At 44.8% G+C, this 230,686-nt stretch carries 188 protein-coding genes, 1 tRNA gene and 3 pseudogenes (1 of these 192 cut by a window edge); 102 read left to right on the forward strand and 90 right to left on the reverse strand.

The annotated features are described in order from the left end of the window. Together R7P67_RS02560 and R7P67_RS02565 are read left to right on the forward strand one after the other, a co-directional pair. Nucleotides 1-277, forward strand: partial view of a M9 family metallopeptidase gene (locus R7P67_RS02560; protein WP_262652910.1) — the 3' end only. It extends 2,150 nt beyond the left edge of the window; the window shows 277 of its 2,427 coding nt (coding positions 2,151-2,427); its start codon lies off the left edge, out of view; the stop codon is at nt 275-277. 282 nt (nt 278-559) lie between these two features. Then, the gene (locus R7P67_RS02565; protein WP_005375384.1) at nt 560-790 is read left to right on the forward strand and encodes a PAS factor family protein; all 231 of its coding nucleotides are present in this window, start codon (nt 560-562) and stop codon (nt 788-790) included. Nucleotides 791-867: 77 nt separating this feature from the next. Here R7P67_RS02565 and R7P67_RS02570 read toward each other — a convergent pair whose 3' ends face one another. Next, on the reverse strand, nt 868-1,245 hold the full coding sequence (locus R7P67_RS02570; protein ID WP_005375385.1) for a carboxymuconolactone decarboxylase family protein: 378 nt from the start codon (nt 1,243-1,245) through the stop codon (nt 868-870). A gap of 58 nt (nt 1,246-1,303) precedes the next feature. Next, entirely contained in the window at nt 1,304-1,660 is a 357-nt protein-coding gene (locus R7P67_RS02575) for a MerR family transcriptional regulator (protein WP_005375386.1), read from the reverse strand. A 521-nt stretch (nt 1,661-2,181) separates the two neighbouring features. Here R7P67_RS02575 and R7P67_RS02580 point away from each other — a divergent pair. Continuing rightward, nucleotides 2,182-3,531 carry an alpha-amylase family protein gene (locus tag R7P67_RS02580; RefSeq protein WP_213906041.1) on the forward strand — a complete coding sequence of 450 codons (1,350 nt, stop codon included), beginning with the start codon at nt 2,182-2,184 and terminating at the stop codon, nt 3,529-3,531. A gap of 108 nt (nt 3,532-3,639) precedes the next feature. Here the strand turns inward: R7P67_RS02580 and R7P67_RS02585 are convergent, their stop codons facing one another. Continuing rightward, nucleotides 3,640-3,933 carry an ArsR/SmtB family transcription factor gene (locus R7P67_RS02585; protein WP_005375388.1) on the reverse strand — a complete coding sequence of 98 codons (294 nt, stop codon included), beginning with the start codon at nt 3,931-3,933 and terminating at the stop codon, nt 3,640-3,642. 245 nt (nt 3,934-4,178) lie between these two features. Here R7P67_RS02585 and R7P67_RS02590 point away from each other — a divergent pair, with 245 nt between their 5' ends. Next, nucleotides 4,179-4,472 (forward strand): hypothetical protein, encoded by a 294-nt coding sequence (locus R7P67_RS02590; RefSeq protein WP_262652915.1) that lies wholly within the window; start codon nt 4,179-4,181, stop codon nt 4,470-4,472. 92 nt (nt 4,473-4,564) lie between these two features. Here R7P67_RS02590 and R7P67_RS02595 read toward each other — a convergent pair whose 3' ends face one another. The 3 genes from R7P67_RS02595 to R7P67_RS02605 form a co-directional block, all read right to left on the reverse strand. After that, complete coding sequence (locus R7P67_RS02595; protein ID WP_213897571.1) at nt 4,565-6,529, reverse strand: monovalent cation:proton antiporter-2 (CPA2) family protein; 1,965 nt, start codon at nt 6,527-6,529, stop codon at nt 4,565-4,567. Further along, on the reverse strand, nt 6,526-7,143 hold the full coding sequence (locus R7P67_RS02600; protein ID WP_005375391.1) for an NAD(P)H-dependent oxidoreductase: 618 nt from the start codon (nt 7,141-7,143) through the stop codon (nt 6,526-6,528). The genes R7P67_RS02595 and R7P67_RS02600 overlap by 4 nt, the downstream gene beginning before the upstream one ends. Before the next feature lie 166 nt (nt 7,144-7,309). After that, a complete protein-coding gene (locus tag R7P67_RS02605; RefSeq protein ID WP_005375398.1) occupies nt 7,310-7,735 on the reverse strand; it encodes a universal stress protein in 426 nt (141 codons plus the stop codon). Nucleotides 7,736-8,180: 445 nt separating this feature from the next. Between R7P67_RS02605 and R7P67_RS02610 the strand changes: the two genes are divergently transcribed. From R7P67_RS02610 to R7P67_RS02640, 7 genes are all read left to right on the forward strand, one after another. Continuing rightward, the gene (locus R7P67_RS02610) at nt 8,181-9,752 is read left to right on the forward strand and encodes an ATP-binding cassette domain-containing protein (RefSeq protein ID WP_262652918.1); all 1,572 of its coding nucleotides are present in this window, start codon (nt 8,181-8,183) and stop codon (nt 9,750-9,752) included. 204 nt (nt 9,753-9,956) lie between these two features. Next, nucleotides 9,957-12,116 carry a prolyl oligopeptidase family serine peptidase gene (locus tag R7P67_RS02615; protein WP_274026231.1) on the forward strand — a complete coding sequence of 720 codons (2,160 nt, stop codon included), beginning with the start codon at nt 9,957-9,959 and terminating at the stop codon, nt 12,114-12,116. 530 nt (nt 12,117-12,646) lie between these two features. Continuing rightward, a complete protein-coding gene (locus tag R7P67_RS02620; protein ID WP_005488175.1) occupies nt 12,647-13,438 on the forward strand; it encodes a hypothetical protein in 792 nt (263 codons plus the stop codon). 90 nt (nt 13,439-13,528) lie between these two features. Then, the gene (gene vmeP / locus R7P67_RS02625) at nt 13,529-14,671 is read left to right on the forward strand and encodes an efflux RND transporter periplasmic adaptor subunit VmeP (RefSeq protein WP_005391278.1); all 1,143 of its coding nucleotides are present in this window, start codon (nt 13,529-13,531) and stop codon (nt 14,669-14,671) included. Between the two features lie 10 nt (nt 14,672-14,681). Next, the gene (vmeQ, locus tag R7P67_RS02630; protein WP_005459706.1) at nt 14,682-17,822 is read left to right on the forward strand and encodes an efflux RND transporter permease subunit VmeQ; all 3,141 of its coding nucleotides are present in this window, start codon (nt 14,682-14,684) and stop codon (nt 17,820-17,822) included. Between the two features lie 120 nt (nt 17,823-17,942). Beyond that, a complete protein-coding gene (locus R7P67_RS02635; RefSeq protein WP_262627863.1) occupies nt 17,943-19,052 on the forward strand; it encodes an OmpP1/FadL family transporter in 1,110 nt (369 codons plus the stop codon). Between the two features lie 176 nt (nt 19,053-19,228). Then, a complete protein-coding gene (locus R7P67_RS02640) occupies nt 19,229-20,026 on the forward strand; it encodes a hypothetical protein (RefSeq protein ID WP_005459709.1) in 798 nt (265 codons plus the stop codon). Between the two features lie 47 nt (nt 20,027-20,073). On the opposite strand, the gene speG is transcribed toward R7P67_RS02640, so the two are convergent. After that, entirely contained in the window at nt 20,074-20,613 is a 540-nt protein-coding gene (gene speG / locus R7P67_RS02645) for a spermidine N1-acetyltransferase (RefSeq protein WP_005375417.1), read from the reverse strand. A 246-nt stretch (nt 20,614-20,859) separates the two neighbouring features. On the opposite strand from speG, the gene R7P67_RS02650 reads away from it, so the two are divergent. Continuing rightward, entirely contained in the window at nt 20,860-21,012 is a 153-nt protein-coding gene (locus tag R7P67_RS02650) for a hypothetical protein (protein WP_005375418.1), read from the forward strand. A gap of 112 nt (nt 21,013-21,124) precedes the next feature. On the opposite strand, the gene R7P67_RS02655 is transcribed toward R7P67_RS02650, so the two are convergent. The 7 genes from R7P67_RS02655 to R7P67_RS02685 all read right to left on the reverse strand — a co-directional run bounded on the left by R7P67_RS02655 (nt 21,125) and on the right by R7P67_RS02685 (nt 31,290). Further along, nucleotides 21,125-22,174: a sensor domain-containing diguanylate cyclase gene (locus R7P67_RS02655; protein ID WP_021707655.1), complete on the reverse strand. Its 1,050-nt coding sequence runs from the start codon at nt 22,172-22,174 to the stop codon at nt 21,125-21,127. A 282-nt stretch (nt 22,175-22,456) separates the two neighbouring features. Then, nucleotides 22,457-23,308 (reverse strand): carbenicillin-hydrolyzing class A beta-lactamase CARB-42, encoded by an 852-nt coding sequence (locus R7P67_RS02660; RefSeq protein ID WP_005375420.1) that lies wholly within the window; start codon nt 23,306-23,308, stop codon nt 22,457-22,459. Nucleotides 23,309-23,634: 326 nt separating this feature from the next. Continuing rightward, nucleotides 23,635-24,201, reverse strand: coding sequence for a copper-resistant cuproprotein CopI (gene copI, locus R7P67_RS02665; protein WP_017821519.1), 567 nt, complete (start codon nt 24,199-24,201; stop codon nt 23,635-23,637). Between the two features lie 77 nt (nt 24,202-24,278). Beyond that, on the reverse strand, nt 24,279-27,458 hold the full coding sequence (locus R7P67_RS02670; protein ID WP_262652924.1) for an efflux RND transporter permease subunit: 3,180 nt from the start codon (nt 27,456-27,458) through the stop codon (nt 24,279-24,281). Nucleotides 27,459-27,460: 2 nt separating this feature from the next. Beyond that, nucleotides 27,461-29,179 carry an efflux RND transporter periplasmic adaptor subunit gene (locus R7P67_RS02675; protein ID WP_262652926.1) on the reverse strand — a complete coding sequence of 573 codons (1,719 nt, stop codon included), beginning with the start codon at nt 29,177-29,179 and terminating at the stop codon, nt 27,461-27,463. 146 nt (nt 29,180-29,325) lie between these two features. Then, a complete protein-coding gene (locus R7P67_RS02680) occupies nt 29,326-30,717 on the reverse strand; it encodes a TolC family protein (protein WP_262652928.1) in 1,392 nt (463 codons plus the stop codon). Between the two features lie 135 nt (nt 30,718-30,852). After that, nucleotides 30,853-31,290: a hypothetical protein gene (locus tag R7P67_RS02685; protein ID WP_262652930.1), complete on the reverse strand. Its 438-nt coding sequence runs from the start codon at nt 31,288-31,290 to the stop codon at nt 30,853-30,855. Nucleotides 31,291-31,605: 315 nt separating this feature from the next. Between R7P67_RS02685 and fdhF the strand changes: the two genes are divergently transcribed. Then, nucleotides 31,606-35,844, forward strand: a complete 4,239-nt coding sequence (gene fdhF, locus R7P67_RS02690; RefSeq protein WP_262652932.1) for a formate dehydrogenase subunit alpha — start codon at nt 31,606-31,608, stop codon at nt 35,842-35,844. A 391-nt stretch (nt 35,845-36,235) separates the two neighbouring features. Next, on the forward strand, nt 36,236-36,607 hold the full coding sequence (locus tag R7P67_RS02695) for a hypothetical protein (RefSeq protein ID WP_005375433.1): 372 nt from the start codon (nt 36,236-36,238) through the stop codon (nt 36,605-36,607). Nucleotides 36,608-36,716: 109 nt separating this feature from the next. Here R7P67_RS02695 and R7P67_RS02700 read toward each other — a convergent pair whose 3' ends face one another. The 4 genes from R7P67_RS02700 to R7P67_RS02715 all read right to left on the reverse strand — a co-directional run bounded on the left by R7P67_RS02700 (nt 36,717) and on the right by R7P67_RS02715 (nt 40,694). After that, nucleotides 36,717-37,814, reverse strand: coding sequence for an ABC transporter permease (locus R7P67_RS02700; RefSeq protein WP_031778897.1), 1,098 nt, complete (start codon nt 37,812-37,814; stop codon nt 36,717-36,719). Continuing rightward, entirely contained in the window at nt 37,814-38,740 is a 927-nt protein-coding gene (locus tag R7P67_RS02705) for an ABC transporter ATP-binding protein (RefSeq protein WP_238843668.1), read from the reverse strand. Before R7P67_RS02705 ends, R7P67_RS02700 begins: the two co-directional genes overlap by 1 nt. Before the next feature lie 4 nt (nt 38,741-38,744). Beyond that, nucleotides 38,745-39,695, reverse strand: coding sequence for an HlyD family secretion protein (locus R7P67_RS02710; protein ID WP_005385136.1), 951 nt, complete (start codon nt 39,693-39,695; stop codon nt 38,745-38,747). Nucleotides 39,696-39,902: 207 nt separating this feature from the next. Next, complete coding sequence (locus tag R7P67_RS02715) at nt 39,903-40,694, reverse strand: PhzF family phenazine biosynthesis protein (protein WP_213873907.1); 792 nt, start codon at nt 40,692-40,694, stop codon at nt 39,903-39,905. 187 nt (nt 40,695-40,881) lie between these two features. On the opposite strand from R7P67_RS02715, the gene R7P67_RS02720 reads away from it, so the two are divergent. Beyond that, nucleotides 40,882-41,415 carry a YbhB/YbcL family Raf kinase inhibitor-like protein gene (locus R7P67_RS02720; protein WP_005375444.1) on the forward strand — a complete coding sequence of 178 codons (534 nt, stop codon included), beginning with the start codon at nt 40,882-40,884 and terminating at the stop codon, nt 41,413-41,415. Nucleotides 41,416-41,435: 20 nt separating this feature from the next. Beyond that, the gene (locus R7P67_RS02725; protein WP_137283102.1) at nt 41,436-42,215 is read left to right on the forward strand and encodes a helix-turn-helix domain-containing protein; all 780 of its coding nucleotides are present in this window, start codon (nt 41,436-41,438) and stop codon (nt 42,213-42,215) included. A 36-nt stretch (nt 42,216-42,251) separates the two neighbouring features. On the opposite strand, the gene arsB is transcribed toward R7P67_RS02725, so the two are convergent. Both arsB and R7P67_RS02735 read right to left on the reverse strand, forming a co-directional pair. After that, a complete protein-coding gene (arsB, locus tag R7P67_RS02730) occupies nt 42,252-43,307 on the reverse strand; it encodes an ACR3 family arsenite efflux transporter (RefSeq protein ID WP_137283103.1) in 1,056 nt (351 codons plus the stop codon). An 85-nt stretch (nt 43,308-43,392) separates the two neighbouring features. After that, a complete protein-coding gene (locus R7P67_RS02735; RefSeq protein WP_064354579.1) occupies nt 43,393-43,734 on the reverse strand; it encodes an ArsR/SmtB family transcription factor in 342 nt (113 codons plus the stop codon). Nucleotides 43,735-44,004: 270 nt separating this feature from the next. On the opposite strand from R7P67_RS02735, the gene R7P67_RS02740 reads away from it, so the two are divergent. Together R7P67_RS02740 and R7P67_RS02745 are read left to right on the forward strand one after the other, a co-directional pair. Next, nucleotides 44,005-44,589 carry an NAD(P)H-dependent oxidoreductase gene (locus R7P67_RS02740; RefSeq protein WP_017635228.1) on the forward strand — a complete coding sequence of 195 codons (585 nt, stop codon included), beginning with the start codon at nt 44,005-44,007 and terminating at the stop codon, nt 44,587-44,589. A gap of 167 nt (nt 44,590-44,756) precedes the next feature. Further along, nucleotides 44,757-45,122, forward strand: coding sequence for a winged helix-turn-helix transcriptional regulator (locus R7P67_RS02745; protein ID WP_005375456.1), 366 nt, complete (start codon nt 44,757-44,759; stop codon nt 45,120-45,122). A 194-nt stretch (nt 45,123-45,316) separates the two neighbouring features. Here the strand turns inward: R7P67_RS02745 and R7P67_RS02750 are convergent, their stop codons facing one another. Beyond that, complete coding sequence (locus R7P67_RS02750) at nt 45,317-46,000, reverse strand: hypothetical protein (protein ID WP_262652934.1); 684 nt, start codon at nt 45,998-46,000, stop codon at nt 45,317-45,319. A gap of 512 nt (nt 46,001-46,512) precedes the next feature. Then, nucleotides 46,513-47,052: a redoxin domain-containing protein gene (locus R7P67_RS02755; RefSeq protein WP_104980833.1), complete on the reverse strand. Its 540-nt coding sequence runs from the start codon at nt 47,050-47,052 to the stop codon at nt 46,513-46,515. A 565-nt stretch (nt 47,053-47,617) separates the two neighbouring features. Between R7P67_RS02755 and R7P67_RS02760 the strand changes: the two genes are divergently transcribed. Next, the gene (locus tag R7P67_RS02760; protein WP_213901298.1) at nt 47,618-49,375 is read left to right on the forward strand and encodes an SgrR family transcriptional regulator; all 1,758 of its coding nucleotides are present in this window, start codon (nt 47,618-47,620) and stop codon (nt 49,373-49,375) included. Nucleotides 49,376-49,384: 9 nt separating this feature from the next. Here R7P67_RS02760 and R7P67_RS02765 read toward each other — a convergent pair whose 3' ends face one another. Continuing rightward, on the reverse strand, nt 49,385-50,260 hold the full coding sequence (locus tag R7P67_RS02765) for a LysR family transcriptional regulator (protein WP_213901299.1): 876 nt from the start codon (nt 50,258-50,260) through the stop codon (nt 49,385-49,387). 154 nt (nt 50,261-50,414) lie between these two features. Between R7P67_RS02765 and R7P67_RS02770 the strand changes: the two genes are divergently transcribed. The 3 genes and pseudogenes from R7P67_RS02770 (at nt 50,415) to R7P67_RS02780 (ending at nt 52,326) form a co-directional block, all read left to right on the forward strand. After that, complete coding sequence (locus R7P67_RS02770) at nt 50,415-51,383, forward strand: aldo/keto reductase family oxidoreductase (RefSeq protein WP_213901300.1); 969 nt, start codon at nt 50,415-50,417, stop codon at nt 51,381-51,383. A 9-nt stretch (nt 51,384-51,392) separates the two neighbouring features. After that, a pseudogene (locus tag R7P67_RS02775) lies at nt 51,393-51,778 on the forward strand (GlcG/HbpS family heme-binding protein). Between the two features lie 167 nt (nt 51,779-51,945). Then, on the forward strand, nt 51,946-52,326 hold the full coding sequence (locus R7P67_RS02780) for a hypothetical protein (RefSeq protein WP_005375467.1): 381 nt from the start codon (nt 51,946-51,948) through the stop codon (nt 52,324-52,326). A 109-nt stretch (nt 52,327-52,435) separates the two neighbouring features. Here R7P67_RS02780 and R7P67_RS02785 read toward each other — a convergent pair whose 3' ends face one another. Then, nucleotides 52,436-52,768 carry a helix-turn-helix domain-containing protein gene (locus R7P67_RS02785; RefSeq protein ID WP_213885950.1) on the reverse strand — a complete coding sequence of 111 codons (333 nt, stop codon included), beginning with the start codon at nt 52,766-52,768 and terminating at the stop codon, nt 52,436-52,438. A 141-nt stretch (nt 52,769-52,909) separates the two neighbouring features. On the opposite strand from R7P67_RS02785, the gene R7P67_RS02790 reads away from it, so the two are divergent. The 3 genes from R7P67_RS02790 (at nt 52,910) to R7P67_RS02800 (ending at nt 55,673) form a co-directional block, all read left to right on the forward strand. Beyond that, on the forward strand, nt 52,910-53,221 hold the full coding sequence (locus R7P67_RS02790) for a hypothetical protein (protein WP_005375472.1): 312 nt from the start codon (nt 52,910-52,912) through the stop codon (nt 53,219-53,221). Between the two features lie 723 nt (nt 53,222-53,944). Next, nucleotides 53,945-55,102, forward strand: a complete 1,158-nt coding sequence (locus R7P67_RS02795) for an amino acid permease (RefSeq protein ID WP_053303777.1) — start codon at nt 53,945-53,947, stop codon at nt 55,100-55,102. A gap of 229 nt (nt 55,103-55,331) precedes the next feature. Continuing rightward, nucleotides 55,332-55,673, forward strand: coding sequence for a hypothetical protein (locus R7P67_RS02800; RefSeq protein ID WP_080276968.1), 342 nt, complete (start codon nt 55,332-55,334; stop codon nt 55,671-55,673). Between the two features lie 144 nt (nt 55,674-55,817). On the opposite strand, the gene R7P67_RS02805 is transcribed toward R7P67_RS02800, so the two are convergent. From R7P67_RS02805 to R7P67_RS02820, 4 genes are all read right to left on the reverse strand, one after another. Continuing rightward, nucleotides 55,818-57,689 carry a methyl-accepting chemotaxis protein gene (locus R7P67_RS02805; RefSeq protein WP_054574423.1) on the reverse strand — a complete coding sequence of 624 codons (1,872 nt, stop codon included), beginning with the start codon at nt 57,687-57,689 and terminating at the stop codon, nt 55,818-55,820. Nucleotides 57,690-58,125: 436 nt separating this feature from the next. Next, the gene (locus R7P67_RS02810; RefSeq protein WP_017635848.1) at nt 58,126-59,490 is read right to left on the reverse strand and encodes a YjiH family protein; all 1,365 of its coding nucleotides are present in this window, start codon (nt 59,488-59,490) and stop codon (nt 58,126-58,128) included. Nucleotides 59,491-59,945: 455 nt separating this feature from the next. Next, nucleotides 59,946-60,617 (reverse strand): YoaK family protein, encoded by a 672-nt coding sequence (locus R7P67_RS02815; protein ID WP_054574422.1) that lies wholly within the window; start codon nt 60,615-60,617, stop codon nt 59,946-59,948. Between the two features lie 152 nt (nt 60,618-60,769). Further along, nucleotides 60,770-61,171: a GFA family protein gene (locus R7P67_RS02820; RefSeq protein ID WP_025768472.1), complete on the reverse strand. Its 402-nt coding sequence runs from the start codon at nt 61,169-61,171 to the stop codon at nt 60,770-60,772. A 200-nt stretch (nt 61,172-61,371) separates the two neighbouring features. On the opposite strand from R7P67_RS02820, the gene R7P67_RS02825 reads away from it, so the two are divergent. Together R7P67_RS02825 and R7P67_RS02830 are read left to right on the forward strand one after the other, a co-directional pair. After that, nucleotides 61,372-62,001 (forward strand): hypothetical protein, encoded by a 630-nt coding sequence (locus R7P67_RS02825; protein WP_262652939.1) that lies wholly within the window; start codon nt 61,372-61,374, stop codon nt 61,999-62,001. Nucleotides 62,002-62,125: 124 nt separating this feature from the next. Continuing rightward, the gene (locus tag R7P67_RS02830) at nt 62,126-63,409 is read left to right on the forward strand and encodes a peptidoglycan DD-metalloendopeptidase family protein (protein WP_025768471.1); all 1,284 of its coding nucleotides are present in this window, start codon (nt 62,126-62,128) and stop codon (nt 63,407-63,409) included. A 106-nt stretch (nt 63,410-63,515) separates the two neighbouring features. Here R7P67_RS02830 and R7P67_RS02835 read toward each other — a convergent pair whose 3' ends face one another. Then, nucleotides 63,516-65,336: a putative bifunctional diguanylate cyclase/phosphodiesterase gene (locus R7P67_RS02835; protein ID WP_005375494.1), complete on the reverse strand. Its 1,821-nt coding sequence runs from the start codon at nt 65,334-65,336 to the stop codon at nt 63,516-63,518. A gap of 183 nt (nt 65,337-65,519) precedes the next feature. After that, a complete protein-coding gene (locus tag R7P67_RS02840) occupies nt 65,520-66,407 on the reverse strand; it encodes a LysR family transcriptional regulator (protein WP_025768470.1) in 888 nt (295 codons plus the stop codon). 105 nt (nt 66,408-66,512) lie between these two features. Between R7P67_RS02840 and R7P67_RS02845 the strand changes: the two genes are divergently transcribed. The 3 genes from R7P67_RS02845 to R7P67_RS02855 all read left to right on the forward strand — a co-directional run bounded on the left by R7P67_RS02845 (nt 66,513) and on the right by R7P67_RS02855 (nt 68,498). Next, nucleotides 66,513-67,706: a multidrug effflux MFS transporter gene (locus tag R7P67_RS02845; RefSeq protein WP_017821607.1), complete on the forward strand. Its 1,194-nt coding sequence runs from the start codon at nt 66,513-66,515 to the stop codon at nt 67,704-67,706. 176 nt (nt 67,707-67,882) lie between these two features. Beyond that, nucleotides 67,883-68,230 (forward strand): hypothetical protein, encoded by a 348-nt coding sequence (locus R7P67_RS02850; protein WP_262592008.1) that lies wholly within the window; start codon nt 67,883-67,885, stop codon nt 68,228-68,230. 133 nt (nt 68,231-68,363) lie between these two features. Further along, nucleotides 68,364-68,498, forward strand: a complete 135-nt coding sequence (locus R7P67_RS02855) for a hypothetical protein (RefSeq protein ID WP_017635854.1) — start codon at nt 68,364-68,366, stop codon at nt 68,496-68,498. 126 nt (nt 68,499-68,624) lie between these two features. Here R7P67_RS02855 and R7P67_RS02860 read toward each other — a convergent pair whose 3' ends face one another. From R7P67_RS02860 to R7P67_RS02870, 3 genes are all read right to left on the reverse strand, one after another. Then, nucleotides 68,625-69,239 carry a glutaredoxin domain-containing protein gene (locus R7P67_RS02860; protein ID WP_005385185.1) on the reverse strand — a complete coding sequence of 205 codons (615 nt, stop codon included), beginning with the start codon at nt 69,237-69,239 and terminating at the stop codon, nt 68,625-68,627. 43 nt (nt 69,240-69,282) lie between these two features. Then, nucleotides 69,283-70,140 (reverse strand): DMT family transporter, encoded by an 858-nt coding sequence (locus R7P67_RS02865; RefSeq protein ID WP_005375542.1) that lies wholly within the window; start codon nt 70,138-70,140, stop codon nt 69,283-69,285. Between the two features lie 464 nt (nt 70,141-70,604). Next, nucleotides 70,605-71,576, reverse strand: coding sequence for a porin (locus R7P67_RS02870; RefSeq protein ID WP_005375535.1), 972 nt, complete (start codon nt 71,574-71,576; stop codon nt 70,605-70,607). A gap of 609 nt (nt 71,577-72,185) precedes the next feature. On the opposite strand from R7P67_RS02870, the gene R7P67_RS02875 reads away from it, so the two are divergent. After that, nucleotides 72,186-73,244 (forward strand): porin, encoded by a 1,059-nt coding sequence (locus tag R7P67_RS02875; RefSeq protein WP_042521502.1) that lies wholly within the window; start codon nt 72,186-72,188, stop codon nt 73,242-73,244. 220 nt (nt 73,245-73,464) lie between these two features. After that, nucleotides 73,465-74,079, forward strand: a complete 615-nt coding sequence (locus R7P67_RS02880; RefSeq protein ID WP_253657198.1) for a fumarylacetoacetate hydrolase family protein — start codon at nt 73,465-73,467, stop codon at nt 74,077-74,079. On the opposite strand, the gene R7P67_RS02885 is transcribed toward R7P67_RS02880, so the two are convergent. The 3 genes from R7P67_RS02885 to R7P67_RS02895 form a co-directional block, all read right to left on the reverse strand. Further along, the gene (locus R7P67_RS02885) at nt 74,076-74,387 is read right to left on the reverse strand and encodes an AzlD domain-containing protein (RefSeq protein ID WP_005385193.1); all 312 of its coding nucleotides are present in this window, start codon (nt 74,385-74,387) and stop codon (nt 74,076-74,078) included. The two genes, R7P67_RS02880 and R7P67_RS02885, sit on opposite strands and share 4 nt — an antisense overlap. Next, nucleotides 74,387-75,097, reverse strand: coding sequence for an AzlC family ABC transporter permease (locus R7P67_RS02890; protein WP_005375526.1), 711 nt, complete (start codon nt 75,095-75,097; stop codon nt 74,387-74,389). The genes R7P67_RS02885 and R7P67_RS02890 overlap by 1 nt, the downstream gene beginning before the upstream one ends. A 79-nt stretch (nt 75,098-75,176) precedes the next feature. Continuing rightward, entirely contained in the window at nt 75,177-76,004 is an 828-nt protein-coding gene (locus tag R7P67_RS02895; protein ID WP_005385198.1) for an AraC family transcriptional regulator, read from the reverse strand. Nucleotides 76,005-76,233: 229 nt separating this feature from the next. Between R7P67_RS02895 and R7P67_RS02900 the strand changes: the two genes are divergently transcribed. Further along, the gene (locus R7P67_RS02900; protein ID WP_005375522.1) at nt 76,234-76,866 is read left to right on the forward strand and encodes a LysE family translocator; all 633 of its coding nucleotides are present in this window, start codon (nt 76,234-76,236) and stop codon (nt 76,864-76,866) included. 79 nt (nt 76,867-76,945) lie between these two features. Next, complete coding sequence (locus R7P67_RS02905) at nt 76,946-77,368, forward strand: GNAT family N-acetyltransferase (RefSeq protein ID WP_005375519.1); 423 nt, start codon at nt 76,946-76,948, stop codon at nt 77,366-77,368. 98 nt (nt 77,369-77,466) lie between these two features. On the opposite strand, the gene R7P67_RS02910 is transcribed toward R7P67_RS02905, so the two are convergent. Further along, nucleotides 77,467-79,161: a phospho-sugar mutase gene (locus R7P67_RS02910; protein ID WP_017821603.1), complete on the reverse strand. Its 1,695-nt coding sequence runs from the start codon at nt 79,159-79,161 to the stop codon at nt 77,467-77,469. Nucleotides 79,162-79,491: 330 nt separating this feature from the next. Here R7P67_RS02910 and coxB point away from each other — a divergent pair, with 330 nt between their 5' ends. Genes coxB through R7P67_RS02930 form a run of 4 tightly spaced genes read left to right on the forward strand, consistent with a single transcriptional unit; the run spans nt 79,492 to nt 83,779 of the window. Further along, nucleotides 79,492-80,655, forward strand: a complete 1,164-nt coding sequence (gene coxB, locus R7P67_RS02915) for a cytochrome c oxidase subunit II (protein WP_262652940.1) — start codon at nt 79,492-79,494, stop codon at nt 80,653-80,655. Then, on the forward strand, nt 80,652-82,283 hold the full coding sequence (gene ctaD / locus R7P67_RS02920) for a cytochrome c oxidase subunit I (protein ID WP_005375510.1): 1,632 nt from the start codon (nt 80,652-80,654) through the stop codon (nt 82,281-82,283). Before coxB ends, ctaD begins: the two co-directional genes overlap by 4 nt. Nucleotides 82,284-82,303: 20 nt before the next feature. Further along, a complete protein-coding gene (locus R7P67_RS02925; protein ID WP_262652942.1) occupies nt 82,304-82,843 on the forward strand; it encodes a cytochrome c oxidase assembly protein in 540 nt (179 codons plus the stop codon). A 51-nt stretch (nt 82,844-82,894) separates the two neighbouring features. Then, on the forward strand, nt 82,895-83,779 hold the full coding sequence (locus R7P67_RS02930; protein ID WP_137283114.1) for a cytochrome c oxidase subunit 3: 885 nt from the start codon (nt 82,895-82,897) through the stop codon (nt 83,777-83,779). 24 nt (nt 83,780-83,803) lie between these two features. Here R7P67_RS02930 and R7P67_RS02935 read toward each other — a convergent pair whose 3' ends face one another. Beyond that, nucleotides 83,804-84,040 carry a DUF2909 family protein gene (locus tag R7P67_RS02935; RefSeq protein WP_005391169.1) on the reverse strand — a complete coding sequence of 79 codons (237 nt, stop codon included), beginning with the start codon at nt 84,038-84,040 and terminating at the stop codon, nt 83,804-83,806. Here R7P67_RS02935 and R7P67_RS02940 point away from each other — a divergent pair. Genes R7P67_RS02940 through cyoE (R7P67_RS02955) form a run of 4 tightly spaced genes read left to right on the forward strand, consistent with a single transcriptional unit; the run spans nt 84,039 to nt 87,279 of the window. Beyond that, on the forward strand, nt 84,039-84,830 hold the full coding sequence (locus tag R7P67_RS02940) for an SURF1 family protein (RefSeq protein ID WP_171053542.1): 792 nt from the start codon (nt 84,039-84,041) through the stop codon (nt 84,828-84,830). The genes R7P67_RS02935 and R7P67_RS02940 overlap by 2 nt on opposite strands. After that, the gene (locus R7P67_RS02945; protein WP_138939611.1) at nt 84,820-85,356 is read left to right on the forward strand and encodes a cytochrome oxidase biogenesis cluster protein; all 537 of its coding nucleotides are present in this window, start codon (nt 84,820-84,822) and stop codon (nt 85,354-85,356) included. Before R7P67_RS02940 ends, R7P67_RS02945 begins: the two co-directional genes overlap by 11 nt. Nucleotides 85,357-85,367: 11 nt before the next feature. Beyond that, a complete protein-coding gene (locus R7P67_RS02950) occupies nt 85,368-86,387 on the forward strand; it encodes a COX15/CtaA family protein (RefSeq protein WP_033906821.1) in 1,020 nt (339 codons plus the stop codon). Then, nucleotides 86,380-87,279, forward strand: coding sequence for a heme o synthase (gene cyoE, locus R7P67_RS02955; RefSeq protein WP_138939610.1), 900 nt, complete (start codon nt 86,380-86,382; stop codon nt 87,277-87,279). The genes R7P67_RS02950 and cyoE (R7P67_RS02955) overlap by 8 nt, the downstream gene beginning before the upstream one ends. An 82-nt stretch (nt 87,280-87,361) precedes the next feature. Here cyoE (R7P67_RS02955) and R7P67_RS02960 read toward each other — a convergent pair whose 3' ends face one another. Together R7P67_RS02960 and R7P67_RS02965 are read right to left on the reverse strand one after the other, a co-directional pair. Beyond that, nucleotides 87,362-87,835 (reverse strand): FKBP-type peptidyl-prolyl cis-trans isomerase, encoded by a 474-nt coding sequence (locus tag R7P67_RS02960; RefSeq protein WP_262652944.1) that lies wholly within the window; start codon nt 87,833-87,835, stop codon nt 87,362-87,364. A gap of 13 nt (nt 87,836-87,848) precedes the next feature. Next, a complete protein-coding gene (locus tag R7P67_RS02965) occupies nt 87,849-88,481 on the reverse strand; it encodes a thiol:disulfide interchange protein DsbA/DsbL (protein WP_136976471.1) in 633 nt (210 codons plus the stop codon). Nucleotides 88,482-88,763: 282 nt separating this feature from the next. Here R7P67_RS02965 and R7P67_RS02970 point away from each other — a divergent pair, with 282 nt between their 5' ends. After that, nucleotides 88,764-89,390, forward strand: a complete 627-nt coding sequence (locus R7P67_RS02970) for an OmpA family protein (protein ID WP_025768460.1) — start codon at nt 88,764-88,766, stop codon at nt 89,388-89,390. A 191-nt stretch (nt 89,391-89,581) separates the two neighbouring features. Here R7P67_RS02970 and R7P67_RS02975 read toward each other — a convergent pair whose 3' ends face one another. The 4 genes from R7P67_RS02975 to R7P67_RS02990 all read right to left on the reverse strand — a co-directional run bounded on the left by R7P67_RS02975 (nt 89,582) and on the right by R7P67_RS02990 (nt 91,426). Next, nucleotides 89,582-89,941, reverse strand: coding sequence for a glutaredoxin family protein (locus tag R7P67_RS02975; protein ID WP_005375631.1), 360 nt, complete (start codon nt 89,939-89,941; stop codon nt 89,582-89,584). A gap of 111 nt (nt 89,942-90,052) precedes the next feature. Beyond that, nucleotides 90,053-90,595 (reverse strand): hypothetical protein, encoded by a 543-nt coding sequence (locus R7P67_RS02980; RefSeq protein ID WP_213897602.1) that lies wholly within the window; start codon nt 90,593-90,595, stop codon nt 90,053-90,055. Beyond that, a complete protein-coding gene (locus R7P67_RS02985; protein ID WP_005375627.1) occupies nt 90,582-91,127 on the reverse strand; it encodes a YaeQ family protein in 546 nt (181 codons plus the stop codon). The genes R7P67_RS02980 and R7P67_RS02985 overlap by 14 nt, the downstream gene beginning before the upstream one ends. 89 nt (nt 91,128-91,216) lie before the next feature. Next, complete coding sequence (locus R7P67_RS02990; RefSeq protein ID WP_005375625.1) at nt 91,217-91,426, reverse strand: cold-shock protein; 210 nt, start codon at nt 91,424-91,426, stop codon at nt 91,217-91,219. A gap of 365 nt (nt 91,427-91,791) precedes the next feature. Between R7P67_RS02990 and R7P67_RS02995 the strand changes: the two genes are divergently transcribed. The 3 genes from R7P67_RS02995 (at nt 91,792) to R7P67_RS03005 (ending at nt 95,020) form a co-directional block, all read left to right on the forward strand. Beyond that, nucleotides 91,792-92,079: an alternative ribosome-rescue factor A gene (locus R7P67_RS02995; RefSeq protein ID WP_031781276.1), complete on the forward strand. Its 288-nt coding sequence runs from the start codon at nt 91,792-91,794 to the stop codon at nt 92,077-92,079. A 274-nt stretch (nt 92,080-92,353) separates the two neighbouring features. Continuing rightward, nucleotides 92,354-93,796 carry a diguanylate cyclase domain-containing protein gene (locus tag R7P67_RS03000; RefSeq protein WP_025768459.1) on the forward strand — a complete coding sequence of 481 codons (1,443 nt, stop codon included), beginning with the start codon at nt 92,354-92,356 and terminating at the stop codon, nt 93,794-93,796. A 333-nt stretch (nt 93,797-94,129) separates the two neighbouring features. Next, on the forward strand, nt 94,130-95,020 hold the full coding sequence (locus R7P67_RS03005; RefSeq protein WP_318085865.1) for an RNA polymerase sigma factor RpoD/SigA: 891 nt from the start codon (nt 94,130-94,132) through the stop codon (nt 95,018-95,020). Nucleotides 95,021-95,046: 26 nt separating this feature from the next. Here the strand turns inward: R7P67_RS03005 and R7P67_RS03010 are convergent, their stop codons facing one another. The 7 genes from R7P67_RS03010 to R7P67_RS03040 all read right to left on the reverse strand — a co-directional run bounded on the left by R7P67_RS03010 (nt 95,047) and on the right by R7P67_RS03040 (nt 104,599). Beyond that, nucleotides 95,047-95,421, reverse strand: coding sequence for a hypothetical protein (locus R7P67_RS03010; RefSeq protein ID WP_262652947.1), 375 nt, complete (start codon nt 95,419-95,421; stop codon nt 95,047-95,049). A 105-nt stretch (nt 95,422-95,526) separates the two neighbouring features. Beyond that, nucleotides 95,527-97,665 (reverse strand): ATP-binding cassette domain-containing protein, encoded by a 2,139-nt coding sequence (locus R7P67_RS03015; RefSeq protein WP_213987601.1) that lies wholly within the window; start codon nt 97,663-97,665, stop codon nt 95,527-95,529. Then, complete coding sequence (locus R7P67_RS03020) at nt 97,662-99,248, reverse strand: ATP-binding cassette domain-containing protein (protein WP_318085866.1); 1,587 nt, start codon at nt 99,246-99,248, stop codon at nt 97,662-97,664. The genes R7P67_RS03015 and R7P67_RS03020 overlap by 4 nt, the downstream gene beginning before the upstream one ends. Next, the gene (locus tag R7P67_RS03025; RefSeq protein ID WP_262652952.1) at nt 99,238-100,662 is read right to left on the reverse strand and encodes a TolC family protein; all 1,425 of its coding nucleotides are present in this window, start codon (nt 100,660-100,662) and stop codon (nt 99,238-99,240) included. The genes R7P67_RS03020 and R7P67_RS03025 overlap by 11 nt, the downstream gene beginning before the upstream one ends. Beyond that, a complete protein-coding gene (locus R7P67_RS03030) occupies nt 100,637-102,868 on the reverse strand; it encodes a response regulator (RefSeq protein WP_054577120.1) in 2,232 nt (743 codons plus the stop codon). Before R7P67_RS03030 ends, R7P67_RS03025 begins: the two co-directional genes overlap by 26 nt. A gap of 3 nt (nt 102,869-102,871) precedes the next feature. Further along, nucleotides 102,872-104,221, reverse strand: coding sequence for an HlyD family type I secretion periplasmic adaptor subunit (locus tag R7P67_RS03035; protein WP_033906830.1), 1,350 nt, complete (start codon nt 104,219-104,221; stop codon nt 102,872-102,874). A 9-nt stretch (nt 104,222-104,230) separates the two neighbouring features. Further along, a complete protein-coding gene (locus R7P67_RS03040) occupies nt 104,231-104,599 on the reverse strand; it encodes a hypothetical protein (protein ID WP_031777210.1) in 369 nt (122 codons plus the stop codon). Nucleotides 104,600-104,952: 353 nt separating this feature from the next. Between R7P67_RS03040 and R7P67_RS26790 the strand changes: the two are divergent. From R7P67_RS26790 to R7P67_RS03060, 5 genes and pseudogenes are all read left to right on the forward strand, one after another. Next, nucleotides 104,953-106,257: pseudogene (locus tag R7P67_RS26790) on the forward strand (cadherin-like domain-containing protein); the annotation flags it as partial. A 27-nt stretch (nt 106,258-106,284) separates the two neighbouring features. Beyond that, nucleotides 106,285-125,184 (forward strand): tandem-95 repeat protein, encoded by an 18,900-nt coding sequence (locus R7P67_RS03045; protein ID WP_411912804.1) that lies wholly within the window; start codon nt 106,285-106,287, stop codon nt 125,182-125,184. A gap of 431 nt (nt 125,185-125,615) precedes the next feature. Beyond that, on the forward strand, nt 125,616-125,969 hold the full coding sequence (locus R7P67_RS03050) for a hypothetical protein (protein ID WP_064369168.1): 354 nt from the start codon (nt 125,616-125,618) through the stop codon (nt 125,967-125,969). A 121-nt stretch (nt 125,970-126,090) separates the two neighbouring features. Continuing rightward, a complete protein-coding gene (locus R7P67_RS03055; protein WP_064369169.1) occupies nt 126,091-128,091 on the forward strand; it encodes a methyl-accepting chemotaxis protein in 2,001 nt (666 codons plus the stop codon). Between the two features lie 300 nt (nt 128,092-128,391). Next, nucleotides 128,392-128,871, forward strand: coding sequence for a Dps family protein (locus R7P67_RS03060; RefSeq protein WP_005388254.1), 480 nt, complete (start codon nt 128,392-128,394; stop codon nt 128,869-128,871). 108 nt (nt 128,872-128,979) lie between these two features. Here the strand turns inward: R7P67_RS03060 and R7P67_RS03065 are convergent, their stop codons facing one another. The 5 genes from R7P67_RS03065 to R7P67_RS03085 form a co-directional block, all read right to left on the reverse strand. Further along, nucleotides 128,980-129,594 (reverse strand): HAD family hydrolase, encoded by a 615-nt coding sequence (locus R7P67_RS03065; RefSeq protein WP_225478160.1) that lies wholly within the window; start codon nt 129,592-129,594, stop codon nt 128,980-128,982. A 142-nt stretch (nt 129,595-129,736) separates the two neighbouring features. Further along, nucleotides 129,737-130,813: a PQQ-dependent sugar dehydrogenase gene (locus R7P67_RS03070; protein WP_064369170.1), complete on the reverse strand. Its 1,077-nt coding sequence runs from the start codon at nt 130,811-130,813 to the stop codon at nt 129,737-129,739. Nucleotides 130,814-130,962: 149 nt separating this feature from the next. Further along, nucleotides 130,963-132,111: an L-threonine dehydrogenase gene (gene yiaY, locus R7P67_RS03075; protein ID WP_064369171.1), complete on the reverse strand. Its 1,149-nt coding sequence runs from the start codon at nt 132,109-132,111 to the stop codon at nt 130,963-130,965. Nucleotides 132,112-132,444: 333 nt separating this feature from the next. Beyond that, nucleotides 132,445-133,095, reverse strand: coding sequence for an isoprenoid biosynthesis glyoxalase ElbB (gene elbB, locus R7P67_RS03080; RefSeq protein ID WP_017634378.1), 651 nt, complete (start codon nt 133,093-133,095; stop codon nt 132,445-132,447). Between the two features lie 12 nt (nt 133,096-133,107). Next, nucleotides 133,108-133,257 (reverse strand): hypothetical protein, encoded by a 150-nt coding sequence (locus R7P67_RS03085; RefSeq protein WP_017634379.1) that lies wholly within the window; start codon nt 133,255-133,257, stop codon nt 133,108-133,110. Between the two features lie 120 nt (nt 133,258-133,377). On the opposite strand from R7P67_RS03085, the gene yddG reads away from it, so the two are divergent. Continuing rightward, the gene (gene yddG, locus R7P67_RS03090; protein WP_005389394.1) at nt 133,378-134,280 is read left to right on the forward strand and encodes an aromatic amino acid DMT transporter YddG; all 903 of its coding nucleotides are present in this window, start codon (nt 133,378-133,380) and stop codon (nt 134,278-134,280) included. 151 nt (nt 134,281-134,431) lie between these two features. Here yddG and R7P67_RS03095 read toward each other — a convergent pair whose 3' ends face one another. Then, nucleotides 134,432-135,325, reverse strand: coding sequence for a cation diffusion facilitator family transporter (locus R7P67_RS03095; RefSeq protein WP_053303754.1), 894 nt, complete (start codon nt 135,323-135,325; stop codon nt 134,432-134,434). A gap of 176 nt (nt 135,326-135,501) precedes the next feature. Beyond that, entirely contained in the window at nt 135,502-136,380 is an 879-nt protein-coding gene (locus R7P67_RS03100; protein WP_005375568.1) for a LysR family transcriptional regulator, read from the reverse strand. A gap of 171 nt (nt 136,381-136,551) precedes the next feature. Here R7P67_RS03100 and R7P67_RS03105 point away from each other — a divergent pair, with 171 nt between their 5' ends. After that, complete coding sequence (locus tag R7P67_RS03105; protein ID WP_005375567.1) at nt 136,552-137,127, forward strand: class I SAM-dependent DNA methyltransferase; 576 nt, start codon at nt 136,552-136,554, stop codon at nt 137,125-137,127. 149 nt (nt 137,128-137,276) lie between these two features. On the opposite strand, the gene R7P67_RS03110 is transcribed toward R7P67_RS03105, so the two are convergent. After that, nucleotides 137,277-139,250: an acetoacetate--CoA ligase gene (locus R7P67_RS03110; protein WP_318085868.1), complete on the reverse strand. Its 1,974-nt coding sequence runs from the start codon at nt 139,248-139,250 to the stop codon at nt 137,277-137,279. A 222-nt stretch (nt 139,251-139,472) separates the two neighbouring features. On the opposite strand from R7P67_RS03110, the gene phhA reads away from it, so the two are divergent. Next, a complete protein-coding gene (phhA, locus tag R7P67_RS03115) occupies nt 139,473-140,267 on the forward strand; it encodes a phenylalanine 4-monooxygenase (protein WP_005375564.1) in 795 nt (264 codons plus the stop codon). Next, complete coding sequence (locus tag R7P67_RS03120; RefSeq protein ID WP_005375563.1) at nt 140,257-140,595, forward strand: 4a-hydroxytetrahydrobiopterin dehydratase; 339 nt, start codon at nt 140,257-140,259, stop codon at nt 140,593-140,595. The genes phhA and R7P67_RS03120 overlap by 11 nt, the downstream gene beginning before the upstream one ends. A 70-nt stretch (nt 140,596-140,665) precedes the next feature. Here R7P67_RS03120 and R7P67_RS03125 read toward each other — a convergent pair whose 3' ends face one another. Continuing rightward, nucleotides 140,666-142,435: a choice-of-anchor I family protein gene (locus R7P67_RS03125; RefSeq protein WP_248525419.1), complete on the reverse strand. Its 1,770-nt coding sequence runs from the start codon at nt 142,433-142,435 to the stop codon at nt 140,666-140,668. Between the two features lie 198 nt (nt 142,436-142,633). On the opposite strand from R7P67_RS03125, the gene R7P67_RS03130 reads away from it, so the two are divergent. Beyond that, entirely contained in the window at nt 142,634-142,978 is a 345-nt protein-coding gene (locus R7P67_RS03130) for a HopJ type III effector protein (RefSeq protein ID WP_005375560.1), read from the forward strand. Between the two features lie 38 nt (nt 142,979-143,016). Here the strand turns inward: R7P67_RS03130 and R7P67_RS03135 are convergent, their stop codons facing one another. Then, nucleotides 143,017-143,325 carry a cysteine-rich CWC family protein gene (locus R7P67_RS03135; RefSeq protein WP_080276966.1) on the reverse strand — a complete coding sequence of 103 codons (309 nt, stop codon included), beginning with the start codon at nt 143,323-143,325 and terminating at the stop codon, nt 143,017-143,019. Nucleotides 143,326-143,469: 144 nt separating this feature from the next. Here R7P67_RS03135 and R7P67_RS03140 point away from each other — a divergent pair, with 144 nt between their 5' ends. Both R7P67_RS03140 and R7P67_RS03145 read left to right on the forward strand, forming a co-directional pair. Further along, nucleotides 143,470-143,685 carry a DUF3820 family protein gene (locus tag R7P67_RS03140; protein ID WP_005375557.1) on the forward strand — a complete coding sequence of 72 codons (216 nt, stop codon included), beginning with the start codon at nt 143,470-143,472 and terminating at the stop codon, nt 143,683-143,685. A gap of 40 nt (nt 143,686-143,725) precedes the next feature. Continuing rightward, the gene (locus R7P67_RS03145; RefSeq protein WP_033906842.1) at nt 143,726-143,971 is read left to right on the forward strand and encodes a hypothetical protein; all 246 of its coding nucleotides are present in this window, start codon (nt 143,726-143,728) and stop codon (nt 143,969-143,971) included. 169 nt (nt 143,972-144,140) lie between these two features. Here R7P67_RS03145 and R7P67_RS03150 read toward each other — a convergent pair whose 3' ends face one another. Continuing rightward, on the reverse strand, nt 144,141-144,749 hold the full coding sequence (locus R7P67_RS03150) for a LysE family translocator (RefSeq protein WP_213903692.1): 609 nt from the start codon (nt 144,747-144,749) through the stop codon (nt 144,141-144,143). Between the two features lie 161 nt (nt 144,750-144,910). Between R7P67_RS03150 and R7P67_RS03155 the strand changes: the two genes are divergently transcribed. After that, complete coding sequence (locus R7P67_RS03155; protein WP_262652961.1) at nt 144,911-146,269, forward strand: PLP-dependent aminotransferase family protein; 1,359 nt, start codon at nt 144,911-144,913, stop codon at nt 146,267-146,269. A 306-nt stretch (nt 146,270-146,575) separates the two neighbouring features. Here the strand turns inward: R7P67_RS03155 and R7P67_RS03160 are convergent, their stop codons facing one another. After that, the gene (locus tag R7P67_RS03160) at nt 146,576-147,178 is read right to left on the reverse strand and encodes a helix-turn-helix domain-containing protein (protein ID WP_262652963.1); all 603 of its coding nucleotides are present in this window, start codon (nt 147,176-147,178) and stop codon (nt 146,576-146,578) included. A 45-nt stretch (nt 147,179-147,223) separates the two neighbouring features. Here R7P67_RS03160 and R7P67_RS03165 point away from each other — a divergent pair, with 45 nt between their 5' ends. The 4 genes from R7P67_RS03165 (at nt 147,224) to R7P67_RS03180 (ending at nt 149,857) form a co-directional block, all read left to right on the forward strand. Further along, entirely contained in the window at nt 147,224-147,928 is a 705-nt protein-coding gene (locus tag R7P67_RS03165) for a B3/4 domain-containing protein (protein ID WP_005389417.1), read from the forward strand. A gap of 1 nt (nt 147,929) precedes the next feature. Then, nucleotides 147,930-148,556, forward strand: a complete 627-nt coding sequence (locus R7P67_RS03170) for a LysE/ArgO family amino acid transporter (protein ID WP_053350632.1) — start codon at nt 147,930-147,932, stop codon at nt 148,554-148,556. A 162-nt stretch (nt 148,557-148,718) separates the two neighbouring features. Then, complete coding sequence (locus tag R7P67_RS03175; protein ID WP_309474141.1) at nt 148,719-148,814, forward strand: hypothetical protein; 96 nt, start codon at nt 148,719-148,721, stop codon at nt 148,812-148,814. A 23-nt stretch (nt 148,815-148,837) separates the two neighbouring features. Then, a complete protein-coding gene (locus R7P67_RS03180; RefSeq protein WP_262652965.1) occupies nt 148,838-149,857 on the forward strand; it encodes an alpha/beta hydrolase family protein in 1,020 nt (339 codons plus the stop codon). A gap of 123 nt (nt 149,858-149,980) precedes the next feature. Here the strand turns inward: R7P67_RS03180 and R7P67_RS03185 are convergent, their stop codons facing one another. Next, nucleotides 149,981-150,787, reverse strand: a complete 807-nt coding sequence (locus R7P67_RS03185) for a sulfite exporter TauE/SafE family protein (RefSeq protein WP_017635743.1) — start codon at nt 150,785-150,787, stop codon at nt 149,981-149,983. A gap of 122 nt (nt 150,788-150,909) precedes the next feature. Here R7P67_RS03185 and R7P67_RS03190 point away from each other — a divergent pair, with 122 nt between their 5' ends. Continuing rightward, nucleotides 150,910-151,704, forward strand: a complete 795-nt coding sequence (locus R7P67_RS03190) for an AraC family transcriptional regulator (RefSeq protein ID WP_262652967.1) — start codon at nt 150,910-150,912, stop codon at nt 151,702-151,704. Between the two features lie 246 nt (nt 151,705-151,950). On the opposite strand, the gene yidZ is transcribed toward R7P67_RS03190, so the two are convergent. Both yidZ and R7P67_RS03200 read right to left on the reverse strand, forming a co-directional pair. Beyond that, nucleotides 151,951-152,907, reverse strand: coding sequence for an HTH-type transcriptional regulator YidZ (gene yidZ / locus R7P67_RS03195; RefSeq protein ID WP_213962370.1), 957 nt, complete (start codon nt 152,905-152,907; stop codon nt 151,951-151,953). Beyond that, nucleotides 152,882-154,087 (reverse strand): MFS transporter, encoded by a 1,206-nt coding sequence (locus R7P67_RS03200; RefSeq protein WP_262645927.1) that lies wholly within the window; start codon nt 154,085-154,087, stop codon nt 152,882-152,884. Before R7P67_RS03200 ends, yidZ begins: the two co-directional genes overlap by 26 nt. A gap of 576 nt (nt 154,088-154,663) precedes the next feature. On the opposite strand from R7P67_RS03200, the gene R7P67_RS03205 reads away from it, so the two are divergent. Continuing rightward, nucleotides 154,664-155,914, forward strand: coding sequence for a DEAD/DEAH box helicase (locus R7P67_RS03205; protein WP_262652968.1), 1,251 nt, complete (start codon nt 154,664-154,666; stop codon nt 155,912-155,914). 151 nt (nt 155,915-156,065) lie between these two features. Here the strand turns inward: R7P67_RS03205 and R7P67_RS03210 are convergent, their stop codons facing one another. Continuing rightward, complete coding sequence (locus R7P67_RS03210) at nt 156,066-156,482, reverse strand: VF530 family DNA-binding protein (protein WP_262652970.1); 417 nt, start codon at nt 156,480-156,482, stop codon at nt 156,066-156,068. A 418-nt stretch (nt 156,483-156,900) separates the two neighbouring features. Between R7P67_RS03210 and R7P67_RS03215 the strand changes: the two genes are divergently transcribed. Then, nucleotides 156,901-158,358 (forward strand): DUF3360 domain-containing protein, encoded by a 1,458-nt coding sequence (locus tag R7P67_RS03215; RefSeq protein ID WP_005375642.1) that lies wholly within the window; start codon nt 156,901-156,903, stop codon nt 158,356-158,358. A gap of 131 nt (nt 158,359-158,489) precedes the next feature. On the opposite strand, the gene trpB is transcribed toward R7P67_RS03215, so the two are convergent. From trpB to R7P67_RS03235, 4 genes and pseudogenes are all read right to left on the reverse strand, one after another. After that, nucleotides 158,490-159,713, reverse strand: a complete 1,224-nt coding sequence (gene trpB / locus R7P67_RS03220; protein ID WP_005375643.1) for a tryptophan synthase subunit beta — start codon at nt 159,711-159,713, stop codon at nt 158,490-158,492. Between the two features lie 400 nt (nt 159,714-160,113). Continuing rightward, a pseudogene (locus tag R7P67_RS03225) lies at nt 160,114-160,420 on the reverse strand (S1 RNA-binding domain-containing protein); the annotation flags it as partial. Between the two features lie 359 nt (nt 160,421-160,779). Then, entirely contained in the window at nt 160,780-160,992 is a 213-nt protein-coding gene (locus R7P67_RS03230; RefSeq protein ID WP_005375644.1) for a cold-shock protein, read from the reverse strand. Between the two features lie 306 nt (nt 160,993-161,298). Beyond that, complete coding sequence (locus tag R7P67_RS03235) at nt 161,299-161,547, reverse strand: hypothetical protein (protein WP_005375646.1); 249 nt, start codon at nt 161,545-161,547, stop codon at nt 161,299-161,301. Between the two features lie 287 nt (nt 161,548-161,834). Here R7P67_RS03235 and pcp point away from each other — a divergent pair, with 287 nt between their 5' ends. The 4 genes from pcp to R7P67_RS03255 all read left to right on the forward strand — a co-directional run bounded on the left by pcp (nt 161,835) and on the right by R7P67_RS03255 (nt 165,448). Further along, the gene (gene pcp, locus R7P67_RS03240) at nt 161,835-162,473 is read left to right on the forward strand and encodes a pyroglutamyl-peptidase I (RefSeq protein ID WP_213903699.1); all 639 of its coding nucleotides are present in this window, start codon (nt 161,835-161,837) and stop codon (nt 162,471-162,473) included. Between the two features lie 198 nt (nt 162,474-162,671). Next, on the forward strand, nt 162,672-162,935 hold the full coding sequence (locus R7P67_RS03245; protein WP_239938548.1) for a hypothetical protein: 264 nt from the start codon (nt 162,672-162,674) through the stop codon (nt 162,933-162,935). A gap of 63 nt (nt 162,936-162,998) precedes the next feature. Then, nucleotides 162,999-163,985, forward strand: a complete 987-nt coding sequence (locus tag R7P67_RS03250) for a CobW family GTP-binding protein (protein WP_239938547.1) — start codon at nt 162,999-163,001, stop codon at nt 163,983-163,985. Between the two features lie 170 nt (nt 163,986-164,155). Then, entirely contained in the window at nt 164,156-165,448 is a 1,293-nt protein-coding gene (locus R7P67_RS03255) for a DEAD/DEAH box helicase (protein WP_005375652.1), read from the forward strand. Nucleotides 165,449-165,512: 64 nt separating this feature from the next. Here the strand turns inward: R7P67_RS03255 and R7P67_RS03260 are convergent, their stop codons facing one another. The 3 genes from R7P67_RS03260 to R7P67_RS03270 all read right to left on the reverse strand — a co-directional run bounded on the left by R7P67_RS03260 (nt 165,513) and on the right by R7P67_RS03270 (nt 170,427). Next, complete coding sequence (locus R7P67_RS03260; protein ID WP_262652971.1) at nt 165,513-168,539, reverse strand: DUF6701 domain-containing protein; 3,027 nt, start codon at nt 168,537-168,539, stop codon at nt 165,513-165,515. A 307-nt stretch (nt 168,540-168,846) separates the two neighbouring features. Further along, the gene (locus R7P67_RS03265) at nt 168,847-169,686 is read right to left on the reverse strand and encodes an arginase family protein (RefSeq protein ID WP_262652974.1); all 840 of its coding nucleotides are present in this window, start codon (nt 169,684-169,686) and stop codon (nt 168,847-168,849) included. A gap of 6 nt (nt 169,687-169,692) precedes the next feature. Continuing rightward, nucleotides 169,693-170,427 (reverse strand): IclR family transcriptional regulator, encoded by a 735-nt coding sequence (locus R7P67_RS03270; RefSeq protein ID WP_262652977.1) that lies wholly within the window; start codon nt 170,425-170,427, stop codon nt 169,693-169,695. Between the two features lie 348 nt (nt 170,428-170,775). Here R7P67_RS03270 and R7P67_RS03275 point away from each other — a divergent pair, with 348 nt between their 5' ends. Continuing rightward, nucleotides 170,776-172,248 (forward strand): EAL domain-containing protein, encoded by a 1,473-nt coding sequence (locus R7P67_RS03275; RefSeq protein ID WP_005386194.1) that lies wholly within the window; start codon nt 170,776-170,778, stop codon nt 172,246-172,248. Here R7P67_RS03275 and modF read toward each other — a convergent pair. Then, nucleotides 172,236-173,690: a molybdate ABC transporter ATP-binding protein ModF gene (modF, locus tag R7P67_RS03280; protein ID WP_262652979.1), complete on the reverse strand. Its 1,455-nt coding sequence runs from the start codon at nt 173,688-173,690 to the stop codon at nt 172,236-172,238. The genes R7P67_RS03275 and modF overlap by 13 nt on opposite strands. Nucleotides 173,691-173,975: 285 nt before the next feature. Between modF and R7P67_RS03285 the strand changes: the two genes are divergently transcribed. Next, nucleotides 173,976-175,526, forward strand: coding sequence for a PAS domain-containing methyl-accepting chemotaxis protein (locus R7P67_RS03285; RefSeq protein ID WP_213916936.1), 1,551 nt, complete (start codon nt 173,976-173,978; stop codon nt 175,524-175,526). 366 nt (nt 175,527-175,892) lie between these two features. On the opposite strand, the gene R7P67_RS03290 is transcribed toward R7P67_RS03285, so the two are convergent. Both R7P67_RS03290 and R7P67_RS03295 read right to left on the reverse strand, forming a co-directional pair. Then, nucleotides 175,893-176,876 (reverse strand): tyrosine-type recombinase/integrase, encoded by a 984-nt coding sequence (locus R7P67_RS03290; protein ID WP_140291390.1) that lies wholly within the window; start codon nt 176,874-176,876, stop codon nt 175,893-175,895. A 311-nt stretch (nt 176,877-177,187) separates the two neighbouring features. Continuing rightward, the gene (locus R7P67_RS03295) at nt 177,188-178,918 is read right to left on the reverse strand and encodes a DUF3987 domain-containing protein (protein ID WP_318085869.1); all 1,731 of its coding nucleotides are present in this window, start codon (nt 178,916-178,918) and stop codon (nt 177,188-177,190) included. A gap of 296 nt (nt 178,919-179,214) precedes the next feature. On the opposite strand from R7P67_RS03295, the gene R7P67_RS03300 reads away from it, so the two are divergent. The 3 genes from R7P67_RS03300 (at nt 179,215) to R7P67_RS03310 (ending at nt 182,751) form a co-directional block, all read left to right on the forward strand. Further along, on the forward strand, nt 179,215-180,048 hold the full coding sequence (locus R7P67_RS03300) for a hypothetical protein (RefSeq protein WP_318085870.1): 834 nt from the start codon (nt 179,215-179,217) through the stop codon (nt 180,046-180,048). A gap of 507 nt (nt 180,049-180,555) precedes the next feature. Continuing rightward, entirely contained in the window at nt 180,556-181,896 is a 1,341-nt protein-coding gene (locus tag R7P67_RS03305) for an AAA family ATPase (RefSeq protein ID WP_318085871.1), read from the forward strand. 3 nt (nt 181,897-181,899) lie between these two features. Then, a complete protein-coding gene (locus tag R7P67_RS03310) occupies nt 181,900-182,751 on the forward strand; it encodes a DUF4435 domain-containing protein (RefSeq protein ID WP_318085872.1) in 852 nt (283 codons plus the stop codon). A 767-nt stretch (nt 182,752-183,518) separates the two neighbouring features. Here the strand turns inward: R7P67_RS03310 and R7P67_RS03315 are convergent. Further along, complete coding sequence (locus tag R7P67_RS03315) at nt 183,519-184,808, reverse strand: tyrosine-type recombinase/integrase (RefSeq protein WP_318085873.1); 1,290 nt, start codon at nt 184,806-184,808, stop codon at nt 183,519-183,521. A gap of 90 nt (nt 184,809-184,898) precedes the next feature. Further along, nucleotides 184,899-184,989 (reverse strand) — tRNA-Ser (locus R7P67_RS03320). Nucleotides 184,990-185,318: 329 nt separating this feature from the next. Between R7P67_RS03320 and R7P67_RS03325 the strand changes: the two genes are divergently transcribed. Continuing rightward, nucleotides 185,319-185,999: a MaoC family dehydratase gene (locus R7P67_RS03325; RefSeq protein WP_005375670.1), complete on the forward strand. Its 681-nt coding sequence runs from the start codon at nt 185,319-185,321 to the stop codon at nt 185,997-185,999. Nucleotides 186,000-186,062: 63 nt separating this feature from the next. On the opposite strand, the gene R7P67_RS03330 is transcribed toward R7P67_RS03325, so the two are convergent. Continuing rightward, entirely contained in the window at nt 186,063-186,887 is an 825-nt protein-coding gene (locus R7P67_RS03330; protein ID WP_017635752.1) for a phosphate ABC transporter substrate-binding protein, read from the reverse strand. A 266-nt stretch (nt 186,888-187,153) separates the two neighbouring features. On the opposite strand from R7P67_RS03330, the gene R7P67_RS03335 reads away from it, so the two are divergent. Further along, nucleotides 187,154-187,507, forward strand: coding sequence for a DUF3024 domain-containing protein (locus R7P67_RS03335; RefSeq protein WP_017635751.1), 354 nt, complete (start codon nt 187,154-187,156; stop codon nt 187,505-187,507). Between the two features lie 33 nt (nt 187,508-187,540). Here the strand turns inward: R7P67_RS03335 and R7P67_RS03340 are convergent, their stop codons facing one another. After that, nucleotides 187,541-188,350, reverse strand: coding sequence for a helix-turn-helix transcriptional regulator (locus R7P67_RS03340; RefSeq protein WP_137282527.1), 810 nt, complete (start codon nt 188,348-188,350; stop codon nt 187,541-187,543). Between the two features lie 71 nt (nt 188,351-188,421). After that, nucleotides 188,422-190,425 carry an exoribonuclease II gene (gene rnb / locus R7P67_RS03345; protein WP_047104463.1) on the reverse strand — a complete coding sequence of 668 codons (2,004 nt, stop codon included), beginning with the start codon at nt 190,423-190,425 and terminating at the stop codon, nt 188,422-188,424. 413 nt (nt 190,426-190,838) lie between these two features. On the opposite strand from rnb, the gene R7P67_RS03350 reads away from it, so the two are divergent. Next, nucleotides 190,839-192,770, forward strand: a complete 1,932-nt coding sequence (locus tag R7P67_RS03350; protein ID WP_005375680.1) for a DEAD/DEAH box helicase — start codon at nt 190,839-190,841, stop codon at nt 192,768-192,770. Between the two features lie 72 nt (nt 192,771-192,842). Here the strand turns inward: R7P67_RS03350 and R7P67_RS03355 are convergent, their stop codons facing one another. Beyond that, nucleotides 192,843-194,381: a putative bifunctional diguanylate cyclase/phosphodiesterase gene (locus R7P67_RS03355; protein WP_262652981.1), complete on the reverse strand. Its 1,539-nt coding sequence runs from the start codon at nt 194,379-194,381 to the stop codon at nt 192,843-192,845. Nucleotides 194,382-194,744: 363 nt separating this feature from the next. Here R7P67_RS03355 and R7P67_RS03360 point away from each other — a divergent pair, with 363 nt between their 5' ends. Next, a complete protein-coding gene (locus tag R7P67_RS03360) occupies nt 194,745-195,938 on the forward strand; it encodes an acetate/propionate family kinase (RefSeq protein WP_262652982.1) in 1,194 nt (397 codons plus the stop codon). Between the two features lie 69 nt (nt 195,939-196,007). Here the strand turns inward: R7P67_RS03360 and R7P67_RS03365 are convergent, their stop codons facing one another. Further along, entirely contained in the window at nt 196,008-196,937 is a 930-nt protein-coding gene (locus tag R7P67_RS03365) for a LysR family transcriptional regulator (RefSeq protein WP_262652984.1), read from the reverse strand. A gap of 128 nt (nt 196,938-197,065) precedes the next feature. On the opposite strand from R7P67_RS03365, the gene R7P67_RS03370 reads away from it, so the two are divergent. From R7P67_RS03370 to R7P67_RS03395, 6 genes are all read left to right on the forward strand, one after another. Next, nucleotides 197,066-197,980, forward strand: a complete 915-nt coding sequence (locus R7P67_RS03370; RefSeq protein WP_262652987.1) for an alpha/beta hydrolase — start codon at nt 197,066-197,068, stop codon at nt 197,978-197,980. Nucleotides 197,981-198,052: 72 nt separating this feature from the next. After that, on the forward strand, nt 198,053-198,991 hold the full coding sequence (locus tag R7P67_RS03375) for an alpha/beta hydrolase (RefSeq protein WP_005386208.1): 939 nt from the start codon (nt 198,053-198,055) through the stop codon (nt 198,989-198,991). A gap of 205 nt (nt 198,992-199,196) precedes the next feature. Beyond that, entirely contained in the window at nt 199,197-199,499 is a 303-nt protein-coding gene (locus R7P67_RS03380) for a hypothetical protein (RefSeq protein WP_031781024.1), read from the forward strand. 349 nt (nt 199,500-199,848) lie between these two features. After that, nucleotides 199,849-200,763, forward strand: a complete 915-nt coding sequence (locus R7P67_RS03385; protein ID WP_262652989.1) for a hypothetical protein — start codon at nt 199,849-199,851, stop codon at nt 200,761-200,763. Nucleotides 200,764-201,984: 1,221 nt separating this feature from the next. Then, nucleotides 201,985-203,298 carry a methyl-accepting chemotaxis protein gene (locus R7P67_RS03390; RefSeq protein WP_158173131.1) on the forward strand — a complete coding sequence of 438 codons (1,314 nt, stop codon included), beginning with the start codon at nt 201,985-201,987 and terminating at the stop codon, nt 203,296-203,298. Nucleotides 203,299-203,690: 392 nt separating this feature from the next. Next, nucleotides 203,691-204,569: a DMT family transporter gene (locus tag R7P67_RS03395; RefSeq protein ID WP_005375761.1), complete on the forward strand. Its 879-nt coding sequence runs from the start codon at nt 203,691-203,693 to the stop codon at nt 204,567-204,569. A gap of 46 nt (nt 204,570-204,615) precedes the next feature. Here R7P67_RS03395 and R7P67_RS03400 read toward each other — a convergent pair whose 3' ends face one another. The 5 genes from R7P67_RS03400 to R7P67_RS03420 form a co-directional block, all read right to left on the reverse strand. Further along, a complete protein-coding gene (locus tag R7P67_RS03400) occupies nt 204,616-205,524 on the reverse strand; it encodes a hydroxymethylglutaryl-CoA lyase (RefSeq protein ID WP_025767658.1) in 909 nt (302 codons plus the stop codon). After that, the gene (locus R7P67_RS03405; RefSeq protein ID WP_047100922.1) at nt 205,524-206,363 is read right to left on the reverse strand and encodes an enoyl-CoA hydratase-related protein; all 840 of its coding nucleotides are present in this window, start codon (nt 206,361-206,363) and stop codon (nt 205,524-205,526) included. The genes R7P67_RS03400 and R7P67_RS03405 overlap by 1 nt, the downstream gene beginning before the upstream one ends. Before the next feature lie 29 nt (nt 206,364-206,392). Then, a complete protein-coding gene (locus R7P67_RS03410) occupies nt 206,393-207,997 on the reverse strand; it encodes a carboxyl transferase domain-containing protein (protein WP_262597773.1) in 1,605 nt (534 codons plus the stop codon). A 25-nt stretch (nt 207,998-208,022) separates the two neighbouring features. Next, nucleotides 208,023-209,192, reverse strand: coding sequence for an isovaleryl-CoA dehydrogenase (locus tag R7P67_RS03415; protein WP_005387610.1), 1,170 nt, complete (start codon nt 209,190-209,192; stop codon nt 208,023-208,025). Between the two features lie 66 nt (nt 209,193-209,258). Further along, nucleotides 209,259-209,633 carry a MerR family transcriptional regulator gene (locus tag R7P67_RS03420; protein ID WP_017821195.1) on the reverse strand — a complete coding sequence of 125 codons (375 nt, stop codon included), beginning with the start codon at nt 209,631-209,633 and terminating at the stop codon, nt 209,259-209,261. 275 nt (nt 209,634-209,908) lie between these two features. Here R7P67_RS03420 and R7P67_RS03425 point away from each other — a divergent pair, with 275 nt between their 5' ends. From R7P67_RS03425 to R7P67_RS03485, 13 genes are all read left to right on the forward strand, one after another. After that, entirely contained in the window at nt 209,909-211,120 is a 1,212-nt protein-coding gene (locus R7P67_RS03425; RefSeq protein WP_238966337.1) for a thiolase family protein, read from the forward strand. A 23-nt stretch (nt 211,121-211,143) separates the two neighbouring features. Then, the gene (locus R7P67_RS03430; RefSeq protein ID WP_213915508.1) at nt 211,144-212,637 is read left to right on the forward strand and encodes a CoA-acylating methylmalonate-semialdehyde dehydrogenase; all 1,494 of its coding nucleotides are present in this window, start codon (nt 211,144-211,146) and stop codon (nt 212,635-212,637) included. A 19-nt stretch (nt 212,638-212,656) separates the two neighbouring features. Next, nucleotides 212,657-213,811: an acyl-CoA dehydrogenase family protein gene (locus tag R7P67_RS03435; protein ID WP_213901635.1), complete on the forward strand. Its 1,155-nt coding sequence runs from the start codon at nt 212,657-212,659 to the stop codon at nt 213,809-213,811. Nucleotides 213,812-213,849: 38 nt separating this feature from the next. After that, nucleotides 213,850-214,635, forward strand: coding sequence for an enoyl-CoA hydratase (locus R7P67_RS03440; protein ID WP_053349982.1), 786 nt, complete (start codon nt 213,850-213,852; stop codon nt 214,633-214,635). An 8-nt stretch (nt 214,636-214,643) separates the two neighbouring features. Continuing rightward, nucleotides 214,644-215,783, forward strand: a complete 1,140-nt coding sequence (locus tag R7P67_RS03445; RefSeq protein ID WP_262652994.1) for an enoyl-CoA hydratase/isomerase family protein — start codon at nt 214,644-214,646, stop codon at nt 215,781-215,783. Nucleotides 215,784-215,794: 11 nt separating this feature from the next. After that, on the forward strand, nt 215,795-216,700 hold the full coding sequence (mmsB, locus tag R7P67_RS03450) for a 3-hydroxyisobutyrate dehydrogenase (RefSeq protein ID WP_318085874.1): 906 nt from the start codon (nt 215,795-215,797) through the stop codon (nt 216,698-216,700). Between the two features lie 110 nt (nt 216,701-216,810). Then, nucleotides 216,811-217,569 (forward strand): SDR family oxidoreductase, encoded by a 759-nt coding sequence (locus R7P67_RS03455; RefSeq protein ID WP_031781219.1) that lies wholly within the window; start codon nt 216,811-216,813, stop codon nt 217,567-217,569. Nucleotides 217,570-218,367: 798 nt separating this feature from the next. Next, nucleotides 218,368-219,249, forward strand: coding sequence for a ubiquinol oxidase subunit II (cyoA, locus tag R7P67_RS03460; protein ID WP_005388604.1), 882 nt, complete (start codon nt 218,368-218,370; stop codon nt 219,247-219,249). Between the two features lie 5 nt (nt 219,250-219,254). Next, the gene (gene cyoB, locus R7P67_RS03465; protein ID WP_005375781.1) at nt 219,255-221,291 is read left to right on the forward strand and encodes a cytochrome o ubiquinol oxidase subunit I; all 2,037 of its coding nucleotides are present in this window, start codon (nt 219,255-219,257) and stop codon (nt 221,289-221,291) included. Continuing rightward, nucleotides 221,281-221,883: a cytochrome o ubiquinol oxidase subunit III gene (gene cyoC / locus R7P67_RS03470; protein WP_005375782.1), complete on the forward strand. Its 603-nt coding sequence runs from the start codon at nt 221,281-221,283 to the stop codon at nt 221,881-221,883. The genes cyoB and cyoC overlap by 11 nt, the downstream gene beginning before the upstream one ends. Then, nucleotides 221,883-222,194 (forward strand): cytochrome o ubiquinol oxidase subunit IV, encoded by a 312-nt coding sequence (cyoD, locus tag R7P67_RS03475; RefSeq protein WP_262652997.1) that lies wholly within the window; start codon nt 221,883-221,885, stop codon nt 222,192-222,194. The genes cyoC and cyoD overlap by 1 nt, the downstream gene beginning before the upstream one ends. Further along, the gene (gene cyoE / locus R7P67_RS03480) at nt 222,155-223,069 is read left to right on the forward strand and encodes a heme o synthase (RefSeq protein WP_262653000.1); all 915 of its coding nucleotides are present in this window, start codon (nt 222,155-222,157) and stop codon (nt 223,067-223,069) included. Before cyoD ends, cyoE (R7P67_RS03480) begins: the two co-directional genes overlap by 40 nt. Nucleotides 223,070-223,739: 670 nt before the next feature. Continuing rightward, nucleotides 223,740-224,846, forward strand: a complete 1,107-nt coding sequence (locus tag R7P67_RS03485) for an NADH:flavin oxidoreductase (RefSeq protein ID WP_062730958.1) — start codon at nt 223,740-223,742, stop codon at nt 224,844-224,846. Nucleotides 224,847-224,926: 80 nt separating this feature from the next. Here the strand turns inward: R7P67_RS03485 and R7P67_RS03490 are convergent, their stop codons facing one another. Continuing rightward, nucleotides 224,927-225,817 carry a LysR family transcriptional regulator gene (locus R7P67_RS03490; protein WP_158155281.1) on the reverse strand — a complete coding sequence of 297 codons (891 nt, stop codon included), beginning with the start codon at nt 225,815-225,817 and terminating at the stop codon, nt 224,927-224,929. 155 nt (nt 225,818-225,972) lie between these two features. Here R7P67_RS03490 and R7P67_RS03495 point away from each other — a divergent pair, with 155 nt between their 5' ends. From R7P67_RS03495 to R7P67_RS03510, 4 genes are all read left to right on the forward strand, one after another. Beyond that, on the forward strand, nt 225,973-226,371 hold the full coding sequence (locus R7P67_RS03495; RefSeq protein WP_005375789.1) for a RidA family protein: 399 nt from the start codon (nt 225,973-225,975) through the stop codon (nt 226,369-226,371). Nucleotides 226,372-226,444: 73 nt separating this feature from the next. Beyond that, complete coding sequence (locus tag R7P67_RS03500) at nt 226,445-227,905, forward strand: aldehyde dehydrogenase family protein (RefSeq protein WP_158155277.1); 1,461 nt, start codon at nt 226,445-226,447, stop codon at nt 227,903-227,905. 69 nt (nt 227,906-227,974) lie between these two features. Next, complete coding sequence (locus R7P67_RS03505) at nt 227,975-228,964, forward strand: membrane dipeptidase (RefSeq protein ID WP_053303711.1); 990 nt, start codon at nt 227,975-227,977, stop codon at nt 228,962-228,964. A gap of 109 nt (nt 228,965-229,073) precedes the next feature. Continuing rightward, complete coding sequence (locus R7P67_RS03510) at nt 229,074-230,675, forward strand: BCCT family transporter (protein ID WP_005388593.1); 1,602 nt, start codon at nt 229,074-229,076, stop codon at nt 230,673-230,675. Nucleotides 230,676-230,686 lie beyond the last annotated feature (11 nt).

A 230,686-nucleotide genomic window follows, 5' to 3' on the forward strand; every position in this document is an offset into this window, starting at 1 on the left:
GCTTACCGTTCACAAGCAGCGCTATGCAGCAGTTTATGTGCCTGAAGGTGTTGAAGAGGTTCGTGTATGGCTAACGGCTCACTCTCAAACTGGTAATGTCGATCTATACGCGAGTAGAGAGCATTGGCCTACAGTAGAGCAGAACGAGTATGCGTCCAACTATGCAGGCAGCAATGAATACCTTGAGATTCCTGTTACTGAAGCAGGGTACGTGCACTTTGCTCTTCAGGCTCCAGAGCAAGGCGATGACGTTGAAATGCTAGTGCACTTCAACTAAACAGGTTCGATTAACTAAAGTCGAGATAAAACGTCGCTGATACAGCGACGTTTTTGTTTATATCGGACACGATTATAAACAAACAGCGGCGAATGCTAGTTAATCGGCTGATCTATCGAGTTATCAGTTGCCCTTTTTCTAAACGGCTTTAGGTTTGTATTGCAATTTACCGCGCACATAAACTTTTTTAGCGACGCGTTCTGTGACCTAGCTTCTGATTTGTGCTTCCCAAATGGATACAATATATATGCACCCCGTGCAATAAAGTGAAAAGGGAAAGACATGAAAACGCTTATTTATGAAACGTTGATTAGCCTTGCTAACCAAGAACCAGAACAACATGCAAGAATCCGACAAAATCTCTATGAACAGTTGGATCTGCCGTTCGATAAGCAGCTGGCTTTGTATTCTTGTGCCCTTGGTCCTGCAAGTTCAGGCAAGTTGGAGAGCAGTCAAGGCATTAACAACGCGGTAGATTGCGCGGTTAAACTGCTTGAAACTCCTGAGCGCTAATTCACTCGTTGTTTTAATCACGGCCCGAACCCCAAGGGCCGTTTTTAATTGCGGTTAAATTGATTTCAACGTCGTTATTACTCTGCTCTTTCCGCTAGCACTTCTTTGAATGCAAACATGCCGTTTAATGCCGCGGGAAAACCTGCGTAGACGGACATCTGCAAAATGATCTCTTTAATCTCATCCTCGCTACAGCCTACATTCAGCGCTGCATTTAAGTGCACTTTTAGTTGCGGCGCGCAATTCCCCATTGCCGTTAGCGCGGCGACGGTTGCGATTTCTCTCGATTTTAGGTCTAAGCCCGGGCGAGCATAAATATCGCCAAACGGATACTCAATGGTGTACTGAGCTAAATCTGGACAAATATCTTGTAAGGTTTCGATGACATTATGACCAGCGTCGCCATCAATTTGAGAGAGTAGTTCTAATCCTTTGTTAAAGCGTGATTGTTCCATCGGTATGTTCCTAGTGAATAAACGTAAACACACCTTAATCGTTAGAGTTAACTCTAAGTCAACGAACTTTTCCGCTTTTATACAAGGCAATTTTTTCTTCTAGAGCCGATAAGTGCTTTTTCTGTTGCTCAATGTGGCGTTTGAGGTTTTCTTGGTGTTGTTCTAACAGGGCTTGACGTTGTGGTACAGATTGAGAGCCGACTTCCCTTAATTTGGCATATTCTAGAATCTCTTCAAGTGGCATTGCAGTTTCTTTTAAACGTTTAACAAAGCTTATCCAGTTTAGATCTTTCGAACTATACATTCGATGTCCACTCGCGTTTCTATGGACATGTTTAAGTAAACCGATTTTTTCATAGTATCGAAGAGTATGAGCAGATAGCCCGACGAGGTCAGAAAATTCTTTGATATTCAATATTATCCTCCAAGGTAGAGCATACCCCCATAGAGATAAGCTAAGTTTCGCATTTTGAAGTCATTTCGGGACAGATACAAACAGAAATCTTTAGTCTTTTAACACTAGGTATGGTGATTTACTGGATTTTTGAAACGCGCCAAACGTGATCCACCTGCCAGTTTCGTTTTATTAACAATTGATTACTCAACGGGTTGGCTTGGCTATTTTTATCCTTTGGGCCTATTTTAGGGCGTACATAGGTCTTATGTTCTATCTTTTTAAATTGAAGTTTTTGCTAAGCAAAACAATGTTTTAGGTTTGTGTTGGGCTATTTGGGTTGTATGTTGTGTGCCCGTTATTCACTCAGAACGATTTATCGCTGTGCAATGGATGAGTCGCTACGCCTTCGATTTCAGCCTTGAGTTAGTGCTAAAAGGGTGAGTGCCTCTGATGAATAGCTTTTATAATTTCGATTATTGAATTCACTCACAAAAAAATGCAAACAAGTAATCGTGAGTGGAAACGAGCAGGAGAACAACATGAGTGGCTCACAGGAAACACAATCATTCGGTGCAAACGTTATCTTACATGCGTTTGATTGGAAGTATGCTGACATTGCCCAACGAGCAAAAGAAATCCGCAAGCTTGGTTATGGCTCTGTGTTGGTTTCGCCACCAATGAAAAGCGCACACGATGAGCGCTGGTGGCAGCGTTATCAACCACAAGATTATCGTGTTATCGATAATGCCTTGGGTGATACCAAAGATTTTATTCATATGGTTCGTGAACTGGAGCAAGTTGGTGTGTGGGTTTATGCCGACGTAGTGTTTAACCATATGGCAAATGAGGCCCACCTTCGCAGAGACCTTCAGTACCCAAGACAAGAGGTCTTGGAGGAATACCAGAACAACAAGCAGAAATATCAGTCGCTAGCGTTGTTTGGCGATCTATCTCAACCACTTTTTGATGAAGAGGACTTTGTTGAAGCATTCGGCATCAAAGACTGGAAAGATAAGTGGCAGGTTCAAAACGGACGTATCACAGGTGGACCAACCGATCCTGGCTTGCCAACTCTTCGTGTTTGTGACCATGTCGTTGAGCAGCAGCGAGCGTACCTAAAAGCGCTGAAAGCTATTGGTGTGAAAGGTTTTCGTATTGACGCTGCGAAACACATGACGTTAGAGCATCTTAAGCGTGTTTGGACAGACGACATCACGCGGGATGTGCATATATTTGGTGAAATTATTACCGATGGCGGTGCGACGGAAGAAGAGTATCAGCTGTTTCTTGAGCCGTATCTACAGGAAACTCGCCTAGGTGCGTACGATTTCCCTTTGTTCTCAACCATGTTTAAGGCGTTTGCTAAAAAGGGCAGCTTCAAGTCTCTGATTGATCCCTATTGTTTTGGTCAGGCTTTGTCCCCCGGTCGTGCGATTACATTTGCTATCACACATGATATTCCTAACAATGATGTCTTTCTTGATCTCATCATGGACGAGGAAAACGAATGGTTAGCTTATGCCTATATTCTAGGCCGAGATGGTGGTGTGCCGTTGATTTATACCGACTTAAACACCAGCGGTATTAAAGGCAAAAATGGTCAGCCAAGATGGCAGGGTGCATGGAGCGATCCGAGTATGGCAAAAATGATCCAGTTCCATAATATGACGCATGGCGAGCCGATGAGTGTTCTTGAAGGTAACGATGACATGCTCGTACTTAAGCGAGGTGACAAAGGTATTGTGGTGCTTAATAAATCACAGCGTCAACAGTCTTTGACATTAAAAATCGATGGTAATTGGGTTGATTTGATGACAGAACAAATCATTCCAACTGACGGTAAGTTAATCGTACCATCTAAGTCGTCAATGTTACTCGTCGCGAACTAGAAGATGTACACACCGAGGTTAGCAATTTCGGTGTGTATGTTTTTCATCGTCATTCACGTTCTGCTGAAATTCAATATAAACTCAAACTCTCTCGTTTTTGCTAGAAATTTATGAGCACTCGTTAACGCAACATTCTGCTTTTAAAAAACCAATTACGTCATCTAAGCACTGATATTCTGCAACACAAAAAAGGGTTCTACCCTCACGGCGCTGGGTGAGAAGACCGGCTGAAGCAAGGCTAGAGATATGATGAGAGAGAGTGGATGCTGGAATGCCAAGCTTTTCTTGTACACCGCCTACCGCGATACCTTTGTATCCCGCTTTGACGACTTCTTTGTAAATACTTAAACGAGTCGGATGCCCTAACTCTTTTAGTGCTTTAGCAACGGCTTCAAGCTCCATACTGACCTCTAAAGAATGACCACAGTAATTTTGTTTCGATAATAGGGAAAGTCTCAGTAAATGCCAACTATTACGATCTCAGAACAATTTAAATCAGGTGAGATTCATGCTGGCTCATGCCTTCATGACAACAATTGTCTGTTCTAATGAGACAGATCAATCTTCATTATTATTTCACGCCACGTTCAAAATCCCTCGTCTACACTCAATGTTGAGTTGTCAGTTGGCAGACCAAGGAGGCGGCCATGATTGCGGTTCATAGAGATTATTGTTTGTCTAACAGTTCGGAGTTACATGCCCACGTTAAAGTCAATCCTGTCGGTAAATTAGAAGTTGAGATTGTTGAACTTCAAGAGCACCACACCACAGAGTTTGATGATTTGTCTTTTGAGAGTCGTGGGTGTGAAACTCGAATCTGTGGTAAAGAAGACACAACTCCGTGGCAGTTCAATCTTGCAGTTACTGATGCGTTAGAGCTTTCTCATTTAGTGGAAGAAGCAAACGAAGAGTATGAGATTTTAATGAATGATCTTATGTAATATCGAGAAGACCATTTTATTCTGCACGGCGTGTGGCTCTGTACTGAAAAAATAAAAACCTCCCAAGCGGGAGGTTTTTAATATGGAGTGCGTTATCGTTGGATAGGCTCTTCTCTTGGTGGTATTAGCTCTTGGACGTTATCTTCATTAAAGTCATCGGCGTAACCTTTAGGTGGCGGTGTCCAACCTCGTTCTGACCGCGATAGTTTGTCATGACGATCTTTTTGCATCTCTTCCGCCATTTTCTCCTCTAACTGAATAAACAGTTGTCGGAAATTGTTGTCATAGCGTTCACCTTCAGAATCATCTTCCCAAGCTTTGTAGAGTATTTCTGACTTACGTGCTTCAACACGCTTATATGTCGCCTTCTGTTGTTCAACAAAGAAGGGGTGAATGCCAAGTGCTTTCATTGTGTGACCGCCCATCTCCAATGCAGAATGGTAGGTCTCTGATTCAATAATATCAGCTCCCGCTTGACGCAAAAGATAGCCATGTCCACGGTCAAAGGCACGTGCAATCACTGTTACTTTTGGGTACGTGTGCTTAACGTACTTCACCAGTTCTACACTCGATTCTTGGTTATCAATCGCCACAACCAACGCAGCGGCGTGCTCAATGCCGGCTGTATGTAGCATATCTGGTCGAGTCGCGTCGCCAAAATAGGCGCGAGTGCCAATCTGGCGCATGTTATCGACTTGGTCAGATTGATGGTCAAGTACCACGGTAGTCACGCCGTTTGATACCAATAGGCGATTCACTATTTGTCCAAAGCGGCCGATGCCGGCGATGATCACCGTGCCTGTTTCCTCAATCGTATCGCTTTCGCGTTCATTTGACTGGCTTTCAAAGCGCGGCAGAATCACTCTATCAAAAAGAATAAACAAACCTGGTGTCAGGAACATCGAAATCGCAACCACTAACGCAAGAGTTTGTGAGAGTTCAAATGGGATGACGTGGTTTTGCACTGAAAAGCTTAGAAGCACAAAGCCGAATTCACCTGCTTGAGCCAAGCTTAGGGTAAACAGCCAGCGGTTGCTGCCTTTCACCCTAAATATCAGTGCAAGAATAAACAGCACCAAGGCTTTCAAAACCATCACGCCAATGGTCAATGCCATGACCAACCAGAAATCACCAAAAAGGACCGAGAAGTTGATCCCTGCGCCAACGGTAATAAAGAACAGACCTAACAATAGGCCTTTAAATGGTTCGATATTGGATTCTAACTCGTGGCGGAATTCACTGTTCGCCAATACAACGCCAGCCAAGAAGGTTCCTAAGGCAGGAGATAAGCCCACTAAACTCATCAGTGCAGCGATACCAATGACAAGCATGAGTGCAGTTGCGGTAAAGATTTCTCGCAAACCAGAGCTAGCCACATAATTGAGCAGAGGTCGACTTAAAAAGTGTCCACCAACGACGACGATTGCAATCGATGCTGTGATTACGATGCCGTATGCCCAGCCTGGCAACCCCGCAACGAGGCTTAATTCTTCATGGTGCGCTGCGGCTGTTTGAGCCGCGGACTGTGCCTGTTCAATTAATTCAGGTAAGGCCAATAGAGGAATGAACGCCAACATTGGTATCACTGCAATATCTTGAAAAAGCAACACGGAGAAAGCGTTTTGTCCACCTTCCGTCTTCGTTAATCCTTTTTCGCTAAAAGTTTGCAAAACAATCGCAGTAGAAGAGAGGGCGAAGATCAAACCTATGGCTAAGGCTATGGTCCAAGGCTGGTCAAAGTACAAGGCAATACCCATAATCGCCGCGACGGTACCACCGACTTGCAGACCTCCTAAACCCATTAAGCGATTGCGCATCGCCCACAACATTTTGGGTTCGAGCTCTAAACCAACGAGAAACAGCATCATCACCACGCCAAACTCGGCAAAGTGCTGTATTGTTGTTGTTTCTTCACCGACTAAACCGATAATTGGGCCAATGACCACACCTGCGATGAGATAGCCTAAAACGGACCCAAGTCCCAAACGCTTAGCAAGTGGGACTGCAATTACAGCAGCAATCAAATATACGAAGGCTTGTAAGAATATCCCTGTCATGAAGCCTCCTTAATGAGCTCTGGCAATGCGCTGTTAAGCTTGATTAATGATGCCGCAGCTTCAACATCCAACCTATCTTCGACTAAAGCTGTTAGCAGGCTCTTGTACCGCTCAACATGACGAGGGATTCGCCCTTCTTCATCGGCTGTACGTGCGCCAAACATCGCGAGAGGGGCAATGTAGTTCATGCCGGTCAGTGCGGACATTTGTTCAATAGGCGCAAGCAGTTGACGAATCGTAAAGTGGTTGTAGCCCTCTGCCTTATAAGCTTCTTCTTTACCCCCTGCAGACAGCACACAAAGCATGGTCTTGCCTTGCAGTGCTGTGCCATCTGTACCGTAAGCAAAGCCATATTCCAAAACCAGATCTTGCCACTCTTTTAAAATCGCAGGCGTTGAATACCAATATAGTGGGAATTGGAAAATCACCACGTCATGTTCACGTAAGCGTTGCTGCTCACGGTCGATATTAATATCGAAACGAGGGTATTCGCCATAGAGATCAACACATGTCACGCCTTCAATTTTTTGAGCTTCTTTGAAAAGTGGAGTATTCACTTCTGAACGATGCTGGGAAGGATGAGCAAAGAGAATGAGTACTTTTTTATTTGCCATAGGGATCCTTGCTATCTAAATAACCATGCCCAGTAGGAGCGCGGGTTGGTTAGAAAATGTAACTCATAAATGATCGCCAAGCTAGTTTGGAAAACTGTTTAAGCTGTTTCAATATTAATAAAAAACCACCAAATAAATTGGTGGTTTTGGGAAGCGTTACGTTTTACTAATCATGAATAGGGACGACTAGAATATCCACCGGTGACTTGTTAATTAAGTGTCTGGAGTAAGAAATAATCTTGCTCCAGAAATCTTGGTGGTGACCACAAATCAGAAGATCCACTTCTTGCTCTTTAATGGTGACCTCTAATTTATCAGCCAAGTCGCCAGTACCTACGAAGAAATGTTTAAGTGGGTAATCCATGTAATCACTAAATGTTTTTAAACATTCCATTGAATGCTCATTCAACGGCCTTTGATCCGGGTTTTCTTTAATGTCTACAAGCTCACGATAGATTTCTCCGTGCGTACCATCAATATGAATAAAGGAGATATCGGAGTCGAGATAGTTTGCCATTGATACCGCTCTGTCGATAAGCACGGTGCTTTCATCTGACAGTTCGAGTGCAACAAGGATATGTTTGTATTTCATAACCACGCCCTTATGTGGATTATCTTTACCCTAAGCATAGTATGGCTTGGATAAAAATTGTGTTGCTAAGATCTCGAAATTGTTCAAAGACTTGTTAAAAAGTTAATGTGATATAACAACTTACTGTGAAACTTTCTTTTTGTTCACATTTGGTTAGAAAGCTTGCTTTTTGAACAAAAAAGCGGCTACACTCTGCGCATCATTTCTCTAGGAGATTACGCCAACATGAAGAACTAAACCTGTCATCCATATTTTTACTTATTTTTTGGATCTGCAGGGTTAGTAGGCGTAGCTCACTCTCCGATATTTCTTTGCAACAAGACGACTTTTTGATTTGACGTATATCGTCGAGCTTTACATAGAGCTTAATGCGTTTGTGCACGCGTTTTGTTGCAATTTCAAATCATAGCTACGGCTGTTGTCCCTGTCATACAGGAGGCAAATTATGCCAGTTTTACAAGCTTTTAATGTTAGCCATCAGTTTGATAATGGCGATACGCTATTCCAGTCTATTTCTTGTTCCATGACTAAACGACGTGTAGGTTTGGTTGGGCGCAATGGCATCGGTAAGTCGCTTTTGGCTTCCATTTTGGCGGGCGAAACTCAGCCTGCCAGCGGTGTTGTGACTGCTCCCTCTTCTTTCATGATGTATCGCCAGCAGCCGTCTGATCTGCTTTCAGGTCAGCAATCGATCGCCCAGTTTCTGGGCAAAGATGCGGTCTTGCATGCTTTAAAGCAGATTGAACAAGGTGATGTTTCTGAGCATTGGTTCGAACTGGTTGGCGAACAGTGGGATATTGAACAGAAACTCAAACAGCAGCTTGCTGCGATGGGCTTGCCGCAAGACCCTGATTTCTCTTGTGCTCGGCTCAGTGGGGGGCAGTTAGCGCGTTTGCAGTTATGGCAATTGTTTGAAAACGAAGCGGAGCTTTTGATTCTCGATGAGCCATCCAATCACCTCGATACCGAGGCGAAACAATGGTTGATAGAGTCTATGAAGCATTTCGGTGGCGCGATTTTACTCATCAGTCACGATCGCGAGCTGCTTCGAGCAATGGAGGAAATTTGGGAACTCTCGGGCCTAGGCTTACAGGTTTTTGGTGGAAATTACGATGTGTATGCCGAGCAAAAACGCACTGAGTTACAAGCGGTCGAAAGGCAGTTAGCGCAGGTCGATAAACACAAAAAACGGTTAGCTGAGCAAGCCCAGAAAAATCGTGAAAAAGCAGACCAACGCGCCGCGCAAGGGAACAAACTGCGCAAAGACGGCAGTCAGCCCAAAACTTTGCTTGATGGCAAAAAGGATAGCGCGACCGCCAGCGCCTCAAATCGCAATAAGAATGAGCAACTCAGACAAGTGCATTTACAAGCCAAAGAGCGGGCGTTGCAATCGCGACATGAGCAGCTCAAAGCGCAAAAGCTTTATCTTGCAGATAATCCGAACCGTTCGAAAAAAGTGTTGTCGATACAAGAAGGTATATTGCCTTTTGGGGATTCTACTCCTATCACTTTGCAGATTTTTGCGAACGACAAAGTCCATCTCAAAGGGAAAAATGGCTGCGGAAAGTCAACCTTGTTAAAGACGTTGCTTGGTGAGTTGTCGTTGCTCAGTGGTGAGCTGCAAGTGAATACCCCCTTGTATTATCTCGACCAACACTTTGGCGCAGTGAATCCAAATCTTTCGTTACTTGAGAACGTAATGGAGACCTGCCAAGAGATGACGGAAAGTGAAGCGAGAACCTTATTGGCGGGGATCGGTTTTCGTCGAGACGCTGTGTTTCGGTTGGGATGCGTACTCAGTGGTGGCGAGAAGATGAAGCTCGCAATGCTGATCGTCAGCCATCAACACTCCCAGCCTTTGCTGCTGCTTGATGAACCAGATAACCATCTCGATCTCGAGTCAAAAATAATGCTTAGTCAGGCGTTAAATACATACAAAGGTGGATTTGTTCTGATTAGTCACGACCAAGATTTCGCTTCTGAGTCTGGGGTTTTGCGTCAAATCGAACTGAATTAGACGAAAGAGTAAACGCCATCGTAGCTCTTCAGTGTTGTTCCCAAGTTCTACACTTCCACTTACTGGTTTGTAGAACTGGCAGGAAATGAGGGAGTTAGGATGGCTTTCACAACTCGTTTAATGAAATTAGATTCATTTTGTCGATATATAGTAGAGTTCTGATGTATTGCACAAAAAGACAACAGAAAAATAAAAAGGAATTTCATGAAAAAGAACACCCTAGCATTCGCAACGGCTCTCGCACTCGGAAGTGTGTTGTCTGTGGCGCATGCAAATGAAGCGGCGCAGTCGTCGGTTGAACAAGTAACCCCGAAAGCCATCACGTATCCAACCACACAAAAAGTGGATGTTGTCGATGACTACTTTGGTACAAAAGTGAGTGATCCTTATCGCTGGTTGGAAGACGATCTCAGCCCAGAAACCGCAGAATGGGTGAAGGCACAAAATGCAGTGACGTTTGATTATCTGTCGAAAATCCCTTACCGCGAGCAGATTGAAGAGCGCATCACTAAGCTCATGGACTACGAAAAGCAAAGCCAACCGTTCAAAGAGGGTAAGTTCACTTATTTCTACAAAAATGACGGTTTACAAAACCAAGATGTGCTTTATCGGCAGCTAGGTGATGGTGAAGCAGAAATTTTCCTCGATCCAAATACTTTTAGTGAGGATGGCACCACATCGTTAGCGGGAGTGAGTTTTTCACGAGACGGTTCTTTGGTCGCATACAGCATTTCGGAAGGCGGTAGCGATTGGCGCAAAGTCATTGTGTTAGACACAGAAACCAAAAAGCCAGTCGGTGAAACGCTGGTGGATATTAAGTTCAGCGGCATCAGTTGGCTCGGCAATCAAGGTTTCTATTACTCAAGTTATGACAAGCCACAGGGGAGTGAACTCTCCGCGAAGACAGATCAACACAAACTCTACTTTCATAAACTTGGGACGAAACAAAGTGAAGACCAGCTGATTTTCGGCGGGTTTGAGGAAGAGAAATACCGTTATGTTGGCGGCTATACGTCGGATGATGAACGCTACTTGTTTATCTCAGCCAGCGTATCGACATCGGGTAACAAACTGTTCTTTAAAGATCTGAGTAAGCCAAACAGCCCACTTAAAACCATTTTAGATAACACCAGTTCTGATACTTGGGTAATAGACAACCAAGGCACGAAGCTGTACTTGGTTACGAACCTTAACGCGCCGAACAAACGCGTCGTGACGGTGGATGCGAGTCAGCCGCAGCCCAAAAACTGGAAAGATTTGATTCCTGAAACAAAGAATGTGTTACGCGTTTCTACCGCGGGTGGCAATTTGTTTGCGAGTTATATTGTTGATGCGATCTCGATGGTGAAGCAATACGACATGAACGGCAAACTCATCCGAGAAATCAAATTGCCTGATATTGGCAGCGCATACGGTTTCTCGGGTAAAAAAGATGAAACCGAAGTCTACTATTCTTTCACCAACTACAAGATGCCAAGCACTACGTATCGTCTGAACATCAAAGATGGTGATAGCGAGGTGTACTACAAATCTAAAGCGCCATTTGATCCAGCTTTGTATGACTCTCGCCAGGTGTTTTACACCTCAAAAGACGGAACAAAAGTGCCGATGATCATCACCTATAAAAAAGGGACACCGATGGACGGCAGTGCACCAACCATCCTATATGGTTATGGTGGTTTCAACATCAGCCTCACACCATCTTTTAACCCGACACGTGCGGCTTGGTTGGAGCTTGGTGGTGTTTACGCGGTAGCGAACATTCGTGGCGGTGGGGAGTATGGTAAAGAGTGGCACAACGCTGGCATTCAAATGCAAAAGCAAAATGTGTTTGATGACTTTATTGCGGCGGCTGAATACCTAATTGATGAAAAGGTAACGTCATCAAACAAGTTAGCCATTAACGGTGGATCGAATGGTGGCTTGTTAGTGGGGGCAGTTATGACGCAACGTCCAGAGCTGTTTAAAGTGGCGCTGCCAGCAGTCGGCGTACTGGACATGCTGCGTTATCATACTTTTACCGCAGGTGCTGGTTGGGCGTATGACTACGGTACGGCAGAGCAAAGTAAAGAGATGTTCCAATATCTGAAAGGTTATTCGCCAGTGCACAATGTAAAAGCGGGGGTGGAATACCCAGCAACATTGATTACAACGGGTGATCATGATGATCGTGTTGTTCCTGCTCACTCTTACAAATTTGCTGCTGAGTTGCAGTCAAAACAGGCGGGTTCAAATCCGACCTTGATTCGCATCGAAACCAATGCAGGACATGGTGCTGGCACACCAACGCGTAAAATAATTGAGACAAATGCAGATATTTATAGCTTTGCACTGTTCAATATGGGGATAGAGAAACTGCAATAGTGCGAATCGTTTGCGTTTTTAGTTAACGAAATGCATTGGTGCTTTTGCACTCGAAAATAAAAGGAGATCACAGAGTGTGATTTCCTTTCAATTTATTGTGGAGTAACTATTCTAAATTGACCGCAAGGCTAATTAAATTAAGGTATTTGCAATTTATTACAACTCTCTTCTTTACCTGAAGAGTAATATACGATACAAATAAAACTTGATCGCGATCACCTAACACCATTGCACTCCTTATTTATATGGTAAATTTAATTAATCATTTGTTCTAATGATAATTGAATTTTCATAAGTTTTAATATTCCCTTCTTCGTAAAGCTTACCAAATTTCAAGTTATATAAGATATAAGTAGCAGTGATTGAACTTTTACGACGCTTTATTTTATTTTAATTAAAACGTCTAATGTTTTGTCATTATTAAATTTGCTTTGATAATTTATATTATCCAAAGCGAGTTGTGTTGCTTGCTATTTATGATGACCTCATGACGTGAATAATTTTATAATCATTAAAATGGATACAGTTTTATGAATTTAGTGAAACCGTCTGTTGTTATCATGGCAGCAGCCCTTCAACTCGCGTCTTCTGCTTATGCTCAGACAAATAATGACGAAGAACTACAAGATATGTCTGACCCACTTGCGGTTTACACCCAAGCGGGCTTTGGTATTACTGACAAAGGCGCGAACATCAAAATCGGTCAAACATACCAATCTAGCCAGCCTGGCACTATGGCGATGAACATCATCGAAATGAAAGGCATTGGTGGTGAGCTATTTGGCATTCGCGACAATGACGATCCAATGTATGCCAATGTTGATGACAGCATTGACTCTTTCCGACTACGTAATTTCCAAGTAGAAGTCGCAAAAGGTCTAGGCCGTCAATTGGATGTAAACTACGATGTTGATAACGATAAATTAGATGCATCTTACAGCTTTATTCAAGGCCTACCTAAGTTTGGTATGTTGCAGTTATTTCCTTTAGCTGGTGCGGGTGTCACTATTGCTAATGATTTTAGTGATGATGACAAAGGTTATGAAATTCCAGGTACTTTCACCGTTGTTGGTATGTACTCAAAAATTGAATTAACCGATAAAATCTGGATTAACTACAACCCAATGTATATGCATACATTGTCAGGGTCTAGTCAATATAAAGACACTTATTACGCGGGTGAAGATAATATCTTAACTCATGAGTTTGCGTTGTCTTATCAAATTAATCCTCGCGCAAATATTCGTTACTTTGCAAACTGGAATGAGCACGTTAATTTCGGTGATGGTGATCACCGTATCGAATTTAACTACCAATTCTAACTCCCTCGTTTATTTCCAGAATAGAAAGTGTGTTTATCCATATATTTAAAAATTTAGGCTAGGGCACTTTCTACATAAAGTAGGTTTATCATGAAAGCCAAATATAAATTTGCGTTGGTATCTATTGCTATATCTTCTGCATTACTATCAGGATGCAAAACTGGCGATATCGCAACGAAAACTGCCCAAGCACCCTCTGTTGAAACCGTTACCCTAACCGAAACAAAAATCACTCCTTATCATACTTTTATCGGTCGAACTGAAGCGGTAAATGACGTTGATATTATGCCTCGAGTCGGTGGCGAATTAACCGCGATTCATTTTAAAGATGGCGATATGGTCGAAAAAGGCCAATTGCTGTTTGAAATCGACGACCGTCCTTACAAAGCGGCACTGGCGTATGCAAAAGCGTCGTTGCAAAAAGCAAAAGCACAACTCGTTCAAACTACGCGTGATGCAGAACGTGTGAAGAAACTCATCAAAGATAAAAGCATCAGTGAGCAGCAATACGATGACGCCATTGCTGCGCACGCCGCAGCGATTGCTTCGGTAGAAGAGGCGAAAGCGACGCTGGTTTCAGCAAGGCTCGATCTTGAATTTAGCTCTGTGCGTGCTCCTTTCTCTGGCCGCGTGGGTTTCAGCAACTTCCGAGTGGGTGACCGTATTTCGAAAATTCAACTCGTTCCTCTTGTTTCGATCACTCAAATCGACCCAATTCGCTTTGGCTTTGATGTGGATGAGAAGCTCTACCGCCGAGTAAGAAGTGCGATTGATGTGGCTCATCGTAACGATGACAAACTGGATGTTGATTTAACACTGACGCTTTCAGACGGTTCATTGTATCCACTTGATGGCAAGATCTACGCCGTTGGCAATAAGATCGATTTAGAAACAGGCTCAATTCGAGCAGAGGCACAATTCGATAATCCAACTTACGCGCTTATGCCGGGTGAATATGGCAACTTGACCATCAAGCTGCGCAACAAAACCATTGATGGTTTGCTTATCCCATCGGCGGCTGTTCAGCAAGACCAAGCGGGTGACTACGTCATGGTGGTTGGTGATGATCACGTGGTGTCTCGTCGTAACGTTGAACTCGGTCAGACCTACGGTGTGAAACGTGCTGTGCTGACTGGTTTGGCGGCTAACGAAAAAGTCATCGTCAATGGTCTTCAAAAAGTGCGTCCGGGTGCAACGGTGAAAGACGTTGAACTACAGAGTGAACAAGGCTGAGTGAGTACTGATGTTAAGTAAATTTTTCATTCACCGGCCGAAGTTTGCTTTGGTGATCTCACTGGCGATGACATTGATGGGTATGATCGCTCTGAAAGTCTTGCCAATTTCTGAGTATCCTCAAATCTCTCCAACGGTAATTACGGTGAGCACCATGTATCCGGGTGCAAACGCGGACGTGGTTAAAAAGACGGTAGCACAACCGATAGAAGCCAAAGTCAATGGCGTTGAAGACATGATTTACATGTCTTCTGTGATTGGTAACGATGGCTCATACACATTGCGTATTTACTTCCGAGTGGGCGCAGATGGCGATATGGCGCAGGTTCGTGTGAACAACTTGGTGGCACAGGCGACGTCATCTCTACCACAAGAAGTAAACCAAATCGGTGTGACGGTTAAGAAGAAATCTTCCGACATGCTGGGCGTTATCACACTGCGTTCCCCGAAACAGTCTTACGACAGTATCTACCTTTCTAACTACGCGGATCTCAATATCGTTGAGCGTCTAAAACGTATCGAAGGTATGAGTGACATTACGCTGCTGGGTAAGAAAGACTACTCAATGCGTATTTGGTTGAACCCAAATAAACTGGCCACCTTGAAGCTTTCTGCTAGCGATGTTATTGGCGCAATTAAAACGCAAAACATCCAAGTGGCGGCGGGTAAGATCGGTGGTATGCCAGCTCCGGGTGATCAGCAATATCAATATGTTTTGCAAACCAAAGGTCGCCTTACTTCTGCGGAAGAGTTCGAGAACATCATCATCCGCGCGAGCAAGAAAGGTTCTTTGATTCGCTTGAAAGATGTGGCTCGTGTGGAAGTTGGCGCACAAGGTTACGAAGCTGATGGTCGTATGAATAACGAACCAGCCGCCGTTCTGGCCTTGTACCAGTTGCCGACAGCGAACGCGCTAGACGTGATGGAACGCGTGAAAGAGGCCATGAAAGAGTACGAGAAATCGTTCCCAGATGATTTGGTCTACGACATCGCGTATGACTCTACCGAATACGTAGAGACGTCGATTGATGAAGTGTATGAGACGCTAGTGATTGCGGTACTTCTTGTAACCTTCGTTGTGTACGTTTTCTTGCAGAACTGGCGAGCGACCATCATTCCAACCTTAGCGATTCCGGTTTCCATCATTGCGACGTTTGCAATCATGGGCGTGATGGGCATGACCATTAACACGATCTCGTTGTTTGGCTTGATCCTCGCCATCGGTATCGTGGTGGACGATGCGATCATCGTGGTAGAGAACGTGGAACGGGTTATCCATGAAGAGCATTTAGACCCGATTCCGGCCACTATCCAAGCTATGAAAGAAGTGACGGGGCCAGTATTGGCAACAACGCTTATTTTGTTGGCGGTATTCGTACCGGTTGCGCTATTGCCGGGTATTTCTGGTCGAATGTTCAACCAGTTCGCGGTCACCATCTGTGTGTCGGTGCTGATCTCTGCGATCAACGCATTAACGTTAACGCCAGCGCTTTGTGCGTTGATGTTGAAATCAACTCACTCACAACCTATTGCGCCTTTGCGTGCGTTTAACCGCGGTTTTGAAGCAATAACGCGCAAATACCAAGGTTTAGTTGGCTTCTTGAGCCGCCGCATTGTGCTGAGTATCGGTGTGTATGGCGCGCTTATTGCGGTGCTGGCATTTGCGTTCATGACCGTACCTTCTTCTTTCGTTCCGAACGAAGACAAAGGCGTGTTCATGGTCGAAATGCGTTTGCCAGACGCAGCAGCATTGCAGCGTACTGCACCATTAATGAAGAAGTACGTTGATGAGCTAAAACAGATGGAAGGTGTGGAGAACGTGGTTTCGGTTGCGGGCTTCTCGGTAATTAACATGGCGTCGATTCCAAACTCGGGCATGTTGATCATCAAACTGGATAACTGGAGCAAACGTAAAGACCCTGAGCTACACCAACGCGCATTGATGAATAAAGTTAATCAAATGCTGAACTCAACGCCAGATGCCGCTTCGTTCGTTTTCGCGACGCCGGCAATCAAAGGCATGGGTGCGGTGGATGGTTTCAACCTTGTGCTGCAAGACAACTTGGGCCGTTCTCCACAAGAGTTGGCAAAAACAACCGCTGATTTTGTTGCCCAAATCAATCAACTGCCTGAAGTGGCGCGTGCGTTCTCGATTTTCCGTGCGAATATTCCGCAACGTTACATCGATATTGACCGCGATAAAGCGATTTCGATGGGCGTACCGTTGAATGAAATCTTCAGCACACTGCAAGCACAGTTGGGCGGTGCCTACATTTCTGACTTCAACTTGTTTGGTCGTTCGTACCAAGTGAAAGTGCAAGCAGAAGAGCAATACCGTGACAACATCGACGACATCGACCATCTGTTTGTTCGTTCAAGCTCTGGAAAAATGGTGTCACTGGCAACGCTAGTGAAAGTGAAGCCGATCTTCGGCCCTGATACCTTGTCGAACTACAACATGTTCAGTTCTGCAACCGTGAACGGTGCGCCAGCGCCAGGTTACAGCTCGGGTGATGTTGTAAAAGCCATTGAAAAACTGGCTGCGGAATCTTTGCCAAGTGGTTACTCGTACGAGTGGTCAGGCATGACTTACCAAGAGATGAAAGCAGGCAACATGGCACCAATCGCGTTCGCATTGTCTTTGCTGTTCACCTACTTGTTCTTGGTGGCTCAGTACGAAAGTTGGACCATTCCTGCTGCGGTAATGATGGCGGTTCCAGTCGCGATTCTCGGCGCAATGGGCACGCTACTGCTGGTGGGACAACCGTTCGATTTGTACGTGCAGATTGGTGTGGTCATCTTGATCGGTATGTCCGCCAAAGTGGCGATTCTTATCGTGGAATTTGCCAAAGTTCTGCGAGAAGAAAAGGGCTTATCCATCATTGATGCTGCCAAAGAAGCTGCTCGAATTCGTTTCCGTGCAGTACAGATGACCGCATTCGCCTTCATCTGGGGGGTATTCCCGTTGGTGATTGCATCGGGTGCTGGTGCGGCATCTCGTCACTCACTGGGCTTTGCGGTATTCGGCGGCATGATTCTCTCTACGTTTGTAGGCACGTTGCTGACGCCGGTGTTCTTCGTGATGATGCAATCTCTGCGCGAGAAGTTTAAGCGAAAGAAACCCACTGAACTTGAGGTGAGCGAGCAATAACGCTGATTTCAACCGACTGACTCCACAACACCCCCACGCTGTGTACGATTGGCCAATGCCTTTCATTGATATACAACCACCGTCGCAGCGTGGGTTCCCCTAACAATAATAGGTTTTAACATGACAAATCTTTCAAAAATCGTCGTAGCGAGCTCTCTACTGACGTGTGCTGCTGCGCAAGCGGGTGGGTTATACCTTTACGAAACAACAGCATCGGATATTGGTTTGGCATCCGCTGGTATGGCGGCTCGTGCGCAAGATGCCTCAGTAATGGCAGCAAACCCGGCTGGTCTGGCGAATGTTTCTGGTAAATCTTTCTCTGGTAACCTGATTGGCCTTTACGGTGACGCGCAACTAGACACGATGACTGGCGATGCGGGCAACGTGATTGGTTTTGTTCCTATGGCGTCGGCATTTTACAGCCAACAAGTGAACGACAAATGGACGCTGGGTATTGGTCTGTATGGCAACTACGGTCTTGGCCTCGAGTACGAAGGTCTTTTGAATAATCATTTAGATATTCCTACAGCAACGACGCAAGCCTTAACCATTCAACCTTCCGCTTCTTACCGCATCAATGATCACTGGTCTGTGGGTGCGGCGCTTGGCATTCAGTACGGTATGTATGAAGTGGAAACGAAGGGAGCCTTGAACTTCAATGACGAAGACCAAGATACTCAGCTCAACGGCCGAGTAGGTGTGCTTTATGAAGCAACACCAGGCACGCGTCTTGGTCTGTCTTACTCTTCTGAAACCGAATTTGAATTCGACAATAGCAACTCCATTGCTCCGCAACAACTGATCTTCAGTGCTTACCATGAAGTGAATGATGACCTAGCGGTAATGTGGAACGTGAACTGGCAAGACTGGAGCGAATACACAACCACGCTTAAGGCTGCAGATTTGGTCGATGTAGAGACACAAGACACTTACCAAATCGCATTGGGTACTCAGTACAAACTGAATGAAAAAATGATGTGGAATGCAGGTTTTGCATTCGATACCAGCATGTATGAAAGCCAATCAAACGGTGACATTACCGTTCCTACTGGCAAGGCGTACCGCATTGGCACAGGCATTGATTACAAATTGGATTCAGAAAACTCAATTGGTTTCGCGTTTGAAGCGGTCTTGATGGAGTCTTCAGAAACAGAAACGCCACGCTTACAAGCTGGCTTTGATGAGCCTGCTCTGTACTTCATGAGCATGAGCTACAACTGGAAAAACTAATCATTCCTAATCGCTAAAACGCCTTCCTTACAGGCCATTCTACCCTAACTACCTGCACTGGATGCTGTCATGTCATCCAAGGTAGTTAGGGCGCTTCTGTCACATCCAGTGAGTGATGATTCAAAAAGTATCTGCGCAGCTAAGTGCGGGTATTCAACATCTCAAAGGACAAAAAAATGAAAAACAAACTAGCGTTAGTGTGTACGACTTTGTTGGTCAGTACGCTGGCTCATGGTGCCGAGCATCGAGTAAAAGACAATAAAAACAAGTTGGCGGATGACCCAACAAAAGTCATCACGAAATTTGGCGCGTCGTACGCAAACAACTACGATTTTGATGATCAAAACATCTCATTCTCGGGCTCACTTGCGCTTGACCAAGCGCGCAAAATTAACCTGCGTATCAATGATGATGCGAGCGAGTGGCGTATTGGTGGCTCGTGGTTGTTTCCGGTCGGTATCGTGAACTTCAACTTCGGTAAAAATGAATACGTAAACGGCGCGGATCAGACCAACTACAGCGTTGGTACCTTTATGCCGCTAAGTTATTTCGGGATTGAGCCAGCAGGCTTCCAAATTTTCCCAATGGCAGGCTATACGTACAACACTGGTGATGTTCCTGTTTGTGACGGTGCAGAAAGTAGCCACTGTAGCGAGCCTAACTTTACGGGCACTCCAAGTGCAGAGAATGGCTTCAATATGATGAGCTCTTCAGGCAGCAGCGGTTACGTTGGTGCATTTGCGCTGAAATCGTTTACCAAAGAACTGACGTTAATCAGCTTCGCAGCAGGCACTTACGGCTCAGAAAACAGTGAAGGAGAGAACTACAAAGGCTTCTTTGGTGGTATCGGCCTTGGTTACCTTGTGAACAAACGCCACTCGTTTAACGTAATGACGTTTGTCATGGACAACAACACCTATCTGGATGAAGCAGACAAGCGTGTTGCGGTATCGTACCAATATCAATTTGAATAAATAAAAACGCAGCCCAAATAGCTGCGTTTTTACTTTGATAGAATGAACTAGTGAATTGAGTTGTTTTCTTCGATCTTTTTCTGGTACTGGTGTTTTAATATATACATGCGCTTAACATCGCTGTAAGCGCCGTTAATAAAGTATTCTTCTACAAGGTGACCTTCTTCGATAAAGCCGCACTTTTTGTATAAGTGAATAGCGACTTCGTTATCCACTGCGACTAATAAGTAGATTTTACGTAGATTAAGAATTGAGAATGAGTAATCTAACGCACGATTAATCATCTCTGTCGCATAACCTCGGCCTTGATGCTCTGGGGCGATGATTATCTGAAATTCCGCGCTGCGGTGAATGTAGTTAATCTCGATCAGCTCAACTAAGCCAATTACGATGCCGTCTTCATCTTCGACGACAAAACGCCTTTCAGCGTCATCATGTATATGTTTTCGATAAAGTTCTTCGAGCTCGTCATAAGACTCGTAAGGTTCTTCGAACCAGTAGGCCATGATATTTCGGTTGTTATTCAGTTCATGAATAAAGCGCAAATCAGAACGCTCTAATGCACGCATTTTTAGGCCTTTCTTCATCATTTTTCTCCAATGAGGGCGGAGAATACCTCCGCACTTGATGCTAGAAAATATTACCGTATTTCACAAGAATAGCGCATCTTTTTTTGGAAAATATCCTGTGATTTTCAATGTGGAAACTTAGAGTTCACGACAAATATAAATTAATCTTTACGATAAAAAACTCGATTAGGTGCTTTGCCTAATATCGTATTAAATACCGCGCAACGACTTAGTGTCTTAATCTAAACAAACAAGGTATTCAATATGTTTTCAATCGGTGACGTAGTAGTAGCGACTAAAGGTATCGATCTTGGCGAAATGGTTGTTACAGGTTTAAGCAGTGGCGGTTTTTACACACATGTAAAAGCAGGCGAAAAAACACTAACTTACCCAGCTAAAGATCTTAAGAAAGCATAATTAAATTTGCTCATTCTTATTTTTAACTGGCTTAAAGTTCGTATTAGTTATTTTAAGCGGGTTAGAATCGATAAAAGGTAGCGCAATGAGTCGCTACCTTTTTTTATTTTTTCTACCTTTCTTCACCAATATGAAACTCAACGCGATTTCTTCCAGTTTCTTTTGCCTTGTAAAGTGCTAAGTCGGCGCGTTTAACTAATGGTTCAAATGAGTCGTCGAGACGACAGACTTGAGTTACCCCAATACTCGCGGTGAAGCTCATATCACAACCTGAATGTTGAACGGTCGTCGTTTCTAGTGCATTACGAATCGTTTCTAATGTGTCTAGAGCTTGCTGTGATGAGCGACTTCTTAATACGATGGCAAACTCTTCACCGCCAACTCTGGCAAGTAAGTCACAATCAAGTAGATGACTTTTAATAGTATTAACTGCATGGATCAGTGATTTATCGCCTGCGTCATGACCAAATCGGTCATTGAGGCTTTTAAAATTGTCGAGATCTAAAATAGCAACATGGAAGTCAATGCCCTGGGTTCGGTATTCATTTAGGCGGCTTTCGATTTGTCGCATGAACTCTCTGCGGTTTGGAATACCTGTTAGATCATCTGTCGTGGCGAGGTGCTCCATCTTCATAATCTGTATATGAAGGGCAATGTTTAAAGCAATCCAATTAGCGATGCACTGAAGCTGTGCCGCTTGTTCGTTTGTGTAAATGTGCGTTTGATGATGCGCAACATTAAGCGTTCCTAGGCAGACTTTACCGTGCATTAAAGGCGCGTCCATACACGTACCCATACCATTGGATGCGAGCATCATACAATCGATCTCATCAGATTGCGTAACATCATCGCAGATCATCAGTTGTTGCTTTTTGAACACTCGGCCAACAAACGCTTGATGAATGGGCACTAAAAATTCAGCGGGAATCGCTTTACTACCAGAGAAAGAGTAGACCTTTAGATGATCATTGTTTTCATAAAGTGTGATACTCGCACGGTCAGAATTAAATATACGATTTATCCATTCTGCCACCGTATCAAGTACTTGCTGTAGTGTTTCCGATTGAGCTAAAAAGTGAACAAACCCTATCGGCATACATATCGGACTTTCCATGTTTTGCATCGATAAGTCATCAGGGTTAAAAGTTCTTTCAAGTCTCAATAGACATCTCCTTGGCAATGTTGCAAATACCAACAATAAATTACGTGAAGCTATTTTGTAGAAAATGTGCTTCTTGGTAAGAGTATGGTTTAATTATCGCCGTTTGTGTGCATTTGGTTGCTTAATGTGGGCGTTAACTCACCCTAAATAAGTAAATCTTATACCTATTTATAAGTAAGTCATTACTCAATAAGTGGTGTTTTTAAGATGGAAGTACAGAATGAGCCCTTCTGGAAGAGAAGGGCTAGAAAAGGATACAAATGGGGTCAGGTGAGTAGAGACTTAATTGTCTTTGTACTTTTGTAAAATCAACTGACTTATCTGCGCAACGAGCTGGTCCCTAGCTTGAAGTGAGAGCTCGGTTTCTGTGACATAAATACTAATGTAAACAGGTCGATGATTTTCCTTCCATATAATCGCGTTAATGCCACGCGAACCATGACCACCCGCACCAGAACGGTCTGCAATAGACCAACCTGTTGGTAATACAGAACGCATTAACGAGTCTGAAACTTTGTTGTCCTGCATCCAGATTTTTAATTGTACACGAGACTCATAAGACAACGTTTCGCCTTCGACCAAAGTTCGAAGAGTGTTTAGTATGGCGTTAGGTGTGGTTGTGTCGCGGCTGTCGCCTGGTGTGGCTTCGTTCAAGCGAGGTTCTATTCTGTCTAGGCGCGTTGCTTTATCTCCAATTGTTCGCAGAAACATTGTTACGGCTTTAGGGCCGCCAATTTCATTTAATACCAAGTTGGCTGCAGTATTATCACTCATTAACATAGCGGCTTCACACGCGTGCTCTATGCGTGTGTTTTGGCCTGCGAGCTTATCCATCACTGGAGACCATACAACGATACTGCGCTCATCGACTTTTGCGGTCGCATTCTTACTTAGCTTACCGCTGTCCATATCACTTAGCATTTTGGCACAAGCTAGGGTTTTGAATGTGCTCATGAGTGGGAAGCGTTCATCGCCACGGTAGTCCCAACGCTCGTCTGCTTGGGTATCCCAAACTGACACCCCAATTCTGCTTGAGGTTTGTTGCTCGAGGAGAGAAATGTCCTCATTCAGTTGGGACGCGTAACTTAGGGTTGAGCAAACCATTAGCCCAGCCAACAAAAATAACTTTTTCATGGATCGTGTTCTTCAATTTTAGTTTTAGTTCGCACCGTAGCGATGTCACGTAAACTATAACGAGCCAATACTCTAAACACTGTTAAATCTATGTCTATTTTATGTAGGATTCTTTGCAATACGCTAATACGGTCTCAATATGAGGAGAAGAGTGTTGCTATCAAGGCCCGTAGTTTGGCCTATATATTACGTCGGTGATTCGGTCATAAAAATATCTTAGCGTGAGACACTGGCTCAGAATTTCTTATCATGAGCTAACGAATAGTTTGATCCAGAGAAATAAAAGGAGCTGAATCATCAGCTCCTTTGTCTAGTTGGATAATTACTTACAGTTCAATCTTTTTAACCATGCCCGATTCTGCATGGCCCGGAATGTTGCACGCGAACTCAACCTTGTTGTCACCGTGGAAGTGCCACAGTAATTGCTTCGCTTTACCTGGTTCTACCGTAACTGCGTTGCCTGAGTCATGCATGTGATCGCCACTCATTGTCTTCATCATTTCGCGATGTTCTAGCTGCTCTTTAGCCGAACCAATCGTAAACTCGTGGTTGATCTTACCGGTGTTCATGACCACAAATTGCACCACATCGTTTGGCTCAATTTTAACGTCTTTTTTGAACTTGATGGTCATGTCATCACCCAAGATAACGTGTACCACTTTGTCTGGCTTTGCCCCTTTTGCTGGCATACCAACTGCCGACATGCCCGGCATATCCATCATGTTTGAATGGTCCATTTTACTGTGGTCCATCTTCATACTGCCGTGGTCCATATTTTCATGCTTCATGTTGCTATGATCCATGTTCGCGTGGTCCATGTTTGAATGATCCATTTGGGCAAACGCAGTCGTTGTTGTTAGGGCTAGAGCAAGAGTAATTAGTGTCTTTTTCATTTTTATATCCTTGTTTTAATTCATTAATAACTTGGTCGCTTCCCCTCAAAACGGCATGTTTGAGGGGAAGGTAGGGATTAAGCGTTGTTGTTTACATCACTAGCTTGAGTGCTAGCTTGGTGATTAGTCGCATTGCTATGACGCAACTCACGTTGTTTCCACAGCTTGAAGATGGCAGGAAGCACTAACAGCGTCAGCAGCAGTGCTGATGCCATACCACCAATCATTGGTGCGGCGATACGTTGCATGACTTCTGATCCTGTACCTTCGCCGTACATGATCGGAATCAGACCAATAATGACCGTTAGTACCGTCATCATTACTGGGCGAACACGCAGGCCTGCACCTTCACGAATGGCATCGGTTAAGTCTTTTGCCTCAAGCTTTTGTTGGCTCTCTTCCGCATCCAGCTTTTTGTAGTGCCATGCTTGGTTGAGGTAGACGAGCATGATGACCCCAATCTCAACCGCGACGCCTGCTAGGGCAATAAAGCCGACCCCAACGGCAATCGAGAAGTTGTAGTTGAGGATATGCATGAGCCACAAACCACCGACCATAGCGAGCGGTAGCGTAAGCATGATGATCATTACTTCGCCGACACGACGGAAGCTGAAGTAAAGCAGCAGCATAATGATGGCAATGGTGATTGGTACAACGACACTCAAGCGGTCTTTTGCACGCTCCATGTATTCGTATTGACCAGACCAAGCCAGCGAGTAACCCGCAGGAAGCTCCAGTTGATCAGCCACGACTTGCTGTGCTTCCACGACGTAAGAGCCAAGGTCACGACCATCGATGTCGACAAATACCCAGCCATTCGGACGCGCGTTTTCCGTCTTGATCATCGGAGGGCCATCTTCATAACGAATGTCCGCTACGTCAGCCAGCGCAATACGAGCGCCATTTGGTGTCACTAACGGTAGGTTTTGCAGTTTAACCACTGAATCACGGTAGTCTTGAGGGTAACGAACGTTGATTGGGTAACGCTCTAAGCCTTCGATGGTTTCACCCACATTCATGCCACCCACCGCAGTGGAGATCACCTGCTGAACGTCTTTGATGCTCAAGCCGTAACGCGCCGCTGCACGACGTTTAATGTCGATCGTGACATAACGACCACCTGCTACACGTTCTGCGTAAACCGATGCGGTGCCTTGTACGCCATTAAGAATTGGCTCCAACTGAGAACCGATCTTCTCAATCACTTTCAGATCGGGTCCGGCGATCTTAATGCCGATAGGGGTTTTGATACCCGTTGCTAGCATGTCGATACGGGTTTTGATCGGCATTACCCAAGCGTTAGTAAGACCAGGGAACTGAACCAGCTTGTCGAACTCTTTGCGCAGTGACTCGGTTGTTACCCCTTCACGCCATTGGTCGCGTGGCTTCAACTGAATCACGGTTTCAATCATGGTGAGTGGTGCTGGATCGGTTGCGGTCTCAGCTCGGCCAATCTTGCCCCATACGGTTTTCACCTCTGGAACGGTTTTGATCAGCTTGTTGGTTTGTTGTAGAAGCTCACGCGCCTTACCAATCGAGATACCCGGATAGGTCGTTGGCATGTACATCAAGTCGCCCTCATCCAGCGGCGGGATGAACTCGCTACCCAGTTTACTGGTTGGGTAGTAAGCCGACGCCATCAGACCTAATGCGATAACAATCATGGTCTTAGGGTATTTTAAGCTGGTGTTCAACAGCGGACGGTACAATGCGACCAAGCCACGGTTAACCGGGTTTTTGTGCTCCGGTAACACCTGACCGCGAATGAAGTAGCCCATAAGAACAGGGACGAGTGTTATTGCCAAACCTGCTGCCGCTGCCATGGCGTAAGTCTTAGTGAACGCAAGCGGCGAGAACATCTTGCCTTCTTGGCCTTCTAAGGCGAACACCGGTACGAAGCTAAGAGTGATGATCAGCAATGAGAAGAACAGCGGTGCGCCGACCTCTTCTGCGGCTTTACCAATTACTTGCCAGCGGTTTTTATCGGTCAGTGGCGTTCGTTCAATGTGTTTATGAACGTTTTCAATCATCACGATTGCACCATCCACCATCGCACCGATGGCAATCGCGATACCACCCAAGGACATGATGTTGGCATTGATGCCTTGCCAATGCATTACGATAAACGCAGTGAGAATACCGACCGGTAGACTCAGAGCGATAACCAATGAAGAACGAATGTGGAACAGGAACAACGCACACACAATTGCAACGACGATGAACTCTTCTGCAAGCTTCTTCCATAGGTTTTCTACCGCTGAATCGATAAGGGTAGAGCGATCGTAAGTTGCAACAATTTCCACGCCTTCTGGTAGGCCGCGCTGTAGGTCAGCAAGCTTGTCTTTTACTTTTGCAATGACTTCACTGGCGTTTTCACCAAAGCGCATAACGATAACGCCACCAACGGCTTCCCCTTCGCCATTCAGCTCTGAGATACCACGGCGCATTTGTGGACCAAGGTTAATGTCTGCGATATCACCTAATAGCAACGGTGTGCCTTTCTCGGTGACTTTGAGAGGCAGTGATTTGATGTCTTCAATGCTGGTTAGGTAACCCGTGGTACGAACCATGTGCTCGGCTTCGGCCACTTCGATAACGGACGCGCCGGTTTCTTGGTTACCGTTTTGGATTGCCATGTTCACTTGTTGCAGAGTGAGGTTGTACGCACGCAGTTTGGCAGGGTCAATCTGCACTTGATACTGCTTCACCATGCCGCCCACGGTCGCGACTTCAGAAACGCCATCCACGGTTTGCAATTCGTACTTCAAGAACCAGTCTTGCAGGCTGCGAAGATCTGCCAAATCATGCTTGCCGGTTTTGTCTTGTAATACGTAGCTGTAAACCCAGCCCACGCCCGTTGCATCAGGACCTAGGGTTGGTTTTGCGTTCGGTGGCAGCTTTGGTGCTACTTGGCTCAAGTATTCCAACACGCGTGAACGTGCCCAGTACATGTCGGTATCATCGTTGAAAATGATATAAACGTAAGAATCACCAAAGAAAGAGTAGCCACGAACCGTCTCAGCACCCGGCACGGCAAGCATGGCGGTGGTGAGTGGGTAAGTGACTTGATCCTCGACGACTTGAGGTGCCTGACCCGGATAGCTTGTCTTGATGATCACTTGCACATCAGAAAGATCCGGAATCGCATCAACAGGCGTATTCTTTACACTGTAAAGTCCGCCTAATACAAGGGCTAAGGTCGCGACCAACACTAGGAATCGGTTGCTCAGTGACCAACGAATAATAGCATTGATCATAATTAACCCTCGACGGCTACTGTTGCAGGAACTAGCTGTTTAAGAACGTAGTCAGATCCTTGTTTTTCAACTAGAAACCGAACTTTCTGTCCTTCTTCAAAACCCGATAGATCAACGTCTTCACCCACAGAGAAGTTCATCTCGCCAGCATCCCAGTTCCATTCTGCAACCGGTAGGTGGTTTAAGGTGATCATGCCAAAATCAGCCATCAGCATGCTAATGTCACCAGTTAGCCAAACTTCTGCGGCAATGACGCTGTTGTCTGCCTTATAGTCGATGATTTGGTACTGACCGGACTCCGTCTTTTGCATTTCAAATTCGATAGCCTGACCTTTTTTCAAGTTACCCATCTCAACGCCATCTGCAAAAGTGAAGTTCATTACCATGCCCGGCCAATCCCATTCTGGTACAGGCTGGTGGTTGATGGTCAGCATGCGGTGATCTTTCATTACGTCTGTGATCTCACCTTTAGCCCATGCCGTTTCCGCTGCCGCTTCTATACCATTGATGCGAGACAGATCCGCCGACTGGCTTGATTCAGAATCGAGCATGAAGTGAGACGAAGTAACGATCTTGTCGCCTTTTTTAAGTCCTTGTAATACTTCGATTTGTTCGCCAGCTTCACGGCCAACTTCAATTCGAGCTGAGCGGTATTTGCCTTCTCCCTCAGCCAGAACAACGCGAGTCATACCGCCAGAGCGAATAACAGATGACTTAGGAATCGTTAACACTGCGTCGTCAGTGACAGGCTGCAAGGCAATATTGGCGAACATGTTTGGCTTCAATGCGCTATCTGGGTTAGGGAATTTAAGACGCACACGCAACGTACGTGTTTTCGGATCGAGGATTGGGTACACGTAATCTACGACACCTTGCCATTCATTGCCCGGAATCGCGTCAAGGGTCATCGTGGCTTGAGAACCCGCTTTCATCCAGTGCGCTTGACGCTCAAAGACTTCCGCATCAACCCAAACATTGTCCAAAGGACCTGCACTGATCACCGCTTGAGCAGGAGACAAATAGCCACCTTCACGCACGTTTAAGCTCGCGATAACGCCATCAGCAGGCGCTTTGATTTCAATGGTTTGCGATGCTTTACCACTACGAGTAATGGATTTGATTTGAGCACGGTCAACACCAAGCGTTACCAAGCGTTCGGTCGCGCCTTTTACAAGACCTTTGCGGCCAGTGCGGTACGCATTCAGCAATTCTTCTTGTGCTTTAACCAGTTCTGGAGAGTAAAGCGTGAAAAGCACATCGCCTTTCTTCACTTTCTCGCCCACGGCATTGATGTAGAGTTTTTCTACCCAACCCGCCACACGAACGTTGGTTTGCCATAACAGACTTTCATCAAAGGCAATATAACCAACCGTTTCGATGCGTGGTGACAACTGCTGTAGTGTCGCGTTTGCGGTTTTAACCCCGAGGTTATTTTCTACTGAAGGGTCAATAGTCACTGTACCTGGTGCATCTTGTTCACCGGATAGGTCTTCTGCGTAAACCGGAATCAAATCCATGCCCATTGGGGATTTACCCGGCTTGTCGCGTTTGTAATTCGGATCCATTGGGGCAACCCAGTAAAGCGGATCATTAGAGCTTGCAGCAGATTCGCCACCCATCGCACTCATGTCGTGAGCCGAGCCCGTAAGAAAATGATTAGCACCAAACCCTAAAGCACCACCAACAATCAGCGCGATGGTTGCAATTTTTAATGTTTTCATTGTTTTACCTTATTTTCCCCTTCACATTTGACGCTACAGCGTTGTTGCCTGCTCTCGTTCACCCAAATCACATAGAGGATCTATGCTCATGGGATTCTCTCGTTTGCCGCCTAGCTGCAGCCCCAACTGTCTTGGGGAATCACAAATTAATATGTCGAAATAGAGCGAGCTTCCGGTGAAGCCACTTGGTAGTCGAAACCACCGAGTAGGGCGGCTAAATTGCTGTTTGCGATGTTGAGATCGGTCAGCAGACGTTGTTGCTCTAATTGCAGAGCCAACTCGTCAGTCGTGGCAGAAATCACATCGTTAAACTGCGCTGTGTTGTTTTGATAACCCCGCTCAACGGCTTGAATGCGCGCTTTCGCTTGAGGCAATAAGGTGGATTGATAACGTTCTAAACGTTGGGTTAAGTTGCCGCGATCAACCAGCAAAGTGTTCACCTTGGCATTCATCTGCGTTAGTAAGGTGTCTTTTTGTGATTGTGCCGCGCCAACTTGGTATTGAGCGGCCGCGAGATTGCGATCTTGGCGGTCACCCGTAAACAACGGAATGTCCATGGTGAGGTAAGCGCTGACCAAATCGGAGGCAGGTTCACCCATCATGTTGTCGGCTTGGCGGTAGGCGTACATTACTTCGACGCCAAACTGCGGGTTGTAGGCTTGCTCAGCAATCTCCACCTGAGTTTTATTGGCAGAAATGCTAACGTCTGCCATCTTAACCATCGGGTGTTGGCTGAGTTGCTGATAATGCTTGGTGAAACCCTGACTTGCAGCAAGTTTGCTGTTCAGTGTGTCCCAATTAAGTTGATTGCTCGCGTGCAGAGCCTCTTCGTTCGCCAACCAATCTGACCCCAACCATTCGGAGAGTTGAGAGATAAGACGACGTTGCATTTGTTCGTTGGCTTGCAGTTTCTCATCCAACTTGCTGACTTGAAGTTGGGCGTTAAGCAGATCTTGCGCTTCACTCTTACCAATCGAATAGTTGGTTTGAATAAAGCTTTCCATCTCCTTCATCAACTTGCGGTTCTCAAGCATGATTTGTTCAGCGCGTTGCTGGTAACCAAGTTCTAACCAAAGTTGAGTCATGCTGTTGGCTACCTCAAGCTCACGAGCATGAACTTGAAGCCCAAGGCCGTCGGCTTGTTGATTGGCTTTCTTCTGTTGCAAATCAAGCGTAGAGCCACGCTCAAACTGTTGCATTAAACCAACGGAGATGTTGGTCATTGGGTCTTCATCGAATTTGAAGCTGTCGACAGGCAAGCCACCAAAACCCACTTTCAGTTTTGGGTCCATTAAGGTCGCGCTCGCGACGCCCGTTTCACGCATGGCTGCAGATTGCGCTGAGTATTGCTTACGATTGCCATCGTTACTCAAAGCGACGTTGATCAATTGGGCAAGCTTGGTCGTTGAAGCTCGCTCACTTGATGCGGAATTTTGTGCTGCGTGCGTCTCTTCACCTGCGGCGTTAACCAAGGTTGGCGCAGCGACCAGAGCCACCATAAAAATAGGTGCAGCTAAGTGGTATGGTTTGATATCCATAATCTAAATCCAGTGTTCGCCGGATCGATGGAGGTGCGGATTTTATTGCGGGAACAGTAAAGCCTTGTTACCTCATCGTTCAGGCGCATTAAAACAACCTGCGATACACGCGCAGGGTCGAATGCTAGGACGGATTTAGGCTATTGGAGGTCGGTACAGGTCGCTGCTGACGTGTACGACTGGGGAAGCAACTTCAGGAGTAATGGTTGCGCGATAGACGACGGGCATTGGGCTATTGATAGGATTCGGTAGGGGGACGAAAACTATCGTACACGCAGCAGTACAGCAGGTATGAACCATGCCAGAGCCTCCACCACAGTTCATGCTGGTTTCTCTTGCATCGCTATCTTCTGCTACGGACGCTTCGGACATAGAACCGTCACTCATGGAGACGTCAATCATGCCAGGCATACCGCAGTGTTCGCTGTCACTCATCATAGAAGGATGGTGAGCCATGCCAGTAGACATCATTTGAATATTCATCAACGGCTCACTGTTCGCCACACTAGATACCAATAGCACTAGCGTCGTGAAGAGAGTTAACCAAATTGTATGCAGCGATTTTAAGTGCATACCCTTTCCCATGTGTTTGATGAAAATGATGAAAACCCTTCGATTCTAAAGGTTAACCTAAGGGTAAGGTCAATCATTTATTACTCTTATTATCAAAATAGTCCAACCCTTCAGTTTTCGCACTTTCGAGGGAGTAAAACGTTTGTTAAACACCGAGTGTTGAAAGTTAGCGAAAGAAGCCCTCGCTTTTTATGACACGTGAAAAATGTGGTTTATAAGTTTTACATCACACTAACTTGTCTTACAAATGATTATCCTTATAGAATGCATGGTTTTACTTGTGCAGATTTGGATTTGCTTTGCTGCGGGGGTTGCATGATAGAAATTGTCATCGATGGAAAATATAGAATTGTAGAAGAGGGTCTAACCCTTTTAGAAGCAGCAAAAGTGTGTGGGGTCGAGATCCCATCGCTGTGCGGAATGAACAAAAGTAATGAAAAAGTACCGTGTGACTTGTGTGTGGTTGAAGTCGAAAGCGGCGGTACTAAGCGTGCGTGTGAACTTGAAGTTTACCGCGGCCTTAATGTGGTCACGCAATCAGAACAATTAAGCGAGCACCGCAGAAAAGCACTCAACCGCATCATGACGGACCATTACGCCGATTGTGAAGCGCCATGTAAAACCGCGTGTCCAGCAGGTGTAGATATCCAATCGTACCTTTATCACATCGCACAGAACGATCATCAAAAAGCGATTGAAGTGATTAAGCGTACGCTGCCTATGCCGTTATCGATTGGCCGCGTATGCCCTGCATTTTGTGAGAGCGAATGTCGCCGCTCGTTAGTCGATGAGCCTATTGCAATTCGTCAGCTAAAACGTCATGCCGCGGATGCGGATTTGTCTGCGCATGAAGCCTATGTACCAGAAAAGAAACCAAGCAAAGGTTTGAACATTGCCGTCGTCGGCAGTGGTCCTGGTGGTCTGACAGCTGGCTACTACCTATCGAACGAAGGCTACGACGTTACGGTCTTTGAATCCATGCCAAAAGCGGGCGGTTGGTTGCGTTATGGCATTCCAGAATACCGTTTACCAAAAGACATTCTCGATAAAGAAATCGAATTGATGTGCCGCAACGGTATGCAAGTTCACACCAATCAAAAGCTAGGTGTGGATTTCACGCTTTCTCAATTGAGCGAAGAATACGACGCGGTGTGTTTGGCGGTCGGCGCGTCTCAAGCGGTCGAAATGCATTACACAGGCAGTGACCTTGAAGGTTGCTACTTAGGTGTTGATTACCTCAAAGATTACGTGACTGAGCAAAACTATGTAACGGGTCAGAAAGTCGCGGTGATCGGTGGTGGTAACACGGCAATTGACTGTGCTCGTACTGCGCGTCGTGCTGGTGCAGACACCACGTTGATTTATCGTCGTACTCGTGACGAAATGCCGGCAGAAGACTACGAGATTGTCGAAGCGGAACACGAAGGGGTGAAATTCCACTTCTTGACCAACCCTGCAGAAAACCTTGCCGATGAAACCGGACGCGTGAATGCGATTCGTCTAGAGCGCATGGCGTTGGGTGAGCCGGATGCATCTGGTCGTCGAAGCCCTAAACCAACCGGCGAGTTCTTTACCGAAGAGTTCGACACCGTGATTGCGGCAGTATCGCAAAAGCCAGATCTGAGCTTCCTCGAAGGCGAAGATTTGTCGATTCCACTTACGCGTTGGAACACCTCCGATGCAGATGAAAAGACCATGCACACAGGCACGGGTAACATCTTCAGTATTGGTGATTTCCGCCGTGGTCCAGCAACGGCAGTTGAAGCGGTGGGTGATGGTCGCGTTGCGGCAAAAGCCATTGACCTGTTTTTGAATGGCGATATGGCAGATATGCCAAAGGCGGCGTTTAACTCGCGTAAAGAGAAGAAGCTCTCTCAAGTCGACCCGCTTCACTTCGAGAACATCCAGAAAGTCGCTCGCTCTATCATGCCTGAACTGACTCCAGCACAACGCGAGCAAAGCTTCGCTGAAGTGGAGTTGGGCTTTGATAACGAAGAAGCAATGAAGGAAGCTGCACGCTGCCTTGAATGTGGCTGTCAGGCCAATACCGATTGTGCGCTACGTGACTACTCCACCGAATATGAAGCCGAGCAGAGCTTTGACTTCTCCTTGCAGATTAAATCACATCAAGATTGGTTAGATCTTCGTGCGAAAGACTTGCGTCATAAGTACGAAGTTGACCGTAGCTCTGAGTTTATTGAGTTTGATGCCAACCGCTGTATTAGCTGTGGTCAGTGCATCCAAGCGTGTCGTGACAAAGCCGTGCACGGCGTACTGAACTTTGTGTGCGACAAACAAGGTCGTCCTGCATTACGTCCTGACGACCGTCCACACTTTGGAAGTAACAAGAATGGCTTAACCCTAATGGGCGATTCGAACTGCGTGCAATGTGGCGCGTGCGTTCAAGTGTGTCCAACGGGGGCGATGGTCGATAGTCGTGACCGTTCACAAGGTCGTACTGAAGATCTGAAAGCGGTCGACACCATTTGTACATACTGTGGTGTGGGCTGTAAGTTGACCATGTTCGTGGACGAAGCAACCAATACGATTCGTTACGTGAAGGGCGGTGACTCGCCGGTGAACCAAGGCATGCTGTGTGTGAAAGGGCGCTTTGGTTTTGACTTCATTGGCAGTGAAGAGCGTCTTACCACGCCATTGATCCGCAAAGACGGTTGGTTGCAGCCTGCAAGTTGGGAAGAGGCGATTCAACTGATTGCGGGCAAGTTCTCTGGCATTAAGCAAGATTTTGGCAGCAACGCATTGGCGGGCTTCTCTTCAGCGAAAACCACCAACGAAGATAACTACGCGTTCCAAAAATTTGTCCGTCGTGAACTGGGCACTAACAACGTCGACCACTGTGCGCGTTTGTGCCACGCATCGAGTGTAACCGGTCTTGAGGCGTCACTGGGCAGTGGTGCAATGACCAACGACATTCCAAGCATTAAGCACTCTGATGTGATCTTTATTATCGGTTCGGATACTACATCAGCACACCCGATCATCGCTTCACACATCAAACAAGCCATTCGTCACCACGGCGCTCGCTTGATTGTGGCTGACCCGAAACGTGTCGATATGGCAGAGCATGCAGAGCTGTATATGGCGCACCGTCCGGGTACAGATGTGATGCTCCTAAATGGCGTCATGCAACAGATCATCAAGAACGGTTGGTACGATCAAGAGTACATCGAAGAACGTGTCGACGGCTTTGATACCTTACTGCAAGAAGTGATGTCGCCAGCTTATAACCTCGATAAAGTGGAGTTGGTTACGGGCGTAAAAGCCGAAGACATTCAAGCAATGGCGCGCATGATCGGTACGGCAGATCGTACGGCTGTTTACTACTCGATGGGTATTACTCAGCACACGACAGGTCATGACAACGTGCGTTCTATCGCTAACCTGCAATTGCTGTGTGGCAACATCGGTATTGAAGGTGGTGGTATCAACCCATTGCGTGGTCAATCAAACGTGCAAGGTGCGTGTGATATGGGCGCGTTGCCAAACAGCTTCCCGGGCTATCAAAAGGTATACAACCCAATTGTGCGTCAGAAGTTTGCGATTGAATGGAACGCACCAAATCTGCCTTCTGAGCAAGGTCTAACCCTGACAGAAATCATTGATGCGGCTTGCCATCGTGACGTTCGTGGTATGTACATCATGGGTGAGAACCCAGTGTTGAGTGACCCGAACCAAGCGCATGTGATTGAAGGTTTAGAAACGCTCGACTTCTTGGTGGTTCAAGACATCTTCTTAACGGAGACTGCACAATACGCGGATGTGGTTCTGCCTTCTTGCTCATTTGCAGAGAAAGCGGGTCACTTCACCAATACGGAGCGTCGTGTTCAGCGCGTGAATCCGGTTGTCACGGCGCCGGGTGAAGCGAAAGAAGATTGGTGGATTATTCAAGAAATTGCCAATGCCATGGGCAGTGATTGGGATTACCACTGCGTGTCTGATATCACGAATGAAATCGCACGCGTGACACCTCAATACGCGGGTCTTCGTTGGGATGCCATTACGCCAAACGGTGTGCAATGGCCGAGCAACAAGAACAACCCTGCGGGTACTCGCATCATGCACCAAACCCAGTTTACTCGTGGTAAAGGTCAAATGGTGGGCGTACCGTTCCGTTATGCGGCTGAGCTGCCAGATGAAGAGTACCCACTTGTGTTAACGACGGGTCGCGTACTTGAGCAGTTCCATACTGGAACCATGACGCGCAAAACCAAAGGGTTGGATAATCTGGCTGGCCCTCGTGCGATGGTGAGCGTGGAAGACGCAGAGGCACTTGGCATCAGTAATGGTCGGCGTCTGACGGTGTCTACACGTCGCGGCAGCATTGAGATTGATGCCTTTGTGACTAAGCGGATTCAAAAAGGTGTGGTGTTTATTCCTTTCCACTTTGTTGAATCGCCAGTCAACCGCCTAACGACAACGGCAACTGACCCGCATGCGAAGATCCCTGAGTTCAAGGTCGCTGCGGTTAAAGTGGAAGTGAGCGAGAAAACAACGCAGACAGAGTCTCTCGAAGATAGTTACCAACACGTTTAAATTCGGTGAGTCACATTGTTGTGGTCACTGACAATTTGAGCCTAGTTGATGGGCGGATAATCTAATCTTGATTTCCGCTCTCACTATATTCACTCGGATTGTCTTTTTCTTCAAACTCCTTTTACTTTTCTGTTATCACCGCGCTCCGGTTAGTTTTCCCTTCTTACTTCTTACTTCTTACTTCTTACTTCTTACTTCTTACTGTCTCTATGGCGTATTTTTGTTCAAGCCCATGATGAGAGTGCAATAAAGTTTGTTGTTGAGCTTGTCATAGAATTGACTGTCTCTGACTGTCCTCTGTTATTTGGGCAAGTTCTATAACCTAAACTTTGCTCGCTTCCTATACTGAATTAACGAAGCAAGATTTTTATAACAACAAGAGGAAGCTTGTATGACAAGAACAACCTCATTTGCACTCGTTTTATTACTTATGTGCGCATACTTTGGTTACAACCGTTATTATGTATACCCCCAGCAGTTGGAAACACAGGCGAAGTCCATGCTAATACAAATGGCAAATCGCGAAGAGTGGGTAGATGTGTTTGAGATGATGAATCGCGTAGACGCGCATAAGGGCCATTTGGAACTTGTTGCTGACGTGACATCCTCTGATGGTCAGCGTGCGTACAGTGAAGGTATTATCACGTACACGGATCGCGAAGGCGTTGTCTGTAAACAGGTAGTGTTCAACTTTAAAATAAACTCTTTGAAAAACTACAATATTTCCGATTTACGAGATTGTTCCTACGGTGAGTACTATTAATATTGTCTGAGAGTTGAGCTCGATAGCGCAGTGTATGAATACAGAAACAAAAAATAGCCCTTCGTTGGGGCTATTTTTGTTTTTAAGGAATAAACGCAATATCGTGGAATTAGTCGAGTGATTTTTTGAAGCGAAATGAAGCGACAATAAGGCCGATAACGGTGAATCCAAGTAACCAAACTGTATCTCGCCATAGCTCCATTAGGTCTGCACCACGCAGCACCACACCACGAATAATTCGCATAAAGTGGGTGGCAGGCAGCGCTTCGGATATCCATTGTGCCGCGATGGGCATTCCTTCATAAGGGAACATAAATCCGGATAGAAGAATCGATGGCAAAAGAATAAACACCGTCATCTGCATTGCTTGAAGCTGCGTCGTCGCAATGGTGGATATCACCAAACCTAAGGTTAAACTCGCGGCGATAAACAACAGCGTGCCAAACAGTATCTGACTAATGGCGCCGTTTATCGGTACACCAAATATCCAATGACCCAAGCCTAAAATGATAAACACCTGTATCAGACCAACAAAGATGTAGGGAATGATCTTCGCTACCATGAGTTCGATGGAGTGGATTGGCGTAGTAATCAGTAACTCTAAATTGCCACGTTCCCGTTCTCGAACAATGGCTGCGCTGGTGAACAAGATCATCGTCATGGTTAGAATCACGCCCAATAAACCGGGGACAATGTTCACCGCCGAGCGCCGACTCGGGTTGTAATACAGCGCAACTTCAAAGGTTTTGGTTGGGGCAGGGCGTATCTCAAAATCAAAATCCGTTAACGGCATGGTTTGCAGTGAGAGAATCGCTGAGCTGATCATGGTGTCTGAACCATCCACAATCCACTGGCCAAGCTCTCTACCTTGCACCATGCGTTGGGTTAGGTCGCTAGGTAGAATTAAAGCCGCTCGCACCAAACCGTCTTGAATGGCTTGCTCGGCTTCAGAAGCGGTAGCGAAGGTTTCGACCACATCGACCACTTGTGTGACTTTGACGGACTCAGTGATCACGCGCCCGGCAGTGCTGCCACTTTGATCGACGACGCCAACGGGAATGTTGCGAATATCCGTATTAATGGCAAAGCCAAATAGCAGAAGTTGAATCAGGGGGATCATTACGACCATGCCAAAGGTAATGCGGTCACGTGAAAGCTGACGGATCTCTTTGATCATCACCGCTTTCATGCGGGCAATAGATTTCATCATTGGCGACCTTCTCCCGTAACGCTGACAAACACATCTTCCAAGCTAGGACGAGCAATGTTCATCTCGCAGCCATCAAGCGCAGGAAAGGTTTGGGTTAACCATTCGATCGGTTGTTCGATGTGCTGGTGGATCAAAATGCGTAAGCGAATGCCGAGCTGTGCGGCCGAGCGCACCTCTTCGCGTCGAATGACTTTCTCTTTTAGCTCGCGTAAGTTATCCGCTTTGACTTCAACGATGTTAACGCCCATTTGGGCCATGAGTTCTTCTGGCTCACCATCGGCGCGGATTTCCCCAGCTTCCATAATCGCCAGACGATGACAGCGCTCTGCTTCGTCCATGTAGTGCGTTGTGACCAAAATCGTCGTGCCTTGGTCAGAGAGATCAAACAACTGCTCCCAGAAATCGCGTCGGTTCTCTGGGTCAACCGCAGATGTGGGCTCATCGAGAAACAACAGTTCTGGTTTGTGCATAGTGGCTGCGGCGAGAGACAAGCGTTGTTTCTGGCCGCCACTCATTCCGCCGACGCGCTGTTTACGCAGCTGGTCGAGACCGTAGGTGGATAGTTGTTCTTCGATGCGAGCTTTCAGAGCCTTGGTTTCCATACCAAAGATTTGTCCAATAAACTCAAGATTCTCTTGAACTGTCAGGTCATCATAGAGGGAGAACTTTTGTGTCATGTAGCCAATCTTGAGGCGCAGAAGCTCAGATTGTTTTGGGATCTCTAGCCCAAGCACATCCACGTTGCCCTCACTTGGGCTAAGCAAGCCAGTCAGCACACGAATGGTTGTTGATTTACCGCAGCCGTTGGGACCAAGAAAACCATAAATACTGCCTTTGGGTACATTGAGCGTGATGTTGTTGATGGCGGTGAAGTCACCAAACTTCTTCACTACATTTTCAGCTTGAATCGCGTATTCGGTCATTGGCTTACTCCACCAAATCCACTTGCGCTGGAATGCCCGAAGGCAAGGATTGTGCTGAGTCTTGTAGGTCGACTTCTGCAAGGTACATCAAACGCGAGCGTTCTTCCTCGGTAAGCGCGAAATAAGGCGTAAATGAAGGCTCAGTCGCAACCCAACGAACGGTGCCGCTATATGGTTGCTCAACGCCATCTACATGCACGTTAACCGTTTTACCCGGCACAAAATCGACTCGGTAGTTGGCAGGAACGTAAACGCGAGCGTATGGGACGCGGCTGGCTTGTATTACAGCAACTACACCATTCACAGGAACGCGTTCGCCAAGGTTAAACGGTAGGTTATCTAACAAGCCATCTCGCGTGGCGGTGATGGTGAGTTCTGCCAGTTTCTGTTCTTGTAGTGCCACATCGGCTTTTGCTGCCATGAGTGCGGCTTTTGCTTGTTCAATATCTTCAGGACGAGAGCCAGCGGTCAGTTTGCTGAACTCTTCTTGTGAGGAGTCTAGCTCTGCACGGGCAGAATCTCTGGCTGCTAAAGCGGTGTCTTTTTCTGATTGGCTGATGAGTTTTTTACGAACTAACTCCGCCTTACGTTGGTAGTTCTTTTGCGCTTCAACCAATTGAGCTTCCGCTCTGGCAACGCGTGCTTGCGCTGCGGCAATGTCTTCTGGTCGCTCACCATTGGTCAATTTCAAAAGATAGGCGTCAGCCTTGGCTTGTTCGGCTACGGCGTGAGCTAAAACGGCTTCTTGGTTCTTTGTATCGAGCTGAACCAGCACTTCTCCTTCGGTGACTTGGCTGCCTTCCTTGATGGGTAGGGCACGAATTATCTCGCTAGAGGTTGCAGTAAAGGTTACGCGGTCACGTTCTAGTGTGCCAAGGGCTTGCTGTCCGTCATCTTTGGAGCAGGCAGTTAAAAGAGTCAGGGCTAGGGTGCCAAGAATGATTCGCTTCATCATGCGACGCTTCCTCTAAGAAGGTGAGCTCGAATTCGTATCAAGCTATAGAAGAGTGTGGGACTGCATTCAGTGTAACGTGAGTCAGTTTTGTCCGGCTAGGAAGTTAATTCCTTCAATATTCATCAATTGATTAATTATTGAAACTGGCTTTATCCTGCTGAAGCCGTGCTTTACTTGGCTCTTTTAAGTTGATTACATGAATATCATTTAAACAAAAATCTGGCCTTTCATGTAGAGCACGCCGTCGCCAGATACTCTTACTTGTTCGCCAGTAACTTCACAGTGCAAAATACCTCCGCGCTGAGAAGCTTGGTAAGCGACCAGTGATGCTTTGCCTAACGCTTCTGCCCAGAACGGTGCTAACCCAGCGTGAATCGAGCCAGTTACGGGGTCTTCGTCACCACCATTTGCAGGCCAAAAGTAACGCGATACAAAGTCTTGTTGATCACCTTTCGCGGTAACGACCACATCGTAAGGAGCGAGTGTCTTGAGGTGCTCTGAACGGTATTGAACCTCAAGTACCTCCTGCTGGTTGCCGACCACCACGAAATACGCTTGAGGGCTAAGCAGTACGCGTTCCACATCGCAACTTAGGCCATCAATCAATGCCGAGGGAATATCAGAAACGGCTTTTGGAGGACGAGCAGGGAACGTCATCTCGATCTTACCTTGCGCATTCTTCTCTACGGTGAGGGTTCCTACTTCCAGAGTATGAAATTCAATCGTGCCATTAATGCCAAACTCATCAAACAGCACTAACGAAGAGGCCAGTGTTGCGTGTCCACAGAAATCGATTTCAGTAATCGGAGAGAACCAACGAATCTCATATCGGTTTGCGCCAATGGATTTTAGAAAAGCCGTTTCCGACAAGTTGTTTTCTGTCGCGATATTTTGCATCAATTCTGGGGCTAGCCATTCCTCTAACGGTACGACCGCTGCTGAGTTGCCTTTGAATTGCGTATCGGTGAAGGCGTCCACCACGTAGATATCCAATTCCATTTTCCTTCCTTGTTCCGTGAGCGATTAATTAGCATAAACCAAGTGCAATTAAGAGAGTAAGAAATTTGTGTTAGAATCTTAAAGTGTCAAAATTATAGATTATTTTGTGTTTTTTGATACTTACTGACAAGGATTCGGACTGCTGGGTACTTACACTAGTGTTGAATTCATTGAAAGGAAGAAAAACATGAAAGCGATCTACAAATCAGTTTTGGCATTGAGTGTTTTTGCGGTCGGTTCTGCCCATGCATTTGAACTCGTGAGTAGAGATATTCAAGAAGGCCACCCGATGGCGAAGACGTTTGAATACTCTGGTTGGGGATGTGATGGCGGGAATCAATCACCACAATTGATGTGGAAAGAAGCTCCAAAGGGCACAAAAAGTTTTGCGATCACCGTGTATGACCCCGATGCACCAACAGGCAGTGGTTTTTGGCATTGGATAGCGTTTAATATTCCATCCACCGTTAGCGAACTGCCTCGAGGCATTGATATGAATAAGTTAGGCGGCAAAGAATCTCGTATTGACTACGGCACAACGGGGTTCGGCGGCGCGTGTCCTCCAAAGAATGATGGGATGCATCGTTACCAGTTTACGGTGTGGGCATTGCCAACTGAAGAACTGAATTTGGATGAAAACACGCCACCAGCCATTGTAGGGTTTACTTTGAATAGTGTTGCTTTGGGTAAAGCGACATTAACCACGACTTACACGCGATAATTGAATATAAGGGGGAGAGAATCGGTCACCAATATCAGGTTACGCTGTTTCGTGCGGAGCAGCAGCAGAAGCTTCGTAATGTCAGGATTCACTCCCCAAGCCTTATTCAGATTGTTAAGGGGAGTAAACATCTTTTCTGGAAAGATGAAGTACTCGACATCCATCATCCAAATATCATGCTTTGTGAAGCAAATGCATCCCTAAATTTTGAAAATCTTCCTCTACAAGGGCGATTTCTTTCTCGAATGTTCAGTTTTCACTGTGTGCCTAGCGATGAAATGTTGGAGCTAAGCATGAGCAACGCATTAGGAAACTATGTACCCGTTGTTGAGACAGATAAAGCATTGCAAGCGACGTTAAATGCTTTGTTTTCGTTTGAGCGGGAAAGCTTAAGTGAGGCGACACAACGCTATTGGATTATGGGCCTATATCAGCAGCTAGCTGAGAGAGGGTTATTGCATCGGTTGTTCTCGAGTTCACATATCTCTTTTAGTCAGAAACTTAGTCGTTACTTATCGCGCTCTCCAGGGGAGGAGCATCCATTAGATATGGTCGCGGGGCACTTTGCTATGAGCCGAGCAACATTGATACGAAAACTGAAACAAGAAGGTACCCAGTATCGCGAAGTATTGGCAGAAGTGCGCTTAAATCACGCACTTTACTTGATGCAAAATGGCTCGTATAACGTTGCGCTGCTCGCACAGTTGTGTGGTTATCAGTCAGAGGGGCGTTTTAGCCAACGCTTTAAAAGTAAGTTCGGCCTAACGCCCAGTGAGTATATTAAAACGGTGGTGAGTTAATGTTTTACCGCTTTTTTATTTTTTGTGCTTTTTAGGTTAACCATAATATTTGGTTTTCATTCGCAATGCTACGTTCACCAAAGCAATCAATACAGGCACTTCGATCAGCGGGCCAATGACACCAGCAAAAGCTTGGTCTGAGTTTAGGCCAAACACCGCGATAGAAACCGCAATTGCCAATTCAAAGTTGTTGCCTGTTGCCGTGAAAGCAATTGACGCGTTTTTGTCGTAGTCGATGCCCATTTTCTTACCAACGAAGAAGCTGACAAAGAACATCAACACAAAGTAGATAGCCAGTGGAATTGCTACACGGAATACATCCATTGGCAGTTCAAGAATCATCTCACCTTTTAAGCTGAACATCAGTACGATGGTCGCAAGCAGGGCGATAAGCGTAATTGGTGAAATGCGTGGGATGAATACGTCGTTGTACCATTGTTCACCTTTCGCAGCGACCAGCCATTTGCGGCTTAGGAAGCCCGCTAGGAATGGGATACCAAGGTAAATCAGAACGCTTTCCGCGATGTCCATCATCGAGATATCAACCACGAAACTTTCGTAGCCAAAGACTGGTGGCAACACAGTGATGAACAACCATGCCATCACACTGTAAGTCACGATTTGGAAAGCGCTGTTTAGTGCAACTAGGGCTGCGCCGTATTCTTTGTTACCGCCACCGATATCGTTCCATACAAGCACCATCGCAATACAACGAGCAAGACCGATCAGAATGATACCAACCATGTAACCCGGATGATCACCTAGGAAAGTCAATGCAAGGATGAACATCAAAATAGGGCCGACAATCCAGTTCATGACCAAAGACAGCGTGATTGCTTTTTTATCTTTCGTCACTGTGCCTAGCAGGTTGTAGTTCACCTTTGCGAGTGGCGGGTACATCATCAAAATCAAACCAATCGCGAGCGGTACGTTTGTGCTACCAACTGACATTGACTCGTTCCACTCAGCAACTTGAGGGAATGCTGCGCCAATACCTACACCGATTGCCATTGCAACAAAAATCCACACCGTTAAGTAACGGTCCAAGAAGCTCATTTTGTCGCTGGCACTATTTAAAACTTGAGTAGTCATAGTGTTCTCTTATTCGTTTATCGTCGAAAGGCGATGGTTAAAGGTATAGTTTATCTCTGCACGCCTGACCAGCGTGCAAAGGGCATTAATCAAAGAACTTGGAAAATCCTAGATTGAACTGATCAAACGCGTCGCGTTGAATGCGGTAACACACCTTAGGTGGGTTTGGCTCGGCGCTGATAAAGCCTGCTTGCTTTAGAATACGCAAGTGCTCGGAAACAGTAGATTGCGCAAGACCCAGTTCAGAAACCAAATCACTGTTCAAACAACCGCCCATGGTATCGAGCGTGTGCAGGATATGCAGAATGCGCAAACGTGCTGGATGCGACAAAGCTTTTGCTTGCGCTGCGAGAGTTTGTTCTTTCTCGAGCTGTTGTTGCGTTGTCTGAAAAACAACTTCGCACGTGTCCTTGCACTTATCACTCATTCGCTGGCCTTAATAGTTAATCGTCGAATTGCGATAAAGTGTACGCCTGCTCTGTGGAAGATGCAACAACTCGATGAAAAAATTAATCGTAAAATAACGATGAATAAAAAATTGAAAAAATATATGTTTTAAAAACAGTGATATAATAAAAAATTAAGTAGGTTACTAAAAGTTAACTAATTGCACTATATTTCTAGGTTACCATAATAAACCACATCCGACGCACAATGGTTACTGCGTCATCTTGTGAACTTATTTAAAGGTAATCCCATGAGCAACGTACTGATCATCAATGCACACGAACCATCACCATATTCAGAAGGTCGTCTAAATGCTTCTCTTGTCGACAAAGCACAGACGCTTCTGCAAGCAAAAGGCCATGAAGTTCGCGTTGTGACAATGCAAGATGAGATCAACGTAGATGAGCAACTCGCACACTTTGAATGGGCTGATCGCGTGATCATCCAAAGCCCAATCAACTGGATGTCTGTGCCTTGGTCATTCAAAAAATACATGGACGACGTGTTTACTGCGGGTATGGGCGGCGCACTGTGTGCATTTGATGGCCGTAGCGCAGAAGAACCAAAGAAAAACTATGGTACAGGCGGTACTCAAACCAACAGCAAATACATGCTTTCACTGACATTCAACGCGCCAGAAGAATCGTTTGATGATGAGAGCGAATACCTATTCCAAGGTAAAGGCGTGGATGATTTGATGTTCCACATGCACGCTAACTTCCGCTTCTTTGGTATGTCAGCATTACCTACATTCGCTTGCTACGACGTGATGAAGAACGCAGATATCGAAAACGATTTTGTTCGTTTCGAAGCTCACATTAACGAAAACTTCTAATCCTTTTAGAAAGATAGTGCGAACTGAATGATGAATTGAGATGGACTGCTGTACGCGGTCCATTTTTATTTGTTTGCGGCGAGGTGACGTTTTTATTACTCTAAAGCACTAAATGTATCTAGTTTACTTTTCGTTACCTAGATTAGGTGCGTATCTTGAGGTGTATTGTGGAAAGCAGAATCAGTGTAGATAGCAAAGGTCGTAAGTCAGTGGCGAACGTATGTGCGGAGCCATGTGCTATCGAGAAAGGGATGCGTTTAATTGGTGGTAAATGGAAAGGTTCTCTGATTTATCATTTGAAAGACGGCCCAGTTCGTTTCAATGACTTAGCACGCATGCTAGGCGGTGCAAGTAAAAAGATGATCGACCAACGTCTTAAAGAGCTAGAAGCGGAAGGTATGGTGGTGCGTAAAGTGATCAGCGACCGCCCAATTGCAGTCAGCTATGAACTAACAGAGTTCGGCCGTACCGCACTTAAGATTCTTGATGATTTGCGAATTTGGTCTGAAAAGCATCAAATTGAGCTTCGTTAAGACCAAAGTAGTTAATCGCAAACGTCACTCTCTTTTGAAAGCTGATAACAACACATCGCCTTTTATGCTCAAGTAACTTAGATGTGCTTCATTCAAATCGTAATTTGTTTCGTAAAACAACGTACTCTTTCGAGTCAGGCATATCGAAGCTACTTGAGCATAATCGTACTTTTTAAGTTTTTGATTTTTAGTTATTATTTTATCATACTTAATAAGTTGTAGAATAAATCACTCACTTCAGTTGAATTTAAAAAAGCACTATTTAATTCCAGTTTCTTTTCAAAATCGGAATATTTATCGAATTCCTCTTTCTCAACTAAACCTATTGGTGAGTTGTCGTTAACGTGGCTTTCATATTTTTTGATGGTATATAATTTAGACTTTTCGTCAAAATATTGAATTATCTTAATGTTAACGTCAGGTCTCTCCGTATTATACGTGATCGTAATTTTTTCATAATCTTTATTAATCGGAGTCGTAAGCCCTGTAGGGTAGATGATTTTAAACCTATTAATGTCATTCTTCTTCGTGCTTTTATAATGTTTTGAGTATGAAAAGTTTTCAATTGCACTTTTAGTGACGATAATTGACTCACCTTTCTTTAAACCGTATTCGGTACATTCATAATCGTCGACAACCGTAGAATTTCTTTTCTTTTCAATTAGGTAGGACATAGTTGCAGATGTCCCTCCGTGTTCCAGTTTTTGTTGGTTTACAGAACAATAGAAATGACCTTTGTCCACCGTCATTGCGTTGACTTGTTCCGGATTTGAAATGGTGGGATGTATATCTTTTGCTGAATCGTTGTCGCTTCCTCCTGAACCGCATCCAACTAATCCGATACAAACGGCCATATAAAGCAAAGAGATTTTATTCATACTGTATTTCTCAATTAAGATGTGTGATTGCAAATAACGATTAATTACATTTTTATAAAGTGAAATGTTTTTTATTTTAATTGAACGGTGTTTTATTATTAATTTAATCGTTTGCTTTTATTTTGTCTCTTACGGTATCTATGTTTTCATTTATGGTATGAATTATTAGAATTGCACAATTTTGAGTTGCAATAGGATAATAATCGCTAGCCAACTACTTGTGTAGGTATCGTTATGATTTATACATCCGTTAAGTCTAAGTTTTTAGTCTTAATTTCATGTATTTATCGTGAAAGTGACTTAGAAGTAAATAACTAACGTTGTTTGAGGGGAGCCTGGGCTTCACTGATCTTGTTTTTCATCAAGGCGTTGTATAATGAACAAGGACTCTATTTCCAACTTGTTGATACATATCAGATCTCACGGATCTGATATGCATTCTAAGTTATTCTCACCAAGGCAAGAATCCTAGCTTATTTAAGGATAGAAAGTTTACTTGGGTGTAGAAGATATTAGTAATCCAATGTGCCACGGATAGGGTAGTTATTGTTTGGATCGCGAATCCATGCCAATCCGCGTGATAGTGCGCCAAGCTCAGGGCGAACAAACGGGTTGTTTGAAATATCCACCACGTGTAAGTCGCCGTGTTCATTCACCACAAACAGACCTGGCTCTGCGAAATTATGATCGGTTTCCTGTTCAGATCGAGGAATAGATACATACAAGCCTAGCGTTTTCATTTGTTCTTCGGTCAGGCCGTAAGCGATAGAGAAGCTGATTTCGAGTTTCTCTAGATGCCCCTCTAGCTGTGCTTTTGAGTCGCCAGAAACGGCAAGAATATCGACGCCAGCATCAGCGAAAGCCTGTTTGTAACTCTCAAGCTCGTTGAGGTACTTAGTACAAAGAGGGCAGTGTTTACCACGATAAACGAATACTGCCTGCCAAGTCGCATCACCTTGCGGCTGACCCAACGTTACGCTTGAACCATCTAGCAAAGTGGCTTGAAGATGAGGGAAGCTGTCGCCCGCTTTAAGTTTCACTGAAGTTGCCATATTGACTCCCGAATTGGTGGTGTATATCCATGAATGCCCCTTTCTCAACAAAGCGATTGGGGGATGAGACTTCAATGTAGACTCTGTTTTGCGGTGTTTCAACTAGTTAACTTTTAGTAACCTGCAATAAGGTAGTAGAGTGCAAAAGATGAAAAAGCAGAACTTAAGATACAACGAAGTGGGGGTGTAGTATCAGGAGCTAAGTTCTGCTTGAGGTTAGGCTATGACCACTGGAACATATCGTTAAGATAGACCAGAGTCATCACTTCTATTTTATTACTCGATTGAGCTAGGCGTTGCTGAAAAAAGTACGCCATCATTGGCTTCTTCATTTCTTCCTCCTTTACGCTGACGAGTAAATTATGCGTATAAAAGGGGATATAAAAAAGAGAGTGCTTTTGTTGGCTTTGTTCCTAATAACGTAAATATCTGAGGCTTTAAAGCCGAATTTGGAGGTTAATTGTGGAAAAGGGGAACAGATAATTAGGAAGTTTTCTTATTTTATTACCGCCAACTTAAGTAAACTATTCCTATCCACAAACTTCACAGATCTAAGGTTGATTCAGTGTCTGATCTCAATTTGTTTCGCTATTACCAACGATTACTCTCGTTTAGTGTTGGTGATGAAACAAAAACCACGTTACAGGACATTGCCGACATCATGTTCACTTCTTCTCGGCATGCTCGTAGCCTGCTAACGCAAATGCAGGAGAAGGCGTGGTTGAGCTGGTACCCGAAACCTGGGCGGAACCAACGATCGACTCTTATTCTGAATATGGAGTTAGACGTTTTAAAAGAGAGCTTGGCTCTTGAACGTATCAAGTTAGGCAAGTATGAAAAAGCACTGGCGATATTAGATGAAGACGAAATGGCATTTGGCCGTTTGTTAAAAACAACGTCTGGTGCTTCTGTGCAAGAAGGACAGCTCAATATTCAATTAACCTATAAGCGAATGTTTGAGCGCGTCGTTCCACATCAACTTCAGCGTAGCAGCGAACGTTTCTTATTAAGGCAAATCTATTGTTGCTTAGTTTCGAGTGATAACAATGGGAAAGTGCAACCAGAACTCGCACATCACTGGCGTTATGACGAAGACACCTTCGAATGGACTTTCTACCTTCGTCCTGGTCTGACTTTTCATAATGGTAATTCCATTGATGCAGAAACAGTGGTTAGCTTGTTTGCAAAGTTGAGTTCACTACAGTACTACGAAAAAGAGTTGGCACATGTTGCTAACATTACTGCGCCAACGCCATTGAAAGTTGTTTTTAGGCTTAATCGAGCTGACTTGGGCTTTGCTGGACTTATTTCTGGTGTGAAATACGGCATTCAACCAGTAAGCCAAGTTAACGTAGCGAATAACAAGCTGGTGGTCGGAAGTGGCCCATTCTCTGTTGTCGAGCACAATGAAAGTCGTTTAAAACTGCAAGCATTTAATGGTTACTATGCATGTAGAGTTCTAACGGATTTGGTGACTATCTGGATTGTTAATGACGAGCAAATGGAGAACCCGTCATTGGCAGCAAATACGTTGCAAAGGGATGCTTCGCCCGAGGAGGATTTGTGTGGACACTATATGTCGACGCAAAACCGAGAAAACTCATCGGCGAGCAAGCGTAGTCGAATAGAAGATGGTTGCTTATTCGCCTTATTTAATCAGCACGCTAAGCACAAACTCTCTTTAGCGCAGCGCCGTTATATTAGTGAGCTAATTCAACCTGAGCACTTGGCCGAAGTGATGCGCCGCGAGAATATTGTATTTGGGAGTATACCCGCTTATAACCTGCTACCAGGTTGGAAGCCAGTGCTCCGTCCGTTCAGTGAGCCGCTTAAGTTACCTAAACACATTACGATAGCAGGATATAACTATACCGCATTGCGTCGCTGTGCGCGGGCTATTTCTAATCGTTTGGCGAGTGTTGGCAGTAAAGTAGAAATTGTTATGTATTCCTACCGTGAGCTGAACGAGAAGGCTAAGAACGGTGAGCTAAATGAGACAATGGTCGTAACGAACATAAACCTAGATGATAATCGTCATGCCTCAGCGTTCACGAACTTCTTCAGCAACGCTGTGCTATTCCACACTTTGGGAGAAAAGAACGCACAATGGTTAGATGAACAACTACAGAGAGTCAGATCTTTCGTTCCACTTGAGGACTACCTTAATGCATTGGAGCCAATTTCATCGACGTTGATCAGCGAGTATTGGATTACACCTATGTTCCACCATACACAAACTTTGCGCTTCCAAGGTGTATTAGAAGACGTTGCTTTAACCAATTGGGGTTGGCCAGATATCCGCTCGGTGTGGTCGGCGGATTGACTGCCTTAGTTATTTAGCAAAGTGCTGCTTCACAAATTCAATGAAGGCTCTGGTTTTCGCCGATTGATAGATAAGTTGTGGGTACACCAAGTAAACCGCGTTGTGCTGGTGGTCAGTTTCTTCCGATAGAACCTGCACTAGACGGCCGTGCTCAACGTCTTGTTCGACAAAGTAACTTGCTAACCGAGCAATGCCATTGCCAGACAGGGCTGATTCTTTGAGTAAGCGGTTTTCATTGCTTGAAAGCCAACCTTGGGCTTGAACTGTTCCCGTTTTTAACGGCCACTCTTTTTGATGCAATGTGGTTAAGCATTGATGCTGTTTTAAATCCGCTAACGTCTCTGGCGTACCTTCTTCTTGCAGATACAGAGGTGAGGCAACCAGCCAGTGGTGGTAGTCCAAAAGGTGATGCGCAATCATATTCTCGGGCGGCGTTCTTGTTGCTCGAAACGCAAAGTCGACGCTGGTTTCCGTCAGATTAAACGCTTGATAGCTAGAAAGAATCTCGAACTCTACGTTTGGATGTAAAGCGCGAAACGCCACACACAAATCATGCAGCACCGCTTCGGCAAACATCTTGGGAGCAGTAAGCCGAATCAGACCGTCTACTTGCTCAGATTGCTGACTTAAACTCTTTTCCATTTCCATTACGCGGCGTTTGAGATCTTCCGCTTGTGCAAAGATCGACTCACCCTCTGCCGTCAATCTCACGCTGCGTGTGGTTCGAACAATCAAAGGCGTGGCGAGTTCCGATTCCAATCGCTTGATTTGTTCCGACAGGTAACTTTTAGAAATGCCAAGTTGCTCCGCTGCCCTAGAAAAGTTGAGTGTTTGAGCCACTTCGGCAAACAGCATCAGTTTTTCGATTCTCTTATAATCTGCCATCTTGATTGCTCGTCTTTATTGTTCGCTTTAATTGTTCGGTAGCGAGGATAATGAATTCGATTTTACGGTATTAAACTAATTTTTACGAACGGTAAGATGGTTCGAGTTAACTTAAGAAATTGAAGATGCAGAAATCGGAAAAGTGAGAATAACGATGAACAATCCAACACTACCGCTCGCCAAAACCTTACCTAACGTTAGCCGCTTGGTCTTCGGCTGTATGGGACTTGGAGGGGAGTGGAATCGCAACCCATTAACCGCCCAAGATGAAAACCAAGCTTATGCCGCTGTCGAGGCTGCATTAGAGGTTGGCATCAATCTCTTTGATCATGCGGATATCTACAAATTCGGTAAGGCAGAAGAAGTGTTTGGGTGCATCTTAGCCAATGACTCAACCTTACGAGAGCGAATTTATCTGCAATCCAAGTGCGGCATCCGTCTAGGAGATGAGCAAGGTGTTAAGCAGTATGACTTCTCTGCCAAATGGGTGACGGCTTCTGTTGAGGGCATTCTTGAGCGCCTTGGCGTGGAAAACCTTGATGTTTTGATGCTGCATCGTCCTGATCCTCTGGTTGAATTTGAAGAACTGGGCACAGCGCTCCAAGCACTGAAACAAGCTGGCAAAGTTAACCACTTCGGTGTTTCTAACATGAACAGTGCTCAAATTGATCTTCTTCAACAAGCAACGGGCGAAATTGTTGTGGCGAACCAGTTGGAAATGAGTCTGGCTAAGTCTGACTTCATCAAGCAAGGCATGGGGCTTCCTTCGTCTGCATCTGACTACGTTGCAGGAATACTGGAACATGCCCGTAAGCACAATATCCAACTGCAAGCGTGGGGCAGTATGGCGCAGGGAAGATTCTCAGAGCGTGGTTTACATTCTGATGATCACAACACCAGACAGACGGCGGAGATGGTAATGGCGCTAGCAGCTGAATATGGTGTGTCGTCTGAGGCGATTGCTTTAGCCTTCCTGACGCGTCACCCAAACCAAATTCAGCCTGTTATTGGTACTGCAAACCCACAGCGTATTCGCACTTGTGCTCAAGTAGAGAACGTCACGCTATCACGTAGCCATTGGTATGGCTTGTTCGAGAAAACCCTTGGTCATGAGATCCCGTAGGAGAGAAAAATGAAATACGTACAAGTTCAAACTCTGATTCAAACGGCATTGGAAATTGCGACTGCTCGCAAGCAAAACATTGCGGTTGCCGTGGTTGATACACATGGAGAATTGCTCGGTTTTGCCCGAATGGATGATGTGAGTCTGCAAGCAGGTTTGTTGGCACAGAACAAAGCTTACACCTCGGCTAGGACCGTCAGCCTAGCGGCAATCTGGGTGCTTGGGCTCGTGAGACGGGTAAGCAGTTGAGTTATTGGACTGACCCGAAGATCACAGGCTTTATGGGTGGTGTGCCTATAGAACAAGAGGGGAAAATCGTCGGTGCAATTGGCATTAGCGGTTTGGCTGAGCAAGATGATGAAGCACTTGCGATGGAAGTATTAAACGCGCGTTGAGTATAATGTTTATCAGTAGGTGTGATGCTTTGTCCAGCTTTGTACTCACTGTAGGGACTCAAGTTCACAGGCTTCGTCGAGTCACAATGCTATCTAATAGCCTGAAGTAAGCAGAAGTTGAAATCGCGAACTATGATTAATTTATTTGAAAGCTTTGAGGCCTAAATATGTTTCATAAGGTATTCGTTTCGCTATTTTTTGTTCTCCTCTCAGGCTGTGGTACGAGTGACAGCGCGTTAAAAGAGAGCGGTTATGATGAAGCTTATATCCAAGGCTTTCATGACGGTCGGCATAGTGGTATGCAAGAGGCAGGGAATGATTTTGAACACTATATTAAGGACGAAACAAGGTATCAAACCGACTCAGATTATCGACAAGGCTGGGATGCTGGTGAGGTAGAGGGTAACAAGTTACAAAAGCAGGCGACCGCGATAGGACAAGGCATGATTGATAATTCATATGAAGAACGTGATGTCTTTGATCCTGATAAAGTGGCGAAAGATGCAATAAAAGGCGTTGATACATCGGAATTGAAAAGCCTAGAGTAACGGACTGATATAAAGAATAAAACTCGTCATTTGACGAGTTTTTTTTTGTCTAAACGGTTCATGTTTCAACGCTCAACAGGGCATTCACGTTTGGGTATGAGTAATGTGGTTAATCACCTTTCTTGTTCTTTTGTTCAAGGATTAACGATAACAGGCGAACGAGCAGGGACTGAGCTTCCGGTGAGAGCAATCGCGCCACGGCCGTTAAGTCATTTGCTGTGACATGCTGAACATCACGTGCATCTAAGGCAATATCTAGGTCAGTCAAATGAAGCGAACGCAATATGGCACGATATTGTGAGAGTTTAAGATCGGACTCTCCGCGCTCGATCCTTTGATATGTTTTTACGCTCATTCCAGCGATGTTTGCCATTTGCTCACGGGAGAGGCCATTCGATTTTCGTCTTGCGATCAGTGCTTGAATTATAGGGTCTACCTGCATGTGCTCTCCTGAAAGGACAGTTTTGACCTAAACGTAGCAAGAAGTGGACCAGTTTAACCACCACATATTTACCTGCTTTGCAATCAGTATAAAAATAACTGTCTTATAAAAACGTAAATATTTTAGTCAGTTATTAACTCAATGGAAAAGTATCAATCATACAAATCAATAGAAACGAAAGCTTCTATTCGCAAAATGCAACGCATTTTAGATCATTTATTTAGTGAAATTGATCAGCAACATCGTGAGACTAAAGAGAATGTTGTGACACTGATTCAACAGTCACAACAGCGATTGATGAACTACAAAGAGCTTTACCTTCACAAAGAATCGATAAGTGAAGTAGAGCTGCGGATGGCGCATGAAAATATGAGTGAGACTGAGAAGCAGGTCGCCGATATGGGTATTCCAGTGTTAACTTATATCATTGGCGCGCTAGATAAAGCGTATTAACACAGTCGTAAAGTCGGGCGATACAAGATTTATGCAATTTCGATCAATTGATGACATCTAAAAGAAAGGATGCAAATGCTGGGGAACCACACCCAGCATTCGGACACTCATTTACCTATATTTTCGAACCGTAAATCAGTGTTTAGAGGTATGTGAACCGAACAGTGTCGGTACGCAGCGAATAATAGCGATATTGTCCGATCTAGGCTACGTCCTTGGAATCTAACACCTTCACTTAAACTGTAAATTAATCTGTACACCCAGCCAAATTGAGCCATTGAGCACGTTCTTCCTTCTCTTTAAGCGATAAAAGACTAATTAGTGACGAAAAAAACAACGCATCTTAGGTAAAAGATAAGAGTTGTTAAAATATATCGCTATAAGATTGACCTTTTGCTTTTCAATCGTCCTGCTTATGCCTTACAATCTTTTCGAACCAAATCCATTCATAACGAATGGGGTTGATGAATTAAGATGAACAATTTTGCTTCGAACCCAAAGTTGCGCACATTTCATCAGCGATGACATCGCCAAAAACGACTCTCAAGTGTTCATGTGCAAATGATTAACTACCTTTTGTTGCGTGTTTTCTTAGCCATACAGGGCTCTTGTAACATAGTGCTCTTGTAACCAAATTTTGACTAAGTCGGAGCGTTTTGTTGTGTGCTTTAGATAAAGCACAACTGGCGAGAAATTAACGGATTGAATTTAGAGGTATTAACCGTGAACCTAAAACTTGTCGGCAGCTCCCTGATCGTTGCAGGTACTGCTCTTGGCGCTGGTATGCTTGCTATACCAATGGTGCTTGCTCAATTTGGCCTCCTTTGGGGCACTCTTCTTATGTTGTTCATCTGGGCTGGAACGACTTATGCTGCGCTGCTCCTTCTTGAAGCCAGTTGCAAAGTAGGTGGTGGTGTGAGCATGAATGCAATTGCTCGCGAAACGCTTGGTAAAGGAGGCCAGTTGGTAACCAACAGCTTGCTTTACGCCCTGCTAGTTTGTCTATTAATGGCTTACATCATTGGTGCGGGTGATCTCGTACAAAAAGTAACAGCCTCATTTGGGCTTCCAACATCTACGATCTCAAGCCAAGTCGGTTTTACTCTTTTAGTTGGTATCATTGTTTCGGCAGGTACAGGGGTAGTAGATAAGCTGAATCGCGGTTTGTTCCTAGGCATGATCGTAGCGCTGATCCTGACACTTTTTGCGCTTGCACCAAGCGTCTCGTTTGAAGGACTTGATGAGGTTGTGAGCGACGATAAAATGGCACTTATCAAAACCAGTTCGGTGCTTTTCACCAGTTTCGGTTTTATGGTCGTGATCCCATCGCTTGTAACTTACAACAAAGAAGCGAGTAAAACACAGCTGCGTAATATGATTATCGTGGGCTCAACTATTCCGCTTGTTTGTTACCTATTATGGTTGTTAGCGGTTGTCGGCAATCTACCACCTCATGAGCTTGTTCAATACTCCAACGTAACAGAGTTGATCTCGGTACTAGGTCAGCAATACGAGGGCTTAGAGTTCATCCTATCCATGTTTACTGGTTTGGCACTACTAACGTCGTTCTTAGGTGTTGCAATGGCGCTATACGATCAAAATGCAGACCTACTGAAAGCAAGTAAGCCAGTGATTTTTGTTACTACTTTTGTGCTACCACTATTAGGTGCTGTATTTGCGCCAGAACACTTCCTAGCTATTCTCAGCTACGCGGGGATTATTCTTGTGTTTCTCGCGGTCTTTGTTCCATTATCAATGACCATGAAAGTGCGCCGAGTGCCGGTAGAAGATGACAATATTTATGAAGCTGGTGGCGGCGCAATGGGAATGAGCATGATCTTCCTATTCGGCTGTTTCTTGCTGTTTGCCCAAGCAGTATAAAATCACGCTAGCTTATTTAAAAAGAGCCGCTCGATTCAAACGGGCGGCTTTTTTGTATTCATAGCCGAACCCAGGCCACTCAAAGTCATCAGCATTTGTGATGTTTGACGTTTCTCTGATAATCACGGTTAGCGCTGACTTTTTAGTAAAACTCCTTAGCGAAAGGCTGACATGTACAGTGATTCACCCTTCTATTATATCGATGTTGATATGAATAAGAGGCTCTGTTTTGTCAAAGCAATTATCTTTTGCCATGGTTGGCGTTATGTTGTCTTTAGGTGTGTTGAGTACAGAAGCGGTTGCTGACCCGAAGCATAAGCATGGACATCGGTACGATCACCATCATGCGCATCACCACCATCATAAACACAAGCGCAAGCACAAGCATAAACACAAACATCGTGACGTTATTTATGTGGAGACCAGACGACCAAGGCGCAGTTACTATTACCATGACCGAATTCCTCGGAATAGTACCTACATAAAGATTGGAGATTTCACTTATCTAAAAGTGGACGACCGTTATTATCGCCGTTCTAATGATCGCTATATCCATGTCGAGTTCAATTAAACTTGAAAGGGCACATAGTCGGCGTTCTTGTAATGTTGAGCTTAATAGCAACAACATGTCACATGTAACATCGACCAATACTAGGGTTGAGGGTTAAAAACAAAAACAGCGAGCCGGTGCTCGCTGCTTTTGCTTAGATGAGTGTTAGACAGTAAATCTATTTAAGATTTGATCTTGTTTATGTACATCTTCTTGTTGCGCCTGCATCGCGTCGTTGGTTCGATTTGCCGATTCGGCGACTTGAGTCGATAGGTCTTTAATATTCACCGTATTGTTGTTGATCTCTTCAGCGACAAGGCTTTGCTCTTCCGCTGCTGAGGCAATTTGCAAGTTCATATCGGAAATACGCTGAATCGCGTCACGAATGCGTTGCAACGCACTATTTGCTAAATCCGCTTTTTCAACGGCCTCTATAGCACTACCTTTGCTTTGATGCATGGCATTTGCCACAGAAGAAGCGCCAGATTGTAGTTGCTCAATCATAGTACGAATCTCTGTTGTCGACTCTTGAGTACGTTGTGCCAGTGTACGGACTTCATCTGCAACAACGGCGAAGCCTCGGCCAGATTCTCCCGCACGTGCAGCCTCGATTGCGGCATTCAACGCGAGTAAGTTCGTTTGGTCCGCAATATCGTTGATGACTTTTAGAATCGTTTCGATATTGGCGGTAGCAGATTCCAACACTTGTACTTCTTCGACTGCAAGGTCAATGCTATCGGAAAGCATGTTTATCGTTTGTGTCGATTCACCAACGATAGAAGACCCCTCAACCGTTGCTTGGTCGGCTTCTTTGGCTGCACTTGCCGCACCTTGCGCATTATTAGCAACCTCTGTCGCGGTGACAGACATCTCATGCATCGCGGTAGCAAGTTGTTCTAGCTCTTGCAGCTGAGTGTGAATTGCGCCTGCCGAGTCTTTTGCGCCCTCAGCGGTGATTTGAGTTCCATTTAAAATTTGATCAGAAATACGTTTCGACTCAATGATTTGCTGTTGTAAGTTCTCCATGAACGTATTGAAGTTTGTGGCAAGCTCAGAAAACTCTTGGTCAGTATCTGTTTCGAGGCGTTGTGTAAGGTCGCCTTTCCCTGATGCTACATCTTTAATCGCATTGTTTAGCGTGTCCAAAGGACGCATGAGAGTGCGAATCAACAGAGTTAGGGCGATAATAGATGCAATCACGGCAATGATTGAATAAATAATAGCGTTGTTACGAAGCTCTCCTACGGCAGAATAGGCAACAGCTTCATCGATCACCGAACCTACGTACCAGTTCTCGCCAGGAATGTGAGTCAGGTTAACCATGTAGCGGTTGCCATCAATCTCAACATGTTGTGCTGATTGCGTAAGTTCGATTTGTGGGAGGTAGCTACCGACTTTCTCACCGTTGTATTTACTTTGAGGGTGAGCAATGGTTGTGCCATCAGCGGTGACCAAAAATAAGTAACCAGCATCAAACAGATTCACTTGGTTGACGAGATCAGAAAGGGTAGTTAATTCGAGGTCATAAAACATACCGGCTAAAAACTGGCCATTTTCTTTTACTGGCGTACCAACAGAGATGATAACGTTTTTCGAAGACGCATCGACGTACGGATCGGTTACGACCAAATCGCCTTTGCTCTTAGCTGCAATAAACCAAGGACGCTGACGTGGGTCGTAGTCTGGGCCCGCATCCCAGCCGTCGTCATTTTCAATCACAAAGCCATTACTTTCATAACCAAAACCGATGGCAAGGAAGCTGCTTTTTGGCGTGGGTCTTTCAAGTATGTTTTGAACATAGCTATGTGAACTGGGGTCAAGCTCAATCACTTCAGTAATGGAGCGAGCGAGATCCTTCTTTGCATTCATTTCTGATTGCACAGTGTTACCAACACTGGTCAATATCTCGTTGACACTTGAGTCGATTTGCTCCTGAGTTTGGGAGCGGATGGTCATAACTTGTTGTGTCGACAATAACGACACGGTAATTAGCAGCAAAAATGAAGAGGCTGTGACAACCTTATGTCTGAATTTCATGAGCTTTCCTCTGATTCTCCCGGTTGGTTCCACTTTGCTTTCGCCTCTTTTAAACCGAGCGAATTGGGCATAAAGAGAAACCTATTGTGTTTGGTTATATTTTTATCGACATCTTTGTCAAAAACATGAACTCATTTGTCGTCTTTTTTAACTAAATTTAAACAAACCGACAATTTACGTTAAAACTTGTGAGTGTGATCATGTTTGCGAGCTCAATTAATGAAATAGTCATAATGAAAAGAATTGCTTAACAAACAGTGGCATTAACTGGCTTTACAGGTGAGGTGATGAAAATTTTGTTGGTGCTGAAAGGTGTTTTGTTGAAGTTTTGTCTTTGTAAATTATGAGCTTTTTACTAAAAGCCTAATGTGGACGGAGTTTTAGGTATAAAAAAGGCCCCGACGATGCGGAGCCTTTGTTTATTGACGTCTCGATTTTAGAAAATAAGATGAGCAACGCCAGCAATCACAGGTAATGTGATTAACGTACGTAAAATGAAGATTACGAAGAGCTCTACAATGTTTACTGGAATTTTGCTGCCTAACAGTAGGGCACCTACTTCCGACATGTAGATAAGCTGAGTTACTGACATTGCTGCAATAACAAAACGTGTCATTTCGTTATCGATTGAGGCCGCTAAAATTGCTGGAATAAACATATCCGCAAAGCCAACAACGATTGTCTGTGATGCTGCAACAGCTTCAGGGACTTGCAGTAGCTCTAGGTATGGGATAAACGGTTGACCCAGAATTGCAAATACAGGCGTGTATTCTGCAATCACCAATGCAACGGTACCAAGACCCATCACTACAGGTAATACGCCAAATACCATGTCGACTGCGTTGTGTACGCCTTCTTTAAATACAGACTGAACCGATGTGACTTGACCAGCACGCTTAAGAGCTAGATCCATACCCCAAGAGAATGTGGTGTGGCCTTCTGGCACTGCATCTGCGTCTTTATCTGGGTTGCTGCCGTCAATGTAGCGATCTTTCTTCAGACTAAGCGGAGGAAGGCGAGGAATGATAATCGCAGCTACGATACCAGCTAGACAGATAGCGCCGTAGAAAGGCAAAAATAAGTGCTCTAGTTTTACCTGAGCGATAACAACTAAGCTAAACGTGATCGATACTGCTGAGAAAGTGGTCCCGACAACAGCCGCTTCACGCTGAGTATAGAACTTATTTTCGTATTGCTTGCTGGTTAGCAAGATACCAACACTTCCGTCGCCTAGCCAAGATGCCATACAGTCAATTGCACTGCGGCCAGGTAGGTTGAATACCGGACGCATTATTTTACTGAGTAACGCACCAAATAGCTCCAGAAGACCGAAGTTCAAAAGAAGCGGAAGCAGTAAACCCGCGAAAATGAAAACGGCAAACAGAGTAGGTAGAAGACCAGTAAGAACAAGCCCGCCAGTGTTCTCTTCCCAAATTGCTTTTGGACCCACTTGGAAGAACGTCATTAACACGGCAGCGCCGCCGATTAAACGAACAACGAGCCAAAGTGGAGATGGGTTGAAGAGACCGTTTAAAAAACCATTACGTAAAATTGCAGCTGGCTTAAAAATTTTGCAAAGAACAGAAGCAACGGCCATGAAAGCGATGATACTGGTGACGATAGCAATCAAGGTATCGCCTAACACCGCTGGGATGACTTTTGCCATCACGGCAACGGGAATGGTTAGGCCGCCATCGTAAGAGATCGGAGCCATAAAGAGTAGAAGACCAATTAGGGAAGGGATGAAAAACATCCAAAAGTTGCCCTTAGGAGCTTCAGTAGCATTAGTGGTGTTATGCATAGTTGTCTCGTGTTACTACTAGTCAATACTTGCCATTTCCATGACATAAATATTCACTAAACATCCGTATTTAATCACAGTTTTGCGGAGGGTACCCGCAAACTGCATCCATTGCAATACTATTCATTAAATACATCTAGTTATTCAGCCGATTTGTCGGGTAATTGGTCAAATAACGTCTAAGTGTATGCGAATATGTTGCTTGTGTTAGAAAATTGTAGCACGAGAGGCGAATTGCGCAGTGAATTATGGGGCGCATTGTGACTGGAATAATAAAATGGTAAACAAATGTGATTTTGATCTGACTAACTTCTTTGCCAGAAATTCAGTTAGCCTTATCTATTCTAAGGTTTTTAGTGGTGTCAAAATACCGTTCAGCGTTTCTTGTGCCGTTGCAGTGTGAACCTATTGAGCCAAATCCGATTGAAGCATGTCGCTTCAATCGGATCGAAATTTTATGCTTTTTGTTGACGGCTAAGTATGTATAGGTAACTCCAGTAAATCAGAGCCGTAGAAAAAGCCAATATTGCTGGGAAAACCAGCGTATATAAACCATATACCATAAATAGAGCCGCTCCCGCGACGCCGCCAAACAAAAAGCCAAAGAAAATGAATAGGAATAATTTTGCTTTACGTCGGTCAAATTGACGACCTCTCAAGCTCTCTCCAATCATAATCCCTAGATCGGTGATGATTCCGGTCATATGTGTGGTTCTGACTACTGCGCCGCTAAACGTGGTGATCATGGCGTTTTGTAATCCACATGCTGCTGATGCTAGATATTGGCCGTACAAATCCCCTTGCACCAAAAAGCCCAAGCTGAGTAAGAGCAAGCTCCCTTCTATGCACAGTGCAACACCATATCTTCGCCCTAGTTTTAACGCACTGCTTTCAATAAAAAAGCCGCTAAAGGCAGCGCCAATCAAAAAGCTAAATACGATGAAGAGCAGGTGAATGGAGCTATCCACACCTGTTAGCAAGCTGTTCCCTAGCTGAGTTACGGTTCCCGAAAGATGAGTTATCGCTTGGTGTTGAAAGCCGAGAAGACCAACGGCGTTGACGCAGCCCGCGAGAAGAGCTAGTAGAAACGCGCCATATTCCACCCAACGAGGAAGTCTGGAAATCACAATAAACCCCCACCAAATATTAGGAGCCGATTATAACGCTCACACCGAGTTACGAAACCCTTTACAGTAAAACTCGATTGATCATTCTCAAAAAATCTCACTTATAGGGTGTTTGTCCGAGCCAAAGTAAATATGTGAACGTGGATTGCCCGCTAGCAGATGTGTTCCGTTGTGCATTCGAAACTCACCCACCCGTGTTTCATTTGTTCATAGACTGAAACGGTAGGTTGGTGGAACTCTTTATCGGTAAATAGACCGACGGGAATGATCATGATTTCTGGGTATGCAGCAACGAACAACCTCATTGTCGTGCCGCAGGATGGACAAAAGTCATACTGAACCTCACTGCCATCATCGCCAATTCGGGTATAGCTAGTGACTTCACCGTTTAAAGTGACGTGTTCTTTTTCAAAGCGAGCTTGTACCCCAAAAACACTGCCAGTTCGTTTTTGGCATTCGAAGCAATGGCAGACAGACGTGTGGGTGGGCTCTCCCTTACAACGGATCTCAACTAAACCGCAGGCGCACTCGCATGTATGAATGGTTTTTGTCATCGTGATTACCTATTTGTCCCAATACACCAATAGACCTAGAGCACAGAGCTTGTGTCACTAGCTCGTTATGAGCTCTGGACTTGAAACTATTTGGATACAATCAGTTTAGTTTAATTTTGAAACACTTGAAGAGGTGAAATCATTTGGGTATACAATGGTATACTCGCTTTTCGTTTATACCTTGAAACAAGGAAGTCTTCATGACTCACAAAAAAATCCTGCCGATACCACTTATTCTACTTATTCCAATCGTTTTATTGGTTGTGGTTGTGATCGCGGGTGTTTATCGTTTTAGTTTGTCTGATGACGAGATCATGGCTAAGTTTCCTCAAACAGAAGTAGAAACTAACGTTATTGTGCAAGAGACGCTTGGTATCACTGCACGTAATCCTTGGACGCTCCAAGTCCCCGAGCAAAGTGCGGTCACTTTTCTTGATGAGTGGGATAAAGAAAACGGCTATTTGATCGGTGACTATGATGCAGGTGCGACAAAAGGTCAGGTACTTGTTCCAACTGCGTCGATTATTCAGCGTGAGATTGAAGGTGTTTCATGGGTTGTTGCACCGATGATTGTAACGACACAAGGTAGCGGTTCGTTTAACTATGTTGGCTTGTTCAAGTTTGACCCCGTGCCGAGCCGAGTTGTCCTTTTAGACAGTATTTTTGTTGGTGACCGCGTGAAATTTACTCAGCTCGAATGGAAAAGTGATACAACTATCACGCTTTCATATTTAGCGCACGGTGACGATCAAGCAATGGCAGACACGCCAAATCAATTCAATTCATCCACATTACAGCGTGTAGGGAATAACTTACATATGCAACAGTGATGAATTTTTTTTGAGTTCTGTAAAAATTCAGTATTTTCTGCGCTAGATCTCGAAATTTCCTAGTGATTTCTTATTCGGGAATGCATAAGCTATGAGCCTTGTTTGAAAGGAGATAGTAATTCCCGTGTCTACAAATGAAATTACAAGACGGTTGCCGAATCTGACAAGTCGTAGAGCGCTGCTGTTATACTCCTTGCCAGTTTTAGTTGCGATTGGTGTTTCTCACTCTCTCAAAGAGTCATCTTTAACCAAAACCATCGCATTGAACCTACCTGAATCTCAGGTCGTTGAAAAAATTCTTGATGCGACAACTGCCGAAGTTGTCACTCCCCCGAACTTCGAATATCAAATCCAAGCAGGTGACAACCTAAGCACTATTTTTAGTCAGCTCGGTTTCGGTTACAGCTCGTTAATGAAAGTAATGGAAACGGATTTGAACTACTTGGCACTTGATACACTTAAGCCGGGCAATACGCTCCGTTTCTGGCGTGATGATGCGACAGGCGAGTTAGCGAAAATGGAACTGCAATTTTCTATTGCAGATAAGGTGGTCTACAAGCTGAATAGTGATGGTAGCTATGACTTTACTGATATTTCCATTCCTGGCGTGTGGAGCCAAGAACCTTTAGTTGGCGTTATTCAAGGCAGTTTTTCTTCTTCTGCGAGTCGTTTAGGTTTAACGTCGGCGGAAGTGAGTCAAGTCGTAAGCTTACTCAAAGAACAACTTAACTTTGGACGTGATCTTCGTGCAGGTGATCGATTTGAAGTTGTTCGTCGCTCACAAAGCATCAATGGTGTACCAACAGGTAAGAACGAAATTGAGGCGATTAAGATTTATAATCGCGGCCGCGAGATCACCGCTTACCTTCATACTGATGGTCAATTCTACAATGCCAAAGGTGAAAGCTTACAGCGCGCATTCCAACGTTACCCTGTAAGTAGTCGTTGGCGTATCAGTTCTGGCTTCAACCCTAATCGTTTACATCCAGTAACGGGGCGTGTTGCGCCGCACAACGGCACTGACTTTGCTGTACCAACCGGTACACCAGTCGTTTCTACTGGTGATGGTACAGTGATCATGACTCGTAAACACCCCTATGCGGGTAACTACGTGGTTGTTGAGCACGGCAGCAAATACAAAACCCGTTACTTACACCTAAGTAAGATTTTGGTGAAGAAAGGGCAAAAGGTTTCTCGAGGCCAGCGTATCGGTCTTTCTGGTAAAACAGGTCGAGTGACTGGGCCACACCTTCACTATGAGTTGATTGAATACGGCCGTCCAGTTAACGCTATGCGAGCAAATATCCCAATGGCGAGTTCTGTTCCTAAGAAAGAGATGGCTACTTTTGTCGCGAACAGAGATGAAATGGATAGACTATTACGCGATAAAGAGAAAGCAGTGCTGTAATAAAGTACTTCGCTTAAAAAACAAAAAGAGACTAAGCATAGCTTGGTCTCTTTTACTTTGTGCATTAACTAGATTTGAATTCTATGACAGCAGTCTGTTCAGTACGTTAGGCACTCCGCACTTCACGTTCATTTATCAGGTGTACGATTTCTTCAACACTGTGTGGACGAGAGTAAAAATAACCTTGGATGTAGTGGCAGCCCATTTCAATTAACTTTTGTAGTGCTCTATCGTCTTCTACGCCTTCGGCAATCAAATCCACATCAAGCAGCTCTGCCAATTGCGCTATCAAAAACACTACTTGTTCAGAGGTTGTATTTGAGAGCATGTTCTGCACAAAGGTAGCATCGATTTTGATGCTATCAATCGGATAATTGTGTATATAGTTCAAGCTTGAGTATCCTGTACCAAAATCATCCAGTGCGACTTTAAAACCCAAGTATCGCAACGAGTTAAGTACCATCTGTTCACGGCCACTTTGTGAGAGTAAGACGGTCTCGGTGAGCTCTATAACAAAGTCTTTTGCTTCGTGCTGATACTTTTCAACCATGTTGGTTAAGTGATTAATATAACGGTTGGAATCAACCAGCTCATACGCTGAGCAATTGATGGAGAGTTTGACTTTATAGCCTAGGTTCGCTTCGAGTTCTTGCTTTGCGATACACGCGAGTTCAATAATCCGTTCACCTAACTCGATAATCAGGCCTGATTGCTCGGCAGCTTCAATGAACTCCGCTGGAGAGATATTTCCATAGATATTGCTATTCCAACGAGTCAAAATTTCAAAGTAATTCCAGCGGTCGCTCGTGATATCGACGATCGGTTGAACCACTACATACAACTCATCGCTGTCTTGTATATCAGTACTTAGCTGGATTCGCATTGCCTCAATAAGCTGCGTCCTACGGTGGTATAACGCACTAAGGTGTGTGTCGTAATGCTGAATCCGTGTATCGCGGTGTTTTTTACAATCTTTGAGAGCGAGACTGGCATTCAAAATCAGCTCATCGCTGTTCAACATATGTACTGGGGCACGTGCAATACCAATACTAACGGTGAAAGAAATCCGGTTAGATTTGTCGCTGTAGCCGCTTTCAATTTTGTCGAGTACTTCCTGACACACGGCTACAGGATCTTCGTCGTACGTGATGAAGGCGAATTCATCTCCTGCAACACGGAACGCATTGTTTGGCGACGACAAGCTCTGTTGAATGGCGTTAGCTGTGAACTTAATGATTTGGTCGCCGATATAGTTTCCGTTGATATCATTGATCGATTTGAAATTATCGATATCAAGATACGCCAAACTGAATGGGCGAGTCGCCTGCTGCGTTAATGTCTCCAAGGTATCAGCTAAACAGCTACGGTTGAGCAGTCCAGTTAGGTTATCATGCGATACCTCATAGCTAAGCTGATTAAGAAGCTTATCTGAACGTTCACTGACCCACTTTTCACGTAAGCTATGAATAATGACATTGGCATAAAATCGGTGGAAGTCGAGGATATCTTGCGCTTCTTTCGCGTGGATGCTTCGGGTAAAGGTAGACAGTAAAATTCCCAGAACTTCGCCATTTTGTGTCTTCAATGGCAGGCCAATGTAAGCTTGAATGCCATCTTCTTGAAACATCTGATCTTCAGGAAAACGCTTGTATACCTGGTCTTGATAGAAAATATGTTCGCCAATGTCTTTCGCCACTTTTTCACAGGGGGTGCCTGAAAGGTGGTAGCTTAGGTTGTCTGTAATTTTTCCATTGCTGGCGAAGGAAATGGTATGAGCCGAATGCTGAAGATGCGCAACTTCTACAACGCAAGTGCAATGGCTCTGCAAGTGTTGATGAATATCTAGCGTGACTCGGTTTAGCTGAGCCGTGCCGTTTAGCTTCAATATCTCATCAATTTTGTGGAAACTGATTTGTACCTGACCCATTGAGCATTTCACCTAGCGTTGTTATTTACATATCGTGTAAGACACGACGAATTATTATTTGATATGCATCAAATAAACTATCGGTTACTAAGGCAGATTTTTCAAATTTTGTGAACGAACAAATCATTATTTTCATGTTTTTATGCTTGAACCTTTTAAAGCTATAGCGATAAAAACGCTAAGCTAGGCGCGCTTCTCCTCTTCTAATCGTGATTTGAGATAATCGAGGAATAGCTTAGTTCGGGTATGCTGATAATCCAGCTTTGGATAGTAGGCATATACAGTGGCTTTATCCGCTGTGATATCGGGCAGGATAGGGACTAACGCGCCGGATTTGAGATCATCTTTGATCATGACGTTGTTCGTCATCAAAATACCCATGCCTCTTTTGGCACCATGAAACAGCGCTTCTGGGTTGGTCGTGGCAAAGTTACCGGACAAGCTGATACGTTTGCCTCGATTTGTTTTGATTTCTCGTGAGGGTTTTTCTCCCCAAATCAGGACATTATGCTCTGTCAGATCCTCAACGCATTGTGGTGTGCCATATTTCTTTAGGTAACTAGGCGCGGCGTAAAACTGGGCTTTATGTTCGAAAAGTGCAGTAGCTTTGAAACTTAGAGAGTTCAGTTGCTCTAATTCCCGGCTAATAAACAGGTCTAAGCTTAGCTCTGGCAATTGACCTGGTAGCGTTGTTGTTAATTGAAGTGTGATGTCTGGATATTTATCAAGAAAATCATCAAGATAATGAACTAGAAATTTAGAACCAACGGCCAACGTTGCCCCAATTTTTAATAGCCCCGCTGGTGATTGGTTGACTGAGCGAGTTTCATCTAATACCGATTGCCATGAATCAAGCTGACTTTTTGCTCGTTGATAAAACAGAGCACCAGCTTCAGTTTGGCTAATTGAGCGGGTCGTACGTTTGAGTAGTTGAACGCCAATTTTATCTTCTAGCCATTGAACTCGCTTACTGATAGCTGAGCTGGTGGTATTGAGTTTCCGCGCTGCTGCATTAAAGCTACCTTCTTCGACCACACGAATATAACTCTTCACGCTTTGAATCCAGTCCATTGTATCTCCTTGGGAATTAATTCCTTTCCAACTTAGCTGATTATCATCTTTGAGTATCAAATATACACTGTTTGCCATCAATCTGTCACAAAGTAGGAGGAACGTTTGCGTAAAACACCATTGTTATTAGCGATGATGATCATTGCCACAGGCCAAGTTGGCGTCAGTATTTATCTTCCTTCTTTGCCATTGATTGGTCATGACTTGAATTTGCCGCAACATTCGATTCAGAATCTCGTCACGCTATTTCTCGTTGGCTTCGGTATCTCTCAGCTTTTTTACGGCCCATTGTCTGATGCAATTGGTCGTCGGCCGGTGTTTATTCTGGGGCAAAGTGTATATCTAGTTGGTACGGTTATTTGCATCGCGTTTTCGGACAACATTGTTGCCCTTGAAGCGGGACGGTTATTGCAAGGCCTAGGAGCGGGCAGCGCTTCGGTACTTGGTCGGTCAGTACTGCGTGATAGTTATGACGGTATGCAATTAACCAAAGCGCTATCTTATATTTCAGTCACTGCTTCAGTGATGCCAATTATTGCTCCGCTGTTTGGTGGCTGGATTGCTTTTCACCTGAGTTGGCATGCTGTCTTCGTGTTTGTGCTGATTTACTTAATGGCAATTTTTACACTTGGTTTATTGGTGCTGCCAGAAACGCTGCCTTATCCGAAGAGAAAATTTAAAGTAGGCGAAGTAAGCGCGAACTATTTGCGTCTGTTAACGAATACACAAGTGATTGGTAGTGCGAGCTACAACTGGCTTAGTTATTTATCGGCTCTGGTTACGCTCTCCTTGTATCCATTTTTAATGCAACAAGAGTTAGGATTGACGGCGGCAGATTACGGCTCTTTGATGATCATACCATCAGTTGGTTTGCTGACGGGTAGCTTAGTGCTGAATTTGATCAATGCTCGTTACAAAGCTCAGCAAATCTTGCTGATGAGTTTCGCGATTGTTGCTGTTGCTGGCTTCATGTTGTTGGTTACCCCCTTCAGTGTATTTTCATTGCTGACGGCATTCACGTGTTTAAGTTTTGCTCAAGGAATGTCATTCCCGGTCTCGATCAGTTTGCTACTTTCACCACATAAGCAACAGGCAGGCGCGGTTTCTGCGCTATCTGGTTCTATTCAAATGTGTTTAGCAGGTTTGTTTGGTGGGTACTTAGTAGACTCATGGGTTACGAATCAGCAGCAGCTTGGGGTGTTTTATTTGTTTATTGCGTTACTTTCTTGCTTTGTTCTTGTACTAAGCCAATTTCGTAAAGTGCCAGAAGGGACGGTTCAAGCAGAAACTTCCATCTGAATATACTTGCAACCAGAAGGTCGGCTTTCTAAAATGCGCAGCTAAATTAAGTCTGGCCTGTTGTGTATACTGAATGACTTGGTTTGAAAGGAAGAGGGCGAACCTTGATACTTCTCTCAAGCTTGGAATACATTTCTGCCCAATGGCTATCCGATCTCTAATCGTTAGGTGAAAGAATGCAACAAAACGAATTTGAAACACTGGTAAAAGAAATTACTCAGCAAGAAAACATGCCAAAGGCACTTGAAATCTTGAAGGCGTGTGAGGAAGAAGAAGTTGCACAAGCGGCGCAATCCCTAACGGGTCAGTTTGGCCTTGCAGAAGTTGATGGTGAGAAACGTATTTACCATATTACCACTCAAGAAGATGAGTCCGGAGAAGAGCAAGAATACGTAGAGCACGTCATGAATGAAGGCGATCACTTGATCAAGTTTGCTGCGTGGTTCTTTGAAACATTCTTTGAAATCAAACAGAAAGATACGTACGTCGCAGCGGGTAAAACATACCAACAACCTAAGCGATAGACGCTCATTTCAAAAAATCCACGAAAACCAAACTGAAAGTTAATTACTAAATAAATGTGACTGGAGTCTTGTTTTTATCTACTTGTGGTGTAAAATTACAACATAGTTAAGTCAATACATTCAGGAGAAGGTCATGGGTAACGAACTTGGTGGTGCTTATATTGGCCAGATGATTGCAAAAGACGCGATGCACAAAGCGCTTTACGGTAAAGCGAAGAAGAAAAAAGCTTCTGTTTTTGCTCGTGTTATTAAAAAACTGGCGAAATAATTTAAAAAGCCCTGATTAAAAAATCAGGGCTTTTTGCTTTCTCTGTTTTGTTGTTAGTAAGTAGCCAACATATTGCACAACATTGGCAAAACGCTACTCAAAGACTGATGACATTTAAATCTAGAATTACGCGGATTGGCTTGGTATCTCCACAACATTGTTAGGCACTTTATCTAGCCCCTTTGCTGATAACCACTTTTCTAAATCGTCAGCGCCTCCAATATATTTTCCATCTAACCAGATTTGCGGCACTGTTACCGGTGTTTTTTCGCCAATGATGGCTTTTACTTCAGGAATCATACGGTATAAGGCGGCGCTGTCTTTAACTACATCATGGTACTCATACTGAACGCCAGCCTCGTCAAGTAATTGTTTGGCTTTGACACAGTAAGGGCAAGTTGCTTTACCATAAACAATGTTGCCTTTTAGCTCATCGCGTTTTACCCACTCAGCAATAACAGACTGTACAAGTACACCCCGATTCAATGCTTCTCCTTGGCTGATAACTTTCCCTTCGACAAGAAGAATGGGTGCATGCCAAGCACCAGCTTTTAATGGTTCCCACCAGTGCGATAACCAATCTTTTACTTCAAGTTCAACGGGCACATCGGCTAATTCGTTTTCAAAAGTATCCTTTAAAATATCTTTGGTTAATGTACATTCACCACAAGGAATATTGACTTTGAATGGGCCCCAACTACCAGCCCAGCGATACAGTGTAATTTTGATTGGTTGACTCATATGGGTTCCTCATTTCCTTTCCTGAAAATATAGAACTTTTAAATTAGATTTTTCTTTCAACTAACTTTGTCTTTTTCGCTTCCCAATGCGTAATAAACGCAATAGATGCAATAATAATCGCAGCACCTAACCATAAACGACCAGGTGGCACCCAACCAAACACCAACCAACCAGCAACAACATTCAAAGGCAGTTTGGCGTGATCAAATGGTTGCACAAATGAGGCGTCTGCTACTGCATATGCTTTAACGATAGCCCATTGAGCGAGTGCTGTAAGTGCACCTGCGGCTAAAAGCACACCCCATATCGTCCACGTATCTGGCATAGTAAACGTCGGTATCGCTAACAAGATATTAAATGGTGTTATCAGCAGCAATAAATAGACAACCATGGTTGATGGCGGATCGTTTACCGACATTTTTTTAACCATTAATGAATACGCTGCCCAGAAAAATGCGGCGCCAACAGGGAGCAGGGTCGCCCATGTAAATGAGTCTGCCCAAGGCTCAAGAATGATCATGGCACCAACAAACCCCGTCAATGTAGCGAGCCAGCGTGCAGTACCTACTTTTTCTTTGAGTAACAAGCCAGAACCAACTGTGGCAAATAACGGGGAGGTCATGAGAAGTGCAATACCTTGCCAAATTGGAACTGGGTAAGCGAGAGCCCATAACCAAAGTTGAATCCCGATAACAGAGAGAAAAATGCGGAATGCATGCCAGCCAAAGTGTTGGGTTCTTAAAGAACGTCTAATCCCAAGTGTACGTAGGTAGGGCAGAATAACAAATAAGGCGATTGCATATTGGAATAACGCAAATGTGGTGGAGGAGACACCAAAGTTGATGCTAGCAATTTGGGCGAAGCTGTTCACTATGGCGAATGCCAAGCCAGCTGTTAGCATCCAGGACGCACCTTGAACAGGATGATGATTCAATTGAAAAATTCCAGTTTGATAGAGGTGGCGGGATCATACGTCCTATTGTTTTTCGCGCCAATAAAAAAATGCCTCCCAGAGGGAGGCGACATTACCAATTCAAAGGACGTGCCTGTTATAACAGGTACAAAGAACGAGAAGCACAAACGCTGCCATGCATTTGCATAAATAACATTGCAGAACACGTGCCAACTTTTATGTATTTGATTTTAAATGGTTTTTTGGTTTTTCTATGTTGTCGATTAGATGAAATGCACTAACTTAGTGATCAATCGCATTAAAAGAGGGCAGAAGTAGGCGTCGTTACGGTCGTTTTTCATTGCTGAGCGATGCTTGGATAGTGTGAAAACTTATCGAGTTATGTTGGGTTACATAAAAAATGGCCAGCAAAGGTGCTGGCCAAGTGGACTCGCTCTTAGGACAAGAGTGAATTAGAAATCGTAACGTACGCCTAGGCGCAGTGTATCTTCGCCTTCTGTTACTAGACCTGTTGTTGCATCTTTTGCTTCATCAAGTTGGTTGATGTAGTAAGACAGGTAAGTACGGAAGTTGCTGTTTAGTTTGTAGTAACCAACAAGCTCGATACCTTCAACGGTGTCGTACTTTGAACCGTTGTCTGGATCATTCTCTTGAGCTGTGTATAGAGCTGCAAGTGTCACTTTGCTTGCTACTTTGTAGCTTGCGACTAGCTCGTAAGCCGTAAAGTCTTCAGAGTCAGTCAGGGAACCTTGAGAATAAGTACCTGCTAGGTAAAGGTTGTCCATCGAGTAAGCGATACCACCTAGAATTTGATCTTCAGAGTTATCTTTATCTACATCGCCACCAGAGTATGCAAGACCAAAGTCGAGGCCCATTGGTAGTGAGTACATTCCAGAGATGCCGTATTTATCTTCGTTATCGCTAGAGTTTGCTTGGTAGGTTGCTTGAAGTTGTAGTGCATCAAACGCACCACGGTATGCGAAAACGCTGTCTTGCTTATCAGAAGACGAATCAATAACTTGCTGAACACCAGAGAATTCAGTGATATCCGTCATGTCAGAGATGATGACGGCAGCCATGTCTTGACGACCTACAGAGAAAGCACCGATATCAGAGTCGACGCCTGCATACATGTAGCGGTTTTTGAATTCACTCTTGCCCGTTTTTTGTTCGGCTTCGTAAACACCGAAAGCAGAAAGGCCGTTGCCGATGTCTGTTTTACCTTTTAGGTTAAGACGAGCACGGCTTTTATCTTCCATGGAACCTTCAACTTCAGCACCGTCTGAACCGATGAAGTCACCACGAAACTCAACGCGGCCGCCAACTTTTAATTCAGTACCGTCGTTTTTGTATACAGTTGCTGCGAATGATGGTGCTGATACCAATGCTGTAAGAATTGCAGTAGTTAGTGCTGCCTTTTTCATTTTCTTATTACCCTAGTTGTAATCGATGGGCTTTCTTGCCCGATGTGTTGATGACGCTAAGGTAAAGGCTGAAAATGAAAGATAGATTTCTGTTAAGTTATGATTTGATTGCACTTTTATTGCTGGAAAGAATAAGTGCCCCTTCTCATACCACTTATAAAAAGAAAGGTTTATCTTTTTTGAGGTTTTTTCCTCTCCGTTAAAGACTGTGTTTTTTTCAAAAAGTTCCTGAATTGTTTCTTGACCCTAAATGTAAGTAAACATTTCAATTTGGCAGGGAAGTTTGGCCTAAAAATAGCGAATCATCAGCTATTTGTGAGCTAACTCTCTCTAAAGCATTTCTTATTGTAAGGTTTTTATTTCTCGATTTTTTGAAGGCTAAGTAAACGATTGCTTTTTAGGTTTTGTCTGAGATCTTTTCACTCGGTTGTCAGGAACTAATCAAATAAAGTGTCGGCAGTTGTTACACAAAGGTAAAACTAATCTGGTGGAAACGATGCCTCGGATAGCCTTTGTATTCCTCTCTTTGTTCATCATTTCATTTTTACGAAAGTGAACCAAAGCCGGGTCTAAAACTGACTAACCAACTAATAAGTAATGGATTTAGAAATGAATAAAAAATTATTAGCAGCGGCAATCGCGGCAGCAACCTTCGGTACTCAAGCAGTTGCAGTGGAACTATATAATAACGATGGCACAACATTTTCGATGGGCGGCCACGTTTCTGTTAATTTAAATGGATCAGAGCAAGGTGACACGGATGTGGGTACTAACTCTCCTCGTATCAATATCTCTGCGACACAGGATTTGGGTAATGGCTTCACCGCAGACGCACGTGGTGAATGGGCGCTAAACTACTTAGACGGTGGTGAAGAGTCGTTTAAAACTCGTCTAGGTTACTTAGGTATAACGCATGAGGTTTATGGTCGTGCAGTAGGTGGTACGCAATGGTCACCTTACTACGATGTCGCAGGTATTGCAGATATGCCAATCGCGTTTGCCAACGACTTCATCTATGACGATCATGGAAACCTTGGCACTGGCCGTGCGGATAAAATGCTTTCTTACCGTAATGCCATCGAGCTGGGTGAAGCGGGTGTGATCAACTTTGGTCTTGGTTGGCAGGGTGCAAACGATGATTACACGCGCAACGATGCTGGAGTTATAACTGGCGGTGCTAAATACGATGACCGTGTGCAAGCTGCGCTTTCTTACTCAATCATGGGCGCTAAAATCGGTTACTCTTACAATGGCGGCGATTTCCAGCACCCTGCATATGCAGGTAAGCACACGGCGGAATCACACGTTGTATCAGCATCTTACGGTGCGTACGGCCAAGGCCTATTCCTTGCTGCGGTTTATGGTTCAAACGAAAACATGAACTTCAGTGCAAAAGGCGACCGTTTAGAAGAAAGTGATGCGTACGAGGCGATCATCGCATACGCTCTAGCAAACAGCCTAAACTTGAGTGTTAACTATGAGATGGTGGAAGGTAAAGAGTTTAAGAGCTCTAAAACAGAAACTGCTCGTGAAGAAATGGCACTACAAGCAGAATACAACTTCACGCCTAAATTTGTTGGTTACGCGGGTTACCAGTTTGACCTAAATGACGACAATGGTCGTGAAACTGATGACAAATGGGCGTTAGGTGCTCGTTACTACCTATAATAGGATTTAGCGAGAACTATTATTCAGCTCATTGATCTAAAGCCAGCCTCGTGCTGGCTTTTTTGTCTATTTGTTTTACAAATACTTTGCTGTTTCAATTAGATGATACAAAACTCAAAACGGGGTGAATGTCTTATTTTTTACACTAGAGGTTGCTATTTAGTGTCGTTAAGTCAATAGGTTAGATTATGATGGGATTTTTGTTTTGCAGGGAAGAATGATGAGTGTTATTCAAGTTGAAGAAAAGAAAGTAGAAGTGGGTAAAGTGCTTTGTGTTGGACGAAATTACGTTGAACATATTCATGAGCTTAATAATGCAATGCCTGAGCAAATGGTGGTATTTAATAAACCCGCAACTTCCGTATCAACAACTCTGCGTTCATTCCATCAAGAGCCCCTTCATTATGAGGCTGAAATCTGCTTTTTGATCAAGGATGGACGTTATTCAGCGGTTGGTTTGGGATTGGATCTGACCAAGCGTGGTTTGCAATCCTCGCTTAAAAATCAGGGGTTGCCGTGGGAGCGTGCTAAGGCATTTGATGGCTCTGCTGTGTTTAGTCGGTTTGTCTCTTTGGATAACATTGATATCAACGAGCTTAACCTTGAGCTCTTAATCAACTGTGTTCGTGTACAAAAAGGTCACGTTAACCAAATGCTCTATCCGCCGCTAACTATCCTGGATGAATTAACCAGTTACACAACACTTCAAGATGGCGATGTAGTGATGACTGGTACACCAAAGGGCGTTGGTGAGGTACATGAAGGTGACATCTTCCTTGGTCGATTAAAGTGTGGCGATGTCACCTTGTTGGAGATTGAGTGGTTGGCGGATTAAAGCCAAATTCGTAGAACGAGAAATACCACCATACTGATAACCGTCGTTAAAAGAACATTTTTAGTAAAATACGCGATTAAAGCAGCCAGTACGGCAGCCAGTAAAAATGGGTTTTGCACATTGACGCTGAGCTCCCCATCGGGAATGAAAACGATCGGTGCCCAGATCGCAGTCAGTACTGCGGGGCTAGCGTAATTGAGTACTTTTTGAGTGCGCGTCCCTAATCGCAATGGTAGCTTGGGTTCTAAAAACAAGTAGCGGCTGGTGAAAACAAGTACCGTCATCAGCAAAATAGCCAACATGATCATTAGCGTTTCTCCTTTACTTGTTCCACAAAGTAACCAGTAAGCATGGCTAAAATGCTCGAAATCATCAAACTTCCCTCAATTTGATAATAGGTTAGGGCAACTGAGCTCACCAAAGCCACAATAACACTCGCGAGCACCGCTGCATTTTTAATGGTGGGTACTACTATCGCGATAAAAGTTGCGGCCACAGCAAATTCCAAACCCATTTCGTTCAGTTCAGGGATTAGACTTCCCGCAATAATGCCCGTCAATGTCGCGACATTCCAAAACAGGTAAAAACTCAGACCAGCCCCAAGTGCATACCAGCGATTAAATTGTTTATCGGAATGGTGGCCTACAATCGCAAACAGCTCGTCAGTAAGTAAGAAGCCGAGTGATAATCGCCATTTTAGAGGGAGCGGTGCAATTTTACTGCGCATCGATACACTGTAGAGGAAGTGTCGAGAGGTGATAAAAAACGTTGTCAGTAACATGGTCACTAGACCTGCTCCCGTTTTAATCATTCCCATCGCGACGAGCTGTGCAGAACCTGCGAACAAAATGGCGGATAGTGCTTGTCCTTCCAAAGGGTGAAGCCCAGTATCAATTGCGAATGAGCCTGCGAGTAAGCCCCAAGGGAGCACTGCGATACTCAAAGGCATCATCGCAAGTGTACCTTGCCAAAATAGCGTGGCTTTTGATTCTTTTTGTAACGGCAAAGTGTGGTCCATAGTTTCTTCTTATTTATTCCTAAATCAGATTACCAAGATAGCTCGGTAGTCGCATAACGCCTTGTACAATATTGCTGCTTTAGCTGTGACGGACGTATTGGCCGGGAGTGACGCCCATGGCTTTTTTAAAGTGTCGATGCAGATGGCTCTGATCATGGAAGCCACATTCTTGTGCCACGTCTGAAATTTTTTGTCCCATTTTTAGTAGCTTCTTCGCCATACGTAAACGTTGCTGAATTTGATAGGCATGAGGCGGAAAGCCAAATTGCTTTTGAAACTCTCTCAGCAGATGAAAAGGGCTTAATCCAGACAGTTTCGCGAGTTCTTCTAGTGAGACGTCCGTTTGTGGAAAGTCTTCCAAAAATTCTCTGACGAGCTGCACTTGTCGCTGAGCTCTGGTTGACTCTTTCAGTGGTGCCCGATGAGTGCTGTGTTTACTGGCTAGCTTGATCAACGTGCCGTAAACCAAAGTTTCTCTCAATAAACGGTTGTCTGATTTTTCTAGTGTTTCAAATACCAGTCGTAACTGACTAGCCAGCTCAGGATCGTAAACCACAGGTTGAGGGAAATAGGGTAGAGCTACATTTGGTGAGCCAAGCTCTTGTCCTAAAGTTTGAAACTGCTGAGGTACGGGGTACATTGCTTTGTATTCCCAGCCGCCTTCCGAGGCTGAATGCCCGTTGTGTACTTCATCTGCATTAACAAGGATGATGCTGTCCTGTGGCGCGATATGATTCCCGCCCGTCCTAAAAAATTGTTGTGCCCCTTTTTCGATGACACCAATAGTGTAACCTTCGTGGCTATGGCGTGAAAAATTCTGCTTCTCATACTTTGCATCGAGAAGTTCTAAACCGCCGAGCTCTTGAGCTATCTTGAAGGTAGCGATTTCCTTATTCTTTTCTTTCATCTTTATCCGGTCTGCTCAAGAAAATCATTTTAGAAGTGTAACGGATCCATCGTGCTTATTTTTGTACAAAATTGCTATTCGATTTTGATAAACAGGCGAATTGATTGCTATTTCTCATATGGGCAAACTATGATTTTTATTTTTTGAGTTATCTTGGCTATTTTGGGCTGGATGATGTCATTTTGTTGGTATAACATTCGCCGCCTTGTTGTAGAAAAGCGGTTCCATCATGATTGATTTATCTGTACTTCCTGTTTATCTCACCGCAGTAGTGGCTTTGTTGCTGTTACCAGGGCCCGATATGTTGCTGATAGCGAGCTCAAGTATGAGTTACGGTAAGAAGGTCGGTCTTTTTGCTAGCTTAGGCAATGCGACGTCTGGTGTTATTCTTACTTTGCTTGCTGCGATGGGCGTATCTACCCTGATTGCCATGAGCCCAATAGCCCTTAAAGTCCTTCATCTACTAGGTGGCGCTTACTTGTTAAAAATGGGTTGGGACTGCTTACGAGCTGAGGCATCTTCGGCTCCAGAGCTTGATGGTCAAAACAAAATGGCATCAACTTATTATCAACGTGCTTTGATGAGTAATTTGCTCAACCCTAAAGCCTTAGTCTTTTTTGTGATGTTTTTGCCGCAGTTTGTCTCAAGCAATATCACGGCATCTTCTGGTGAGCAGATGCTAGCGCTAGGGTTATTGTTGAACGTTCTTGGCTTGTCATTCAATTTATTACTTGTTGGGTTAGCAGGCACATTGGGCAAAGGGCTGCTCGAGAACGAAAAATTCCGCACGTATCAACATAAACTAATGGGGTTAGTGTTTGTTATTCTGGCGTTGTGGATGCTGAGTAGTTTCGCCTTGTAAAGTTATCATATTCCATCAGAAAGCCAGCAATTGCTGGCTTTTTGTTTTAGGATATTGGTGTTTCCTAAGGAGAGGATATATGAAGCTTGAATTTTGTTTAAATCCAGATCAAACAGACCTTGATTTTGTTCGTGAAGGTATTCGATCTTATAACCGACTGCATTTACCTGAAGGGGAAGTGCATGCTGTAGGCTGTTTCGCAAAAGATGAGAATGGCAAGATCATGGGTGGCTTGACTGGCGAAATGTTTAAAAATACGGTGTTTGTGGAGTTTTTGTGGGTAGACGCTGAAAGTCGAACCTCTGGTCTCGGTAGTCAATTAATGTCGATGCTAGAACAAAAAGTAAAGCCTCATGGGGTTACCCATGTTTATTTGGATACCTACAGCTTTCAAGCTCTTGAGTTCTATCTCAAATTGGGTTTTGAGAAAGTGGGGCAGTACTCAGGCTATCCTGCAGAGGGCATCCACAAGTACTTTCTACAAAAGGAAATTGTAGGCTAGGGAAAGCACGGGTTAGCTTGACTTGTTCTAGTGAAAATCAAAAAAGAGGCGCGAATTTGCGCCTCTTGTTGTATCAAATATCTATGTTTCTCTTTGACTTACAAACTTTGCTGGTGCGCGTCGATAAGTTCGTTCATCTTCGCTTCTGCTGCTTGCTGTGCTTGCTCATAGCTCATATCCGCAGGGAAGAGGTTGATGACTTCGTAGTAACATTTTAGTTTTGGCTCAGTACCAGAAGGACGAACAATCACGCGTGATTGATCTTCTAGGTGATAAATCAATACGTCACTTGCCGGTAAGTCAATGGATTCTTCAGAGCCGTCGTCAAACATGCGAACCGATGTTTTTAGATCTTCGGTTACTGCAACTTTTTTACCAGCAATCTCTGTTGGTGGATTTGCTCGGAGTTTGTCGCCGATTGGTGGAGAGTTCGGGTCGAGAGCGATGCTGCGTTGTGCGTTGAAGTAGAAACCGTGCTCGCGGTACAGCTCTTCCAGTTTATCCCACAGTGTTTTGCCTTGCGCTTTAAGCTTGCCTGTTAGCTGTGAAAACGCGACGATTGCAGATAAACCATCTTTATCCCACACCTTGTTACCCACGGTATAACCGAGCGCTTCCTCATAAGCAAACAAGAATGGGTTGGTTTCTGTCTCTTGTTCCATGGCAACGTTAGTAAGCCATTTAAAGCCAGTTAATGTTTGATAGTATTGTGCGCCATGCGCCTTAGCGATGCTGCTCAGCATTCTTGAGGATACGATGGTGTTGCCAACCAAAGCGTTAGGTTGCTGTTCCAACAAGTAATCGCCAAACAGTGAGCCCACCTGATCACCCGTTAGCATTTGATACTCGCCATCTGGGCGTTTAACTGCCACGGCAAAACGGTCCGCATCTGGATCGTTAGCGCAAGCGATATCGGCATCTACGGACTTACCTAACGCCATCACCATATCCATTGCACCGGCTTCTTCAGGGTTTGGGAAGTTGACGGTTGGGAAGCTTCCATCAGGTTCGCGCTGTTCCTTAACACTTGCCACTTTTTGGAAGCCTGCGTCGGCAAGTAGCGTTTCCGCCATATTCGCGCCAACGCCATGCATCGCAGTGTAAGCGATAGAAATATCGGTGTTGTTGTCAGGAGTAAGCAGCGCGTTTTCATTCATTGTCTTACGGTAAGTTTGGTAGTAGTCGTCTTCCAACCAAACTAACAAACCGTGCTGTTTTGCATCATCGAGAGACATTAAAGGTAATGGCTTCGTTGTTGCGTCATCAATTTTCGCTGCGATTCCAGAGTCGTGCGGAGGAATAATCTGTGCGCCATTCTCCCAATATACTTTAAAGCCATTGTATTCTGGTGGATTGTGACTGGCAGTAACAACAACAGCGGCCGCCGCATTCAATGTACGGACACCAAACGCGACAATTGGGGTTGCTGCAACGTCATACGTTAGGTAAACCTTGATACCAAGGGCCGTCAGTACGGATGCGGTATCATGCGCGAATTGTTTTGAATCGGGACGACCGTCGTAGCCAATAACGACACCACGACTCGCGGCATCTTTGACTTGCTCAAGCAAATAGTGCCCTAAACCAGTGGCGGTCTCTTGAATCACCAAGCGGTTCATTCGGTTTGGACCTGCGCCCACTTTGCCACGTAAGCCTGCAGTACCAAAGGCAAGGCGTGAGCCAAAGCGATCAGTAAGTTCTTGTTCATTGTTCGTATCGACGAGGTGTTGTAGCTCTTCACGAGTCTTAGGATCAGGGTCTCGTTCTAGCCATTGCGTAATTAGTGCTGTCATATCAGTCATTCCTTAGTAGGGGGAGCCTACTTTCTTGGACACTTCGTTTGGTAAGTATCTCAATGTTTTCTTTTAAATCAATGTAAATGGTTCTCAATTACATTTCAAAGAGGGCAATCGATAAACCGAATTAATTTTTCTTATCCGAACAAAATTTAATCATATTTAATTTCTTGAAGAACCTTGGAACTATAACTAGCCTTTTAACATAAATATAACAAACCGTGTCGAAATCGTAGTTTTTGTGATTTTTCGTAAAGTTGTTCGATATTTGCGTCGGGACGCAAGGAAGCTCGCGTAGGCGTAGCGGCTGAGCAGAGGAGAGATCTTTTGAAAAGATTAACGACTACTCTAGCCTTATCACTGAATGTGATTTTAATCACATTTCCCTCTTTTGGTTGGTCAAAGGAAAATGACTACAACATGACAAAAGGGGTCACAGAGATAAGTGGGCAAGTGTATGAATTACATATGCTGATTTTCTATATCTGCTGTGTAATTGCTTTGATTGTTTTTGGTGTGATGTTCTATTCCATCTTCCGTCATCGCAAGTCAAAAGGAGCAGTTGCCGCACATTTCCATGAAAGTACAAAAGTGGAAATTATTTGGACGGTCATACCCATCATCATTCTTGTCGCTATGGCGATTCCCGCAACGAAAACTTTAGTCGCAATGGAAGACACAAGCCAATCGGATATCACGGTCAAGATCACAGGCTCGCAATGGAAATGGCATTACAGCTATTTTGGCGAAGATGTTGAGTTTTTTAGTTTGCTTGCCACCAGCCAAAAACAAATTGATGGAATCGAAGCTAAAGGCGCACATTACTTACTGGAAGTAGACAACCCTTTGGTGTTGCCTGTGAATCGCAAAGTGCGTTTTTTGATGACTTCTGATGATGTAATTCACTCTTGGTGGGTACCGGACTTTGCCGTCAAGAAAGACACCATTCCAGGTTTTATTAATGAAGCATGGACAAGAATTGATGAGCCAGGCGTATATCGCGGCCAATGTGCGGAGCTATGTGGTCGTGCACACGGATTTATGCCAGTGGTGGTGCATGCGATGGAAGAAGAAAAGTTCGATGAATGGCTAGCGAGTAAGAAGGAAGAACTCGCACTTCAAAAAGCGGCGGCACAAGAAGCGCTCTCTCAAGACTTATCTATGGATGAATTGATGTCGCAAGGCGAATCGATATACACGGCGCGTTGCGCTGTGTGTCATCAGGCAAATGGTGAGGGGATTCCGGGTGCATTTCCCGCGATTAAAGGCAGTCCTATTGCAACCGGAGATGTTACAGAGCACATAGATATTATTGTCAACGGTCGCCCGGGCACCGCGATGCAGGCTTTTTCTAATCAGTTAAGTGACAAAGAAATTGGCGCGGTTATCACATATCAACGAAATGCATGGGGCAACGATACTGGCGATACAGTGCAAGCATCCGATGTGAATGCCTTTAAAGCACAAGGCAGTGCTAAGGAGGAAATATGAGTAAGCCAATAGATAAGGCAGTGAAGTCTGCGCCAGCAGAAGCCAGTGCGAACAGTACCATTGCGATTGATGATGGTCACGAGCATCATGCACCCCAGGGCATCACTCGTTGGTTGTATTCTACAAGCCATAAAGACATAGGCACCCTCTACCTTTGGTTTAGCTTTGCGATGTTTCTAACAGGTGGTGCGATGGCTATGATCATTCGTGCCGAACTGTTCCAGCCAGGGCTACAGCTAGTCGATCCGCAGTTTTTTAATCAAATGACCACGGTACACGGTTTAGTGATGGTATTTGGTGCGGTGATGCCAGCATTTACGGGGCTTGCTAACTGGATGATCCCGATGATGATCGGCGCTCCAGATATGGCGCTGCCGCGCATGAACAACTTGAGCTTTTGGATCTTACCTTTTGCATTTCTCATCTTGTTGAGCTCGTTGTTTTTACCTGGCGGCGGTCCTGATTTTGGTTGGACGTTTTATGCTCCGCTGTCCACGACTTATGGCCCGGATAGCACTGCGCTGTTTGTATTCTCTGTGCATATCATGGGTATCAGCTCCATTATGGGCGCGATCAACGTTATCGTGACGATCGTAAATATGCGAGCTCCGGGAATGACTTGGTTCAAGTTACCAATGTTTGTTTGGACTTGGTTAATTACCGCTTTCTTGCTAATCGCGGTTATGCCGGTATTAGCGGGTGCGGTGACCATGGTTCTTACTGACAAATATTTCGGGACTAGCTTCTTTGACGCAGCTGGTGGTGGTGACCCGGTAATGTTCCAACACATCTTTTGGTTCTTTGGTCACCCAGAAGTGTACATCATGATTTTACCGTCGTTTGGAATCATCTCCGCCATTCTGCCTGCTTTCAGTGGTAAGAAGCTGTTTGGTTATCATTCGATGGTTTACGCGACGTGCAGCATTGCATTGTTATCTTTCCTTGTGTGGGCGCACCACATGTTTACCACGGGGATGCCAGTTTTTGCTGAGCTCTTCTTTATGTATTGCACTATGCTGATTGCGGTACCAACGGGGGTTAAAGTCTTTAACTGGGTTGCCACCATGTGGCGTGGAGCTCTGACATTTGAAACGCCAATGTTGTTTGCCATTGCCTTTATTGTGCTTTTTACTATTGGCGGCTTCTCGGGACTGATGTTGGCGATTGTGCCGGCGGATTTCCAATATCATGACACTTACTTCGTGGTTGCCCATTTCCATTATGTGTTGGTATCTGGTGCGGTATTCTCGATCATGGCAGCGGCATACTACTGGCTACCTAAGTGGACGGGCAATATGTACGACCACAAGCTGAGTTTATGGCATTTCTGGTGCTCAATTATTTCCGTCAATGTCCTGTTTTTCCCAATGCACTTCCTAGGCTTAGCGGGCATGCCAAGACGCATACCGGATTACGCCATTCAGTTTGCTGATGTTAATCAAATAGTATCAATTGGTGGGTTTGCATTCGGGTTGTCACAACTGATCTTCTTATGGTTGGTGATCAAGTGTATTCGTGGCGGGGAAAAGGCTTCTGCAAAACCGTGGGAACGTGCGGAGGGCTTAGAGTGGACAGTGCCAAGCCCTGCGCCGCATCATACGTTTACTACACCGCCTAAGATTGACTAGCAAAGAGTGGGGTGAGTGACATGAAACCGAATCCATCAAACAAGAAGCTCACAGTGAAGTTGCTTTTGGCGACCCTGTTAATGTTTGGCTTCGGCTATGCACTGGTCCCACTTTATGACGTGATGTGCGACGCACTGGGAATCAATGGAAAGACAAGTGAAGTGGCCGCCATTCAACCGACAGGTATGCAACCGGACATGAGCCGAACTATTCGCGTGGAGTTTATGGCGCATGTCAGCCCAGATATGCCTTGGGAGTTTAGACCCAAAGTGATTTCGATGGATGTTCACCCAGGTGAAGTCGTGCAAACCGAATACCTTGCATTTAATGAAAGCGGGCAGAAGTTGGTGGGGCTAGCCGTTCCTTCTGTTTCTCCCGGGACTGGAGCTGCTTACTTCAATAAGATTGAGTGTTTTTGTTTTAACCAGCAGCCTCTGGATGGTAAACAGCAAGCTCAAATGCCGTTGATTTTTTATATCGAACCGGACTTGCCGGAGTCTATACACACGTTAACGCTGTCTTACACACTCTATAAACTTCCCCCTCCTACAGGCTCTTAGCCACTCAGGGAGAGAGATACAGACCAAGGTTGGTCAGTAAGGAGAGAAATTATGAGTAACAAGCCAGGAACATATTATGTTCCCGCTCAAAGTAGCTGGCCGATCATCGGTGCATTTGCTCTGTTTTTGGTTGCTGTTGGCGCAGGCATGACCGTCCAGGGGACACAAAGTGACGGTGCAGTGGGAACCATTGGTGGCATTGTGCTAGCGGTGGGCTTCTTGTTCTTGCTTTACATGTTGGCTGGTTGGTTTAGTAATGTGATTACTGAATCACTGAGTGGAAAATACAGCTCGCAAATTACTCGTTCTTTTCGCCAAGGAATGAGCTGGTTTATCTTTTCTGAAGTGATGTTTTTTGGTGCCTTTTTTGGTGCCTTGTTTTACGCCAGAATGATTTCTGTGCCTTGGTTAGGTGGGGCAGATAATAACTTCATGACCAACGAAGTCCTGTGGCCAACCTTCGAAGCGATGTGGCCACTCACACTGACACCGGGGGGAGAAACAACACAAGCTATGCCGTGGCAGGGCATACCCCTTACCAATACTATCTTGCTGCTATTGTCGTCTATTACGCTACATATGGCGCATATAAGCCTTGAACAAGACAAAAGAACGGCACTGATTATTTGGTTAGAGATAACCATCATACTTGCTGGCTTTTTCCTATATTACCAAGCGGTTGAGTATGTTCATGCTTATCAAGACATAGGGCTCACGTTGCAGTCCGGTATTTACGGTAACACGTTCTTCATGTTGACGGGATTCCACGGTTTACACGTTTGTCTTGGGACTATCTTCTTAATCGTGCTGCTGTTCAGAATCGCTAAAGATCACTTTTCGCCAAAGAACCATTTTGCCTTTCAAGCGGGCAGCTGGTATTGGCATTTCGTGGATGTGGTTTGGTTATGTCTGTTTGTGTTTGTTTACGTACTTTAGGCTCAGTGTGAACTCTTGGTCCGACTAATAAGGGCGAGGGTTTGGCGCTAGCCAACCCGAGCTGAGCGCAATAAGCAGAAGGATGACCACCAAAGCGGAGAACATGACTCGACGGCCTAAGTAATGACTCATGGGTTTGTCTCTTTTTTCAGGATTATCTGGGTCTTCACGAACCATTTCGATAAGCGCTTTTGCGAGGTTGAAGATAATGAAAAGCAGCAAAAGGACAAGCGTCAGTTTGAATAGAAATACGGTGGACATGGCACCTCCGGTTTCATCATTGTTGTTATCAAGACAATTATGGCTATCGAAACGGTTTTGGGTTGCAGTTGGTTTAACTGTGGTTGTGTTTTCTCTTTTGGTCAAACTGGGTTTTTGGCAGTTTGAGAGAGGGCAAGAAAAACAAGCATTGGAACAAGCCATTCTCGCGCGTGCGGATAGTGCGTACCAAGCACTAAGCGTCGTTCTTGAAGACAATGACTGGCGAGAGGAAAGTATCCTCGGGAAAAAAGTGGAAGTTAATGTTGTTCCTCAGGCGTTTCCCGTAATTTTGTTAGACAACCAAACGCATCAAGGCAGTGTGGGATATTTAGCATTTCAGATTGTATTGACGATCGATGAGCCTAGTGCCTATGCGTTATTGGAGCTTGGTTTTGTCGAGGGAAGAGCAGAACGCTCAATGCTACCAACGGTCACCAAACTCGATAATTCGACTTTCATCACAGGACGCCTGTACCGAAAATCTACTAATCCACTGAGCTCAGAGTTAATGCCGGAGGTTGGCGATGTTATTCGCGTGCAAAACCTAAACATCGCGCAATTGAATCAGCTACTGAATATTGAACTTATGCCCGCAGTCTTGCAGCCAGACAATTTAACTCGTTGGCCCTATGACTTTCCTTGGAATCCATTACCACTCAATAGTGCCAAACATTTTGGCTATTCGATTCAATGGTTTTCGATGGCAGGTGTTTTCTTAATACTGACTTTAATTGTTTTTGTTCGTTGGCAAAAAAAGTTGCGTCACATGGAGGTGAAGCATGACATCTAAAGTAACCAAAGGACGACTAATGTTGATTGCGCTGGTTTGTACGTTCGCGCTTCCCGCTGTCATTGCAAAAGTCATTCTCACACAAGGGTGGTATCAAAGCGGAGTGACCAATAGAGGCGAGTTAGTCGAACCATACACGACGTTAGAGCAACTTGGTCAAGAGTCACCTCTCAAAGACCATGCTTGGCAACTCGCTTATGTATTGCCTAACGAATGCACTGAAGAGTGTAAACAGCAGCTTTACCTGCTTCAGCAAAGCCATGTTGCTTTAGGTAAGTATCAAGAGCGAGTAGTGCCAGTCGTTTGGCAGACTGAGCATTCAGATCCCATAGAAGTATCGATGTTAGCGATGCAAATGAATGAATTGGTTACCGCAAAAGTGAAACCTGGGCAAATGTTGATCGTTGATCCTCTTGGGCAACTGGTGATGTCTTACTCGCCGAAACCAAATGAGGACTTAGTCCTATTGAATAAAGGTATGTTGGCGGACTTACGCAAGCTCTTAAAACTGTCACGAGTCGGTTAGAGGAAGTGCATATGAAATTAATTCAGTTGGTTAGATTCAGTTTGCTGCTAACTCTCGTGGTGATCATGTTAGGAGCATATACTCGCCTTTCAGATGCAGGGTTAGGTTGCCCGGATTGGCCTGGTTGTTATGGGCACTTTTCTGTGCCGCATCAAGAAGAAGACGTCATACGTGCTAACCTGAACTTCCCCGAGCGGGCAGTAGAGCATGAGAAAGCATGGCTTGAGATGATTCATCGCTATTTTGCAGGAACGTTAGGTTTAGTCATTTTTGCGATGGCAGCGATATCAATAAGGTCTGAGCGTGTAAATTCAACCATTCCGATGTTGCTAAGCGTATTGGTGATTGGGCAGGCACTTTTGGGAATGTGGACAGTTACTCTTAAATTAATGCCCGTCATCGTGATGCTTCACTTGCTCGGTGGTTTTGTTTTATTGGCGTTACAGGCGATTTTTTACTGCCAATTAAAAGCGCAAAACAATCTCTATTTCTCTCCATCTTCTAGCTCTCTGAGAGGCTTTTCATTGTTGGTTTTTCTGGTTGTTTTGGTGCAAGTGCTCCTTGGAGGATGGACTTCGTCAAATTATGCTGCGCTGATGTGTACCACACTGCCGATTTGTGAGGGAGACTGGATGAGCCATCTCTCATGGAAAGAAGCGTTTTCTTTCTGGCAAACTGGATTCGAGAATTATGAATTTGGTGTCTTGGAGTATCCGGCAAGAATGACTATACACGTCACTCATCGTATAGGCGCTATTGTTACCGCCACCGTGGTATTGGCTTATAGTATTGGGCTTATGAGGCAAGATTCTCATCATTCACAGAGAATCGGAGGGTGGTTGTTATTCACTCTGGTGTGCCAAATTATGCTGGGTGTAAGCAACGTAGTATTTCAACTTCCTATCTATGTCGCGGTGGCGCACAACCTTGGTGCCGCTGTTATGTTGAGTCTCGTTTGTGTTAGTCAGTTTTACTTGTGGCAGGGTAAAACGGCTTGGAATTACACCGCGAAAGGAGTTCGCTATGAGTAAAGAAATCGCGCTGTCGTTAAATGGGCGAAAGCGACTAAGTTCCGTTTATTTGAAGTTAACGAAACCTAAAGTGGTGGCGTTAATGTTGGTGACGGCAGTAGTAGGGATGAGCTTAGCCCCGGTTGATGATTTCCCCTGGTTGCACGCGGTAGTTGGCCTAACGGGGATTGGTCTGATGGCAGGGTCTGCGGCAGCGTTTAATCATCTAATTGACCGCCGAATTGATGCGAGAATGGCACGTACACACAAACGACCATTGCCATCGGGTGAGACTAAACCATCATCGGTGATAGCCTTCGCTACAGTTTTAGGTGTCTTAGGGTTTGTACTTCTATATGCGATGGTCAACCCGCTGACGGCATGGTTGACTTTGATGAGTTTGCTCGGCTATGCGATGGTATACACAATGTACCTCAAACGTGCTACGCCCCAAAATATCGTCATTGCAGGGATTGCCGGTGCGATGCCGCCTCTTCTCGGTTGGACTGCTGTAACAGGGCAATTACATGCGAATGCTTGGCTGCTCGTGATGATCATTTTTATCTGGACGCCACCACATTTTTGGGCTCTGGCTATTCATCGTGTCGAGGATTACCGCAAGGTAGATATTCCCATGCTGCCAGTGACACACGGCATTGAGTACACCAAAACTTCTATTCTGTTGTATACGGTGCTATTGACTTTGGTTTGTGTCCTACCGGTTTTGGTTGGTATGGTCGGCGTGGTGTATCTTTTTGCCTCGCTACTACTCAATGCTGGCTTTATGTACCATGCATGGAAGCTAAAATATGCACCAGAGCCAAATACCGCGATGGAGACGTTTAAATTCTCTATCTATCATCTTTTGGCGTTGTTCATTGCATTGCTTTCGGATCACTATATTGGTTTTTAACCTCTCTTAAAACAGAAAACGCCGCGTGGTTCGCGGCGTTTTTGGTTTTGATACTTTGGCTTTAAGACAAAGCTTTCTAGATTTATTGAATTTCTAGCAGTTCAACATCAAAGATCAAAACACTTGCTGGTGGAATTGGGCCAGAGCCACTCTTACCATAGCCAAGCGTGCTTGGTACGAAAAGGCGGATTTTCTCACCCTCTACCATGTATTGTAGACCTTCTTGCCAGCCTTTAATGACTTGGTTAAGACCAAATGAAATAGGCTCACCACGATTAACAGAGCTATCGAATACCGTGCCATCAATCAAGGTGCCGTGGTAGTGTACTTTTACTTTACTTGTTGCAGTTGGGTGAACCTCACCTTCGCCTTTTTCAAGAACCATGTATTGAAGGCCACTTTCTGTTGTGATAACGCCTTCTTTTTTCACATTTTCTAGTAAGAATGCTTGGCCTTTGGCAAAGTTTTCATCTGCTACTTTATGGTTTGTCCAAGTACGGTAAATGAAAAAGCCCGCCAAAATAAAAATAATAAGAGGAAACAAAAATTTAGACACGTAATCTCCTTGTCTATTTAGGTTGTTTTAGCAAAAAGTTGATGGTTTCTGCCATGGCTTCAACGCTGTCATGACCACCAGTAATCACTTGATATTTTCCGTTTACGATAAAGGCTGGAACGGAGTTAATTTGGCCGCGAGTCGTGATCGCTTCTGCCTTAGTGATGTACTCAAACAGCGTTTTTTGCTGTGCTTCATCTAAATGGTAAGGGCTGATAAGGTTGCGAGACTCAAAGGCTTTCTCTACGGCGATTTGGCGTTCCTCAGCCGTTGCATCGGCACCCATTTGCACAGCAGTAAAAAGATCCGCCATAAACGCTTTATCTGGTGTTGATTCAAGCTGCATTACGGCAGTATAGAAGATGATGGCGCTCACTTGTGCACTTTCATTGAACGTTACATGCATTTTTTCAACGCTTTGATCGGTCAATGATTCAATTTGAGGGACAAACTCTTCCATTGAGCGGCAGTGGCCACAAGTTAAAGAGAATGCTTCAGTCAGGGGAGCTAAATCATACTCTTCAAGGGATACTGGCACAACTTCGTATTGTTTGCCTTGCTGAGGCTGACTCTTGCCGCTATCGCATGCCGACAAAGCCATTACGGCAACAACAACAGCAAAGCCTTTCGATATGGTTTTTAACATAGTAGTGCTCTAAATGAGAAATTTGCGTTAGTTTATCGGTTAACGATAGTGACTAAAACCATTAAATAACAATAAAGTGAGACCATTGGTAACAGACTTTGCCTGACGTATGGACTGTAAGGGTAGGGTATTTTAGTGTTGCGTTTTACTTGAGAGATGATTTTGCATTGACTCCAGTGGCATGAACGCTGCATAGACAAACCAATCGGTGGACAAAAGCGCTAAAGATTCGGCGTGTTTTGTCGACACAATGAACAAGAGTTTTTCTACGTTGGTAATGGTATGAAGCATTGGTTTTTAATTGTTTGTGGCATTCTGGCCGGGTGCAGCAGCCTCGATCAAGATATGGTCCCTGGTGGGAACATTTTAGATACAGCTCCTAAATCAAACACTGAGCTGAGACACCCAGAGTGGGGATACCCGAGCGCATCCAATGTGGCTTCTTCCCCTCGTTCATATCAAACAGCGAGGGCGTCAGTAAAAAAGTCGCAAAACGTGACCTCTCTGGAAATGTTCCTGAGCAGGCATAACATTCCTCACGAGACGCTCAGTGGTGGTCACCTGATGATACGTTTGAAAGAGCAAGTGCATTTTCAAACGGGTTCTGCACGGTTATCTGCTCAATCTCAAGACTGGATTCGAAACATTGGTCACTATCTGGCTGGACGAACTGATGTTGATGTCGTGATTGATGGTCATGCGGATAGCACGGGAGCTGAAAGCTTCAATGACACGCTATCTGAAAAGCGAGCTCGTGAAGTAGAAAAACAACTATTGGCGACGAGTATTCCACGTCAACGAGTGTTTTCTAGAGGCTTCGGAGAGTATGTACCGAAGTGCAGCAATGCGACAGCGAGTGGTAAAGCTTGCAATCGGCGCGTAGAGCTAACATTGATCGTGGATGAATAACGCAGACGTTAGGCGGTAATCTTCGTTGTGTTGTTCTCGCATACCCGTTATTTGCTTAGTGGAGTTTAAGTTCGGAGTTGAGCAAGAAGACTGAATAAGGAAAGCTCGCACGGCAACATTTAGCTAGAAAAAATAGAAAAGAGGCACCGTTAGGTGCCTCTTTTACATCCGCCAATGTTCATAGGGGGAACTTAGGCAAATTCTTTTTCAACGTAAGCGACGATGTCAGATGACTCGTATAACCACTGTGTCTCGCCATCTTTTTCGATACGAAGACAAGGGACTTTAACTCGCCCACCACCTTGCTCTAGTTCAGCTCGATGAGTCGGGTTATTTTTTGCATCACGTAGCTCAATGTTCACCGATTGACGCTTCATTGCACGGCGGACCTTTACGCAAAAAGGGCAGGCTTCAAATTGGTAAAGTGCGTATTGTTTCGCTTTTTCATCAATACGTTGCTGTTCTTCTGCGGTGCGCTTAATACCACGAGGTGAGAACACCGCGTTCAGCAATAAGATAACCTTGCCTAAAATCCAACGGATAAACTTCATAATGATCCCTTGATGTTCATTGGGTAATTGTCCTTTAAGAATGCAATCATGATGCTTGTTGCACTGAGCGTGAAGTCTATCAGTTGTTTGAAATGGATAAAACCATGTATTTTATGCGGAAAATAGACGTTTAAACCAACCCCAAAAGCCACTTGCTGAAGCCGGACGGGCTTCTTTACCTTGATAAAAACTTTGCATGAGTTCGGTTCTGAATGCATCAACGTCCATGCGTTTTATGACAAGCTCGTGCTGCAATGTATTTTGAGTCTGCTCGGCATGATCGTGCGCCAAGCTGAAATCCATATTTAAATAGCCTTGCGTGTATAACCAAAGGTGGGTGACTAAGATTAGGTCTTCAGCAGATTGGTTAGTAAACTTATCCGCGTGCTCATTACCCAAGGAGTCAGTCAGAACTTGCTGCATACGCTGGGTAGAGTGAGCATTTTGCTCGTAGTTAGCACTTGCTTCAATATGTGATTTGGTCAAAAGGCCAAGCAGGTGAAGAGTAGGTGCTGTTGTGGGTTTGTTCTCACAAACTTTTGTAAATAGTTGTGACTGTTCTTTTAACCAACGTCGCTTTGCTGCTTTATGTTCTTTAACAAAGGGGATTTCTTCAAATCCCATCTCTTGACTCAGTTCACTAAGAGACGTCATGGTTTTTTAGTTCCTTCACCGTTACTTCGATATGCTGATCATTGATATCAACAAAAATTGAGCTGCCAGTAATCATAACAGAAAGGCTAGTACCTCGGTCAAGGTGCTGACAAATCAAGTCGATAGCGTCATAGTCAAAGCTCTCTACGTTGACGGGAAGCATTGAGAACTTTCCTGACATTTTGTCCCACCAGACAGCCGCTTTGGTGTTATAAGTGTAAACTTTTACATGCTTTGCTAGGCGAGAAGCTTTCTTAATTCTGTCTGGTTCTGGTTCGCCAATTTCAATCCAGTGAGTAATGCTTTGATCATCGCCAACATGCCATAAATCAGGCTCTTCAATCGTAGAGAGTCCTTTTGTAAACTCCAGATTGCTTTGAGCATTTAAACAGTAAGCTAGAATGCGAGCCAACATTCGTTGCGGCTTTTCAGAAGGGTGAAGGGCGATAGTTAGATTTTTAGAATCGTAATAGTCATTATTCATATCGGAAATGGCGATACGAAATTTGTAAATGGTTGGTTTAAGAGCCATAGATTTATATCGTTTTGTTGGCAAAATAAGTTTTAGGCAAAAAAATAGCCAGCTTTAAAAGCTGGCTATCGTATCAAATTCTTTAAGAATTAAAGTACTTTGATTTGCTCTGCTTGAGGGCCTTTTTGACCTTGAGAGATAACAAATTCTACTTTCTGGCCTTCAACTAGAGTGCGGAAGCCGTCACCAGTGATTGCAGAGAAGTGAGCAAATACGTCAGGACCGTTTTCTTGTTGAATGAAACCGAAGCCTTTAGTTTCGTTGAACCACTTAACTGTGCCAGTAGCTGTGTTAGACATGTCTATTTCCTAAATATCTAAATAATGTAATCTTTCGCCTCAACGGCGCTTATAGCGTGGAAAAATAAATTGCTATTGCGTACCACAGGACGACGGGTTACAAGTAATCCAACGAAATGTGAAAACAAAGAACTTTCTTTCTAGCCGTGTTTGAGTCTAGGTTAATTCCACGAAGAGTCAACATATATTAGTGCTTTATGGACAAATATTTGTATTTAGTCACTATTTAACCAGCATGTTTTTGATTAAATTTCAAATAAATGACGGTGATGTGAAGTTTTTTAGCATAAAATTCAACTAAATCTATAAATTTGACTTATTTATATAATTATTGTCCAATCTGGTTCGACCATTAAGGAGGATTTATGGCAAAGCGTAAAATCAGTCCTCAACCGAGTGGCTCACAACATGAGACCGACTTCGGCAGAGGTGAAATCAAAGACAACGCGTTAAAAGCGGTTGTTACCAGTCAGCTGTTCCAAACACGAGTCGTTAAAGCGAAAAAAGGTAAAGGTAGCTTCAGCCGTAAAATGAAGCATAAAGGCAAAGAGCCCTATTCAAAGTTCTCCCCAAGGTGGATTTTGAATAGGGCTTTTTTATTGGTACTAGGTGTTTGCAAAACTGATGATATTCAATTTTTTAGTACCAGATAAGTTTTCCTAATTTATCATGTACTGCTTCAACTGCTTCAACTGCTTCAACTGCTTCAACTGCTTCAACTGCTTCAACTGCTTCAACTGCTTCAACTGCTTCAGCGAACCAAGTGCTTCAGCGAACCAAGCGTTGAAAGTACCAATTAAGTACTAAAACTTACTAAGTTAGATTCATATCAATAAGCGTCACTTCCTGTCTTATGCAACTCTACTATATCTTTAGTCTAATCAAACAGCCGAGATTATGGTTTAAAAAGACTGGTGAGAAGTAGGTATGTCATCGACGAGTTATGGTACTTATGGTTGCAAATGTAAAAAAGCGTGTGCTTCTTTATTACTAGTGTGGCTGTCCATTTGTCCGATGGCGCATGCGCACAAATCAGAGTCTCATTCTTTAATTGTTGCTAACTCCAAAGCGTGGAAGCCGTTCTCTTACCTTAGCCCAGATGGTGAACCTAAAGGTATTTTAATCGACTTTTGGAAAGAGTACGCGGCGAACAACCAAATCGACGTTCAGTTTCTCCTTTTGGATTGGGATGCTTCTTTGCAAGCCGTAAAAGAGGGTAAGGCTGACTTTCACGGAGGACTTGTCTACTCGCCCGAAAGAGCGAAGTATATGGACTTTGGCGCAGTCATAATGCCTATCCAAACCAAATTGTACGTAAATAAAGATGTACTTTCGGTTGATATCAGGAGTGTTTTAACTGGCGAAATGACGCTGCCAATTGGCGTTGTTAAAGGAAGTTACGAGTCTGAGTTTGTTCAGACGAATTACCCGAATGCACCTATCGCAGAATACATTAACAATGATTCGATGATACAAGCCGCCGTCGATAAAAAGGTGCTGTACTTCGTTGCAGACCTGCAAGTTGCTAACTTTTATATGGCAACCACGCCGGGAGCGGGTATGTTTGTCCCGACAATTAGCTTATATAGTAAAGATCTTCGGATTGCAGCAGGAATGCACAGTGCAACTTCCATTTTAGAGGTATCACGAGCGTTTGAAAAAGTCATCGATACGGATCGTGAGCGGATCCTCACCCGTTGGAGTGTGGTGAAAACGGTTTATCCACTTTATCTTTTCCCTATTGCTATTTTCATTATGGCGGTCGCAACGCTTTATCATATTTTTGCTCTCAAACGTATGGTTGCTCTTCGGACAAGGCAATTAACGATTGCCAATCAGCAATTGCTGGAGATGACGTTGACGGATTCTCTCACAAAGCTATACAACCGTAGACACCTGATTGAGCAATTGGCGCTACTGAATCATTTGAAGCGAAACTTAACGGTGATGGTGTTTGATATTGATGATTTTAAATCAATCAATGATCGATATGGCCACCTTGCTGGAGACCGAGCAATAGTTGCCATCGCAGAAGCCGCTAAGTCGATGACTGATGACCGAATGACATTGGCGAGAATTGGAGGAGAAGAGTTCGCACTCGTTACGTCGTCTCTGTCAGAGCGAGAAGCGCTCAATTTTGCCAATATGCTTTGTAAAGCCGTTTACGATCAGCCTGTTATACTGGGTGGACAAGCAATTCATTTGAGTATCAGTTTGGGCTGTGCTTACTATCCTGAGTTTACCCACATCGTGAGCTTGCAAGATGCTGACGAGTTGATGTATCAAGGTAAGTCTGAAGGAAAGAATCGTGCAGTTTTCCAAGTTATAACAGACTGTCAGCTTCAACCTGCGCTTCGTCAAGTGAATTAGATCTCGCTAATTCAACTGATACTTCAAACCATCCTCAAGCCTCAAAGTTTTAGTTAGAGTAACGTGGTAAGCGTTGACGATCACGTTGCGTTGTTTTCTTTGAGGCCAATTTGAGTACAAATACTATCACTTTCATATATATAAACCCCCGCCTGCTCACGTTTTTATCATAGAAGCAGTAATTGTTTTAAAGTGATAAGTGATTTCTTGGTAAAGATCAGAACCCCTGTCTACACTCAGTGTAAAGTAATGCATATAAAGCATGATGCATACAGTGTTGTACAAAAACAATTAAAGAAGATAAGAAATAAGTTGGCTTGAGAAGGACGGGGAATGAACAACGAATGCTTTGCTAGGTTCCGAGCTGTCACGGATGAACTGTCAATGAAAGAATCGTTGTCAGTTGGGAAAGACCCTTATGCTCACTATCTCAAAGATATTGTGGGGATTGATTTGTTGTCTCGTGAAGAGGAGTTGCATTACGCCAAACTTAATCGAGCTGGTGATGAAGAAGCGCGCGAAATGTTGATTGAGTCTAATCTTCGACTTGTTGTGAAAATCGCAAAAGGCTACCTCAAACGGCCAGGCAATAACTTTACTCTGCTCGATTTAATAGAAGAAGGTAATATTGGTTTGATAAAAGCGGTCGATAAGTTCGATCCTGAGCCAGGCTACCGTTTTTCTACTTATGCGGTATGGTGGATTCGCGAGAATATAGAAGCGGCATTAATGAACAATGGCCGCACGGTACGTTTACCTGCTCATGTGTGCAAAGAGATAAATAGCCTGGCTTTAAAAAAGCTCGATGCGTCAAAAAGTGAGAGCAAGGAGTTGTCTATTTCTGAACTCTCACGCCGCTCAGGGGTGAAAGCAGAGCGTATAGATGAACTTGTTGCGCTTAGTGGCTTTATTGATGTATCGACCACTGCGGACCTACATCGCGTTCCATTTGTTCTTGAACTGTGTGAAAGTGAGTATACGCCAGATCCACAACAAGACTGTGAAAATCAGTGTTTTACTCAAGCTATTGAAAATATTATTAAAACCTTGCCAACTAAGTTGCAGAAAGTCTTAATCCATCGATTCGGATTATTTGACCAGAGAGTGAAAACCTTGTCGGAAATAGGCCTGTTATTAAACGTATCTAACGAGCGTGTTCGTCAGATGCAGATAGAGGCGGTTGAACGCGTGCAGAAACGTCTCCGATTCGATGGTTGGGTTTAAGATTTTTAGCCCCTTATCCTAGCCGATTAATTTACTGGCTTGCTACTCTGTTCTTCCGTAAGTAACAGCAGCTCAAGCTGTGCTTTAGCTGCTGCCTCCAATCTCCATACACTCAATAATCGGTTAAGTGCTGCACGATAAGTACGACTTTTGAGTAAAAAAGCGATCGTACTTGTGTAGTTGTTTACGACTCGCGCTTGTGTCTCGACCAATGCGGTTTTGTTTTCGATGTCGATGTGTTGAAGGTTAAAGTCAGGAAGAAACGCACACTCATACCATACCTCTACAATTTCACGAATTTCGAGTTCTTCTTCAGGCACGTCGAAGTCTTGTAAATGGTAGTTTTCTGGTATTGTTGATAAATAAACCACATCCAATTTGTCTGCAACAAATGTATACATCGGATTCCTTAGTGTACGCGCTTACAGAGTAAATAGTCTCATCGTTTACATTTTTGTCAATGACCGTGCTCAAGTATGAATGATGAACCACACCACATTCCGAACTTAACTTAGACTTTTTAAGTACTTATCGGTTAACCCGAAATACTTCAGGTTGCCATCTGGCTCCAAGACTAAGCTCATATTGGATGTAGAGATCATGCCCGGATCATTCGTTGAGAAAATAACGGTCTTATTGAGTAGTTTGTCGCTAAATAACCGCTTGAAATAGTGGGAGTTTTCTTGCTCTGCACCATTAAATGGCTCGTCAATGATAATCAAAGATTGTTCGCAGTTGCCTAGCCCTAATGCGAGCCGCAGTCTTTGTTGAATACCATTTGGTAAACTTTTACAGATATCAACGCTCAATTGAGTGTCCAGGCCTTGTGGTAACCATGTATCGAGCTCAAAGAAACTCACCATTTCACGCATTTTTTCTGTTGGGATTAATCCATTATGCAAGATGAAGTTAGTCTCCAAGGAGCCTTCAAAAATATGCAGGTTAAACGGGATGTAGTTAATCGAGGTTCGATAGCGGTAACTGTTGAACTGTTTGATGTTATAACCGTCCACCGAAACTGAGCCTTGATAGCGTTCCTCTAGCCCAGCGATAATAGAGATGAGCGTCGTTTTACCGCAACCTGTTGGTCCACAAATCACGACTTTTGCGCCCGGTGGAATTTTAAAACCAAGATTAGTTAAGCCTGTTGCCGCACCACTATAACGATGGCTCACACCAGAGCCGACGATACTACCTTGAAAGAGGCGAATAGGGGGGCTTTTCTCTAACGTTAGCTTATCGTCATTCATCGCCATAAGGTTGTTGATTTGCGCAGAAGACGCCTTAATGGATTGGAACTTAGAAATAGAGTTGTAGATGCCCATAATAGGCCCCAACGCCTTCCAGACTAAAATTACGGTTGCAAGCATGGCACCAGCGTCAGACGTTCCATCCATTACACCAATAACCGCGGTCACGATACTTGCGGTACCTATCACCTGAATCAAACTGCCACCTGCGGCTTGAACCTTACTGTTGGTCACCGCAACGTTTTCAGCATCGTTGGTGCTTTGCATGTGTGAAGCACTGAAGCGAGATTGAATAACGCGCAACAGTGGCAAGCCTTGGATGGTTTTGATGCCGCGAAGAATCTCATTCCATTGGTAAGAAACCATGGCGTTAGCGCGAGAGCTCTTCGACGTGGCTTGTGAATAAATGTAACGAGAGTAAACACAGAATACCAACATCAGAATCAACCCCGCCATGACGACCAATGCAGCGGTTCCTGACATGATGGCAATCGCGACAATGAACACGATAACAAACGGCATGTCGAAGTAGCTCAAAGTTGACTCTGCCGTTACCAATCGGCGGAATGTGTCGATGTCTTTCAAACGCGCCAACTGAGAAGACACGCCAGCGGTGGATGTCATCGCATAAGGGAGCCATAAAAGCTTAGATATAACCGCTTGAGAAATGTGCACCGCCAAATCCTTACCTGACGTGGCAATGATGTTGACTCGCATTTTCTTAAAAAAGTATTCCGAAAATCCAACAATCACGGCAAACAACGTGAGCCAATAGAGCGTGGCTTGGGAGCTAGACGTCAATGCGAAGTTGTACACACTCATGATAAAGAAGGGTTGGAGCGCGCCCAAGATACTGATGACAAAGCTAAGAATAATCAGGCTTTTGAGTTCATTGTTGTAGCGATAGAACGCGTATTTAATCCAGTTACTGCGGTCTTGAGATTCTGGTGGCGGCTCTCGGAACAAGCGGGAGTATTCGCTGATCGAGACTAACAAACATGGCTTTTTGCAGAGCGGGTATTCAATGGTGTTGTTATTGGTGTAATCAAACAGGATCAGTTTGCCGTCTTTGGTGCCCAAGAAAATCGCAGTGAGGTTTTCTATCTCGATAAAACAAGGATGAGGGTGTCCCTCAATGTGCTCCAACGTTTTTAATTTGGTGACGTCGCAACGGTAACCAAGGCGTTCAATGGTGGCGATAAAACTGTCGCTGTCTTTTGGTTTAGGGATAAAAGCGTCGCTGAGGATAGAAGGTGTGCCTTCCCATTCAAGCGCTATGAGGGTGTAAGCTAAACCACGAATCAAAGGTGACTGATTGTATCGCTCGTCATAACTGCGAGCCTCAAAGTCCAACAAGCGCTGAGGGACATTATTAAAATCAACCAAAATACTCATTGGTCACCTCCGGTAAGTTTGACGCGTTTGAGGCGATGATTGAGTTTGTCCATCTTATTGCTGACAATGATGAGTATTTTGTCGTTGGCACGATACGCAGTACTGGTCAAAACCAATCGAGCAAAGTCGTCGTCATAAACACAGTCGATGTCGTCGAAGATCAACACACGTTTGTTCGCGAGTAAGGCACGCACCAACAACAAGGCATAAGCGACTTGGCGCGAAAATGGGTTGCGTAAATGTCCTTTAAGCTCGGTGTAAAAACCCGCGGGAAGGGCATCAATTTGTGCTTTGATGTTCATGGTTTCGCAAAGCGCAAATGCGGTGTTGTTTAAGCTCGGGCGGAAACAAGTCAAGTTGTCGATGATGGTCCCTTCGACGAACGAGCTGGTTTTGTCGACCATGAGCACGCTATTACGCCAGACGTTGTAGTTAACGTCATCAAGTGGAGTCTCGTTGATTTGGATATCGAGCTTACTGTCGGTGTTTTGCCGCGTAATGCAATTGGCGAGGTGGGTTTTGCCTGAGCCGCTTTTCCCCGTCAGCAAGTAAGCCTGACCACGTTCAAACTCGATGCGTTGCTTTTCCGAATACTTCACCGAGATGCGCTCGACTTCTGTCGTGTCATTTTGTTGTTCTACAGATGCAGCAAGCTCCAGCAGCTCAGCAATTCGTTGAATATGAAGCTTGTTCAACTCCCAGCGGCTCACCGTGCGCATCACTTGCTGGTATGGGGCGAAGTAGCGGTTGGTAAGCATGATGATGGCTGCCATGATGCCTTGGCTCGATTGCATGTTGATAACTGCCGTTGCCAAAACCACCACCACACAAGCAATGGAGAGCTGTTGTATGAGTGACAAGATAAGGCTGAAGTTTGATTCAATTTGCTCGTATTTGATGTTCTCGACTTCACGTTCTTCCACCATTTGTGTCATCAAGCTCTCAACGCGATATTCCATATTGCGTGCTTTGATATCGAGTGGGCTAGAGATGATCTCGATGATTTTCGAAGTGGTTAAGCCTTCGATGTCGGATTTGTTTTCTAGGCTGTTGATCTTTTGCTTGGAAAGGCTGAGTGCGAACACGGCCAAAACGATGGAGGCAAGTAAGATGGTCACCCCAGCCCAGATGTTGATCAGACCGATAATCAGAATGGTCAGTATACTGACTGCAAGGTTGATCAATGCCCGTACAGATTCTCCGCCAAAGAAGGATTTAATCTCTGGAATGATGGCAATACGCTCTAGGTATTCACCGGGTTCTAGACGACGAAACTTCGATATCTCAGCCAAACAGATGGATTGAAACACCTTGTTGGTTAAGTTGGTTTCGAACTGCTTCATGATCACCGACGAAATCTTCTCTTCCTGATTCTTTAAGTGATAGTCGAGGAAGATGGTGATCAAGATAATAGCAAACAGAAGAAACAGCGTGTCTTTGGCTTGGTTAGGTAAAACTCGGTCAAAAATAATCAGTATCGAAAAGGGCAGCACTAAACCAAACAGTGTTGAGATGACCGTTGAGAAAGTCAGGTAACATTTGTCAGCAAAGTTAATCTTTTGGGAAAAATGCTCAGTTTGCATTGCGACCTCCTTTCTTAATCGATGGTTTGGAGAGAAGGTGTTTTGGAACTAAGTCTTGATTGCTTCTGCCTTCGATATCGCTCATCAACTGCATGATGCTTTCGATAGATTGCACCGACAACATGCCTTTGATTTGTTCAAGATTGATCGATTCAATGATGTAGTCATAGCGCGCGCTCTCGTAATCACGTAGTGCGCTAAACAGTTTACTTTCCGCTGCCAGTAAGTCGGTAATGGTTCGCGTACCAAGCTGGTAAGCGCGTTGAATGCCTTTGTAGGAAGCGTAGTTGGCACGGATGATGTTCTCGTAACTGCTAATAGCGCGGGAGAAGTCATTAATGTTGAGTACCGAGGTGTTGACGCTATTGCGCGTAGTGAACAACGAATCTTGGTACAGTAGCTCCGTTCGCTCGATAGCCGTCGACGATTTTTGATAACCGTAGTAATCCGAACCGCCGGAGAAAATTGGCACATTCAAGTTTAAACCGACGCTGGTGGAATTACTGTCCCCTGTTGCGGTTGGGTCGGTTCGGTCAAAGTTGTTCGCATCGTCGTAACGGTAACTGGCAGAGAGCGATACGGTCGGAACGAAGTTTGAACCGCTTTCTTTCAAGCCTCTTCGGCTTCGCTCTACGGTCTTCTTCGCGACTAATAAGTCGTTATTTAGCTTCAAAGCTTGTTCAAGAATTGCGCGTTGTTCGGATTCGCTGATTTCCGCCAAGGGCACGCTTTCGTAGATGTCCTGCGATGGAGTGACTGGGTATTGAACTTGAATCTCTAAACCGTTCAAAATCACACGTCGGTCTTTCTCTAAGGTTCTTAAGCGATTGGCAATGCCTTCTTTCTGAGCAATCACCTCATACAACTCGCTCGCCGCAGTGTTGCCAAGCTCCACATTGCGACGCATTTGGCGCTCACGTGTTTCAGACGATTTAAGTTCTACTTGGGTGGCTTTGATTTGCGCGTTGTTTTTGAGGTATTCGAAATATTGCGTCGCGATTTCAGAAATGGTGCTCTGGATTTTGTTCTCGTGTTTGATTTCTTCAATGTTGAAATCAAGCTTCGCGGTGCCGTATTTAAAGATGTCACCAAGGTTAAACACCGATTGGGATAAAGACACACTGTAGCTGTTCGAGTTGTAGCTAGAACGTGTATCCGGTGTTCCCGTTAATATGGTTTCGTTTTCATTCCATGTGGTATCAGCAGCACCGTTTAAAGAGGGTAGAAACTTAGAACGGCTAATGTCGATGTTGTATTCGTTTTCTTCCACGCCTTTGTCACTAGCGCGCAGAGATAAATTGTTTTCCAAGCCGAGTTTGACCGCCTCAAGCAAGGTGGTCGCCATTGCCGAAGGAGCATTGCTCAATGTAAGCGCTGCCAATACGCAGCTAGTTAAGTTTCTGTACCGCCACATACTTGTTGATCACCTTGATGATTTCGTCGTTTTTATAAGGTTTGCTGATCACGTAATCCATTCCAGCTTCGATACAAGCTTGGTGTTCATTACTGCTGGTCAATGCTGTCGCGCCTATGATGGTGCAAGGGTTTTGTCCGCTCTCTTGTTCGTATTGTCGAATGCGTTTGGTTGCTTCAATACCGCCCATGCCAGGCATGATGCAGTCCATAAAAATGATGTCCGAGCGCTGATTCATGAAGTGCTGAACAGCGTCTGCGCCATCGCCAACGGTGTCGGCTTCGTATTCTTGCTTGCTCAAAATACGTTTGAGTAGAATCTGTTGAACACGGTCATCTTCCACAATCAGGAATGAGCTGTTCTCCATCTGATCTTCTGAGGCTTCCGCTTCCATGATTGCTAAAAGATTGGGGATAAACTCATACGGAATCGCAGGGGAGTTCAGAATCTTGTCGACAAAGGTATGGCTCTCTTGCGCTTGCTGAGTGCTAGTGACCGAGAGCAGCAACTTGGTGTTCGGGTGATTGCGCAGTTGCGATTTCACCGTTTTGCTCAGTGAGGGCAGCTTGTTTGGCTCGAACGTGTCGGTCAGCATGATGGCATCGTATTCGCCAAAGGTTTTTGCCGCAGAGAAGAGTTCGTTCGGCGTTCGAATTGGCGTAATCTCTAAGCCCAAGTTGACTAACATTTTGCTCATCACATCAATGCGCAGCTGAGAGTTGGCACACAGTAATAGGCGCTTATTGTCGAAGCGAGTTTTCTCGGTGTGGAAGCTTTTGGCTTTCAAATCGAGCTGAATTTGAAAACGTTCCTGATTGCCCGATTGATACCAATGGCTCTCGTAATAGCCATAATCTTTCAACACGCTTTTCGCCAAATCGTCTTTGGTTGCAGTGTGCTGTTTATGGTCGCTCCAGTGTAGGGTATTGAGCTTGGCAAGCGGCACATCCAGCGTGGTTAAGAAGTTTAGATTGATGGTCAGGCGGGTATTTTCAATGTCTGACGCCGCACCTGATTCAATGGTGACAAACAGTTTCTTGTCGGCTTTGAGTTGGATGGCATTTGATAGCTGAAGGAACAACACCCAGAATAAGCTGGTGGATTGTCCTTCAACACGGTTTGGTAAGTTATCTGAGATAAAGCAGTCTAGCTCACCTTCATTTCGCTGCACTTTTGAACTGATGTGAATCATCAATTCAGACAGTACATTCAGCAGTGAAAACTCTTTCGATTTGCTCTCGGTCCCTTGTGAAATGAGTCGGTTGTAGTTCTCTGCCAATTCAGACAGGGTATTGGCAGCCGAGGTTATGTCTTGCGCCATCAACACGCCGCTCTCATCGGTCTCTTGAACGAGATATTGCACGCCGCCGTTAATGGTGTTGGTGATGCCACGAATCTCGTAACCAATCAGAGCATAGAGCTGCTTGTAGAGATCGTTATTGCGTTTTTGTTCTTCGAGTTTGCTGAAAATCAGTTTTAGGTGAGAGTAGATCTGACGCTGCTTCGGATTGATGCTCACTTCATTCAGCAACTCTTCCAACCTTTGTAAATCCAGTTGTTTGAGCTCTTGATAAAGCTCATCGAATTCTTGGTCAATGTCACGCTCATTCGAGCTGGATTTTTTCAGCTTAAGGATTGCCACCAAGTTCGATAGCACTGCGATACCAACCAGTACGACAACGACCACAAACAACCAAATGAAGAACTCGTTTTTCTCCATCATTAGGTCGCTCGCATGGTTGTTAAATATGGTCCGGTAGTTGTCGTCCATTTGTAGGTAGTTATTGGTGAGCGAGAGGTACAGTGCCAACACATCGTCGCGTGTTTTTTGGCTGTCTGAGAAGCGATTGATTGCCAGTTCAAGCTGCGTGTATTCGGTCGCGCCCACCAAGCTAAACTCGGTTTTGTTGAGTGACGCGAGCGACTTAAATTGGTCAATTTCGTCTTTCAGAACCTCAAAATCAAGCTCTGTTGTACTGCAATAACGTGCGCTTAAACAGCGTTGAAGCGTTTGAATATCAAACTCGATAGTTTGGTTGAGCTGTTGAGCTTGAACCAAAAGAGGCGCGTTTTGCACTTTCTCGACTGAATCCACTTTGTCCCAAGAGATATACAAATAAAAGGCGAGGGCAGCCAGCATCAAGCTGAAAGCAATGCTTAGGCGCATAACAGGAACGGAAATATTGTAAGAAGGCTTGCTACTCATCCATCACCTCTCATCGAATGCGTCTTCGATAGCCGACATAACCGGCTTCGCTGCGTATTCGATAACCCGGCGTGAACCTGTTTTCACGTCTGCGGTAAACTCCATATAAGGGGACAGCTTGTATTGTGTACCTCCGCGCTCTAGATAGTTTTGACTGATTTGGATTTCCGCGAGGTAGAATTCAGCGTCTTCTTCTTCATAAGAAGAACGGCTGATCGATGCAATTCGACCTTCCAAAAATCCGTATTTGGCAAAGTTGTAGGTATCCATCTTCACTTTGACCGCTTGTCCGATTTCTACAAAACCCATGTCTTTACGCGGGATCTTCGCCTCTCCATGAAGGGCGTTATTGATCGGTGCAATGTCCGCGATGCTTTCACCTGGCGGTATCACAGCGGAGCGGAAATTGAAGTGCACTTTATCTACTACACCGTCAATAGGGGCGTAAACCACGAGGCGATCCACTTTATCTGAGTGTTGAGGACGTAATATACGTTTCAACTTTAAGTCCTTGTTTGCTTGAATGATTTGTGCTTGATACTCGGCATTACGATTCTCCACCAAGTCTCGGTACTGCTTCTCTAGTTTGTCGAGTTGGAAGCGCTCATTCATGACCGACTCATCAAGGTTTTCAATCTCACGCACCATGTTTGACTCTTGAACCTGCATATTCAGAACATCGACGTAAGACGCCATTTCCTCTTTGTACAAGGTGTTCTTGATATTGAGCTGCTTGCGTATCAAGGAGAGCTGGTTCTCGGAGCTTTTACGGCGCTTGAGCATTGAATCAATAAGCGAATTCTTATGTTGGATATCGTGAGTGATCAACTCTTCATTGGAACGGTTTTTAGAAAATTCTTGCTGCCAGGTATTCATGTTGACTTGCACTAATTCTGGGTACTTTTCGATGTAGGCAGAAAAATCGGGTTCCACCATATCGCGCAGGCTTTCGTAACGAATCTTGTCTAGCTCAAGCTGAATGATCTCTGTGTTTACCGTATCAAGTTGAGTGTTTCTATCCAGAGAGCGAAGGCGTGCAATAGGTTGACCTTCATAAACCACTTCGCCTTTGCGCACTAGCATTTCTTCTAGAATACCGCCTTCAAGGTGTTGCACTTTTTCGATGTCAGATTCGAGCAATAGCTCACCGCGCACCGACACCACAATGTCGATACGAGCCTGAGATGCCACGGCGATAGCCACCATGGAAAGCAAAAAGATAACCAGCAAGGTTTTGTGTACGCTGGTCATTGCACTGGCTAGCACGATTGTATCGTCTGCTGTTACCTTCGAAGCTTCGTTGTTCGAAACGAGCGCCTTTTTGAGGTGATGTTCTATTTGCTTATTACTCATGAGCCACCCCTACGATTCACTACCAGTGCGGCTATCGATTGAATTTTCGATTTTTAACAGCTGGCTAATTTGTTTGTTTACGTTGTTAAGCTCGGTTTTAACGTCCTCAATCAATTCATTAGGAGCAGGGAAATGGTGTTTGTTTAAGTGTTCAAGCTTTGCCAATTTTGGTGGTAAGTCGTCATCACATAACAAGACGAGAATGGTCTTTAGTCTTTTTGAATAACATCTGAGTGCTTCAAAACGGTTTTGTTTATGCAGCATCTCAATATCAATCCCTGCGTCACTGAAATCTTGGTAAAAATCGCCTAATAGCAATTGCAGCCCTTTATGGCTGTTGTCGACTGAGCGCAACAGATTTGTCATATTTATCATTATCCCACCGCACTAATTGCTTTAATGACAACAAGTAAGGATCTTTATACTGGGTTTTCAAATTTTTTTGTTTTTATGGAACTCGAAAGGTATGAAAAAAGTTGTATAAAAAAGTTGGTTTCTAAAAATGGTGTCCTTTACTGCCTCTAAGTACGATCAGTTAGCTAAAAGCAACGGAGGCTGTAATGGCAGGCGACACTAATCAAGAAAAAGACAATGAAAAGCTTAACGATGCGGTAGAGCAAACAGAAACGAAGGATACGGGGACAAAAGAAGAAAAACAGCAGTCGACCGTCTCTTCGACTGTAGCGACCGGTGCTGAAAGTGCAGATGCTGTTGATGAAGCCAATCGTGCGATGGAAGAAAATCCTAGTGGCGCGGGTACGGAAGAAGAAGCAGTGAGCTCGGGTGGCGCAGTTCAAGAAGAGGATACTGAAAGTAGCAGCGACTCTGACGCTGCACAATCCAATGTTGTTGATAGTGTAGCTTCTAGCGGAGAATCAGGTGACGAGGCTCTGGGCAGCGGTGGTTCGGATTCTGGGGCGGGTGCCCAAGCGGTCGGTGGTGGTGATGCCTCTGGCTCTGAAGGTGGTTCGGACGCAGAAGGCAATGAAGCGCAAGGACAAGCGGTACAAACTTCATCTGCGCCAAGTGCTTCTTCAGACTCTGAAGGTTCTCAAGGTGGTGACGAGCTAGATTCAGAAACCACTGAAGAGAGCTTCGCGGTGGATGTACAAGACACCAGCGAAGAAACCACGACGCAAGTAGAAGACGATTTCGACTCCGAAACTACGAGCGAGACGTTCCAAATTAAAGTCGAAGGTGAAAATGACGCGCCAGAAGTAGGGCAAGATCTGGCATACATCATGGATGAAGATGGCACTATTACCTTCACTCAAGAACAACTTCTCGGGTACGCGAGTGATGTTGATGGCGATGATCTTGCCGCATTTAACGTGCAAGTGGGTGCTAATGCATCAGTTGTGGATAATGGTGATGGCACTTATACCGTCACACCTGAAGCTGATTTTAATGGTGAACTCGACTTAACGTTTGATATCAGTGATGGTCAAGAAACCATTTCTAGTTCGATTGATTTAACTGTTCGTCCAATCAATGACGCACCAGTGCCGGAAGATAAAACCTTTGAGGTGGAAGAAGACGGCACGCTGATCTTCACCGATGCTGACCTGCTTGCTGGTGCAACGGATATTGAAGGCGATAACCTCACAGTTGAAGGCGTGAGCTACGACGGTGGCGACGGCATCCTGACCGACAACGGTAACGGGACTTACACTTTTGCGCCAAATGAAAACTTCAACGGTGATGTAAACTTCAGCTTCGACGTGTCTGATGGCACAGATACAGTTTCAGCGAATGTAGATGTGAGCGTTACGCCGGTGAATGATCCTCCTGTGGCTGGTTCAACGTCTTACACGGTTCACGAAGACAACTCTATTACCATTTCTGATGCGCAGCTGTTGGCAAACTCTTCGGATTTAGAAGGGGATGTCTCGATAGATAGCGTGAGCTACTCTGGCAGCGATGGTGTGTTGCAAATCAATGGTGACGGTACGTACACCTTCTCTCCAAATGAAAACTTTAATGGTGAAGTGACGCTTGATGTTGTCGTCGCTGATGAAGAAGGCGCAACGGATGTCACCACTGCCGGCATTACAGTACTGGAAGTGAACGATCCACCAGTCGCAGGACCAACTTCTTACACCATTAATGAAGATTCAGTTCTGACCTTTAGTGAGTCGCAAGTGCTGTTGAATGCCTCTGATGTGGAAGGCGATGTAGAGCTTGTTGGCATTAGTTACGATGGTCCGGATGGTATTTTCACTGTTAACGATGATGGCACGTGCAGCTTCGCGCCAAACGAGAACTTTAACGGACAAGTTCAACTTGATGTGACCATTCGAGATGAAGATGGGGCAGAAGTTGATACCGTCATCAATGTGAATGTATTGCCAATCAATGATGCGCCAGTATCGGGTGATTTGGCTTACAGCGTTGATGAAGACGGTGCGATTACACTCAGCCAAGAGCAGCTTCTTTCTCAAGCGTCTGATATTGAGGGCGATGACCTGACTGCTAGCGATTTGACTGTCGATGGAAACGCAACCGTTACAGCGAACGATGATGGCAGCTTCACTATCACGCCAGACGCAGATTTCAATGGTGATATCGACATCAGCTTCGATATCTCAGATGGCACGAATACCGTTCAAGCAACCGCTGACCTAACCGTTAATCCAATCAACAATCTGCCGGTTCCTCAAGACCAACAATTCAGTGTGGAAGAGGACGGCACGCTGCAATTTACTGATGCGGATCTGCTTGCTGGTGCGACCGACATTGAAGGCGATGACCTTTCTGTAACGGGAATCAGCTATGAAGGCACCGATGGCGTTCTAACTGACAATGGTGATGGCACATATAGCTTTGCGCCAAATGAGAACTTCAATGGCGATGTGAACTTCAGTTTCGACGTGTCTGATGGCACAGATACGGTTTCAGCGAATGTAGATGTGAGCGTCACGCCGGTGAATGATCCTCCTGTGGCTGGTTCAACGTCTTACACAGTTCACGAAGACAATTCTATTACCATTTCTGACGCGCAGCTGTTGGCAAACTCTTCGGATTTAGAAGGGGATGTCTCGATTGATAGCGTGAGCTACTCTGGCAGCGATGGTGTGTTGCAAATCAATGGTGACGGCACGTACACCTTCTCTCCAAATGAAAACTTTAATGGTGAAGTGACGCTTGATGTTGTCGTCGCTGATGAAGAAGGCGCAACGGATGCCACCACTGCTGGCATTACGGTGCTGGAAGTGAACGATCCACCAGTCGCAGGACCAACTTCTTACACCATTGATGAAGATTCAGTTCTGACCTTCAGTGAATCGCAAGTGCTGCTGAATGCCTCTGATGTGGAAGGCGATGTAGAGCTTGTTGGCATTAGTTACGATGGTCCGGATGGCATTTTCACCGTTAACGATGATGGCACGTGCAGCTTCGCGCCAAACGAGAACTTTAACGGGCAAGTTCAACTTGATGTGACCATTCGAGATGAAGATGGAGCAGAAGTTGATACCGTCATTAATGTGAATGTATTGCCAATCAATGATGCGCCAGTATCGGGTGATTTGGCTTACAGCGTTGATGAAGACGGTGCGATTACACTCAGCCAAGAGCAGCTTCTTTCTCAAGCGTCTGATATTGAGGGAGATGGTCTGACTGCTAGCGATTTGACTGTCGATGGAAACGCAACCGTTACAGCGAACGATGATGGCAGCTTCACGATTACGCCAGATGCGGACTTTAATGGTGACATTGATATCCAATTCAACATTACGGACGGCACAGACGCTATCCAAGCAACGGCGGATCTAACGGTTAATCCAGTTAACGATCTTCCTGTTCCTCAAGACCAGCAGTTCAGTGTTGAAGAAGACGGCACGCTTCAGTTTACTGACGCAGACTTGCTTGCTGGCGCGACCGACATCGATGGCGATAACTTAACGGTTGATGGCATTAGCTACACAGGCAGCGATGGTGTGCTGACTGACCACGGTGATGGTACTTACACCTTTGCACCAAACGAAAACTTCAACGGTGATGTCAGCTTTAGCTTTGGTGTTTCTGACGGCACTGAGACCGTACCAGCAAATGTGGACGTGAGCGTCACTCCAGTCAACGATCCTCCGGTTGCGGGTGCAACGTCTTACATGGTTGATGAAGACAACGCGATTACCATTTCCGACGAGCAGCTTCTGGCTAACTCTTCGGATGTGGAAGGCGCAGTGTCCATCGATAGCGTGACCTATTCAGGCACCGATGGCGTATTCCAAGACAACGGTGACGGCACTTACACCTTCATGCCGAATGAGAACTTCAGCGGTGATATCAGCCTTGATGTGATTGTGGCGGATGAGCAAGGTGCGATTGACGAAACGACCGCAGGCATTACGGTCATTGAAGTGAATGACCCTCCAGTTGCCGGTCCAACGTCTTACACGATTGATGAAGATTCAGTACTGACATTCAGTGAGTCACAAATTCTTGCCAACGCATCTGATATCGAGGGCGATGTAGAGCTTGTTGGCATCAGCTATGAAGGCTCGGATGGTATCTTTACCATCAATGGCGATGGTACTTGCAGCTTTGCACCAAACGAGAACTTCAATGGTCAAGTTCAGTTGGATGTGACCATTCAAGATGAGAATGGGGCAACCGTTGATACGCACATCAATGTCGACGTATTGCCAATCAACGATCCTCCAGTATCGGGCGATTTGGCTTACACCATCAACGAAGACAGCTCAATTACGCTAAGCCAAGAGCAGTTGCTTGCCAAAGCGGGCGATATTGATAGCGAGAACCTTGAAGCCATCAATCTATCGACAGATGACAACGCGACAATTCAATACAACGATGATGGCAGTTACACCATCACACCGGATGAAAACTACAACGGCGACCTAGATCTGACCTTCGATATCATTGATAACGATGGTGGCTCGGTACAAGTTGGTCTGGATATTACGGTTAATCCTGTGAATGACTTGCCACAAGCGCAAGATCAACAGTTCACGGTAGAAGAAGATGGCACCTTGCTGTTCACGGATGCAGACCTATTGGAAGGCGCGTCGGATATTGATGGCGATGATCTGTCTATCGAAAACGTTCTCTACACAGGTGCGGATGGTGTGCTTACCGACAATGGCGATGGCACTTACAGCTTCGCGCCGAATGAAAACTTCAACGGTGATGTTCAGTTCACATTCGATGTGTCTGACGGCACAGGTTCAACACCTGCATTCATTGATGTCAGCGTGACTCCAGTGAACGATCCTCCGGTGGCAGGTTCTACGTCTTACACGGTTCAAGAAGACGGTCAAATCACCATTAGTGACGAGCAGTTGTTAGCCAACTCTTCTGATGTGGAAGGCGATGTAGCTTTGGCGAATGTTAGCTACTCTGGTAACGACGGTAGCTTCGTGGACAATGGCGACGGCACATATACCTTTACGCCAAATGAGAACTTTGACGGTAACATTTCGCTCGACGTTACGGTCATCGACCAAGATGGTGCAACGGATACGACAACCGCAGGCATCGATGTTATCGCGGTGAATGACGCACCTGAAACGTCAGGCATTCAAGCGGAGGTGGATGAAGATAACGCCATCACCATCACGCAAGAACAGTTGCTTGCGAATGCGACAGACATTGAAGGTGATGACCTTGTTGCCAACAATCTACAAACCAATGACCCGGATGCGACGATCGTAGCCAATGACGATGGTTCTTTCACCATTACGCACACCGAAAACTTTAACGGTGAGTTGGACTTCACTTACAACATCAGCGATGGCGAAAATGATGTTCTGACCACGTTGGATCTGACCGTTAATCCTGTCAACGATGCGCCAGAAGCGGGCGACGAGATCTTTATTCAAGCGGAAGAAGACCAAACAGTGGGTGTTTCTCTGCGTGAAGAGCCTGCGTTACGTCTCGACCAAGCCCCTGAAAACGGCATCATTGAAGCGAATCTAAATGACGAATGGGTACAGCTAGAAGTCGGGCAGGAAGTTCCTGCAGATACGGAAGTACGCTTCATTCCAAATGATGATGCGTTGGCGAACGGTACGCATACCACTCAAATCGGTACGTTTGATGACAATGCGAGTGTTGATGATTGGGGTGATGAAATTGACCCATATACTCGCCAGTTCACTGATGGTGATTTGACGGTTACCGTTCAGAGTAACGACGACCCTCTTGGTGCTTGGAATGGTAACACGCACATTGGGCATGGTATTGGCGATACTGACCGCCAAGGTTTGAGTGGCGATGAAAAACTGACTGTAACCGTTGAAGGTCAAGACATCAACGAAATCAGCTTCCACCTAGATGGTCTAGGCGGCTGGTTTATGGAAGAGTCTCGCCACTTTACAGAAGTGGAAATTCGAGCATTCAACTCTGATGGTGACTTGATCGACTCGATGACTTACCACAAAGAAGATCGTGGTAGTTATGAGACGGATTACACCCTAACGGTGAACGAGCCTGTATCTTACTTTGAGCTAGGAACGATTCAAGGTAACGGTACTTACGTGGTTCAAAACATGACGGTTTCGCAAACTTGTCATGATGAAGCGGTGTTCACATCTATTGGCGTGGACGGCACGGAAATCACGGAAACGGTAGAACTGAATATCCGTGAAGGTGACAGTGAAATCGAACTGACCGCTGACCTGCCAAATGTGACCATCGATACCGAAGGTTCTACGCAGTTTGCCTCTGTGGTTATCACAGAAGAACAGCTTTTAGCACAAGCGAGTGATATCGATAGCGATGTTCTTGATATTCAAAACCTAGAGCTGGTGGGGGATAACGCGGAGCACGCTACGTTAACCGACAACGGCGATGGTACATGGACAGTCACACCAGATGAGAACTTCTACGGTGAGATTGAGCTTGGTTATCAAGTTACGGATGGTGAACTCACTGACGACAACATCATCAACATCAACTTCGAAGCAGTAAACGATGCGCCAATCGTTTCTGGTCCGATTGTATTGTCGACTGATGAGGATGTGGGCATTACGTTTAGCGCGGACGACCTGCTTGCCAATGCAAGTGACGTGGAAGGCGATGCGCTGTCTATCTCTGATATCTCTTACAGCGGTGATAACGGTGAGCTTGTCGACAATGGCGACGGTACTTACACCTTTATGCCGAATGAAAACTTCAATGGTGAAGTCGACATCGATTACAAAGTCTTCGATGGCACCGATGAAGTCGATACCCATCTAGATCTGACCGTTATTCCGGTCAACGATGTGCCAGTCCCTGGTGCACCGCTGCATACTCAAATGCTAGAAAACGGCACCATCATCATCGAAGTAAAAGACCTACTATCAGGTGCGACCGATGTGGATGGCGACATTCTGCATATCGAGAATCTACTGCTTGTTGACCAGTCACAAGGTACGTTGACAGACAACGGCGACAACACCTTTACCTTCGACCCAACTTCGAACTTCTACGGTGAAGTGAACTTGACCTTCGACATCAGCGATGGTCAAGCAAGTGCCCCAAGCACTGCGAAGATCGATGTTGAGATCGTCAACGAAGGTCCAGAGGTTAGCGGTCCAGTTGATGCGGTCGTTGATGAAGATGGCTCAATTACCATCACTCAAGAAGACTTGTTAGCGAACGCGACGGACGTGGATGGTGACAACCTTGAAGCGGTGAACCTATCGACCAACGATCCTAATGCAACTATCGTTGAGAACGCTGATGGTAGCTTTACGATTACACCGAGCGAAAACTTCTTTGGTGAAATCGAATTTACTTATGACGTAACTGACGCGATTGAAACCGTCGCTGCGGATCTAAACCTCACCGTTAACCCAGTGAACGACCTGCCAGATGTGCCTGATTTGTCCTTCACCACAGAAGACGGTGAAGCGATCACTATTACTGAAGCAGAGCTGCTGGCTCAAGCGACGGACATCGAAGGCGATGACCTGTCTGTTGTTAACGTGACGAGTTTAAGCGACACGGTTCAAGTGACAGACAATGGCGATGGCACTTACACATTAACGCCAGAGCAGGGCTTCTTTGGTAATGTTGACCTCACGTTTGATGTGAGCGATGGCACCGATGTGGTGGCGGCAAACATCGACTTGAAAGTTGAGTTCGTCAACGACGCACCAGAAGCAGCGCCAATCGTGGCAGACGTGGACGAGGATGGATCTATCCTCGTGACACAAGAAATGCTGCTTGAAAACGCCAGCGATCAAGATGGTGATGACCTGTACGCAACGGCATTAGAAACCAATGATCCTAATGCCTCTATCGTGGATAACGGTGACGGCACCTTTACCGTTACGCCTTCACAACATTTCAATGGAGACATAGAGTTTACTTATGAAGTAAGCGACGGTGAATTGAGTGTTGCCAATGAAATGACATTGACGGTGAACCCAGTCAATGACATTCCAATTGTTGCGCCTGGCATGTACCACATTGAAGAGGATGGCAGCATCCTGTTCACGCAAGAAGATCTGCTAAGTGGTGCGATTGATATTGATGGTGATGACCTCACTGTTACCAGCATTAATTACTCGGGTGATGAAGGTACTGTAACGGACAACGGTGACGGTACATTTAGCTTCGTACCAGAAGAGCACTTCAGTGGTGACTTGCAGTTCAGCTTTACGGTTTCTGACGGTACTGATGAAGTTGAGCAAGACATTAATGTCCATATCGAAGCCGTGGCAGATGCGCCAGACCTAGTCATCACTGATGGCGATGGTCGAAACGTGGATGACCAAGCGATCTTGGTTGAGCCAGGCGGTATTGTTGAAGTGAACATCGCCGCAGCATTGGTTGACCAAGACTTGTCAGAAACGCTGACTGTGACCGTTGATGGCGTTCCAGAAGGTTCGGTGATCAGCTACGACAACGAAGGGGTACTTAACGATCAAGACAACGGTATCACCAGTTTTAACGATACTGAAATCACGGTTACCTTTGAAGGTGAAACCGCGGGTTACCAAAACGCAGCTGGCTATTACAAAGTTGATGAAGACGGCAATATCACGGGCGTTGAAGTGGTGTACGAAAACGCCTCTCAAGTTGGCGGAGGCGGTGACCTCGTTCCGGGACAAGATCAGTTCAGCTTCCAAATCTCGGAAGGGGAAAGCTTCAACCTATTCTTGATTCCTAACGGTCATAACTTCAATGACTTTGCGTCCATGCAAGATGGCCAGTATGAGTTCCGTGCGGCAGATGGCTCTCCTGCGAACATGGATACGGTCGACCCACAACTCGTGTTTGTGGGTGCTGATGGTTCTGAAACCGTGATTCAAAGCCAATTTGGTGATGCAGTCTTCCATGGCGGCACAAGCTCAGAGCTCAACCAAGATGGCATTGAACATACTCGAACTACTGTGAACGAAGACGGTGAACTGGTTTACGGCTTTGAAGATCTCTACGGTGGCGGCGATGCCGATTATAGTGACTTCAACTTCACCATTGATGTAGGTGAAGTGAACAGCCAGATCTACAGCGGTGAAGTAACAGTCGGTCCAGATGGTTCTGTAACGCTTCCAACCACAGCAATTGAACAAGAGCTACAGATTCAATTGCCAGAAGACTTTAACCAACAGCTAGAAATCAATGTAACGGCAACGGCGACAGAGCTATCAAATAATGATTCTGAAACCGTTTCTCAAACCATCTACGTCAATGCAACGGGTGCTCACATTGAACATACGCCTGAAGCATTGCCTGTTTCTGCTGTGGTTGAAGAAGATGGTTCAATCCTAATCACGCAAGAAGATTTGCTCGCTAATGCGCGTGACTTGGATGGAGACCAACTGACAGCACTGAACTTGGCAACGGATGATGAAAACATCACCATCACAGACAATGGTGACGGTACTTACACCTTAACGCCAGATGCGGACTTTAATGGTGACATCACCTTTACGTTCGATGTGTCTGACGGCGATGATGTTGTCTCAACCAACCTTGAGTTATTGGTGTCACCAGTTAACGATGCGCCTGAACCACAAGATCAAGCGTTCACCATTGGTGAAGATGGTGTGCTGACCTTTACTGATGCGGATCTCCTAACAGGCGCTACCGATATTGAAGGGGATGACCTCTCTGTTGAGGGCGTCACTTACACAGGGGCGGACGGTGTTCTTACTGACAATGGTGATGGCACATATAGCTTCGCACCAAACGAGAACTTTAATGGCGACGTGAACTTCACTTTCGATGTTTCCGATGGCACGGATACCGTGACGGCGAATATCGACGTAAGCGTGACGCCGGAGAACGATCCACCGGTTGCAGGCAGCACGGCTTACACCGTTCATGAAGACAATTCGATTACCATTAGTAACGAACAGCTGTTGGCTAACTCGTCTGATATAGAAGGCGAAGTGGCGATTGATAGCGTGAGCTACAGCGGTAACGATGGCGTGCTGGAAATCAACGGTGATGGTACGTACACCTTCTCACCAAACGAAAATTTCAGCGGCGAGGTGAGCCTAGATGTTGTCGTTGTCGATGAAGATGGTGCAACGGACTCGACCACTGCAGGCATTACTGTGATTGAGGTAAATGACCCACCAATCGCAGGTCCTACCGCATACACTATCGATGAAGACCAAGTTCTAACCTTCAGTGAATCGCAAGTGCTACTGAATGCTTCGGATGTTGAAGGGGATGTTGAGCTAGTAGGCATCAGCTACGACGGTCCAGATGGCATCTTCTCAGTAAACGGTGATGGTACTTGTAGCTTTGCACCGAATGAAAACTTCAACGGTCAAGTACAGTTGGATGTGACCATTCGCGATGAAGATGGCGCAGAGGTTGATACTTACATCACAGTCGATGTCTTACCAATCAATGATGCACCTGTATCTGGTAACTTGGCGTACAGCGTTGATGAAGACAATTCAATTACGCTAAGCCAAGAGCAGCTACTTGCTCAAGCATCGGATGTAGAAGGTGATGCGCTGACTGCGTCTAATCTAGTGGTTGACGGTGATGCAACGGTTACGGCAAATGATGATGGCAGCTTTACCATTACGCCTGATGCGAACTTCAATGGTGACATTGATATCACGTTCGATATCAACGACGGCAGCGACACTATTGTTGCAACGGCGGACCTAACCGTTAACCCAGTTAATGACTTGCCGCAGCCGGAAGATCAAGCGTTCACCATTGGTGAAGATGGTGTGTTGACCTTCACTGTTCAAGACCTGTTGGATGGTGCAACGGACATCGATGGCGATGATCTATCGGTAGAAGGTGTCACTTACACAGGCGCGGACGGTGTCCTAACTGACAATGGCGATGGTACATATAGCTTCGCACCGAATGAGAACTTCAATGGTGATGTGAACTTCACCTTCGATGTTTCCGATGGCACGGACACCGTGACTGCGAATATCGATGTGACAGTCACACCAGAGAACGATCCACCAGTGGCAGGTAGCACATCTTACACAGTGCATGAAGACAACTCGATCACCATCAGTAACGAACAGCTGTTGGCTAACTCGTCTGATATAGAAGGCGAAGTGGCGATTGATAGCGTGAGCTACAGCGGTAACGATGGTGTGTTAGAAATCAACGGTGATGGTACTTACATCTTCTCACCAAACGAAAATTTCAGCGGCGAGGTGAGCCTAGATGTTGTCGTTGTCGATGAAGAGGGTGCAACGGACTCTACCACTGCTGGCATTACTGTGATTGAGGTAAATGACCCACCAATCGCAGGTCCTACTGCATACACTATCGATGAAGACCAAGTTCTGACCTTTAGTGAGTCGCAAGTGCTACTGAATGCTTCGGATGTTGAAGGGGATGTCGAGCTAGTAGGCATCAGCTACGACGGTCCAGATGGCATCTTCTCAGTAAATGGCGATGGCACATGTAGCTTTGCACCGAATGAAAACTTCAACGGTCAAGTGCAGTTGGATGTAACCATTCGCGATGAAGACGGCGCAGAGGTCGATACTTACATCACGGTCGATGTCTTACCAATCAATGATGCACCAGTTTCGGGTAACTTGGCGTACAGCGTCGACGAAGACAACTCAATCACGTTGAGTCAAGAGCAGCTTCTTGCTCAAGCATCGGATGTGGAAGGTGATGTGCTGACTGCGTCTAACCTAGTGGTTGACGGTGATGCGACGGTTACGGCTAATGACGATGGTAGCTTCACTATCACGCCTGACGCGAACTTCAATGGCGACATTGATATCACGTTCGATATCAACGATGGCAGCGATACTATCGTTGCAACGGCGGACCTAACGGTTAACCCAGTTAATGACTTGCCGCAGCCTGAGGATCAAGCGTTCACCATTGGTGAAGATGGCGTGTTGACCTTTACTGATCAAGACCTGTTGGATGGTGCAACCGATATCGATGGCGATGACCTATCGGTAGAAGGTGTCACATACACTGGCGCGGACGGTGTCCTAACTGACAATGGCGATGGCACATACAGCTTCGCACCGAACGAAAACTTCAATGGCGACGTAAACTTTACCTTCGATGTTTCCGATGGCACGGACACCGTGACCGCGAATATCGATGTGAGTGTGACGCCAGAGAACGATCCACCGGTTGCGGGCAGCACCTCTTACACTGTGCATGAAGATAACTCGATCACCATCAGTGATGAACAGCTACTAGCGAACTCATCGGATATTGAAGGTGATGTATCGATTGATAGCGTTAGCTACAGCGGCACAGATGGTGTGTTCCAGGACAATGGTGACGGTACGTACACCTTCTCGCCAAACGAGAACTTCAATGGTGAAGTGAGTCTAGATGTTGTCGTGGTCGATGAAGACGGTGCGGCGGATTCAACTACCGCAGGTATCACGGTACTTGAGGTGAACGATCCACCAATTGCAGGCGCGACTAGCTACTCAGTAAACGAAGACGAAGTCATCACCATTAGCTCTGAGCAGTTATTGGCGAACGCTTCTGACGTTGAAGGTGAAGTTGCGATTGATAGTGTGAGCTACAGCGGCTCCGACGGTATCTTTACCGATAACGGTGACGGCACATTCAGCTTCGCACCAAACGCCAACTTTGATGGCGATGTTAGCCTAGATGTTGTGGTTGTTGATGAAGACGGCGTAACTGCGGCAACTAACGCAAACATCGATGTATTGCCAATCAACGATGCGCCAGTATCGGGCAACTTGGCTTACAGTGTCGATGAAGACAATTCAATTACGCTAAGCCAAGAACAGCTTCTTGCTCAAGCATCGGATGTAGAAGGCGACGCGCTAACCGCGACTAACCTAGTGGTTGACGGTGATGCAACGGTCACGGCAAACGATGATGGCAGCTTCACCATCACGCCTGATGCGAACTTCAATGGTGACATTGATATCACGTTCGATATCAACGATGGCACCGACACTATTGTTGCAACGGCTGACCTAACGGTTAATCCAGTTAACGACCTACCACAGCCAGAAGATCAAGCGTTCACGATTGGTGAAGATGGCGTCTTGCTGTTCACTGATGAGGACCTACTTGATGGCGCAACGGATATCGATGGCGATGACCTATCGGTTGAAGGTGTGTCTTACACTGGTGCAGACGGTGTCCTAACCGACAATGGTGATGGCACTTACAGCTTCGCGCCAAACGAAAACTTCAATGGTGATGTGAACTTCACCTTCGATGTTTCCGATGGCACGGACACCGTGACTGCGAATATCGATGTGACAGTCACACCAGAGAACGATCCACCAGTGGCAGGTAGCACATCTTACACAGTGCATGAAGACAACTCGATCACCATCAGTAACGAACAGCTGTTGGCTAACTCGTCTGATATAGAAGGCGAAGTGGCGATTGATAGCGTGAGCTACAGCGGCGCAGATGGCGTGTTCCGAGACAATGGTGACGGCACTTACACCTTCTCGCCAAACGAGAACTTCAATGGCGAAGTGAGCCTAGATGTTGTCGTGGTCGATGAAGACGGTGCGACGGATTCAACTACCGCAGGTATCACGGTACTTGAGGTGAACGATCCACCAATTGCCGGCGCGACCAGCTACTCAGTGAACGAAGACGAAGTCATCACCATTAGCTCTGAGCAGCTATTGGCGAATGCTTCTGATGTTGAAGGCGAAGTCGCGATTGATAGCGTCAGCTACAGCGGCTCTGACGGTATCTTTACTGACAACGGCGATGGCACATTCAGCTTCGCGCCAAACGAAAACTTCAACGGTGATGTCAGCCTTGATGTGGTTGTGACTGATGAAGATGGTGCAACGGTAGCAATCAATGCAAGCATCGATGTATTGCCAATCAATGATGCACCGGTATCAGGTGATTTGGCTTACAGCGTGGATGAAGATGGTTCTATCACTCTCAGTCAAGAGCAGCTTCTTGCACAAGCGGGCGATGTGGATGGTGATGATCTAACCGCATCCAACCTGACTGTTGACGGTAATGCGACCGTTGTTGCGAATGACGATGGTAGCTTCACTATCACACCAGATGCAGACTTCAATGGCGACATTGATCTGAGCTTCGACATTACCGACGGTGATGCAACCATTCAAGCGACTGCCGATCTGACTGTAAACCCAGTGAACGACCTACCAACGGTTGGTCAGCCACAGTTCGTCACGCAAGAAGACACCAGTTTCACCTTCACCGAAGAGCAACTGCTGCAAAATGCAGGTGATATCGATGGTGATAACCTAACGGTTGAAAATGTTGCTTCTGACAGCGGTACCTTGGTTGATAACGGTGACGGTACGTACACCTTTGCACCGAATGAAAACTTCGATGGCAACGTGAACGTAACGTTTGATGTCAACGATGGCACTGCAACGGTTCCTGCTGAAGCGAACATTGACGTTCAATCTGTGGTTGATATGCCAGAGCTTTCGATTGCTTCGGACTTGGTGATTGCGTCTGATAACTTCGAGTCTGGCTCGAACGGTTGGAACGCGAACACTGAGAGCTCACAAGGCTTCGAAACGGGCGATATGCTGGGTCGTATTGGTGGCACTGGCGGTGATGAAGCGGTAAGCAAAACTTACGATATTCCAAGTGATGTCAACGAAGTGAATATCTCGTTTAGTTTCTACGAAATCGATTCTTGGGATGGCGAGTCGTTCCAAATCTTTGTGGGTGGCGAACAGCTAACCACCTTGGAGAACTCCGCGTTCCGTACTCAAGATGGTACGACAACGCTTTACGATTCTGACGGTAACGAAGTGGGTGAAGTGATCCACGGAGCCTCTCAACGTGAAGGCTTCAGTGGTTGGAACGACCAAGCACACCAAGTGAACTTAACCGTTCCGGTGGAAGACGGTCAGCTTCAGTTAGGCTTTGGTTCTACGCTAAACCAAAGTATTCCTGACGAGTCATTCGGCATCGACAACATCGAAATCACGGTAGCGGACGCGGATTACCAAATCATTGGTACCGAAGATACACCAGTGCCGCTTGATATCGATGCAGCATTGACCGATACCGATGGCTCAGAAAACCTCTCTATCTTGATTGAAGATGTGCCAGAAGGCAGCTCACTATCAGCAGGTGTTGATAATGGCGACGGCACTTGGTCACTACAACCAGGCGAGCTAGAAGGGCTAGAGTTTATTCCTTCTGCAGACTTCAATGGCGATGTGACGTTAACTGTGAACGCTACGTCTACGGATGTGGATACAGGTACAACGGCGACAGCGACGCAAGATGTGACGATTCATATCTCGCCAACCAATGACGCACCAGAAGTGACGGGTGATATCACGGCGGTAACTGCCGAAGACAACAGCATTACGCTGACTCAAGAGCAGTTACTTGAGCATGCCGTTGATATTGATGGTGACGACCTAAGCGCAATCAACCTGAGCACCAATGATGAAAATGCAACGGTTGAAATGAACGAGGATGGCAGCTTCACCATTACTCCAAGCGAGAACTTCTACGGTGACATCGAGTTCACCTACGATGTGACTGACGGGGAAGAAGTGGTCGCGGCTGGTCTCGACTTAACAGTAACACCAGTCAATGACGCTCCAGAGCCACAAGATCAAGCGTTCACAGTGGGTGAGGACGGTATTCTTACCTTTACAGATGCAGACCTATTAACAGGCGCGACGGATGTAGAAGGTGACAACCTAACAGTTGAAGGCGTGACTTACACTGGTGCGGACGGTGTCCTAACCGATAACGGTGACGGTACCTACAGCTTTGCTCCAAACGAGAACTTCAATGGTGATGTGAACTTTACATTCGATGTTTCTGATGGCATGGACACCGTGACCGCGAATATCGATGTGAGTGTTACGCCAGAGAACGATCCACCGGTTGCAGGCAGCACGTCTTACACGGTGCATGAAGACAACTCAATCACCATCAGTGACGAGCAACTACTGGCTAATTCGTCTGATATCGAGGGTGATGTTGCGATCAGCAGCGTGAGCTACAGCGGTAACGACGGTGTGCTAGAAATTAATGGCGATGGTACTTACACCTTCTCACCAAACGAAAACTTTACAGGCGATGTTAGCCTAGATGTTGTCGTGGTTGACGAGGACGGCGCGGTTGATACAACAACAGCGGGAATTACCGTTCTTGAAGTGAACGACCCACCAATCGCAGGCACAACCAGTTACACCATTGATGAAGATGAAGTTATCACCATCAGTGCAGAACAGTTGTTGGCAAACTCTTCCGATATTGAAGGTGAGGTAGCACTAGATAGCGTAAGCTACAGTGGCAGCGAAGGTATCTTTACCGACAATGGTGATGGTACGTTCAGCTTTGCACCAAATCAAAACTTCAATGGTGAAGTGAATCTTGATGTTGTAGTCGTGGACGAAGATGGTGCGACCGCTTCGACGACGGCAAACATTGATGTTCTGCCAATCAATGATGCTCCAGTATCGGGTGGCTTGGCTTACAGCGTCGATGAAGACAACTCAATCACGCTAAGCCAAGAACAATTGTTGGTACAAGCAACGGATGTAGAAGGTGATGCACTAACTGCATCTAACCTAGTGGTTGACGGTGATGCGACGGTTACGGCTAATGACGATGGCAGCTTTACCATTACGCCTGACGCGAACTTCAATGGCGACATTGATATCACGTTCGATATCAACGATGGCACCGATACTATCGTTGCAACGGCTGACCTAACGGTTAACCCAGTTAATGACTTGCCGCAGCCTGAGGATCAAGCGTTCACCATTGGTGAAGATGGCGTGTTGACCTTTACTGATCAAGACCTGTTGGATGGTGCAACCGATATCGATGGCGATGACCTATCGGTAGAAGGTGTCACATACACTGGCGCGGACGGTGTCCTAACTGACAATGGCGATGGCACATACAGCTTCGCACCGAACGAAAACTTCAATGGCGACGTAAACTTTACCTTCGATGTTTCCGATGGCACGGACACCGTGACCGCGAATATCGATGTGAGTGTGACGCCAGAGAACGATCCACCCGTGGCAGGTAGCACGTCTTACACCGTACACGAAGACAACTCGATCACCATCAGTGACGAGCAACTACTGGCTAATTCGTCGGATATTGAAGGCGATGTTTCGGTTGATAGTGTGAGCTACAGTGGCGCAGATGGCGTGTTCCAAGACAATGGTGACGGTACGTACACCTTCTCGCCAAACGAGAACTTCAATGGTGAAGTCAGCCTAGATGTTGTCGTAGTCGATGAAGAGGGTGCGACAGACTCAACCACTGCGGGTATTACCGTTCTTGAGGTGAACGATCCACCAATCGCAGGTGCGACAAGTTACTCTGTCAATGAAGACGAAGTCATTATCTTCACGGAAGAGCAACTGCTAGCGCAATCAAGCGATGTGGAAGGTGACGTGAGCCTAAAAAGCGTCTCTTACAGTGGTAGCGATGGCATTCTAACGGCGAATGACGATGGCACTTATAGCTTCGCGCCAAATGAAAACTTCAATGGTGGCGTAAGCCTAGACGTAGTAGTGGCTGATGAAGACGGTGCAACTGCGACAACCAACGCGAACATCGATGTATTGCCAGTCAACGATGCTCCGGTATCTGGCGACTTGGCTTACAGTGTCGATGAAGACGGTTCAATCACATTGAGTCAAGAGCAGTTACTGGCTCAAGCGGGTGACGTAGACAGCGATAATCTAGAAGCAGTGAACTTAACCGCGGTAGCCAATGCAACCGTTGTTGAGAACCAAGATGGTAGCTTTACGATTACGCCTGATGCGAACTTCAATGGCGATATCGACCTAAGCTTCGACTTGATTGATAACGATGGTGCGAGCGTGGAAGTGGGCGTCGACCTAACGGTGAACCCAATTAACGATGCGCCGCAATCAACGCCAGTGAATATTGCTGGCACCGAAGATACCACCATTCTTATCACGCAGGACATGTTGCTTGCTAATGCAACAGACATCGACAACACCTACGACGAACTGTCTGCTGTCGACCTAGTGATTGATGAGCAATACGGTGACTTGCTAGACAACAGTGATGGCACTTGGTCATTCACTCCGGCTGAGAACTTCAATGGTGATGTGCCAATGTCGTTCGGTGTCAGCGATGGTGATTTAGTGACGCCGGTTGAAGGCAATCTAAACATCGAAGCGGTTAACGATGCACCAGAAGCGCCAACCATCCAGATGCAAGGCGAAGAAGATGTGGTCATGGTGATTGACCCTGCTTACATCGCTGATCAAGTTACGGATCTTGATGGTGACGAAATCAGCGTAGAAAGCATCACGGTTCGTGCGCCTGCAAACGCGACATTAACCCAGCAACCAGATGGTATGTACCACTTGGTAACCACTCAAGACTTCAATGGTTTGGTGGAACTGGGCTACACCGCGACGGATGGTGAAGAAGTGGTTGAAGGCTCGTTGAATGTGGATGTCATTCCAGTCAACGATGCTCCATTCAATGTGGGTAATGCCTTTATGGCAACCGACGAGGATGGCGCATTCACCTTCGACGCTGGCGACCTGATGAACTTGTTCGGCGACATTGACACTGAAAACCTAGTCGTATCACGCATTATCACCGCAGAAGGTGAAGATGGTGGTGAGGTAACAGACAACGGTGACGGTACTTGGACGTTCACACCGACTGGCGATTTTGCAGGGGTTTCTGACTTGCAAGTTGTGGTAAGTGACGGTGAGTTTGAAACAGTACTTGATGTACCAGTGTTTGTTCGCCCTGTTGCGGATGGCGCGGTCATCACAACCGACCATGATGGTCCGTTAGTCTTCGGTGAGGACGAAACGGGTCACCTAGGCTTGAATGTTGGTCTGATCGACGATTCAGAAACACTGAGTAACCTAGTGATGACTGGTTTCCCTGTTGGCTTCGAAGTTACGGATGGTGTGAACACCATTACCATTACGGAACCGGGTCAATACATCGACTTGAACGAGTGGGATATTTCAGACCTGCAAATGACGCCTCCGGCTGACTTTAATGGCGAGTTCTTCGTAACCGTGACCGCAACAACGGTGGATTATGGTGACGAGCCAGAAGAGTTCGAAGATGGCATCGATTCAGGTGACTTCGAAACCCTAGCGGGTGAGCCCGTTATCCTAACCGCTGATGACCTAATCGGATTGGCAGAAAACGTAGACGCTGACGCGGGTGATGAAGTGAAATTTGTTCACCTAGCTGACCGCAGCCAAGGTGAGATTGTCGATAACGGTGATGGCACATGGACATTCAATCCAGCACCAGGCTTTACTGGTGAAGCGGATATCGCTTACGTGATTGATAAAGACGGTGTGCTTCATGATGAGCAAACGGGTGTGGTCGTGAAAGAAGACGCACCACAAGAGAATGCTTCTCCAGAAATCGACAGCATTTCTACCACAGAAATGGCAGCGGATGGCACCTTGTCGTTCACCAATGATGACATGCTGTCGACCTTGAGCGATGCAGAAGGCGACAGCTTGAGCATTGAGTCAGTGAGCCTAATGGAAGGTCAAGGTGTGATAGAGACCGATAACCAAGGTAACTACCAATTCACACCAGCAGAAGGCTACACCGGAGATGTTCAAGTTGGCTTCATTGCAACTGACGGTGAAAACCGCATTGAGAGCTTCTTTAATGTCGACATCCAAGGTGAAGGTGAAACCACTACCAGCGAAGGCTACGCACTGGCTGATGATGGTTCACTAACACTAACGGAAGCACAGTTGATTGATGAACTTGGCATTAGCCCTTCAGCAGAAGTGTTGGATGTCGCCGATGCAAACGATGCTGGTTTCTTTGCGAAATCAGGTGGTGAAGAGTGGACATACTGGCCGAACGATGACTTCGATGGCAATTTGGCTATGGATGTTCAGGTCAACGACAATGGTGAAGTATCGACTCAGAATCTGAGCATCCAAGTTGCGGACGATTCAGCGCAAAGCGACGAGCCACAAATCCAAACTGCTCAAGCATCAGCAGAGCAGCAAGTTGGCGAAGCGCAACAGCCTGAAGAGCAAGCAGCAAACGGTGCAGACAGTGAAGAGGAGAGCGCAGCTGATGTGACTGCAGCACCAGGCGATACCATTTCTATCTCGGTTCCAGATGAGGTCAGCGGTAACGAATCGGTGGATTATGCAGAAATGTCCGGTCTACCTGATGGCGCATCGGTAAGCAACGCACTGGATAATGGCGATGGCAGCTTCACATTAAGTGGCAACCTGAACCAACCAGTATCGGTTGACCTACCAGAAGGTTACGAAGGTACGAGCGAAATCCAATTCCAAGGTTACGACGAATTGGGCAGCGCAGTAGAAGGTGCGAGTGGCACAGTTGAAGTTGAAGTCGATGATCAATACACCATGCAAGGTTCTGCTCAAGATCAGCAACCAGATATGGCGGGTATGGAATCTGGCGGCAGCGACTGGACAAGTGCAGGAGGTCAAGATCAAGGTGTTGACTTCACGGATGACTCTGGCAGCTTCGACTCGGATACTCAAACAGGTACTGACCAAGGCAACGATTTCGATCAAAGCTCAATGTAACCAGTCCTAGACGAGGGCAGTGTCATTGCTTCCCGAACCAAAGCCATGCAGAGCCTACTTTGCATGGCTTTTTTGTTGGTCTTCTTTCTATGAGCTCTAGAAAAAACTTGGAAATTGAAAAAAGTATTCTTAGCTAGTTTATACCCAAGTAACCTCGAGATGTTAGGCTCAGCGAGAATGGCTTGGTTTGTAGACGCGGCGGCGATTTAAAGGTCTAGTGGGTCTAAATCAAGAATCGACAACAAAGTATACAAACCAAGACAGCTCGCCCTTCGGGAGCGTGTCATTGACTCGGTTTCTGTGTCAAACAACGTGGAAAGAGCTGACTATTACGCTGCGTTGTTTTCCTTGACCCCGAATCAATGACAACGCTCTGAATCCTGCATCTTGAAGTCACTTGGGTATAAGAGTCATTTACAAGGAGGAGCGACATGTACCGTTATGTTAGTTCACCAAAAGCGTCGAAGTACATAGTACCGCCGCCACTGCATCGCGAGTTGTCGAGTATCGATGTACCAGAGTCGGAACTTGAGATGCGTGAAATTCTGAACAATTGGTTTACCGATGGATTGGCGCCGATCATTCAAAATGAAGACAATTACATCTCTGCTAATGAGCAACAGCGCTTTAAGCAGCTCAGCCGCACGGTGGGTGTGCTACTGCGTAATAAAGATTACTACTTCGCCACTAAGCGGATTCTTTCGTTGTGGGATCAAGACTGCTTAGAAACGACTTACGTTAATTATCTGATTTTACGTAGTGAGCGCATACCATACTTCAAATAAGCCCTATTTATCGGCTTAAAATAGTGATTTACATGGTTTTCTTAGTAACTTTTGATACCAGTATTTAACATTTTTGTAAACATCGTTATATTTAAGGCTCATCGTTGTCAGGAGTTTATGGATGAACCTTACGATATCAGGGAAGTTGCAGCTCAGTTTTGTGCTGCTAGCCGTACTTTTTATGGCATCAGCGGTATTCACGTATCGCAACGTCACTACCGTAGAGCAATACGCCTCTTCGTTACTTAAATCCGATTTACCGACCGTCGACACCAGTCGCGGTATCCAACAGTCCGTTCAAGCGTCGCTGTCTTCTATTCGAGCCTACATGTTGCTAGGTGGCGATGAAGAGGCGAGCGCACGTCTGAGTGAGGACGTACGCAATATCATGGCTTCTACAGACGAGTCGCTTCCAACGTTGCAGGCTCTGATCTCTGAACAGGATTTTCAAGCGATTCAAAGCCAGTGGGACGCGGTAAAAGTCTCTTTGAACAAGCTGATTGAACTTAGCCACAGTGATGAGAACTTACCCGCGCACAACCTCTTTATTAACGAAGCGGCACCCATTGCAGAAGTGGCACTTGATCAGCTTCAAAGCTTAATCAATGAAGAGTCAGGAAACCCATTTGGTGGAGACAGAAAGCGTTTGTTTAAAGTTTACGCGGATAGCTATACCTCGCTCGCCAATGCACTGTCTGCTCTGCGAGATTTCCTGTTGTACGGGCAGCAAGATCATCTGGACAAATACTACGACTTGATTAAGTACCACAATCAGTCTGTGGCGGAAATCGACAGTAAACTCGACAGACTGACTGATAACGACCAATCATTGTGGTCACTGTTTAAAGAAATGCAGCAACTGTACTTTCCTTTAGCAGAGCAGGTAATTGCATTGCGTCAGTCGCCAGAGTGGAACGAATCAAACTTGCTGATGGCGAACGAACTGTTGCCAGCAGCGGATGCACTAGACCAAAGCTTAGAAACGATCGTATTGGCTCAGCAAAGTCGTGCTGATCAAAGTGGACAGGGTATTAATCAGTCGATCAAGAACGTACTCACCACTATGTTGATTGCTGCGGCATTGGTTTTGATTGCCGCAGTAGCGATTTCAAAATACATGGGCAATACCATTGGTCGCCGAGTGAAAAACTTATCGGAGCGAGCCAAGACGATCGCTTCAGGAGATGTTTCTCAGCCTCCGTTAACTGTTGTTGGGAAAGATGAATTGGCAGACCTTACCGATTCGATTAACCGCATGAACCAATCGTTAGCGAGCATCGTGGCAGGGGTGAGTGAAAAAGCGCACCAGGTGGATACCAGCATGGGGGCTTTGTTGGAATCGGCGCAAGTCACCTCATCGAATGTAGAACAGCAACAAACCAGCATTGTTGAAATGGGAAGCCAATTGGATGAAATCGCTTTAGCCGCGCGTAACACTCTAGATCAAGCCAATCAATCGGTGCAGAAGCTTTCTGATTCAAAAGGCGAGATTGAACAAGGTCGTGATGCTTTAGAGCAAAACAAAGTCACCATGGAAAGCTTGCATGGCAGCATTGAAACCGCGAGTACGCAAGTGACGCAGTTAAGCAAAGAGAGCGAAGCCATTGGTCGAGTGACGGAAGTAATTGAAGGTTTGGCAGAACAAACTAACTTACTGGCATTGAATGCCGCGATAGAAGCAGCGCGTGCGGGTGACCAAGGACGAGGCTTTGCGGTTGTGGCGGATGAAGTACGTATGTTAGCGACTCGCACTACTCAATCGACGACAGAAATCAACGGTATCATCAATGCGATTCAACGCTCGACCAATTCGGTGGTAGAGGAGATTGAACACAGCCAATCACTTGCGGAGCAGGGCGCTGAGCACATTGAAAAAGCGGTAACTCGTTTGCTTGTCACGACCGAGCAAATTGGTTCTTTGAATGAACAAATGGCAGAACTTGCGGCAGCGGCAGAGCAGCAATCTCATGCGACCAACTCGATCACTGGATTGATGTCCGGTATTACTCAATCAGTGGATGAGGTTTCGAATACTAGCCAACGTGCATCAGAGACATCATTGCAGGTAAAAGAGCAAGTTACCGAGCTGAATCAACAGATGGCAACTTTTAAAACGGCGTAGATAAGGTTTACGTCTGTTCATCTACTTTTGAACGTTAACCAAATAGTAAAAAAGCCCCAATCCTTTTTACACAAAAAGGGTTGGGGCTTTTTGTTGGATGATACGCCGATATTCGTCTGCTTGCTCATTGGATTTAGCTATTTAAATCATAGTTAAAACCAAATTTTCTTCACCGAGCCGGAGTCGTAATATGACTCCATCGGCAGCAAATACTGCAAAAGAATTTTTAAACTTTATACCAATCCCGGTAAGAGAATAGTTCGTTACTACGATTGGTATCATCCTTCTAGGAGCAAGATTATGAACAAACAAGTAAGCCTAATTGGTCTAGACAGCGAACAATCAGCACAACTAGCTCAACAGTTAAATCAACTGCTAGCGCATTACCAAGTGTTGTACATGAACTCTCGCGGTTACCACTGGAACATTAAAGGTGCGCAATTCTTCGAACTGCACGTAAAATTTGAAGAAATCTATACTGATCTACAAACAAAAATCGATGAGCTTGCAGAGCGTATTCTAACTTTGGGTCATACGCCAGCGCACGCATTCAGCAACTACTTGGAAGCAAGTGAAATTAAAGAACATCAAAACGCGACTTCTGGTGAGGAGTGTGTACAAGGTCTGGTTCAAGGCTTTAGCGTTCTACTTCTAAAACAGCGTGAGATTCTACAAAACGCGGGTGAAGCAGATGACGAAGGTACAGCGGCATTGATGGGTGACTACATCCGTGAGCAAGAAAAATTAATGTGGATGCTTAACGCTTACCTACAAGGCTAAGTGGCGCATCACCCAAGTAATCCTTGGGAACGCATGAAACAATCGGGAATAAGTCATAAGGGGCACGTTGGTGCCCCTTTTTTTGTTTGCGTATTTTATATGTGCGCTTTATTTGCGTGGTAAGGATTCGAAACGGCTCAATAAATCACTGAGTTCATTAAGCGCCAATGAGGCTGAATCATTGAAGGTTTCTTGATTCCCATGGTGCACAAGGCAAGAGGGCATCTGCGCGTTATACGCTGCCTGCAAGTCGTAGAGGTAATCGCCGACATAAAGCACTTCATCAGGCATCAAACGCCACTCTTTCGCCAATACTTGCAGAGACAAAGGGTCTGGCTTGGGCGGGAAGCATTCACGAGTGATGACTCGTTCCACTGAGATTTGGTTGTGTTCTAGTTTGCGCTGCGTGGCGATTTGACAGTTGCGCGTCACGATAGCGGTTTTGATTTCATTTTGATGCAAGTGGGCGATCAATTCATGGCAGCCAATCATTGGAGCAGACTGCTCAGCATCAGAAATCTCGTAATCAAATATCACGTTATGAGCGTGCTCTCGATGATGAGGGTGCTCAAGTGCGTCGACAAAATCCAATAGATCTTCACTCTGCGGACAACCTAGCTGTTGTCGCAATTCGCCGAAGTTCATATCAGAACTCACCAAGGTGTTGTCTAAATCAAACACCACGGCTTTAATTTTATCGAGCTGTAAAGGGAATGGAATCATAATGACCTCGTACAACTTAACCGAACTATCGTTTTAAAAAACAAAAGGTTATTGTTAAGTTTAGATTCTTCTGCTTAGATTGTACGAAAATAAATCACTAGTACGTCACAAATTAAATAGTCTTAACGATTTTAGTGTTTGATTACCTTTCCTCAAGACGAAATATTTTGCCGCTGTCGGTAGAAAAGTAGATATAACCATCGGGGCTGATGGTTATATCTCTTATTCGCTCACCAAGATTCTCCATTAATCTTTTTGATTCGGTAAGGTTGCCATTATCAATAGAAACCACGTTGATGTGCGCCAGTTTCAATGCGCCTGCGAGGATTTTCCCGTCCAATTCTGGGTATTTATCACCACGGTACAAAATCATATTACTGGGCGCGATAGAAGGGACGTATACCAGCTTGGGATCTTCCATTCCCGGTAACGACTTAGCTTCCCCAACGTCCAACGGTCCCCAATATTCTTTACCATGAGAGACTTTTGCCCAGCCGTAGTTCGCGCCTTTCTTGATTAGATTAATTTCATCGCCACCGCGTGGTCCATGTTCAATCGACCACAGCTGTTTTGTTGCTTCGTCGTAAAACATACCTTGTGGGTTGCGGTGCCCGTAACTCCATATCTCAGGAAGAGCTTGGGAAGGTTTGAATGGGTTGTCTTGCGGAACCGAACCATCAAGATTAAGGCGTAGAATACTGCCAGCATGGGTTTGAGTGTCTTGCCCATTATCACGTTCGCCACGGTCACCGATTGAGAAGTAAACTTTGTCGTCAACAAATGAAATTCGACTGCCGTAGTGACGCCCTGTGTCGGTGATGGCATCAGCAACAAAGAGATCGTTCCAACCCACAAGTTGATTGTTTTGCAATTGCGCCGTCGCTAACGCCACCGTATTGCCTTTACTTGTGCGCTTGCTGTAGGTAAAGAAGAGTTGCGGGTTTTGCGTATCGGCATTCGGTGCGAGCGCAACATCCAATAAGCCGGCTTGTCCACTGGTGTTCACATCGGGGACGTTAAACAGCTTTTGAGGTTTGCCTGTGGTGATATCCAGCAACGAAACCGTACCGTTCTTTTGATTGACGATAACGCGTTGATTATCTAAGAACTCGATCCCCCAAGGGATCTGAAATCCACTCGCCACTTCGTTGGCGCGGTATTCGGCAGTGTTGGCAGAAAAGGATAAACAAGCGAGTAGGGTAGCAGCAATCGTTCTCATGGTTCCTTCCAATATGAATCGTGTTAATACTTAAAAGCTAACACTAAAAGACTATGTTTGGCAGAGATTCACTTGTATATGAATGTAAAAAATCCCCGATACGAGATCGGGGATTGAATTAAGGCTAGAGAATTGTTTATGTAGCGAGATTACATCGCTTCTTCGAAGATCTTAGAGATTTCTTCGTGAGTTGCTTGTTTAGGGTTAGTGAAACCACAAGCGTCTTTCAGTGCGTTGTCTGCTAGTGTTGGGATGTCTTCTAGTTTCGCACCAAGCTCTTTAATACCTGCTGGGATACCCACATCTTTCGCTAGAGTAACGATAGCGTCGATTGCTGCCGCTGCACCTTCTTCAGCAGACATGCCTTCTACGTTTACGCCCATTGCTTTTGCTACGTCACGTAGACGCTCAGGACATACTTGCGCGTTGTAACGCTGTACGTGAGGTAGAAGAATCGCGTTACAAACACCGTGTGGAAGGTCGTAGAAACCACCTAGCTGGTGTGCCATTGCGTGTACGTAACCTAGAGAAGCGTTGTTGAACGCCATACCCGCCATGAACTGTGCGTATGCCATTTGTTCACGAGCTTCTAGATCTTCACCGTTTTTCACTGCTGTGCGTAGGTAAGCTTGGATAAGCTCAATCGCTTTGATTGCTACTGCATCAGTGATTGGTGTTGCCGCGATAGATACGTAAGCTTCAATCGCGTGAGTTAGGGCATCCATACCTGTTGCCGCAGTTAGCGAAGCAGGTTTAGCGAGCATTAGCTCTGGATCGTTTACCGAGATAAGCGGTGTTGTGTGCTTATCAACGATAGCCATCTTAATGTGACGCTCTTCGTCAGTGATGATGCAGAAACGCGTCATTTCAGATGCAGTACCCGCCGTCGTGTTGATCGCGATAAGTGGCATCATTGGTTTTGCAGATTGGTCTACGCCTTCGTAATCTGAGATTTTGCCGCCGTTAGAAGCAACAAGCGCGATACCTTTCGCACAGTCGTGTGGTGAACCGCCGCCTAGAGAGATAACGAAGTCACATTCGTTATCAGTAAGAAGTGCTAAGCCGTCGTTAACGTTGCTGATAGTTGGATTTGGTTGAGTGCCATCAAACACAACGGTTGCTACATCGCGCTCAGTGAGAAGGTCTTGAACTTGTTTGACTACACCGATTTGGTTAAGGATCTTATCCGTAACGATCAAACCTTTTTTAAAGCCTTGAGATTGGATGCTGTCTGCTGCGTCTTTCAAACAACCAGCGCCCATTAGGTTTACCGTAGGGATAAAAAATGCACTTGTCATATTGGATAGCTCCGTCGTTATTTTTAATAATCTTTCTTAATTTGCCATTTACTGTCGCACATTCGTTTCCAGATTGAAGTTGATCTAAAGCAAGTTTACCCACTTAGAGGTACTTGCAAGAGAAAAACTGTGACAGTGATCTTGTTGCACTGCGTATAAGTGCAACACTGATATAAAGTAGAACAAATATGAAACTATGGACGCAAACGATTGGCAGAAATTGACTTCTGACGCGGATATATCTCTAAATTCGACTAAAGTATAAAAAATCCCCATTAATAACTTAATTATCAATGGGGATAGGGAAGTGTTTTATAAGCTAACTACTAATAATTAAGCTATTTTAATCAGTTTTGATACTAACTTTTCGATACCTGAAGCCGCTTGAGAGATATTCTCTGCCAACATGTAAGCAGGGGTTGAAAGTACGAGGTGTTTTTCATCAAAAACGATGTCTTCGACAGGGCACGTGGTGTGTTCACCGCCCATTTGATTAAATGCTATTGAGACTGCCTCATCGTTGCCTACCGTTCCTTTCACGCCTTGCTCATAAATCATCGGAATAATGACAGGAGAAATACACAGATAGCCAGCTGGTTTTTTCGCATTAGCAAACGCGCGACAAGCTTGAGCTACGTGTGTGTTAATGGAGCACTCTGCACCTGAAACGGCGAAGTCGGTTAAGTTTTTCGCGGCACCAAACCCACCTGGAAGCAGTAGGGCATCGTATTCATCGACGTTAAGTTTGGCGACATCGTCAATATTTCCGCGTGCAATACGAGCTGATTCGATCAATACGTTACGTGTTTCATCCATTTCGTCACCAGTTAGGTGATTGATGACGTGGAGTTGGTCAATGTTAGGTGCAAAGCAGTGCCAAGTTGCACCTGCCTTCTCGATGGCGTAGAGCGCCAACACTGCTTCGTGGATCTCAGAACCGTCGTAAACGCCTGAACCACTTAAAATGACTGCGACTTTTTTCATGTTTGGATTCCTTTACTCTGAACGTTCCTTAGATTGCTCTTCGCTATCTAGACCATGCGTTTCCGAATGTGTTTTAACGTTTTCACTCTCGTTGTCATCTTCATCATAGTAGCGCACAACAAAGGGTGTAAGCATAACACTAGAGGGCAGAAAATGTTTCATATCGACTCCAACGGCTTAATAGAATGATTTTTATACTGATTTTTATAAAACAGTACGTTGAACCTGATCATTTTTGAGTTAAGCTGACGTTTCCTTTGGCATTCGTGAGTGGTAGGTCACATGAAATCAGTGCAATTTCGTTTCACACTTTATGGTTGTATCGCGATTCTCTCTTGGAGTTGTCTGCTTGGCATCGCGAGGTTGGTTACGGAGAGTTTAGGTCCTGTAGGCGGGGCAGCCATGTTGTACTCTCTTAGCTCTGTTTTCCTTCTTATCGTGGTCGGTATTCCAAAGTTGTCTTACTTTTCTCCCAAGTATCTTGCGCTTGGTGGTGCGATGTTCGTCTGTTATGAAATATTTCTCGCTCTATCTTTGGGATATTCCAACTCGCGCGCGCAGGCAATTGAGGTGTCGATTGTCAATTACCTTTGGCCCGCACTGACGGTTTTATTTGCGGTCCTTGGCAGCAATAAAAAAACAAACTGGTTGCTTTATCCCGCAGTTACGCTGGCGTTTGTTGGGGTTGCTTGGACTGTGAGCGGTGAGAATGGCTTATCCATAACTCAGATCATGTCCAATGTTAGTAGTAACCCTCTGGTGTATTTTATGGCTTTCGCTGGCGCGGTTATATGGGCTTTTTATTGCAACTTAACCCAAAGGCAGCAATCTAAACATAATGCGATTACCCTGTTTTTTATTGCAACAGCTGTTTCGCTTTGGGTCAAATACGCGTTTACGGATGAGCCACCAATGACATTCAGTTGGGAAGCGATGGGGTACTTAGTGGCCTCTGCGGCTTTAATGGCTGGTGGTTATGGTTTATGGAATATCGCGATCGTTGGCGGCAATATGGTTTTTCTCGCCACCTTGTCTTACTTCACACCCATTTTTTCCGCTTTATTTTCTTCCATTATTCTTGGCGTAACTCTGAGCCATAGCTTTTGGCAGGGCGTTGTGATGGTAACGGTGGGCTCGCTGATGTGTTGGTTAGTCACCAAAGAGAAGCGCGAAGCGGCTGGGTAAGTTACCAACGAGATCAGAGAATTTAAGTGAGCAACGAACAGATCTCCCTTGCGAGCTGTATTCGAATACGAAGAAACTAAATCGAAAAAATTAAAAAAGCTCCCGAGATTGGGAGCTTTTTATTGAGTTTTAACGGCTCTTTGGTGGCACTCTAATAAGCGACGTTCAAGTGTAGTTGAAGCTTGAATCTGTGCTTCGACAGTCGCTTGATAAGCTGCTTACGAGTGTGCTCTAGTGTATCAAGCTCCAATGTGTCGTCATCAATATGTACGTCCACATTTACTCGTAGCTCTTGGCCCACCTTCGTTACGCCAGCCAGTTTCAATTGATGCTCAGTTACTTTTTCAATCTCAAGAACATCTTTGCCAACGCTCTGACACAGCTCTTTGCTTGGTGCCATCATTAGTAGTTCACGTAAGGCACCTACTAGCATATCGAACGGTACTTTGAGGAAGTAAAAGCCCATTAAAACCATCATCATGGGGTCGGCATATACCGCATACTCAGAGAATGGCGTTAGTGAAACAGCCCAAGCCGAGATAAATCCTACGGTCACCGCCACACTCAACAAAGTATCCATTTGCCACTGTTTTTTCTCCGCTTCAATCAAGCCTGATGAGAAGCGGCGGCTGCGTTTCGCCATAAACCACCAAGCGTAACCACAACCGATAACATTCACGATGCCGAATAAGGTCGCAATAGAAGCATCGACCTCGCGACCTCCAGACATCAATGCTGATATCGCAGAGTAGAGAGAGAAGCTTACAACCACTAAAATGACGGCTGCTTTTATCGCAATAACGATTGGTTCTAAGACCGCTTTTCCAAATGGGAATACAGATTTTGAAGGCTTGTTAATATAGTAAGAAGCGGCCAGTGACAATAAAGTTAACAGTAAGCTGACCAAAGAGTAAACACCGTCAAACACGATGACAATTGATCCTACAAGCAAGCCAAGTACCATACCACCAGCAGCGAACCCAGATGCCAAAAGGGCTGAAATGGTTAGAATACGGTTTTCGTTTTTGCTTGTCCTGTCACACATAAAAGATGCCTTTGAATTTTAATACCTTACTATTCTTCGCTCATAAGGTAATTTAGGCAACCACAAAGTGACCAGTAACTAGTCTAAAAAATTGCGTTTTTATTTATATTCCTATAAAACAATGGCTTACTGTTATTTTTTGGTGTCAGTAAAATTGACGCTCACTGATAAAATGTTTAGAAGTCAAATAAATACTCGCTCAATTTATCTGCTAACCACGTCATTGCTGGATGCTCAGTATGGCCGTTAGGTGAAAACATACAGTAGTCTTCTTGCGTCAATCCGTATGTGTGTTTGATAACGGCGAGCTTCTGCTGACGAAGGTAATGGCGGATTAATGGTTCTGGAAGCACGCCCCAAGCGTCTTCTTCTAAGATGGTGTTCAGCATGTAGTCAAAACTCGAAAAACCAATATATCGAGTCGAGAAAGGTTGCAGTTCAGGGTTGTCTTTCTCATTTAGGTACACCATTAGTGCTTGCATCTGACTACGTAGATCTTCGTCTGAGACACGGCGCATCTTACTTAGGCGGTGTTCTACACTGCATACTGACATCATACGTATCTTGCCTAATGGGTTATATACGATACGGGGATCGTCTACTCGCTCATAATCAACGCCGAAAGCAAAATCTACTTGGTGGGTACTGACCAAGTTGGCTAAGTCGCCACTGGATGCCAAGATTAAGTTGAAGGTTGTTGAAGGAAAGCGGTTATTCAATGTATGAGATAATTCTTGCCAGAGATCATCAGGTAAGGAGTCGTCACGTGCTACCCAAACTTCCGCGTTAAACCCTTCCGAGATTTGAGCGCAGGTCTTTCTGACCCGTTGTGCGATGATAAGTAGGTGTTCGCAATCTTTGTAAATGGCTTTCCCAGCTTCAGAGAGGGTGAGCTGGTTGCCAGTTCGGTTAAACAATTCAACGTCGAGATCTTTCTCTAATGCCTTAATCGACATACTGAGTTTGGTACGATTGCAGTCGAGTTGCCTTGCCGCTTCAGAAACAGAACCACACTCAGCGATGGTGCAGAAGGCTTCTACTTGAGTTAAGTTCATGATTTGACACAACCAATAAATGAATTCAAATAATTTGGGTATTATGCAGATGCGCTCCCAAAGCCATGAAAGATTATCGAAAAAAACGCGAATCCGCCAGATAAGTCTATGGTCTTTTAACGGTTTTGCGGTAATCTATGTGGGTTACAAAAAGTGAACATGGAGGCCACGATGGCACAAGATTGGGACGGCTTAGCAAAAAACTGGGAATCAAATCCAGCAACAGAGCAATTTGCGCAGTCGGTGTTTGAGCAGTTACAACAGCTAACTCAGCTTGATGGCATTAAAGTACTAGATTTTGGATGCGGAACAGGGCAGTTAAGTCAACGATTGTCACCGATGGTTAAAGACATCGTAGCATTAGACGCATCGGAAGCCATGATTGAGGAACTCGATAAAAAAGAGCTCGTCAACGTAGAACCTGTGGTAGATGCATTATCTCGCGGCTTGGTTGCTCAGCACCCTGCGTTTCGTGGACAGTTCGACTTGGTGGTTGCATCATCAGTTTTAGCGTTCGTGGAAGACTTAGACGCGTCATTAACGATCTCGCATTCTCTACTTAACCACGGCGGCTATTTTGTTCATTTTGATTGGATTGCAGAATGTGAACAAGACGGTTTTACCCTTGCGAAGTCTGAGCGTGCACTGAAAGAAGCAGGCTTTACTGAAGTTGAATCGCAACACGTTTTTGACATTGTATCTGACGGTAAAACAATGTCGGTATTAATGGGGCTTGGTCGCCGCTAATACTGCTGAATAAAGAACACAAAATGACAAAAGCGAGCTAACAAGCTCGCTTTTTTCTTATCTGCTGAGGGTATATGTAACTTCACTTGCTCTAAACAAGTCGTCGTGGTGCAGGCAAGGACATACTCGAACAACTAAGTCTTCGGAGGTTATTTTGAGACGACTATCCTGCGTATCTCCTCCAGCACTTCAGGGTTGGCTATTGCGCCGAAATTTTCGACGCTTCGGTTGTTAACGACTTGCTTAACGGCTAACTCGACCAGCTTTCCTGAGCGTGTCTTAGGTATATCGCTTATTGCGTAAATCGCACTAGGTACATGCCTTGGAGAACATGCAGACTTTAGCTGTGCTTTGATGGAAGCGATCATCTCGTCATTGAGCTCTACCCCTTTGACTAATTGGACAAACAGCCATATTTGTTCGTTGCGATCGACTTCTTTTCCTACTGCGATCGAATCTAGAATACCGTCTATACAGTTCACTTGCTGATAGATTTCGGCCGTGCCGATTCTTACGCCACCGGGATTCAACGTGGTATCACTTCGACCATAAAACATGTATCCCCCAACGCTGGTCTGTTCAACATCATCGCCGTGGTGCCAAATATTGTCGAATTTATCCCAATAAGCGCGATGATATCTCTCACCGGTGTCGTTCCAAAAGCCAGCAGGGAAGTTGGGTAATGAATTGGCGCAAACCAACTCACCGCGCTCTCCCATTACGCTATTACCCTGTGGGTTAAAGACTCGGACATCGACCCCTAACCCTGCTGATTGGCACTCTCCCCGATAAACGGGAGAAATAGGGTTGCCTAATACAAAGCAGCCACAAATGTCTGTTCCGCCAGAAATCGAGGCGAGGTGTACATCTTCTTTAATGTGCTGATAGACATAATCAAACTGTTCTGGATACAGAACAGAGCCCGTTGAGCAAATGGTTTTCAGACTTGGAAATGCATCACTTTTCTGCGGAGAAAAAGATGCTTTTTCCAGCGCCTCTAGGTATTTTGCTGAGGTTCCAAACAGCGTCACTTCGGCTCGTTCTGCGAGGTCCCAGAGCGCATCATGAGTGGGGTAAACAGGGCTACCATCAAAAATCACCAAACATGCACCGCTCGCGAGTGAAGAAACGTGCCAGTTCCACATCATCCAACCGCAGGTCGTGTAATAAAACACGCGTTCGTTCGGTTGAATATCGCAATGCAGTTGATGCTCTTTCAAGTGATTAAGCACCGTTCCGCCGACGGAATGAACGATGCATTTCGGTTTGCCTGTTGTGCCTGAAGAATAAAGCACAAATAGCGGATCGTTAAAATTCACACGAGTAAAAGTCAGCGCTTCGGGTGTGTATTGATTCAGGACGTTTTGCCAATCTTGGGTGCAGACATCGCATTCAAAAATGTGTGGTTTAAGGTAGCTAATTTGGCAAACTTGTTTAAGACCATCAAGATGATCCGCAATATGCTGGTTTTTCTCAGACATATCGAAAGTTTTGCCATTGAATGTATAGCCATCACAAGTAAACAGGATTTTGGGTTTCACTTGACCAAAGCGTTCCAAAACGCTTTCGACGCCAAAATCAGGTGAGGTGGAAGTCCAGGTCGCCCCCAAACTGGTGGTTGCTAGCATAGCTACCACCGTTTGAGGTAGGTGAGGTAAATAACCAGCGACGACATCACCTTGCTTAATTCCACATTCTTTCAACCATTGCTGCACACTCGAAACTTCTTCGCACAATTGTTTCCAGGTGTAGGTCTGTTTTTCTTCACGTTCATTTTCAAACCAAATAGCGAGATCATCGGGTTGGTGACACGCGTAGGTTAGCAAATTTTCGGCGTAGTTAATTTGCGCGTTTGGGAACCATTTTATATCCCTATTTTCAACAGGTTGCTGCCAGCGACTTTCTGCTCGCTCTTTTATGGTCTCTCCCTGAGTGCCAATGACGTCGCAGAATAGCCAAACTTCCTGCCAAAATTTTTCTACATGATCGAGTGACCATTGATGCAGATCAGCGAAGCTTTCAAGGGTATTTCCTTGTCGATTAATGTGTTCAATAAACTGTGTAATGTTGGCTTCTTCGATACGACTTTCGCTCGGTTGCCATACTTTGCTGCTCTCGCGCATAGTTCCCTCTATAACAAAGTGATAACAGGTTTTAGTTTGAGAGGAATACACGATAAAGTCAAACAAGCCAGATATTATATCGTGTCATAAAAATCATGCAGTTACGATGCATTGTAAACAATATGTTACATCGGGATGATGCTGAGAAAATCGCGTAGGGATTGGAAGCTCTTAAGACTACAGATAGGCTTAATGTAAAGGATTTGTTAATGGAGATGAGCCATGACCCAGTATCGTTCTAAACCCGTAAACCAGGAAGGCAGGGTTGAATGGAGCCGTGAAGAAGACGCCATTTGGCGAGATTTGGTAACACGACAAATGGGTGTGATCCAAAACAGAGCTTGTGAGGCTTATTTACACGGTTTGACGCTGCTTGATTTACCTCAAGACCGCGTTCCTCAGTTGCCAGAAATTAATCGTGTCTTGATGGAGACAACAGGTTGGCAAGTGGAGCCCGTTCCCGCGCTTATTGATTTCGACCGATTTTTTAATCTACTCGGTAATAAGCGCTTTCCAGTCGCCACATTCTTGCGTACAAGAGATGAGTTCGATTACTTACAGGAGCCAGATTTCTTCCACGAAATATTTGGTCATTGCGCGATGTTAACCAACCCAGACTTTGCTGCATTTACCGAGCATTATGGTCAACTAGGGCAAGCCGCTACCCCAAAACAAAGAGCCTATCTCGCTCGTCTCTACTGGTTTACCGTAGAGTTTGGTTTGGTGAAAGAAGGGGACAAAACCAAAATTTACGGTGGTGGTATTCTTTCATCTCCTGGCGAAACCCTCTACGCATTAGAGAGTGATGCAGCAATTCGCGACCCATTTGAATTACAAACAGTGCTGAGAACGCCTTATCGTATCGACATCATGCAACCGAAGTATTACGTGATTGATGACTTTTCTCAGCTCTTTAAAATTAGTCAGTTAAATTTATTGAAACAAGCCGATCTAGCGATTGAAGCTGGACTGCTTCCTCCACTTTTTGAACCAAAGGAACCTGCTCATGTTGAATGAACAAAAATGCGAAGCTTGTAGTATCGATGCCATTGCACTAAGCAAAGAAGAACAACAATCTCTGCTGCTGCAATTGTCTGATTGGCAGATCATTGAAAGAGAAGACATACCTCAACTAGAAAAGGTGTATAAATTTAAGAACTTCAAACAAGCATGGGCTTTCAGTAACAAAATCGCGGAACTGGCAGAAGATGAGTTCCACCATCCTTCTATTTTGTTGGAGTGGGGTAAGGTTACCGTAACGTGGTGGAGTCACTCTATCAAAGGTCTGCATAAAAACGATTTTATCTGCGCATCAAAGTGTGACGCGCTAGCATCGGCAGAGTAGGACATTACCTCATACAAAAAACGCCCGGCTTACGTCGGGCGTTTTGGTTCTGAATGACTTTTACATTACTTTATAGATTGATTCGGAAGACGGATGTCGTGCCCGATACCTCATTGCCAACGACGATAAAATGACCACCGTTACGGGTAAAGTAATTAATGGACTCTGGACCTAAATCGCCTGCTTTTGGATTGTATGTGTCGTTCATGCATTCGCCATCTTCGACTTCTGTACATACTGGCTGATTGTAATCACGGCGGTTTACGTAATGCATAAACTGCGCTTGTTTCGGGTCTGTGATGTCATAAATCATGATACCGCCTTGACGCTCCAAGCCGATAAACGCGTAATGACGACCGTTAATTTGTGCTACTTCAATCGCCTCTGGCTCAATACCTTTATCATCACTTCGGTCATCGCCACTATTATTGTTATCGTTGGTGCTGTTGAAGTTCTTGCCTTCATTCAGCAGCGCGATAGTCGCGAAATCGTCACCACTATCGAAGACCAACTTGCCGTTTTCATCCCAAATCGAGAATGAACGCGCGCCAATTGATTGAACATTCTCTTGTGCAGAAAGCGTTTGTTCCGGCTTAATCACTTTTAAACGCGCGAGTTGTTTGTTGTCTTTTAGTGCCTCTGCCAATGGGTGTTCTGCTGCTACTTTCAGCTTCTTACCGCGCACTTCATCAATATGGCTTAAACAGCTCCCTTGCTCAGATGTGTATTCATCTGTACCAAGGTAATCGTCTTCATCCCACATAAAGCCAGCTTTGTCGCACAGTTCTTGAGTGGTTTTGAATCCGTACTCACGCCCGTCGCCTTCATTTGCAGATACGATGTAAGTACTCCCATTCACTGAGTAGCTGTCGATAGTGTCAGGCATAAATAAGCCAACCAGTTGTGGGTAGCTTTTCAAGTTCCCAATGATTTTGTCTTTGTTGGATGCATCGAGTTTAGCGCCCGACCAAGACTTCTCACCTAAGCCAACAATTTTTTCTACCGATTTGCTCTCTGGATCGACGATTGCCATGGCGTTATTTTCTTGTAGCGCGACATAGATTTTACCGTTATCTGCAAAAGTGAGGTATTCAGGCTCTAGATCTTGTGCGATGGTGGCGTTTGCCCCCGAAATACGCACATTCTTTGGAAGCTCTGCTTTTCGTGAATCATCAAATTCGTTAAAGCCAATTTGTGACACTTCTGCTTGAATAACACCAAGGCTCAGATCGATCAAAGTGATACTACCTTCAGGGTCAATGCTGTAATCGCTGTTTGGTTCTCCTTCATTAGCGGTTGCGATGTATCGGCCATCTTTCGAGAAGCCAACCATGTCTGGCAATGCGCCTGTTGGAAACGTCATGACTAATGACAAATTGTCGGAGCGGTACAAGCCAACAATACCATTCGCTTGTTTATTACTGTTTTCAATCGCAACAGCTACCAAACCATTGAATACAGCGACACTGTTTGCTGCGCCAATTTCAATGCCCGCTGCTTCGCCAGCGCTGTTGAGATCAATGAATGCGCTTTGCGTTGGTACGCCGTTGTCATCCATAGACATTACATCGACACGTTTTGCTTGAGCATTAACCACATAGAGCTTATCTGTACAGGCGTCATAACTCACGATTTCAGCTGCCGATGTGTCGAATGGAGCATCAGCAACGGATGTTCCGATAAACGTTAACCCTTGAATTGACGTTTCCCCAGTAACGGGTGCAGTGGTAGGTTTGCATTGTGTAGCGAATGAAGCCACGGTATCTTCGGGTTGTGATGAACACGCGATGGCAAGTGATGACAATGCGAGTACACCGATTGCCTTTAAAGGGGTGATCATGATATCTCCTTATCAATCCGATAGGTTGTCAATCAGCATGGGTTTTATGCTGCTGTCCATTTCCGCACTGGAATGATGGAACGCTGAATGACGTGTGATTTGGTAAGGCTCTGAATATATGTATGATTGATGACTCTTATATTGGCTTTTTATGAAACTAATGTGTCATCAAAATGATGAAGTAGGGATAGAGGAATAATGGAATTAAAATCGTTTTTAGATTTATTGGCAGCGTCACCAGAGCAGGTCGAATTTGAAGCAACGATGGCGGTGATCGAAGATAACTATACGTTTGAGCCAACCGCTTTTGTAAATGGTGAGACACAAAACAATGCAGGCGAGAACAACGGTTCGTGTAAGATCTTCGCTTTCGGTTTGCTAAACAACCTAGACAAAGAAGCGACGCTAGCCTGCTTTGGCCGTTTTTATCGTGAAGATGTATTGCAGCATCCAGAGAACAGCGATCACCAGAATATTCGTAATTTTATGGTGACAGGGTGGGAAGGCATTAAGTTTGAAGCGTCCGCTTTAACCGCTAAATAAACACCAGTCAGAAAACGATGATCAGTAAGCCAGTCGTATTACGCGACTGGCTTTTTTTCTAGACATTTTCGGCACAAACACAGCTGGTTGGCGCTTGGCTTGGGTAAATCACGGGTTTCTATAGTAAAGCACCAGCATGTCTCTTTGCCTGCGGCGATATCACAATGGGCTTGAGTCCCGCACTCAGGACAACTGTGCGTTGAATCTTCTCCTGCGATTTGTTCGATAATCGCATCTCGTTGGAGATCGGTTTTGTCTTTCCATTGGATGATTTCATCCATCGTTCGGTGACAACCAGAGCATATTCCGGCGTTATTTTTACATGCAGCTCGACAAGGTGACTTCATTGCTTTCTCGTTCTCATTTTTTATGCCGCGTACTCTAGCATAAAGCGAGTCAAGGCCGCCAAAAATAAACGTGACTGCGATTTGCTGGTGAGGAGGGAGAACCAGTGTTACCCTTGGACGAGTTACCTTAACTCTCTGTCACTTATGTTAGAAAAAGAAAACCTCATTAAACTCGCTAGAATGCAAATGCCATTTGGGAAATATGCAGGGCGAGTGTTAATCGACCTGCCTGAAGAATACTTACTGTGGTTTGATAAAAAGGGCTGGCCAAGCGGCGAGCTAGGGGATTTGCTCAAGCTATGTTTAGCGCTCAAAATTGAAGGCTTAGATAGTGTCGTGAAGCCTTTGAAGCGTATGTAACTAGCCACAGAAACTCCCACTCTTAATGAAAAGACTTATTATGAATTTTGATATCGATGCACTGAAACATCACCAATTGGTCGAAGATGGTAAACTAGAAGGATGTTACATTCATCAGCCAGCTCAAGGTAGCCAACACAATGACAAAGCTGTTTTGGCAGAGCGCCAAGCGTTGGAAAAGTTGGGATATAAGGTAATACAGCTTAAAGCTAAAGGCGGGACAACAACGTTTGCCGAGGCGATGCAAAAGCTTGCGAAGGAAACTGGTCACCTGCCTAAGGAGTAAGTGAGTGTAACCTGCCACAGCCTTACAAGTTCTCCCACCAGACTATATTTTCATTCAAAAGAGCCAGACCGTTAGGCTGACTCTTTTTTGTCCCAAAGTGTGTTACGCCTCGAAATGCGAATTTAGATAATTGGCAATTTTATACATACAAAACTCTGCTCTTTGCCATTCAGGCAGAGTGCCCCAAAACTGGTAACAATGATATGAATGTTATCGTCGCTAGGCTGATGTTGAACACGCGCTGTCTTAATACGGTATTGAGATAAATACGAATTTTTTGACCAACCCAGACCCAAGTAATATTTGCAAACAGTCCGAATGTCGTAAAGACGAAAGTAATCAATGTAACAGAGAACCAATAGTTAGAAGGGAGACTATAACTTGTGACCAAAGCAAGTGATGCCATCCAAGCCTTCATATTACCCAGTTGAAACAACGTAGCCTGAGTTACGTTGATTGGTTTGCTTTTAGTGGGTTTGCCTGCGAAAGGGTTGGTACATAGCAGCTTAATCATCAGCCAGAACATGTAAACCAGACCGATGTATTTTATAGCGAGATACCAACTTGGATGAGTCTGTAGGGCAACACCGACACCACATGCACAAAGCAGAATTAACCCTATTACGCCAATACGGATACCAATTAGGTGTCGCCATGATTTCCTTATACCAAATTGTGCCCCTGAGTTGGCGAGCAATAAGTTATTTGGGCCGGGTGTTATGGCGGTGACAAACGCAAATAAACTCATCGCTGGAGTTAGGTCCCATAATGTTGTCATTTCTTTTCTTCTCAAATTAGTGCTGATAAGCCAAGAATAAAGGGATGAAGTGAGAGAGACCTACAGTTAATGCGTCATGGTGACAATTCTTTGATTTCATTTTCGTCAGGCCTTATTTATCCTGAATACAAGAATTAATTGTACCCCTTCGGAGAGAGACAATGTTAGTCCCTGATATATCGGGTCGTTCCGGACCTAAGTTTATGGCACTGGCTGATGCGATTGCTGAGGTGATAGAGAGTGGTGAACTCGAACCAGACACTAAATTACCTCCTCAGCGTATTTTATCTTATCGCTTAGGTGTGACGGTTGGAACGGTGACGAGGGCATATAGGGAGCTAGAGCGGAGGGGCTTAACGGAACCAAAAGTAGGAAGCGGTACTTATGTACGTAACAGAGAAACTGAACTGAACCACTTTTATCATCCGGTATTGGAAGAAAAAGGCATTGATCTGGCACGTTGCCGACCTTTGCTATTATCGCAGCCGAAATTTCTTGCGAATGCGTTGAAAGAGCTATCACACGAGGAAATTGCGCAGGCAGCCGTGCTGGATTACTACTCCGCTGATGGCATTCAGGGTCATAACGAGACTCTTCGACAATGGCTGATGACCAAATTCAATATCGATATTGATTCACGGCGTCTAGTGTGGACTCATGGAGGGCAACACGGGATATCGTTGATTATTCAATCTCTGAGCCGCCCTAAAGATACAATTCTTGCTGAAGGGCTGTGTTATCCAGAGTTCATCTATGCATGTCAGCAATCCGAACGAAAGCTAGTGCCAGTAAAAGTCGATGAACATGGATTAGATCCAGAAGATCTGGCTTTGCACTGTAAGAGGCATCGCCCAAAACTGCTTTATCTTACGCCGGGAATACAGAACCCGACCGGAGCTCAGTTAACGGATAGCCGAAGACTAAAAATCATAGAGATATGTCGTCGTTATAATGTGTTGATCATTGAGGACGATGTTCTCTACTGCCCACCGTCTCATCGAAAGAGTCCCTTAGTTGCTATCGCTCCAGATATTACCTTATACGTGGGCAGTTTTTCTAAGTACTTTGCAGGTGGATTGCGGCTGGGTTTCATCATTCTGCCTCTGTCGTTCAAAGATTTACTGCAACGTGCGCTAAGAGCCAGTTGTATGTATGTTAGCCCTTTGATAATTGACCTTGTTTGTCGTTGGTTAACTAGCGGAGCTATGCAAGCCGTGGACAGAGAGATAGCGATGGAACTCAGTGCACGTCATCGGATCTGGAAGGCAGTATTTCCCGAAATCCAGATTGGTGTTCCTGGTTACAATGTGTGGCTACCTTTGCCTGAGCCATTAACAGGGTATCACTTTAATCAGTCGTTGTTGAAACATGGTGTCAGAGTGAGGGAAGCGGAAATGTTTGCTGTGGGTCGGTATGAAGTGCCAGCAGCAGTGAGGATATCACTTGCAGGTCCATTAAGCCGATTACAATTGCAATCAGCTTTAGATATCGTAAGAGAGCAAATCAAACGGTTAACTTAAGTTTCATAGTTCACATGGATTGCTCAATATCTAACTATTCAATGCTCTATTAGGATTGAACACACCGATATACATAAAGTGCTCAAAGTTGTGCTCAAAGTCTCAAAAGTTACTTGAAATCTGAAACTCGCTTAGACGTCTTTTGGACAGCATCGAGTTGATTCATCTTTGTCGAGAACCTTCATGTTGAGTACTTTCCAACGCAAAAGTGCCCCATTGTTACTTGGGGCTAGTACTAATCCATCTATTGTGAGTATGGCTTTGCCTTAATAAATCTTATTTGAACTCGCCTCTAAATGAGTGGGCTTATCGATGTAACTCAGCAACGCTCATAGTGAAAACTAAATCCGAATCTGCTTGGTTTGAGTAGCTGTGAGGGACATCCGTTTTAGCTATAGCAGACTGACCTTCATGCAGTTCTATGGCTTTCCCATCAATATTCAAAGTGAGTATTCCAGACTCAACATGAAAAAGTTCAAACGTACCTTGTGGATGACCTGCTGATTCAAAAACTTCTGATGGTTTCATATTCCAGCGCCACAACTCAATCATATCTGGGCCGCTTGTTCCCGCCAGAAGTTTTGCGCTACCACCGTGCTCGCCAGTCCAAAGCGTTGGAATGTCCTCTTTATCAATGATGTTGACTGTTGGATTACTCGCAACATTCACAATATCGGCAACCGAAATCCCAAGGGCAGCAGACAGTTTACACAACGTCGAAATGCTAGGGTTAGCTGCCCCTTTCTCTACTTCTACTAACATGCCTTTACTTATCCCTGCTCTTTTTGACAGGGCATCCAGTGACAACTTGAGCCTTTTTCGATGTTCCTTGATCCTTGCGGCTACCGCTTGATTAATGAAATCAGCATCAGTGCCACTGTTGGTCGATATATTGACTTTTTTGGTCATTGTAATGTATCTTGCATGAAAATGAATCACTGAAGGAATTATCTAATGGTTGTTGTAGTGCCGTCAATCGATGCTCGAATTTCCCAGATTGCACCAGAGTTCAAAGCATTGAGCATATCCGTTAAAGGAACGGAAGTTCAGAGCCAAGAGTATGCAAAACGGGTTCTGCAAGAAGCATGTACTTCCGTCATTGAGAACGACTATCCATGGGCAGAATCACACATCAATGCGTGGGGAGACGTTTTTCGTCAATTTGGCGCTAAACCAAATCGAACCCCTTGCTCGGCTGCTGCACTGCGAAAACGAGTATTGAAAGATGGAGGAATGCAGAGCATTGACCCTATTGTGGATATTTATAATGCCATCAGTATTCGATACGCCATACCCGTAGGTGGTGAAGATATGGACAGTTATCAAGGAACGCCAACACTCACTATCGCAGATGGCTCTGAATCCTTTGACACCATGAAAAATGGTGAGGCTTCAATTGAAAACCCTGATGTTGGGGAAGTAATTTGGCGCGATGAAGTAGGCGTTACTTGTCGTCGTTGGAACTGGAGGCAGGGTGTCAGAACCCGAATTGAATCTGACACACGTAACATGTGGTTTATTCTAGAAAGCTTGCCTGAAATGCCACTAGAACGCTTGCAGGAGGCGGGGCAAGAAATGATTAAACACTTGCAAGTGATCATGCCTGATTCAGTGATAGAGCAATCGTTGGTGTTTGCTTCAAAATCCATTGAGGTTTGATGTGATAAATACTTTGTTAACGGGTGCCGTTGTTTCTGGAAGTTTGATTGTCGCAATCGGTAGCCAAAATGCGTTTCTATTAAAGTGCGGATTAAAAAAGCAATACGCACTGTCCGTTGCCACTATCTGCTTTCTTGGAGACATTCTACTGATCAGTACTGGTGTACTTGGTATAGGGACACTGCTCTATAAAGCACCATTATGGAAAGACCTTTTGACTCTTGGCGGCGTAGTATTTCTTTTCTGGTATGGCTACCAATCTGCAAAATCAGCATGGAATGGTTCAAGTCACCTAGAGTTGGAAAATTCGGACATTGCCCAGAGTTGGTTAAAAGTCGTTTTAATGGCGATGGCTATCACTTTTTTAAATCCACATGTCTATCTGGATACGGTGGTGATCCTTGGTGGTGTGACTGCTCAAATGGAACCTGATGAAAAACTATTGTTTGTTATAGGGGCACTGATTGCATCAGGGATCTGGTTTTATGGATTAGTGTATTTGGCTAACAAGTTGATCCCACTTTTTAGTAAGCCAAGAACATGGAGAATTTTAGATTCTGCGATTTCATGCATCATGTTTGGTATTGCATTGAAGCTCGCAACACCTCTGTTAAGCCAATACATATAGAACGTCTCGATAAAGCTGCATTTCCAATAACTAAACTGCTCCTGCCAGATTGGACACAGATTTTCCATACCAGAAGTTATTCGCATTTTGCTAATTTAAGTAAATGCTCTAAATCATTTCTGTCTAAGAGAGTGCTGGCGCAGTTCAAAGTAGGCACTTGCTTTGGGTTACTCGACTCCGAGTCACTTTATTGCTATGTTTCGCAAAATATATGGAGAATCTCCTGCGCGTTATTTTTCTAGATGCCGTGCAGAATAATGTGTTGACCGGCTGAGGGAAAAATGAAAACCAAAATAATAATGTCTTTTCTACTCGCTACATTGTGTGTCAGTGCCAGCGCCAGTACGAATGAGCCGAAATACCATTCTGCGCTAACAATCAAAACGGGATTCAGTGAAGACAGAGATAAGCCAGTAGAAGTCTATTATTGGTATCCCACAACGAACGAAAAAAACAATTTCACGTTTGGTAGGGGGAACATTTTTAAATCAGTCGAAACGCAGTTAGATGCCCCTTTAGCAAGTGGAAAATTTCCCGTTGTGCTTTTGTCGCAGGGCGGAACACGGTCAGCGTTTTCCCACAGTGGTTGGATAGCCTCGAGCCTGGCGCAACAAGGTTATGTCGTTGTGGTACCAAAGCCTCCTGCACCGAACGAAATCAATGCAGAAATGGCTGTTGATGAAATCACATTCAGAACCAGTGATTTGGTGCTTGGGCTGAACGAATTAAGTTCGGTCGGGATACTGTCCGGAGGCGCAGATACTGATGCAGTGCAGGGGGTCGGCTTTTTTCTGGGCGGCACATCTATGCTGATGCTCTCCGGAGCGCAAATAAGCCCGGAGAAATATCGAACATCGTGTCACAACGCCACCAATGTAGACTGTCATTGGTTACGTGAAAATAACGTTGATATTACCAGCATCCCGGATCAAAAATTCCCCCGATTTCAGTCTGAAAACAAACTGAAATCGGTCGTCGTTATCAACCCTGAGCTAACGAAAACTTTTGTCCCTGAAACTCTGGCCTTGATGAACAATGCTATCACCGTGGTGGCGCTCTCTGATCGGCTACATCCCGCACTGACACCAGCCGAATCACTTGTTGCTCTTCCCAATGTGACAATTCAAGAGATCCCCAATGCGAGTCAGTTTAGTGCGTTCGCAGAATGTACTGAGCGTGGCATTAAAATTCTCGCATCAGAAGGGGAGGAAGCACTTTGCCAGGAGCGTGACGAGGTTTCCAGAAAGGACAATCATCAGCACATTTTGGATGTAATTCTGGCCAGGTTAACAAAGTCATAAGAGTGCAACAATGAGGAGCTTTCTTACACATTGTGTGCTTGGACCAGCAAAGCGAGAAGTAAGTTTTTGCAGGCTTATCCTTTCACCATAGTGCAAGGCCTACTAGTGACCGTGTTATTTGCTCTAACTAAGTACTTGTACCAACATTTTGAAACTTAGAAGAACACACAAAATACCAACGATTTTCTTAAGAACTTTATTTGGGAAATACTCTGCACAACGCACGCCGAGGCTAGTAGTTAAGTAGCTACTAATGGAGAAGCTGAGCATTGCAGGAAGGTATATGTATCCTAATACTAAGTTGTTCCAATCTGTGTTTCCCCATCCGTTTAACATGTAACCGAGGCTTCCTGACAGCGCGATAGGGAAACCTATCGCAGCAGAGGTACCAATAGCACGTTTTACCTCAAAATTTTGCTGGACAAGATAGGGGATGATCAACCCCGCACCGCTTATAGAGACAAGTGCTGATACAGAGCCAATCACCGAGCCTACAGTGATATTACCGATAGCCCCATGTGGGTTCGGATTGTACTCATTTTCAGTGTTGAGAAACATCTTATAAGCAACATACAACATGAATACGCTGAAAAAGCCTGCCAGATAGACTCCTTGTAGATACGATGCTACGAATGTGGCGCAAAATGTTCCGACTAGAACTCCGCTCAACATTTTTCCTACCATTGTCGAGTCTACATTCTCTTTTTTGTAGTGAGCGCGCATGCTGCCCAATGTTGTAATAATCATCGAAGCCATTGATGTTCCTAACGCAAGATGCACTACTTCCGTATCAGCTATTCCCTGTAGTGAAAATAGAAACGCAAAAATAGGGACGGCCATTCCACCACCACCCACACCAACGAGTCCAGCGAGAAAGCCAATGCCCAAGCCTGCTGTAATGTAATAGATAATAAAGATAGGTTCGTTCATGATGGTTCTGCCTTCGATAAAATGATCGTTGCTAAAATGTTACTCGAACGCTAACTTGCTATGGTAACGTTAAGAGGACAGAAAATAATGAATAATGGCCAAAATGGAATTGAGTAAATAAAGTGACAAACTCTGATTACAGCGAATGGAAAAATGGCGCCGCACTGATCGTTAAGGAGTGGCAGCATGAAAGGAGCGACTTCAACCATTTGGATCAACGGCCACATAATTGGCACAGTCATCATCGAGGCCAGTTACTGTGTATAGATGAAGGGCTAATTCAGGTCAAAACCGATGAAGGAACGTGGATACTACCACCTCACCGAGCTGGTTGGATCCCCCCGGGTGCGATGCACAGTGTTTATTTTTGTGGTTCTCTGAAAGGTCGTTCATTACTGTTTACTCCAGAGAGTTGTGAGCGGTTTCCAATGAGACCTTGTGTGATCCAACTTAGCGATGTGTTGAAAGCCCTATCGGTTAGAGCATCGATATGGAGCAAAACAGACGATCTATCCATACAGTCTTTACGTATTCTCGCCGTAATATCCGATGAAATCGTCAATAGCCCTCATGAGTCACTCCACATCCCACTGCCCAGAGATCCGAGACTGCAAAAAGTTATTCAAGCAATTTTAATAGACCCAAACAGCAAGCATTCTGTAGAGCATTGGGCCAATATTGGGGCAGTCTCATCTCGGACGTTAAGACGATTGATTCGAAGTGAGTTAAACATGAGTTTTAGTGAATGGCGGCAACAAGTACTGCTAATACATTCATTAGAAATGATAGCTCGAGGGGAATCGGTGGGAGATATTGCACATGCTTTAGGTTATTCGACGCCCAGTAACTTTATTGCGATGTTTCGTCGGGTCTATGGCGATTCACCCACGCGTTACTTTTCGAGTCGTGGCATATAGTTGCCAAGAGCTTACCTAAATTAGGTTCGTTTTTATGTACTGAGGTTTACATTCATTTACTCACGCAACATATGCAAGTGCTTCTAGCTTCTTTCTGCCCGCATGAGCTGAAATCAATTTCGAAGTGGATAATAGAGTTCAAGATTTTAAAATACTTAATCTAATGGAAGGCAAGACTTCACTCCTACGGCTATTGATAGCATTAAGAGGGAGGCTGTTCTAAATTGTATTTAAAAAATTAATCGTTCAACTTGTGCCATACAGGCTCTTTATCGTCTCCCTCAACCACACGATTTTAGGGTTCTTGTTATTGCGTTTGTGCCAAATCATAGTAAATGGAATCAGTAGCTTGTGCTGATAATCTTCGGCAATGGGGATAGGCAACGCTATTAAGTTGGGGTGAAGCTGTTCGCAGTATCGCTGACAATACTTTGGTGCTGTGGTTAACATTTGATGGTCGGGCTTTTCTGCAACAAATAAAGCTTGCTCGAAACTCGCCATCGTTAGGCTAACGTTTCGAGTATATCCCTGTTCAGCCAAGATCTCATCCAATGCCCAACTGTCATTTTTCTCCCATGCTACATTGATGTGGGCATAGCTTAAGAAAGTATCCAAATTCCACTCTTGCTTGAGCGCAGGATGATCTTTGCGGACATACACCATAGGTAAATCCGAAAACAGCACTTCGAAATTAATAAAATACGGGAGCAGTTCTAACGACTCTTTGGAGCGAGGATGGCTTTCACGGCCAGTAAAACCAATATCCACTTCACCGCTGGTAATGGCGTCTAACGAGTCGTAATCCCAGTTATGGAACTTTACCGTTGAGTCTGGATAAAAATCATGGATTCGTTTGGTCAGTTCATCCGCCATGATGAGTGACAATGGCGACTCTACTCCAAGATGAAATTTAACTCCGCTTGGAACATCATCACCTCGGTGTGAAACAATCAGGTTACTGATCTGCATCCAGTCTGACAAAAGCACTTGCACGTTTGTCGCGAGATTTGTTGGCTTTAGGCCTTGCGGCGTATTAACAAAAAGCGGGTCATCAAACCAAGCGCGCAATTTGCCTAAAGACTTACTCACGGTTGAGGGAGTTACATTAAGTTTTTTCGCCGTTTTAGTAACACTCTGCTCTTGCAGTAGCAATTGCAGAGTGAGCAGTAAATTAAGATCAAGTCGGGCAAGAGATTTCTTCATGAGGCTCACTAACGTTATGATTTGGAAATAATAATATTACGGAGAGTCCAATAACGCCACTAGCAACCAACGCTATCATTAACATCATCACGGCCGACACACCTAACGTCGCCATCAACCAAATGTAAAGTGCAGACCAAGAAACCTGACCTATGCCAAGCATAGAGCTTGCAAGTCCAGCTTTGCGTGAGAACTGGCTTAACGCTTGGCTCATCGCCACACCAAACCCCATTGGAAAACTCATGCTGAGCAGAGTGAATCCTACCATATAAAGTGTCGGACTATCGCTATTTAAGTGAGCCGCGAGAATAACGATAGCCGACAGAAAATTGGTCATTTGTGCAGCGAACATCAATGTGGTTTGTTTGAAGCAAGAAAGAGCAAATGGAACTGAAAACGATGTCGTCATACCTACCATCGCGAGTAGTGCCATCGTTGTTGAATATTCGCCTCGAGTAAAACCAATTGAATCCATTATTATCATTGGTGACGTATTTACATAAGAGAGAATAGCTGTGACGCCTAAAGATGTATAAATAACGCGCGATATGAAAAAGCGGTTAGATAGTGATTCGTCCGAAGCTTCACTCACATTTAAAGTTGTGCGCTTGGTTTTAGGCAAGGTTTCTTTTAAGACAAAGCAAGCAATTAAACCTATCATAACACCCATTATCGCCATGGCAGTGAATAACACGGGCCACGGAAACTTGATCATAATCAGATTGCCGATCACGGGGGCAAGTACTGGGATAGAGCAGATAATTCCATTGAGCATCGATAGAACCTTAGCTCGCTCTGGGTCCCCTAGAGTGTCACGCAAAATGGCAAAGGCCACTACATAGCAACATGCGGCACCTACGCCTTGGAAAAAGCGCATTATTAGGAAGCTATTACTGGTCTCAGCAGAGCCCGCGAACATTGATGCAAGGGTAAAAATCACTGCACCGCAAATGGCAACAGGTTTGCGTCCTAAACAATCAGCAGTTCGCCCAACAAAAACCATAGTCGATGCTAGACCAGCGAGGTAAATAGAAAAAGCAATATGAAGTTGTGATTCGCTGGCAGACAGGTCATGGGCGATTTGTGGTAAAGCAACCAAGTAGAGATCTATTGCCGTAGGATAAAGCAACACAAAGGCGAAGCTACATATCAGATATCGGGATAAATTAATTTTTTCCATTACTACCTCGTGAAGGAATTGGGCTTACGAGGATGATATGCAACATTACTCATCTTGGCGCGTTACCTTTCTGACAACAGGTATTTCCATATACGACATCAGTAACGATTGTGGCTATAGCAGTCAAATTTGCCCTAAGAAGAACCGTGGTATTGGGAGAAAGTAATCTATACAACCGAGTCCACTACATTAGTTAAATAGACAACGATGGACATTAGTTACCTGGAGTTTTCTCAAGCTATATTAAGCTCTCAAAACCACAGAGCTTAAATAGTGTGGTTAAGCCTTTGATTCGGATGTGGCCTGCCTTTGTAATCTCTTTCCCCAAAATACAATGTGTTTTGCTTTACAGGAGTCAGAGTGCCTGGCTCCTTTTCCCTTTGCTTGTCGTGAGCTCTACCATCTTGGTCGTAGAGTATTGGTTACCGAAACCATTAACTCATGTTAGTGAAAGGAAGTTCCTGAACCCTATAGTGCTTCTTTCACCAATCTTCTGTTTGGGCCATTATTTCTAACATCCAGACGCGAAATAGCATAAGATACACGGCCTTTACTAGCACTGAGCCACTCATCGTAATGACAGATAAAACACAGCAAGCGACATTTGCCGATCTTGGCCTGATTCCAACATTAGTCGAGCGACTAGAAGCGTTGGAATACAGCCAACCGACGCCTATTCAATCCCGTTCTATTCCTGATATCCTTGAAGGGAAAGATATTATTGGTGGTGCCAATACGGGTTCTGGTAAAACCGCTGCTTTTTCGCTGCCAATCCTGCAAAAAATTGTTCAGCAAGACGGATCAAACAATCGCCGTGGTAACTTCGTTTCTCACCTGATTTTAGTTCCAACTCGTGAGTTGGCATCACAGGTGGCATACAACGTCAAATCTTACTCATACCATCTTAGAGATAAGATCAAAACGGTTGCCGTATTTGGTGGTGTATCGGTGAACCCACAAATGCTAGCGCTTCGCGGTGGCTGTGACATTATCGTAGCTACGCCGGGTCGATTACTTGATCTGGTATCCAGTAACGCGATTAAGTTGAACCAAGTAGAAACGCTCGTCCTTGACGAAGCCGACCGAATGTTGAGCCTCGGATTTACCGAAGAACTCAATAAGATTCTTGCGTTACTGCCAGAGAAGAAACAGACGCTGTTATTTTCTGCAACTTTCCCTGATAAAGTCACGACGCTGGCTCAGCAGTTGCTCCGCGACCCTGTTGAAGTTCAGTTGCAGAGCGCAGAAGCCAGCACTTTGGTGCAGAGCGTGTTTAGTGTAAATAAAGGTGAGAAGACGGCGGTACTCGCGCACTTAATCAAACAGCATCAGTGGCGACAGACTCTGATTTTTGTGAACGCTAAGAATGCCTGTAACCATTTAGCTCAAAAGTTGTCAAAACGCGGTATTACCGCTGAAGTTTTCCATGGTGATAAAGGGCAGGGCGCTCGTACTCGTGTCCTTGACGGTTTTAAGTCTGGCGAGATTCAAGTTCTTATTGCCACCGATATCGCAGCACGCGGCCTTGATATTGAAAAACTTCCAGTGGTGATTAACTTCGATCTTCCGCGTAGCCCTGCTGATTATATGCATCGAATCGGTCGTAGTGGTCGTGCTGGTGAAGTAGGTTTAGGGTTATCTCTTATCGATTACGACGACTACCACCATTTCAAAGTGATAGAAAAGAAAAATAAGTTCCAACTTGAACGCGAGCAGGTAGTCGGTTTTGAAGTGGAAGACGATCAGAGTGAAGCCTACTTTTTACCAATGAAGCCGCGAGCGAAGCCAGCAGGTACGGGTAAAAAGAAGAAAAAGCGTAATCAATAGAAAACGTAAACTACATGTGAGTTTACTTACGGGAGTTGCTGGAGAAAGGGAATGCTCACTAGCTTGAGTCTTCGCTTCTAGCCATTCCTTTAAAGAACTATAGAGCCCTGCTGGAGCTACCAGTAGGGCTCTATTGCTTTTCAAGATAGTGTTATTGGCGACGAGCAGGGCGTCCGCGAGGTGAACGCTTTTTAAATGCAGACGCTGCTTTAGTTTGTGACTTAAGAATAGAGTCAACGGTTAGCGGCATTGGCTCTTTAGGTTCAAGGCCATGAGGGAAGGTACGAGCTCTTGGTGGTAAGTTGTATTCTTCTTCGCTCGCGCGTGGCATGCGCTTAAAGCGATAAAGGTAAAAGTTTTCTAATTTTTCTCTCGCCCATTCGGTTTTCTTTAAATACTTCACGCTACTTGCAATCGAAGGCTTAGTGTTAAAGCAATTAAAACGCATTGCTGTATCTAGAATGTCCCAGCCGTAAAAATCCACTAACTCTTGCAACATAGTCTCTAGCTTCAACCCGTGCAGTGGATTGTTCTGTTGCAGCTCGATTCTCTCTTCGTCAGTCATCATTTTTAAGGGCCTTACTCATTAAAGGGCGGAGTTTAACAAAGTATACAATGCAGAGATATCTATAGTTACTTTGCGATGGATGCGAGCACAGTGCTCTCTACCTTGAAAGTATAAATCGGAATTGGCCGTTCTACTTGGCTCTCTGCTCAAAAATGACTCATAAAAGTTCAAGCGTCCTAGTTCGATGTTAAATTATTGTATAATAAGTGAGATTTTTGTTGTTCTTTTACTAATGTCTAATATTCCTACCCATAGCAACACATGCTTAATAAGCTCAAAATCAAAATCCGTTCATGCCGCTTTCTTAGTATGGCCTAGAAGTTTGATGTGGGTGTTGTCTCGTATTGGTCGAAGGCCTGTCTACCAAGCGAAACTCTAGTTGACGTAGTTCAACGTTGAAACATAAAAGGATGACTCAATGTCTGACAAAAGTAAGACTTTTTACAGGGATGTGCGCAAAAAACCGCATGAATTTGAAAACCGAGAAGACTTTCTAAATCATGATTTAACCGTTATGAGCTTCCGCCGCTGGGGAATTCATTTGCCCTCACGTGATTACAGTATTGAAATCGAAGACTGGGTACCTGCATTAGCAGCAACTATTGGTAAGGTGGTGATGGTCACTGCCATGGTTTCCGCTTTTGCTGCTCAGTTTGGTTTATCTCCGGAATTCATTGCAGAAAACGTGCGTTACGAATTACTTATCGCTGGAGCCCTGTTCGTCATCCTGTTTTCTGCCATCTTAAACCCGAATGCAAACTTAGCGGGTACCCATGGCCCAATGATACCGCTGATTCCTATGATCGCAGCTGCAGGAGGGCACCCTCTCGCGCTAGGTTTGATGGTATGTGTTTTTGGTTTAATTCTCGCTTTAACCAAAGGTGGCTCTAAACTCATGACTCTGACTGGTATCGGGGTTCGAGGAGGGTTGTTGATCTACCTTGGTGCTGTTGGGTTGCTCGGGCAAATTAATAAGACGGAAGCGTGGGCTGCAAGTACGGACCAAGGTTACATTTCGTTTGTGGTCATAGGCCTAACCGTTATGGTTTACGCTTACTTAGCCAAGATCAATAAACGTTGGCTCGCTATCCCATTGTGCTCTGCACTCGCGGGTATTGTTGCTTATTTGATGGGCGCTGAGTTTGCTTTTACCACAGAGCCGGGCCTGCCTAATTTCAGTCCATTCTACTGGTGGGGGGAAGATACAGGCTGGCAGCTAGGCTGGCCAACCCTAGAGCACTTTATTGCCGTGACTCCATTTGCTCTACTGGCAGTCGCTATGTGGTCCCCTGATTATCTCGGCCATCGTGTGTTTCAAGAACTTAACTACCCGAAAGAAGCGAAAGGCGTACTAATGGATGTCGACGACACGATGGTCGGAGCATCTGTTCGTCAGGGGGTTGGTTCACTCTTAGGGGGCGGAAACCTAGCTTCTTCTTGGGGAACGTACATGATTCCTGCCGCAATTGCCAAGCGTCCTATTCCAGGTGGCGCTCTGTTGACGGGTTTCATGTGTATTGCGGCGGCGGTAATTGGCTACCCAATGGATCTAGCAATGTGGGAACCTGTTCTGCGCGTTGCTTTGATTGTGGGTGTATTCTTACCACTTCTTGAAGCGGGTATGCAGATGATCCATAAGCATAAAGATTCACTCAGTGCAGGTATCTGTATTTTTGCCTGTGCATTCGTTAATCCAGTCTTCGGTTGGGCAATCACGATGCTGTTGGATAACCTCGGGCTTATCGGCGACCATGAGCGTGCTAACGAACTATCGCGCAAAGATAAATATCTGATTCCTGGCACTGCGTTTATCGTTTGTGCAGGCTCCCTTGCTATTGTTGGTCAGCTTCCAGGCATTCCAGCTCTTATCGGTTAATCGAATTATGCTCTAAAGGTATAGTGAGAACAGTGAGTAAAGGGACTTGCTTCTTAAAATAGTAGACAAAAACAAAAAGCTACCTAGTACCAGGTAGCTTTTTGCATGTAGGGTTAGGCTACGGAGTTAGGCTATATGAGTGATTCAATGCCGTATTTTGCGCCGTAGTGTTCAACGACAAAATCAATGTCTTTGTCACCACGGCCTGATAAGTTGATCAAAATCGAGCCGGTTTCTCCTTGCTGCGCGAGTTTAATTGCGTAAGCGACAGCGTGTGAGGATTCAATAGCAGGAATTATTCCCTCTTCACGAGACAGCTCAAAGAAGGCATCAATCGCTTCGTCATCACTGATTGAGCCGTAATTGACACGGCCAATGTCTTTTAAGTAACTATGCTGAGGTCCAACCGATGGGTAATCCAAGCCACTTGCTACAGAGTACACTTCCTGAGGTTCACCTTGTGCATCTTTAAGCATGTAAGACTTAAATCCGTGCATGATACCTGGCTCACCGAGTGTGAGTGTTGCAGCATGCTCGCCAACCTTTTGCAAAGAGCGGCCCGCTGGTTCAACGCCGTGAATGGCGACTTGTTCATCCTCTAAGAAAGCAGTAAATAGCCCCATCGCGTTAGAACCACCTCCAACGCATGCGACGAGATTATTGGGTAACTTGCCGGTCATTTCTTTGAATTGAACTCGTGCTTCGTTACCGATAATTGATTGGAAATCTCTCACCATTTTAGGGAATGGGTGAGGGCCAACGACAGAGCCTATCGCATAAAGTTGTGTATCAGGATCTTTCAGATAAGCTTCGAATGCAGAATCTACCGCTTCTTTGAGGGTTTTGCGCCCATGAGTGGCAGGAATGACATTAGCACCAAGGATTCTCATGCGGACGACATTCGGATGTTCTTTGGCGATATCAACTTCACCCATGTAAATATCGCATTTCAAGCCAACCAATGCCGCGGCTGTAGCAAGCGCAACACCGTGTTGCCCTGCGCCAGTTTCAGCAATCAGTTTCTTCTTACCCATCTTTTTAGCGAGAATGGCTTCCCCTAAGCAGTGGTTAATTTTATGTGCGCCTGTATGGTTTAAGTCTTCGCGCTTTAGGTAGATGTCTGCTCCGTATTTTTTAGACAAGTTTTCCGCATGGAAGATTGGGCTAGGTCGTCCAACAAAGTGCTTATACAAGCGAGCGAGTTCCGCTTTAAATTCAGGATCTTTGCTGCATTCCTCATAAGCTGCGTTGATGTCATGCATGATTTGTTCAAGCTCAGGTGGAACAAAGCTACCACCGTATTCACCAAAGTATCCTTCTTCGTTGGGCATAGTGAGATCAAACGAGTTTTTCATTATTTACATCCTAGTTAACGAAAGTATTGATACTTTTATACCCAAAATTTAGAAGTGGTTGTGTGATCAGTTGCTTAAATCAGAGTTCGCGATCTAGTGCACTAGTTAAAAAGTACAGCTTGTGTGGGGGATAATAGTTGTGATGTAGAATCAGGTGGTTTGAATAGGTGCAAAAAAGCCTCGAGAGATCCTAGGCTGTCATAAGAACCTCTCGAGGCAAACAGAATGCTGGAAATACACTCTGCGATGGTGTCTGGAAACAAAAATTAGATTCGTTTCCTTTGTCAGATATTAGGGTTTTAGAATGAGTCGATGTCAGCGAAATGTCACAAGTTAATTGCGGTATTAAAAGCTTATTTTTTATTTTTGATTAATGGATTAGAAAGTAACCTAAAACAGGCTAACCTACCGCGTGTTCCGCGTCTTTTAAGTTGGACATGATCTTTCTTTGTCTCGAATCGGCGTCTTTAACCAACACGTGCACTTTGGTCCCTAAAGTAAACGTGGCGCTCTGGCTGGAAATTTTTTGTTTGACTGCATCAAATTCGAACTCACCATTTTGGAAACTTGATAAAGGAATGAGACCTTCGGTTCGGTTCCTCTAACTCAACAAATACCCCGAAGTGTGTGACTCCACACGCTGTCCCTATGAAGTGTTGTCCGATAAATGGCTTCATGTAATGACATTTCAGTGCAAACTCAATCTCTCAGCTAGGGATAATGTGCTCGTAATTATTAGAATTTATTTATTGAGCAGATATATTTAATTTCATTTTTTCTCTTATATTCGCCAATCGCTTTTATTTTATAAACTTTATTTTTATGAGCAAAGCATGAAGCGAAGTGATTCAGATATGAATGAGATTAATTTAGTTCCAAACTGGAATTGCAAGGTAGGTTGTGTGATTACCTAAAGATGTATACCAAAGTGACTTTATTGAAAGTGATTAATGATGGTGTGGGAGAGGTAAGTGATTTGGGTATATAAACTTAGATAGAGAATAGTAAGGGCAGTAATAAGTGGAAGGGGATTGTGGCACCAACAACATTGATGCCACACAAAGAATTACAGTGCAGTTACTTCAGCTGCTTGTAAACCTTTGTTACCTTGTTCAACAACGAACGATACTTTTTGGCCTTCAGTAAGAGTTTTGAAGCCTTCAGAAACAATAGAACGGAAGTGAACGAATACGTCATCACCGCCATTGTCTTGAGAAATAAAACCAAAACCTTTAGTTTCGTTGAACCATTTTACTGAACCAGTTAATTTATTAGACATAGATACCTCTATATTTGATTGTTTTAAATATTGAATTTTTAGCTAATATCAAGTGCTACTATATGATTTTAGAGATAACTATTTTGTCGCAGGAACGTAAACGAGGAATTCGATGTGGAACTGAGAGAAACTTTGATCTTTAATTACATTAATAGCTCTTTCCGTAAGAGCTGATGTGCAGTATACCGACAAAATTAATAAAGGCTAGCCTTTTCTTTTTTATTTTTTGAGTATACCAAGCGCATTGCTTTCAAAGCATACGCTTGGTGTATAAGACGGCGTGTTGTTATAGGTGGCGTCGAGCGCTTAGTGTTTTCTGGTTGGGCCGTTACGAACGATGTCTTTACCATTGTCATATACGTGCTGCGAAACCCAGCGGCCAAGGAGCAATTGGTGCTTTTCTCCTAATACGGCAACAAATGGACGGCCATCGGTATTAGAGGTGGCTAGCGCAACGCCAGTGACACCTTCAAGACCCAGAGCGCCGCTTTCTACTAAATGCAGAAATGCCTCTAACTCTTCAATCGTTTCGATTACATGGTTATCAATATTCATTGTATTCAATCTCTTCGAATTGCATTGCGGTCGCGTACTCTACCTAAGTTAAGCGTGGAAACCAAGTTTCTGCGCGAGTCATGTAATGATAGAGCCTCGTCCTGCCACTAATCATCGATAGTTAGTCTCGATAGTCCGGAACTTGTCTAGATTCAATAAAGTGAAAACCCTCGCTGGTTAGACATGAGTCACATAATGTTGTCTGGTTTATCTCATCAATACTTTTGCTATTGGATGGGGTGAAGGGGAGTGCAATAATTTGTAAAACTCTTTTCCTAAAGGCTGTTATGAAGAAAGTCCTGATTACCGGTTTTGAACCTTTTGGTGGTGACGCCATTAACCCCGCCTTAGAAGCGGTCAAGCAATTAGAGGCTGTGGCTATAAAAGGCGGTGTGATAGTTACTTGCCCAGTCCCCGTAGTTCGATATGACTCGGTGAAAGTCGTTATTGAAGCAATAGAAGCGCACCAGCCAGACTGTGTGATTACTGTAGGGCAAGCGGCCGGGCGTAGCGCGATAACCCCAGAGCGTGTCGCAATTAATGTCGATGATTTTCGTATTCCAGATAACGTTGGTTATCAACCGATTGATGAACCCGTTGTGGCTGATGGTCCTGATGCTTACTTCTCGACACTACCGATAAAGCGTGTTGTGCAAACATTGCAAACGCAGGGTATACCTAGCCAGATTTCCAACAGTGCTGGAACATTTGTATGTAACCATCTCTTTTATGGGATCCAACATTACTTGAAAGACAATCCGATTCGTCACGGGTTTGTTCATATTCCATTATTGCCAGAACAAGCAGCAGATGGCAGTCAGCCTTCTATGTCTTTGGACATGATAGTCGAAGGGCTAAAGCTGGTGGCGCAAGTTTGTATTGCCAATGATAGCGATATCCTGGTAAGCGGTGGAACGATTTGCTAGTAAGTGTTTTAAAATCCAGTAAGTATCTGAAAGATAATAATAAGCTCGTCGTTTGATGTTGTAGTAAATGTTAGCTTTGTCAAATTTCACAAGTAGCGAAAGGAGTAGCATTGAATAGTCAGGTTGGATGTTGTTCAAACTGACATTCCTCTAGTACAGGAGGTGTTAGGGGGCTACCCTTACGAAAGGCGAGTTATCATGAAAAGCAACAAAAGTCAGTCTATCGCATTTATCTCTGTCGTTGTTTTCGCATTGGCTATCGCTGCGCTTAAATTCGAAAACACACTCGGAGTTCTTCCCATTGTAGTCGCTATTATCGCGTTTTTTGCCTGCGTCATTTACACCAGTATGTATCTTTCTGATATGAAGCGTTCAGAGTTGATAAGTCACTCTGATCATTCTCAAAAAATGTATACCCACGCATCACGCAATGAGCTTGATGAGCGCGATAAAAAGCGTTGAAGCGAGTCACATTCTCCGTATACTTTGCTGGAGCATTAATGCACTAACGTGTCGGAGATAAGCATGTCAAATCGAGTACCAACCAACATACTGACCGGATTTTTGGGTGTCGGTAAAACGACCACGATTTTAAATCTACTGAAGAACAAACCGGAAAACGAAAACTGGGCGGTTTTGGTCAATGAATTTGGTGAGATTGGCATCGACGGTGCATTGATGACCGACCAAGGTGCGCTGATTAAAGAAGTGCCGGGTGGCTGTATGTGTTGTACGGCGGGCGTGCCAATGTCGGTCGGTATTACGGCGTTACTGCGCCAAAAACCGGACCGTTTATTGATTGAGCCGACAGGCCTTGGTCATCCAAAACAGGTTATCGCGACGCTTACCTCAGAACAGTATGAACCTTACGTTGATCTAAAAGCGACGATCGCTCTGGTTGATCCGCGTAACTTAAGTGATGAAAAATACCTTTCTAACCAAAATTTCGTGGACCAGTTAGACAGCGCAGATGTGGTTATAGGCAGTAAGGTTGACCTTTGTACCAGTCACGACATTGATGTGTTTAATGACTGGGTGACGGACCAATCTCCCTCAAAAGTATTCAGTAAGCTTATTCATGATGGTGAGTTACCGATAGAAGTCTTGGATATCGAACGGGTTTACGGCAGCGCTTCTTCCCATATCGAGTCACATCATCATGACCATGCTCACCTAGAGCCTCAATTCCAGTTGCCGCCAGGTGAAGCCTTTGTGCGTAAAGAGAACAAAGGGCAAGGGTATTTTAGTTGCGGGTGGTTGTTTGGGGCAGAGTATAAGTTTGATTTTGAAAAGCTTTTCTCTATGCTTTCGGACTTGACCGCAGAGCGTGTTAAAGCGGTGGTCAATACGGATCAAGGTTGTTACGCGTTTAATGTTGCCAACCGAGTCGTGTCGGTGAATGAAATCAGCTTAGAAGGGTTTGAATCACGATTAGAAGTGATAGATTCTCAGCTGTTGCCATGGGATGAACTTGAGCGAATTCTCCTTCAGTTGTCTGGCATCAAGCGTTAAATCGAACAAATGTTAAACGGAAACGGTGAGCCAGCAATCTGCCTGTGTTCGCCGTTTTTGCTTTTGTAGCGTTTCAATGAGAAAAGTGAGATAAATCACTCAAATTCGGGTATAGTGCACGGCTAAATTTTTAAAGCTATTTTTAGTGGTTTGTTTAAGGAATACGCTCAATGTCATTTTCATCTCAAGGTTTTGCGCCAGAAGTGGTTAAAGCACTGGCAGAATGCGGTTATGAAAAGTTAACGCCAATTCAACAGAAGGCGATTCCAATGGCTCGCAAAGGCCATGATATTTTCGCTACAGCACAAACAGGTACTGGTAAAACGGCTGCGTTTTCTCTGCCTATGATTCAGCAGCTGCTAGACAGTAACCGTAGCGCTTCTCGTAAGACTGCTCGCGCACTTATCTTGGCTCCAACTCGTGAGCTTGCTGAACAAATTGCTGACAACATCAAAGCTTACACGAAGTACACGAACCTGTCGGTGGCTGCGATTTTCGGTGGCCGTAAAATGTCTTCTCAAGTAACGGCATTAGAAAACGGTGTAGATATCCTAGTGGCTACACCTGGTCGATTGGAAGAGCACATTGAACAAGGTAATGTCTCGGTCGCACACTTAGAGTTTTTAGTGTTTGATGAAGCAGACCGTATCTTGGATATGGGCTTTATTCATGCAGTTCGTAAGATCATGCTGGATGTGGATACAGACCCACAAATCATGATGTTTTCGGCAACGACTTCGAGCCAACTAAATCTGTTAGCAAAAGATATCCTGCGTAAGCCTAAGCGTATTGAAGTTGAGCGAGCGAATACGACAGCACAGACAGTTGCTCACGTGTTATATCCAGTTGATCAAGAGCGAAAAACGGAACTGCTTTCGGAGCTGATTGGTCGTAAGAACTGGAAACAAGTGTTGGTATTTGTGAACTACAAAGAGACCGCAAACGAAGTGGTAAAAGAGCTGAAACTTGATGGTATCAAAGCGGTGGTTTGTCATGGTGACCGTGCTCAAAGCGCTCGTCGTCGTGCGCTAGAAGAGTTTAAGTCCGGTAAAGCACGTGTCATGGTGGCTACCGATGTCGCTGCTCGAGGTCTAGATATTGAAGATTTACCTCACGTTGTGAACTATGACATGCCTTTCCTAGCGGAAGATTACGTTCACCGAATTGGTCGTACAGGCCGTGCAGGTAAACAAGGTCATGCCGTTTCATTTGTAAATCGAGATGAAGAACTCACGGTTGTTCAGGTTGAAAATCTAATCCAGCAGCGAATTCGCCGTATTGAGCTTGCTGGCTATGAACCAAAACAGCGTGAATCTTACATTGAAAAGCTGCACTCAAAACCAGCATTCAAGAATCGTCAAGGTCGTCGTAATAATCCGAACCAGTCGGCAACAGACCAAGGGTCGGCAGAGCGTCGTCTTGCTATGGTGAAGCGCCTGAAAGCGCGTCGTGGCGCAAAGTAAATTACACAGTCTGTGTGAAAAGAGCCCCTCAATTGAGGGGCTTTTTTTGTTTTGTCGTTTCGCGTTAATTTAGGCCAAGCATATTTGGCTCACCACGATAAATAATGCGATCGTTTCCTCGGTGAATACCAAACGTAACTGTAACAGGTGGATTTTCCTCTTCACTTGTCGTGTTATCCCAATCGTATTTCAGCCAAGGGATGCGATTACCTGAGCCGTCTAAATCCAGGTGGAATTGTATTTGCTCGCGTGCTGAGTCAATTTGGCTTGCAACGATATCGGTCATCCTGCCAACATGCATTGTCCCAACTCCAGAAAGCATGGCGTTGTTTGCAGGCGCATTCGACCAAATTGGCGTGCTGAAGTAATATTCACCATTCGCCGTTGTTGAGCTGTCATCGAAGTTAGTCATAAATCGACCGTTTTGCCAAGTTTCTACAGCAAGTGGCACTTTGATCACCATGCCTTGGTTGCCACCTACATCTTGAAAGTTCAAACGACCGAATCGAATTTCTGGTTGTTTTGTGAGTACTTCGCTATCGTCGAAGAAGTTTACCTCATCAACGGCTTTAGTCGTGACTATACCTATTTTGCTGCTGTCACTGTTAGTCCCTTTATTAAATGGGCCATCAGGATATTGCTTATCTGTCGTGTTCTTTTTCCAGCATGGGCTATTGTTACAAGTCGCATTGGTCGAGGGCTTCTCTATAACAAACGTTCCAACACTCGCGCTACCCAGTAGTTTCCAGTCTACCTTCTTAGGCTTAGGCGGCAAAAACCGATCGGAGTATGAGCTTAGCTCGCCTAAATCGAAATGTTGTTGAAGGTTAGACGAAAAGTGGACGTAATTCTTCACGTTTTCCTTATTCGCATTGAGTGCGACAACATCGTAAGTGACTTTCTCAAAAGGTTGATTCATGTAAGCAAAAGTTTGGCCATGTGGGTAGTGCCATTCTTGGTCTTGCACTTGAAAATATTTTGGGTAAAAACGACCAACGTAACGATAGCCTTCGTTCACAGTCATACCTAGATATTTACTTTCTAGGTTTGCTTTTACTCTCAAGCTCCCGACTTCTTCCCAATATAATCCATTAAAGACGAATTGATCATTCTTGGCTGAATTATGCGCCTGAGCCAGTGAGTCACTACTTTTTAGCAATTTTGAGGTTTGGTTCGCTGTCTCTGATGGCGTATGTTGCTCACTCGACAAGACAACCGATGCTGCTGGAGCGTCATCAAGCGTAAAATTACGGGTGATAGAAGCATCACAATAGCGTGCTGATTCAACAGACCCACTTACAGAGCCGTCAGGTTGCCAAATGATTGGTTTCACCGTTAGAGAGAAAAGTTCTCCGGCAGCAAGAAACCCTTCTCCTTGTTCAGAGGTGCCAGAAGGCAAAGCACGTTGGTTGTCACAAATAGCGAGTGTCCATGGTCGCGAGTGCACATTAAATGTCCCTTTCACTTCCACTTTGCCTTCTTCTGGACATTCTTCAAATCCCTCACATTCAAAATGATCGGACAATGTCACTTCAAATATGCCGGACTCGTTCGTGATAAGACCATGTTCAGACAAGCCGTCTTTAAATTCCGCTGAATAGCTAAAGTTTCCTTCACTTCCTCCTAATGGTTGAACCAATGGATGAAAAACTTTAGGCGTACCATTGTAGTTGCTTGCCACTACAGGTTCGCCGGTGGAGGCACAAGCAAGCAATCGCGTATGCACGTTTTCTGGTTTACCTGCAATAACGCGTATTTCATTTAAAGTTGCGCTTTTCGTCTTTGAGTAGGCCTCAAACATAAATGGCGTAAACATAAAGCGAACAGTTTGATGCTTGCTCGTGTCTTTCGCCATAGTGAAAGTTAGTGTGTAGTTGGTATCTAACGAGATCGTATCAATATTATTCGGAACCACTCGAACAACAAGTTCACCATTCTCGTCAGATATAAATTGGTTGGCTCCTAATGTCTGCTGACCTTTAACCACCTCTAAAGTGAACAAGTCAGGGTGTGATAGGACAGCACTGACTTCTGCGCTTACAACTTCTCCATTATTGGTTGTTGTTGCTGTAAATTGCGGAAGATCGTCGCCGCACATCAGTGCCATGTCGTCCGATGGTGTGACGCTGAGGTTTAAGTCGTTCTCCGATGGAGGCTGCATGCTGCAATTCGGAACATCTTGAGGGGTGATTGGACAGACTTGGGAAGAGTAGTGACAATCAGCCTCGCCCAATCCACAGTATTGCGTGTATTTGTTGTCTTGTGCTTTCGTTTGTGCACTTCCTGGCGTTTGTTGGATTTCACCACAAACTTGACTAGGCTGATTTGGAGCGTTGTTGAAGTTCAATGTTTGGAAGTATTTAATTGCTGCGGTGGAACTATAGAATGAGCCACTTAATGTAGCTGACGATCCTACAGATTCAGCCGTACCATAGATCGACATATCTTTTATAATCAGAGATTTGTGCGCAGAAACATCACCGACGACAAAATGGTCTTGTAAAGGATGGTTTGTTTTTAGGTGTAGTGTTTCGCCTTGTGATTCGACCTTACCACAGATGTTTGTATTAAATATATTGGTCGTGCTGTGAGTCAAAATGTCACCAATAATGGTGTTGTACTCACCATTAATATGAAGGGCCTCACCTGTTAGCTCTATATCCCCATCGATGAGTACGTTATGCAGCTTTGTTGGATAAGCCGATAGAAGATCACCATAGATAACAGTGTGCTTGTTTTGGTAATCGTCGAGGTTTGATGCTTTCTCATTGTTAACCGTTAATCCGGTAGCGAGGGCGTGTAGAGAGATACGTTTATTGGGTTCACCAATTGTATTATTCCCCTCTAACACAATTCCATAATCTGCTTTTAATGTTATCTCTTTTTCCGGTAATGAGGAGACAATTTTATCACCAGCGGGTAGGACTAGTTTCCCTGTACAGCGATAAGTCGTGCCATCGCTTTCGATACTAAAACTCTTGTGTGAGCAAAGTTGACCTAACTCAGATAGATCTTTTACGTCATAAGTGGTGGCGTGTGAGGTTAGCGGTAAAAAAAGAACCGCAGTGAAAATACTGCAAAGACGCATCATCAAATGTCCTAATGAGTGGAACAAGATGGCATCAAGCGAGCGTGAGCAAATGCTCACTGAAATTGGAATAGCTGCGGTACTTTTTTGTTCTGAAGCCGCTTAGTTATTGAACTTTGGTTATTTTTTATTTCGTATGTCATACCAAAGTTTAGCGGCCTTATTACAACGTAAGTGTCAGGTTAGTTCAAGAGGCAAGTGTGATGTGTGTCGATTTATATGTGTAACTATTTGTTAGTTAAGGATAATAAGTAAGCATGTTGGTTCAGAATCAGGAAGGACGCGATCCTGATTCTGAACGTTTATAACGCTAGGCAGCGTGAACGATGAGTGGAGCCATCTGATATAACTCTTCTAGTATGGCTTTCGTTTGTCTCGAATACACCAGACAATCTCGATCGCCAACGAGCTGAATTGCTCTCACTTTACCTGCAACCAAACATTGCCTAATCGTGCGTAGAACCATTTGGATATCAATTTCTGACGCGCCATCAAGGCTGTTTTTGGTTTTTAGAGATCCAAGGTCGATACTAATGATTATTTGGTCGCAGTGGTCTAGGTAATTGCCGATCTGTTGCTTAACATTATTGCGATGACGAAAAGAAAACTCTTTCTCGGTCACCCAATCACAACCTTGATCTTCCGCGTATTCCCACGTTTCCTGCTTCGTCTCTTGCTCACTGACGCCAGCAAAAAACAATCGTACGTTTTGATAGCGAGAAAGAGCAAAATGAAATGCCGAGCCTAAACGTGGTTCAAGTGTTGGTTTCAAGTTCATGTCATGTCCAATATTTACCACACCCACTTCGTCTTGATAGGACACGACCACAGGTAACATGGACAAGATTGCCTCGGTACAGTTAGTTACTAAAACAGGAATTGAGTGGCGAGAAAGCGAAAGGCTTAATGCTTCCTGAAACTCGCCATTTTCCAGCTTGTCGTGGTTGAAGTGACCAAAGTTTTCAGCGGTTTCATGATCATGCTGTTGGTATAGCCAATCGCTAGCATTTTCCAAACTTTGATCAGCTAATTCAAACGCGCCCTTAGACATGGGTGGCAAATACTCACACACTGTCATAAAAGAAAAAGGGTAATGCTGCGGCTGTTTCACGGTGTGGTGGAGTTTATAGCGTTTGAAAAAGCTTAACATGATGAATTACCTTTCTGGTGGTAGTGCCCTTGCCGCTTGCAGTACATGTAAAATAATGCGCTGCTTATCCTTTTCGACTCGGTGGGCCGGAGCCATCACCGAGACTGCGCCAATCAGTTTGCTTCCTTTCATTACCGGTGCGCTAATACCTGAAACACCAGGGTCAATCTCAGAAGTACTGACGGCATATCCGTGTTTACGGATGGTTGTGAGCTCTTTTTCCCACTCGTCACGTCGGTGATCTTGATTAAAATATCTCAAGATTTTCTCGCATCGACTTTGAGGCATAAAAGCAAGCATCACTTTAGATGAGGCACCGCGCAGCAGAGGTTGACTTTGACCCTGGACGAAGCTGCAACGCAGCGCCTGCATACTTTCTTTCTGTCTGACACAAAGCGCACGATAACCCGCTGGTACCATATAAGCGGCCATTTCCCCGGTTTGTTGTACCAACCTAGCCAGTATGGTTTCGACCATGTCGAGCCCATGTTGCGCGGTCTCATAGCTGTGCATGAGTAATAATGCCGCCGGACCAACGACAAATGTCTTGTCGTGAACGCTTTCTTCGATCAAGTTCCACTCTTTAAGCAGTTTTAAGTGTCGGTAAAGGCTGCTTAAAGGAACGTTCAATTGCTCGCTTAGCGTTTTCGCAGAAACTGGGGACGGACTAACTGCAACTTGCATTAACAACTGCAGTGATTTTTCGTTTACCTGGTTAGCATTAGCTTTGTTTGTCGTCATGAGAGTGTTGTAACGTGTTGTAGGAGTTACGACAAATATAATTCTTAATCACTGAGAAAAGAAAAATAATTTTAATGGGTAATTCTTACATGATGAGAAACAGACAGGTAAAGACTTTCGCAAGTACCGATAGACATAACATGGTGTCGAATTAAAGTCTCAGGTTTGAGGCGCTTGATACTAAATTGGAACAGGAGTGAATAAGACATTGTTTAGTTTGCGGTATTACTCAGCGTTTCGCATACTGAGTTAATCCAAACAAATAATGTTAAAAAACGTGAGTTGCTAGCGGGTATCGGAATCGAGGTACCATCTCAGTAAATCGGTTTTATAAAAGGTTACTTTTATATGCTGAATAAGGCGATTTTTAAAAAAGCCATCATTTTTCTTCTGCCTATTCCCTTGGTTATTGGAGAGGTTTTGTATTTAGCTCGTGAAAGCGTGCAAAACAATCTCAATCATTTATTAGAAAAAAATGTGCAAATTGCAGATGAAATTTTATTCCAAATAGAGACAGAAAACCGCACGGCGTTGCTACACCCTGAACGATGTGAAGAGCTCCAGCAAAGCTTAATGTTTGAACGAGATATTGAAGAAATGCTCATTGTGAAAGAGGGAGTCATTACTTGTTCTTCGAAATTGGGAAGTATCTCTAAACCGTTAGCTGAGCACATCGCCTTTCCCAAGGGACAAACGCTAGCGCTTGGTAGTGTTGATAGCTTGTACGATCAGTTCTTGCTAGTGGTAACGGAAGGAGAGCGGGGTTATCAAGCCGTAACGATTATCGATCATGACTACTTTAATGCGACAATAGGGTTTAACAACGATTTACGCCTAAAACGCTCTGCGCTGTTTATCCATGATCAAGTTTCACCAGAAGGAGCATTAAGAGCGGGAAGTAATCCTATCGGTATCAAATCGTCGCAAATGTTTGAGTATGAAGCTTTGAGTGAAGCCAGCGATCTTTTCGTCAAACAGAGAACACTTTCCTATTTTTTGTACTCAATTCCAATTATTTTCGTGATCTACCTTTGCTTGTATGCGTTGAATAAGTTTATTGATCCTCATCGCAATTTGATACTGGATCTTAAAAGAGCGATAAAAAGAGGAGAGTTGACCCTGTATTACCAACCGCAAGTTAACGTTGATACCGGCCAGTTATTCGGGTTTGAAGCGCTAGTGCGATGGGAGCATCAAAGTAAGGGGTTCATTTCTCCGGATGAGTTTGTCCCTGCGGCAGAGCAAAGTGGATTGGTTTTTTTACTTACTGATTTCGTTCTGGATAAAGCGGCAGAGGACTTCAGTAAATTAGGCTTTGATCAGCCTGTCCACCTTGGTATTAACGTGCCGCCTGGTTATTTAGTTGGACCAAACGCGATCAGAAAAATTCAATTGCTCGACAGACAGTTGAGCCGAAACAAAGTCTCATTAGGGGTAGAGATAACGGAGCGTCAGCTCATTGATTCAGAGGCGAGAAAATGCATTGCAGCACTGCGAGTGCATGGTATTGATGTGCTGATCGATGATTTTGGAACTGGCCAAACCTCGTTAGCATTTCTACAGCACATGCGCATAGATTACTTAAAAATCGATAAGTGCTTTGTCGAAACCATTGGTATTCCTAGCCTTAGTGCTTCTGTCTTAAAAGCGATGGTTCACTTCGCGGAAGAATTACAAGTACAATTGATCGCTGAAGGCGTGGAAACCATAGCGCAAGCTGAACACTTAAAGCAGATGGGAGTGAGATATCATCAGGGATACCTGTACTCCAAACCATTACCTTATGAGCAGCTTGCGCAGCGAAGTCATTATGATTGGTAGACGTTAGCTCTATAACACTGAGCATTTTCATCAAACACAAACTCTAACTCATTTTTGATGCTATCTAAGCGATCTTCTTGGTAGTGAGACACATACAATAGTTGGCTTAAATTCTCTCTAGCGATGAGTTCAAGTGTGTTCTTAACTAACCGTCTACCCAAAAAATCTAACCCTTGATACGGCTCGTCCAAAATCAATAATGTGGGTTGTTTCACGATGGCTCTTGCAATCAGTAACAGTCGCTGCTGGCCGTACTCTAATTGCTTAAATGAGTTTTTTTTGTACTGGCTCATATGTAAGATATCGAGCCACTCGTTTGCAATATCCATCTCTTTGCGAGTTGGCTGGTTATACAACCCGATCGAATCGTAAAATCCTGACAAAATGACTTCTAATGCGCTGCAATTGACTCGATATTGGAGGTGTAGCGCTGAAGACACCATGCCGATATGCTGCTTAATTTCCCAGATTGTCTCGCCAGTACCACGCTTTTTACCAAAAATATCAATGTCATTGCTGTAGCATTGCGGATGATCGCCAAAGATCAATCCAAGTAAGGTACTCTTTCCACAACCATTTGGACCTTTGACCTGCCAATGTTGGCCCTTGTCTATGCGCCAGTTCAAGTCAGTAAAAATCTTCTTATCGGTGTATTCAACAGCCCCATTCTTTAGTTCAAATATTGGGTTGTTGAATGGCGTCGAGTGCTGATGCTGACGTATCAAGCTCATCATTTCTTCACTCTGTTGTTCTGACTGAGATTTAATTTGTCCAATGATTGGATGATTATCCCAACTGGACTTATCCATTGTACTATCAAGCTTTCCTGCACTGAAAAGCGCGATGCTATTGATCCACTCAGGCATGTCAGATTCGCGAGAGAAGGTTATGAGTAGTTGCACATTTTGAGAAAGCGAGTGTAAATAGCGAGCGAGAGCAGCTCGGTGCGCAATATCTAAGCCAGTAAATGGATTATCTAGTAATACTAAGTCAGGTTGTGTGGCTAAAGCTCGGGCGAGCATTACTCTTCTGGTTTCTCCGGTAGAGAGAACACGGAAGCCACTATCTTTAAGATGACTTAGGTCGAGATCATTAATTAGCTGTTCAGTTAAGTTGGTGTCTTGGCTCTGCTCTAGGATTAATGAATAAACAGTGCTCCCTTGGTCGATACGATCAAGAAAATCCGTATCATCCTTTTCTAATTCTCTTTCCAGTAATCGCTGTTGCTCTGATAACGACACTTGCGCAACGGACAGCCCATTTAGCTCAATTTCCCCACTATCTGGTGACATTTCATCACAAATAAGGTCTCCAAGCAGAGAGCCAATATCTCCATCCGCGCTGAATATCCCCCAAGACTGCTGAGTGTTAATTTTCCAATCGTCAATAAACAAGTGTGTCGTGTTTCTCTTAGCTGCAAGCTGACGAAAGTGAATAGTCATTGCGTTTGTCTTCCTTGTTTTCGTTTTAGTGGATTACTTATAACAATTTACGAACTCAGTACGGAAGCGCTTTTGTGTATTAATTTTGAACAGTGCTCAGTCTTGTGCATATTAACGAAGCCTTGTATTAGAGGATAAAAATGCGACTAGAGTCATTAAGTAACAAGTAAACTTGTCAATAATTTTGTTTTATTTTTGAATCAACCTATCATTATGCATGTATATGTTATGCTGATAAATTCATATTTGCCGTTTGTTAATTAATCAATGTAAGGACACATGTTTATGAGTGAAACGGAATACGATTACCCCTCGAGTTACAGCCTAGTTTCCATTACCGATACCTCCAGTTACATCAAATATGCCAGTGAAAACTTTAATGAAGTCGCGGGGTTTGATGAAGGGGAGCTTATCGGTAAACCCCACAATGTTGTGCGTCATCCTGATATGCCAAAACAGGCTTTTAAAGATTTATGGACTCACCTGAAAACTGGCAAACACTGGATGGGAATGGTCAAAAATCGACGTAAAAACGGCGGCTATTATTGGGTTGACGCGTTTGCTTCTCCTATAAAATCTAATGGTGAAGTTGTGGAATACCAATCAGTGAGATTTAAACCTGAGCGTATACACATCCAGCGAGCGGAAAAAGCGTATTCGAAGCTTCGAAATAATCGTAAGCCGTGGAAAATGTATCTTCCTCGTACACGTTTGTGGATGAGATCGGCCTTCTTCCTTTTAATTTCAAACCTTATTGGCTTACTCATTCTACAAATGAATCAATCACCAGTGATAGCGTTTGGCGTTGTTGCGTTACTTTCCGTTTTCTCTATTTATGTATTAACCAGACCAGTTGAGAAGCTCGCTAAACAGGCTAGGCAAGACTTCAACAATCCACTCATGGAATATATTTATTGCGGAAGAATCAACGATCTGGCTGAGATTGAGCTGGGTATGAAGATGCGTAAGCAATTTGCCAATGCGCTACTGGGGCGCGTTGGCGTGTCTGTAAAAGACTCTTGCGAAGAAACGCGCGCAAGTGCTAACAGTGCTGCGACAAATAGCCAGCAAGTGACGGAGAACTTAAGCGCACAGAAAGTGGAGATTGACTCGGTCGCAACAGCGGTCAACGAGATGCAAGCCTCTTCATCTGAGATATCAAATAATGCTCAAGCGACCGCCGAGGCTACGTTAGAAGCGCAAAATACGATGATAGACAGCCGTAGCGTTATCGATAATGTTAACCAATCGGTTTTAGAGTTGGTTGATGAGCTCGGCGAAATATCTAAAGTGGTCATACGTTTGAACCAACAAACCGAGCAAATTGGAACCGTTGTTGAAGTCATCAACGGTATTGCCGAACAAACTAATTTATTAGCGTTGAACGCTGCAATTGAAGCCGCGAGGGCAGGCGAACAAGGCAGAGGGTTTGCCGTTGTAGCAGATGAAGTGAGAACCTTAGCTAAAAGAACTCAGGAATCGACAACAGAGATTAAATCGGCCATTGAAGGAATTCAAAATGGGAGCAAATCAGCGGTTTCTGCGTTAGAGAAAGGTAACGAAATGTCGACCGGAACGGTAACATTGTTAGGTACTGCTTTGGATAGCATTCAACAACTGGAATCCCTTGTTCAAGACGTTGTCGAACGAAACCAACAAATTGCGGTCGCGATAGAAGAGCAGGTTTATGTAACGGATGAAATAAATGAAAACATCCAGTCGCTTAATTTAAAGTACAGTGAATCGTATGAACTGATGACTGAAACGAATCATATGAACACCAAAGTGCAAAATTGCACCAATGACCTGTCTGAAATGATTAAAAAGTTTGCTTAAACTTTAGAAAATCGAAGTTAAAAGCCCGCTAAACATTAGCGGGCTTTTAACTGGAATATAGTGAAGTGCTGGATTCGTTTACGAGCGAGGATTTCTAAATCTCGTCTTTGTAAGAGCTAAAACGACGAAAGCTCGCAATAAATGCGAGCTCTCTAAATAAGTGGCGGAGAGATAGGGATTTGAAAACTATCCATCACTCGAACATAAAGAAACAAAAGCCTTTAATAACAATGTGTTAAGTCTATTTGGCATGAGAGTTAATTGACAAATTCTGCCTAAACTGTATCAAAACTTCGTTACATCTACAATTTATATGTAACCAAAAAAAAGCGCCCCAAATTGGGCGCTTCATTTCTGAACTCTTATCTAAAAAGTATTTTCTGCATTGCGCTGTTCTAGCGACGTAAGACCACGAGAATAGTCTTTCCAATGTAGGTAATACTCTTTAATAGTTGTAGTGTTGTTGTGACCGACATATTCTGCGGTCTCCTCAAATGACATGCCGCTTTCAATGCTATTTGTTATGAAAGAATGACGTGCTGGAGCAACCCCCCTTGGTTTTACTCCTGCTTTCTCGAAGTACGGAGCTAGGGCGAGAGATAGTTTCTTACAGTCACCCCAGCCTTGCCCCTCAGTATTCGTGAACACGAATTTCTCTGTGACGGTATTGTTATTAAGATGATAGGTAACATCTCTTTTGTACGGCTTTTGAAGCATTTGATTCAAAACCTCTTCTGATCTAGACGTTATTGCTAGATTCCGTTTGGAACCATTTGTCTTCGGTGCTTTCATATTGTCTAAAGCCATGGACTTATTAATTTGAAGCCTTGAGGTATCTCGGTTGTACGAGCTTTCAGTAAGAGCTATTAGTTCGCATGGGCGTAATCCCTCCCGCGCTGCTAATAAAAGCGCTTCAACAACTCCGCTACCATCAGCCACTGCTGCAAGTGCTTTTAGTTCATCCTTCGTGTAAGGCAGTACGAAATTAAGGTCATCTTTAGCGTAAAGCTTGACCCCATCATCGAATGGATTGCGACGTAACTCTCCAGTTTTAACATGGTGAACAAACAGTATGTTCAATATCGTTCTTATGTTTTTACGCATTTTCGTGTTGTAACCACTTCCTCTGCTGTGTGGCACATTTGGAAGAACTTCATTTAGAAACTCTTCAATGTCATATGCGGTAACATCTTTGAGCAATTTCTTGCCCATAAATTTCGTAACTAGGTTTAGATTACTGCGATAGCCAGCCTTCGTTGTTTTTGCCAAGGATGTATCATTTTTAATCAACTCACGTAGTCGACGTGCAGCTGTTCTAATCGTGATCCTAGTTTCGCGTTTGATAGTCATGTCGTTTTACCTGTTTTGTTTGAAGACGAGATGACTTTAAAAGTTGACAGGCTGCCAGAGCAAATTTGGTAATAAAATCAGCCATTTTTGATCAACTGTTGAAACACAGTGTTTTACAAATGCAACACCGTCATGTGAAGCGTTCAAAAAACGCACAGATAGAGGCTTTCTCTGCTTGACGAGGAAGCACCTACTTATCTGTGCTTCCAAATTTAGGGAGGTGATTTCTTTCATCGTAGTTAGATAAGAACCCATTACGGACAGAAAACAAAGGGGCGCTATCTTGCCCCTCATAAGTTGCTTAAAGCCTACTACTTATAATCAGGATGAATCAGATACCCCTTAACAGGCTTTAGGGATTTCTTCGTAGTTATCATTGCTTCCTGTAGGTAGCCATGCTTGACTAATGTTTTGATCGCCTCGTCGCGTTGCTGAGCTGTTTTAAGGTTTTTCCAACATTTTTGCGATAAGCTGTGTTTCGTAAACTGGCCATCTAATTTGGATAAGCGTGACAGCAGCACCTGCGCTGGACTATCAACAGCATGATTGTCTTGCGCTGAAGCAATAATGCGAAAGGCATGAGAGCGAAGATAACGCATCCAAACCATTGCCTGAGAGATACTTTTCGTTCCAACAACATTACTCGGTTTAAAGGGTTTGTGTTTTGGCGTGTTCGCCGCCTCTTCGACCAAATGAAATATCATCGCAAGCTTTGCACAATGTTCTAACCTTTTAACGTGATAGGACTCCAACATTGGCGGGCTATTAAGTTCGTCTCTAACCGCCTCTTCAGACCATTTCGTCCATTTCTTCTGTGCTAGAGGAGAAAACTTGAGCACTATTGGATCAAGAGGTGAGTCCAACTGAGCCAGTTTAGCGAATACATAATGTACGGATTTAATTGCTTGCTCAGAGACTTGATGATCGGTTAGAACTCTCTTGGTCTTCGTCGGTAAGACTGACATTTGTAAGCAACGTTCGAGAAAGCCATCATTTTGATGTCCCTCAATAGCCGATTTGATCAGCGGCTTAAGCATGTCAGGTTGAATACCACCTAATAGACCAATAAAAAGCTGTGGAAGAATCACATCGTCACGACTTACACGACGGATGACATAAGAGTTACGCTGACCGGAATAGCCCTCAAGATAAACTGATCTTTCATGGCTTCGGTTTTGCTGGTTAAATATATTCAGCAATCCTGATAACTCATCTCGAACAATCGTTAACCCTGACAATGATGTCTGCGCGCACATAGTCAGAGCTTCGATTGTACTATCATTAATATAAACCTCCTTTTGGTCAAAAATTGGTGGCTCAATGAGGTCAGCTAATTGCTCTGCGATGTTTAGCAATGCTGTTTCATTGCCTCGCTCTAGAGCATCCTCTAGTTCTTGCTCTAACTCTCGACGAGCGATATCAAAACGCTTCTTCTTAACCGCATTGATTGCTGAGTTTCGTTTGCCGATTGGGGCGATAACTTCTTTTTTCACCTTATCAACAAAAGAAACTGCAGCACTCATGGCTGGTGTTTTTTTCTCAGAAGCCTTCCCTACTAGTAGTGCCCAGAGTATACAAACTACTCTCCAAGTATCATTTTTCTTCGGCTCAATCTCGACATTGCTACCAATGATTGAAGCCAACATAGTGATGAGAGAGACTGCTAGATAGTCAGGTGACATATCATCAATGCTGAATGCCTTTTCTCGTACAAATGCACGGATAGATTTAGGCAACATTTCGTCACGAAGTTTTAGTGCAGGAGGTAAATCATCTTCTATCAATGCTCGAGGGCATTGCCACTCTATAGGTATTCCATCCCCACCTGCATTGCCTGCATTCCCTGCGAGAAACTTGTTGGAACTATCTTCATCTACCGTATCGATGAAGGGCAACTCCAATTGATCCTCATCCCGTTCAAAAGGCGAAAAAAGAGGACTCTCATTTGAGTAATTAAGTTTAGTCTCCGAAACTGATGTTTTAGGTTCTTCTAGCTCGATGTTGGGCAGCTCAAGCTGGACTGCAATCTTCATATTATTCATATGTTCTTTCTTTCGAAAAAAATTCATTTATTTCTGAGAACAAAGCAAGAGTTCGACGAAAGAAAATTAAGTATGTCCTTATATCTGATTGAAATTACGGAAAAGATTTTTTTGGGGAGTTAAGAGGGCACTCCCTCTTGCAAGCGGGGAAACCTACGTACGCAGTACGTGTGAGGTTTCCCTATCTTGACTACGTCTTCTAATTTGTAAGGTTTTGTTCTGTAAAAAATAATTTGTATAGTTAAGAAAAAATGCTGAGAAACTGGACAGTAACCACCGAGGCTACACGAGATGTGATGGCAAGAGAGCATTACTTAATCAATGAAAGTCACCGTAACCATAAACATACAGAGAAGATCATCAGTATCTTTGGTTCGGAAACACAGTCATTAAACATTTTGCGAAACTGCGAACGATATAAATTAAAACAGGCATCCAAAAGACAAGGGGGAAGACCTCCGACTGAAGCCGTGGAATTTTGTCTTACATTGCCTAAGGGAATTCGTCCAACCCAACAGCAATGGCGTCAAATTCTCAACAAGTTGATGTTTACCCTAGCTATTCACCTCGACGTTCCTACAAGTAAGCTCGCTCCGATTGTTCGGGCTGTTCTTCACCAACAAAATCATGATGTGGCAATTAAAGGTACTGGCGACCACATGCATGTTGTGATTGGAAAGTTTACGAATGACTTAATTTATCTTGCTGAGCTTCAGCGTAAGTCTGCGACACGTTTACTTAAAACAGCTTATAACAACGCTGTTTATGACGTTGTTGGAATCAGCCACAAATCTTATAGGCTGCAAAAAGGCTACGATGGTATAGCTAAAAAGCGAGCGCCCAGCTGGAGTGTGAAAGCCGCCCGTAAGCAAGAAGTGATAAAACAGCAAGAGCGCCAGTTAAAACGAATCATTGCTCAGGCTAACAAATGGCTCAGTGCCTTTGATACAAACGATCAAAAGCAAATGAACAGGCAATATAACCGTCTATGTGAAGAGCTGAGTCACTTAGAATCAGCCAACAGTGAAACGCAGGACATGTTCGATTTTATGCAGCAATTAATTGGTAAAATAGAGGCTAAAGGGCATTTACAGTTAGGTGAGCTACATATCCGAGCACCTAAAATTTAGTCTATAAATTCGTCATTCTTTGCTACTTTTGGACTGAAGCTTCTTAAACAAATAACTTAATGGCATCAGCTCGTATGATCGAAAGTGTCTTCAAAACCATAAACGTTTATATGGCATGTACTTATCGAGCTCTAAAACGTTTTAAGTTATGAAACACAATACAATAACCTACCGAAAATCTCTCACAATGTTCTCTATCCAGTTGAGGTATAGCCTCACTTTGCATGTTTGATAGTAGTGCAAATGAACAGAAACAACGAAAGCTGATACTCAATCATCGCAGAGCTTGGAGGTAGACATTGTGGCCAAGAGAGTTAAGTTCCTCTAAAGTTTCTCGTAGTTTACCGTCAATCACAATGCCAAAGAGCTAACGTTGGAATCGAAAAGTTCATCACGCATAGTGCATATCCTTTTTTGATGAGGGTAGGAGTTTTTTAAATGCATCTTGAATCATAACTGTAGAATTGAATATGATGTAGTTTGGATTTCAATAAAGTAGACAACTAAATGAAATTGCTTAATTTTCAAGCTAGCTCAGTGCATGGCTATATGGACTTCAACATAAACTTCAATACTGATGTTAATTTCCTTATCGGTCCCAATGGTTCAGGCAAGACAACCGCTATCAAAATCATAAAGGCGATGTTGACTCCCAGCCCAGAATTCTTTTCACAGCTAAAGTTCGGCTACTGTGTTTTAGAGTTTGAACGCAATAGGAAACAAAACTTCATTGAAGTTCGTAGCGAAGGTTCAATGTTGACGTTTTTGTACAACAATGTATCAGAACACATACCTAAAGAGCATTTAGATAAAGTTCATCAAGATTTGATAGAAAATGGTCGTCCAGATATCAAAGAGTTTTCTGGGGATCTATTTGAAAGGATCCGCCGCCTACCAACTCCAATATTCTTAGGTGTTGATAGAAAGCGTTCATTATATGATGAACCTCTTTTATCAAGGCAGCTTTGGGCGAGAGAAGCATGGGCTGCGACTACGTCAACAAGAAGACAAAAAGAGCTTAGAAACTCCGTTCTTTTGGACGCTATGACTGAAACTCAATTCATGATTCAAGAGGCATACAAAGGTATCAGGAACTTAGAAAAAAAACAGCTTAATGTTCTAAGAGATAATATTCTTAAGTCTTCATTCAAATTTGTAACATTTGAACCAGAAAGCTTATTCGAAACGAATGACCTTCCTAGTAAAGCTTCGATATTAATGAGAAAGAAAACTGAAATATTACGTGTACTTCATAAAATTAGTGATGTAGATACATCAATCACTGAAGAAGTGAATGTTTTCTTCTCTAAACTTGATAATTTGCTACAAGACTTGAGAGACTCAAACGACGACCATGGCTTAAACTTTAATTGGTTAATGAATCAAGCGCTTATTGGTCGTATTTCAGATTTAGTTGAAGTAATAGATTCGTATGATAAAAAAATAGCCGAAATATATGAACCAATAGATAGGTTTATTGATACGTTAAATCTATTTTTTAATGATTCAGGAAAATCGATCTCTTTGGATTCAGTTGGAAGATTATTTGTATCATTAGATGGTTCAAATAGAAAAGTTGAGGTTGATTGCCTGTCCTCTGGTGAAAGGCAAATTTTAGTCATAGTGGCACAGGTTTTGTTTAATAAATATGGGAGCACTCTATCAACAAAGAGAACAATAATAATTATTGATGAGCCAGAGTTGTCCCTCCATATGCGTTGGCAAGAAATGTTTTCGGAGATAATACTCAAAGTAAGCCCTCAAACGCAATTTATTCTAGCCACACACTCTCCAGATATAGTTGGAGAGTTAACAGATAAGTGTAAACAAATAAGAATTAAAGGTTAAATTTTGGGCTTAGAAAGAAAGTTAATATCCAAAAGGGCAAAGGCGGTTTTTTATACTGAGTACAATGATATTGATATATTCATCGAAGATACTGCCGTTGGTTACAAGAAATTATTTAATAAATTGATTTCTCGATACTTTAAAGACGAGTTTACTATATCAGATATATTCCCATTGGGAGGGCGAGATCAAGTAATAAAAGCTTGTAAAGATGACCAGATAGCTAGAGGTAGACCCCGTATTTATATAGTTGATGGTGACCTTTATTTGCTAACTGGAGAGCAACAAACTCTCAAGGGATTGTATGTTCTGCCTCGTTACTGTATAGAGAATCATCTAATATGCCCTAACTCGATAACCCACTTACTTGAAGAAGAAGATCCAGATAAGGATTATGAACATCTCGCTCAGAAGTTGGATTATGAAGGGTGGATTCAATCTACAAAAGATAGTTTACTCAATCTATTTGTAGAGTATGCAGTGGCAAAGAAATTAACTCCTCATTTACAAACGGTACAATATGGATACCGTGGATTAATTAGTTCGGGTGACGGTAGTGTTGACAACGATAAAGTTGAACAGAGGATTACTCAATTATCAACTGAAGTAAAGTCTATTGTAACAAAGGAAGAATATGATATGACTCGAGCAGATATATCATCAAAAGTAAACTATGCTAATGAAGATTTATTGAAGTACGTTTCAGCTAAAGATATTCTTTTTCCTCTTCTCATGTTAAGAATGCAACGTACAGTTAAATTCAAAGTGCCAAATCTAACAGTAAAACATCGATTGTCAAATACTTGTCCTGTAGATACATTTGAGGGACTTAAAGACCATATTAATGCAGCATAGATAATTATCTTTTCTTCTCCGTCATTACAATAATGGCGGAGATGTCGCCTAAATAAAACTCAATGCAGCTAATAATGTTTGCAACTCAAATTTAGAGTATACATGATTAATATCACAACAACTATTAATTATATAGCTCTTTAATTATAAGGTGTTTAGACTATATAATTTACTGCCGATTTCTATTTTACAATAAAATCCAATCCTATGTAACTTGGCTGTTGAGGAAAATGACTAAAAGTAAGGGGCACACTAGTCCATAAGAAAAATTAATTAATCTAGGATCATTTAGTAACTTTATAATTATCGTTCATAATGTCAAGATTGAAAAGGATGAAGAAATTAGTGAGCTACATTAAGAATAAAAAATTTGTATTAATGAAAAATTTTTGTATTTTTAAGAAAAAACATGGACAAGAATTTACAGAGTTCCTTTGAGAAGGCACTACTCGGCGATAGAGAGATCAAACATACACTCATACTTAATCAGATTGAAAAGATTTGCATAAAGACAGGTTTAATATCCCAATTGGATGTTTTCACAAAGTCAAAGCGACATAAATGGCTAGTTGATGCAATCGAAAGTCACATTGTCAGTGCTGAATTGCTACAAGAGGTCATATTCAAGCATGAAGATTCTGATAATCATGAAGAACTGTATCGGTCTGTTGTTCGCGACATCGCAGAAAGGTTACTGAGTCATCAAAAACCTTTTCCTCGACAATGATAGCCAATAACTGGGTGTCAAAGAAGACACCCCTATCATTCTATCTAATACCATGAATATTAATACGATTTATAGTGATTTGAAGTTGAGCTAATTCAACTCGCTTCCCGTATCTGCCATAAGTTAGCGTAGGTTTTGTGTGACCAACAAGATCTGCGACAACATGTTCAGAGATATCCATTTGTTGTAGCTCATCAATAAAAGTATGTCTAAAGCTGTGTAAGGTCGGACGATATGATGCCATATATCCCAATTCATCCAGAACCTTGCTGAAGCGGTTGATAAACGCCTTAGACCAGTCCATGTTTGCTCCCATCGGTTTAAAACTGAACAACTTAACTTGCCCACTTTCATATCTTGTTTGAGCATATCGGAGAAAACCGTACTTAATCAAAATAGGGTGTAGTGGCACTAAACGCTTTGCTGATGCCGACTTCAATCGTTTACCCGAACCATTGTCGTTAATATCAATACACCAGATATCATCGATACATTTAATATCCCGAGTATCTAGCTGACAGACCTCTGATACACGAGCCCCGGTATATAAAAGCAATTGAGGAAGCCAATAGTCCTCCAGTTCGCTTTGTGTTAGTTCCAAACCTTTTTGTGGAGCTCTCAAACTTCGATGAGCAAACAAATTTATCAACTGTTGCCTTGACCATCTCTGACGCTGCTCAGAAGCTTTGATCTGTTTACGCTGCACGGTGACGCCTTCAAAGACATTCTTACTTATGTCCTCCCTTTGGGATAACCACTTGTAGAACTGTCTTACTGCAGCCAAGTATTCAACGACTGACTTTTCAGCCTTACCAGCTCTGAGAAGTTCATCCCTGAACATCATGGCAAGCTTTGGCGTCGCATCATACACATGAACTTCAGAGAACTTGATAAACGATTGAATTCGGGATTCTAGTTGCTGGATAGAGCGCGGCAAAATCCCTGTAGATTGTTTGGAATGGATAAAATCATCCAAAACTCTCTGGCTTGTGATTCGTTCATCTGACAATTTTCGTTTTTGTGCAGGGGACGCAGGTTTGGCAGGTATGCCCCCTGAGTAAACACTAGTAATTGCAAAGGTGCTCTTGCGAAGACGAGCCAATTCATACTTTAAGTGCTTGATTACCAGTTGAGGATCATCAGCTTCAGAGCATGATGCAATATGGGCTCGAATATGACTGATGACAATCATTAAACGATCTATCGCAACAGTACGTTGCTTAGTATTTAAGGAGAAACGAAGTTCTTTGGGAAAACCAAGAGATATTCGTTGTAGAGAAAAGCAGTAACGCGCGTAGTAAGTTGAGTTGCGGTCTTTAAGTAGGAACATGATCGTATCACTTGTACGTGTCATGCCAAAATTTAAACACAAAGAAAAAGCCCGAGCCTTTGTATATCAAGGGCTCGGGCTTCATAAATATGGCGGAGAGATAGGGATTTGAACCCTAGATACGCTATTAACGTATGCCGGTTTTCAAGACCGGTGCTTTCAACCACTCAGCCATCTCTCCGTTGTGGGCGGTATAATAAGGAGCATAGCCCGACTTGTAAAGTGCTGAATTATAATAGAAGTACTGTTTGCTTGTTTTATGATCACTGATGTGATGTTGGACAGTTTGAAAACGGAGTGAAAAAGGGACAAAAAGTACCAATTTATAGAGTTTTTACTTTATATTGGCGCACGTCAATAAAATGGTGTTTTATTGTTATCTTGCTGATATATAAGACATAACATGCTTTTAGGGTACATGTGTTCGCCCGAAAGTATTTGCAAGACTTTGTGAACTAATTCAAAATTAACTGGTATAGCCAGTTGTGCTTAGAATTCTTAAGGGTGTTTATGAAGGTCACAAATCTATTTAAAGACAAAGTTGATGCGATTTCTGCTCATCAATCCGAGTTTATGAATTGGATGTCTCCAACGTTACGCGATTATTGGAGTGACTTTTTGGGGAAAGCTCAAAATAGCTTTCTTTTCTCAAAAGTTCGTGATCACCAGCAGCCAGCCGTCAACGAAGAAGTTGCACCTCAACCTGCACCGATCGTAATGGCACCTGAGGCTCAAAAGCTTTATGACGAGTTAAGTGAAAAAATTGGCGAAGTTATTCACACTGGTGATTGGGTTCATGTGTCTCAAGAACGTATTAACCAATTTGGTGCGGTAACGGAAGACATGCAATGGATTCATACTGATCCAGAGCGTGCTTCAACTGAATCTCCATTTAAGACAACTATCGCTCATGGCTTTTTAACATTAGCATTGCTGCCTAAACTGACGGATTCAGTCGATCCAGACAAGCCAATGTTCCCAACAGCTAAAATGGTAGTTAACTTGGGTTTAAACCAAGTCCGTTTCCCTTACCCTGTCAAAGCAGGCAATAATGTTCGTGCAGTCAGCACGTTAACAAAAGTAACGCCAATCAAAAAAGGTTTGGAGATTGAGCGCGAAATTAAAGTGGAAATTGAAGGTATTCGTCGACCTGGTGCGGTTGTGGTCTCTGTAATTCAACTGCATTTCTAATTCCGAAACCGGATAGAACACGACATAGTAAAAGAGAGCATCAAGGTGCTCTCTTTTTCATTTTTACTGATTAAAGTTTTTTACTGGCGTATAACCGTAATCTGCAATCGCTTTTTGTCCCTGCTCTGAACGAAGGAAAGCGATAAAACCTTTACCTGCATCGCTAATCTTATCTACTTTGTATAGCACTAGGAATGGTCGCGCCAACTTGTACTTATGATTGCTAATGTTTGTCGAGGTTGGGTCAATACCATCTAACTGAATCGCCTTGATCGAGCGATCTACTGACCCTACAGAGATAAAACCAATGGCGCGAGTGTTATGGTTAACAATGGTTTTTACCATGCTGTTGCTGTTTACAACCAAGTTGTTTGGGCTGATATCCGAGACAAGGCGATCATTAACGATTTTGGTCAGTCCCAGCAAGCTTTCGAAGCTGTAACGTGAACCTGAAGACGCTTCTCTAGTAACCACCGCGATAGGCTGATCTGCGCCCCCGACCTCTTTCCAATTCTTAATCTTACCTTTGTAAATATCAAACAGCTGTTGCTGAGAAAGGTTTTCTACAGAGTTGGTACGGTTTACAACAACAGCGAGGCCATCATAAGCGATAGGGTATACATTGAGATCTTCACCTTTTTCGCTTTCAGTCAGATAGCGAGAGCTCATGCCTATTTCGGCTACTCCTTTATTGACCATGGTGATACCAGCACTCGAACCAATGCCCTGAACAGCAACGTAATCGTCTGGGTGTGTTTTGTTGTATTCCTCAGCAAGTACATCCATCACACGAGCAACCGAAGTTGAACCCGAGATGTTGATTTCTTTTGCAATGGTAGGGAGGGAGACTGCTATGGCCAATAACGTCGCCACAGTAAAACGTAACATATTAAACTCCATATACGGGATAAAGCAGAGTTTATGATATTGCGTTCAGGTTACACTTTTGTGAACTGTTAGCGCTAAACAGGGGAATTGTTTCTAGTCAAGAGGTGATGGAGCTAGCGTTTCCAAGTGGACTGAGATGATAATCTGGGCAAATGATAATATAGCTATCTTATACTTGAGTTAGGTAGATAACTACCATCGGTGATGATGTAAAGGTTATATACTAGGATCGGCAGCTCTAACTATCATCCATCGGGAGAACGTTGATGTCAGTGTCCCAAATGGCGACAAGTCGTTTATACAAATCAGTTCAATCGCTCTGCTCTGCGCGTAATGCTAACTTGCCTGTCGAACAGGGCAAGTGCCTCTATGAGCTAGTAGAAAATGGCGTTGAGCTTCATCGGGCGCATTTTCTCCTCGACTCCCAGCATAGCGAGTATACTTCTCCCGTCGCGAAGATCATGTTTGATGAGGACAACCAACTTTGGTATTTCTATGTTCCCACATATCACAACGAGCTGTTAAGGTGGGTGCCTTATAAGCCACTTCCATTTAGCCGAATGCTTGAGGACTTACTCAACGAATTGGAGCGTGATCCTCAAGCGTGTTTTTGGGAATAGGGTGAGCCCAACGGATGCGAATGCCGACATGATTTATACTTTAGGCTTAACGACTTGGTTTCTAAAGTCTTTGGGGGTCATGTTGTAAACGGATTTAAATGCTGTACTGAAATGCGCTGCACTTTTAAAACCAGACTCAAACGCTATTTCTGTTATTGATTTTTCTGACTTGCGCAGTTGGGTTGCTGCGAAGTTTATCCGTTTCACCTTTAATATCTGAGAAAACGAAAGATCATCTGCGGCGAGGCGACGTTTTAAGGTTGCGATGGACATGCTCATATGAGCCGCTAAGCCTTCTAGCGTGATGTCTTTTTCAATATTACCCTCAATGTACTTAATGGCTTTTTGAGAGTCGCTCAGGCTACTTGCATCATCTATGATAGATAGGATGTTTGGCTCTACCTCAACCATCAACGACAGCAATGCCATTGCGATATGGCTTTGTGTGTAGTCTGGAGCATTGCGACTCGCTAACTTAACCAACATGTCCTTCAATTGTGCTACTTCGCTACTGGATTGCGTTGAAAAAGGATAGAAGCGCCTTTCTTCCGTTTTGGAACGTAGCATCGGGTGCGCTTTCTTAAAGTCACAGAATATATTTGGATTGAAGACTAAAGCCAGTGCTTTAAAGCCTCCGTCACTAGAGACGGCTTCTGCACTGCTCAGATCTGCGGAGTTATAGAGTGTGAAATCTCCGGCTTTAAGTTCAAATTGCTCGCCATTAGGTTGATGAACTAATAGGGCACCTTCTTCAACAATATATAACCCATTATGTGTTGCAGTGTAACGCTCACTTTTGCGCGCAGAGAAGTGATTAAAGCGAATGATCTCAATGTTCGGCATACTCTTTCTTATCGTTTTACATAACAAATAAAAAAGGCGCTCAATAGAGCGCCTTTTGACTTCATTCGGTATTATTCACTTACAGTCTGTTCTGTTTGTGCTGCTGGTTGTTCAGCGAATACCTGGGTTGGCTTTGCAACTAAACTGCGGTTTTCTTGGTTTACGTCCGTAAGGACAATTTCCAATGTATCCCCAAGTTTGTATACGACCTCTTTATCGATAGAGATGGTACCGTTGTCGCCATTGCACTCAATTCTTTCTTTATTATCAAGAATTAGTGCACCAGGAATAAAGGCTGCTGCGCCATTTTCGAGAAGTCGGACACGTGCGCCTGCACGATTAATATCGAAAATCTCACCTGTGAAACAAGTTTTCTTGCTCGGCTCATCAGCAAGCGTACGTGCATATAGCCAATCTGAGACATTTCGCTCAGCGATTTTATGATGTTTACGATGTAGAGCTAGCTCTTCGCCTACTTGGTCATCTGGTTTTTGTACGGGTTCTTTACCAAGGATGACGGCCTTCAACATACGGTGGTTGATCATATCACCGTATTTACGAATTGGTGATGTCCAAGTTGCATAGATGTCTAAACCCATTGCGTAATGAGGCAGAGGCTGATTACCCACTTCACTGTATGCTTGGAACTTACGAATACGGTTATCTAGGTAAGACGTTTCTTGAGCAGCCAACCAGCGGCGCAATGCAGCAAAGCCTTCTAGTGTAGCAATAGACTCCGCTGTGAACTCCAACTGGCCTTCTGGATTGACAAGTTGAACCACTTCTTCAATCTTCTCGTTCTTGATACCAGCATGCGTATTGAAAACACCTGTTTCAAATTTATCGCGTAATGTACGACCTGCACAGATGTTTGCGGTAATCATGGATTCTTCAACAAGGCGGTTTGCACTGCGGCGCATGTCTGCGTGGATAGCGATTACATCGTTATCTTCACTGAGCTCAAAACGGTAGTCAGGACGATCAGGGAAGACCACTGCGTTTTTCTCACGCCATTCAGCGCGAGCAAGAGAGAACTCATAAAGATCACGAACGATGGTCGCGATCTCTTCAGATGGCGTCCATGCTTCAGAGCTGCCGTTTTCTAACCAATCAGACACGTGATCGTATGCTAGGCGTGCATGTGATTTGATGTTTGCCGCGAAGAATTTAATATCGTCGCCAATCACACCATCTTTACTTACCGTTACGGTACAGCAAATAGCAGGGCGGGTTTCACCTTCAATCAGAGAACATAGGTTGTCCGCTAAATCGCGAGGTAGCATCGGGATGTTGCGTCCTGGAAGATAAATAGTATAGCCACGCTCACGCGCTACTTTATCCATTTCATCTTCAGGTGTGATGTAGGCGGTTGGGTCCGCAATAGCGATGGTGAGTTCGAAATCGCCAGATACAGTTTTCTTCGCGTACAGCGCATCGTCCATATCTTTAGTCGATTCACCGTCGATAGTGACGAATGGAACATGAGTCATGTCTACGCGTTCTAGCTCCGCGTCGTCTTTCAGTTCCCAGTTATCGATGCCTGCTGGCTCAGAGTTTGGTAGATCGTTTTGAGCAAGCGTTACCCACCAAGGCGCAATTTTATCATTCGCGTCAGTGATTTTTTCAGAAATTTCTACGAAGAAAGAGTTATCGCCTTTTAGAGGGTGGCGAATAAGATGTGCGACAACCCAATCACCTTCGGCGAACTCGTCAGGTTTTAGACCTTTCTTTAGTTTCGCTTTAAGAGATAGCTTTTTAAGCTGTGGGTGATCAGGTGCTACGTTGAGCTTGCCTTTGAACATTTTTACTCGACCAATAAAGCGAGTCACGGCTTGTTCCAGCAGCTCTTGTGGCTCTGCAACTTCGCGTTCATTTTCGGTGCGGATAATGGCGACGACTTTGTCACCGTGCATGCACTTTTTCATGTACGCAGGCGGGATGAAGAAGCTCGTCTTACTGTCCACTTCCAAAAAGCCAAAGCCTTTATCTGTGGCTTTTATTGAGCCTTCTTTTTTAGGCAGGTTTTCTTGGATTTGCTGCTTAAGCTGAGCGAGTAGTGGATTATCTTGAAACATCTTTTCTTAAATTACCTATGGAGTTGGGCACACTATAATCATTGCGAGCTATTATTACTACCTGTGGAGCGTAATTTCGCCGTGAATTTTGCCAATTTAACCACGAGAAATTGGCTTAAATATTGATGAAATTCTCATCTGTGAGTTACGCGAATCTACGGGGAATGGTAGGGTTGGTGGAAAAATATGCTAAAAATACCATTGTTGAGAATAAATTGTGATGTAATTCAATTTTTTCTGGATTTTTTTATGCTTTTAAGGAATAATCCGCCTCCCTTAGTCGTCCCTAATGGCTTATCGCGGTTGTGTACTGTGCTGTGTTCCCGTCTGAATGGAATCAGTATCTGGATGGATCAGTATCGAATTGGAAGAGCATATGGGACTGTTTTTTTGTTTAATTAAGTAGGATCCCAATGCAAGATTCTGTTATTCAATTCAGTGATTTATCTCTGAATGATTCTATCCTTTCTGCTCTAGACGGAATGGGTTTCGTGTCACCAACTCCAATTCAGGCTGCGGCAATCCCACACCTATTGGAAGGTGCTGACGCGCTGGGTAAAGCTCAAACAGGTACAGGTAAAACAGCAGCGTTCTCTCTGCCTCTTCTCAACAAACTCGATCTAAACCAACGCAAACCGCAAGCGATTGTACTTGCTCCGACTCGTGAGCTGGCAATTCAGGTTGCAGCGGAAATGAAAAACCTTGGTAAAAATATCAAAGGTTTGAAAGTTCTAGAGATTTACGGTGGCGCATCTATTGTCGACCAAATGCGTGCTCTTAAAAGTGGCGCTCATGTAGTTGTCGGTACTCCAGGCCGTGTTCAAGATCTTATCAATCGCGAACGTCTACACCTAGACGAAGTTAGTACTTTCGTTCTTGATGAAGCAGACGAAATGCTAAACATGGGTTTCGTAGATGACGTAACTGCGATCATGGAGCACGCTCCAGAGTCAGCACAGCGCGTTCTGTTTTCTGCAACGATGCCTCCAATGCTGAAGAAGATCGTTGAACGTTTCCTTCGTGACCCTGTAACGGTTGACGTTGCTGGTAAAAACCACACTGTAGACAAAGTTCAACAACAGTTCTGGGTAGTGAAAGGTGTAGAGAAAGATGAAGCAATGTCTCGTCTTCTTGAAACTGAAGAAACTGACGCGTCAATCGTATTCGTACGTACTCGTCAAGATACTGAGCGTCTGGCTGACTGGCTATCTGCACGTGGCTTCAAAGCAGCTGCACTGCACGGTGACATTCCTCAGTCTCTACGTGAACGTACTGTTGATCACATCAAACAAGGTGTTATTGACATCCTAGTTGCAACTGATGTTGTAGCTCGTGGTCTTGACGTTCCACGTATTACGCACGTATTCAACTACGACATCCCATTTGATGTTGAGTCATACATCCACCGTATCGGTCGTACTGGCCGTGCTGGACGTAAGGGTAAAGCGATCCTTCTAGTTCGCACTAACCAAATTCGTATGCTTCGCACTATCGAGCGTGTAACTAAGTCATCTATGGAAGAAATCCAACTTCCTCTACGTGACCAAGTTGCTGAAGCTCGTCTAGCTAAGCTAGGCGCTGAGCTTGAAGCAGAGAAAGAGCACAAAGCACTAGACAAATTTGCTGAGTTGGTAGAGAAACTACAAACTTCTCTAGACATCGACCCAGCAACACTTGCTGCTATGCTTCTTAAGCGTCAGCAAGGCAAACGTCCTCTGTTCTACATTGGCGAAGACCCAATGGTTGAAGCAATTGAGCGTGACAAGCAACGTCGTAAAGAGCGTCGTGAAGGTGGTCGCGATGGCGGTCGTAACTTCAACAACCAAGACTGGGATACTTACCAGCTTCAAGTTGGTCGTGAGCAAGGCGTTCAAGTTAAAGACATCGTTGGCGCTCTAGCAAACGAACTAGGTCTAGGTAAAGGTTCTATCGGTGCGATCAAGCTAGCTCAAGGTCACACATTCGTACAGCTACCTAAAGCAATGACTTCAGACGCGGCGAACAAGCTAAGCAAACTACGCATCCGTCAACAAGATGTTGGTGCTGTAGTATGTGATTTCGATGATTTCCGCGAGTCTCGTGGTGGTCGCCGTGACGGTGGTCGTCGCGATGGTGGTCGTCGTGATGGAGGTGGTTACCGTGGCAACCGCGAAGGCGGCAACCGTGGTGGTGATCGTCGTGAAGGCGGCCGTCGCGAAGGTGGCTTCCGTGGTAACCGTGACGGCAACCGCGATGGCAATCGTGAAGGTGGCGAACGTCGTTTCGATCGCAACCGTGGTGGTGATCACCGTGGTGCACATCGTGGTGAACGTGGTCACGGTCGTGGCCGTCGTACAGACGCATAATCACTAGTGATTAAAGCGACGGTTTAAGTCGCTACAAAAAGAATTGAAAGCCGAGCAAAGCGCTCGGCTTTTTTATGCGCGTCTAATACGGTTTTGCTTTTCATCGTGTTTGTTTACCCAACTTATTACTTCGTCTAAGGGCAGGGCAGGACAGAACAAGTAACCCTGAATGATGTCACAGCCTCGACTTCTCAAAAAATGCAGTGTGTCCATGTCTTGAACGCCTTCTGCTACGACCGAATACCCTAATCCATGTGCTAGCGCAATCGTGTTCTCAACGATAGAGCGGGAGCCTTCTGTGCGGCTTGCTGTGGAAAGAAATGAGCGGTCGATTTTAATTTGATCAACCGGAAGATCTCTTAACAGTGACAAAGATGAATACCCAGTGCCAAAATCATCCAAGCTGATCTTTATACCTAATCCTTTAATTTGATGAATTAAGGGGTTGAGCTCAACGACCCTATCGATCGCCATCGTTTCAGTGATCTCTAAACTTATTAGGTCAGCGAATTGCGGGTTTACTTTGAGCAAAGTTTCTAAGCGATTAAACAGCAAGTTAGATGAGAGATCTTTCGCTGATAAGTTTACGTGGACAGGAAGCTTAATGCCTTTCTCTATAAATGTTTGCAGATCCCTTTCTACTTGGTTAAGAACCCACATGGTAATGTTGTGTACCTGATTGCTACGCTCTGCGATAGGAATGAAGTCGTTGGGTGAGATCGTTTTACCATTTTCGTCATGCCAACGAATCACTGCTTCAAAACCGACAGCTAAGTTAGTGTGTGCATCAATCAACGGTTGGTAATACAACTGAAACTCTTCTTTTTCAAGTGCACATTGAATACGAGAAGATATCTCAAGTTGGTACTTAGCCCCGACGTTCATATCCTCATTATAAAACGCAAAAAGATTGCCATTACGCTTGGCGTGATACATAGCGATATCTGCGTGCTTGATCAAAAGATCATTGGTTAGGGCGTCATATGGGTAGGTGCTTATACCGAAAACAACGCGGCAGGAAACTTGAAACTCATCTAAATGAAAGCGTTCAGACATTGCAGAATCTAGTTCTTCTATGAGTTTTCTACCCGTTTCCTCGCATGCAGAAGAGGTCAGGATGACAAATTCATCACCACCAACGCGGAATATCTGGTCATTGCCTTTCAGTTTCTCCTGAAGGCGTTGACCAATTTGAATAAGTAACTGGTCTCCACAAAAGTGACCCATTGCATCGTTGACTTGTTTAAAATTAACCACGTCAAAAAGGATCACCGAGAATGGGTCTCTAGATTGTATTCTGCCTTCGATAGACTCAAAGCAGTATTTACGATTAGGGAGCCCAGTAAGAGCGTCATGGACGGCATTGCGCTTCTCTCTTTCAGCAACAGTATGAAGCTCTAATATCGAATCGTTGCTCCACTTAATCACCAGCACGACAAAGATACTGCCGCCAAAAAGTATAAGAGAAACCCCCGTTTCTAAGAGAGAAGCAATAGGTTTTTGCATGATGGCGTGCAAAAAAACGGCATAAGCAAAAATGAAACAGCTGATTAACAATAATAGGAAAGTCCACCCGGTTACGTCAGTTTTCGAGCAGATGTTTTTTGTCATCTGCCATCCCCAGCAGAGCAAAATCAAACCTAAGATCACTAATAGAAATGCAATAGTGGGCACATTATTACCCCGATTTATTGATTGGTTTGTTATTTTTGTTCACCCAATAAACAACGTAGCTTATATATCTGACTTTGTACAAATTGACCTATTCATAAATTATGTTTAACAAGTGATATTTTTTAGCCTTCAAATAAAATCAAAACTTGCTACAGATCAACAAAATTTGTTCAATCAAATCGCTTTTACTAAAAGATTGTTGAAAGATTAAAAAATTATTGAATAATAGAGGGGCAAACAAGAAGTACGCAGCGCACAAGCGCTATTACAACCTCTGCTCTACAACAGGATAACTATTTCATGTCTAATTCGTTTGTACTGGTGATCAACTCTGGTAGCTCTTCATTAAAATTTGCTGTTATTGATTCTGAAACCGGTGAAGCTTTGGTATCAGGTATTGGTGAGTGTTTTGGCCTACCTGAAGCTGAAATCAGTTGGAAATATCAGGGAGAAAAAACCGTTGAAGCAATTCCAGCTGGCGGTAACCATCATCAGTACGCTGTTGAGCGAGTGGTAAAACTACTCGAAACTCTAGGTTTGAGCTCAAAATTTGTCGCTGTAGGCCATCGCATTGTCGCAGGCGGTGAAACCTTTAAAGGAACTGTGAAAGTTGATGAAACAGTTATTCAAGAAGTAGAGCGCCTTGCTGAACTTGCACCACTTCATAACAAAGCGAACGCTGAAGGCATGAGAGCGGCAATGGCGGCGTTCCCTTCACTGCCTCAATTTGCTGTATTCGACACTGCTTTCCACCAAACAATGCCAGCCAAAGCCTTTATGTACGCACTTCCTTACGAGCTTTACGAAGAGCATAAAGTGCGTCGTTACGGTGCTCACGGCACAAGCCACTACTACGTAAGCCGTGAAGCAGCGAAAATGCTAGATAAGCCGGTTGAAGAAAGCAGCTTTATCACTGTGCACTTAGGTAACGGTGCATCAGTGAGTGCGGTTAAAAATGGCGAATGTGTTGATACAAGTATGGGTTTGACGCCGTTAGCTGGCCTAATGATGGGCACTCGCTGTGGTGACCTCGACCCAAGTGTTATCGAGTTCCTTTTCCGTAAAGGCTGGGAAAAAGACGAAGTGTTCGAGATGATGAACAAGAAGTCAGGTTTCTTAGGTGTATCTGGTGTGACAAGTGATGCTCGTGGCGTAATAGAAGCAATGGAAGCGGGGAATTCACGTGCGAAGTTGGCATTTGAGATCTTCACTTACCGCGTTGCGAAATACATTACATCCTACCTCGCGGCTCTGGATTCATTAGACGGCATCATCTTCACTGGTGGTATTGGTGAAAACTCACTACCAATTCGTCGTGAAATCTTGAAAAACCTAAAACTGTTAGGTTTTGTTGAAGATGAGAAAGGTAACGAAGATGCAAGATTTGGTAACGCAGGTGTTATTGCAACATCTGAGTTGTTAGGTGCCAAAGCTCTTGTTATTCCTACTAACGAGGAATTTGTGATAGCCAAACAATCGGTTGAGCTATTGTAATATATAACGAAAACAGAAAGTTAAAAGCGAGCCTCGTGCTCGCTTTTTTTATTTAAAGCAATTTGGCAATTACTCTTTGGGTTTCAGAGCTTCGCGCTTTTCGATTAAAAAATCCATCAAGACGCGGATTTTTTTCGGCATATGCTCTCGTGAAGGTATATACAAATAAAACCCTGGAAACTCTTTGCACCAAGGTGTCAGAACTCGGGTCAATCTTCCCTCATCTATGTGCTTTTCCACCCATAAATCAATATGCTTCACTAAACCCACACCCTGTATTGCAGCTTGTAACATACTATAGTCATCATTAAAAATAGCATTGCCTTTAGGCTCGAAAACTAGGGTGCGCTTTGCAACATCTGGAGAGGTTAGGGACCAATGATCAATTGTTCCGCTAGAGGTAAAACGATAAGCAAGGCAATTGTGATCTTCTAAATCCTCAGGAGTTTGAGGTAGTCCATTTTGCCTAAAGTATTCAGGAGAGCCCACTATTGCCGTTGTTAACGGCGGAGTAATAGGGACCGCAACCATATGTTCATCTAAGCTTAATCCTAAGCGAATGCCAGCGTCAACGCCTTCTGCGACGATGTTAGAAAAGCCATCATCCATGATTAGCTCTAGGCGTATTTTAGGATAACGAGAGAGGAACTCACCTAGATAGGGCTCAATAAGCAGCCGAGCAGCGGTTCTTGATACACTGATACGGATTAATCCCGAAGGCTCAAGATGAGAGTCGTTCAATTCGTTAACGACCTGCTCAATGTTCACCAATGAAGGTTGCAAAATATCAAGCAGACGTTGGCCTTCTTCCGTCAGCGACATACTTCTGGTGGTTCGATTAATTAACCGAACTTGTAGCTGTTGTTCTAACGCTTTTAGGTGTTGTGATAAGGCAGCACGGGTTACCCCCATTTCTAAGGCTGCTTTAGTGAAACTGCGATGGCGAGCAATATGTGCAAACCACGTTAGTGATGAAATTAAAGAAGGTTCTATTCTCATTTGTTAAGTATAACTAAACAGTCATGTAGATAAAACGATATTTATCCGAAACAGTGTGTTGACTAATATTACATCGAAGCTTAGGTCAGCCTGAGATGAACAGTTAACCTCTAATGGAGAATGTTGCTATGTCTAAAGTCACTTTCAAAAATCTCAATGGTCAAGGTATTGAGATTTCAGCGGTTATCAACTTCCCTACAGATTTTGATGCAAGTAAACAATATGCGGCGGTTGTTGTTTCACACCCAGGTGGTGGCGTAAAAGAGCAAACCGCAGGCCTATATGCGAGTAAACTTGCAAAAAGCGGCATAATTGCCATTGCGTTTGACCGTTCGTATCAAGGTGAAAGTACAGGTGAGCCTCGCCAAATGGAAAACCCTTACACGAGTACTGAAGACGTGAGCGCAGTCGTCGACTATCTGACAACGTTAGATTACGTCGATAACGATAAAATTGGCGCAATGGGGATTTGTGCTGGTGCGGGCTATAGTGCAAATGCAGCGATCAATGATCGTCGAATCAAAGCACTGGGTATGGTTAGTGCCGTAAACATTGGCCAAATGTTCCGTAATGGTTGGGATAATTCGGTTAACGATGCTGACGCTGTTGGTTACTTAGAATTTGGTTCGAATGCTCGCACAACCGACACGAATGGTACAGAATTCGCGACTATTCCTCTAGCTCCGATGCGTGAAGAAGATGCCTCAAATGCAGAGCTACGCGAAGCTTGGGAGTATTACCACACACCACGTTGTGAACATCCAAATGCGCCGGGTTTTGCTCTAACTCGTAACTTAAACCAGATCATTACTTACGATGCGTACCACAAAGCGGAAGCATTCCTAACTCAGCCAATTCTTGCTGTCGTTGGTAGTGACGCAGGCAGCAAATGGATGAGTGATGACCTGATAGAACGTGCAGCGAGTTCAGATAAAACCTTGTATGCCATTGATGGTGCAAACCATATGTCGCTTTATGATGTTGCCGAATACGTCGATGACGCAGTATCCCAACTCGCATCTTTCTTCCAACGCACTCTTTAATATTCCCGATGAAAGGCTCAATTGCTTCGAGCCTTTCTGCTCTCAAGGCTTTTTACTCTTAAGGTATTGATTATGAATATGCAAAAAATCACTTTTAGAAATGCTGATATGTCTTGGGATATGTCTGCATTAATTTTATTCCCAGAAGGCTTCAATGAATCGAAACGCTACCCAACAATGATAAGTGTTCATCCTTTTGGTAGTTGTAAAGAACAAACATCCAGCGCTGTCTATGGTAAAGCCCTTGCTGAGTTAGGTTACGTCGTGATCGCATTTGACGCGAGCTTCCAAGGAGAATCGGGAGGATTGCCTCGCTACGTAGAAGACCCAAGTCAACGTGTTGAAGATATCAGTCGCGTTATCGACTATGCAGTAACTTTATCATATGTCGATGAGAATAGAATTGGTGGACTCGGTATCTGCGGCGGTGGTGGTTACATGATCAATTCAGCCCTAACCGAAAAGCGCTTGAAAGCTGTCGTAGGTATTACGCCTGTTAACTTAGGCCGCTTGTTCCGTGAAGGCTTTAGTATGTACGACCCTATCGCCAATCTTGAAGCTATGGCTGCACAGAGAACAGCCGAAGCTCGCGGCTCAGAGCTGAAAATCGATGAACTTCTTCCTCCAAATATTGAATTTGCAAAAGAAAATGGATTAACAGAACGAGACGTGTTCGAAGCTACTGAATACTACAAAACATCACGTGGACAAACCGAAGGTGGTGCAACTCGTATGCTGTTTTCACATGCACAGAAAACACTGAGCTGGGATGCCTTTGCATTTGCCGAAACGTTATTGACTCAGCCTGTTATGGCCGTGGTAGGGCAAAAAGTCGGGGCATTTGGTGCTTATCGTGATGGGCAGGAAATTTATGGCCGCTCTGTTCAATCAAAAGACCGACAGCTGGTTAATTTGGAAAATTGGTCTCACTATGAACTGTATGACCATCCAGAAGCAGTCGGCATTGCAATGGACAAGGTTTCTGCATTCCTTGAAACACACTTAAAATAATCTAATAAGTTAGAAGCGTTTTGTAGAGTTGCAAAGCGCTTATTTTTAACAGCGTAAGATGTAGTTCGAAGCGAGTAGGTCGGTAAATCTTCGTGCGAATAACCTCATCTACAGGCTATTGACTAAATACCACTGCCAAATACTGTTTAAGACAATGTACACTGAAACCTAATTAAAGGCGTTAGATAGGAATGAAGTTTAATTTATGCGCAAATCAGATAAGAAGGTCGAGAATCTAATTAGAGAAGTGTTGACCGAAGTTTGTGAAGATACGCTAAAAGGCTACGATGGCTTTCTTTGGGTGACTCATACCGTCAAATTCTCTTCTTTTCCACAAAGCTTAGAAATAGTCTGCGTCTTCGAAACGAAGCAAGATCGAGCTAACTTTTTTGAAGGAGAGGGCCGCCAGCATGTTTCCACAACTATTCAAAAGGCCTTTAATAAGGTAGGAGTGCAACTAAAGAACGTCAGTAAGCAAATCAGTTACGATACAAAACAAAAGTGTTAGTGCGGGCAGCAATTGAAGTGAGTTAGGGTTGTTTTAGGCATCCAAAGCTTCATTTTATGAGTTTTGATATAAAGCCTGAAGACTAAGCTTGGGCTTTCTCTGCCAAACTTATCTTTGCCCCAAAATAAGCTGGAATAAATACTCTACAAAATTTGGTGCTTGCGTTTTACCCTACAAAAAGTTATCCGATAGAATACAAACCAACATAACTTGCCCCTTCACTATGCTTGTTTGACTTGGCAATTTGCCTATTTAACCAGTTAATTCCTCGAGGTATCTTGTTGGGGGATGATAAAGCACTGAAAATATTGTTATTATCCTTTTTCATTTACTAGTAAAACTAAACCCCATGAGATATGAATCCGCTCCTGTAGTTCCAGTAGAAAGACAAAAAACCACAAGAGAACGTACAGTACGTCAACGCCTAGAACGTCAGGAAGAGCTGAGATATACCGCGAGCGATGAGAAACGATGGGCTGAAAATAGAGAGCGCGTTCTTGCTGAACGCAAAGCTGCCCAACAAGCTTATGGCTTAACAGAAAAAGAATGGGACGATGATTTACAAAAGCAAGCTAAAGAATATCAATGGGACACCTCTCAACAAGAGAACGTCAGTATTGCCGTACTAACCGTTGAAGAAGCCAACGAGTATTTGGATTTGCTCATTAAAGACACGCACGGACAGCTCACTATAGGTAAGGACTACACTGGCGTTAGCAAGGGACTTAAAGACGCTTATGACGTGGCCAAAGATCTCGGTGGATTTGGGGCAACCGCCAAAGCCGTCAATATCAATGGTGTAATGAACATTGTGGTTGAGAACTACAAGCCTCGATATTTAGATTTAGGTGTCCGTTGGCAGGAAGCAACGCCTAAAATGCTTAAAATTGGCCACGCCCTAAACACCGTTCGAGGCAATGTCAGTTTCTTGAGCAGCAATATCTATGTAGAACTTGTGTTCAGTGGTGCGGTTAATGCAGTTGATTACATATTGCACGATGAAAAAACGCTAGGTGAGGTAGTAGGACAGTTTACATCGGATGTATCAAAAGGTGTGGTTGCTGGTGTGATTGCTCAAGGCATAACGATAGGGCTTAGAGTTGGAGTTACCGCAGCGTTTGCAGCGCCACCAACAGCGTTATTGTTGGGTTTCTTTGTGCTTACTGCTTTCGGTATTGGTAAAGTTGTTTCGGCTATTGATGACCAATACAAGTTCACCGAACCAATGAAAAAAGAAATTGAGAGGTTGATTGATGAAAATTAATCGTTTTCGCTCTGGACTATTTTTGGCGGCATGCATAGCATCATCATTGCTCATAGTCCCTTTCTCTACCAATGGCCTTTACGACTCAGAAAGTCTCCCAAATGTGGTCAAGATATACAGCCCACTAAATGACGCGTCATTACTGGCTCTTAGCTACGCAATGATCACTGCATCGTTATTGTCATTGATAGTATTCATTACTGGCCGATGCTTAAGATGGTTACCTAAAGTGGTTGTGTTAGTTCTAAGCTGCTTATTCTTGGCTTCCTTTGCATATGGTTGGCATACGAATGTATCAACAAAGCAAGAGCTTAATGAGAAAGGCTATATTGAATGTGTATCTGAACGGGAGCTTGCATTGAAGTTCTCAAGCAAAACTTATGTTCTTCCCCCCGAGACTTGCGATTAAAGGTTTAGTGAAGATGGCCACTAGCGAACTGGTGACCAATGAAAGTCAATAGCCGTTTACTTTTTGAGGAAGCTTGGTAATCACTGCCAATACTTCGTCACATAGCGCAGAGGCATCTTCATAGGGGCAATATCGTTAACGTCCACTGGGTGGTGCACGTCACGAATGTCCGAGCCAATTTTCAGCATTCTTACCATTCTTGGAGCTAACACTCCTTGGTTGGTTAATGGAATACTAATCCTACAGTTTGTAGTGGCCAAAGGAGTTTGGCCACGCATTTGAAGCCCATCCATACATAAACTAATCAGTATTTCGCTAATTTAGCAAAATCACTAACTCAAAAATGTCCAAAAGCTTGTTGGTCGGTGTGCTGTTATTGGTTGCTCCGTGCGCTATTAATAGAAATGCAAGCGAATAAGGAGTGGGTAATCGCTCAAAAGTCGGGTGGAAAAGCGATAAAACGGCAAAAACTATTGGAATTAAGTCAAGGTCCTTTTTTAATGAAAAGGCTTATTGATCTGAACACAACACTTCTCCATATAAGTATATCCACAAATACAAACCTCAAACTGGCGATAAAGAGCTTTAATATTGATAAATATATAAACAGCTTGGGCGCTGAAGAAATTTCAGTATACTGCGCTTAGGTTACACTGGAGAAAAAATCGCCGTATTCCCAGCGAGAATCCTTTTATAAGAAATAGAAATCGCGTTTGAATATGCAACCAAACGATTTTGCCGCTTGCAGTTTATTCGGTATACAAATAATAAACCTTTGACTAGTCCGAAGGTAGGTCAAATGAGAGAAAGTCATGTTTTTTAATAAGTCGCTTCAACAAGAAAATCAACGATTAAAGCAGGAGTTGCAAATCCTGCAGCAAATCCAAACCAGTTTAGATGAAGAGATGATCCGCTTAACATTGGATAGTAAAGGCCTCATTACTTCTGCAAATACCAAACTACAGCAAGAACTTTTCTTACATGATGATGAGATCTTAACGAAATCAATTACTGAATTGGTACCGTCAAATTCGCGCAATACAGACCACTTTCATCGAATGAAGAAAGCCGTCCAAGATAAAGTGTTCTGGAATGGGGCATTGCAAGTACAGAAAGGTAATGGTGAGGAAGCCTGGTTAAGAACGATTATCCAGCCTGTTTTAAATGAGCGCAGAGAAGTAGAAAGCTTTTTTGTTTTTGCTTCTGAACTTACGCGAACGATCAAATCATCCCGTGAGCAAGAGGACATGCTAAATGCATTAAGTCGTTCTATGGCGGTGATTGAGTTCACATTAGATGGCCATGTTTTAAAAGCCAACGATAATTTCCTAAACACAATGGGTTATACGCTTGATCAGATTCAAGGGAAGCATCATCGCATGTTTTGTGATCAGGAAGAGTCGAGCTCTCAAGCTTACCGTGAGTTTTGGCAACGTTTAGCAAAAGGGCAATTTTCATCAGAGCGATTCAAACGAGTTAACCGTTATGGTGAAGAGGTGTGGCTAGAGGCTTCATATAACCCTATCCATAACGACAGAGGAGAGCTCTACAAGGTCGTTAAGTTCGCGACAGATATTACCCAGCAGGTGATGCAGGAACAGAAAATGGCCCAGGCTGCGCAATTGGCGAACGAAATCTCCCAAGAAACAGGAACACAAACCCTGCAAGGGCAAGAGGTTATAGGCTCAACGTTAGAAAAGATGCAGATACTTTCCGAGCAAATGCAGCAAGCGAACACCGCGATTGACGAGCTTAAAGCGCACTCATCGCGTATTAGCGAGTTGGTAAATAGCATCAGTGGTATCGCTGACCAAACTAACTTATTGGCGTTAAATGCGGCGATAGAAGCGGCTCGTGCGGGTGAGCATGGTAGAGGTTTTGCCGTTGTTGCTGATGAAGTCAGACAGCTTGCTACAAGAACCAATGCAACCACCGATGAAATTGTCACAATGGTCAGTGAAAACCTACAGCGAACAGATAACGCAGTTAAGCTGATCGCTAAATGCCAAAAAGAAGCACTAGATACGCTAGAGCTCTCTGAAAAAGCAGGCAATGTGATGAATGAAATACAAGATGGCGCTAGCCGTGTTGTAGAGGCCGTGGAGCAATTTAACCGCTCGTTGTAGTTAATCAATAGGTTTTCATTGTAGGGGCGATGGGTAAAAAGCAATTCACCTTATTCAACCTGTATTGAGGAGCGTTGAAGTCGCAATACTACTCCTGCCGCAGTCAAGTTAAGCGTTTTGAAGGGGAGGTAGTTCGACACCCGGTACAGGTTTTAGCCAGTTTGCTTGCTGTATAGAATGCTAAAGTAATTTAGTATGCGAAAAGGCTTGCCTTAATACTTTGCCTGCATTTAATGTATCTAGCAGCAGAACTTCAATCTGCGTGACAACAATACAGGAGAGGATCGGGCTTTCACTTTTTCGCTCGACACAAACCCCTTTCAAATTTACACAATAGCGCAGTAAAAACTCTCTTGCTGCGCTATTGTGTGTTCCATATTTTGTGAGTACTTATGTTTAACTCAGAACGTAAAGCGACGGTTATTCTGGTTGCGACGACGATGATCGCGGCACTTGGCTGGATATTCTCTAAGGAAACAATACAGGGTTTACCACCTTTTGGCTTTATTGGGGCGCGATTTACTATCGCTTCGCTCTGCTTACTGCCTCTATGTTACCGACCTTTGCTGAAAGCAAACTTAAAAGATGTGCTTTCTGCTGGTGGTGTCGGGCTCCTGTTAGGCAGTGCCGTTATGACATGGATTTACGCTATTTCTATCAGTGATACTCTCGGGGAAGGCGCATTTATCATGAGCCTTTCCATGCTGTTTGTGCCGATTGTTGCATGGGTTATGTTTCGTCAACGACCACAACGAATTTTCTGGCTTTCTTTGCCTATCGCTGTATTAGGTCTTGCTTGTCTTTCTTTAGTTGGTGGCTGGAAACAATCGGCCAGTCAATTGTGGTTTCTTGGTGCAGCACTGGTTTTGGCGCTTCATTTTAATGTGAACAGCAAATACTCTCAAAAACTACCTGTGCTCCTGCTTACTTGCGTGCAACTTTTTTCAGCAGGTTGTTTAGGTTTGCTGGTTTCATTTTTTATGGAATCTTTCCCGGCAGAGGTGGACTCCTCTATTTGGTGGTGGTTTGCGTTGAGTACCTTATTAGCGACGAGCTTGCGTTACGTAATGCAAACTATGGGGCAAAAATTTGTTCAGGCAGGTAACGCTGCTCTAATTATGATATTAGAACCAGTTTGGACGGTTATTCTGAGCGTGCTGTGGTATGGCGAAGTGCTAACGGCAAATAAACTAGTAGGTTGTGTGCTTATCTTATTTTCTCTAATTATTTATCGTACTGGCGGGCGGTTTCGCTTCCCTACTCGAAAGTAGAGCAAATTAACTTGGGTTGGGAGAATTTGAGGTGCCGGATGGCCTTCTACGAAAGTGATAATACGCGGTTACGCAATGCTAATGACACTTTTGATGTAGGCTGCCGACCCAGCTCTTCGCTGATCATCCAGCCAGCTTTAGCCAGTAGCTCTAAGTCAATCCCCGTCTCTATTCCTAACCCTTGGCATAAATACAGTACATCCTCCGTTGCGACATTCCCTGATGATCCATGAGCGTATGGGCATCCACCCAGCCCAGCTACACTACTGTCGATGGTGTTGATGCCCATACTCAGTGCCTGATAAATGTTGGTGAGAGCTTGTCCCCATGTGTCGTGGAAATGGACAGCAAGCTGGGGAAGAGGTGCAACCAACATGACGGCTTCTAGCATAGCAGCGATACGGTTTGGCGTGCCTGTACCGATTGTGTCGCCTAGAGACACCTCATAACACCCTAAATCGATGAGTGATTTGACCACGCTCGCCACTTGTTTAGGGGCTGTCGGGCCATCGTAAGGGCAGTCGGCAACGCAGGATAGATAGCCACGAACAGGGATGCCGTGTTTGGTGGCTAATCGCATTACAGGTTCGAAGCGAGTTAGGCTTTCTGCAATCGAGCAATTGATATTGTGTTGGCAGAATCCTTCTGAGGATGAAGTGAAAATTGCGACCTGATTGGCGTCAGCCTCCAACGCTTGTTCTAAGCCTTTTAGGTTTGGAGTCAGGGCAGAGTAGGTAACATGATTTCGCCGTGTTATTGCTTTCATGACCTCTGTTGAGTCCGCCATTTGTGGCACCCATTTGGGTGAGACAAAAGAGCCCACCTCAATATGCGTTAACCCAGTATCAGAGAGTAAGTTGATCAGCCGGATTTTAGTCTGGGTCGCAACAGGAGATTCATTTTGCAACCCATCTCTAGGACCTACTTCGACAATCTTTACTTTGGAAGGTAGCATTACTTGTCCTGTGACTTGGTGACCCAACTTGGGCTACGTTTTTCAAGAAACGCTTGCAGCCCATCTTGACCTTGGGGTGATACTCTAATGTCCGCAATGAGCTTGCTAGTATAGTGAATCAGTTGTTGATCGATGGGGTTTTGATGACATTGATGGCAGAGCGTTTTCGCTTTACGCATCGCATCTGGGCTATTAAGTAGCAACGTCTTGATTACGCTATCGACCGCATTTTCAAGCTGTTTGGCTTCTTTCACTTCGTGCACAATACCAAACCGTTCGGCATCTTCGGCTGAAATGACTTCACCACTTAAGATATAGCGTCTAGCTTGTCTATTCCCCATCGCGCGCATGACGTAAGGCGCAATGGTCGCTGGAACTAAACCAAGCTTAACTTCACTTAAGCAAAAGTTGGCACTTTGGCTTGCGATGGCGATATCACTACAACAAATCAACCCTAAAGCACCACCATAAGCGGAACCTTGAACAACTGCGATGGTGGGTTGAGGGAACGAATCTAGTGTTTCCATGAGTCTTGCCAAGTTTTGGGCATCAACGAAGTTATCTTGCCTCGTGCTGTCGGCCATCGACTGCATCCAATTCAAATCGGCCCCGGATGAAAAATGCTTACCGTTACTTCTTAATACCAAGCACCGCACATCCGTTCGTAAAGCGAGATAATCTAGGCGGTGGATCAGCAAGTCGATCGTACAAGCGTCAAAAGCATTGTGTTTGGCTGCTCTGTTTAGGGTAATGGTCGCTACGCCATTATCATCGACATGCCAAAGAACATCATCTTGCCTTTGGGCGTTGGGAATAATGCTTGGTTGCATTTCCTGCATACTTACTTCCTTAATTCATCTTTGGATGTTTACATTCTGAAGACGCCAAACTCGCTATCAGGAATGGGGGCGTTTAATGCTGCCATTAACGCTTGACTCAACACCTGACGCGTTTTTTTAGGGTCAATAATTCCGTCATCCCATAGCCGAGCACTCGCAAAATAGGGATGTCCTTGTGTTTCATACAAGTCTATGATCGATTCTCTAAAAATGTGCTCTTCTTGCTCTGACCACGCTTCTCCCTGGCGTTCCTTCGCGTCTTTTCGAACTTGTGTTAAAACGCCTGCTGCTTGTTCTCCGCCCATCACAGAAATACGCGCGTTCGGCCACATCCACATCATGGTTGGATCATACGCTCGGCCGCACATGCCGTAATTACCAGCGCCGTACGATCCACCGATGATCACGGTAAACTTCGGCACGTCAGCACAAGCGACGGCCATCACTAGCTTGGCGCCATGTTTTGCGATGCCTTCTTCTTCAACCTTTTTTCCGACCATAAAGCCGGTAATATTTTGGAGAAAAAGAAGCGGTGTTTTCCGTTTGGCGCACAGCTCAATAAAGTGCGCGCCTTTTTGTGCCGATTCAGAAAACAAGATACCGTTGTTTGCCACAATGCCAATCAAGTGTCCTTGAATACGAGCGAAACCACACACTAGCGTTCTGCCGTACAAGGCTTTGAATTCGTCGAAATCAGAATCATCGACGATGCGGGCAATAATTTCTCGAACGTCGAATGACAGTCGTAAGTTGGCATTCACGATTCCGTAGATTTCTTCTGCGTCGTAGCGGGGAGGAAGCACGGTGTTTTCTGGCTTAACAGGTCTTGTTCTATTGGCATTGGCAATGGCTTCTCTCGCAAGCATTAGGGCATGTTCATCATTTTCAGCGTAATAATCTGCGACACCAGATTTTCGACAATGCACGTCTGCACCGCCGAGCTCTTCACCCGTCACGACTTCGCCAGTGGCCGCTTTCACCAAAGGTGGCCCCGCCAAAAAAATGGTGCCTTGCTCTTTAACCATAATGGACACATCCGCCATGGCAGGAACGTACGCGCCCCCAGCAGTGCAAAGCCCCATCACAACAGCAACTTGGGGGATGCCTTTCGCCGACATTCTCGCTTGGTTAAAGAAAATGCGACCAAAGTGTTCTTTGTCGGGGAAGACGTCGGACTGATGAGGGAGATTTGCGCCACCGGAGTCCACCAAGTACACGCAGGGGAGTTGGCAACGTTGGGCAATCTCTTGCGCTCTAAGGTGTTTTTTTACCGTGAGTGGGTAGTAGGTTCCGCCTTTTACCGAAGCATCGTTGGCGATGACCATGCATTGAATCCCCTCTATGATACCAATGCCGGCGATAACACCAGCGCAGGGGATCGCTTCGTCATACACTTGCCAGGCGGCAAACTGGCTGATTTCAAGAAAGTCAGTGTTGTCATCAAGCAAGCGCGCGATGCGTTCTCGTGCGGGGAGTTTTCCTTTTTGCCTCTGGTGCTCAATGGCTTTTTCACCGCCGCCCTGTTTGATGGTCTCGATGTGTTGATTAAGTTGAGTGACCAACGTTTCCATAACAGCTTTATTGGAAAGAAATAACTCGTCAGTTGGCTTAGTTTTACTTTTGATAATGGCCATAATGACTTCCTTGTCGTATGTTCCGTTAGCGAGATTCTTCGAACAGTTCTCGGCCTATTAACATGCGGCGAATCTCTGAGGTACCCGCGCCGATTTCATAAAGCTTTGCATCACGTAGCAAACGACCAGCAGGGTATTCATTGATGTAGCCATTCCCACCGAGCAGTTGTATTGCATCGAGTGCCATTTGTGTGGCGAGTTCTGCACTGTACAAAATCGCGCCAGCGGCGTCTTTGCGTGTTGCGTTACCTCGATCACAAGCCGCTGCGACGGTATATACATACGCTTTTGCTGCACTCATTCGAGAGTACATATCGGCGATCTTGCCCTGAACTAACTGAAACTCGCCAATGGATTTTCCAAACTGCTCTCGTTCATGTACGTACGGGACCACAATGTCCATGCAAGCTTGCATTATCCCGAGTGGTCCGGCAGCGAGGACGACGCGCTCGTAATCCAGCCCACTCATTAATACCTCGACGCCTTGATTCAACTCGCCAAGAATATTCTCTTTTGGCACTACGCAATGGTTAAATACAAGTTCGCAAGTATTCGAGCCTCTCATGCCTAGCTTGTCCAGCTTTTGAGCATGAGTGAAACCTGCGAAGTTACGTTCAATAATGAATGCGGTAATGCCACGTGAACCTGCGCTGACATCTGTTTTAGCGTAAAGCACCACTACGTCAGCATCGGGCCCATTTGTTATCCACATTTTGTTGCCATTCAGTACAAAATGGTCGCCCTTGTTCTCCGCTTTCAGTTGCATGCTTATCACGTCTGAACCGGCATTGGGCTCGCTCATCGCTAGGGCGCCAACGTGCGTACCATCAATGAGTTTTGGAAGGTATTTTTCGCGTTGAGAAGGCGTGCCGTTACGAAAGATTTGGTTGACGCACAGGTTAGAATGAGCGCCGTAGCTTAAAGCGACAGACGCAGAGGCACGGCTGATTTCTTCCATGGCAACAACATGAGCGAGGTATCCCATGCCTGCACCACCAAGCTCTTCATCGACGGTCACACCAAGCAACCCCATTTCTCCCAACAAAGGCCATAAATGATTCGGGAACTGGTTATCGCGGTCTATCTCAGCGGCGATGGGCGCGATATGTTCCGTAGCAAAGGCATTAACGTGTTCTCGGAGCATATCGATGGTATCACCAAGTCCGAAATTGAGTGGGGTATAGGTGCTTTTCATAACGTCTCCCGGTATCAGAGGTAAGGTGGAAAAGCCTGTAGCGGTGTTGCTAATTGAGTATAGCGTTTATGTCTGCTTGCTTTTGAGTGTTTGAATACAACGCTCCTTAGCGGCATTCAACTCTGCCATAACGACGCTGATGTCGTTGAGTTGTTGCTGTAGGACGGCTTGTTTCTCTTCAATGATATTGAGCATTTTCAATAACTGTCCTTCGGTTTGTTGCATGTCGTAGAGCTCGAAAAGTTCACGAATTTCTGCCAACGAAAAACCGAGTCGTTTCCCTCTTAAAATCAGTTTGAGGCGAATTCTATCCCTGCGTTGATAAACGCGCATATTGCCTTTTCGCTCTGGTTCAATCAGACCCACGTCTTCATAAAACCGGATACTGCGAGTAGTAATATCAAACTCCTTGGCGAGGTCACTGATCTTGTATTTTTCCATAACATACTTACCTCGAATAAAAATCCAGTTTCTGGAAATCGAACCTTAAATGGGAAGGCCGAACATCAACTTTGAAATATAAACGTCTGCTTGGTGTGTTTTTTCATCTCATTGTAAAGGCTAGTGCTATGCTTACGTAAACGTCAAGAAATCGCGGAATGAAAGTTTGTTAGTGAAAAAGGCGATAAAGGCTGGTGTGGCGCTTGGTGAGTAATTCTATGTAGGGTGTCATCAGTCTGCCAAGTGTTCACATATACCTTAAGGGAATGCGAATCATGGGAAAAGACATCTGGATTGTCAGCGCGAAAAGAACGCCAATTGGGCGCTTTCAAGGCAAGTTGCAAACTTACTCTGCTCCTCAATTAGGCGCACTGGCGATCAAGGCGGCAATGCACGAAGTGAATGTGACTTCGGTGGATGAAGTGTTCATGGGATGTGTGCTTCCAGCAGGGTGTGGACAAGCTCCTGCTAGGCAAGCATCTATGGGGGCAGATCTTCCTTTGGGCGTAGGGTGCACCACCATTAACAAAGTGTGTGGCTCTGGCATGAAGAGCGTCATGTTAGCGCACGATCTCATTAAAGCTGGAACGATTCGCTCTGCCATTGCTGGTGGTATGGAAAGTATGACCAATGCGCCGTATTTGCTGAGGGAGGCGAGAAAGGGAATGCGCATGGGGCACCAGTCTACGTATGACCACATGTTTCTCGATGGGCTACAAGATGCTTACGAAGGGCACTTAATGGGTGTTTATGCTCAGCAAGTCGCTGACAGGCTTAAGTTCACCAGAGAGCAAATGGATGAATGGGCCGTGATGTCGGCAAAACGTGCGTTGGAAGCTCAAGAGCGAGGCTTGTTTGCCGATGAACTTTCGCCGGTTTCACTCAATACCAAGTCAGAACAAGCGGTGCTGGACTACGATGAGCACCCTCGCTCGATTGACCTTGGTAAAATTCCTCAACTCAAACCTGCATTCGATGAAAAAGGTACGGTGACCGCTGCTAATTCGAGTGCCATTTCAGATGGCGCGGCGGCTCTGGTGCTTATGGATGAAGACACTGCGCGTCATCAGGGGCTTAAACCACTTGCGTTCATCAAGGCGCACTCTACACATGCCAGAAAACCTGCAGAATTTACTTTGGCCCCCGTCTACGCAATTGAGCAACTGCTGTTCCAGCTAGATTGGTCCATTTATGAAGTGGACCTGTGGGAAATCAATGAAGCCTTTGCCGTCGTGACACAAATAGCGGTGGCGGAACTTGGGCTTGATACGAGCAAAGTAAATATTAAAGGTGGAGCCTGTGCACTTGGGCATCCGATAGGGGCTAGTGGCGCACGAATTCTGGTGACATTGATTCACAGTTTGCGTCAGTTACAAGCGCTAGGCACCAATGGTGATCTCGAAGCCAAAAAAGTGATGCGGGGTGTTGCGTCACTTTGTATCGGTGGTGGAGAAGCCACGGCGATAGGCATTGAAATACCGCTTTAATTGAAATCAGAAAGGAGTAAATGATGACTCGTTTGGTTCCCTTGTTTATTGGTGGCGAGTTTCGTGAATCTCAAACATCGGATTGGGTTGAGGTAACCAATCCTGCCACTAATGATGTCATTGCGTACGTTCCATGTTCCACAGAGCACGAGATGGAAGCCGCCATTGATAATGCGAAAGAGACATTCCAATCCTGGAAGGAAGTGGCAGTATCCGAGCGTGCCAGAGTCATGCTTCGTTATCAGCACTTGCTCAAAGAGCATCATGATGAGCTTGCCACACTGCTTTCTCATGAAACGGGTAAGATTTTAGCGGATGCTAAAGGCGATGTGTGGCGAGGCATAGAGGTTGTTGAGCAGGCTGCAAATATTGCCAGCAACATGATGGGCGAAACCGTCGAAAACGTTGCCACGGATATTGATAGTTACTCAATGATTCAGCCCCTAGGTGTGTGTTGCGGCATTACGCCATTTAACTTTCCTGCCATGATTCCGTTGTGGATGTTCCCAATCGCTATCGCTGCGGGCAATACATTTGTGCTTAAACCCTCCGAACAAGTGCCGTTGACCTCTATTCGTTTAGCTGAACTATTTGAGCAAGCTGGCGCGCCGGAAGGAGTGTTGCAGATCGTTCATGGCCGCAAAGAGCAAGTCGACTTTCTTCTGGCTCATCCTGATATTCGAGCGGTGTCATTTGTTGGCTCGGTTCCCGTTGCCCGTTATATCTACACCACAGGGACTAAACATTTTAAACGGGTTCAAGCTTTTGCTGGTGCAAAGAATCACATGGTGATCATGCCTGATGCAAACAAAGATCAAGTGGTGAATAACCTAATCGGAGCCTCCGTAGGGGCTGCGGGGCAGCGTTGTATGGCAATTTCTGTTGCGGTATTTGTCGGTGATTCAAAACAATGGATTACAGACCTCAAACAGGCAATGGCGAAAGTACACCCAGGGCCTTGGGACGATGAGCAAGCTGCTTATGGCCCACTGATCAGTGAGCAAGCTAAACAACGCGTATTGGACCTAATTGAAGATGGCAAACAACAAGGCGCAGTGTGTGAACTCGATGGCAGTCAGTGTGAAGTGGAAGGCTTTCCCGATGGAAACTGGATTGGCCCAACCTTGTTTAGCGGTGTAACAGCGAACATGTCGATTTACACGCAAGAGATATTTGGCCCTGTCTTAGTTTGTATGGAAGTCGAAACGTTGCAAGAAGCTATTGAGTTAGTGAATCGCAACCCTTACGGCAATGGAACTTCTATATTTACCGCTAATGGCGCTGCTGCGAGAAAATATCAGCATGACATTCAAGTCGGTCAGGTTGGGATCAATGTGCCTATTCCAGTCCCTTTACCATTTTTCTCCTTTACTGGTTGGAGAGGCAGTTTCTATGGTGATTTACATGCGTATGGTAAACAAGCGGTACGTTTTTATACCGAGACTAAAACGGTGACGGCGCGTTGGTTTGATGACGATATTCCAACGGGGCCTAATTTGACCATCCAACTGCGCTGAGTGAATAAAAGGAGCTTTTATGGACTTTGAACTTAATGAAGATCAACGTGCATTTGCCGATACCGCTCAACAATTTGCCGATGAGCGTTTAGCACCGATGGCGGCGGAGTGGGATGAAAAGCAGATTTTCCCCAAAGACGTATTGAGAGAGGCGGGGGAACTGGGGTTTCTCAGTCTCTACACACCAGAAGAACATGGCGGCTTAGGGTTAAGCCGTTTGGATGCTTCAATTATCTTTGAACAACTGGCCATGGGATGTACGTCCACTACGGCGTTTATGACGATTCACAACATGGTGAGTTGGATGATAGCCAGTTTTGCTACCGATGAAGCCAAAACGCAGTTCTGTCCGAAACTAGTTACGGGGGAGTGGTTAGGCTCCTATTGCTTAACCGAACCCAACGCAGGATCAGACGCCGCTGCACTGACCACTTCCGCTACAAAAAAGGGAGATAAGTATGTCATCAACGGCGGCAAAACCTTTATCTCTGGCGCAGGAGAGACAGATGTTTTGGTCGTGATGGCGCGAACCGGAGATGAGGGTGCCAAAGGCGTGTCCGCATTTGTTGTTCCTGCTCAAGCAGATGGCATCAGCTATGGGCGTAAAGAACCCAAAATGGGCTGGAACAGCCAACCAACACGAGCGGTTACTTTTGAAAATGTCGTTATTCCAGCTAGCCATTTACTGGGCGAAGAAGGGCAAGGTTTTGTCTTTGCGATGAAAGGGCTTGATGGAGGGCGTATAAATATTGCGACCTGTTCCGTCGGTACGGCTCAACAGGCCCTTGAACAGGCGACACAGTATATTCAGGAGCGTAAGCAGTTCGGCAAACCGCTTGCGCAGTTTCAAGCCTTACAATTCAAATTAGCAGACATGGCGACAGAGCTCGTGGCTGCACGGCAGTTAGTGCGCTATGCCGCCAGCAAGCTCGACCGAAATGACCCCGATGCGACGGCTTATTGCGCGATGGCAAAACGGTTCGCGACTGATGTGGGCTTTCAGGTTTGCGACCACGCGCTACAGCTTTATGGCGGCTATGGTTACATCAAAGAGTATCCAATGGAGCGTCATTTCAGAGATGTGCGTGTGCATCAAATTCTGGAGGGGACAAACGAAATCATGCGCTTGATCATCGCGCGCCGTTTACTCTCAGAGGAGTCGGCCTTGCTGTAGCGAAGTATTGGATTTGCTCATTGAGAAAGGATTCAGATATGCCATTAACCCAAGAAGCCATTCAACATACGATCACTAATCACGTTGCGGTGGTGACGATGAACAACCCGCCAGCCAATACGTGGACAGCAGAGAGCCTCAAGGTACTGAAGTCGCTGATACTCACACTTAACAATGATAAGCAGGTCTACGCACTGGTTTTAACCGGCAGTGGAGAAAAGTTTTTCTCTGCTGGTGCAGATCTCAAGCTATTTTCTGACGGTGACAAAGCGGTTGCGTTAGACATGGCGCGATGCTTTGGTGAAGCCTTTGAAATGCTCTCGGAATTCCGTGGTGTTTCCATTGCCGCTATTAATGGTTACGCCATGGGTGGAGGTTTAGAAGTGGCATTAGCTTGTGATATTCGAGTCGTTGAAGAGCAAGCGGTACTTGCTTTACCTGAAGCCAAAGTCGGACTTTTGCCCTGCGCTGGCGGTACCCAAAACCTCACAGCGTTAGTAGGGGAAGGCTGGGCAAAGCGTATCATTTTATGTGGAGAGCAAGTCAGCGCTGACAAAGCAAAAGAACTAGGCCTAGTTGAGGAGTTGGTTCCCAAAGGTGAAGCTTTAAGTAAAGCGCTGGAACTTGCTGAATCTGTTGCGAACCAGTCACCATCTTCTGTCGCCGCATGTAAGGCGCTCATTCAAAATATGCGCTCTGCGCCACTTAAGCACGGCTTAATGAAAGAGCGAGAGTTGTTTCTGAATCTTTTTGATACGGAAGATCAAGTTGAGGGTGTTCGCGCCTTTTTAGAAAAACGCCCACCGCAATGGAAAAACCGATAGGAGGCCACATGGCAGGGATGGTAACCATTAGTGAAATAGAGTGCTTAGATGGCGTGCACCGCATTGGTATCGCAACGTTAGACAACACCGCTTCATTGAATGCATTGACGTATGACATGTTAGTCCAACTTAACGATCAGCTTATCAAGTGGCAAGACGATCCGCATGTGACTTGTGTGGTACTTACTGGCGCTGGAGAAAAAGCATTCTGTGCTGGTGGCGATGTTCGAGCTATGTATCACGTCATGCATAACGAGAGTAAAGAAAAAATCGTAGAGTTCTGTACGAACTATTTCTCGTTGGAGTATGAGTGTGACTATCTCATCCACACTTACAACAAACCCATTATCGGTTGGGGAGAAGGTATTGTCCTGGGCGGTGGGATGGGGCTTTTTATGGGAACCAGCCATAAAGTTGTGACAACAACATCACGCCTTGCTATGCCAGAAATCAATATTGGACTGTATCCCGATGTGGGAGGTACGTGGTTTTTAAGCCAGATAGATCCGCAAGTGGGTTTATTCCTCGGATTGACAGGTTCCATGGTGAATTCAAGTGACGCTGTCACTATTGGTTTGGCCGATTGGTTACTGTTGGAAGAGCAGTATCCCACCTTACTGGATGAGCTAAAGCGGCTCCAGTGGGGCAAAGAAGATGCGAAAGAGTTGGTAACTGCGCGACTACAATTAATGGAAGAACAGGTTATTGATAGCAAACCAACCACGCAAATTTGTCCATACTTAGATCAGATAGAGGAAGCGTGCAAAGGCTTTGATCTTAATGCGATAGCACAGCGAATCATGGCTATCGAAGGGAATAGCCAGTGGATAGAAAACGCGAAACAAACGTTCGCATCGGGCAGTCCGATCACCGCGCATATTTGCTTTAGACAAGTGAAAGAGTACCACAGCTTACCGCTTGCAGATTGCTTCCGTTTAGAGTTGAGTTTGTCGGTTCGCAGTGCCTTATTAGGTGAGTTTAAAGAGGGCGTCCGTTCTAGGCTCATTGACCGGGATGGCGAGCCGAGCTGGATATTTAACAGTGTCAGTGAAGTCGATGAAGATGTTATCGATACTTTGTTTACCTCGCTTTGGTCAGATAACGAGCATCCGCTTGCTAATTTGGGTGAACAAACACTAGGTCAATAAGGAGAATGATCATGAGTACCATCGCATTTATCGGTTTAGGAAGAATGGGGCATCCTATGGCGCAAAACTTACTCGCGTCTGGATTTAACGTGCAAGTATTCGATGTCGATAGCGAAGCCGCAAAGCAACTAGTACCTTTTGGTGCAGTGGTGGCGAGCTCTATTGAGGAAGTCGTGGATGGTGCAAGCACAGTCATCACGATGCTACCAGCAGGGTCTCACGTTCGTTCCGTGTATCTTGGTGACTTACACGGTGGCGTAGGTGTCCTCAATCTTGTCTCGCCAAGTACCTTGATGATTGATTGTTCAACCATTGATCCGGACTCTGCGCGATTAGTCGCCAATGAAGCGGCAAATAAACGCGTGTTGTTTGTCGACGCGCCCGTTTCGGGGGGCGTTGCTGGCGCGAAAGCGGCGACATTAACCTTTATTGTTGGTGGTTCGGATCAAGCGTTTTCTAAAGCCAATGCGATTTTGCAGTATATGGGAAAAAATGTTTTCCATGCTGGCAAAGCAGGCGATGGTCAAATGGCGAAAATCTGTAACAACCTTATGCTCGGCATTTTAATGTCTGGTACGTGCGAGGCATTAAACCTAGGTATCGATCATGGACTCGATCCAAAAGTGCTATCAAACATCATGCTGCAAAGCTCTGGCCGAAATTGGGCATTGGAGCTTTACAATCCTTGCCCAGGCGTGATGGACAGTGCACCGTCCAGTCACGATTACCAACCGGGCTTTATGAGCAAACTCATGCTAAAAGATCTCGGCTTGGGGTTAGATGCGGCGTTACAAACACATTCTTCGGTTCCGATGGGGTCGTTAGCGCGCAACTTATATTCTTTCCACAACGCGAGCGGCCACGGCGAGCTCGATTTCTCAAACTTATTTGAGTTATACAAGAGTAAGAAAGGCTAGACTGAGTTTTGTGACAAACCAGCCCGAGATGGTGACCTAAAACGCGCATCATTTCGGCCAACTTAGACTGGTTGAGATAGAGAACATTACGAGCTATGGAGTGCACCAATATGGACATAAAAAGTAGTGTTATTGTCATTACAGGAGCAGGGCAGGGGCTTGGGCAAATGATGGCCATTACCCTTGCTCAAGCTGGCGCTGATTTAGCGTTGTTGGATGTAAACGCCAGTGGCTTAATGGAAACACAAGAGCAGTGTCGAATGCTGAGTGCGAAAGCGTTGACATATCAAGTGGATGTCACCAACGAAATCGACGTTGAAACCACGTTTGAAGCGATTATCCAAGATTTTGGTCAACTCAATGGGTTAGTCAATAACGCTGGCGTGTTAAGAGATGGGTTACTTGTAAAAGCAAAAGATGGCGTGATCAGTAAGATGTCTTTGGATCAATTCAACTTGGTCATGAACGTTAACGTGACAGGAACGTTTTTGTGTGGGCGTGAAGCTGCCGTCAAGATGATTGAGAGTGGCTCCCAAGGCGTTATCATCAATATTTCTAGTGTTGCGAGAGCTGGGAATATCGGACAAACCAATTATTCTGCGTCAAAAGCGGCGGTCGCGACCATGGCGACAACATGGGCTCGTGAGCTCGCAAGATACGGTATTCGCGCGGCGGCGGTTGCACCAGGTGTAGTTCATACCGCGATGGCAGAGCAAATGAAACCCGAAGCCATAGAGCGATTAGAAAAGATGATCCCAGTTGGCAGGATGGGCGAAACAAGCGAAATCGCGCATGCAGTAAAATACATTATTGAGAGTGATTACTTTACTGGCAGGGTTTTAGAAGTGGATGGCGGCATTCGTATGTAAGTGATCACTGAAATAAGGCTCTGATAGACCTGAATAATAAGTCTCTTTCCATTTCAACATTTTCTATGTTGTGGAGTGCTAATTCTGCGCAACCCAAATGTATTTACAACTTATGTTTGGATTTACCTTGAGAATGATTTCTCACAATCCAATAAAGAGATGTAAATACCACTCAAATATTAAGTGAAATCATTAATTTGATGCTGATCACACTTTTGGTTTTTTAGTTTCCGCTTCTCATTAAGGCTATCTGCGTAAATGAAGTTGATAGTCAGTCTCATCAATTTTAAGTTTCAACTATTTGTTTTTAAATAATTAATTGTTGAAGCACGAGAAATTCGTGTTGAGGTTAATATTCGATTTAAAGTGTGTAACTTCCATTAATGGAAGGTTAGTTTCCAGTTGTGGCTAATGAGCTTTAACTTTTTACTCCTCATAATGCGCCAAATGTAACATAGTGTTTCAAAGTGTAACAATAAACTCACACTAAGAGTGTGGTTTTGATCTCCACTCAATTCCGTTTTGTTTCGCTCTGAGCCCGACGTTACTCATGCTCAACACATAAACATTCTAATGACTATAACAACTGGTTCTTGGCTTGATACCAATCGTATCGTAGCAAATAACGGTTCATTCTAGCTGGTTAAATGCTTGATGACGAAGTTGAAAAATTGTAAGTAGAATAACTACTTATCGAAGTTTTTTCTTGTTCTCATACATTACCTCTGCGCTATTTGTGAGCTTTTATTTACTTTGATTGGCATCTGCTTTGAAACCAGACAACCATCGAGAAAGTTAATGGAAGCCTCAAGATATAAACGCATCTTGTCGAGGGGAAGTTTGGCGTCCGTCATACTTATGCTCTCAGGATGTAATTCAGCTTTACTTGACCCCAAAGGTGCCATTGGTGTGCAAGAAAAAGAGTTAATTATTACTGCTCTTTTGCTGATGTTGATCGTTGTAATCCCTGTGATTTTAATGACGATTTACTTCGCTTACCGATACCGCGCCTCTAACACTGAAGAAGAGTACGCACCCGAGTGGTCACACTCGACCAAAATCGAAGTGGTGGTATGGACAATTCCAATCATCATCATTGCGATTCTTGCGACGATCACATGGCGTTCGACTCATGAACTAGAGCCATCCAAACCTTTGGAAAGTGATGTTAAACCAATGACCATCGAAGTGGTGTCACTCGATTGGAAATGGTTGTTCATCTACCCAGAAGAAAACATTGCGACGGTGAACTATGTGGCGTTCCCGAAAGACGTGCCAGTGCAGTTCAAACTGACTTCGGACAACATCATGAACGCGTTTTTCATCCCTCGCTTAGGTACACAGATCTACGCGATGCCAGGAATGGTAACCAAGCTCAACCTGATAGCGAACCACGAAGGTGACTACAAGGGTTTTGCATCGAACTACAGCGGCGAAGGCTTTTCGCAAATGAAGTTCACAGCTTCAGCAATGTCAGATCGTGCTGCGTTCCTAAATTGGGTGCAGAAAGTGAAGGCGAGCCCTGATCGTATTGAAGATTGGGAGCAATACAGCTCACTGGCAGCGCCAAGTATCGCAGAGCCAGTCACTTTGTTCTCTAGCGTTCCTCCGTTCTTGTTCACCGACGTTGTGACTCAGCATCCTGGTTCAATGAACTGTTTGCCTGAAAACCAAGGATAATCGTAATGTTTGGAAGATTAACTCTTGATTCAGTTCCATTCCACGAACCTATTATCGTCATCACCCTAGCGGTTGTGGCGCTGGTTGGTTTAGCCGTAGTTTACGCGGTGACCAAAGCCGGAAAGTGGCAATATTTGTGGAATGAATGGTTTACTTCAGTAGACCATAAAAAACTTGGCTTCATGTACATCGCAGTAGCGATGGTGATGCTTGTTCGTGGTTTTGCTGACGCAGTCATGATGCGTAGTCAGCAACTCCTTTCTTCTGCGGGTGAAGCAGGTTACTTGCCACCGCATCACTACGATCAAATTTTTACTGCCCACGGCGTGATCATGATCTTTTTTGTAGCGATGCCATTGGTCATTGGTTTGATGAACATCATCGTGCCATTGCAGATTGGTGCACGTGACGTGGCTTTCCCGTATCTGAATAACTTGAGCTTCTGGCTGTTTGTTGTTGGTGTCATCCTAACAAACATGTCTCTCGGCTTAGGTGAATTTGGTCGTACAGGTTGGCTAGCGTATCCGCCGCTTTCAGGTATTGAGGCAAGCCCAGGAGTCGGGGTCGACTATTGGATTTGGGCGCTGCAGATATCAGGTGTTGGTACGACGTTAACAGGCGTGAACTTCTTCGCGACCATTTTGCGTATGCGTACACCGTCTATGCCAATGATGAAGATGCCAGTTTTCACTTGGGCGTCTCTGTGTGCAAACATTTTGATCATCATTTCATTCCCAATCCTAACGGTGACTATCGCTCTGCTTACGCTGGATAGATACCTAGGCATGCACTTCTTTACCAATGATCTTGGCGGCAACGTAATGATGTACGTCAACCTGATTTGGGCTTGGGGTCACCCAGAAGTGTACATTTTGATCTTGCCAATTTTTGGTGTGTTCTCAGAAGTCACCGCAACCTTCTCACGTAAAAAGTTGTTCGGTTACACATCGCTAGTTTGGGCTACCGTAGTTATCACGATTCTTGCCTTTGTTGTTTGGCTACACCACTTCTTTACGATGGGGTCTGGCGCGAACGTAAATGCCTTCTTCGGTATTGCCACGATGATCATTTCTATCCCAACAGGGGTGAAGATCTTCAACTGGCTATTCACCATGTACAAAGGCCGCATCCGCTTTACGACGCCAATGATGTGGACGGTGGGTTTCCTGATCACCTTTACTGTTGGTGGTATGACGGGCGTACTAATGGCTGTTCCGGGTGCAGATTTCGTTCTGCATAACTCAGTATTCCTTATCGCTCACTTCCACAACGTTATCATCGGTGGTGTGGTGTTTGGATGTTTCGCTGCGATCACTTACTGGTTCCCGAAAGCGACCGGTTTCACCATGAATGAAACTTGGGGCAAACGTGCGTTCTATCTTTGGATTATTGGTTTCTTAATGGCGTTCCTACCGCTTTATGCGCTGGGCTTTATGGGGATGACTCGTCGTTTAAGCCAAGACATCAACCCAGAATACTTCCCACTGTTGTCGATTGCCGCAGCAGGTACGGTTGTGATTGCGCTGGGCGTATTGTCTCAGTTCATCCAAATTTACGTGAGTATCCGTGACCGCGAGCAAAATCGTGATTTAACTGGTGACCCGTGGGGTGGACGTACTCTTGAGTGGGCAACATCGTCTCCACCGCCGTTCTACAACTTTGCGCACCTACCAAAAGGTGATGTGCTGGATGCCTTCTGGTACCAGAAACAAAGTGGCGAGTTCGATCCAACTAAAGAAGTGGAATACGAACGTATTCATATGCCAAAAAACACGGCAACAGGCATCTACGTGTCGGCTTGGTCGCTCCTATTTGGCTTCGGCATGATTTGGTACATCTGGTGGCTAGCGGCGGCAAGTTTGGTCGGTATTATCGTGACGTGTATTCAGCATAGCTATAACGATGATGTGGATTACTACGTGGAAGTTGAAGAGATCAAAGCAATTGAGGCCGAACGTCGAGCTCAGCTTGAAGAAGCGAAGAAAAATTCAGTGAAAGACAGCGAAAGTAAAGATGATCTGGAGGTGACGTATGCAAACTAATATCGCAGCACATCACGACCATGATCACCACCATGACACGAATGGCAACAAGCTATTTGGCTTCTGGGTTTACCTGATGAGTGACTGTGTACTGTTTGCGACCTTGTTCGCGACATACGCTGTGCTGTCGAGCAATTCAATTGCGGGCCCAACAGGTAAAGACATTTTTGAACTCCCATTCGTGTTTGTCGAAACCATGCTGCTTCTGTTTAGCAGTATCACATTTGGTTTTGGCATTATCGCGATGAAGCGCAACAACGTTGCTGGTCTCAAACGTTGGATGTTAGTCACGTTCGCGCTTGGTCTTGGCTTTATCTGTATGGAGGTCTATGAGTTCCATCACCTGATTGAAGAAGGCTATGGGCCACAAACAAGTGCATTCCTATCGGCATTCTTTACGTTGGTTGGTACGCACGGCCTGCACGTAACCTTTGGTCTGATTTGGTTAGCGGTAGCGTATCATCAACTGTCGACGAAAGGTCTGAACGACAATATGGCAATGCGCTTTAACTGCTTAAGCCTATTCTGGCACTTTCTAGATATCGTTTGGATTTGTGTCTTTACCATCGTTTACTTACTGGGGGTAATGTAATGGATCAACATGTAGAAACCAGTTCGTCAGATTACGTGAAAGGCTTTATTGCCTCACTGATGCTGACGGTAATTCCGTTCTACTTTGTTTGGACGAAATCATTACCAGATACAACGACCTATGCGATTCTATTTGGATGTGCATTAGTGCAGATATTTGTTCACTTTAAATACTTCTTGCACATGGAAACAAAAACATCCGACGGACGTTGGAACCTTGTATCACTGATGTTTACCGCCATTGTTGTACTTATCCTTATCGCTGGCTCGGTATGGATCATCTACAACATGAACGTCAACATGAAGTTGTAGGTCAAGGTATGCTGAAAAGTTATTTGTCTATCACTAAACCGGGCATTATTTTCGGCAACCTGATTTCTGTTGCGGCGGGGTTCTTCCTCGCCGCAAAAACAGAACCAGCCAGTCTAATGCTGTTCGTTACGACGTTAGTTGGTGTTGGGTTAGTCATCGCTTCAGGTTGTGTGGTGAATAATATTTTCGATCGTGATATCGACCAAAAGATGGCACGTACACGAAATCGTGAAACAGTGAAAGGCAACATCAATATCGATATTGCGTTTGTTTATGCACTTGCTTTATTGCTGGTAGGAACCGCACTGTTATTTATCCGAGTGAACCCACTATCCGCTGTCGTCGTGTTGCTTGGCTACGTGTATTACGTGTTCTTTTACACGATGTGGTACAAACGTAACTCGGTGTATGGAACCTTAGTGGGAAGTATCTCAGGCGCAGTTCCGCCATTGGTGGGTTACTTAGCGGTAACAAACTTCATTAGCTTGGAAGCGATTTTACTCTTTACCATGTTCTGTCTCTGGCAAATGCCGCACTCGTATGCCATTGCCATGTTCCGCATGCAAGACTACCGAGAAGCCGGGATTCCCGTATTGCCAGTTAAAGAGGGCATTCATAAAGCTCATCGACACATCAAAGCGTATGTCGTGGCGTTTGGAGCAGTATCATTGGGGTTATTTTTACTAGGTGAAGCCGGGTATGAATACTTAGCGGTTGCAGCGGTTGTTTGCTTTATGTGGACGAACGTGACCTTTCGCAGCATTGATGACAACAACTATATCGCTTGGTCAAAGTCGGTGTTTAAAGTCTCACTGCTAGTGGTGATGGGGATCAGTGGTGTGCTTGGTGTCGAGTTGATTCCTCTAGCTCTGTAACAACCAAACCTAAGCGTTTGCTAAGCGCCAATATCTTTTGCTGCTGAATGCATGAATGGCCTTACCTAGAAGTAAGGTCATTTAACTTTCTATTGTTCTTTATTTTCCCTGTTTTTCCTGCTCCTCCTCTAGCTTCACTATCACGTATTCATATCTAAAAGCAAAAACAACCAGTGTGTAAAACATAGTGAAGCACGTTTTCGCTGACGCGTAATAATGCCAAGAGATAGTGACTATTAAGCTAAAAAGTATAAACAGCGCAATAACTCTATTTGCCATATGAAAATTCAATATCGATAGTTTGTAATGTAAACATTTGGGGAGAGTGCTAGTTCCCATAGCAGCATACAAACTAACAATGTGAATGTTTGAGTTGAATCACCAGCTAGCGAAATACAAAAGTTTTACGACTGAAAGTGGGTGAGGAAGCACCTTAGCTCCAGTGAAATGAACACGATTAAGAATCATCCTTTTACATAATCTAAAAACTCACCAAACCTTAACCCAGATTAAAGTTTTGTCGTCTCCGAGGCATTAAGGTGCGCCTGTAGTTTGCAGGTCTCAAGGATTCAGAGAAGGAACAGCCATACATCGTGTATCGCTGTTCCTTTTTCGTTCTTGTTTACTTGCGAAAAGATAAAACATAAAGACAACTTTAAGAGGACTGGTTTTGAGCATTTTGTTTTCCGAAGCCCGAATTGGCAACATGACCCTAAAGAACCGTTTTGTGAGAAGCGCAACGTGGGAGAACATGGCGACCGAAGATGGTCACATGACGGTAAAGCTTTACGATATTTACGAAACGCTTGCGAAAGGGGAAGTTGGGCTTATTGTTACGGGTTATGCCAATATCGTTGAAGAAGAGAAACCCAACGCAGGTATGATGGGGATCTACAACGACTCTTTTATTGAAGAATACAAAAAGCTAACAGAGCTAGTACATCAACAAGATTCTAAAATCGTGATGCAAATTGCTTACGGTGGCACCAAAACCACCCATAACGTCGGTGAGCGTGTCATCTTCGCTCCGAGTGACGTGCCTGAGCGTGGTACAAATACGCAAGGCAAAGCGATGACAAAGGACGAAATAGACTACATCGTAAAGGCATTCGCATTGGCGAGTAAACGTGCTCAAGACGCTGGTTTTGACGGCGTAGAGATTCATGCGGCGCACACTTATTTAATTAACCAGTTTTTAAGCCCGTACTATAATCGTCGCGAAGACGAATATGGTGGTGACTTAGAAAATCGCATGCGCTTTCTTTTAGAAATTTATTCTGAAACCAGAAAGCTGGTTGGAAGCGAATTTCCCATCCTCGTTAAACTGACGGCAACAGAGTTCTTTGACGGCGGTTTAACGTTCAATGAAACTCGCGTCGTCTGCAAGAAACTTGAAGAAATAGGCGTTGATGCGATCATCGTATCTGGCAATGTTCACGGCAAAGCAAACGAACTTGTTGGTCAAACGTTCGATGGTTACACACTACAAGAAGAAGGTTACTTTCACGAATATGGTCACGTGATCAGTCAGGACGTTAGCATACCGGTGATTACTGTCGGCGGGCTGAGCGACATTGATGCGATTGAGAAAATTGCAGAAAACACAGGTATCCAATTTTTTGCTGTGTCACGCCCTTTATTGGCTGAGCCACAGTTGATCAAACGTTGGAAAGAAGGCAATCGCGCACCAGTAGATTGTGAACGTTGCTCAAAGTGTCGTACCAAGCGTGGTAACTTTTGCGTGGTGTATAAGAACCGAAATCGTCGCAAAAAATAGAACGAAGCGAATACACAAATACAAATTAGCCTCCACTCTGAATATGGAGGCTTTTAATTATCCGCATGTTAATCGAACCATTATTTATCTTCTTTTTGATAGTTTAAATAATGCACACAAAGATCGTGAAATGCTTTAGCTTGAGGCGAGATCGTGCGATCGGTTAACGTAAATATACCAATTTGCCTTTCAAGTGGTGGATCGATAAGCGGAATCCAAACCAAGCGTGTTTCATTGGTTGGGAAAGCAAGCTTCGGTAGGGTCGTGACACCAATCCCAAGTTCTAAGACAGAAAACAGTGAAGTAATATTTTCGACCGAATAGAGCGCTTGCTGACTCAGAGCTCTTGCTGGGGTTGGATCGAGAAGTGTACAAGTGCCGTTACGGATAAAGGGTTGTTCCGACAAAGTTTGCCACTCGATTCCTTCTGGATGACTTGCAATAGGGTTGTCCTTTAAACACACCACGCCTATTGGATCGGCTAACAGCGGCGTAAAGTCAATGCCGCCCTCATCGAGGTGAGAGGGGTTACCGAGCGCCAAGTCGACTTCACCGGAGAGTAAGCGAGCCTCGACGCCCGCCGCGTTATCATCGATCAAGCTTACTTCTACATTTGGATACTGCTCGCAAAAGGCACCCAACACGCTAGGGATGAGTTTCGCTGCAACAGAAGGAACGCTCGCAATTCGCACTCTCCCTTGCTGTCCGGCCGCGGCAGCTTTGAGATCGTTGTCCAGCGCACTGTAGATATTGAGAAACTGAACCACCTTGGGCAGACAAATTTCACCAAACGGGGTCAATTTGGTTTTGTTTCCGGGTTCAAACAGCGTTTGCCCTAGAATTTTTTCAAGCTCTTTTATCGATGTTGACAGTGCCGCCTGAGAACGATTTGCACGATGTGAAGCGGCTCGAAAGCCTCCTTCCTCGACTACCATCACAAAATGCATTAATTGTTGAAGCTTAATACTCATCCCTAATGCCTCTTAATCCCTTTATTTACGTTATTTTAAACAGAGTGATAAGTTTAATTTATCAAATGTCAAAAATTTACCGTTAGATTTATCGCCTGTCAATGTGCATCATTTAACCATATTGAAACAAAGCTGTTACAAAGGTTGAAAGGCACGTGAATACTCCTACTAAAAAACACCCAGTTAAAACCAGTCTATTTGCTTCTAAAGCGCCGCTTGAATGGGCGATAGTCAACAACGGAACCCTGTATACGGCTCAAATTCCTATTGATGACACAGGCGCGGTTGTGGAAGGCGGTATCGAAGCACAAACACGTCAAACCTTTAACAATCTCATTCACACCCTGGAGTGTGCAGGGGAGTCTTTGGACTCGGTGTTGCAGGTCCTGATTTATGTGACTGACAGAGAATACTTAAAGACCGTTAACCAAGTGTACGCGGAATATTTTGAAGCGCCGTACCCAAATCGCGCCGCCATGGTGGTTGCAGGGTTAGCGCGAGAAGAGATGTTGGTGGAGTTTGTTGTCTACGCGTCGGCAAGCCAACCAGAATAAATCCAACGAGAATAATTAGAGATCAGTGAGTGAGTGGCTTGCCATCACAAATCGGAAGAACAAGGAAAGAACCATGACTTTTATTAACAATGTTCAAGCAGAAAAATCCCTCTATATAGCAGGTGAATGGCAATCGGGCATGGACACCATCGCCAATATTAACCCTTCTGATATCAGCGAAAACATTGGCGATTTCGCACAAGCGAGTGTGTCGCAAGTAGAGCAAGCGATTCAAGCGGCTAAATCAGCGCAGCCAGAGTGGGAAAAAACACCAATCGAGCGCAAGCAAGCAGTGCTACAAGCGATTGGTGATGAGCTCATTGCACGATGTGACGAATTGGGCACCTTGCTTTCGCGTGAAGAAGGTAAGCCATTTTCTGAAGGTCGAGGTGAGATTTACCGTGCTGGCCAATTCTTCCAATACTTTGCTGCTGAGGTTCTGCGTCAAATTGGCGATAGCGCTGCTTCCGTCCGTCCAGGTGTCTCCGTTGAAGTTACTCGCGAAGCCGTCGGCGTTATCGCCATTATCTCTCCTTGGAACTTCCCAACAGCAACAGCGGCTTGGAAAATCGCGCCAGCACTTGCGTTTGGCAACAGCGTCGTCTGGAAGCCTGCCAACCTAACCCCAGCAAGTGCCGTTGCGCTGACAGAGATTATCCATCGCCAAGGTTTACCTGCTGGCACGTTTAACCTCGTTTTGGGTAGCGGTTCGCAAGCAGGTAATACCCTTATCAATTCGAAGGATGTGAACGGCGTGAGCTTCACTGGTTCTGTGGACACAGGCCGTAAAGTTGCAGCGGCAACGGCACCAAATTTTGTGCGTTGTCAGCTAGAGATGGGTAGCAAAAATGCGCTCGTAGTGGCAGATGATGCAGACATTCAGATTGCTGTCGAAGCAACAATCGCAGGCTCATTCTCGGGTGCAGGTCAAAAGTGCACCGCGTCTTCTCGTCTTGTCGTTATGGACGGAGTTCACGACGCGTATGTTGAAGCGCTAATCAAACGCATGAGCGAACTTAAAGTGGGTCACGCTCTAGAAGAGGGCGTGTTCATGGGCCCTGTTGTTGATGGTAACCAGCTGAATGCGAACTTTGAGTGGATCGAAAACGCACGCCAAGCAGGCGCGGAGCTGGCTTTCGGTGGTGAGCGTCTGAGCCTAGAGCATGACGGTTACTACATGTCACCAACTCTGTTTTTAAATACACAGAATGGCTGGGAAGTGAACCAAGAAGAAGTCTTTGCGCCAATGGCGAGCGTGATTCGCGTTTCTGATCTGGATGAGGCAATTGCAGTCGCGAACGATACGCGCTTTGGCCTGACAGGCGGCATTATCACGCAAAGCTTGCGTAATAGCGCGATCTTCAAACAGCAAGTCCAAACGGGCTGCGTCATGGTTAACTTGCCAACTGCGGGTACAGATTATCACGTTCCATTTGGTGGCCGTAAAGAGTCTAGCTTTGGTCCTCGTGAGCAAGGTCAGTACGCCAAAGAGTTCTACACCGTAGTGAAAACCGCTTATCAGCGTCCTTACTAAGATCGGCAGGGTAACTGATGGTGTCAGTTACCCGCACGAAAAGGCTAAGAAATTGTTTAAGGAGTGGTTATGTACCAACAACGGATTGTGATTGACGGATTGCAGTACTGCAATTGGGATCGAGAGTATTTCCAAACGCTTAAGGCGAGTGGCATTACCGCCGTTCATGCCACCATCGTCTACCACGAAACTGCGCGCGAAACCTTGACGCGTTTTGCTGAGTGGAACTTGCGCTTCGAGCAAAATGCAGACCTCATCATGCCTATTTATTCAATGGCAGATGTAGAAAAAGCCAAAGCAGAAGGCAAAGTCGGCATCTTCTTCGGCGCGCAAAATTGCTCACCAATCGATGATGAAATTGGCTTGATTGAAGTGATGCGCCGCCAAGGTCTGCTGATCATGCAACTGACCTACAACAACCAAAGCTTACTGGCGACAGGTTGTTACGAACAAAACGATTCCGGCGTAACTCGCTTTGGTAAGCAAGCGATTGAAGAGATGAACCGAGTCGGGATGATCATTGATATGTCCCACAGCGCGGAGCGTTCGACGTTGGAAGCTATCGAGCTCTCTTCGCGTCCAATTTGTATCAGCCATGCTAACCCGACGTTTGCGCATGACGCACTGCGCAACAAGTCCAACACCGTGATCAAAGCACTGACGGAGCGCGGTGGTTTGATTGGATTCAGTTTATATCCATTCCATTTGCCAAATGGCAGCCAGTGCACGCTGGATGATTTCTGCCAGATGGTAGCGAAAACCGCAGACATGTTTGGCGTCGACCATTTAGGCATCGGTAGTGATTTGTGCCTAAATCAGCCGCAACAAGTGTTGGAGTGGATGCGCAACGGGCGTTGGTCAAAAGCGATGGATTACGGTGAAGGTTCAGCAAGTAACTCGGGATGGCCAGATGCGCTGCCATGGTTCTGCGGCAGCGCAGGGATGGAGAACATCTACAACGGATTAATGGGTCACGGATTCAGTGAATCTGAGGCTGGAAAAATATTGGGTGAAAACTGGTTCAACTTCCTTAAAGAAGGATTAGAGCCTATTTCATAGCATTCCCCAAAGTAGGAACCGCCTGCCCACATAATAACAATACGGCAGGCGTAAAACTCACATTTGTAGCCAGTCTTTGGCTGCTGCAAAGAACCTCTGGAGCCAGAGTATGTCTGATTTAACCAATAGCATGAAAGCTTCCACGATGAGCGTGTCATCGGGCAAGTCAAAAGCAAAACACAACACATCAACAACAGAAAACACGACGGACAAATTAGGACTGAATAACCCGGCCTTTTGGTATAGCGGTGGTTTCATCGCGTTGTTCGTTGCTATTGCACTTTATGACGGCGAGCTGTTATCTACGATCGTTAACGCTGGCTTTGGCTGGGCAGTTCAGGTGTTTGGTCCATACTGGCAGTTACTGCTGCTTCTCACTTTTCTTATTGGTCTTGGCTTGGCTGCAGGGCGAACAGGCAAGGTGATGTTGGGCGGGATTGCAAAACCAGAAATGGATTCTTTCCGCTGGATGGCGATTATTTTCTGTACCTTATTGGCTGGTGGTGGCGTTTTCTGGGCCGCGGCTGAGCCTATCGCGCATTATGTTAGCCCACCTCCTTTGTACGGCGCGCAAGATAACCCGCAGCAAGGTGCGGTGAATGCGTTGTCGCAATCCTTTATGCACTGGGGCTTTCTAGCTTGGGCGATTGTAGGTAGCTTAACTTCCATCGTGGTGATGCACCTACATTACGACAAAGGTTTACCGCTAAAACCCCGTATTTTGCTTTACCCAGTCTTGGGCGAACGAGCACTTAAAGGCCAACTCGGTGCATTGATTGACGCGTGCTGCATTATCGCGGTAGCCGCAGGCACCATCGGGCCAATTGGGTTTCTAGGCTTGCAGGTTAGCTACGCGTTAAATGCGTTGTTTGATATCCCTGATGGCTTTACCACTCAGCTTATCATCATCTTGTTTGCGATTGCGCTTTACACCTTGTCAGCACTCAGTGGATTAAGCCGAGGCATGCAACTGCTTAGTCGTTACAACGTGATTCTGGCAATGGCATTGATGGTTTACATCCTGTTTTTTGGTCCGACGAATTTTATCTTTAACGGATACATTCAAGGTGTAGGAAGCATGTTGGATAACTTTATCCCAATGGCGACTTATCGCGGTGACGAAGGTTGGCTAAGTTGGTGGACAGTATTTTTTTGGGGCTGGTTCCTGGGTTATGGTCCGATGATGGCAATCTTTATTGCGCGTATTTCCCGTGGTCGAACTATTCGCCAAGTTATTTCCACCATCAGTATTGTGGCTCCGTTAACCACCTGTTTTTGGTTCACGATTGTGGGCGGCTCAGGCCTTGCGTTTGAAATTGCTGAACCGGGTAGCGTGAGTGCGGCGTTTGAGGGCTTTAACTTGCCAGGTGCTTTGCTTGCAGTGACTCAGCAACTACCAATGCCAATGCTGACTTCAATTCTATTTCTGATTTTAACCACGATCTTCATCGTCACGACGGGCGACTCAATGACCTACACAATCAGTGTCGTGATCAGTGGTGAAACGGAGCCGAATGCGATCATCCGTACCTTCTGGGGAGTAATGATGGGTGTGACGGCATTGATCCTAATTTCCCTTGGCTCTGGCGGCATCTCTGCTCTGCAATCTTTCATTGTTATTACCGCGGTTCCGGTTTCGTTGATTCTGTTACCGTCACTTTGGAATGCGCCACAAATTGCAATCAAAATGGCGAAAGAGCAAGGGCTATAACAATTATCCAA

The sequence above is a fragment of the Vibrio sp. Vb0937 genome (genome assembly GCF_033338855.1).

What these genes read in the sequence shown, in the direction of transcription:
- R7P67_RS02565 (WP_005375384.1), top strand. Translation starts at nt 560, where the DNA reads ATGAAAACGCTTATTTATGAAACGTTGATTAGCCTTGCTAACCAAGAA.
- R7P67_RS02570 (WP_005375385.1), bottom strand. Translation starts at nt 1,245, where the DNA reads ATGGAACAATCACGCTTTAACAAAGGATTAGAACTACTCTCTCAAATT.
- R7P67_RS02580 (WP_213906041.1), top strand. Translation starts at nt 2,182, where the DNA reads ATGAGTGGCTCACAGGAAACACAATCATTCGGTGCAAACGTTATCTTA.
- R7P67_RS02585 (WP_005375388.1), bottom strand. Translation starts at nt 3,933, where the DNA reads ATGGAGCTTGAAGCCGTTGCTAAAGCACTAAAAGAGTTAGGGCATCCG.
- R7P67_RS02590 (WP_262652915.1), top strand. Translation starts at nt 4,179, where the DNA reads ATGATTGCGGTTCATAGAGATTATTGTTTGTCTAACAGTTCGGAGTTA.
- R7P67_RS02595 (WP_213897571.1), bottom strand. Translation starts at nt 6,529, where the DNA reads ATGACAGGGATATTCTTACAAGCCTTCGTATATTTGATTGCTGCTGTA.
- R7P67_RS02600 (WP_005375391.1), bottom strand. Translation starts at nt 7,143, where the DNA reads ATGGCAAATAAAAAAGTACTCATTCTCTTTGCTCATCCTTCCCAGCAT.
- R7P67_RS02605 (WP_005375398.1), bottom strand. Translation starts at nt 7,735, where the DNA reads ATGAAATACAAACATATCCTTGTTGCACTCGAACTGTCAGATGAAAGC.
- R7P67_RS02610 (WP_262652918.1), top strand. Translation starts at nt 8,181, where the DNA reads ATGCCAGTTTTACAAGCTTTTAATGTTAGCCATCAGTTTGATAATGGC.
- R7P67_RS02615 (WP_274026231.1), top strand. Translation starts at nt 9,957, where the DNA reads ATGAAAAAGAACACCCTAGCATTCGCAACGGCTCTCGCACTCGGAAGT.
- R7P67_RS02620 (WP_005488175.1), top strand. Translation starts at nt 12,647, where the DNA reads ATGAATTTAGTGAAACCGTCTGTTGTTATCATGGCAGCAGCCCTTCAA.
- vmeP (WP_005391278.1), top strand. Translation starts at nt 13,529, where the DNA reads ATGAAAGCCAAATATAAATTTGCGTTGGTATCTATTGCTATATCTTCT.
- vmeQ (WP_005459706.1), top strand. Translation starts at nt 14,682, where the DNA reads ATGTTAAGTAAATTTTTCATTCACCGGCCGAAGTTTGCTTTGGTGATC.
- R7P67_RS02635 (WP_262627863.1), top strand. Translation starts at nt 17,943, where the DNA reads ATGACAAATCTTTCAAAAATCGTCGTAGCGAGCTCTCTACTGACGTGT.
- R7P67_RS02640 (WP_005459709.1), top strand. Translation starts at nt 19,229, where the DNA reads ATGAAAAACAAACTAGCGTTAGTGTGTACGACTTTGTTGGTCAGTACG.
- speG (WP_005375417.1), bottom strand. Translation starts at nt 20,613, where the DNA reads ATGAAGAAAGGCCTAAAAATGCGTGCATTAGAGCGTTCTGATTTGCGC.
- R7P67_RS02650 (WP_005375418.1), top strand. Translation starts at nt 20,860, where the DNA reads ATGTTTTCAATCGGTGACGTAGTAGTAGCGACTAAAGGTATCGATCTT.
- R7P67_RS02660 (WP_005375420.1), bottom strand. Translation starts at nt 23,308, where the DNA reads ATGAAAAAGTTATTTTTGTTGGCTGGGCTAATGGTTTGCTCAACCCTA.
- copI (WP_017821519.1), bottom strand. Translation starts at nt 24,201, where the DNA reads ATGAAAAAGACACTAATTACTCTTGCTCTAGCCCTAACAACAACGACT.
- R7P67_RS02670 (WP_262652924.1), bottom strand. Translation starts at nt 27,458, where the DNA reads ATGATCAATGCTATTATTCGTTGGTCACTGAGCAACCGATTCCTAGTG.
- R7P67_RS02675 (WP_262652926.1), bottom strand. Translation starts at nt 29,179, where the DNA reads ATGAAAACATTAAAAATTGCAACCATCGCGCTGATTGTTGGTGGTGCT.
- R7P67_RS02680 (WP_262652928.1), bottom strand. Translation starts at nt 30,717, where the DNA reads ATGGATATCAAACCATACCACTTAGCTGCACCTATTTTTATGGTGGCT.
- R7P67_RS02685 (WP_262652930.1), bottom strand. Translation starts at nt 31,290, where the DNA reads ATGCACTTAAAATCGCTGCATACAATTTGGTTAACTCTCTTCACGACG.
- fdhF (WP_262652932.1), top strand. Translation starts at nt 31,606, where the DNA reads ATGATAGAAATTGTCATCGATGGAAAATATAGAATTGTAGAAGAGGGT.
- R7P67_RS02695 (WP_005375433.1), top strand. Translation starts at nt 36,236, where the DNA reads ATGACAAGAACAACCTCATTTGCACTCGTTTTATTACTTATGTGCGCA.
- R7P67_RS02700 (WP_031778897.1), bottom strand. Translation starts at nt 37,814, where the DNA reads ATGAAATCTATTGCCCGCATGAAAGCGGTGATGATCAAAGAGATCCGT.
- R7P67_RS02705 (WP_238843668.1), bottom strand. Translation starts at nt 38,740, where the DNA reads ATGACCGAATACGCGATTCAAGCTGAAAATGTAGTGAAGAAGTTTGGT.
- R7P67_RS02710 (WP_005385136.1), bottom strand. Translation starts at nt 39,695, where the DNA reads ATGATGAAGCGAATCATTCTTGGCACCCTAGCCCTGACTCTTTTAACT.
- R7P67_RS02715 (WP_213873907.1), bottom strand. Translation starts at nt 40,694, where the DNA reads ATGGAATTGGATATCTACGTGGTGGACGCCTTCACCGATACGCAATTC.
- R7P67_RS02720 (WP_005375444.1), top strand. Translation starts at nt 40,882, where the DNA reads ATGAAAGCGATCTACAAATCAGTTTTGGCATTGAGTGTTTTTGCGGTC.
- arsB (WP_137283103.1), bottom strand. Translation starts at nt 43,307, where the DNA reads ATGACTACTCAAGTTTTAAATAGTGCCAGCGACAAAATGAGCTTCTTG.
- R7P67_RS02735 (WP_064354579.1), bottom strand. Translation starts at nt 43,734, where the DNA reads ATGAGTGATAAGTGCAAGGACACGTGCGAAGTTGTTTTTCAGACAACG.
- R7P67_RS02740 (WP_017635228.1), top strand. Translation starts at nt 44,005, where the DNA reads ATGAGCAACGTACTGATCATCAATGCACACGAACCATCACCATATTCA.
- R7P67_RS02750 (WP_262652934.1), bottom strand. Translation starts at nt 46,000, where the DNA reads ATGAATAAAATCTCTTTGCTTTATATGGCCGTTTGTATCGGATTAGTT.
- R7P67_RS02755 (WP_104980833.1), bottom strand. Translation starts at nt 47,052, where the DNA reads ATGGCAACTTCAGTGAAACTTAAAGCGGGCGACAGCTTCCCTCATCTT.
- R7P67_RS02765 (WP_213901299.1), bottom strand. Translation starts at nt 50,260, where the DNA reads ATGGCAGATTATAAGAGAATCGAAAAACTGATGCTGTTTGCCGAAGTG.
- R7P67_RS02770 (WP_213901300.1), top strand. Translation starts at nt 50,415, where the DNA reads ATGAACAATCCAACACTACCGCTCGCCAAAACCTTACCTAACGTTAGC.
- R7P67_RS02780 (WP_005375467.1), top strand. Translation starts at nt 51,946, where the DNA reads ATGTTTCATAAGGTATTCGTTTCGCTATTTTTTGTTCTCCTCTCAGGC.
- R7P67_RS02785 (WP_213885950.1), bottom strand. Translation starts at nt 52,768, where the DNA reads ATGCAGGTAGACCCTATAATTCAAGCACTGATCGCAAGACGAAAATCG.
- R7P67_RS02790 (WP_005375472.1), top strand. Translation starts at nt 52,910, where the DNA reads ATGGAAAAGTATCAATCATACAAATCAATAGAAACGAAAGCTTCTATT.
- R7P67_RS02805 (WP_054574423.1), bottom strand. Translation starts at nt 57,689, where the DNA reads ATGAAATTCAGACATAAGGTTGTCACAGCCTCTTCATTTTTGCTGCTA.
- R7P67_RS02810 (WP_017635848.1), bottom strand. Translation starts at nt 59,490, where the DNA reads ATGCATAACACCACTAATGCTACTGAAGCTCCTAAGGGCAACTTTTGG.
- R7P67_RS02820 (WP_025768472.1), bottom strand. Translation starts at nt 61,171, where the DNA reads ATGACAAAAACCATTCATACATGCGAGTGCGCCTGCGGTTTAGTTGAG.
- R7P67_RS02825 (WP_262652939.1), top strand. Translation starts at nt 61,372, where the DNA reads ATGACTCACAAAAAAATCCTGCCGATACCACTTATTCTACTTATTCCA.
- R7P67_RS02835 (WP_005375494.1), bottom strand. Translation starts at nt 65,336, where the DNA reads ATGGGTCAGGTACAAATCAGTTTCCACAAAATTGATGAGATATTGAAG.
- R7P67_RS02840 (WP_025768470.1), bottom strand. Translation starts at nt 66,407, where the DNA reads ATGGACTGGATTCAAAGCGTGAAGAGTTATATTCGTGTGGTCGAAGAA.
- R7P67_RS02850 (WP_262592008.1), top strand. Translation starts at nt 67,883, where the DNA reads ATGCAACAAAACGAATTTGAAACACTGGTAAAAGAAATTACTCAGCAA.
- R7P67_RS02855 (WP_017635854.1), top strand. Translation starts at nt 68,364, where the DNA reads ATGGGTAACGAACTTGGTGGTGCTTATATTGGCCAGATGATTGCAAAA.
- R7P67_RS02860 (WP_005385185.1), bottom strand. Translation starts at nt 69,239, where the DNA reads ATGAGTCAACCAATCAAAATTACACTGTATCGCTGGGCTGGTAGTTGG.
- R7P67_RS02865 (WP_005375542.1), bottom strand. Translation starts at nt 70,140, where the DNA reads ATGCTAACAGCTGGCTTGGCATTCGCCATAGTGAACAGCTTCGCCCAA.
- R7P67_RS02870 (WP_005375535.1), bottom strand. Translation starts at nt 71,576, where the DNA reads ATGAAAAAGGCAGCACTAACTACTGCAATTCTTACAGCATTGGTATCA.
- R7P67_RS02875 (WP_042521502.1), top strand. Translation starts at nt 72,186, where the DNA reads ATGAATAAAAAATTATTAGCAGCGGCAATCGCGGCAGCAACCTTCGGT.
- R7P67_RS02880 (WP_253657198.1), top strand. Translation starts at nt 73,465, where the DNA reads ATGAGTGTTATTCAAGTTGAAGAAAAGAAAGTAGAAGTGGGTAAAGTG.
- R7P67_RS02885 (WP_005385193.1), bottom strand. Translation starts at nt 74,387, where the DNA reads ATGATCATGTTGGCTATTTTGCTGATGACGGTACTTGTTTTCACCAGC.
- R7P67_RS02890 (WP_005375526.1), bottom strand. Translation starts at nt 75,097, where the DNA reads ATGGACCACACTTTGCCGTTACAAAAAGAATCAAAAGCCACGCTATTT.
- R7P67_RS02895 (WP_005385198.1), bottom strand. Translation starts at nt 76,004, where the DNA reads ATGAAAGAAAAGAATAAGGAAATCGCTACCTTCAAGATAGCTCAAGAG.
- R7P67_RS02900 (WP_005375522.1), top strand. Translation starts at nt 76,234, where the DNA reads ATGATTGATTTATCTGTACTTCCTGTTTATCTCACCGCAGTAGTGGCT.
- R7P67_RS02905 (WP_005375519.1), top strand. Translation starts at nt 76,946, where the DNA reads ATGAAGCTTGAATTTTGTTTAAATCCAGATCAAACAGACCTTGATTTT.
- R7P67_RS02910 (WP_017821603.1), bottom strand. Translation starts at nt 79,161, where the DNA reads ATGACAGCACTAATTACGCAATGGCTAGAACGAGACCCTGATCCTAAG.
- ctaD (WP_005375510.1), top strand. Translation starts at nt 80,652, where the DNA reads ATGAGTAAGCCAATAGATAAGGCAGTGAAGTCTGCGCCAGCAGAAGCC.
- R7P67_RS02925 (WP_262652942.1), top strand. Translation starts at nt 82,304, where the DNA reads ATGAAACCGAATCCATCAAACAAGAAGCTCACAGTGAAGTTGCTTTTG.
- R7P67_RS02930 (WP_137283114.1), top strand. Translation starts at nt 82,895, where the DNA reads ATGAGTAACAAGCCAGGAACATATTATGTTCCCGCTCAAAGTAGCTGG.
- R7P67_RS02940 (WP_171053542.1), top strand. Translation starts at nt 84,039, where the DNA reads ATGGCACCTCCGGTTTCATCATTGTTGTTATCAAGACAATTATGGCTA.
- R7P67_RS02935 (WP_005391169.1), bottom strand. Translation starts at nt 84,040, where the DNA reads ATGTCCACCGTATTTCTATTCAAACTGACGCTTGTCCTTTTGCTGCTT.
- R7P67_RS02945 (WP_138939611.1), top strand. Translation starts at nt 84,820, where the DNA reads ATGACATCTAAAGTAACCAAAGGACGACTAATGTTGATTGCGCTGGTT.
- R7P67_RS02950 (WP_033906821.1), top strand. Translation starts at nt 85,368, where the DNA reads ATGAAATTAATTCAGTTGGTTAGATTCAGTTTGCTGCTAACTCTCGTG.
- cyoE (WP_138939610.1), top strand. Translation starts at nt 86,380, where the DNA reads ATGAGTAAAGAAATCGCGCTGTCGTTAAATGGGCGAAAGCGACTAAGT.
- R7P67_RS02965 (WP_136976471.1), bottom strand. Translation starts at nt 88,481, where the DNA reads ATGTTAAAAACCATATCGAAAGGCTTTGCTGTTGTTGTTGCCGTAATG.
- R7P67_RS02970 (WP_025768460.1), top strand. Translation starts at nt 88,764, where the DNA reads ATGAAGCATTGGTTTTTAATTGTTTGTGGCATTCTGGCCGGGTGCAGC.
- R7P67_RS02975 (WP_005375631.1), bottom strand. Translation starts at nt 89,941, where the DNA reads ATGAAGTTTATCCGTTGGATTTTAGGCAAGGTTATCTTATTGCTGAAC.
- R7P67_RS02980 (WP_213897602.1), bottom strand. Translation starts at nt 90,595, where the DNA reads ATGACGTCTCTTAGTGAACTGAGTCAAGAGATGGGATTTGAAGAAATC.
- R7P67_RS02985 (WP_005375627.1), bottom strand. Translation starts at nt 91,127, where the DNA reads ATGGCTCTTAAACCAACCATTTACAAATTTCGTATCGCCATTTCCGAT.
- R7P67_RS02990 (WP_005375625.1), bottom strand. Translation starts at nt 91,426, where the DNA reads ATGTCTAACACAGCTACTGGCACAGTTAAGTGGTTCAACGAAACTAAA.
- R7P67_RS02995 (WP_031781276.1), top strand. Translation starts at nt 91,792, where the DNA reads ATGGCAAAGCGTAAAATCAGTCCTCAACCGAGTGGCTCACAACATGAG.
- R7P67_RS03000 (WP_025768459.1), top strand. Translation starts at nt 92,354, where the DNA reads ATGTCATCGACGAGTTATGGTACTTATGGTTGCAAATGTAAAAAAGCG.
- R7P67_RS03005 (WP_318085865.1), top strand. Translation starts at nt 94,130, where the DNA reads ATGAACAACGAATGCTTTGCTAGGTTCCGAGCTGTCACGGATGAACTG.
- R7P67_RS03010 (WP_262652947.1), bottom strand. Translation starts at nt 95,421, where the DNA reads ATGTATACATTTGTTGCAGACAAATTGGATGTGGTTTATTTATCAACA.
- R7P67_RS03015 (WP_213987601.1), bottom strand. Translation starts at nt 97,665, where the DNA reads ATGAGTATTTTGGTTGATTTTAATAATGTCCCTCAGCGCTTGTTGGAC.
- R7P67_RS03020 (WP_318085866.1), bottom strand. Translation starts at nt 99,248, where the DNA reads ATGCAAACTGAGCATTTTTCCCAAAAGATTAACTTTGCTGACAAATGT.
- R7P67_RS03025 (WP_262652952.1), bottom strand. Translation starts at nt 100,662, where the DNA reads ATGTGGCGGTACAGAAACTTAACTAGCTGCGTATTGGCAGCGCTTACA.
- R7P67_RS03030 (WP_054577120.1), bottom strand. Translation starts at nt 102,868, where the DNA reads ATGAGTAGCAAGCCTTCTTACAATATTTCCGTTCCTGTTATGCGCCTA.
- R7P67_RS03035 (WP_033906830.1), bottom strand. Translation starts at nt 104,221, where the DNA reads ATGAGTAATAAGCAAATAGAACATCACCTCAAAAAGGCGCTCGTTTCG.
- R7P67_RS03050 (WP_064369168.1), top strand. Translation starts at nt 125,616, where the DNA reads ATGTACCGTTATGTTAGTTCACCAAAAGCGTCGAAGTACATAGTACCG.
- R7P67_RS03055 (WP_064369169.1), top strand. Translation starts at nt 126,091, where the DNA reads ATGAACCTTACGATATCAGGGAAGTTGCAGCTCAGTTTTGTGCTGCTA.
- R7P67_RS03060 (WP_005388254.1), top strand. Translation starts at nt 128,392, where the DNA reads ATGAACAAACAAGTAAGCCTAATTGGTCTAGACAGCGAACAATCAGCA.
- R7P67_RS03065 (WP_225478160.1), bottom strand. Translation starts at nt 129,594, where the DNA reads ATGATTCCATTCCCTTTACAGCTCGATAAAATTAAAGCCGTGGTGTTT.
- R7P67_RS03070 (WP_064369170.1), bottom strand. Translation starts at nt 130,813, where the DNA reads ATGAGAACGATTGCTGCTACCCTACTCGCTTGTTTATCCTTTTCTGCC.
- yiaY (WP_064369171.1), bottom strand. Translation starts at nt 132,111, where the DNA reads ATGACAAGTGCATTTTTTATCCCTACGGTAAACCTAATGGGCGCTGGT.
- elbB (WP_017634378.1), bottom strand. Translation starts at nt 133,095, where the DNA reads ATGAAAAAAGTCGCAGTCATTTTAAGTGGTTCAGGCGTTTACGACGGT.
- R7P67_RS03085 (WP_017634379.1), bottom strand. Translation starts at nt 133,257, where the DNA reads ATGAAACATTTTCTGCCCTCTAGTGTTATGCTTACACCCTTTGTTGTG.
- yddG (WP_005389394.1), top strand. Translation starts at nt 133,378, where the DNA reads ATGAAATCAGTGCAATTTCGTTTCACACTTTATGGTTGTATCGCGATT.
- R7P67_RS03095 (WP_053303754.1), bottom strand. Translation starts at nt 135,325, where the DNA reads ATGTGTGACAGGACAAGCAAAAACGAAAACCGTATTCTAACCATTTCA.
- R7P67_RS03100 (WP_005375568.1), bottom strand. Translation starts at nt 136,380, where the DNA reads ATGAACTTAACTCAAGTAGAAGCCTTCTGCACCATCGCTGAGTGTGGT.
- R7P67_RS03105 (WP_005375567.1), top strand. Translation starts at nt 136,552, where the DNA reads ATGGCACAAGATTGGGACGGCTTAGCAAAAAACTGGGAATCAAATCCA.
- R7P67_RS03110 (WP_318085868.1), bottom strand. Translation starts at nt 139,250, where the DNA reads ATGCGCGAGAGCAGCAAAGTATGGCAACCGAGCGAAAGTCGTATCGAA.
- phhA (WP_005375564.1), top strand. Translation starts at nt 139,473, where the DNA reads ATGACCCAGTATCGTTCTAAACCCGTAAACCAGGAAGGCAGGGTTGAA.
- R7P67_RS03120 (WP_005375563.1), top strand. Translation starts at nt 140,257, where the DNA reads ATGTTGAATGAACAAAAATGCGAAGCTTGTAGTATCGATGCCATTGCA.
- R7P67_RS03125 (WP_248525419.1), bottom strand. Translation starts at nt 142,435, where the DNA reads ATGATCACCCCTTTAAAGGCAATCGGTGTACTCGCATTGTCATCACTT.
- R7P67_RS03130 (WP_005375560.1), top strand. Translation starts at nt 142,634, where the DNA reads ATGGAATTAAAATCGTTTTTAGATTTATTGGCAGCGTCACCAGAGCAG.
- R7P67_RS03135 (WP_080276966.1), bottom strand. Translation starts at nt 143,325, where the DNA reads ATGAAGTCACCTTGTCGAGCTGCATGTAAAAATAACGCCGGAATATGC.
- R7P67_RS03140 (WP_005375557.1), top strand. Translation starts at nt 143,470, where the DNA reads ATGTTAGAAAAAGAAAACCTCATTAAACTCGCTAGAATGCAAATGCCA.
- R7P67_RS03145 (WP_033906842.1), top strand. Translation starts at nt 143,726, where the DNA reads ATGAATTTTGATATCGATGCACTGAAACATCACCAATTGGTCGAAGAT.
- R7P67_RS03150 (WP_213903692.1), bottom strand. Translation starts at nt 144,749, where the DNA reads ATGACAACATTATGGGACCTAACTCCAGCGATGAGTTTATTTGCGTTT.
- R7P67_RS03155 (WP_262652961.1), top strand. Translation starts at nt 144,911, where the DNA reads ATGTTAGTCCCTGATATATCGGGTCGTTCCGGACCTAAGTTTATGGCA.
- R7P67_RS03160 (WP_262652963.1), bottom strand. Translation starts at nt 147,178, where the DNA reads ATGACCAAAAAAGTCAATATATCGACCAACAGTGGCACTGATGCTGAT.
- R7P67_RS03165 (WP_005389417.1), top strand. Translation starts at nt 147,224, where the DNA reads ATGGTTGTTGTAGTGCCGTCAATCGATGCTCGAATTTCCCAGATTGCA.
- R7P67_RS03180 (WP_262652965.1), top strand. Translation starts at nt 148,838, where the DNA reads ATGAAAACCAAAATAATAATGTCTTTTCTACTCGCTACATTGTGTGTC.
- R7P67_RS03185 (WP_017635743.1), bottom strand. Translation starts at nt 150,787, where the DNA reads ATGAACGAACCTATCTTTATTATCTATTACATTACAGCAGGCTTGGGC.
- yidZ (WP_213962370.1), bottom strand. Translation starts at nt 152,907, where the DNA reads ATGAAGAAATCTCTTGCCCGACTTGATCTTAATTTACTGCTCACTCTG.
- R7P67_RS03200 (WP_262645927.1), bottom strand. Translation starts at nt 154,087, where the DNA reads ATGGAAAAAATTAATTTATCCCGATATCTGATATGTAGCTTCGCCTTT.
- R7P67_RS03205 (WP_262652968.1), top strand. Translation starts at nt 154,664, where the DNA reads ATGACAGATAAAACACAGCAAGCGACATTTGCCGATCTTGGCCTGATT.
- R7P67_RS03210 (WP_262652970.1), bottom strand. Translation starts at nt 156,482, where the DNA reads ATGATGACTGACGAAGAGAGAATCGAGCTGCAACAGAACAATCCACTG.
- R7P67_RS03215 (WP_005375642.1), top strand. Translation starts at nt 156,901, where the DNA reads ATGTCTGACAAAAGTAAGACTTTTTACAGGGATGTGCGCAAAAAACCG.
- trpB (WP_005375643.1), bottom strand. Translation starts at nt 159,713, where the DNA reads ATGAAAAACTCGTTTGATCTCACTATGCCCAACGAAGAAGGATACTTT.
- R7P67_RS03230 (WP_005375644.1), bottom strand. Translation starts at nt 160,992, where the DNA reads ATGTCTAATAAATTAACTGGTTCAGTAAAATGGTTCAACGAAACTAAA.
- R7P67_RS03235 (WP_005375646.1), bottom strand. Translation starts at nt 161,547, where the DNA reads ATGAATATTGATAACCATGTAATCGAAACGATTGAAGAGTTAGAGGCA.
- pcp (WP_213903699.1), top strand. Translation starts at nt 161,835, where the DNA reads ATGAAGAAAGTCCTGATTACCGGTTTTGAACCTTTTGGTGGTGACGCC.
- R7P67_RS03245 (WP_239938548.1), top strand. Translation starts at nt 162,672, where the DNA reads ATGAAAAGCAACAAAAGTCAGTCTATCGCATTTATCTCTGTCGTTGTT.
- R7P67_RS03250 (WP_239938547.1), top strand. Translation starts at nt 162,999, where the DNA reads ATGTCAAATCGAGTACCAACCAACATACTGACCGGATTTTTGGGTGTC.
- R7P67_RS03255 (WP_005375652.1), top strand. Translation starts at nt 164,156, where the DNA reads ATGTCATTTTCATCTCAAGGTTTTGCGCCAGAAGTGGTTAAAGCACTG.
- R7P67_RS03260 (WP_262652971.1), bottom strand. Translation starts at nt 168,539, where the DNA reads ATGATGCGTCTTTGCAGTATTTTCACTGCGGTTCTTTTTTTACCGCTA.
- R7P67_RS03265 (WP_262652974.1), bottom strand. Translation starts at nt 169,686, where the DNA reads ATGTTAAGCTTTTTCAAACGCTATAAACTCCACCACACCGTGAAACAG.
- R7P67_RS03270 (WP_262652977.1), bottom strand. Translation starts at nt 170,427, where the DNA reads ATGACGACAAACAAAGCTAATGCTAACCAGGTAAACGAAAAATCACTG.
- R7P67_RS03275 (WP_005386194.1), top strand. Translation starts at nt 170,776, where the DNA reads ATGCTGAATAAGGCGATTTTTAAAAAAGCCATCATTTTTCTTCTGCCT.
- modF (WP_262652979.1), bottom strand. Translation starts at nt 173,690, where the DNA reads ATGACTATTCACTTTCGTCAGCTTGCAGCTAAGAGAAACACGACACAC.
- R7P67_RS03285 (WP_213916936.1), top strand. Translation starts at nt 173,976, where the DNA reads ATGAGTGAAACGGAATACGATTACCCCTCGAGTTACAGCCTAGTTTCC.
- R7P67_RS03290 (WP_140291390.1), bottom strand. Translation starts at nt 176,876, where the DNA reads ATGACTATCAAACGCGAAACTAGGATCACGATTAGAACAGCTGCACGT.
- R7P67_RS03295 (WP_318085869.1), bottom strand. Translation starts at nt 178,918, where the DNA reads ATGAATAATATGAAGATTGCAGTCCAGCTTGAGCTGCCCAACATCGAG.
- R7P67_RS03300 (WP_318085870.1), top strand. Translation starts at nt 179,215, where the DNA reads ATGGCAAGAGAGCATTACTTAATCAATGAAAGTCACCGTAACCATAAA.
- R7P67_RS03305 (WP_318085871.1), top strand. Translation starts at nt 180,556, where the DNA reads ATGAAATTGCTTAATTTTCAAGCTAGCTCAGTGCATGGCTATATGGAC.
- R7P67_RS03315 (WP_318085873.1), bottom strand. Translation starts at nt 184,808, where the DNA reads ATGTTCCTACTTAAAGACCGCAACTCAACTTACTACGCGCGTTACTGC.
- R7P67_RS03325 (WP_005375670.1), top strand. Translation starts at nt 185,319, where the DNA reads ATGAAGGTCACAAATCTATTTAAAGACAAAGTTGATGCGATTTCTGCT.
- R7P67_RS03330 (WP_017635752.1), bottom strand. Translation starts at nt 186,887, where the DNA reads ATGTTACGTTTTACTGTGGCGACGTTATTGGCCATAGCAGTCTCCCTC.
- R7P67_RS03335 (WP_017635751.1), top strand. Translation starts at nt 187,154, where the DNA reads ATGTCAGTGTCCCAAATGGCGACAAGTCGTTTATACAAATCAGTTCAA.
- R7P67_RS03340 (WP_137282527.1), bottom strand. Translation starts at nt 188,350, where the DNA reads ATGCCGAACATTGAGATCATTCGCTTTAATCACTTCTCTGCGCGCAAA.
- rnb (WP_047104463.1), bottom strand. Translation starts at nt 190,425, where the DNA reads ATGTTTCAAGATAATCCACTACTCGCTCAGCTTAAGCAGCAAATCCAA.
- R7P67_RS03350 (WP_005375680.1), top strand. Translation starts at nt 190,839, where the DNA reads ATGCAAGATTCTGTTATTCAATTCAGTGATTTATCTCTGAATGATTCT.
- R7P67_RS03355 (WP_262652981.1), bottom strand. Translation starts at nt 194,381, where the DNA reads ATGACAAAAAACATCTGCTCGAAAACTGACGTAACCGGGTGGACTTTC.
- R7P67_RS03360 (WP_262652982.1), top strand. Translation starts at nt 194,745, where the DNA reads ATGTCTAATTCGTTTGTACTGGTGATCAACTCTGGTAGCTCTTCATTA.
- R7P67_RS03365 (WP_262652984.1), bottom strand. Translation starts at nt 196,937, where the DNA reads ATGAGAATAGAACCTTCTTTAATTTCATCACTAACGTGGTTTGCACAT.
- R7P67_RS03370 (WP_262652987.1), top strand. Translation starts at nt 197,066, where the DNA reads ATGTCTAAAGTCACTTTCAAAAATCTCAATGGTCAAGGTATTGAGATT.
- R7P67_RS03375 (WP_005386208.1), top strand. Translation starts at nt 198,053, where the DNA reads ATGAATATGCAAAAAATCACTTTTAGAAATGCTGATATGTCTTGGGAT.
- R7P67_RS03380 (WP_031781024.1), top strand. Translation starts at nt 199,197, where the DNA reads ATGCGCAAATCAGATAAGAAGGTCGAGAATCTAATTAGAGAAGTGTTG.
- R7P67_RS03385 (WP_262652989.1), top strand. Translation starts at nt 199,849, where the DNA reads ATGAGATATGAATCCGCTCCTGTAGTTCCAGTAGAAAGACAAAAAACC.
- R7P67_RS03390 (WP_158173131.1), top strand. Translation starts at nt 201,985, where the DNA reads ATGTTTTTTAATAAGTCGCTTCAACAAGAAAATCAACGATTAAAGCAG.
- R7P67_RS03395 (WP_005375761.1), top strand. Translation starts at nt 203,691, where the DNA reads ATGTTTAACTCAGAACGTAAAGCGACGGTTATTCTGGTTGCGACGACG.
- R7P67_RS03400 (WP_025767658.1), bottom strand. Translation starts at nt 205,524, where the DNA reads ATGCTACCTTCCAAAGTAAAGATTGTCGAAGTAGGTCCTAGAGATGGG.
- R7P67_RS03405 (WP_047100922.1), bottom strand. Translation starts at nt 206,363, where the DNA reads ATGCAGGAAATGCAACCAAGCATTATTCCCAACGCCCAAAGGCAAGAT.
- R7P67_RS03410 (WP_262597773.1), bottom strand. Translation starts at nt 207,997, where the DNA reads ATGGCCATTATCAAAAGTAAAACTAAGCCAACTGACGAGTTATTTCTT.
- R7P67_RS03415 (WP_005387610.1), bottom strand. Translation starts at nt 209,192, where the DNA reads ATGAAAAGCACCTATACCCCACTCAATTTCGGACTTGGTGATACCATC.
- R7P67_RS03420 (WP_017821195.1), bottom strand. Translation starts at nt 209,633, where the DNA reads ATGGAAAAATACAAGATCAGTGACCTCGCCAAGGAGTTTGATATTACT.
- R7P67_RS03425 (WP_238966337.1), top strand. Translation starts at nt 209,909, where the DNA reads ATGGGAAAAGACATCTGGATTGTCAGCGCGAAAAGAACGCCAATTGGG.
- R7P67_RS03430 (WP_213915508.1), top strand. Translation starts at nt 211,144, where the DNA reads ATGACTCGTTTGGTTCCCTTGTTTATTGGTGGCGAGTTTCGTGAATCT.
- R7P67_RS03435 (WP_213901635.1), top strand. Translation starts at nt 212,657, where the DNA reads ATGGACTTTGAACTTAATGAAGATCAACGTGCATTTGCCGATACCGCT.
- R7P67_RS03440 (WP_053349982.1), top strand. Translation starts at nt 213,850, where the DNA reads ATGCCATTAACCCAAGAAGCCATTCAACATACGATCACTAATCACGTT.
- R7P67_RS03445 (WP_262652994.1), top strand. Translation starts at nt 214,644, where the DNA reads ATGGCAGGGATGGTAACCATTAGTGAAATAGAGTGCTTAGATGGCGTG.
- mmsB (WP_318085874.1), top strand. Translation starts at nt 215,795, where the DNA reads ATGAGTACCATCGCATTTATCGGTTTAGGAAGAATGGGGCATCCTATG.
- R7P67_RS03455 (WP_031781219.1), top strand. Translation starts at nt 216,811, where the DNA reads ATGGACATAAAAAGTAGTGTTATTGTCATTACAGGAGCAGGGCAGGGG.
- cyoA (WP_005388604.1), top strand. Translation starts at nt 218,368, where the DNA reads ATGGAAGCCTCAAGATATAAACGCATCTTGTCGAGGGGAAGTTTGGCG.
- cyoB (WP_005375781.1), top strand. Translation starts at nt 219,255, where the DNA reads ATGTTTGGAAGATTAACTCTTGATTCAGTTCCATTCCACGAACCTATT.
- cyoC (WP_005375782.1), top strand. Translation starts at nt 221,281, where the DNA reads ATGCAAACTAATATCGCAGCACATCACGACCATGATCACCACCATGAC.
- cyoD (WP_262652997.1), top strand. Translation starts at nt 221,883, where the DNA reads ATGGATCAACATGTAGAAACCAGTTCGTCAGATTACGTGAAAGGCTTT.
- cyoE (WP_262653000.1), top strand. Translation starts at nt 222,155, where the DNA reads ATGGATCATCTACAACATGAACGTCAACATGAAGTTGTAGGTCAAGGT.
- R7P67_RS03490 (WP_158155281.1), bottom strand. Translation starts at nt 225,817, where the DNA reads ATGAGTATTAAGCTTCAACAATTAATGCATTTTGTGATGGTAGTCGAG.
- R7P67_RS03500 (WP_158155277.1), top strand. Translation starts at nt 226,445, where the DNA reads ATGACTTTTATTAACAATGTTCAAGCAGAAAAATCCCTCTATATAGCA.
- R7P67_RS03505 (WP_053303711.1), top strand. Translation starts at nt 227,975, where the DNA reads ATGTACCAACAACGGATTGTGATTGACGGATTGCAGTACTGCAATTGG.
- R7P67_RS03510 (WP_005388593.1), top strand. Translation starts at nt 229,074, where the DNA reads ATGTCTGATTTAACCAATAGCATGAAAGCTTCCACGATGAGCGTGTCA.